The following is a 223,716-nucleotide window of genomic DNA, read 5'->3' as shown; positions in this document are numbered from 1 at the left end:
ACTTCGCAGCCCTGCTCGCGCAGGCTGGCCATGGCCAGGCGCAGCAGCTCCTCGATGTTCACTTTGCGCTGGCGGATGCCGCGCCAGCCGGCGGACTCCAGATAAGTGCGGTCGATCATCCGGCCCACCGGGCCTGCACCAGCCGGCTGGTTGCGGTAGACGTAGTCCAGGGTGCTGCCGGAATCGAAGCCGGTCTGGAAGCCGAGATTGATGCCGTCGGACAGCAACCGGCCGAGGCGCATGTTGGCGCGGGTGGCGCGCCAGTAGAGGTCGCGGACCGAGCCGCTGGGCAGCGGCGTGGCCAGTGCTTCCGCTTCGGCGCAGGTGTAGCCGAAGCGGTCGGCATCGCGCAGGTCCGCCCGCTCCGGCGCGCGGGTGAAGCATTCGAGGATGAAACGTCGCGCGCGCGTGGTCGCCTGTTCGCGGTTCAACTCGCCGAGGGTGTCGTGGAAGAAGCCGGGCAGGAGGTGCAGCTCCTTGCGCGCCGTGCCGAGGTTGTCGAAGAAGCGCTGCTGCGGCTTGCGGTGGACCACGAAGTCGGAGCCGGAAATCAGCAGCTGGGTCGGCACCTGGATCGCCTGGGCATCAGCCACCACACGGTCTGCCGCCTCATACAGGCCCAGCAGCACATTCACCGAGATGGCCTTGGCGATCAGCGGGTCGCTGTCGTAGGAGGCGATGCGCTCGGGGTCGTGGGTGAGGAATTTCGCCTTCACGTAGCTGTTGACGAAGAAGTTGCCGCGCCACGCCCGCGCCAGCTTCAAACCCGGCCGGGCGAAGGGTACGTAGAGTTTGACCTTGAACGCCGGCGAGGCGAGCACCAGGCTGCGGATCGGCGGCGCATAGTCGTGCACCCAGGTGGAGACGACCACGGCGCCGACGCTTTGCGCCACCACCGCCATATCGCTGACGGCGATGCCGTAGGTCGCGGCGATGTGCTCGACGAAGGTCTGCACGTCGCGCACGCTGGTGCCGAAGCTCGGGCTGTCGCCACGCGCGCCGGGCGACTGGCCGTGGCCGCGGGCGTCCCAGGCGAACACGTCGAAGCCGGGCAGGTCCAGCTCGTCGGCCAGGTGGCCGATGCGCCCGGAATGCTCGTGGCCGCGATGGAACAGCAACACCGCGCGACGCGGCTCATCGCTGGCGCCGGCAGCCGGCCAGTGGCGATAGAACAGCTCGACGCCGTCGTGGGTAACGAAGTGGTGATTCGAAGACTCGCGCATAACTTCCTCTGTTCGATGGCTTGCGGGACTGTCCGGTCCCCGTCTTGACATGGCGGCCCTTGTTCAGCCGGCCTGTTGTTCCTTCTGCTCGGCCAGCCCCTGGCGCACCCGGTTGACGATAGTCAGCACCAGCAGCAGTGCCAGCAGCACCAGCAGCGGGTTCAGCCAGACCAGCGGCAGTTGCCCGGCCGCCACGGCCGCGCCGAACACGCCGAAGCACAGGGCGCGATCGCTCTTGCCCATGGGGCCGTCGTAACGCCTTGAGGCGCCGACCATCACGCCGAGCACGCCGGCGTACTCGCTGATCACCGCCAGCACAACCACGAGCACCACCAGCGCCGGGCTTACGCCCGGCAGCAGGGCGAACGGCAGGTACAGCGCGCTGTCGGCGATCACGTCGGTGAGTTCGTTGAGGTAGGCGCCCAGCTTCGACTGCTGGCCGAACTCGCGGGCAAGCATGCCATCCATGGCGTTGAGCGCCATGCGCAGGAACATCCACAGGGGGATCAGCAGGAATATCCAGGCGTGGCCGGCCAGCAGCGCGACCGTGAGCGCCACCAGCAGCGAAAGGCCGCAGGCCGCCAGCGTCACCTGGTTGGCGGTGACGCCGCGCTCGTGGAGGCGGGAGACTTGCGGGCGAAGCAGGTTCTGGAAACGGGACTTGAGCTGGTAGACGGAGATCATGAAGGTCCTTCTCTTCGTTCGGAACGGGTCGGGGTTCGGATCGAGTTGTTCACACGAACTATCCACAGCCATGTGGAACCAGAGAGCTTAGCCGCACCCCGAAGCCTGGGCTGTCGGACATGTCCCAACAACATAGATGACCGATCCTAGGTACAAGGACACAGTGGCGTCAGTCAGCCCTGCCGACGAAACGATCGCCGGAATTCCCGCACCAATTATTTTTCCTGTTCCCTTAATCCTTCCCCGCGAGCTGTAAAAGGCCGTGGCCCACGTCCTCACCTACATCCTCCAGCTCAAGGCCTCGCGCTCTGGGCGCCGTGAACGGCCGGAGCTGATCCAGAACGTCCCCATTCACGAAGAACTCTGAACAAAGTCTGACCACGCGCTTACTGCAGTCACTATTGCCGACCTTCCAGAGCGGCCGCATCGGCATCCCGCTGATCATCCTGCCGCTGGCCGGCCCGCCCATCGAGGCGCAATCACTGCAGCAGACCCAGGTGTCTGAGCCACGCCATGGATCAGGAGCGCGCGCAGCAGCTGGGCTGGGAAGACATTCCGCTGGTGGAGCGGCTGTCGACGTCGCTGGGCTACAGGCTGGTCAACGAGGCCTGCGGCGCGCCGCTGGCGCAGCGTATTCGCGGGGTGCGCCCGCTGCTGGCGCGTTACGCACGGGTGTTCAGCCCGGGGCTGCACGTGCTGTCGCAGAACGAGATTCCGGAGCGGGTTGGGGTGCAGATTTTGGTGACACTGGGGTGATGCCCGGTGCTCAGCCCCCGGCAAGGCGGAAGGCATCGGCCATGCGCTCCTGCTCGCGCACCGGAAGCCCGAGCCCGCGGGCCAGGGTTCGCCATTGGCGGACGATGCCACGGCTGTGCGCGATGATCTCCTCCGCCTGGCCCGCACTCAGACGGAAGTAGGGCGCCACTTCCCGTGCCAACTCCAGGTCCAGGGCGTTGTCCGCTTCGGTGATGTTCAGCTTCAGGCCATCGGCTTGGGCGACCGGATTCATGTCATAAGCCTCCGACAAGCGCCAACCGCGACCGGGCACCAGGATGAAGCCGTGGTTGCGCAGGTGGTCGTCGGTGTTGGAGACCAGCAGATTGAACACAATGCGCGACCATAGCTCGCGCAGGTCCGCGCTGGTCTGCGCCCCTTCGCGGATCAGCACCTCGGCCAGCTCCAGGTAACTCGCCCCGGTTGACGCATCATCGCCATCCGCGCGCCCGGTCAGAGTCATCGCCGACGCGAAATGCAGCCGACGGCCCGCGTCTGTGCGATCGAAGCGGCGGACCATGAAGCAATGGTGATCGCTGGCGAACTTCTGCGCCTGGGCATCGGCAACGCGCAGGCCACAACCCACTGCGAGCGCATTGACCAGCATCTCCCAGCCGCCCACGTCATAGTGATCGCGACGGCTGGGAAACTTGGCGATGTAGAGGCGACCCTGCTTGTCCGCCACGCTGGCCTTGGGCCGCGCGCCACCGAGCGAGCCGCCGGGAGCGATGAGCATTCGCAACCAGTCGCTACCGTGCCTGGCGGTGTTGTCCGGGTCATCTTCCAGCGCACGGGCAGCGCGTTCCAGCGCGGCGATTTCGGTGAAGGGCGGCGCAGCCAGATCGGCACGGTCATCGAGAAACGCACCGCGGTCGTCGAGCCTGTAGCGCAAGGCGCCGACGCGATAGAGGTCATGCACGCCCAGCAGATAATCCGACTCGTACAGCCGAGAGGCCTTGTCGACGACGCCGACACGCACCTCGCGCTCCCAGCGCCGGTCCATCAGCAGTCGGCCCCAGCGGTCCGGGCTGGAGTCGGCGAAGACCCCGAACTTGTCCTGTGGCGCGGCAGGGAACTGTGAACCTTCGAACAGCCCGAGGCGCGGGTCCAGGTGGATGAGCCCGAGGACCGGGTCCGTCAACACATCGGGGTCATAACGGAAATCGAAGAGTTCGCTGGCGCGGGTCTTTCTCGACGTCAGCAAACCCAGCCTTCGTGGGACGGGGAGACCGTCCCAGTCTGCATACACCCCAATGCTGGTCATGGCTATTCGCGCTCCTTGCCCTCAAGGCTGATCGGCTCGAGGAGTGCCGCCAGCGCCTTGGCCGTGACACCCTTGTCGGCCACGACGCTCGCTTGCGGTTCAGCCGATGCGAGTGCGGCCTGCTCCTCTGCAACCGCATCCTGCCCTGCCCTGGGCGTGTTCGGGGGGGCATAGCGCGGTTTTGCAGGCACGGTCTCGCGTCTTCGCTGACTCACCAGACGGGCGTCCTGCAACTGGCGACCCAGCTCGTCGGCTTCGGCGAGCCTTGCCAGGTCCGACTCCAGCCCCAACACCTGCATCACCGACAGATAGGCGCCAATGGTCACCCCGGCGCCGCCGGCCTCCACGGCACGAAGCGTCATCGGCGACATACCGGAGCGTTCGGCGACCTGCTTGGCGGTCAGCTTGCGGCGTAGGCGCGCGAGCTTGAGGCGCTCGCCGAAGGCGGCAAGCAGTTGGTTGGTCTGCGGCAACAGGGGGGCGGTTTTCTTGGCCATGTCGCTAGTATTCCGGCGTTATGACATTAATTTCGCCAGAATATTAGCATGTCAGTCGATAAGATACCGAAACGGAGACTGTGAAGCGCCAGTATTACTGCCTTATGCAAACCAAGTCGCTAGAATAATGGCACTCTCAAGTAAGCATTCACTGCAACCGTGCCCGCCCCAACAGACTGCGCTTGAAACTCACCGACTTCGACGTCACCAACTCGGTGAAAGCCGTGCTCGGCCGGTCCAGCTTGAAGCCCTGCTCGAAGCGCGCGTTCTTGGCATCCTTCTTGGGCCACTGGCAGATCGCGCTGATGTCCACTGAGCGGGTGTGATCCTCGCGCACCGGGATGTCCAGGCGCATGTCGTAGCAGCTACCCGGCGCCAGCGGCTGGTTCGCCACCAGCCGCTGGCCGCCCATCGAGACGTCCACATGGGCTCACCACTCAGGCGGTTGGCCACGTTGATCTGGCCGATGTGGCGGAAGATCAAACGACGGTGCTTGCGCATGGCGGCCACTTGTAGGGAGCGGGCTCTGGGACGGGCGACTCGGGAACGAAACGCGCGCGCAGCCTAGCAGCGCCAGCGCCTCAAACGGGCTCAAAAGCTATCAACTGCCAGTATTTGCCGCGAAAGCGCCCTCGTCTTCCATCGCGGACGGAGTCCGCTCCTACCTGGAAACTCTGCGCGGGCCCCAACCCTCTCCCCCGCCCTCTCCCTGAAGAGAGAGGGCGCCATTCGGCGCTCTCGGATAGGGCAGAGCCAGCCGGTAAGCACAGGGTTATTTGTGCGCGCCGGACAGTCCCCTCTCCCGTCGGAGCGGGACGCGCGCCAGGGTTAGGGAGAGGGAAATTCCAGGCACGGACTGTCCTTGCTCCTACGCAATGGCTGCTATCGGGCGATCCACAGTAAGCAAAGAGAGAGGGTTACCAACGACCCCAATGTCGACACCAGAATGCTCCGCGACACCACCGCCGCCTCGCGCTGGTAGTACTCGGCGAGCATGAACGGCCCGGTGCCGGTGGGCAGTGCGCTGAGCAGCAGCGCGGAGTCCGCCCACAGCGGCGGCAGGTCGAAGACCTTGTAGGCGAGGAAGCCGGTAAGCAACGGCTGGCCAACCAGCTTGATCGCCACCAGCGGCCAGGCACCGACCTGTTCGCCCTCCTGCTTCTGCGCCAGGAACAGGCCGAGGGACACCAGCGCGCAAGGCGTGGTGGCGGCGGCGAGCATGTCGAGAAAATGCAGCAGCGGCGCCGGCAGGCCGATGCCGGTCACCGCCCATAATCCGCCGATGATCGGCGAGACCACCAGCGGATTCTTGCCCAGCGCCTGGGTCACCACCCAGACAGCGCGGCCGATGTGCTTCTCCTCCTGCAGGCCGACCTCGATGCACACCACGGCGATGGCGAACAGCACGCAGACCACCAGCAAAGAGGCGATCAGCGCCGGCTCCAGGCCGTCCTGGCCGAACACCAGCAGGCACAGCGGGATGCCCATGTAGCCGGTATTGGCGTAGGACGCACTGAGGCCGTCGATACTCGCCGCCGGCAACGCGCGACCCTGCATCAGGCGCCAGATCAGCGTGGCGAAGAACACCAGCAGGCAGCCGCCCGTGAAGGCGGCGAGGAAGCCCGGCTGCCAGATTTCCGCCCAGGTCGCGGTGGCGGTGACCTTGAACAGCAGCGCCGGCAGGCACAGCCAGACCACCAGCTTGTTGATCTCCGAGGCTGCCTGCGGGCCGAGGCGGTTGGTGCGCCGGCACAGCCAGCCGACCAGGATCAGCGCGAAGATCGGCAGGACGACGGCGAACACGGTGTGCATGGCAAGGAACCTGGAGAACGGGAGCGGCAGGCGAGCATAGGGTTGCCGATCGATAGCGTCCAATGCTTACGGCGCCCGTCCCTGCCCATTTCGTGCAGCAGCGCGCCAGGCCCGCTCCCACTGGGCGTGGGGTCAGACCCGCCCAGTCACCGGAATGCACGCACCGGTAATGGCCGATGCCGCGTCCGAGGCGAGGAACAGCAAGGTCGCCGCCAGTTGCTCCGGGCGTACCCAACGATCGAACTCGGCATTGGGCATGTCGGCGCGGTTCTGTGGGGTGTCGATGATGCTCGGCATCAGCGCATTGACGGTGATGCGCGCGTCCTTCAGTTCCTCCGCCAGTGCTTCGGTCAGGCGCATGACGCCGGCCTTGGACGCCGCATAGGCACCCATGCCCAGCGCTGCGCGGGTGGCGGCTGCGGCGGCGATGTTGAGGATGCGCCCGTGCCCCCGCGCCTTCAGGTGCGCCAGCGCGACCTGGCTGGAGACCACGGCGGTGCGCAGGTTGATGCGGTACATCAGATCCCAGGTGTCGACATCGCCGTCAGCCAGGGTCTCCCAGTGGAAGCCGCCGGCCACGTTGATCAGCGCATCCAGGCCTCCAAAATGCTCGTTGACCTGTTCCAGCGCCACACGGGCGGCGGCCGAATCGGTGAGGTCGACACCGCCGATGGACAGCGCGCCAGCCTGTGGATAACGCGGGCCGACGGCACGGTCGAGCAAGGCGACCTGCCAGCCGGCATCGGCGAACGCCTGGCCGACCACGCTGCCCAGATGGCCGAAGCCGCCGGTGATGGCGACGATCCTGTTCATGCTGCTACCTCAAGACGGTGGGAGAGGCGTTCTTATAGGGGTAGCAGGGGTTGGGCGAAAGGTCGCGGGCGCCAGATGAGAGGACGGATCGGGACGGGGGAATGTCGGGGAGTTTTGGTGCAGGGGGTAGCCCTCACCCTCTCCCAGAGGGAGAGGGGACTGTCCGCAGCAGGATGGCGACAGCGTCAGCCGGCACGATCGGCTCCCTCTCCCCCTGGGAGAGGGCTGGGGTGAGGGGTAGGCCCCGCAGCGGAGCCACCCCCTGGACCTTCACTTCACCAACCGCGCATCCAGGCTGTTCTGCGCCAGCCGCTGCGCCTGCTCCTTGGTCATCCCCAAATGCTCGTGCAGCGCCTGGAAGTTCTCGGTGACGTAGCCGCCGAAGTACGCCGGGTCGTCCGAATTCACCGTCACCTTCACGCCGCGTTCGAGCATGTCGAGGATGTTGTGCTCGCGCATGTGGTCGAACACGCAGAGCTTGGTGTTGGACAGCGGGCAGACGGTCAGCGGGATCTGCTCGTCGATGATGCGCTGCATCAGGCGTTCGTCCTCGATGGCGCGCACGCCGTGGTCGATGCGTTCGATCTTGAGCAGGTCCAGGGCTTCCCAGATGTACTCCGGCGGACCTTCCTCGCCGGCATGGGCGACCGTGAGGAAGCCTTCGCTGCGGGCGCGATCGAACACACGCTGGAACTTGCGCGGCGGGTGGCCGACTTCGGAGCTGTCCAGGCCGACGGCGATGAACGCGTCGCGGAACGGCATCGCCTGCTCCAGGGTCTTGAACGCCTCGTCCTCGGACAGGTGGCGCAGGAAGCTGAGGATCAGGCCGTGGCTGATACCCAACTGCTTCTCGCCATCCTTGAGCGCGCCCTGGATACCGCGCAGCACCACCTCGAAGGGAACGCCACGGTCGGTGTGGGTCTGCGGGTCGAAGAAGGGTTCGACGTGGATGACGTTCTGCGCCTTGCACTTCTCCAGGTACGCCCAGGTCAGGTCGTAGAAGTCCTGCTCGGTGCGCAGCACGTCGGCGCCAGCGTAGTAGAGGTCGAGGAACTCCTGCAGGTTGTTGAACGCATAGGCCTTGCGCAGGCTCTCGACGTCGCCCCAGGGCAGGGCGATCTTGTTGCGCTCGGCCAGGGCGAAGAGCAGCTCGGGCTCCAGCGAACCTTCGAGGTGCAAGTGCAGTTCGGCCTTGGGCAGGGCATTGAGCCATTCGTACATGGGTGAGGTCTCGTTATGGGTGGGTCAGGCGCCCGCCATTGGCACACAGGCTGGTCCGATAAGCCATTCGAAGCGAGGCGGCCGGCACGCGCACATCCATTGCTCACAGCACCGAGAGACAATTCTGACTGAAAAGACAGAACACCGCGAAATCTTCCGCCCGGCTGCCTTCCTAAAATCGATGGTCCCCCTATCAGCCGACGGTTCCGACCATGAACAGAACACTGGCAGCTCTGCTGCTACCGCTGGTGCTTGCCGCCTGTGGCGACATTCCCGATCTGATTTACAACCAGCAGGTCAGCTCAACCTTTTCGCAAAGCCGGGAGCAGTTCGCCAAGGATCACCTGAGCTTCCTGGGCGGCAACTTCGACATCCGTTCGCAAAGCGCCCGGGACCTCAAGCTCGAGCAGTTGCGCAAACACATCGAAGAACTTGAGCTCGCCCTGGACCGGGTGGAAACGCTCAGGCACAGCGACGATGCCGACCGTTTCTCCCGACACCTCAGTGGCTACTACGAGCTGCAGGTCGGCTATTACCAGAACCTCAGGCGCTACATGAAGGCCAGCGACAAGACCAAGAAGGAGGGCATCGCCCAGGAGCTGAAAGCCTCCTATGTGCTGCTCAGCGCCGCGCCGGAGCGGATTCTGCTGTCGCAGAAGAGATTCCTCGAGAAGGCCGGGCTGACACCTGAGGCCACGACGCCTGACGCCAGCTCCTGACCCACCGGACCGGTCTTCCGCTGGCCACCGGCCGCAGCGCGGCGCCCCCGCGCTGGCAGGCCCCCGGTGCATTGCCTAAGATGGCGCACTCGCCCTCTAAGGCAATGGACATCCCTCGATGCTGCGTTCGCTCAAAGACGAAAAATTCCTCCTCTTCGCCCTGCTGGTGGCGGTCGCGGTCTACCCGCTGGAGCACAGCCTGCTGGGCGGCGGCAAACTGCTCGCGGGGATCGCCGCCAGCGCGCTGCTGGCGGTGATCATCGGCGTGTCGCTACGGGTGGCCCACCACGCCGAGATCCTCGCGGAGAAGGTCGGCGAGCCCTACGGCACCATGATCCTGACCCTGGCGGCGGTGCTGGTGGAGGTGGTGATCCTGGCGATCATGATGGGCCACAACCATTCCCCGACCCTGGCCCGCGACACCATCTACGCTGCGGTGATGCTCGACATGAACGGCATCCTCGGCCTGGCCGCGCTACTGGGCGGCCTCAAGCACGGCGAGCAGTCGTATAACGACGATTCGGGCAAGACCTACGTGACCATGATCCTCACCGCCGTGGGCATCTCCATGGTGGTGCCGGAGCTGATCCCGGCCGAGCAGTGGAAGCTCTACTCGTTCTTCACCATCGGCTGCATGGTCATGCTCTACGCGTTGTTCCTGCGCATGCAGACCGGCCAGCACAGCTACTTCTTCAGCTACAACTACGCGACCCACGGCGAGCAGGGCGAAGGCCACGAGACGCCAGGCAGCAGCCAGCAGTCCATGGCGCTGCTGGTGGTTGGCGTGGTGCTGATCGGCGCGCTGGCCGAGGTGATGTCCAAGGCCCTGGACATTGGCCTGGAAGGCAGCGGCGTGCCGCCCATCGTGCCGGCGCTGCTGGTGGCGGCGATCTCCGCCAGCCCGGAAATCCTCACCGCCCTGCGCGCCGCGCTGGCCAACCGCATGCAGCCGGTGGTCAACATCGCCCTGGGCGCCTCGCTGTCCACGGTGATCCTCACCGTGCCGGTGATCGAAGCCCTGGCGCTGTTCAAGGGCCAGCCGATCCAGATGGCAATGACCCCGCTGCAGACCGGCATGATGTTCATCACCCTGATGGTCGCCGGCTTCAACCTGCATGACGGCAAGACCAACGCCATCGAGGGCATGACCCACTTCGTGCTGTTCGCCACCTTCCTGATGTTGTCGTTCATGGGACTCTGACCATGCTCAAGATCTACCTTGCCGGCCCCGATGTGTTCCGCCCCGATGCCTTTGCGCAGGGCGAGCGACTCAAGGCGCTGTGCACCGAATTCGGCCTGCAGGGCCTCTATCCGCTAGACCATTCGGTGCCCGAAGGCATCACTAATCCCCCGGAGCAGGCACTGTGGATCTACCAGGCCAATCTCACCCTGATCGCCGAGGCGGACGCGGTGCTGGCCAACCTCAACCCCTTCCGCGGCACCGAGCCGGACAGCGGCACGGCCTTCGAACTGGGCTACGCCGCCGCGCTGGGCAAGCCGCTGTATGGCTACATCGATGAAGGCGGCAGCTGCGTCGAGCGTCTGCCTTGCGAATGGCAAGGCGAGGAGCCGGGCCGCGACCGTGATGGCAACCAGATCGAAAGCTTCGGCTTGCCGCTGAACCTGATGCTCGGCGTGCCGGTGCGCATCGCCGTCGGCGGAGCGCGCGAAGCGCTGGAGCTGGTGCGGGAAGAATTGCTCTCGTAGAGCGGACTCCGTCCACGATGGTTTCCGGCGCGATGCGGGCCTATCGCGGACGGAGTCCGCTCCTACGCAAAGTCACGCCCCGGTCAATCGACGGTCACAAAAAACGCGCCCTGAGGCGCGTTTTTTATTGCTGGCAGGAAGCGGTCAGCGACGGCCCTTGAGCTTGAAGAAGAACACCTTGGTCGCCTGGCGGGCAACGATCTGGCCACCGCTGACACGGGGTTCGAAACGCCATTTGTCCATGGCATCGCGCACGCTGCGCTCGAAGACGCGGGGCGGGGTCGATTCAAGGAACTGGATGTCGGTGATCCGGCCATCGCTGGTGATGGTGAACAGCACCTTCACGTGTCCTTCGATCTGCTTCGACTGAGCCACGCGTGGATAGGCCGGGGCGTCCATCCGCAGCGGCTTGATGTCGCTGTCATTGAGGCTGCCGGTGGGCAGGCCCGCGGGACCTTGGGAGCCAGTCGGCGCGGATTGCGCACCGGGGGTGGACTGGCCAACGGTCGGCGCCGCGGGCGGCGGCGGGGCGGCCGGGGTCGGTGGCGCGGCGGCTTCCTCGGCGGGCTCTGGGTCCAACTCGGGCTTGGGTTTCGGCTTGGGCTTGGGCGAGACCTTGGGCACGGCCTTCTCGACCGGCTTGGGTTTGGGCTTGGGCTTTTCTACCGGCTTGGGCGGCTCGACCGGTTTGGGCGGCTCGGGTTCCGGCGGTGTCGGCACCGGCGCGGCAGCCGGCGGTTGCTGCACCGGCTCGGGCTTGGGCGGCAGGGTGACGACGCTCACCTGCATGGCCTTGGGCATTTCACCCGCGCCCAGATTCAGCTCGGCCGGGCTGGGCATCACCCAGACCAACGCGGCGACAATCGCCACGTGCATACCGATCGCCAGCCCGGAGGGCTTCCACCAGCCACCAGAGGGAGGCGGCTGATCGCCGTCTTCCACGCCTTCGACCGGCGCGGCATAGGGAATCAGGACCTCTTCGGGGACTACTTCCTCGTCGCGACGGGGGCCCGCGCAACTGACGAGACGCAGGTTGGCCTCATTGGCGCGCTGGGCGTTCACGCTGGGCAAATGGGCACCGTCATCCGCCGTGGCGGAAGTGAACAGCTGTTCCTCAGCGCCCACGACTGGACTTACGTCCGCCGCTTTGCGCGGTTGAGATAACGACATGAGAAAGCCTGCGGGAAGAGTTCACGAAGCAGTATCTGCTGATAATTATTATCATTCACTAGTTACGCGAGGGCAACCTCCTCTGTCAGGTCGGTGCGATGGCGCAGCGTAAAAGGCCGTCCTGCAAGGCCTGTGGATCGAGTTCAGCCGCCAGGATCAGCTCTATCCGGCTGTCCTTGCGCCAGGCGCTGGGTGTCCAGGGCGCCGGACCAACGGTACGGTTGCACGCCAGCCAAGCGCCCTCACCCTGTAACACGGCCTTGGCCCGCAACAGGCCGGGAAGCCCGGCCAGCCAGGCGTCCAGCTCGGCCGTGCGAAAGCGCCAGTCGCGATGGAAACGCCAACCGACCGCCTGTCGACCGTCTTCGACCCGCACCTGGCGCAACGGCAATTCGCGGCGGAGCAACATTGCCGGTTCGCCGGCCGAAGCGCCCTGCGGCAAATCAGCGCCTGCCTCTTCAACGGTCGTCGCCGGGAGCTCGCTCAACGACAAACGGCCTTGAGTCGTCCAGCGCAGCGGCACCTCAGGCAGGCGAGCCGCGAGGGCGACCCGTGCGAGGTCATCCAGCGATTCGGATTTGTTCAACAACAGCATCGCCGCCTCACCCAGCGCCAGTTGCTGCGCCTCGGGCAGCGGCTGCCCGGCGGCCAGCGCAGCGGCATCGAGCACCATCACCAGCGGTTGCACAGCCAGCACGCCCTGCCATGGGGCGGCGCGCAGTTGCGCCAGGAGCTGCGAAGGGTGGCCGAGGCCGGAGGGCTCGATAAACAGCCGCTGCGGCCTGGCCTTACGCAACAGGCGAGCGAGGCCGACCTGGAACGGCGCACCGTTCACGCAGCACAGGCAGCCACCGGCAACCTCGCCCAGCGCGATGCCTTCCTCGTCGCGGGACAGCAGCGCGGCGTCCAGGCCGACCTGGCCGAATTCGTTGACCAGCACGGCCCAGCGCTCGCCTGCGGGGCGTTGCGCCAGCAGCGATTGCAGCAGGCTGGTCTTGCCTGCACCGAGAGGGCCGGCGATGAGATGAGTCGGGATCTGCTTCAACATTCGCCCATGGTGCCGCCTGACGCTCGCCGGGAAAAGCGCTAGAGTCGCGGCTTCCTCATGCCACCCTCGGATCGACCATGCGCCTGTTGCTGCCCCTCACCCTCGCCTGCCTGCCCCTGCTCGCCCATGGCGAGGCCTGCGTGGTGCACACCCAGGGCAAGGACGTCGACGTGAAGGTCTGCCAGCAGAACCGCACCATCCCGGAAAAACTCTTCCGCGAGGGCTTCTGCCAGCCACAACTGAAAGACCAGAAGGTTGAGGTGACCTACGCCGAAAACTGCCCCAGCGGCGCCTTCGGTGTTTGCGAGAACGCCCAGACCCAGGGCGTGCCCTACCGCCAGGACATCCATTACTACGGTGTGGCCAGCGATGCACGCATCCTCCAGCCATTCTGCGAGAACCAGAGCAACGGCCACTGGCGCAAACCCCAGTAGCCGTCATCGCCCTGTCACACGGCTCGGGCTTACTGTCGCTGGGTACCTCACACCCTCTCGGCACCCCACGCCGAACATGATCTTGGTGAATTGGGCCACTCACCCCGGGTGGCCTATTTTTTTGCCCGCACTCCATGGCTGACCCTCGCGTAGGAGCGGACTCCGTCCGCGATTGCTCACCGCCACTTCGCGTTCCAGAAGGGATAATCCCCAACCCGCCTGACCAATCCCGCTCGTATCGGGTTGGCAACGATGTAGCGCGCGGTGGATAGAACTTCCGCCTCATTGCGCAAAGCATGATCGTGATATCCCGCAGCCCATAGCGCTCCTCGCCGCCCATGGACCTCATTGAAGTGACGAGCGCTGACTGCCTTCAACCGTCCCACACTGATGTGCAGAGATTCGCCAACGCCTAACTGCAGCAACCAATGCACGTGATCGGACATCAGCACCCAGGCCAGCAACTGGTTTTCCCCTAGTGCAAGCCGGGTATCGAAGCAACGGGCGACGGTGCAGCCCATGGGGAAGTCCGAGAACAGCGGTTTTCTCTGCAGGGTCGTCGTGGTCAGCAAGTAGATCCCACCGGGAATCGAGGCTCTGCCCTTGCGCAAGGCCTGGTGTCCCTCATGCCAGGAAGGCTCCCTGGGTCTGCTCATGGATCAACCTCCGTGCGGAGGCATGACTATCGCGGACGGAGTCCGCTCCTACACGGCGGTGTGGTCCGGAGTGCTTGTGGGTGATTTCGGATGCTGTCAGGCGCCAGCCTCCCAAGGCTCGAAGGGATCGGGCAGGCGTTTCCACGCGGTGGTGCCGGCGGCCATCTCTTCATCATCCAGCAGGCAATGGTCCAGCTCGGCGAACAATTGCGGGAAGTCCAGGTTCTGGCCGATGAACACCAGTTCCTGACGGCAATCGCCGCTGTCTTCGTGCCAGTGGCGCAGCACGCCCTGCAACTCGGTGGTGTCCTGCGGCCAGTGTTCACGCGGGACGAAGCGCCACCAGCGCCCGGCCAGGCCGTGGCGCATCAGGCCGCCGGCCTGGGACCAGTTGCCCGCCTCGCGGTAACGACTGGCGAGCCAGAAGAAGCCTTTGGAGCGCAGCAGCCGGCCATTGCTCCAGGGCTGGGCGAGGAAGTCATGGAAGCGCTGCGGGTGGAACGGCCGGCGCGCCCGGTAGACATCCGAAGAGATGCCATAAGCCTCGGTCTCCGGCAGGTGCTCGCCGCGCAGTTCCTTGAGCCAGCCCGGCGAGCGCTCGGCGCGCTGGAAATCGAAGCGGCCGGTGTCGAGGATGCGCGCCAGCGGTACCTGGCCCATGACCATGGGTTGGATGTCCGCGTCGGGGTTGAGCCGGCGCAGGATGGCCAGCAATTCGTCACGCTCGGCACTGCCGATCAGGTCGATCTTGCTCACCAGGATCACGTCGGCGAACTCCACCTGTTCCACCAGCAGGTCGCTGAGCGAGCGCTCGTCGTCCTCGCCGAGGGTTTCGCCGCGTTCGGCGAGGCTGTCCGCACCCTGGTAGTCGGCGAGGAAATTCAGCCCGTCGACCACCGTGACCAGCGTGTCCAGCCGCGCCAGGTCCGACAGGCTGCGGCCCTGCTCGTCGCGGAAGGTGAAGGTCTCGGCCACCGGCAACGGTTCGGAGATGCCGGTGGATTCGATCAGCAGGTAGTCGAAGCGGCCCTCGCTGGCGAGGCGGCTGACCTCTTCCAGCAAGTCCTCGCGCAGGGTGCAGCAGATGCAGCCGTTGCTCATCTCCACCAACCGCTCCTGGCCACGGTTGAGGCTGACATCGCGCTGCACCTCGCGGCCGTCGATGTTGATTTCGCTCATGTCGTTGACGATCACCGCGACCTTGAGGTCCTCGCGGTTCTTCAGCACATGGTTGAGCAGTGTGCTCTTGCCGGCGCCGAGGAAGCCGGACAGGACGGTGACAGGCAGTGGTGCTCTGGTGGATGTATTCAGGGGGCTGTTCACGGGTGGGCTCCAGAAAGTCAGGCGACGCGGACGTGCAGTTCGCGCCGTTCCTGGCGCTCCTTGGCCTCGATGCACAGCGAGGCGGTGGGGCGCAGCAGCAGGCGGCGCAGGCCGATCGGTTCGCCGGTTTCCTCGCACCAGCCGTATCCGCCCCGGGTCAGGCGTTCCAGCGCCTGGTCGATCTTGTCGAGCAGCTTCTTCTCGCGCTCCAGCAGGCGCAGCTGCCACTGGCGCGCCTCCTCGCGGCTGGCGACATCGGCCTCGTCGCTGGCCCGCTCGCCGTCCTGCAGCGCCTGGACTTCCTCTTCGATGCGCCCCTGCAACTGATCGCGCTGGTCCAACAGCAGTGCGCGGAAATAGCCCTGTTGCGCCTCGCTCATGTAGGCCTCGCCGGGCTGGGCGAGCAGTTCCTGTTCGGTCATGGTCGTCTCCGCAAGAGAGTGATCTTTTATGTTATATTATAACAATCCATTCTCTGCAATTGAGAGCTCGCCTTGGAGAGCTCGCAATCGACAATCGTCTTTCGACGTGGGATACCGATGCTCCGCTCCAGCTGCCCGCCGAGACCTCCGATGCTGCGCCGCGCCCTGCTGCTCTGCCTGATCGCTCCCTTTGCCCACGCCAGTGGCTCCACGCCATTGCCATTTCCCGGCGAGGAGCCGGCACGCTGCGCCTGGTCGGCTTCCGTGCTGGCCTGCATGGACGATTCGGGGAATCTCTACAGCGCCGCTACCCATGGCCACGACACCTACCTGCGCGGCTTCGAGGCGAGCAGCGGGCGGCGCTGGGCGCAGACCGGCACGCGCTACGGCAGCCTGACTTTCTTCAGCGGAGTAACCAGCGACGGCCAGGTATGGGTCGGCACCAGCCGTGGCATTGGCTGGACCAACATCAGCCGTTTCAGCAGCTCTTCGGGCGACAGCGCGCGGCTGACCTGCGGCCGGGTCAGCGGTTGCAAGCAGCAAGAACGCTGACGAGCCCATTGCGGGATCGTCGGGAAGTAATTACGTTATGTTATAACAACTTTGACCGTGACCCTCCCATGACCGCCCTACTTCCCGATATCGCCTGCCAATCCACCCGCCTGCCCATTTCGCTCGACTGGGTCGGCATGCAGGGCATCGCCGTGCCGCTGCGTATCGCTGGCGAGCGCATCGCCGCCTTCGCTGACGCCGGCGTCAGCCTCGACGAAGCCGAGGCGCGCGGCATCCACATGTCGCGCCTGTACCTGGCGCTGGAAGTGCTGACGGAGGAAGAGCTTTCATCGGAGCTGCTGCATCAGGTGCTGCGGCAGTTCCTGCGCAGCCACGCGCAACTCTCCCGACGCGCCAGCCTGGCGCTGCGTTTTGAATTGATGCTGCGGCGAGCGGCGCTGGTCAGCCCACTGAGCGGCTGGAAGCGTTACCCCTGCGAGGTTCACGCACAACTGGAAGACGACGTCCTGCAACTGGAACTGCGCCTGAGCCTGCCCTACTCCTCGACCTGCCCGTGCTCGGCGGCTCTCGCGCGCCAATTGATCCAGGAGCGCTTCGATAGCGACTTCGCCGCTCGCCCGCTGAAAGCCAGCGAGGTCCGCGCCTGGCTCGGCAGCCCGCAGGGCATTCTCGCCACGCCACACAGCCAGCGCAGTGAGGCGCGCCTGAGTGTGCAATTCGATACGGCGGCGCAGACGTTGCCCTTCAGCGCGCTGATCGACCAGGCCGAAGACGCCCTCGGCACGGCCGTGCAGACCGCTGTCAAACGCGCCGACGAGCAGGCCTTCGCCCTGGCCAACGGGCAGAACCTGATGTTCTGCGAGGACGCCGCGCGCCGGCTGCACCGGGCATTACTGCAACGCGACGACGTAGCAGGCTTCGAGGTGCGCGTGGTGCATGCGGAAAGCCTGCACGCCCACGATGCGGTCGCGGTGAGCCGCTGGGTGCGCGGCTAGGCGCCGAGGTCCAGCGCCAGGCGGATCTGGTCGCGGCACTGGATGCCGTTCTCGTAGATCGGCTCGGGATAGTGCCTCACGAAGTGATCTACCTCGATGCCAACGATGCGGAACCCCACCCGCTGGTACAGGCCAAGCTGGGCCAGGCTGGAATTGCCGGTAGCGATGGTCAGGCGCAGCAGTCCAGCCTCGCGTGCCTGTTCGATCGCCGCCAGCAACAGGCGTCGGCCCAGGCCGCGCTCCTGCCACTCGTCCTCCACCGCAAGGCTGGTGATCTCGGCAACACCGGGCTCGCGTGGAGTCAGCGTCAGCACACCGCGCACGGAATCCGCCTCGTTTAGCGCCAGCAGTCGGGAGTCGGGCAGGTAGCTCTCGATCTGCTCGCGGCTGGGGTCAGCCTTGAGCAGCAGCGACCAGGGCGCCTGCGTGGGCAACAGTTCGACGAGGGACAGGTCCGGGAAGAAATTCACCATGATTCATCTACCAAAGAGTCAGTGGGGAAAGGGGGTTTAGCTTCCCTGGCCCCTCGATGCAATCTTTTGGTCCACGTCGGAAACACATCGGACCCGCCAAGGAGGACTCGATGGGTATAAACCAGAAGGCTCAGGCGTAGATATCCCGCCGGCTCCAGGGTACTTCGTGGCCACCGTCCGCGTGCGGCTTGCTGGCGAGGATCTGATGCAGGTTGATCCAGCCCTTCTTGAAGCCGTAGGCGCAGCCGGCGAGGTACAGGCGCCAGATGCGCAGGGCCTGGTCAGGCACCAGTTGGGCCGCTTCAGCCAGCTTGGCTTCGAGGTTGGCGCTCCAGAAGTCCAGGGTGCGCGCGTAGTGCAGGCGCAGGCCTTCGACATCGACCACCTCCAGCCCCGCTTCGCTCATCCGGGCGACGGCCAGGGACAGGTGCGGCAGCTCGCCGTGGGGGAACACGTAGCGGTCGATGAAATCACCGGCGCCGCGCCCGACCGGACGCCCGTCGGTGTTGCTCGAGGTGATGCCGTGATTCATCACCAGCCCGCCCGGCCGCACCGCGTCGAACAGGTGCTGGAAGTAGAGGCCGAGGTTGGCGTGGCCGACGTGTTCGAACATGCCAACGCTGACCACCTTGTCGTAATGGCCGTCGCGCGGCAGGTCGCGGTAATCCCGCAACTCCAGCGTGACCTTGCCTTCAAGTCCCTCGGCCTTGACCCGCTCGCGGCCAAGCTTGAGCTGCTCTTCGCTGAGGGTGATGCCGTGTACTTCAGCACCGAACTCCCGAGCCGCCATGCGCGCCAGCCCACCCCAGCCGCAGCCGACGTCGAGCAGCTTCTCGCCCGGCTTCAGGCGCAGCTTGCGGCACAGGTGGCGCAGCTTGGCCAACTGGGCGGTGGCCAGGTTCTCGTTACCGGTCTCGTAGTAGGCGCAGGAGTACACCATCTCCGGGTCGAGCCAGAGCTGGTAGAACTCGTTGGACAGGTCGTAGTGGTAACGGATGGCTTCGGCGTCGGTGGCCTTGTCGTGGCTTTCGCGCACGTAGTCGGCATCGTCGTCGTCATCGCCCAGCGCCGCACTCAGGGCGTCGGCAGTGGCGATCACTTCCTGCATCGGCCCCTCGATGTCCATGCGGCCCTCCACGTAGGCGCGACCGAGGATATCGAGGCTGGGATGGGTAAACTCGGTCAGCAGCGTGGGATCGCGAATGACAAGAGTTACCTGCGGGTCGGGGCCGAGGTCAAACGCCTGGGCCTCACCGATGCGGATACGCAGCGGCAACTGCAGGGACAGCAACTCAGAGGGCAGATTGGCTTTCATGCGAACCTCCTGGTCACAGGGCTGAAAAACTATAGACCAGCTCCTCCATAGCCTTCGCCTATGGCCTGGCCCGCGGAAAACTATCGGGCTCCGACCGCAGCGGTGGGCCTGCCGGCTTCTTTGCAGTGGAGCGCTCCCCGGCGCAAAGCGTTCCACAGAAACTCGCGACAGGTCCCTTGCACCCAAGACTACGCTCGAAAGAATAGTTCGCTATGCAAGCGTAGCAGCCGCTATGCCACCTATCGTTGTCCGCCCTGAGATAGAGCCTTTCCTGCCTGGTAACGATGACGACGGCGTGACAGATCGTCGCTCCATTGCACTACACTGTGGCCCCCTCCGCGCGCATTCCGACCGGAGGACCGCTGCTGTGAAGGGGACCCTCTTGAATACCTATTCCGAGCCGCGTCCGGCGGTCCGCACCGTGCTGGTGGGGCTGATGCTGGCGATTTTCCTCGGCGCGCTCGACCAGACCATCGTCGCCGTGTCCCTGCCGGCGATCTCCGCCGGCTTCGGCGATTTCGACCTGCTCGCCTGGGTCATCTCCGGCTACATGGTGGCGATGACCATCTCCATGCCGATCTACGGCAAGCTCGGTGACCTCTACGGCCGCCGCGTGCTGATGCTCTTCGCCATCGGCCTGTTCACCGTCGCCTCGCTGCTCTGCGGCGCCGCCCAGAGCATGGAGCAACTGGTGTTTGCCCGCGTGCTGCAAGGCATCGGTGCCGGCGGCATGATGTCGGTGAGCCAGGCGATCATCGGCGACATCGTTCCGCCGCGCGAGCGCGGCCGCTACCAGGGCTATTTCAGCAGCATGTACGCGGTGGCGAGCATCGCCGGCCCGGTGCTCGGCGGGCTGCTCACCGAGTATCTGTCGTGGCGCTGGGTATTCCTGATCAACTTGCCGGTGGGCCTGGTCGCCCTCGCGGTGTCCCGCCGTACTCTACGTGGTCTGCCGGTGCCAGGGCGCAAGCCAGTGATCGACTACACCGGCACCCTGTTGATGATCGCCGGTCTGGGCAGCCTGCTGCTGGCAATCACCGAAGTCGGACAGGGCGCACGCTGGAGCGATCCGCAGATGCTTGCGCTATTCACCGCCGCGCTGGTGCTGATCGCACTGTTCGTCGCACAGGAACGCCGCGCACCGGAGCCACTGGTGCCGATGCACCTGTTCGGTATTCGCGCAGCCACCCTGAGCTGGCTGATCAGCTTCTTCGCCAGCTTCCAGGTCATCTCGCTGTCGGTGCTGGTGCCGCTGCGCTTCCAGTCGGTGACCGGCGCGGGCGCGGACAGCGCGGCGCTGCACCTGCTGCCGCTGGCCATGGGCGTACCGATCGGCGCGTACTGCTGCGGCCGTCTCACCGCGATCATCGGCCGCTACAAGCCACAGATCGTCGGTGGCGCCCTGTTGATGCCGCTGGCGATTGCCGGTCTGGCGCTGACGCCGCCAAGTGCGTTCGTCCTCTCGGGAATCTGCATGCTGCTCACCGGGATCGCTGCCGGCACACAGTTCCCCACCAGCCTGGTGGCGGCGCAGAGCGCCGTGGAGACGAAACACCTGGGTGTGGCGACCAGCAACATCACGCTGTTCCGTTCACTGGGCGGCGCGGTGGGGATCGCACTGATGTCCGCGCTGCTGCTGGCGATGCTGCAGCCGCTGGCGGGGGAAGCGGGTCACGGGCTGTCGGCCAGCGCGCTGCTGGCCAGCCTCAGCGGCGCCGGCCACGAGGCGCAGCGGCTCACGCTGGATGGGGTATTCGGGCACCTGTTCCTGATCAACGCAGGCTTCGGCGCCCTGGCCCTGCTGATCGCCCTGGCGCTGCCCGACCACGCACTGCGCGGCCGTGGCAACGATTGACGAAGGCGCGGGGTCAGTCCTCGTCGTTGAGGTAGCTGACCTTGCGCAAGTCCGGCAGCAGCAGGCAGACCAGCAGCGCCACGCCGCACATGACCGAAACGTAGAGGTAGAACACCTCCTCCATGCCGATGCTCTTCAGGCCCAGCGCGGCGTACTCGGCGGAGCCGCCGAAGATGGCGTTGCCTACCGCGTAGGACAGACCGACACCCAGGGCGCGGATCTGCGGCGGGAACATCTCCGCCTTGATCAGGCCGCTGATCGAGGTGTACAGGCTGACGATGGCCATGGCCGCGATGATCAGCACGAAGGCCATGTAGGGGCTACTCACGGCCTTCAACGCCGAAAGGATCGGCCAGGTGAAGAGCATCCCCAGGACGCCGAACCAGAGCATCGAAGTCTTGCGGCCGATGCGGTCGGACAGCGCGCCGAACAGCGGCTGCATGCACATGTAGCAGAACAGCGCGAAGGTCATGACACCACTGGCCACCTTCGGGTCCATCCCCGCGGTGTTCACCAGGTATTTCTGCATGTAAGTAGTGAAGGTGTAGAAGATCAACGAGCCGCCGGCAGTGAAGCCGAGCACGGTGAAGAAGGCGCGTTTGTGATGGGTGAACAGCTCGGTGAGCGTGCCCGATTCCTTGCGATTGAGGTTGGACTCCTTGGCCGTCTCGCTCAGCGAACGGCGCAGGTAGAAGGCGATCACCGCGGTGATCGCGCCGACCACGAAGGGAATCCGCCAGCCCCACTCGCGCAGCTCCTCGGTAGTCAGCAGTTGCTGCAGGATCACCACCACCAGCACGGCCAGCAGTTGGCCGCCGATCAGGGTGACGTACTGGAAGGAAGCGAAGAAGCCGCGCTGGCCCTTGAGCGCCACTTCGCTCATGTAAGTCGCGCTGGTGCCGTACTCGCCGCCCACTGACAACCCCTGGAACAGCCTCGCGAGCAACAGCAACCCGGGTGCCGCGACGCCGATACTCGCGTAGGTGGGCATCACCGCGATGGCCAGCGAGCCGCCACACATCATCAGCACCGAGATCATCATCGCGGTCTTGCGGCCCTTCTTGTCGGCGATACGGCCGAACAGCCAGCCGCCGATGGGGCGCATCAGGAAGCCAGCGGCGAACACCCCGGCGGTATTGAGCAACTGCACCGTCGGGTCGTCCGAAGGGAAGAAGGCGTGGGCGAAATACAAGGCAGTGAAGGCGTAGACGTAGAAGTCGAACCACTCCACCAGGTTGCCCGACGAAGCGCCGACGATGGCAAGGATGCGCGAACGGCGCTCGTGGGCGGAATACTGCGGTGCGGCAGGTGCGTTCATGGGGATTCTCTTGTCGTGAACTCTCTTGGCGGTACAGCTACATCCCGTCTCGATGGACGGAAATCCCTCTGCCGTCCCGTGTCCGCGTCTGACTGCAGAGCGCAGTTTTTCGCAGACACATTCGGAAACAGTATAGACACCTCCGATAGCCGGCTAACGAAATCCGTGGGATGGAACGGCTCTTTCGGTTCGAATATCGGACGGTTGTGAACGCGCGTTTGTCGTTTCCGATTGACCGGCCAGTAGCCAGCTTCTATCGTTGGCCCGCTCCCGGCCCTGCGGGAGACTTGTCAGGTACCCCTCGCAGGGCAGGAGTCCGACCTTGTCCACAAGACAAGGTCGATTTCCATTCCCCTTGTGTAGCGGCTCAAGCCGCCTGGCCTCGGTGCCCCGTCCACACCCCCGGACGTGCAGGCACCGGGGGAATGTTGATCTTCCCCCCGCCATCTCCCCCGAAATTCCAGCGCCCTGAAACGAAAAAAGGCCCCCGAAGGGACCTCTCTGTCGTCGCGCCTGCTCGATCGTGACGGGCTTACTCCACCGTCACCGACTTGGCCAGGTTACGCGGTTGGTCGACGTCGGTGCCCTTGAGCACGGCGACGTAGTACGACAGCAACTGCAGCGGCACGGTATAGAGGATCGGCGCCAGGCAATCGTGGATTGCCGGCATGCCCACCACATGGGTGCCCTCGCCATTGGCAATGCCGGTACCGCCTTCGGCAAATACCACCAGCTCTCCGCCACGGGCGCGGACTTCCTGCAGGTTGGACTTGAGCTTCTCCAGCAGTTCGTTGTTCGGCGCCACGGTGACCACCGGCATGTCGGCGTCGACCAGGGCCAGCGGGCCGTGCTTGAGCTCGCCGGCCGGGTAGGCCTCGGCGTGGATATAGGAGATTTCCTTGAGTTTCAGCGCGCCTTCCATCGCCACCGGGTACTGCGCACCGCGGCCGAGGAACAGGGTGTGGTGCTTCTCGGCGAACAGCTCGCTGACCTTCTCCACCACCTTGTCCATTGCCAGGGCTTCTTCCAGGTGTGTCGGCAAGCGGCGCAGCTCGCTTACCAGCTCCGCCTCGACGCCGTCGTTCAGGCGGTTCTGCACCTGACCAATGCCGAGTGTCAGCAGCAGCAGCGCAACCAGTTGGGTGGTGAAGGCCTTGGTGGAAGCCACGCCGATTTCCGGGCCAGCGTTGGTCAGCAGGGTCATGTCCGACTCGCGTACCAGCGAGCTGGTGGCGACGTTGCAGATCGCCAGGCTGGACAGGAAGCCCAGCTCCTTGGCGTAGCGCAGCGCAGCCAGGGTGTCGGCGGTCTCGCCGGACTGGGAAATGGTGACGAACAGGGAATCCGGGTGCACCGCGACCTTGCGGTAGCGGAACTCGCTGGCGACTTCGACCTGGCAGGGGATGCCGGTCAGGCTCTCCAGCCAGTAACGGGCGACCATGCCGGCGTGGTAGCTGGTGCCGCAGGCAACGATCTGCACGGTGCGCACCTTGGCCAGCAGCTCGCGGGCCTGCGGGCCGAAGTTGTCCACCAGCACCTGCTGGGCGCCCAGGCGACCTTCCAGGGTGCGCTGCACCACGGCCGGCTGCTCGTGGATCTCCTTGAGCATGAAGTGGCGGTAACCGCCCTTGTCGGCCGCCTCGGCGCCCTCGTGGTAGCGCACTTCCTCGCGCCGCACCGGGTTGCCGTTAACGTCCCACAGTTGCAGGCCGTCGCGGCGGATTTCGGCGATGTCGCCCTCTTCCAGGTAGATGAAGCGGTCGGTGACCTGACGCAGCGCCAGCTGGTCGGAGGCGAGGAAGTTCTCGCCGTGGCCCAGGCCCACCACCAGCGGGCTACCACTGCGGGCGGCGAGGATACGGTCAGGCTGCTTGCTGCTGATCACCGCCAGGCCATAGGCGCCATGCAACTCCTTCACGGCAGCCTTGAGCGCAACGGTGAGGTCGCCCAGCTCGGTCAGGCGCAGGTGCAGCAGGTGGGCGATGACCTCGGTGTCGGTCTGCGAGGTGAACTCGTAGCCACGCGCCTTGAGCATTTCGCGCAGGGGCTCGAAGTTCTCGATGATGCCGTTGTGCACCACCGCCACTTCACCATGGGAGAAATGCGGGTGAGCATTAGCCTCGGTGGGCGCACCGTGGGTAGCCCAGCGAGTGTGGGCGATGCCCAGGCGGCCAAGCAGCGGTTTCTCGGCGATGGCCTGCTCGAGGCTGGAGACCTTGCCGGCGCGGCGGCGGCGGTCCAGCGCACCGTCAGCCTGGATCACCGCTACACCGGCGCTGTCGTAGCCGCGGTATTCCAGGCGCTTGAGGCCTTCGACGAGGATCGGGGTGATATTGCGCTCGGCGATGGCGCCTACGATTCCACACATGGCTTGGTTCTCCTGTCAGTCTTCACAGCGCGCGCGGATCACTTTCACGCCGCGCGCCTGGATCAGTTCGAACGCTTCATCGCTCAGGCGTTCGTCGGTAATCAGGGTCTGGACGCTGCTCCACGGCAGTTCCAGGTTGGGAATGCGCCTGCCCAGCTTGTCGGACTCGGCCATGACGATCACCTCACGGGCGACCTCGGCCATCACTCGGCTCAGGCCCAGCAGCTCGTTGAAAGTCGTCGTGCCGCGCTCGAGGTCCAGCCCGGTGGCGCCGATGAACAGCTGATCGAAATCGTAGGAGCGCAGCACCTGTTCGGCCACCTGCCCCTGGAACGACTCGGAGTGCGGGTCCCAGGTGCCACCGGTCATCAACAGCACCGGCTCGCGCTCCAGCTCGCGCAGGGCATTGGCCACGCTCAGGGAGTTGGTCATCACCACCAGGCCGGGCTTGCGCCCCAGCTCCGGGATCAGTGCGGCGGTGGTGCTGCCGCTGTCGATGATGATCCGTGCATGCTCGCGAATGCATCCCGCCGCAGCCCGGCCGATAGCCTGCTTGTAGCGCGACAGGGGCTGGCTCGGCTCGGCGATCAGCTCATGGGGCATCGGCACCGCGCCACCGTAGCGGCGCAGCAGCAGGCCATTGCCTTCGAGGGCGGCCAGGTCCTTGCGGATGGTCACCTCGGAGGTGGCGAAGCGGCGCGCGAGATCATCCACGCTGACTTCGCCCTGTTCGACGAGCAGCGCCAGGATGTCGTGGCGACGTTGCGGTGTATTGCGTTTCGACATGAACGACAAAGTTTCGATTCGAAAGATAATTGCGCGAATCAAAACCTAATAACTTTCGTTCGTCAAGATTTTCTGGCGCAAACGGAAGGTTTTCCTGTAGGAGCGAGCTTGCTCGCGAATCGGCTCCATCCGCCCCACAAGAGCTGCATGCCCCGTAGGAGCGGACTCCGTCCGCGATGATCACCGGCAACGGCGGGGTTCGCGAGCAAGCTCGCTCCTACAAGAGCCGTCGCTTCAGTCGACTTCGAGGCGGTTACGCCCACCGCGCTTGGCACGGTACAGCGCCTGGTCGGCACGCTCGAAAACGCTGTCGGCGCGCTCGCCTTCGCGGAAGGCCGTGAGGCCCGCCGAGCAAGTGATGCTCAGGCGCTCACCCTTGAAGTGGAACGGGCAAGCCTCGATGGCGCCACGCAATACATCGAGCAACTGCTGCCCGCCCTCCAGTGGCGTGGCCGGCAGCAGCACGACGAACTCCTCGCCACCGTAGCGGGCGATGAAGTCGGTCTTGCGCACGCGCTTGGCCAGTTCGTTGGCGATGATCTTCAGCACCTTGTCTCCGGCCAGGTGGCCGAAGTCGTCGTTGATGCGCTTGAAGTGGTCGACATCCAGCACCGCCAACAGCAGGTCGCCGCCGTAGCGCTGCCAGCGCGAGACTTCCAGATCCAGGCGTTCGCTCAGGGCGGCGCGGTTGGGCAGGCCGGTCAGGGCGTCGGTCATTGCTTTCTGGCGCTGGTCCTCGATGTTGGCCTGGAAGGTCCGGGCCTCCTCTTCCATGCTGGAAACGCGCGTTACCAGCGACTGGATGCGTTCGCCCACTTCGCGCTCACGGACCTCGCGCTCCTCGCGGAAGCGGTCCATGGTGCCCACCAGACCTTGCAAGCGGGATTCCACGTTGCGCTTGAGGCCTTCCAGGTCGGTGGCCTCCAGCACGCTTTCCTTCAGGCCGCTGACCTGTTCGCGCAGAGTGTCGTCCAGGTCGCGGGCACTGGAACTGGAGCCGCTGTGGTTCTCCTGCACGGCTTGCAGTCCATCGAGGAAAGCGGCCAGACGATCATTGAGCTGATGCAGGTAGCCTTCGAACTCTCGCTGGCCGCTGTCGTTGAGCGACAGCACCAGCACCCCCAGGTCGTCCAGCACTGGCACCAGCTCGTACCAGTTGAGGCTGCCGTGAATGCGCGAGCGTAGCGCCTCGGCCTGGGGCTGCTGCGCGAGTGGCAGATGCATCTCGTCCAGCAGGTGCAGCAGGCTGGCCTCGATGTGCGGCGCCACGGCGCTGTAGCCAGGCTCCGGGCGTGGCGGCAGGGCGTAGGGGTCGCTGGCCTGGCGCGCCTCTTCCGGCGTACCGAACAGGCCCGGCGGCACCGGCAGGCTGTCGAGCAGCGCAGCCTCGTCGCGGCCGACAGGTTCCGCTACAGGCGTCTGGGTGATTGCTTCGGCCTGGGCAATGACCGGCTCGGCGACGGCTTCCGCGACAGCCGCCTCGACAGGAACAAGGGGCGGTGCTGCGGGCTGGGGGTTGGTGAGCGGCGGCGTATCCACCGCGGCTTCAGCGATGGGTACGTGCTCTGGTGCGACGACAGGTGTGGCAGGCGCCGACTCCGGTATTTCCGCCGAATCGCTGTCGCGGCCGCCAAACAGCCGTTGCAGGAAACCGGGGCGCTGCTCCGCCGAACCGTCACCGAAGTGTTCCAGCACCTGGCGCTGCAGGCGGCTCAGTTCGCTGAGCAGCACCGGCAGCTCGCGGGAACTGCTGGCGCGGCTGGGAATGTCCTTGGCCAGGCGCTTGAGCGGCTTGCGCACGTCACCCGGCATCTCCACCGACAGCAATTGCTGGGACAACTGGCTGAGGGCGGCGATGTTCTGCTCGATGCGCTGCTGGCGGCGCTGCTCGGAGTCGAGCACAGCCTTCTCCAGCTGCGGAATCAGCCGCGACAGGCCGGCGTCCATCTCGTCGCGGCGCAGCACCTCGCGCAGCTCCTTCATGCAGGCGTCTACCGCCTTGTCGCTGCCTTCGGCGGCCAGGCTGCTGCGCACCAGGCCGCGACGCAGCAGGTCGAGGCGGGCATCCCAGCGGCGCTCGAGCTTTTCCTGCTGCTCGAGATTGTCCAGGTACTTCTGTTTCCAGCGTTGGTCGTCGTCGCGACTCATTCAGGGGCCTCGCCGCGCAAGGCGAGCGACGAGGACGAACGCAGGGCATCCGGCAGGCGGATTTCCACGGCCACGGGCAGGTGGTCGGAAATCGGGTGCGGGAGGACACTGACGCGTTCCAGCGCCAGCTCGGAACTGAGCAGGATGTGGTCCAGGCAGCGCTGCGGGCGCCAGCTGGGGAAGGTGGCCTCGACCTGCGGGGCGATGAGCTGGAGGTCGCGCAGCGGCGAGCTTTCCAGCAGGTCGGTGGCATGGGTGTTCATGTCGCCCATCAGCACATGGTGGCGATAGTCCTGCAACAGCTCGCGAATGTAGGCGAGCTGGCGGGTACGGGTCCGCGCGCCAAGAGCCAGGTGCATCATCACCACGGCCAGCGCATCCTTGCCTTCACCGAAGCGCATGAGGATCGCACCGCGTCCGGGCGGGCCGGGCAGCGGGTGGTCCTCCAGGGCGGTGGGCTGCAGGCGGCTGAGCAGGCCGTTGCTGTGCTGGGCAAGGCGCCCGAGATTGCGGTTGAGCTGCTGGTACCAGTAGGGGAAGGCACCAAGCTGAGCCAGGTGTTCGACCTGGTTGATGTTGCCGGAACGGATACTGCCGCCGTCGGCCTCCTGCAGGGCGACCACGTCGTAATCGTGGAGCAGCTCGCCGATGCGCTGCAGGTTGGTAGCGCGCCCGGCGGCCGGCAGCAGATGCTGCCAGCCGCGGGTCAGGTAGTGGCGGTACCTTTCGGTACTGATGCCGACCTGGATGTTGAAGCTGAGCAGGCGGAGCCGGCCGTCGTCGGGCAGGCAGGCGGATGTCCCCTGGGCAGCATTCACCCGTGGGACGCAGGCCCCCGCGACGCGATCACGAGTCCGCCGGCGCAGCATCGTCGTCGGTCCTTACTGAGCGGCCTTGGCGGAGGCGCGCTCCTTGGCGATCAGCTGGTCAGCCAGCTGCAGCGCCTCGTCCGGGCCGCCGGCCGAACCGATGTCGAAGCGGTACTTGCCGTTGACGACCAGGGTCGGTACGCCGCTGATCTGGTAGGCCATCGCCAGCTTCTTGGCCTTCTCGACCTGGCCCTTGATGGCGAAGGAGTTGTAGGTGCTGAGGAACTTGCCCTTGTCGACACCCTGCTCGGCGACGAAGTCAGCCATTTCTTCCGGGGTGGTCAGCGCCTTCGGGCTGTTGTGCAGCTTCTCGAAGATCGCGTGGTGCACCTTGTTCTCCACGCCCATGGATTCCAGGGTCAGGAACAGCTGGCCGTGGATGTTCCACGCGCCGCCGAACATGGCCGGGATACGCACGAAGTGCACGTCGGCGGGGAGTTTCTCGACCCACGGGTTGATGGTCGGTTCAAAGGCATAGCAGTGCGGGCAACCGTACCAGAACAGCTCCACCACCTCGATCTTGCCGGGCTGGGAGACTGGGACGGCCTGGTTCAGCTCGGTGTAGTTCTTGCCAGTTTCGAACTCGGCGGCATTCGCGTTGAGGGCGAACAGGCCGGCGAAGGCAAGCGCGGCGGTGAAAATCAGGTTACGCATGGTTCACTCCTTGGCTGAGCGGAACCGCCGCGCTCGGGCGTGGCGGGATAAAGCGGTTTGACCGGAGGGGCTAGACGCGGTTCCAGCATTGTAGTGGCGGCGGATGCAAAAAAGGGTGGCCGAAGCCACCCTTTTTTTGACCTGGCGTTTCCGCCAGCGCAGGTGTGCTTAGTGCAGACCTTCGATGTAGCTGGAGACCGCAGCGATGTCCTTGTTGGACAGCTTGGCGGCGATGCTGCGCATGATCATGGCGTCGCCGTCGTTGGTGCGCTCGCCTTCGCGGAAGGCGGTCAGCTGCTTGGCGGTGTAGGCCGCGTGCTGGCCACCCAGGTGCGGGAAACCGGCTTCAGCGTTGCCCTGGCCTGCGGGGTTGTGGCAACCGGTGCAGGCCGGCATGCCTTCGGCGAGCTTGCCGCCGCGGAACAGGGCTTCGCCCTGGGCGACCAACTTGGGATCGGCGGCGCCGACGCTCGGGTTCTGGCTGGAGAAGTAGGCGGCGATGTCGGCCAGGTCTTCGTCGCTGAGGTTGGTCAGCAGGCCGGTCATTTCCAGAACGGTGCGCTTGCCATCCTTGATGTCGTGCATCTGCTTGAGCAGGTAACGCTCACCCTGCCCGGCCAGTTTCGGGAAGTTGGGCGCCATGCTGTTGCCATCGGCACCGTGGCAGGCACCACAGACAGCAGCTTTCGCCTGACCGGCCTTGGCATCGCCAGCGGCGTTCGCCACACCGACAAGACCCAGGGTCAACAGCAGACTCACGATCAATTTGTTCATCAGCTAATCCAATAACGGCTAAGGGTGAAAGAGTAAGGCCTGAGAAGTTACTTCGACATCCACTGGATAATTGTCTGGTAATCCTCGGCGCTGCAGTCGGTGCACAGGCCGCGAGGCGGCATCGCGTTGAAACCGTTGGTCACGTGTTGCACCAGCGTGTCCATGCCCTTGTCCAGGCGTGGCTTCCAGGCGGCGGCGTCGCCCTTCTTCGGCGCCATCGGCAACTGACCATTGTGGCAGGCGCCACAGGCTCTGTTGAACACGGCTTCCGGATCCTGGGCCGCCAAGGCGCTGGATGCCAGCGCGGCAACGATGGCTGCGAACAGCAATTTCTTCATGATTGTCCTCATCGCAGGGAACATCCACGTTCTTGTTTGCGCGGACTTCAACGTTCCCGTGTGGCTCGACCCTGGGGGATAAAGCGCACACAAAATCCGCGGCATTATATACTTCCAATGCCTAAACGGAAACGAAACCGCCCCCCGCGACACCGCGTCGCACCCGCTGCGAAGTTACCCATGTCCTCGAAGAACGCTACGAAAAACCCGATTCTCGGCCTCTGCCAGCAGGCCACCTTCCTCATTTCCGCCGCCAAGGTGAACCAGTGCCCGGAAGATTCCGGCCTGGAAGTCGCCTTCGCCGGCCGCTCCAACGCGGGCAAGTCCAGCGCGCTGAACGCGCTGACTCACGCCAGCCTGGCGCGAACTTCCAAGACCCCCGGCCGCACCCAGTTGCTGAACTTCTTCCGCCTGGATGACGAGCGCCGCCTGGTCGACCTCCCCGGTTATGGCTACGCCAAGGTGCCGATTCCGCTGAAGCTGCACTGGCAGCAGCACCTGGAAGCTTATCTCTCCAGCCGCAATGCGCTAGCCGGCGTGATGCTGATGATGGATATCCGCCATCCGCTGACCGATTTCGACCGCCTGATGCTCGACTGGGCCCAGGCCAGCCAGTTGCCGATCCACGTGCTGCTGACCAAGGCCGACAAGCTGGCCTACGGCGCGGCGAAGAACGCGCTGCTCAAGACCCGCAAGGAAATCCTCGATGGCTGGGGCGATGTCGCCACCCTGCAGCTGTTCTCCGCCCCCAAGCGCCAGGGCGTGGAAGAGGCACAGCTGGTCCTGGCTGCCTGGCTGGGTCTGCTGGATGAGGAAGAAGAGGAGGCCGGCGAGGAGGCCTGAGGCCAAATCGCAGGCAAAAAAAACCCCGAGCTTCGTATGGGGAGGGGGAAGTTCGGGGTTTAAGTCCGGACCGCTAGGGCGGGGTCCAGTAATCTGCCAACACTAAACACTGCAAAGGAGCATCGAAGGGCTTCACCAGCCATTCACGAGTTCTGACTCGGCTCTTCGCGGGAAAGTTCAGCGGGTCATGAAAGTTTTTTTCAGGCGGGTCCGAAAGCGCCTGAACAATCGCACCAGAAGGCCCGACTGGCGGGCCTTGTGACCGTTCGTCCAGTCGTCAGTGAGCCTCGTCCCAGTTCGCCCCCACACCGGCTTCGACGACCAGCGGTACGTCCAGTTCCGCCGCGCCGCTCATCAGCGGGCGAATGCCATCACGGACCTGATCGACCAGGTCTTCGCGCACTTCCAGCACCAGTTCGTCGTGTACCTGGAGGATGACGCGGGCATCGATGCCGCTCTCCTGCAGCCAGTTATCCACAGCCACCATCGCGCGCTTCATGATGTCCGCGGCCGTGCCCTGCATCGGTGCGTTGATCGCGGTGCGCTCGGCAGCCTTGCGCATGGCGCCGTTCTTAGAGGCGATTTCCGGCAGGTACAGGCGCCGGCCGAACAGCGTCTCGACGAAGCCCTGCTCGGCGGCCTGGGCGCGAGTGCGCTCCATATAGGCCAGCACGCCGGGGTAGCGGGCGAAGTAACGGTCGATGTAGGCCTGGGCTTCCTTGCGCTCGACGCCGATCTGCTTGGCCAGGCCGAAGGCGCTCATGCCGTAGATCAGGCCGAAGTTGATCGCCTTGGCGCTGCGGCGCTGGTCGGAGGTGACTTCATCCAGCGGCACGCCGAAGACTTCGGCGGCAGTGGCGCGGTGTACGTCGCGGTCGTGACGGAAAGCATCCAGCAGGCCTTCGTCCTTGGCCAGGTGGGCCATGATGCGCAGTTCGATCTGCGAGTAGTCCGCCGCCAGCAGCTTGTAGCCCTTGGCCGCGACGAAGGCCTGGCGGATGCGCCGACCCTCGGCGGTGCGGATCGGGATGTTCTGCAGGTTCGGGTCGCTGGAAGACAGCCGGCCGGTCGCCGCCACCGCCTGGTGGTAGCTGGTGTGGATCCGCCCGGTGCGTGGATTGATCTGCTCCGGCAGCTTGTCGGTGTAGGTGCTCTTGAGCTTGCTCATGGAGCGGTACTGCATGATCACCTTGGGCAGCTCGTAATCCTGCTCGGCCAGCTCGGCGAGGACATTCTCGGCGGTGGATGGCTGGCCGGTGGCGGTCTTGGAGAGAATCGGCAGGCCGAGCTTTTCATAGAGGATGGCGCCCAGCTGCTTGGGCGAGCCAAGGTTGAACTCCTGGCCTGCCAGGTCGTACGCCTGGCGCTCCAGGCCGACCATCTTCTCGCCCAGCTCGACACTCTGCTTGCCCAGCAGGTTGGCGTCGACCAGCGCGCCGTTGCGCTCGATGCGCGCCAGCACCGGCACCAGCGGCATCTCGATTTCGGTCAGGACTTTCGCCAGCGACGGGATGGCTTCCAGCTTCTGCCACAGGGTCTGGTGCAGGCGCAGGGTCACGTCGGCATCTTCGGCGGCGTAGGGGCCGGCCTGCTCCAGGGCGATCTGGTCGAAGGTCAGCTGCTTGGCGCCCTTGCCGGCGATGTCTTCATAACGGATGGTGCTGTGGCCGAGGTACTTCAGCGCCAGGCTGTCCATGTCATGACGGGTCGCGGTGGAGTCCAGCACGTAGGATTCGAGCATGGTGTCGAAGGCGATGCCCTGCACGGCGATGGGCGTCGAGGCGTTGGCCAGGACGTTCATGTCGTACTTGGCGTGCTGACCGATCTTGCGTTTCTTCGGGTCTTCCAGCAGCGGCTTGAGAGCCTTGAGCACGGCGTCGCGGTCCAACTGCGCCGGCACGCCCATATAACTGTGGGCCAGCGGTACGTAGGCGGCTTCGCCTTCCTTGACCGCGAAGGACACACCCACCACCTGCGCCTGCTGTGGGTCGAGGCTGGTGGTCTCGGTGTCGAAGGCGATCAGCTCGGCAGCTTCCAGCTTCTTTAGCCAGGCGTCGAACTGAGGTTGCTCCAGGACGGTCTCGTAGAGCTTCTCCGCTGTGGCAGCGGGGGCCTCTTCCAGCGCTAGCTGGGGGGTTCCAGCCTTGGCCGCCTGGCGTTGCAGATCATCCAGCCCGGTCTTGAACTCCAGGGTGCGATACAGCTCGGCCAGGGCCTCACGGTCCGGTTCGCCGGGGTGCAGGGCATCGATCTCGATGTTCAGTTCGACATCGCACTTGATGGTGGCGAGCTTGTAGGACAGGTAGGCCATGTCCTTGTGCTCTTCGAGCTTGGCCGGCAGGCCCTTGGCGCCGCGGATCGGCAGTTCGGGCACCTTGTTCAGGCTGGCGTAAAGCACATCCAGGCCACCACCCACGCCGGTGAGCAGGCCAAGCGCGGTCTTTTCGCCGACACCGGGTACGCCGGGGATGTTGTCGACCTTGTCACCCATCAGCGCCAGATAATCGATGATGAGCTCAGGACCGACACCGAATTTCTCCTTCACGCCATCCACGTCGAGCGTGCTACCGGTCATGGTGTTGACCAGCGTAATGTGCCCGTCGACCAGCTGTGCCATGTCCTTGTCGCCGGTGGAGATCACCACCGCCCGGCCGCCGGCCGCGCTCTGTCGGGCCAGGGTGCCGATCACGTCATCGGCTTCCACGCCTTCCACGCAAAGCAGTGGCAGGCCGAGGGCGCGCACGGTGGCGTGCAGCGGCTCCACCTGCACTCGCAGGTCGTCCGGCATCGAGGGGCGATTGGCCTTGTATTCGGCAAACATCTCATCGCGGAAGGTCCCGCCCTTGGCATCGAAGACCACCGCGAAAGGGCTGTCCGGATACTGCTTGCGCAAGCTCTTGAGCATGTTCAGCACGCCCTTCACCGCACCGGTCGGCAAGCCGCTGGAGGTCATCAGCGGCGGCAGGGCATGGAAGGCGCGATACAGATAGGACGAGCCGTCCACGAGGACGAGGGGTGCTTGGCTCATGAGGGGAATCAACCTTTTCAGAAGGGCTCGGGCTAAAATGTCCGTAGCCAATTCGACAAAGGGACAAGGTTATCATGCGTACGTTGAACCGCCTGTTGCTCGCCGCTCTGCTGGGTCTTGGCGCGACCACCGTCCTGGCCGCGGACGATGCCCCGACGCCGGAGCCGGATGTGACCATCCGCCAGGAGGGCGACAAGACCGTCCAGGAATACCGCGTGAACGGGTTCCTCTACGCCATCAAGGTCATCCCCAAGCATGGCAAGCCGTACTTCCTGGTGCGCCAGGACGGCAGCGACGGCAACTTCATCCGCTCGGACCAGCCCGACAAGCTGATTCCGCAGTGGCAGATCTTCAGCTGGTAAACCCTCCCGCCCACGACGCTCCAGAGGATTGAGCATGTCGGTATTCACGCCTCTGGAACGTCCGGTCCTGGAAGACTTCCTCGCCCCCTACGGCCTTGGCCGCCTGCGGGACTTCCGCGGTATCGCGGAAGGCTCGGAGAACAGCAACTTCTTCGTCAGCCTGGAGCAGGGCGAATTCGTCCTGACCCTGGTGGAGCGCGGCCCGGTGCAGGAGATGCCGTTCTTCATCGAACTGCTCGACGTGCTGCACGAAGCCGACCTGCCGGTGCCTTACGCCCTGCGCACCAAGGATGGCGAGGCGCTGCGCCAGCTCGAAGGCAAGCCGGCGCTGCTGCAACCGCGCCTGGCCGGCCGCCACGAGCGCACGCCGAACAACCATCACTGCAAGGAGGTCGGCAACCTGCTGGCGCACCTGCACCTGGCCACTCGCGAGCGGATCATCGAGCGCCCCAGCGACCGCGGGCTGAGCTGGATGCTGCACGAAGGCGAGGCAATGCAGTCGCACCTGTCAGGCAACGCCGCGACCCTGCTGGGCGATGCGCTGGAGGAGATCGCCCGCCTGCTCGCCGAACAACCGGCGCTGCCGCGCGCCAACCTGCACGCCGACCTGTTCCGCGACAACGTGCTGTTCGACGGCCCGCACCTGGCGGGGGTGATCGACTTCTACAACGCCAGCTCGGGCTGGATGCTCTACGACCTGGCGATCACCGTGAACGACTGGTGCTCCAGCGACGACGGCGCCCTCGACGGCACGCGCGCGCGCGCCCTGCTGGCGGCCTATGCGGCCAAGCGGCCGTTCACCGCGCTGGAAGCGGAGCTGTGGCCGGAGATGCTGCGGGTGGCTTGCGTGCGCTTCTGGCTGTCGCGGTTGATCGCCGCCAAGGCGTTTGCCGGGCAGGACGTGCTGATTCATGACCCGGAAGAGTTTGAACGACGCCTGGCGCAGCGGCAGACGGTGGGGATTCATTTGCCGTTTGCGCTGTAACGCGGATTTGATCGCGAAGCAGGACTTGTAGGAACGAGCTTGCTCGCGAACGGGCCACGCAGCGGGTCTGTTCGCGAGCAAGCTCGCTCCTACGAAGAGCAATCCGGCGTGAAGCGTTTGGGAGTGAGGATCTAGTTCGGTGCTGGCATCCCTGCCGTTACTCCTCTGCTCAAGCGCAACCCCGGCCTGGCCATCCATGGCCAGTCGTTCGCCCTTCAAAACGCATGCGTTTTGAGCGGGCTCACCCACATTTCGAATGTCCGCAGTTCAGGCAGGTCGCGCAGCCATCCATCTGCACCACGGCCATGGTGTTGCACTTGCCGCACAGCTGCGCGCCGGCGGGGAAGCCTTCGCCAGGCTCGGCCTTGTTGGTGCCCTGGGCAGCCTCGTAGGCGGCGCGCTTTTCGGCGAGGTACAGGCGCTGTTCCTCGTCCAGCTGTGGGCCTTCCATCAGGCCGATGGCGACCAGGTGGCGCTCGATCACAGCGCCGATCTCGGCGACGATCGACGGCATATAGATGCCGCCGCGCTTGAGGTAGCCGCCGCGCGGGTCGAACACCGCCTTCATCTCTTCCACCATGAAGGTGCAGTCGCCGCCCTTGCGGAACACCGCGGACATGATTCGGGTGAGTGCAACGATCCACTGGAAGTGGTCCATGTTCTTCGAATTGATGAAGATCTCGAAGGGCCGGCGCTGCTCGTACGGGGTGTCCGGGTTGAGCACCACGTCGTTGATGGTCACGTACAGCGCGTGCTCGAACAGCGGCGACTTGATCTTGTAGGTCGCGCCGACCAGCAGCTCCGGCCGCTGCAGGGTTTCATCCATCTTCACCACGGCAGCTTCTGCAGCGGCTTCGCTGCGGGCCTTCTCCTCGGCCACGTCCACCACCTGGAAACCTTTGATCTTCTGATTGATCTTGACGCTCATAGCATTCTCCAGGGGCATCAGTACTTGCCGTAATAGCCTTCTTTCAGGGCGTCGAAGAGGTTGGCGGCGCTATGGATCTCGCCGTCGTACTCCACTTCCTCGTTGCCCTTGAGCTCCACCACGCTACCGTCTTCCAGCTCGAAGCGGTACAGCGTCTTCTCCAGGTCCGACTCCTTCACCAGTACGCCCTGGAAGGCCGCCGGATTGAAGCGGAAGGTGGTGCAGCCCTTCAGCCCCTGACGCCAGGCGTAGCGGTAGATGTCCTTGAAGTCCTCGAACGGGTAGTCGGTGGGGACGTTGGCGGTCTTGGAGATCGACGAGTCGATCCACTTCTGCGCGGCGGCCTGGATGTCCACATGCTGCTGCGGGGTGATGTCGTCGGCGGTGATGAAGTAGTCCGGCAGGCGGTGCTTCTCTTCCTCGGCGCCGGGCACGGCGTGGTTGTCCACCTGGTCGCGGTAGGCCAGCAGCTCGTAGCTGAAGACCGAAATCTTCTCCTTGGTCTTGCGACTCGGACGAATGACGTTGCGCGAGTAGTGGTGAGCGAAGCTCGGCTCGATGCCGTTGGAGGCATTGTTCGCCAGGCTCAGGCTGATGGTGCCGGTGGGCGCGATGGAGCTGTGGTGGGTGAAGCGCGCGCCGTGCTTGGCGAGCTCCTCGATCAGCTGCGGTGCGTGCTCGGCAACGCGCTGCATATAGCGCGAGTACTTGGCGTGGAGCACGCGGCCCGCCACCTTGTCACCAACCTTGAGGCCATCGGCCTTCATTTCCGGGCGCTTGCGCAGCATCTGCGCGGTGACTTCGTATTCCTTCACCAGCGCCGGCGCCGGGCCTTTCTCGCGGGACAGTTCCAGCGCTACTTCCCAACCGACCAGAGCCATCTCGCGCGCCACTTCCTCAGTGAACACGCACGCTTCCGGGCTGCCGTAGCGCAGCTTGAGCAGGGTCAGCGCCGAGCCCAGGCCGAGGAAACCCATGCCATGGCGGCGCTTGCCGAGAATTTCCGCACGCTGCTGTTCCAGCGGCAAGCCGTTGATCTCCACGACGTTGTCGAGCATGCGGGTGAACACGCGGACCACTTCGCGGTAGCGCTCCCAGTCGAAGCGCGCGTTGCCGCCGAATGCATCGATCACGAAGGTGGTCAGGTTCACCGAGCCCAGCAGGCAGGAGCCATAGGGCGGCAGCGGCTGCTCGCCGCAGGGGTTGGTGGCGCGAATGGCCTCGCACCACCAGTTGTTGTTCATCTCGTTGACCCGGTCGATCAGGATGAAGCCCGGTTCGGCGTAGTCGTAGGTGGAGACCATGATCATGTCCCACAGGTGCCGCGCCTTGACCCGCCCATAGACCTTGCAGGCCACGCGGCCATCGTCGCCCATCAGGTACTCGTCGTGCAGCGGCCAGTCGCGCCAGACCACTTCCTCAGCATTCTTCAGGTCGACCTCGTCGCGCTCCTTCTGGTGGATCGGGAACACCAGCGGCCAGTCTTCGTCGTCCTCCACCGCATTCATGAAGCCGTCGGTGATCAGCAGGCTGAGGTTGAACTGGCGCAGGCGGCCGTCTTCGCGCTTGGCGCGGATGAACTCGCGCACGTCCGGATGGCTGACGTCGAAGGTGCCCATCTGCGCGCCGCGCCGCCCCCCGGCGGAGCTGACGGTGAAGCACATCTTGTCGTAGATATCCATGAACGACAGCGGCCCGCTCGTGTGCGCGCCGGCGCCGGAGACGTAGGCGCCGCGCGGGCGCAGGGTGCTGAATTCGTAACCGATACCGCAGCCGGCCTTGAGCGTCAGCCCGGCCTCGTGGACCTTCTCCAGGATGTCGTCCATGGAGTCACGGATGATCCCCGACACGGTGCAGTTGATGGTCGAGGTGGCCGGTTTGTGCCCCTGGGCACCGGCGTTGGAGATGATCCGCCCGGCCGGGATGGCGCCATTGCGCAGGGCCCAGAGGAAGCGCTCGTACCAATGCTCGCGCAGCGCCTTGTCGGCCTCGACATCGGCCAGGGCGCGGGCCACGCGCTGCCAGGTCTCGTCGACGCTGCCATCGATGGGTTTGCCGCTCTTGTGCTTCAAGCGGTACTTGCTGTCCCAGATGTCCTGCGAGGCAGGCTGCAGGGCGAGAACTCCTTGGTCGGCGCCGCGAGGGCGCGCATCGGTCTTGGCCATCCGAGAAATAACCTCCTGTCGGTTGGGGGCGAGCGCAAAAGGAGCGCGAGTAGACCCCATATATAGACATAGATTCCTGATCGCCATCAATATCTTGTGCCAGGCAACCCCGACTAGACACCATAGACAATTGAACGGCGAACGCCGTCAAAGAGGCGAAAAGCCGACGATTGGCGGGGAATCAGGGGAGGAAAGTGCGGGAAATTTCAGGCAGGGAGGGTGCGGCGATCGGGCGCGGCAGAAGCGATTACCCTGAGCGCTCGATGCATCACGCAAGCATCGAACCTTGTAGGAGCGAGCTTGCTCGCGAACCCGCCTTGCAGCGGAGCATCAGGTCGCCCTGATTCGCGAGCAAGCTCGCTCCTACGAAAAGCAGCAACGTAGGGCGCATAAGGCGGAACGCTTTATCCGCCATCCGCAGCCCATCGGCGGATAACGCCCGAGGCGTTATTCGCCCTGCGATCGGGAAACTCCGGCAGCAGCTCGAGCTCGACTCAGAGCTTCTCCAGACACCCCGCGAACTCATCCGCCAGGTTGCCCAGCAGGTTTTCATAGCCCTGGGCATCCACCTTAACTCCCACACCCAGGTCATCCAGCTCGGCCAGGCGCACCGGCAGGCCCTGGCTCAGGGTGTCGGCCAGGCGCGGGCGGATCGGCGGCTCGCTGAAGATGCAGGACGGGCCAGCCTTCTGCAGTTGCGTGCGCATGGCGGCCACATGGCGGGCGCCCGGCTGCACGTCGGCGGAGACTGCAAACACCCCGGCGTGGCGCAGGCCATAGGCCTCTTCGAAGTAGTCGAAGGCCTCGTGGAAAACGAAGAACGGCTTGCCCTTGAGCGGATCGATGCGCTGTTTCAGGCGGGCGTCGAGGGTTTCCATGCGCTCGTCGAAGGCCTTCAGGTTGGCTTGGTAACGGCTGGCATTGGCCGGGTCGGCGATGGCCAGGTCCTCGGCCATGCGTGCGGCGATCACCTGGGCGTTGGCCGGCAGCAGCCAGAGGTGCGCATCGATCATGCCCGGACGGTGGTCATGGTCATGACCGAGGTCGTCATGGTCAGCGTCATGATCATCGTGCTCTTCATCGTGAGCAGGGTGGTTCGACTCGCTGAAGTCGGCGAACTTGCGCAGGTGCATGCCGGCCTGGTCCTGCACGGCCACGCTCGGGCCCTTGCGGCTTTCCAGCACCCTGGGCAGGAAGTTCTCCAGGTCCGGGCCGACCCAGTAGAACAACTGCGCGTCGCGCACGCGGCGGATGTCGGAGGGGCGCAGCGAGTAGCTGTGCGGCGAGGCGCCCGGCGGCAGCAGCACGTCCGGCGTGCCTTCGCCATCCTGGATGGCGGCGGCGATCAGTTGCAGCGGCTTGATGCTGGTCAGCACGCTGACCTCGGCACTTGCGGGAAAGCTGAGCAGCAGCGCGCAAGCAGCGGTCAGCAGGGCGACGGGACGGAAGGACACGGCGGCACTCACACAGGGGAGACATGAAAGAGTAATATAATAACGTCTCTGAACCCGAGCGTCGCCGCGCATGTACAAGATCGCCCCCAAGACTCCCCTCGCCTGCCGTCCGCACGACCACGCCAACTGCGTGGCCAGCGCCCTGGCCGACGCCGATGCGTTGTGCGCGCGCCAGGGCGTGCGCCTGACCGAGCTGCGCCGGCGCGTGCTGGAGCTGGTCTGGGCGAGCCACAAGCCGCTGGGCGCCTACGACATCCTCGCCGTGCTGAGCGAGGAAGACGGCCGCAAGGCGGCGCCGCCAACGGTCTACCGCGCCCTGGACTTTCTCCAGGACAACGGTCTGGTGCACCGCATCGCCTCGCTCAACGCCTTCATTGGCTGCGCCCACCCGGAACACGCCCATGAAGGCCAATTCCTGATCTGCCGCGCCTGCCACACCGCCATCGAGCTGGAACAGCCCGCCATCAGCGAGGCCATCGTCACCGGCGCCAAGGGCGTTGGCTTCGCCGTGGAGACCCAGACCGTCGAAGTGGTCGGCCTCTGCGGCGCTTGCGCCCCCGGCCAGCGGGAGGCGTGATGAGCGACGCCCTGATTCGCCTGCAAGGTGTCGGCGTCAGCTACGCCGGCCAGGCGGTGCTGCAGAACGTCGACCTGACCATCGCCCCCGGCGAGATCGTCACCCTGATCGGCCCCAACGGCGCCGGCAAGACGACCCTGGTGCGCAGCGTGCTCGGCCTGCTCAAGCCCGACACCGGCAGCGTCTGGCGCCAGCCCAAGCTGTCCATCGGCTACATGCCGCAGAAGCTGCATGTCGACCCGACCCTGCCGCTGACCGTGTTCCGCTTCCTCCGTCTGGTCCCCGGCGTGCAGCGCACCCAGGCGCTCGACGCACTGAAGGAAGTCGGCGCGACCCATGTGATCGACAAGCCGCTGCAGAGTGTCTCCGGCGGCGAGCTGCAGCGCGTGCTGCTGGCCCGCGCCCTGCTGCGCAAGCCGGAACTGCTGGTGCTCGACGAGCCCGTGCAGGGCGTCGACGTCGCCGGCCAGGCCGAGCTGTACCGGCTGATCGGCCGCCTGCGCGACCGCCTCGGCTGCGGCGTACTGATGGTCTCCCACGACCTGCACCTGGTGATGAGCGCCACCGACAAGGTGGTCTGCCTGAACCGCCACGTGTGCTGCTCCGGGCACCCGGAACAGGTCAGCGGCGACCCGGCCTTCGTCGAGCTGTTCGGTCAGGACGCCCGCAGCCTGGCGGTCTATCACCACCACCACGACCATTCCCACGACCTGCACGGCGAGGTGGTGAAACCCGCCTTCCCCGCCGGCACCCGCTTCACTCCGGTCCACCAGCACGGCCCCGACTGCAACCATGGCTGATTTCCTGCTCAACGCCCTCCTCGCCGGGCTGGCCCTGGCGGTAGTCGCCGGGCCCCTGGGTTCGTTCGTCGTCTGGCGACGCATGGCCTATTTCGGCGACACCCTGTCCCACGCTGCCCTGCTCGGCGTGGCCCTCGGCTTCCTGCTGGACGTCAGCCCGACGCTGGCGGTGACCGTCGGCTGCGTGCTGCTCGCCGTGCTGCTGGTCACCCTGCAACAGCGCCAGCCACTGGCCGCCGACACCCTGCTCGGCATCCTCGCCCACAGCACCCTGTCGCTGGGCCTGGTGACCCTGAGCTTCATGAAGGAAGTGCGCGTCGACCTGATGGCCTATCTGTTCGGCGACCTGCTCGCCGTCAGCCAGACCGACCTCCTGTGGATAGTCGCAGGCAGCGCCCTGGTGCTGGGGCTGATCTGCTGGCTGTGGCGACCGCTGCTGGCGATCACCGTGCATGAGGAACTGGCGCGGGTCGAGGGCCTGCCAGTGACCGCCATCCGTCTGGCGCTGATGCTATTGATCGCCATCGTCATCGCCGTGGCGATGAAGATCGTCGGCGTGCTGCTGATCACCTCGCTGCTGATCATCCCTGCCGCCGCCGCCCAGCGGCATGCGCGCAGCCCTGAACAAATGGCCTTCGGCGCGAGTCTGATCGGCCTGGTGGCGGTGTGCGCCGGGCTCTCGCTGTCCTGGTTCAAGGACACCCCCGCCGGTCCCTCCATCGTGGTCAGCGCGGCGGCCCTGTTCCTGCTGAGCTTTGTCCTGCCGCGCCGGACGGTGTAGAATTTGGCGCTTTTTTGATCAAAAGAGACCCTGACGCATGAAGTCGTTCGTCATCCGCCTGTTCGCGCTGATGGCCATGGCGCTGGCCCTCGCGGCCTGCCAGAGCACCGCGAGCAGTCCGCCCAGCAGCAGTGGCTTCGAGACCGAACTGGCCGCCGGCCGTCTGGAATCTGCGCAGCTTGCGCTGGGTTCCGAACAGGAAGACGCCACCCAGCTCGCCGAGCGCCGCAAGCGCCTGGCCGACGCGTACCTGGAGCGCAGCCGCACAGCGCTGGCCAAGGGCGACGTCAACGGTGCCACCACCGCCCTGACCCGCGCCCGCTCGCTGATGCCCCGCGCCCCCGGCGTCGCCGCCGACGTGAGCGGCCTGCAGAAGCCCACCACGCCAGTGGCGCCGGCTGTCCAGCCGAACTGCACGCCCTGAGCCCCACGGGCGCCCGATCGCGGCGCCCGTTATTTCCTTTTGTTCCGTGCTTAGCTGAACAAAGATTAATCAGCCATAAAAAAGCAGGTTAAAATGCGCGGTTTTGGCTGACCGCCTACGCTCGTTGCCTACGCCTGTTGACCCGACGGCCCCGGCAGGGGGTGGCGCCTCTTCGTACCCACAAGGTTCGCTCAGTGATCGAATTCCACGACGTCCACAAGACCTATCGCGTCGCCGGACGTGATATCCCGGCCCTGCAGCCGACCCGCCTGTCCATCGAGAGCGGCCAGGTGTTCGGCCTGATCGGCCATTCCGGCGCCGGTAAAAGCACCCTGCTGCGCCTGATCAACCGCCTGGAAGAGCCCAGCGGCGGGCGCATCGTCATCGACGGCGTCGACATCACCGCCCTGGACGCCGACGGCCTGCGCCGCTTCCGCCAGCGCGTCGGGATGATCTTCCAGCATTTCAACCTGCTGGCCTCCAAGACCGTCGCCGACAACATCGCCATGCCGATGAAGCTCGCCGGCACCTTCAGCGCCGCCGAAGTCACCGCGCGAGTGGATGAACTGCTCGCTCGCGTCGGCCTCCAGGACCACGCCCGCAAGTACCCGGCGCAGCTCTCCGGTGGCCAGAAGCAGCGCGTCGGTATCGCCCGCGCCCTGGCGTGCCGGCCGACCATCCTGCTCTGCGACGAGGCCACCAGTGCCCTCGACCCGCAGACCACTGGCCAGGTCCTGGAACTGCTGGCGCAGATCAACCGGGAGCTGAAGCTGACCATCGTGCTGATCACCCACGAGATGGACGTGATCCGCCGCGTCTGCGACCAGGTCGCGGTGATGGACGCCGGCCACATCGTCGAGCAGGGCGAGGTCGCTGACGTGTTCCTCCATCCGCAGCACGAAACCACCCGCCGCTTCGTCTTCGAGGCCGAGCGCGTGGACGAGGGCGAGCAGCACGACGACTTCGCCCACGTACCGGGGCGCATCCTGCGCCTGACCTTCCGCGGTGAAGCGACCTATGCACCGCTGCTGGGCACCGTCGCGCGCCAGACCGGCGTCGACTACAGCATCCTCGCGGGGCGCATCGACCGCATCAAGGACCAGCCCTACGGCCAGCTGACCCTGTCACTGGTGGGCGGTGACATCGAGGCCGCCATGGCGCAGCTCAACGCCGCCGAAGTCCACGTCGAGGTGCTGCGCGCATGAACGCTTTCTTTGAAACCCTGGGCTTCGTCAATATCGACTGGTCCGAGATTCTCCAGGCCAGCATCGACACCTTCTGGATGCTCGGTGGCTCGCTGCTGTTCACCATCGTCCTGGGCCTGCCGCTGGGCGTGCTGCTGTTCCTCACCGGGCCCAAGCAGATGTTCGAGAACCGCGCGGTCTACGCCCTGCTGTCTTTCGTGGTGAACGTGCTGCGTTCGCTGCCGTTCATCATCCTGCTGATCGTGATGATCCCCTTCACCGTGCTGGTCACCGGCACCTCGCTGGGCGTCGCCGGGGCCATCCCGCCGCTGGTGGTGGGTGCCACGCCGTTCTTCGCGCGCCTGGTGGAAACCGCGCTGCGCGAAGTGGACAAGGGCATCATCGAAGCCACCCAGGCGATGGGCGCCAGCACCCGCCAGATCATCTGGAACGCCCTGCTGCCCGAGGCTCGTCCGGGCATCATCGCCGCCATCACCGTCACTGCCATCACCCTGGTGTCCTACACCGCGATGGCCGGCGTGGTCGGCGCGGGCGGCCTGGGCGACCTGGCTATCCGCTTCGGCTACCAGCGCTTCCAGACCGACGTGATGGTCGTCACCGTCGTCATGCTGCTGGTGCTCGTACAGATTCTGCAGACCGTCGGCGACAAGCTGGTGGTCCACTTCTCCCGCAAATAACCACAAGGCCCGCCGGATGCGGGCCGACACAGGAGCCAACCATGAAGAAACTGCTCGCCGCGTTCGCTGCTGCCACAGCCATCGCCGCCCCGCTGGCCCAGGCCGCCGACACCCTCACCGTCGCCGCCACTCCGGTGCCGCACGCCGAGATCCTCAACTTCGTCAAACCCATCCTGGCCAAGGAAGGGGTTGAGCTGAAGGTCAAGGAATTCACCGACTACGTGCAGCCCAACACCCAGGTGGCCGAGAAGCGCCTGGACGCCAACTTCTTCCAGCACCAGCCGTACCTGGATGAGTTCAACAAGGCCAAGAACACCCACCTGGTCGCCGTCACCGGCGTGCACATCGAGCCGCTGGGCGCGTACTCCACCAAATTCAAGAAGCTCGACGAGCTGCCCTCCGGCGCCACCGTGGTGATCCCCAACGACGCCACCAACGGCGGCCGTGCGCTGCTGCTGCTGGACAAGGCCGGCGTGATCAAGCTCAAGGACAACAAGTCCATCACCGCCACCCCGAAGGACATCGCCCTGAACCCGAAGAACATCAAGGTGCGTGAGCTGGAAGCGGCGACCCTGCCGCGCGTGCTGACCCAGGTCGACCTGGCCCTGATCAACACCAACTACGCCCTGGAAGCCAAGCTGAACCCGACCCAGGACGCCCTGGCCATCGAAGGTTCCGACTCGCCCTACGTGAACATCCTGGTAGCCCGTCCGGACAACAAGGACAGCGCCGCCATGCAGAAGCTGGCCGCCGCCCTGCACAGCCCCGAGGTGAAGCAGTTCATCCTCGAGAAGTACAAGGGTGCCGTCGTTCCGGCCTTCTGATCGCCGCGAATCTGACGCTCAAGAAAAGCCCGGTCGAATGACCGGGCTTTTTCGTTTCCGGCTTTTGGGATCTTGGGCTTTTCGTAGGAGCGAGCTTGCTCGCGAACAGTGTTTACCGGCGATGCCGCAAGCTGGGCGGGTTCGCGAGCAAGCTCGCTCCTACATGGAACGGCGCGTGGATTGGCTCTATCCCGCCGCTTTGGGCGATTTTTCACCAACCTTTCCTGCATATTTTCCATGCCGCAAAGGCATCGATTTTTTGCGGATTCGCGCAAAGCCCCGAATGACGAGGCCTGCAGCGACTCTCCAAAATTACATAGCACTGAAAGTTATTTAAACAAGATAAACAATCACTTCAAGAGCTAAGGCGCTCCGCCAATCATGCAGGTCCGTTCCAAGCGCGACGTAGAGCCGCGCAGACCTGCAAGGAGATCGTTCATGGCTCAACCCCAGCATGCCCTCGCGCCGGATGCCCTCCTGCGCCACGTGCCCGGCGGCGACCTGGTCGATCTCGGCCGCCCGCTGCGCCATGCGCTGGGGCTGGGCCGCCACGTGCCGGCGAAAGCCCGCGCGCTGAGCCGCCGCGAAGCCGTTCTGCTCGGTCTGTTCGCCCTGACACTGCATGGTGCGGTGGTCTACTGGCTGAGCCAGCAGCCCACCCCGCAACTGCCGGAAGTTCCGCCACAGGTGCCGCCGATGACCATCGAATTCACCGCGCCGACACCGCCGGTGGTCGAGGCGCCGCCGCCCGAGCCGATTCCTGAGCCGATCGTGCAGGAGCCGCCGCCTCCCGTGGTCGACGAGAACGCGGTGAAACCGCCGCCGCCCAAGCCGATCCCTAAACCCAAGCCGAAACCGGTGGCCAAGCCCAAGCTAGTGCCCAAGCCGGTCGAGCAGCCCACGCCGCCCAAGGCCGAAACCCCGCCGCCACCGGCTCCGCCCGCCCCGGCGTCAGCGGCGCCGGCCCCGCTGACGCCGCCCTCGGCCAGCGCCGGTTACCTGAAGAACCCGGCGCCGGAATACCCGCCCCTGGCCCAGCGCCGTGGCTGGGAAGGCACCGTGCTGCTGCGAGTGCATGTACTCGCCAGTGGCAGCCCGAGCGAAATCCAGGTGCAGAAATCCAGTGGCCGCGACTCCCTGGACGACGCCGCGGTGCGTGCGGTGAAACGCTGGAGCTTCGTCCCCGCCAAGCGCGGCGACGTGGCCCAGGAAGGCTGGGTCAGCGTGCCCATCGATTTCAAATTGCATTGATTCAACTTGCCCAGATCAGCCGCACGAGAAACGCGGAAGGAGAACACCCATGAGTCTGCCCCTGAACCCCCTGGAAACCGTCGAAGGCGCAGTCATCTGGCTGCTGGTCGGCTTCTCCGTCGTCACCTGGGCGCTGGCCCTGGTGAAGGGCGTCCAGTTCACCCGCCAGAAGTCCCAGGACAAGCGCTTCCAGAAGCAGTTCTGGAGCGCCACCAGCCTCGAATCGGCCGGTGACCAGGCGGCCGGCAAGCCCGGTGCCGGCGCCCGAGTCGCCCAGGCTGGCTTCGCTGCCATCCAGGTGCAGGACAACGGCCAGCCGGACCTGGCCCAGTCGATCAACCACCAGGACCGCCTCGAACGTGCTCTGCGCCAGCAGATCCAGCGCGAGCGCCGCTCTCTGGAGTCGGGCCTGGCGGTGCTCGCCTCGATTGGTTCTACCTCGCCCTTCATCGGCCTGTTCGGCACCGTGTGGGGCATCATGGAAGCGCTCAAGGGCATCAGCGCGGCGGGCTCGGCGAGCCTGGAAACCGTCGCCGGCCCGATCGGCAGCGCGTTGATCGCCACTGGCGTGGGGATCGCCGTCGCCGTGCCGGCGGTGCTGGTCTACAACTACTTCCTCCGTCGCCTGAAGCTCACCGCGGCCGACCTCGACGACTTCGCCCACGACTTCTACAGCCTCGCGCAGAAGAGCGCCTTCCGCGTCGTCACCCTGCCCACCGCCGCGCGCAAACCGGCTGCCGGCGCCAGCGTGAAGGAGGCGAGCTGACATGGCCTTCTCGACCCAGGACAGCGACGAGGTTCTCTCCGAGATCAACGTCACCCCGCTGGTGGACGTGATGCTGGTGCTGCTGGTGGTGTTCATCGTCACCGCGCCGCTGCTGACCAATGCCATCCCGATCAACCTGCCCAAGACCGAGGCGGTCGCCCCGCCGGAGCAGAAGGACCCGCTGGTGGTGAGCATCGACGGCGCCGGCAAGTGGTTCATCAACAAGGACGAAATCCAGCCCGAGCTGCTGCAGGGCAACCTGGCGGCGGCCAAGGCCAAGGACGCCGAGGTTCGCGTGCAACTGCAGGCCGACGAGAACGTGAACTATGGCCAGGTGGCCAAGGCCATGGCCTCCATCGAGAAGGCGGGCATTACCAAGCTGGCGGTGATCACCGCGCGCTGAGGTACCTGTAAGACACCTGAAACAGAGCGGGTGTAGAAAGGGACCTCCACAACGTACCGAGCTTCAAGGCCGCTCTCCCAATACTCAGGCAGGGGTGAGCGGCCTTTTTTTATTCGCAGATTCCGCGCCCCCGCGCCGACGGTCGATGATTGCGCAGGAGCGGACTCCGTCCGCGATATGCAACCGGCCAGCTCCGAGCAGCCGGAAATCGATCGCGGACAGAGTCCGCTCCTACGCCCAGTTGGCACAAAGGTGTGCATCCACCGTTCGTCGTCATCCCCGCCCCGGCAATAAACCTATGCCTTTCAGGCCCTTCCGTGGCCGCCGTTGTTCCACTAAGTTGATGACAGTCTGGAGACCTGAGGGGTACCGCATGACATCGTCTCCCGCTTCGGAAGGCCCGTTCTATCCGCCGACACTGGGGGTGCCGGAACGCTTCACACCTGCACAGCTGCGCGCCTCGCTCGACATCACCATGAGCGAACACGGCGCGGGCCCGGTGTGGTTGTTCGCCTACGGCTCGCTGATCTGGCGCCCGGAATTCCCGGTCGCCGAGGCACGCCGCGCGCGAGTGCACGGCTACCACCGCGGGCTCTACCTGTGGTCCCTCACCCACCGCGGCACTCCGGAAGCGCCGGGGCTGGTGCTCGGCCTGGACCGAGGCGGCTCCTGCTCCGGCTTCGCCTTCCGCCTGCCCGACGACAACCTCGACACCAACCTCTACGCGCTCTGGGAACGGGAAATGCCCTATGCCTCGTACCGCCCGGAATGGCTGAACTGCCGTCTGGACGACGGCACCCGCGTGCGCGCCCTGGGCTTCGTCCTCGAACGCCACCTGCCCAGCTACGCCGGCGCCCTGCCCGACAACATCGTCCAGCACGTGCTCGACAGCGCCCACGGCCACTTCGGCACCACCCGCGACTACGTGGAGCAGACCGCCAAAGCCCTGCGCGAGTGCGCCATGCCCGACCTCAACCTGGAGGGCATCCTGGCGCGCTGCTGCCCGCTGCGCCGAGCAAAGGACTGACGTCTTATCGCCATTCGTTAGATAGAAATACTGCATAAGCAAAGAATTTCTTATTCCTTAACGAATATTAAAACCCTCCCTAGAATGCCTTCTCATGACGATTCGAGAGGGCCGCTCCATGCGCAACGAACGCATCCGCTACCTGATCGTGCCGGGCTGGCACGGTTCCGACGACGCCCACTGGCAGAGCCACTGGCAGCGCGCCCTGCCGAACGCTGAACGGGTACAACAGCGCGATTGGATCACTCCACAGCACCAGGACTGGGTCGCCGAACTGGACCGCGAAATCCGCCGCGAACCGGGCCGCGTCATGCTGATCGCCCACAGCCTGGGCTGTGTCACCGTCGCCTCCTGGGCGGCCCGCGCCGACCGCCGCGTCCTTGCTCAGGTCGCCGGCGCCCTGCTGGTCGCCCCGGCCGACGTGGAGCGGGAAACCTGCCACGAGGCCCTGCGCAACTTCGCCCCCATCGCCGCGCAAGCGCTGCCCTTCCCCGCCGTGCTGGTGGGTTCGGACAACGACGCCGCATGCAGCCCGCAGCGCGCCTTGATCCTCGGCCGCGCCTGGGGCGCCGAGACGGTGATCCTGCCGTCCGCCGGGCACATCAACGTGAAATCCGGCCACGGCGCCTGGGAATCGGGCTACCGTCATCTGTATCGCCTGCAGTACCTGATCGACCAGCAATCGCGCCAGCGCGCCTGATCCCGGCTCCTGACTACCGGAGCATGGCGCGCGGTGTGACGTCCGCGCCTATCCCATCACGGCGCGGATTCGGCTAGGGTGAGGCATAGCCCCACGCCGGAGACCGCCATGCCACCGTTGCACGACCTGTCCGCCGTCGAACTGCTGGCCTTGTACCGCTCGCACCAGCTTTCCCCCGTCGAGTACCTGGAGCACCTGATCGCCCACATCGACCGCTGGGAGCCGCAGCTCTGCGCGCTCTACGCCTTCGATCCGCAGCGCGCGATAGAACAGGCGCGGCGCTCCGAGGCGCGCTGGATCCGCTGCGCGCCCTGCGGCGAACTGGATGGCATACCGGTAACCATCAAGGAGCTGATCGCCACCCGCGGCGACCCGATTCCCCAGGGCAGCGCCGCCACCCTGCTGCAACCTTCCATGGGCGATGCACCGCCCGCCGCGCGGATGTTCGAGGCTGGCGCGATCCTGCTGGGCAAGACCACCGTGCCGGACTTCGGCATGCTCTCTTCCGGGCTCTCCAGCTTCCACGAACTGGCGCGCAACCCCTGGGACCTGCGCATGAACCCCGGCGGTTCCAGCGCCGGCGCGGCCTCGGCCGCTGCGGCCGGCTACGGCCCGCTGCACATCGGCACCGACATCGGCGGCTCGGTACGGTTGCCGGCGGGCTGGTGCGGGTTGGTCGGCTTCAAGCCGAGCTTCGGGCGCATCCCCATCGACCCGTATTACACCGGGCGCTGCGCCGGGCCCATGACCCGCACGCTGGATGACGCGGCGCTGATGATGAAGCACCTCGCCCGCCCGGACTGGCGTGACGCGACCGCGCTGCCCCCAGCCGATCTCGACTGGCACATCGAACAAGCCGAGGTACAGGGCTTGCGCATCGGCCTGCAGCTCGACCCTGGTTGCGGCCTACAACCCGAGGCCGATGTGCGTGCTGCCGTTGAAGCTGCTGCACAGCGCTTCGCCGACGCGGGAGCGGAAATCATCGAAGTGCAGCCGATCCTCGACCGCGAGCTGCTGGATGGCCTGGATAAATTCTGGCGTGCACGCCTGTGGGCCGAGCTGGAAAGCCTGCCGAGAGAGCGCCAGGCCAAGGTGCTGCCCTATATCTTCCAGTGGGCCGAAGGCGGTGCCTCGGTCAGCGGCGCCGACGCGGTGCGCGGCTACAACCGCACTTTCGACATGCGTCGACGGGCCGCCGAGCAGTTCCACGAAGTAGACTTCCTGCTCTCGCCAACCAACCAGGTCGCCGCCTTCCCGGCCGAATGGGCATCGCCCACCAACGACCCGGCGCTGCCCTTCGAGCACATCGGCTTCACCGTGCCGTGGAACATGTCCGAGCAGCCGGCACTCTCAATCAACTGCGGCTTCACCCGCGACGGCATGCCCATCGGCCTGCAGATCGTCGGCCCGCGATTCGCCGATGTCGCAGTGCTACGCCTGGGCAAGACCTACGAACACTGGCGCGGCCCCATCCACCGCTGGCCGCAACCGCCGGGAGCCAACTAGGCTCAGCCTATTCGCCGACCACAAGGACCCGATCGCGCGCCCATGCAGTACACCACCTATATCGCCCACTTCCTGGTCGTCATCCAGTTGCTGGGGATCATCGCCGCCGTCCACGCCGTGCTCAGCGTACGCACCGCGCAAGGCGCCATCGCCTGGGCGACTTCGCTGGTGTTCATGCCGCTGCTGACGCTGGTGCCCTACCTGGTGTTCGGCCGCAGCCGCTTCGATGCCTACATCGGCGCGCGCCGGCAGGCCAACGAGGAAATGCACGTGGCTGCCGCCGAGCTGGACTGGCGCCCATGGGTGGAAGAAGCCCTCGCCGCGCGCCAGTCCCACGCCTACAAATCGCTCAAGGCCATGGTCGGGTTGGCGCGCATGCCGACCCTGGCGAACAACAAGGTGCGCCTGCTGGTGAACGGCAAGGCCTCCTTCGACGCGATGTTCGAGGCGATTTCAAGCGCGCGGAAAGCGATTCTGGTGCAGTTCTTCATCATCCGTGACGACGCCCTCGGCCAGCGCCTCGCGCAATTGCTGCTGGAGCGCGCGGCCAATGGCGTGGATGTGTTCCTTCTCTACGACGGCATCGGCAGCCACGCCCTGTCGCGCCGCTACGTCGAACGCCTGCGCCAGGGCGGCGTGCAGGTGCACGCCTTCAGCACCGGCAGCGGGATGATCAACCGCTTCCAGGTGAACTTCCGCAACCACCGCAAGATCGTGGTGGTCGACGGCGTGAGCGGTTTCGTCGGCGGGCACAACGTCGGCGTTGAGTACCTGGGCGAGAAGCCGCCGCTGGCCCCCTGGCGTGACACCCACATCGAGCTGCATGGTCCGGCGGTGGCGTGCCTGCAGGAATGCTTCGCCGAGGACTGGTTCTGGGCCACCCACACGCTGCCCACGCTGATCCTGCCTGATGGCTACGACGACGCCGGGATGCTCTGCCAGGTGGTGCCCAGCGGCCCGGCGGACACCCAGGAAACCTGCTCGCTGTTCTTCGTCGAATCGATCAACGCGGCGGTGGAGCGGGTGTGGATCACCACGCCGTATTTCGTCCCGGACGAAGCCGTCGCCGCCGCCCTGCGCCTGGCGGTGCTGCGCGGCGTGGACGTGCGCATCCTGCTGCCCTCGCAGCCGGACCACAAAACCGTGTATGCCGCGTCCAGTCTCTACGCACTCGATGCTGTGCGCGCCGGCGTGCGGGTGTTCCGCTACCAACCGGGGTTCCTGCACCAGAAGGTGATCCTGATCGACCACGACAGCGCCGCGGTGGGCAGCGCCAACCTGGACAACCGCTCGTTCCGCCTGAACTTCGAGATCATGGTGATCACCGTCGACGAAGGTTTTGCCCACGACGTGGAAACCATGCTGGAAGAGGACTTCGCCCAATCGGTGGAAATGACCCTGGACGACCGCAAGCGCGTGCATCGCCTGCAGCAATTGGGGATGCGGGTGGCGCGGCTGGTGTCGCCGATTCTCTGAGAGCGTTGGTGTGGCGATGTTCGCGAGCAAGCTCGCTCCTACCCAGAGCGGAAGTCCCCTGTAGGAGCGAGCTTGCTCGCGAACGCTTTTGACGCACAAAAGAAAACGCCCGGCTCACTCTCGTGAACCGGGCGTTTCTTTCTCTAGCGCGAGGTCATCAGGCTGGCGCGGAGGAGCGGATCAGGTGGTCGAAGGCGGAGAGCGACGCCTTGGCGCCCTCGCCGACCGCGATCACGATCTGCTTGTACGGAACGGTGGTCACGTCACCGGCGGCGAAGATGCCCGGCAGCGAAGTCTCGCCGCGAGCGTCGACGATGATCTCGCCACGCGGGGTCAGCTCGATGGTGCCCTTGAGCCAGTCGCTGTTGGGCAGCAGGCCGATCTGCACGAAGATGCCTTCCAGCTCGACGGACTTGAACTCTTCCGAGTTGCGGTCCTTGTAGACCAGGCCGGTGACCTTCTGGCCATCGCCTTTCACTTCGCTGGTCAGCGCGCTGGTGATCACGTCCACGTTCGGCAGGCTGAACAGCTTGCGTTGCAGCACGGCGTCGGCGCGCAGCTTGCTGTCGAACTCCAGCAGGGTCACGTGGGACACGATGCCGGCCAGGTCGATGGCCGCTTCGACGCCGGAGTTGCCGCCGCCGATCACCGCCACGCGCTTGCCCTTGAACAGCGGGCCGTCGCAGTGCGGGCAGAAGCACACGCCCTTGGCCTTGTATTCCTTCTCGCCCGGCACGCCCATTTCACGCCAGCGGGCGCCAGTGGCGAGGATCACCGACTTGGCCTTCAGGCTGCCGCCGCCTTCGAACTGCACTTCGTGCAGGCCGCCGGCGGTCTTCGCCGGAATCAGCGCGCTGGCGCGCTGCAGGTTCATGATGTCGACTTCGTAGTGCTTGACGTGCTCTTCCAGCTGGCGAGCCAGTTTCGGGCCTTCGGTCTCGGTCACCGAGATGAAGTTCTCGATGGCCATGGTGTCCAGCACCTGGCCGCCGAAGCGTTCAGCCGCGACCCCGGTACGGATGCCTTTACGAGCGGCGTAGATCGCCGCCGCAGCGCCAGCCGGGCCACCGCCGACGACCAGTACGTCGAACTCTTCTTTCGCCGACAGCTTCTCGGCTTCGCGGGCAGCGGCGCCGGTGTCGATCTTGGCGAGGATTTCCTCCACGCCCATGCGGCCCTGGCCGAACACTTCGCCGTTGAGGTAGATGCTCGGCACAGCCATCACCTGGCGGCGCTCGACTTCTTCCTGGAACAGCGCGCCGTCGATGGCGACGTGGCGGATGTTCGGGTTGAGCACGGCCATCAGGTTCAGCGCCTGGACCACGTCCGGGCAGTTCTGGCAGGACAGCGAGAAGTAGGTTTCGAACTCGAACGAACCCTGGATGCCCTTGATCTGCTCGATCACGTCGGCGTCGAGCTTGGACGGGTGGCCGCCGACCTGCAGCAGCGCCAGCACCAGGGAGGTGAATTCGTGGCCCATGGGGATGCCGGCGAAAGCCAGGCCGATGTTCGCCCCGGGGCGGTTCAGCGCGAAGGAAGGCTTGCGTTCATCGCTGCCATCTTCACGCAGGGTGATCTTGTCGGTCAGGCCGACGATTTCGTGCAGCAGCTCGCTCATCTCGCGGGATTTGTCGCTGTCATCGAGGGACGCGACGATCTCGAACGGCTGCTGGACCTTTTCCAGGTAGGCCTTCAACTGGGTTTTAAGGGTGGCGTCCAACATGATTCAAATCCTCGGAATTTGAGCAAAGGGGTTCCCCGGCAGGCTTTTCAGCCCACCCTACGCACGCTTTTGGCTTTGGTAGGGAGGATGCCGGTAGGCATCCTCGGGGTGTTGCAAAACGGTAGGGGAAGCGGGTGGGCGGGCGCCCGCTGGTTGCGCAGCGGGAGCCGCTGCGCAACAGCTTCCCAGCCGTTTTTAGATCTTGCCGACCAGGTCCAGCGACGGAGCCAGGGTCTTCTCGCCTTCTTTCCACTTGGCCGGGCAGACTTCACCCGGGTGAGCGGCGGTGTACTGGGCAGCTTTCAGCTTGCGCAGGGTTTCGCCGACGTCACGAGCGATCTCGTTGGAGTGGATTTCGACGGTCTTGATGATGCCTTCCGGGTTGATCACGAAGGTGCCGCGCAGGGCCAGGCCTTCTTCCGGGATGTGCACGCCGAAGGCGTTGGTCAGCTGGTGAGTCGGGTCACCGATCAGCGGGAACTGGGCTTTGCCAACGGCCGGGGAAGTTTCGTGCCACACCTTGTGGGAGAAGTGGGTATCGGTGGTCACGATGTAGACCTCGGTACCGGCCTTCTGGAACTCGGCGTAGTTGTTGGCGGCGTCTTCGATCTCGGTCGGGCAGTTGAAGGTGAAGGCTGCCGGCATGAAGATCAGGACGGACCACTTGCCCTTCAGGGACTGCTCGGTGACTTCGATGAACTTGCCATTGTGGAAAGCGTTGACCTTGAACGGTTGAACGGCGGTGTTGATCAGATTCATTAGGCAATTCCTCGTAGAGAGTTGTCGTTTAATCGAGTGGTCGATCGGTTGAAATTCGACAGGGGCAAGATTATCGCCTGATGACAATGAATGCCCATTGATTTAGGGCATCACGGAAATTGAGTCTCTCTATGGAGAGATCTATATAAGGAAGAAGTTTCCTATCAGGCGAATCGCGCTGTCCTACGCTCGGATTCGTGATGCGAGGTGTCTGGCCCGAGGATTTTCAGCCTTCCTCCGGCACACCGGTCCGTCCACCTTCCCCCGAAAGCGCCGCGAGGACAACGCCAGTCGCGACGTACGGCCCTTCGAAGATTGTCGAGCGCGCCAGTTTTCCTGCCCCACTGGTCAAGCCTGTCCACGAGCCTATGCTTGTGCCTGAGGGCCCTTCGCCACGCGGCCCTCGACGTCTACGGACAGCCTTCGCGAAGCGGCACGGCCGCACGCATGACGACGAGGACTCCCGATGATCCAGTTCCTGCTCGGCGACGAAACGGTCCAGGCCGACGGCTTCGCACCCGAGAGCAGCCTGCTCGATTACCTGCGCATCCACCGTGCGCGCACCGGCACCAAGGAGGGCTGCGCTTCGGGCGACTGCGGCGCGTGCACCGTGGTGCTCGTCGAGCCCGACGGTGAAGCGCTGCGCTATCGTGCGGTGAACGCCTGCATCACGCTGCTGGGCGCCGTCCATGGTCGCCAGGTGCTGACCGTCGAACACCTCGGCGAGCCCGGCGCGCTGCACCCGGTGCAGCAGGCGATGGTGGACTGCCACGGCTCGCAATGCGGCTTCTGCACGCCGGGCATCGTCATGTCGCTGTTCGCCTGGCACCACTCGCCGCCGCCGCACGACCGCGAGACGGCACTGACCGCGCTCTCCGGCAATCTGTGCCGCTGCACCGGTTACCGGCCGATCCTCGACGCCGCCACACAGATCGCCGAGCAGCCCTGCCACGACCACTTCGAGCAGAACACCGCCCTGACCGTCGCCCGACTTCAGGAGATATCCACAGCCGGCACGCTGCACGACGGCGAGGCGCAGGCCTGGTTGCCCACCTCGCTGGAGGAACTGGACACCCTGCTGCAAAGGCACCCGCAAGCGCGGCTGATCGCCGGCGGCACCGACCTGGCGCTGGAAGCCACGCAGAACCTCAAGACTTTTCCGGCACTGATCCACCTCGACCGGGTGAGCGAACTGCAACGCCTGGAAGTCCACGTCGAGCACCTGCTGATCGGCGCGGCGCGGCCCTACGCCGACTGCCTCGATGCGCTGGAGGAATTCCCCGGCGTCGCCGCCCTGCTGGAGCGCCTGGGCTCGTTGCAGATCCGCCAGCGCGGCACCCTGGGCGGCAACATCGCCAACGCCTCGCCCATCGGCGACATGCCGCCGGTGCTGCTCGCACTGGATGCCCGGCTGCGCCTGCGCAAGGCGGGAGCCGTGCGCGAAGTCGCCATCGACGGCTTCTTCACCGGCTACCGCCAGACCGTCCTGCAACCCGGCGAATACATCGAGGCACTGCTGATTCCGCGCCTGCGCGGCCACCAGCGGTTTCGCGTCGACAAGGTTTCCAAGCGCCGCGACGACGATATTTCCGCCGTGTGCCTGGCCCTGCGTCTGGATCTCGACGAGGCCGGCATCGTTACTGACGCGCGCCTCGCCTGCGGCGGCATGGCCGCCACGCCATTGCGCGGTGTGCGGAGCGAAGCAGCCCTGCGCGGCCGGCCCTTCGACGCCGCTGCCGTGGCGGCGGCGCAGGCCGCTATCGCGCAGGATTTCCAGCCCATCGACGACCTGCGCGCCAGCGCCGCCTATCGCCTGAAGGTGGCGCAGAACCTGTTACAGCGCGCACTACTGGAATGGACCCCAAGCCCTGCGGAGGTGCGCCATGCGTAGCCTGCCACCGCTGGCCAGCAACGGCGTCGCGGTCGCCATCCATAGCGCGGGCAAGCCTCGCGAGCACGACAGCGCGGCGCTGCACGTGAGCGGCGCGGCGCGCTACGTGGACGACCTGAAGGAGCCGCGCGAACTGCTGCACGCCGCCGTCGGCCTGACTGAAATCGCCTGCGGCGGCGTGCTATCCCTCGACCTCGACGCGGTGCGCAGCGCCCCCGGCGTCGTGGCCGTACTGACCCTGGATGACGTACCCGGCCACACCGACATCGGCCCGGTTTTCCCCGGCGACCCGCTGCTGGCCGGCGAGCAAGTGAAGTATCACGGCCAGGCGTTGTTTGCGGTTGCCGCGCAAAGCCTGATCCAGGCGCGGCGGGCGGTGCGCCTGGCGAAGGTCGAATACGCGAAGGAAGACCCGCTGCTCGACCCGCTCAAGGCCAAGGCCGAAGAGCGTTTCGTACGCCCACCGCACCACATGCGCCGGGGCGACGCGCAGGCTGCGCTGGAGAGTGCTCCCCAGGTGCTGGAAGCCCGCCAGTTCATCGGCGGCCAGGAGCATTTCTACCTCGAAGGCCAGGCCTCGCTCGCGCTGCCCGGCGACGACGGCGGCATGCTGGTGCACACGTCCAGCCAGCACCCGAGCGAAGTGCAGAAACTGGTGGCCGAAGTGCTGGCAATCCCGCTGGCCAAGGTCACAGTGGAAGTGCGGCGCATGGGCGGTGGTTTCGGCGGCAAGGAAACCCAGGCAGCACCCTTCGCCTGCCTCGCCGCGCTGCTGGCGAGCAAGACCGGCCGCGCAGTGAAGCTGCGCCTGCCACGCGCCGAGGACATGCGCCTGACCGGCAAGCGCCACCCCTTCCACAACCATTACCGCATCGGCTTCGACGACGAAGGCCGGCTGCTTGCCGCACAGTTGGAAGTGGTGGGCGACTGCGGGCATTCGCCGGACCTCTCCGACGCCATCGTCGACCGCGCAATGTTCCATGCCGACAACGCCTACTTCATCCCTGACGTGGCCATCTCCGGCTACCGCAGCTTCACCAACAGCGTCTCGCACACCGCCTTCCGTGGCTTCGGCGGGCCGCAGGGGATGATGATCATCGAGCGCGCCATGGACGACATCGCCCGCGCCGTGGACAAGGACCCGCTGGAAGTCCGCAAACTCAACCTCTACGGAGGAATGGGCAGGGAGCTGACGCCCTACCACCAGAAGGTCGAGCACAACCTGCTGGGCGAGTTGATCGCGCGACTGGAACAGAGCAGCGACTACGCTGCGCGCCGCCTGGCAATCCATGACTTCAACGCACGGAGCCCGGTGCTGAAGAAGGGCCTGGCACTGATCCCGGTGAAGTTCGGCATTTCCTTCACCGCCCAGCACCTCAACCAGGCCGGCGCGCTGGTCCACCTCTACACCGACGGCAGCATCCAGCTGAACCATGGCGGTACCGAGATGGGCCAGGGCCTAAACACCAAGGTCGCGCAGATAGTCGCCGAGGAATTCCAGGTACCGCTGGAGCGTGTGGTGATCACCGCCACGCGCACCGACAAGGTGCCCAACACCTCGCCCACCGCGGCTTCCAGCGGCACCGACCTGAACGGCATGGCCGCCCGCGATGCCGCGCGCACGCTGAAGAAGCGCCTGATCGACTTCCTCGCCGAACGCGACGGTCTGAAGCCGCAGGAGATACGTTTCGAGCACGGCGGCGTGACCGTCGGGACGCAACACCTGGGCTTCACCGAAGTCATCCAGGCCGCCTACTTCGCACGCATCCAGCTCTCCGCCACCGGCTTCTACCGCACGCCGAAAATCTTCTACGACCGCGAGAAGGGCGTGGGCCATCCGTTCTTCTACTTCGCCTATGGCGCGGCGGTGTCGGAGGTGGAAGTGGACACGCTGACCGGCGAATACCGCGTGCGCCGGGTGGACATCCTCCACGACGTCGGCCGCAGCCTGAACCCGGCCATCGACATCGGCCAGATCGAGGGCGGCTTCGTCCAGGGCATGGGCTGGCTGACCACCGAGGAGCTGCGCTGGGACGACGCCGGCAAGCTGCTCACCGTGGGGCCGGCGACCTACAAGATTCCGGCGGTAAGCGATGCGCCGGAAGACTTCCGCGTGGCGCTGTTCGACCGCCCCAACGAGGAAGACAGTGTGTACCTGTCCAAGGCCGTGGGCGAGCCGCCGTTCATGCTGGCGATCTCGGTGTGGTCGGCGCTGCGCGACGCCATCGCCAGCCTCGCCGACTACCGCCTGAGCCCCGACCTGGATACGCCGGCGACACCGGAGCGGGTGCTGTGGGCGTGTGAGGCGATGAGGAGCGCAGAGCAGGAGCGCCCTCACCCTGGCCCTCTCCCGCAAGCGGGAGAAGGGACCGATCGGCATCAAGCGGCCCCACAGACTCAGTCGAAAGCTGCGGAGGCGGCCGACGCTCCGACCACGACCACTGCAGCGGATAGCCCCCTCTCCCTCCGAGCGGGGCGCGCAGCCAGGGTTAGGGTGAGGGGAAGCCCAATCGCACCCGACAATGACCAGGACTCCTGACCATGACCACTACCTGGATGGACGCCATCGCCCGCCTGCGCGACAGCGCCGAGCCCTACGTGCTGATCACCGTGATCGGCGTGCAGGGCTCCACGCCCCGCGAGTCCGGCAGCAAGATGCTGGTCACCGCCGGGGAAACCTTCGACACCATCGGCGGCGGCCACCTGGAGTTTGCCGCCATCGAGCACGCACGCCAGTTGCTGCTGACCGGCAAGGACAGCCAGGCACTGGAACACTTTCCCCTCGGCGCGCGGCTCGGCCAATGCTGCGGCGGTCGCGCCAGCCTGCTGTTCGAAGGCTTCGCCGCGCGCGGGCCACAGGTGCTGCTGTTCGGTGCCGGTCACGTGGGCCGCGCCCTCGCGCCGCTGCTGGCGGGGCTGCCACTGCGACTGGAGTGGGTGGACAGCCGTGCGGCGGAGTTTCCCCAGTCGGTCCCCGAGGGCGTGCGCATCCGCCTGCTGGAGGAGCCGGAAGACGCCGTGCGCGAGGCGCCGCCGGGCAGCTATTTCCTGGTCATGACCCACAACCACCCGCTGGACTACGCCATCGCCGAGGCGGTGCTCAAGCGCGGCGACGCCGGCTTCCTCGGCATGATCGGCTCGCGTACCAAGGCCCGGCGTTTCCAGATGCGGCTGGAGCAGCACGGTTACCCACAGGAGGTAATCGCGCAGATGCAGTGCCCCATCGGCCTTTCCGAAGTGCCCGGCAAGCGCCCGCTGGAAGTGGCCATCTCGGTCGCCGCCCAGGTCATCGCCCGTTACCACCAGGACGCCCCTGCCCGGCAGATGCGCGAAGGCGTGGAATGGGCGGCCCTCTCCAGCGAAGGACAGTGCAGCGAAGAGGCGTGCAGCGGCGCGCCGACAGACGCAAATACCTGACCAATGGGACAACAGTTTTTCCCGACTCCGCCGATACCCTCCACGACCCCGTCTCTTCGCCCGCCACTGGCGGGCGTTTGGTTGTGCGTTCGGAGGAAAACAAGAAAATGCGCCTGCGAAGTATCCAGACCCAACTCATCCTCAGCATGGGCGCTGCCCTGCTGATCAGCCTGCTCATCGTCCTCGGCCTGTATGCCGTGCTGGTCAATCGCCTGAGCGAGCGCTACCTGCTCGAACAGGCGCTGCCGGCGAGCATCCAGGCGATCGCCAACGACTTCGAGAAGCGCCTCACCGGCCCCATCACCGCAGCGGCCGGCATCGCTGACAACACCCTGGTGCAGGACTGGCTGGCCGCTGGCGAAAGCCCGGAAAAGCTGGCCGAATTCACCCGCTACCTCGGCGGCATCCGTGCCTCGCAGAAGGCCTTCTCGGCACTGATCACCTCCAATGCCAGCGGTGCCTACTACAGCGACAAGGGCAAGGAACGCACGCTGAGCCGCAGCGAGCCGAAGGACAACTGGTACTTCCAGTTCATCGACAGCGGCAAGCCGCGCATGTGGAACATCGACACCGACGGCAGCACCGGCGAGCTGGCGCTGTTCATCGACCAACGCGTGGAGCAGAACGGCAAGCTGCTGGGCATCGCCGGGCTGGGCCTGGAAATGCGCGAACTGTCGACGTTGATCCGCGACTTCCGTTTCGGAAAGTCAGGGCGCGTCTACCTGGTGAAGAACGACGGTCAGGTGCAGATCCACCCCGACGCCGCCTTACCCAAAGGGCGCAGCCTCGGCGACCTGATCGGCGCCAGCGCTGCGAGCGCGCTGCTCGGCCAGCAAGGCTTCCACAGCGCCCGCTTCGAGCGCGACGGCGAGGACTATCTGGCCGCCAGCCTGCCGCTGCGTGACCTGGGCTGGACCCTGGTGAGCGAGGTGCCGGAAACGGAAATCTATGCCGACGCGCGCGAGGCGCTGGCCTTCTCCGGCCTCGCCGGGGCCGTGGTCGCCCTGCTCTGCCTGGCGCTGGTGGTGCTGATGGCGCGCAGCCTGGCGAAACCGATCCGCCAGGTCACCGGCGCGCTGCTGGAAATCGGCGGCGGCGGTGGCGACCTCACCCGTCGGCTGGACGACAGCCGCGCCGACGAACTGGGCGACCTGGCCCGTGGCTTCAACCGCTTCCTCGAAGGCCAGCGCGCGCTGATCGGCGCCGTACTCGGCACCAGCCAGCAACTGCTGCGCACCGTCGGCGAAGTAGCGCAGGTGGTGGACAACACCGCCGAGCGCGCCGGCCGCCAGCAGGAGATGACCGACATGGTCGCCACGGCGGTGAACGAGATGGGCAGCACCGTGCAGGAAATCGCCCGCAACGCCGAACAGGCCGCCAGCGCCTCGCAGCAGGCGCGCGAGGAGGCCGGCGAAGCGCGACGGGTGGTCGGCGGCTCCCTGCAGGTCGGCCAACGCATGTCCGGGGAGATCGGCGAAGCGGCCGGTGCCGTGGGCGAGCTGGCCGGGCAGGTGACGAGCATCGACCAGGTGCTGGCGGTGATCCGTGGCGTTTCCGAACAGACCAACCTGCTCGCCCTCAACGCCGCCATCGAGGCGGCGCGCGCGGGCGAACTGGGCCGCGGCTTCGCGGTGGTCGCGGACGAGGTGCGTACGTTGGCCAGCCGCACCCAGGGCTCCACGGATGAAATCCTCGCGATCATCCAGCGTCTGAAAGACGGCGCGGAAGCGGCGGTGCGCTCGATGCAGTCCAGCCAGCAGACCACCGGGCAGAGCCTGGCCGCCAGCGAGCAGGCCGGCGCCTCGCTGGGAGCCATCGCCGACCAGGTGGAGCGCATCAGCGACATCAACCACCAGGTCGCCACGGCCACCGAGGAGCAGTCGGCGGTGACCGAGGAGATCAATCGCAACGTGCAGGGCATCGCCGACCTTGCCCACGCCACCACCCGCGAAGTGCAACACGGCCGCGAGCAGTGCCATGAGTTGCGCACCCTGGCTGACGACCTGGCGCGGCAGATGGCGCAGTTCCGCCTTTGAGCGGCTCTGGCGCCGGCCTTGCGCCGGCGCCTTGTCCCCAGAGTTACCCACAGATTTGCCAAGCAAGGCGGCAGGCTTTTCGCTATAGCCGGCGGGTGATGACGGCCGATCAGCGCACGATGTGTCTCGCCGGCGAGACACCTTGCCCACAAGTTGCCCACAGATTGTCCAGAGACTTGCCCCCAACCTCCGGGACGCCACCCGTTCAACCGGCGAAAAGCCCGAACCCAGGCCCTGCAAGCCTTGCATCAACCCGATGAATAACCCACCGAACGGTCAGAAGTGGCGTTTGACGAAGTTCCGGGGGAGTTTCACCCACACCTTTTCCACAGCTTGTTCATATTTTGCTCAACAGGCCCGCGGGCAATTGATCAGAAAACGAGCGAAGCTCCGAAGGCTGCGGGATACCTGGGCAGGAGCGGTCCTGCCACAGGTTATCCACAGGCGGTTCCACGGCGATTGGGGAGAAAAGTCAGGTGTCCAGCAACTGCGCCTGGATACGCCCGCGACTGAGATCGCCCAGCAGCTTCTGCAGGGGCCCGACCTGGGTGGTTGGCAGGTTCAAGGTCATGCGCACACCTTCCGCGCCGAAGGTTTCGTCTTCGAGATGGGCGCCCAGCGCCAGCAGCCGCGCCTTGAACAGCGCGTGATCGGCAAAGCCGCAGTCGAATGCCAGCCGGCTGCTGGGCACCAGCTCGATGCGCTCGGCATCCTGCAGGCATTTCGCCGCGCAGCCGCCATAGGCGCGGGCCAGGCCGCCGGTGCCGAGCTTGATGCCACCGAACCAGCGGCTGACCACGACGACCACTCGGTCCATGTCCTGCCCCTCGATGGCCACCAGCATGGGCCGGCCGGCGGTGCCGCCGGGTTCGCCGTCGTCGCTGAAGCGGTACTGGTTGCCGAGCTTCCAGGCCCAGCAGTTGTGCCCGGCGCTGGGGTCCCGGTGCGCGGCGAGGAAGGTCTGGGCCTCGGCCTCGCTGGCGATGGGCGCGGCAACGCAGTGGAAGCGGCTCTTGCGGATGTCTTCCTCGTACACCGCCGAGCTGGCGAGGGTAAAACTCATGCCGAAGCCGGCGGCGTCAGCCCGCAACCTTTGAGAATGATGCGGATGAGGTTGTCGCTGGCGTCGCTGAACTCCTGCTTGGACAGGCGCTTGCGGCCAGTGACGAAGCCGATCTGGGTGGCGAAGTCGGCGTAGTGCTGGGTGCTGCTCCAGATCAGGAAGATCAGGTTCACCGGGTCCACGGCGTCCATCCTGCCGGCATCGATCCAGGCCTGGAACACGGCGGCGCGGCCGGAGAACCAGGTGCGGTAGTCCTGGCGGAAATGTTCGGAGAGGCATTCGCCACCGCTGATGATCTCCATGGCGAAGACCCGCGAAGCCTGCGGGTAGCGACGGGAGAATTCCATCTTGGCGCGGATGTAGGTCGCCAGTGCGACAGCCGGGTCATCGTCCACGGTGAGGTGGTTGAAGGTGCTGTCCCACAGCTCGAGGATGTTGCTCAGCACCGCCACGTACAGCCCCAGCTTGTTGCTGAAGTAGTAATGCAGGTTGGCCTTGGGCAGGCCGACGCGCTGGGCGATGGTGTTCATGCTGGTGCCCTTGAAACCGTGGCGGGCGAACTCCTCCTCGGCGGCGGCGAGGATGGCTTCCTCGTTCTTCTGGCGAATGCGGCCGGCGGGCTTTTCGCCATTGGGCGCGGTATGGGCGGGTACCTGGAGGGTCATGCGGGATGTCCGTGCATTGAACGGGGGCGCTGCATGGATAACCCAGGCGGGTAGCGGGATTCAAGCGCGAGACGTGAAAAAGGGCAGGAACCGGGTTTGCTACGCTGGCCGGCTCCTGTCCCTGACGCAGTAGCCCCCGGGAGTGGGCCGAGGGCATTGCATCACTTGGTGGTGCCAGTGGTGCCGGAGCTGTGGTGACCGCCGCCGCCGTGGTTGCCGATGGCAACACCGGCCGCAACGACCGCGGCGCCGATGCTCACCGCTTCACCCACGGTCAGTTGGCCGTACAGCGGGGTGGCCAAGCCCATGCCGGAGCAGGTCGGCGGCAGCGGCACGATCGCGCCGGCGCGGTCCTTGTCGTCCTGGTCGGCTCTGCTCGCGGCTTGCGCCTGATCCTTCTGGTCCTTCGTACCGCCGCCCCACAGCGGCGCACAATCGTTGGCGGCGACCACTGCCTTCTGTTCCTCTTTCGGCTCTTCTTTCACGGGCGCCGGCTGGGAACGGGTGATGACGTCCTGATAGAAGCCACCCGCGTGCGTCTCATCGTGCACTACGGTCGGCGGAATGCTCTTGTGCCCGAGGGGCGCCGCCAGTACAGGGGTGCACAAACTTGCGGCGATTGCCGCGACCAACAGTTTCTTCATGGCTCACATCTCCTAAGGTGAAGCTAAAGAGATGCAACGCTACCGGGTCGCCAACACTCGCCCAATGGGTCGCAAGCCGGATGGAATGTCGGCAATTTCTGAAAGATTTGCAGAACTTGCCGCAGGCCTACGAAAACGCCGAACGACGTCCGAAAAGACCGACCCCGCCAGGCGGCGGGGTCGGTGGGGAGCATCAGAAGTGGTACTTGACCAGTGCGCTGACGGTGTTCTGGTCGGTGGTGAAGTACTGCGAATCCTTGATGCCGTACTTGTCAGACCAGTAGTCGTACTCGATACCCACGTACAGGTGCTTGGCTTCGTAGCCCAGGGACTTGCCCAGGTCGTACTTGAGCTGTGGGTTGAAGTGCAGGTTGGCGTGGTAGTCGGACTGGTTGCGGTGGCTGGAGCTGGCGTCCTTGTTGTTCACGACCCAGTCCATGAAGCCGTCGAACAGGATGTCCGAGTTGCCCACCGGGAAGGTGATGGCCCAGGCCGGGGTGATCTGCCAGGCGCCGGACGGCACGCGGTTGCCATCGGGCTTGCGGTAGTAGAAGTTCAGCTGGAAGTAATCGAAGCCGGGCAGGGCCAGGTCGAAGCCCGGGCCAAGCAGGTAGGACTCGACATCGCCTTCGCCGAACTCGTAGGTGCTGGCCAGCAGCACGTCCTTGACCGGGCCGAAGGACAGGTCGGTGCCGGTGATCTTGCCGAACGACAGGCGCGGGCTGAATTCACCGTAGTAGGTGTTCTTGCCGTTGATGGCGCTTTCCTTGCCGTTGTAGTTGATCTGGTCGACGAAGAACCAGATGTCGCCCCAGGTCCAGGCGCTCGCGCTCTCGAAGGTGAAGGTCTGCTGGATCGGCGGGTCGACCTTGAAGTTCTTGCCCCACAGGTAGGACAGGCTTTCGTTGTGCCAGATCAGCGGGCCGTCGTTGGCGGCCGGAGCCGGAGTCAGGTCTTCACCGCCGGCCATGGCCTGCCCGGCTGCGAGCAGCCCGCCGGCGAGCAGCAGGGATGCGAGAGTGCGAGTCATGCGTTGCTCCTAATCAGTGCAGTCGTGTTGCGTTTTTAATTGTCGGTGGAACCTGCCCGGTCGGTCAGGCCCGGCGAAGAAAAGCAAGATTGGCGCCAATCCTGACCAGATGTTCCACTTTTATGACGAACCCTTCAGGATCCGCTCCTTTGGCAGGGAAGACGCGAGTACGCGGGCCGAGCCATTTCCTGACTCTCAGGACAACTTCGCCTGATTCGAGGGCACCGCTCCGTCGGGAAGCACAGGAGTGGAGATTGCCAATCGAAATATTGGATACAGGGCATACCTGTGTTGAAACGAATCAACACAAATTATGTATACAACTATCTTGTGGGAAATCTACACAACAGCCGTCGGAACACACCACGCGTTTTTCCGGGCGCGGATGATGCCAGACAAGAGCCTTCACGACACCTGTCAGAATGCCTCCGACCGCCCGGCGGTCGCGCTGCCGGGCGTTTCCCACAGGACTCGAACGCGCCCTTTCGCCAAAGGGCGCCCATGCTCCGGCTTGAGGCGGGTGCTGTAGCCTGCCAGACTTCGGCAACCAGCAACATTTTCCCGATATATACCGATGAAAGGACAGCCCCCTGAACTGCAACGCCTGATTCCGGTACTCGATCGCCTGCCGAGGCCGGTCTATGCCCGCGCCGAGCGTTTGCGTGCGGGCTCCTGGACCAGCAAGCATCACCACGCCTGGGTGCAGCTTTCCTACGCCATCACCGGCGTGCTCGGTGTACACACGGCCGAAGGCAGCTTCTTCGCGCCGCCGCAGCGGGCAATCTGGATTCCCGCCTTCCTCGATCATGAGGTGGTGACCTCGACCCAGGCGGAAATGCGCAGCCTGTACATCCGCGACGACGCCTGCCGGTGGGCGCCGGACCGCTGCCGGGTGCTGGAGGTGACGCCCTTGGCGCGTGAGCTGATCAAGAGCTTCTGCGAGCTGCCGGTGGATTATCCACAGGGCGAGAGCGCCGAGTCGCGGCTGGTGCAGGTGTTGCTCGACCAGCTACGCGACCTGCCGGAAGTCGCCTTCTCCCTGCCGATGCCACAGGAGGGGCGGCTGCTGCAGTTGTGCCAGACGCTCATCGATCACCCTACCGACAGCCATACCCTGGGCGACTGGGCGCGGCGCATCGGCACTTCGGAAAAGACCTTGTCGCGGCTGTTCCAGCGCGAGACCGGGATGACCTTCCGCCTGTGGCGCCAGCGCCAGCGCCTGCTGGCTTCCCTCGGCTCGCTGGAGGCCGGCGACAGCGTGACGGCGGCGGCGCTGGACTGCGGGTATGACTCGACCTCGGCCTACATCGCCTCGTTCAAGGGGTTGTTCGGCTTTACCCCAGGGGATTTATTTCGCCAGCGGTGATCCGTGCCGGCGGATATCGATCGCGGACGGAGTCCGCTCCTACCCAAAGCCCGCCCTCGCGTAGGAGCGGACTCTGCCCGCGATTGGCTGAACCCCGCACCGAGTCCACACCGAAGCACCTTTTGTGCGTCGGCGGATTTCCGCTCACCGCCCACGCCAATCGGCGCCACTTCGCCTGTCCGAGCCACCCTGAAAACAGCTGAAGCCCTTCTGCCACGCGGCTTTCGCGCCTTGGCACGCTGCCTGCTATCGCCCTCGACACTGCGCCGCCCTCGCGGCGCGCCGGCGTGACGTTACGAGTAGTCCCCACGCCCGACGACAACAACGACAAGAGGAACACCCATGGATAGCGCCAGCGCCGTCTCCGCTTCTGCCGCACCCCGCACGACTTCCCAGCGCATCAAGTCGATTTTCAGTGGCTCGGTTGGCAACCTGGTCGAGTGGTACGACTGGTACGTCTACGCCGCCTTCTCGCTGTACTTCGCCAAAGCGTTCTTCCCCCAGGGCGACATGACCGCCCAGTTGCTGAACACCGCCGCGATCTTCGCCGTGGGCTTCCTGATGCGCCCAGTCGGCGGCTGGCTGATGGGCATCTACGCCGACCGCAAGGGCCGCAAGGCGGCGCTGCTGGCCTCGGTACTGCTGATGTGCTTCGGCTCGCTGATCATCGCGCTGACCCCCAGCTATGAAACCATCGGCGTCGGCGCGCCCATCCTGCTGGTGCTCGCGCGCCTGCTGCAGGGCCTGTCGGTCGGCGGTGAATACGGCACCTCGGCCACCTACCTGAGCGAGATGGCCAACAAGGAACAGCGCGGGTTCTTCTCCAGCTTCCAGTACGTCACCCTGATCTCCGGCCAGCTCATCGCCCTGGCGGTGCTGATCGTCCTGCAGCAGACCCTGACCGTCGAGCAGCTGGAAAGCTGGGGCTGGCGTGTACCGTTCTTCATCGGTGCTCTGTGCGCGGTCGTCGCCATGTTCCTGCGTCGCAACATGGAAGAGACCGAGTCCTTCAGCTCCAAGAAGGAAGAGCCCAAGGAAAGCCTGATGCGCTCGCTGATGCGCCATCCCAAGGAAGTACTGACCGTGGTCGGCCTGACCATGGGCGGCACCCTGGCCTTCTACACCTACACCACGTACATGCAGAAGTACCTGGTGAACACAGTGGGCATGAGCAAGACCGACTCGACCATGATCTCGGCAGCCACCCTGTTCCTGTTCATGCTGCTGCAGCCCATCGTCGGCGCGCTGTCGGACAAGATCGGCCGTCGCCCGATCCTGATCGCCTTCGGCGTGCTCGGCACCGTCTTCACCTACCCGATCCTCAGCACCCTGCACAGCATCGACACCTGGTGGGGCGCGTTCTTCCTGATCATGGCCGCGCTGGTCATCGTCAGCGGCTACACCTCGATCAATGCCGTGGTGAAGGCCGAGCTGTTCCCCACCGAGATCCGCGCCCTGGGCGTGGGCCTGCCGTACGCGCTGACCGTGTCCATCTTCGGCGGCACTGCCGAGTACGTGGCCCTGTGGTTCAAGAGCATCGGCATGGAGAGCGGCTTCTACTGGTACGTCACCGCGTGCATCGCCTGCTCGCTGCTGGTCTACGTGACCATGAAGGACACCCAGAAACACTCGAAGATCACCACCGACTGATTGGGCTTGTTGCCCAGGCCCCGGCGCACACTCTCCGGGGCGTTTTATCCACAAGGCCCGGCTCATGCCGGGCCTTGTCGTTTGGGCTTTTCACTTTTCGTAGGAGCGAGCTTGCTCGCGAACGCTCTTGCTCCGGATTCCGGGCGGGTTCGCGAGCAAGCTCGCTCCTACAAGAACAGAGTCCGCCTGTGGGTTATCCTTCGGCATCCCCTTCACTTGCTGGAGCCTGCCATGACCACCCCGAAATCCGCCCTGATCATCGGCGCCTCGCGCGGCCTCGGCCTGGGCCTGGTGCGCGAGCTGCTGGACCGTGGCTGGGACGTCACCGCCACCGTGCGCGATGTCGCCCACCCCGGCGAGCTGGCCAACCTGCCCGTGCAGGTGGAAGCCCTGCTGCTGGACGATATCCACTCCCAGGATCGCCTTGCCGAAGCCCTGGCCGGCACGCACTTCGACCTCGTCTACATCAACGCCGGCATCTACGGCCCACCGCACCAATCAGCCATCGACGCCAGCCTCGCCGACGTCGGCCAGTTGTTCATGGTCAACGCCATCGCCCCGCTGCGCCTGGCCGAGCGCCTGCTGCCACGCCTGAACAGCGACAGCGGCGTGCTGGCCTTCATGACCTCGGAGCTGGGCAGCGTCGCCGGTAACGAATCCGGTGGCATGGCGCTGTATCGCGCGAGCAAGGCGGCACTCAACTCGCTCAGCCGCAGCTTCGCCGCCGGGCTGGGCGAGACCGGCATCACCGTGCTCAACCTGCATCCGGGCTGGGTGCGCACCGACATGGGCGGGGAGTCCGCGCCGCTGGACGTGCAGACCAGCGTGAAAGGCCTGGTCGACCAGGTTGAAGGCCACGCCGGTCGTGGCGGCCAGTTCTACCTGGACTACCAGGGGACGACGATCGACTGGTGACGGCTCGCCCCGCGGGCGTTACCATGCGCCCACGTCTGACTCTCAAGTCAACGAACCTGGATCAGCAGACAGGGTGAACACTGAGCTGGCTTCCCAACCAAAGGAGCCGGCTCGCCTCAGGCATCGGCTCCGAGCCTGAAGAGGAATCACCCATGTCTTCCCCACGTCTCTGGCTGCGCAACCCGCTGGCCATCTTCACCGCCAACGACCTCGACGCCCGTGGCGGCATCGTCGTCCAGGACGGCCGCATCGTCGAACTGGTCGCTGCCGGCCAGCAACCCTCGGCTCCCTGCCAACAGACCTTCGACGCCAGCCAGCATGTGCTGACGCCCGGCCTGATCAACACCCACCACCACTTCTACCAGACCCTCACCCGCGCCTGGGCGCCGGTGGTGAACCAGCCACTGTTCCCCTGGCTGAAGACCCTCTACCCGGTCTGGGCGCGCCTGACCCCCGACCAGCTCGGCGTGGCCACCAAGGTGGCGCTGGCCGAACTGCTGCTGTCGGGCTGCACCACCGCCGCCGACCACCACTACCTGTTCCCCGATGGCCTGGAACAGGCCATCGACGTGCAGGCCGGCGTGGTCCAGGAACTGGGCATGCGCGCCATGCTCACCCGTGGCTCCATGAGCCTGGGCGAAGCCGACGGCGGCCTGCCGCCGCAACAGACCGTGCAGAGCGCCGAAGCCATCCTCGAAGACAGCCAGCGCCTGATCCGCGAGTACCACCAGCGCGGCGAAGGCGCCCAGGTGCAGATCGCCCTGGCGCCCTGCTCGCCGTTCTCGGTCACCCCGGAAATCATGCGTGCCAGCGCCGAACTGGCCGAGCGCGAGGACGTGCGCCTGCACACTCACCTTGCCGAAACCCTCGACGAGGAAGACTTCTGCCTGCAGCGCTTCGGTCAACGCACCGTGGACTACCTGGACAGCGTCGGCTGGCTCGGCCCGCGCACCTGGCTGGCCCATGGCATCCACTTCAACGACGAGGAAATCCGCCGCCTCGGCGAAGCCGGCACCGGCGTCAGCCACTGCCCCAGCTCGAACATGCGCCTGGCCTCGGGCATCTGCCCGACCGTGGCCCTGGAAGCGGCCGGCGCGCCGGTGGGCATCGGCGTGGACGGCTCGGCCTCCAACGACGCCTCCAACATGATCCTCGAAGCCCGCCAGGCCCTGTACATCCAGCGCCTGCGCTATGGCGCCGAACAGATCACCCCGGAACGCGCGCTGGGTTGGGCCACCAAAGGCTCGGCGAAGCTCATCGGCCGCAGTGACATCGGCGAACTGGCCGTGGGCAAGCAGGCCGACCTCGCGCTGTTCAAGCTCGACGAGCTGCGCTTCTCCGGCAGCCACGACCCGCTCTCCGCCCTGCTGCTGTGCGGTGCCGACAAGGCCGACCGGATCATGATCGGCGGCAGCTGGCGGGTCATCGACGGCGAAGTCGAAGGCCTCGACCTCCAGCGCCTGATCGCCGACCACACCCAGGCGGCGCGCAAGCTGCTGGGCACGCTCTAACCAACCTGCGTAGGAGCGGACTTCGTCCGCGATCGGCATCCGGCGCGATGCGGACCTATCGCGGACGGAGTCCGCTCCTACGCCCCCTTCCTCCCCCGCACCAAAGCGTGGCTCCGGATGCCATTCCCGCCGGCACGTTTTGCCATCGAAAAATCGCTACAGCCCGCGTCGCACAAGGCCTGCGCACGACCGCCCGTCGCCCGGCCGTCAACCTCCAGGAACGGCCAAAACAGTAGAAACCCGTCTAGATCAGGGCCCAATGCCTTGTGACAAAAGCATGCCGTCAATTTGACATCACTGGCCAGCACTCTAGTTTTAAATCGCGAGGCCGAATTCCTGCTCAAGACGTTGTCAGCAGCCGTTCGGCCCGGTTACCGGCGCCCGGCAATGGAGTGCATGCATGCGTGATTCACAGTTGAACCCTACGGCGGTTCAAGCGACCGGCCAGGGCTGGCCACGGCGCCTCATCATTCAGTCCCTGCCCTGGATGGTCGTCGCCGCTCTCTGTGCAGTCGGCGTGCCGTTCTGGTGGATGCTGCCGGTGGGCTGGCTCTCCAGCCTGGTACTGAGCAGCCTGCTGTGCGGCACGGCGAGCAAGGTCGCCGATCCCCAGGCAGTCGCCCTGCAGAATGACGAACTCCCACAATGGCGCCCGCTGCAGGAAGCCGTTGAAGACCATCTGGCCTCACTCAACGGCCACACCCACCAGATCGACAGCCTCCTGCACCAGGCCATCCGCCAGCTCACCGACAGCTTCCACGCTCTCGCCGAGCGCATCGATAGCCAGCGCGGCCTGTCCCATTCGCTGATCGAACGCTACGACGGACGCGGCCACCTGGACGGCGATATCGACTTCCAGCGCTTCATCCACGCCACCCAGGAGACCCTCGGGCTGTTCGTCGAAGCCACCCTGGAAACCAGCCGCACCTCGCAGCAACTGGTGCAGCGCATGGACCGCGTGACCCACAAGATCGCCGAGATCCTGCAATCCACCCAGGACATGGACGCCATCGCCAAGCAGACCAACCTGCTGGCCCTCAATGCCGCCATCGAGGCCGCCCGCGCTGGCGAAAGCGGCCGTGGCTTCGCCGTGGTGGCCGACGAGGTGCGCGCGCTGTCGACCCGCTCCACGCACTTCTCGCAGGCCATCCGTGAACACGTCGACGTGGTCTACCACGAGATCAAGGACGCCGAAGGCGCCATCAGCCAGCTGGCCGACAAGGACATGACCTTCGCCCTGGATTCGCGGCAGAAAATCCAGCACATGCTCGATGACCTCGACGCCATGAACCAGCACACCGTGAAGGTGGTGCAGGAGCTCGACCGCATCTCCCTGGAAGTGGGCGACGGCGTCAACGCCGCAGTCACCGCCCTGCAGTTCCAGGACATGAGCAGCCAACTGCTTGGCCAGGTCGGCAAGCACAGCGCCCGCCTGGGCGCCCTGGCCATAGGCCTCGGCGCGCTGGATGGCCGCCAACCCGGCGAATGGAGCGAGCGCCTGCGCGGCGAAGTCGCCGAACTCGGCCGCCCCCTGAGCAATCCCGTCGCCCAGACCAGCCTCAGCGCTGGCGAGGTGGAACTGTTCTGAACTGAAGGCAAAGCAGGAGTCCCGACATACTGCAGTCCGTCTTCGAATACCTCGCCAATCTCGCCCTGATCGGCTGAGCCCCCCACACCGTTTCCGCGCGCCGGGATGGCGCGAGTTTCTGTGCGCCTGGCGACAACAAACGCATTGCAATCCGAGGAGAACCAACGCAATGGGAAAGCAGATTCTGATCGTCGATGACTCGGCCTCGATCCGGCAGATGTTGAGCTTCACGCTCAAGTCCGCCGGCTACGAGGTGGACGAGGCCGTGGACGGCAAGGACGGCCTGGGCAAGGCCCAGCGCAAGACCTACAACCTGGTCTTCACCGACCAGAACATGCCGAACATGGACGGCCTGTCGCTGATCCGCAGCCTGCGCGACATGGCCGGCTACCGCGGCACGCCGATCCTGATGCTGACCACCGAATCCAGCGATGCCATGAAGCAGCAGGGCAAAAGCGCGGGCGCCACCGGCTGGCTGGTCAAGCCGTTCGACCCGCCGAAACTGCTGGAAGTGACCCGCAAGGTCCTGCCCTAGGGGAACCGCCAATGGCCACTGGAATGGAGCAGTTCCTCCCGGTGTTCTTCGAGGAAACCGACGAACACCTGGCAACCCTCGAACTCCTGCTGATCGGGCTCGACCTCGATCAGCCGGACGCCGAGACGCTCAATGGGATTTTCCGCGCAGCGCACTCGATCAAAGGCTCCAGCGGCATGTTCGGCTTCGACGACCTGACCGCCGTGACCCATGAGCTGGAGACGCTGCTCGACCGCATTCGCTGCGGGCAGACCGCCCTGCACATGGACATGATCGGCGTGTTCCTCGAAGCCCGCGACGTCCTGCAGCGCCTGCTCGACGCGCACCGCAGCCAGGTACCCGATCCGGACGTGCCGGTGGCCGCTACCGTGGAACGCCTGCGCGCCTGGCTGGCAGAGCCTGTCTTGACCGCTACTGTCGCCACGGACAGCACCGGCATGTGCGAGGACGCACCCGCAGCCGTTGAAACCAGCGCAAGTGCTGACGACGCCTTCGGCTTCTTCGACGATGCGCCCGGCACCCCGGAAACCAGCACCAGCAGCGATGACGATTTCGGCTTTTTCGACGACGCCCCCGGCACGCCGCTCGCCGCCGCGCCGGCGGTTATCAGTGAAGCGCCCAAAGCCGTAGCGAGCGTCGCACCAATCGCCGCCAAACCCGCCGCCGCCCGCGCCGACAGCGAATCCAGTTCCATCCGCGTCAGCGTCGAGAAGATCGACAGCCTGATCAACCTGGTGGGCGAGCTGGTGATCACCCAGGCCATGCTCAGCCAGCTCAGCGAAGACCTCGACCCGACGCACTTCGAGCGTCTGCAGCAGGCCCTGGCGCAGCTGGAACACAACACCCGCGACCTGCAGGAATCGGTGATGTCGATCCGCATGCTGCCGATCAGCTTCATCTTCAGCCGCTTCCCGCGCCTGGTGCACGACACCTCGGCACGCCTGGGCAAGCAGGTCGAGCTGATCCTCCAGGGCGAGCACACCGAACTGGACAAGAGCGTCATCGAAAAGCTCAGCGACCCGCTCACCCACATCGTCCGCAACAGCATCGACCACGGCATCGAGACGCCCGCCGAGCGCCTGGCCGCCGGCAAGCCGGCGCAGGGCTCGGTGAAGCTCGCCGCCAGCCACCAGGGCGGCAGCGTGGTGGTGGAAATCTCCGATGACGGTCGTGGCCTGTCCCGCGAGCGCATCCTCGCCAAGGCCCGCGAGAAGGGCCTGCCGGTGCACGACGGGATGAGCGACGCAGACGTCTGGCAGCTGATCTTCATGCCCGGCTTCTCCACCGCCGAGGCGGTCACCGAGCTGTCCGGCCGGGGCGTGGGCATGGACGTGGTGCGGCGCAACATCCAGGCCATGGGCGGACGCATCGACATCGATTCCGCCCCCGGCATGGGTACCCGTCTGTGCATCCGCCTGCCACTGACCCTGGCCATCCTCGACGGCCTGATCGTCGCCGTGGAGAAGGTCAACTACGTGGTGCCGCTGACCTACATCGTCGAATCGCTGCAGGCCCGCGCCGACGACGTGCGCGGCCTGGCCGGCGAGGAATCGACGGTGATCCGCGTGCGCGGCGAATACCTGCCGCTGTTCTCGCTCAACCAGTTGCTGCGCATCGGCGCGGAGCCCGTGCCGCCGGAGCAGGGGATCGTGGTGATCCTCGAATCCGAGGGCAAGAGCTTCGCCCTGCAGGTGGACGAACTGGTCGGCCAGCAGCAGGTGGTGATCAAGAGCCTGGAGCAGAACTTCCGCCGGATCGACGGGATCGCCGGCGCCACCATCATGGGCGACGGCAGCGTTGCCCTGATCCTCGATGTCGATGCCCTGCCACGTCTGGCAGCACAAGGAGAATCCACCCATGAGCGCAGCTGAAGCCCACGCCGCCAGCAGCCCGGTGCAGGAGTACCTGACCTTCACCCTGGGCCGCGAGGAATACGCCATCGACATCCTGCGCGTGCAGGAGATCCGGGGTTACGACCAGGTCACGGCGATCGCCAACGCCCCCGCCTTCATCAAGGGCGTGATCAACCTGCGCGGCGCCATCGTTCCCATCGTCGACCTGCGCATCAAGTTCAACCTGGCCGACATCAGCTACGACCAGTTCACCGTGGTGATCATCCTCAACGTCGGCCGACGCATCGTCGGCGCAGTGGTGGATTCGGTCTCCGACGTGATCGCCCTGGCCAGCGAGGAGATCAAGCCGCCTCCCGAGTTCGCCGCCAGTTTCGATACCGAATACCTGCTCGGCCTGGCCACCGCGGGCGAGCGCATGTTGATCCTGGTGGACATCGAAAAACTCATGACCAGCCGCGAAATGGCGCTGGTCGACGAAGCCGCCGCCTGACTGCCACACGACAAAAAAAGATTGAGCCGAGGATAACGACAATGGGTCTGTTCAACGCACACGCCGTGGCGCAGCAACGCGCCGACCGCATCACCGCCCTCCTCCACAGCCTGGTGGACGGCAACCTCGACGTCGCCATCGGCGAAGCCCCCGCGCCCGGTTACGAGCGCCTGTACGACGGGCTGCGCAACGTCCAGCGCAGCCTGCGCGAGCAGCGCGCGGAACTGGCCCAGGCCGAAGCCCTGGAAGCCGGTCTGATCGAAATGACCCGCCAGCACGATCTGGGCTGGATCGACGAGGTCATCCCGGTGGACAAGTTTGCCGGGCGCCCGGCGCGCATCGCCAAGGGCATCAACGAGCTGGTCGCCGCGCACATCGCGGTGAAGATGAAAGTCGTCGCCACCGTCACCGCCTACGGCAAGGGTGATTACTCGGTGGACATGGACCGTCTGCCGGGCAAGAAGGCCATCATCACCGAGGCCATCGACGGTGTACGCGACAGCCTCAAGGCCGGCGCCGATGCCGCCGAGTACAACGCGCGAATCAAAAGCGCGCTGGATAACGTCTCGGCCAACGTGATGATCGCCAACAACGATCTCGAGATCATCTACATGAACCGCACGGTGACCGAGATGCTCGGCAACGCCGAGGCCGATATCCGCAAGCAGCTGCCGAATTTCAACGCCAGCCGCCTGATGGGCGCCAACATCGACATGTTCCACAAGAATCCGGCGCACCAGCGCGGCATGCTCGCCCACCTCTCCGCGCGGCATAAGGCCGAGCTGAACCTGGGCGGACGGCGCTTCTCCCTCGACGTGGTGCCGGTGTTCAACGATGCCGGCGAGCGCCTGGGCTCGGCCGTGCAGTGGACCGACCGCACCGAGGAGTTCCGCGCCGAACAGGAAGTCTCGCAACTGGTGGACGCCGCCGTCGCTGGCGACTTCAGCAAGCGCATCGAGGCGTCCAACAAAGAAGGCTTCTTCCTCAAGCTGGCCACCGGCCTGAACACCCTGGTGGACACCGCCGACAAGGGGCTGCGCGACGTCACCCGGATGCTCAGCGCGCTGGCCCAGGGTGACCTGACCCAGCGCATCGATGCCGACTACCAGGGCACCTTCGGCGAGCTGAAGGACTACTCCAACGAGACCGCGCAGAGCCTGTCGCGCATGCTCGGGCAGATTCGCGAAGCGGCCGGCACCATCCACACCGCCGCCAGCGAGATCGCCAGTGGCAACGCCGAGCTCTCCACCCGCACCGAGCAGCAGGCCTCCAGCCTGGAAGAAACCGCGTCGAGCATGGAAGAGCTGACCAGCACCGTGAAGCTCAACGCCGAGAATGCCCGCCAGGCCAACTCGCTGGCGGTGAATGCATCCGAAGTCGCCACCGAAGGCGGCAGCGTGGTGCAGAAGGTGGTGGGCACCATGTCGGCCATCAACGACTCCGCGCGCAAGATCGCCGACATCATCGGCGTGATCGACGGCATCGCCTTCCAGACCAACATCCTCGCGCTCAACGCCGCGGTGGAAGCGGCGCGCGCGGGCGAGCAGGGCCGTGGTTTCGCCGTGGTCGCCGGTGAGGTGCGCACCCTGGCGCAGCGTTCGGCCGCCGCCGCCAAGGAGATCAAGACGCTGATCAACGACTCGGTGGACAAGGTGGAGAACGGCAACACCCTGGTCGCCCAGGCCGGCCAAACCATGAGTGACATCGTGGTGGCGATCAAGCGCGTCACCGACATCATGGCCGAAATCGCCGCCGCCAGTGCCGAGCAGAGCAGCGGCATCGAGGAAGTGAACGGCGCGGTGTCGCAGATGGACGAGATGACCCAGCAGAACGCCGCGCTGGTGGAAGAAGCCGCCGCCTCGGCCGAGGCGCTGCAGGAGCAGGCTGGCATGCTCAACCAGCAGGTCGGGGTGTTCAAGCTCGATTCCATCGCGGCCACCGTGGTGCCGCTGTCCTCCGCCCGCCCGGCCCGCGCCGAGGCTGCCGCGCACACCTCCCGCGCCGCCCGAGGCGTGGCCAAGGCAGTGCGCGCCAAGGGCAAGGAGGAAGACTGGGAAGAGTTCTGATCGGGCGGGGCTGAGGGATGGCGGCGGCCGGAGCAATGGGAGGGTCGGCCGCCGCGCGCGGACCAGGGAGGGTCAGGCGATATCCCTCGTCACCGAGCCAACCAATAAAGTAGGGCGGATAACCCGTGCCGGGTTATGCGCCCTACGCACTTCGTAGGATGGCGTGGAGCGCAGCGATACCCATCAATGCTTCACACCCCGTCAGCATGAGTATCGCTGCGCTCCACCGCATCCTACGCGGTGTTCCTCCTGCAAAGGCGGCGCAGGTCCACGCCGCAATGACTGTCGTTTTCATGCAATCCGTTCACCTGCGAGACCAGCCGATGTCGATCAACCTGCCCGCCCCCGAGCACGAATTCCACTACACCCGCCGGGACTTCCAGCAGGTGCGTGAGCGCCTCTACCGGCATGCCGGCATCAGCCTCTCGGAGAACAAGCAGCAACTGGTCTACAGCCGCCTCTCGCGGCGCTTGCGCAGCCTGCGGCTGGGTAGCTTCGCCGAGTATTTCGCCTACCTGGAAAGCCACCAGGAAGAGTGGCAGCAGTTCGTCAACGCGCTGACCACCAACCTCACCGCCTTCTTCCGCGAGAAGCACCACTTCGACCACCTCGGCCGCTTCGCCGCCGAGCAACTGCGCCACCATCAGCCGCTGCGTTTCTGGTCCACCGCGTCCAGCACCGGCGAGGAGCCCTACTCCATGGCCATGACCCTGGTGGACGCCCTGGGCAGCTTCGCCCCGCCAGTGGAGCTGATCGCCTCGGATATCGACACCGGCGTGCTCGGCCACGCGCGCCAGGGGATCTACCCACTGGAGCGCATCGAGGCGATGAGCCCGGCGCAGAAAAAGCGCTTCTTCCTCCGCGGTACCGGCAACAACGCCGGCAAGGCGCGGGTGGTGAGCGAGCTGCGGCAGATGGTCGACTACCGGCAGATCAACCTGCTCGAGCGCGACTGGGGCATTCCCGGCAACCTGGACGCCATCTTCTGCCGCAACGTGATGATCTATTTCGACAAGCAGACCCAGACCCACCTGCTCGAACGCATGGTGCGCCTGCTGCGGCCCGGCGGGCTGTTCTTCGCCGGGCATTCGGAGAACTTCGTCCACGCCAGCCACCTGGTGCGCTCGGTGGGCCGCACCACCTACCAGGCGGTCAGGAGCCACTGATGAGCGCCGCCCTGGACCAACCCAACCGCTACTACGACCCACGCTTCGGCATGGAAGCGGTGAAGCTGCTGCCGGGCGAGTGCTACGTCACCGCCGAGCCGGTGATGCTGGTGACGGTGCTCGGCTCCTGCGTCTCGGTGTGCCTGCGCGACCGCAGCTGCGGGCTGGGCGGCATGAACCACTTCATGCTGCCCGGCGACACCGGCGTGCAAGGCCTGGTGTCCAACTCCGGGCGCTACGGCGTGCACGCCATGGACCTCTTGATCAACGGCCTGATGCGTCGCGGCGGCCAGCGCCGACACTTCGAAGCCAAGGTCTTCGGCGGCGGCTCGGTGCTGAAGAACCTCAGCGCCGACGTCGGCCAGCGCAACGTCGAGTTCGTCCTGCAGTACCTGGAGGACGAGGGCATTCCCCTGGCCGCCCAGGACTTGCTCGACGTGCACCCGCGCAAGGTCTACTTCTTCCCCGGCAGCGGCCGGGTGCTGGTGCGCAAGCTGCGCACCCTGGCCAACGACACGGTGCTGCAGCGCGAGCAGCAGTACTGCCAGCAACTGTCCCGTCGAGAGCGCGGCGGGAGCATCGACCTGTTCTGAACGGAGGGACGCGCGATGGCCGTCAAGGTACTGATCGTCGACGACTCGGCGCTGATACGCAGCCTGCTCAAGGACATCATCCACAACGACCCGGAGCTGCAGCTGGTGGGCGCCGCGCCTGACGCCTTCGTCGCCCGCGACCTGATCAAGCAGCACTCGCCGGACGTCATCACCCTCGACGTGGAAATGCCGCGCATGGACGGCCTGACCTTTCTCGACAAGCTGATGAAGGGCCGGCCGACGCCGGTGCTGATGATCTCCTCGCTCACCGAGAAGGGCTCCGAAGCCACCCTGCGCGCCCTGGAACTGGGCGCCATCGACTTCATCGCCAAGCCGCGCCTGGGGATCGCCGAAGGCATGCAGGCCTACGCCGAGGAAATCTGCGCCAAGCTCAAGACTGCCGCCCGCGCCCGCCTGCCCCAGGCGCGCCCCGCCGTATCGCCCGACGCAGCGGCAACCAGCAGCGCGCCGTTGCTCAGCACCGAGAAGATCTTCGCCATCGGCGCCTCCACTGGCGGCACCGAGGCGATCAAGGAAGTGCTGCTGGGGTTGCCGCCGGACTGCCCCGGCACCGTCGTCACGCTGCACATGCCACCGGGTTTCACCAAGTCCTACGCCGAACGCCTGGACCGTCAGACGCGCCTGTCAGTCCGCGAAGCCCGCGACGGCGACCGCATCCTTCCCGGCCATGTGCTGCTCGCCCCCGGCGATTACCACATGGAGGTGCAGCGCAGCGGCGCCAACTATGTAGTGCGCCTGCATCGCGAGGCGGCGGTGAACGGCCACCGCCCGGCAGTGGACGTGATGTTCAACTCCCTCGCCCGCTGCGCCGGACGCAACCTCATCGCGGCGCTGCTCACCGGCATGGGCAAGGACGGCGCGCGCGGTTTGTAGGCGATCCGCCAGGCCGGCGGGCATACCGTCGCCCAGGACGAGGCCACCTGCGTGGTCTATGGCATGCCCCGTGAGGCGGTGGAGCTGGGCGCGGCGAAGGAAGTCCTGCCGCTGGAGCGCATCGCGAGCGCGCTCCTACAGCAGGCGCGCCAGAGCGGAAGTGGGAACCGCGTCTAGTTCTACAGGAAACGTCTCCACCCGCTGAGCGCCTTTTCCCACAGCGTCTAGACTCAGGCCAATTGACCGGCGCCAATAATATGGCGATTCGATATCAATTTGGTTTGATTGTGCCCGTATACAAAATGCACAATTGCGCTTTCGCCAAAAGACCGGCACACGGCGGGCGACACGGGGAATAAAGATAGCCATGGCGGCAAGATGGGGGTTGCGCGGCAAATCGGTGGTGGCATTGCTCATCGCCTGTTTCCTGGCACTGGTACCGGCAGTCATGCTGGGCTGGAAGGCCATGGAAGACATCCGCACGCATTTCGGCCTCGCCTTTGCGAGAAACTTCACGCTGCTCAACCAGCAGAAGATCATCGCTCCGGTGATCCGCGAGCTGGCCCTCTCGCGGCGCCTGGCGGAATCCGTGGTGACGCAGGACTGGCTGCTGGCCGAGAACGACCCGGCGCGCCGCTCGCTGTTCTTCCGTGAGGCCGAAGGCTTCCGCGCGGACCAGCACAACTACTCCTACTTCGTGGTGGTCGATTCCTCGCGCCACTACTACTTCAACGACTCCAGCTCACCGCTTTCCAACTCTCCGCGCTACACCCTGAGCGACACCGACCCGCAGGACCGCTGGTACTTCGATACCCTGGCACGCGATGAGACCTACAACATCAACGTCAACTACGACGCCAAGCTGAAGGTCACCAAGGTCTGGTTCAACATGGTGGTGCGCGCCGGCAACGAGAAAGTCGGCCTGGCCGGTGGCGGCCTGGACCTCACCGAGTTCCTCGACCAGTTCATCTCGCGCCGCGAGGCCGGGGTGACACCGATGATCGTCGACCCCGAAGGCGCCATCCAGGCGCACCCGGACACCCGCCTGATCGCCTTCTCCTCCGGCTCCAGCGGCCAGGCCAGGCACCATGTGTACGACCTGCTGGCCAATGACCAGGAACGCACCGCCCTGCGCCAGACCCTGCGCCAGGCCGAGGCCAACCCCGGCGAAGTGGAAACCCTGTGGGGCACCATCGACGGCAAGGAACAACTCCTGGCCACCGCCTACATTCCGCAGCTGCGCTGGCATGTGCTCAGCGCCATCGACCTGCACGCCGCCCAGGTGCTCGACAGCCGCTGGATCTGGCCGCTGGCGGGCACCCTCGCCGGGCTGCTGGCGATCCTGCTGATCGGCTTCGCCTACACCGTCGACCTGCTGGTGCTGCGCCCGCTGCGCGGCCTCAAGCAATCGGCCAAGGCGATTGCCGCCGGGCAGTACGACAACCCGCTGCCGCGCACTCGCCCGGACGAGATCGGCGAGCTCTCCAGCGCGTTCGCCAGCATGGCCGATCAGGTCCGCCGGCACACCGAGGAGCTGGAAGACAAGGTTCAGCAGCGCACCCAGGCCCTCGAATCGGCCAACCGCGAGATGGCCGCCGCGCAGAAGAAAATCGGCGACTCCATCGACTACGCCAGCCTGATCCAGCGCGCCATCCTTCCCGACCGCCAGTTGCAGGCATCCCTGGGCGAGCACCATTTCGTCCTGTGGAAACCGCGTGACGTGGTCGGCGGCGACTTCTACATCTACCGCGAAGGCCCCGTCGACAGCCTGATCGGCGTGGTCGACTGCGCCGGCCACGGCGTGCCCGGCGCGCTGATGACCATGCTCGCCCTGGCCGCCATCGACCACGCCATCGACAGCGTGAAGAGCCACGACCCGGCCGCCATCCTGCGCGAGACCGACCATGTGATGCGCGGCATGCTCGGCCAGGAAGAGTTCACCCACTCGCTGGCCACCAACATGGATGCCGGCCTGGTGCGCGTCGACCACCCGCGCAAACTGCTGCACTTCTCCGGGGCGAAGATTTCCCTGTTTGCCAGCGACGGCAGCGAAGTGCGCGAATTCAAGGGCGCGCGCCGCGCCATCGGCGACAAGCGCCAGGGCGACTATCAGGACGTGGAAATCCCGATGGAAGCCGGCTGGACCTACTACCTGTGCACCGACGGCTTCCTCGATCAGGCCGGCGGCGAGCACGGCTTCGGCTTCGGCAACAGCCGTTTCGCCGACCTGCTGCGCCACCACGCGCGCCGACCACTGGCCGAGCAGGCCGACGTGTTCGCCGCTACCCTCGCCCAATACCAAGGCGAGCAGCCGCAGCGTGACGACATCACCATTCTCTCCTTCCGCTTCGACTAGGGGTTAACCCATGGAATCGCTAGATCTGTTGGCCATGCGCGAGAGCTACACCCGGCAACGCATATTGCTCTGCTTCAACGGGCCCATCTCGCGCAGCCTGATCGAGGAAATCGGCCACGCGCTGCGCAACTACCTGCAGGCCGAGCAGGCGCACCCCAGCGAAGCGATGGACGTGTTCGCCGTCTACATCGAGATGACCCAGAACATTCGCCACTACGCCTCCCAGCGCGGCTACAACGACCAGGAAGCCTCGGCCACCGTGGCGATTGCCCGCGACGACGAAGGCCACTACGTGGTCTCCGCCGGCAACCTGGTGGAGCTGGCCGACGGCCAGGGCCTGGTGCGCAGCATCGAAGGCATCGCCGGGCTCGACAAGGCGCAGCTCAAGGCTGCCTACAAGGAACAGCTGCGCCGCCCGCGCGACGCCGAAGCCTCCACCGGAGCGGGCCTTGGCCTGCTGGACATCGCCCGCAAGTCCAGCGCGCCGCTCAAGACCTCCCTCACCGAACAACCCGACGGCCGCGCGTTCTTCAGCCTGCGCGCCGTGATCTGATTCGAGAATTCAGGAAGACCCGACATGAGCGATCTCCACGTCAGCGGCACCCAATCCACCCCACAGATCCACGGCGACTGGCAGGCCGGCATCCTCGCGATGCAGGGCGACTCCTACCCGGAGAACTCGTTCGAGCTGTTCGGCCAGGTCATCGAGTGGGTCGAACGCTTCCTCACCCAGGAACAGCGCCCGCTGGAGCTCGACCTGCGCCTGCTGTACCTCAACACCAGCTCGATCAAGGCGATGATGGACATCTTCGACCTGCTCGAAGAAGCCCACGGCCAGGGCCGCGCGACCCGCGTGGCGTGGCACTACGACCGGCGTAACGAGCGCGTCGCCGAGCTGGCCGAGGAGTTCCGCGAGGACTGTACCTTCCCGTTCGTCATCCAAGCCTACGACGAGTAACAGCCATGATGAGCGAGCGCGAGCTGGACCTGCTGATCGACGAACTGCTGGCCGACCCCCAATACCAGGGGCATCCCCTGCGCGAGGCCCTGTACGAGAAACACCAGCAATCCCTCGACCAGCTCGCGCGCCTGGAGCGCATCGCCCGGATTTCCGACGGCTTCCAGTCCATGGCCCGGCAGCAGAGCAGCACCCTGTCCGAGCGCTACCACAAGCAGCTGCGCCAGCTGGAGAAGGTCGCGCGCATCTCCGACCGTTACCAGGACATGATGCGTGACCTCAACATCGCGCTGAAGGAAGCCTCGACCCACGACACCCTCACCGGCATCGCCAACCGCCGCCTGTTGATGGAACGCATGCGCGAAGAGAGCGAACGCGCCCAGCGCCACGGCGAGTCGTACGTGCTGGCGATGCTCGACGTCGACCGCTTCAAGCAGGTCAACGACACCTGGGGCCACGAAGTGGGCGACCGCGTGCTGGTGGAAATCGGCCGCGCCATGGAGTCCGCCCTGCGCCAGTACGACCTGTGCGGCCGCTGGGGCGGCGAGGAATTCCTGCTGATCCTGCCGGACACCCGCCTGACCGACGCTGCCGCCATCATCGAACGCGTGCGCAACGACATCCGCTGCCTGGCCGTGTGCGTGGGCACCAACGCCCTGTCCGTCACCGCCAGCTTCGGCGTCGCCGAGCACCATCCGGGTGAAAGCTACTCGCAGACCTTGAGCCGCGCCGACGCCGCACTGCTCGACGCCAAGCGCAGCGGGCGCGACAAGTGCGAGTTCGCCGAAGTCGTAACGACGGCTCCATGAAAAAGCCCGGCAATGGCCGGGCTTTTCTTCGCGTCAGGCGATCAGTTCTGCAACGACACCTGACCTGCGCCCAGCTTCAGGCCACCCAGGCGCTGCAGCAGGGTGTTGATATTGGCGCGAGCCGAGCCTTCGTTGGCCAGGCGCAGACGGGTCACGCCGTAGAACGCGTCACCCACGCCAGCGGTAAAGGGCTCCTTCACGGTTTCCTGCCAGACCACGCGACCACCGGCGTTTTCCACCAGGCTGTACTCAACGGTCGAAGTCACGGTGAAGTTGAAGCCGAACACGGGCTGATCGAGGCTGACCAGCTTGGTGCGCAGCGAATAGGCAGCCTTGTCGCCCTGGCCGAGCAGGCCGGCCTTGCCCAGGGATTGCTCCAGTGCAGCGCGGAAATCGGCGCCGTCAATCTGCGAGGTCCACATCGGGTTGGTCTTCTTGCCGCCCTCGACGTCGTCGACCTGGAGGTTGTCGCGCAGCGCGGCGTCGTAGCCCTGCGTGTGCGCCTGCTGGTCATTGACCTGCATGTTCTCGACCTTCGCCGAAGAGGCGCAGCCGGTCAGCAGGATCGCGAAAAGGGAAACGCAGAGAAAGCGAAGCATGGTCATTCCTTCGATGGCAGATTGGGCGCCCAGGCAGTTCGCAATCGAATGATGGCGCCGCGTTCCTCCCTGAACGGGGGCGGAGGATAGGCCGCTGCAGGTAATGGCGCAATGCCTCTATCGAGGCATCCTCCGCAGATCGGGTTGTCGTGTCCGGCCTCGCGCACTATGGTCGTCAGAACCACAGCAAAGGATGCAGCATGGCCAACAAGTCCCCCACCCCTCGCCAGCAAACGCACCTCGCCGTGCTGATCGACGCCGACAACGCCCCCGCCGCCATCGTCGAAGGGCTGTTCGAGGAGATAGCCAAATACGGCGTCGCCAGCGTCAAACGCATCTACGGCGACTGGACCAAGCCCAACCTGGGCAAGTGGAAACAGGTGCTGCTGGATCACTCCATCCAGCCCATCCAGCAGTTCGCCTACACCAGTGGCAAGAACGCCACCGACAGCGCGCTGATCATCGACGCCATGGACCTGCTCTACACCCGTCGCTTCGACGGCTTCTGCCTGGTTTCCAGCGACAGCGACTTCACCCGGCTGGCCGCGCGCCTGCGCGAGGAAGGGCTGACTGTCTACGGCTTCGGCGAGGAGAAGACGCCCAAGCCCTTCGTCTCCGCCTGCGACAAGTTCATCTACACCGAGATCCTGCGCGCCACTGCCGAGCCCGTCGCCGAGCCCGCGCCGACCACCGGCAAGGCCGTCGCCCCCAGCACCGTCGAAGCGCCCAAACCGGCCAGCAAAGCCAAATCGCAGAAGGTCCCGCTGGACTTCATCGCCAAGGTGCTCGACGACATCGACGGCGACGACGATGACTGGGTACAACTGGGTGCCCTGGGGCAGAACATCAGCAAGCTGCAGCCGGCGTTCGACCCGCGCCTGTATGGCTTCAAGAAACTCAGCGACCTGATCAAGGGCCACCCCAAGCGCTTCGAGCTGCAGGCACGGGGCATCGGCAACACGGGCGGCAAGGACTTGTACGTGCGCAACGTCGGCCCGGTGCGCTGAACCTGCATCAGCTCAATGCAGCACCGCTTGCCGGTCGTTAGGGTGGGTCACGAACCTGCAACGGAGCCGACCCATGCGACCCTGGCTGATAGCACTGTTCCTGACCCTGGCTGCCGGCACCGCCCACGCCGGCACCCTGCGCTGCGGCACCAGCCTGATCAACGAAGGCGACCCGATGGACGAGGTGCTTGCCAAGTGCGGGCAGCCGGACAAGCGCGTCGTCACGCCGCCCACCCAGCCGCGTCGTGGGCCGGACGGCAAGTTCATCCCTGGCCGACCGCAGCTCGAAACCTGGATGTATGGCCCGAATAACGGCGCGTACCGCTACCTGTTCTTCCGCGACACCCAACTGCAACTGATCAACACCACGCGCAAGGAACTGCTCTGAGCGATACGCCTTCCCGTACCTAGGGCGCCCCTGCGCAGGGGGACTCCCTCCGCGATGCCCTTCCGCTTTCACGCCACCGTACCCGCCGCTACCAATGGCGCCTACCCATCGCGGCGGCATCTCCCTAGACTGGTCGCCTTCGCCAATCCGGAGGGCACCATGCAAAGCCAATTCGATTTCACCCTCGGCATCGACCCGCAGGCGCGCGACGTCGTGGTCAAGGGCCTGCTCGCCTACAACCTCGGGCAGATGGGCCGCAGCAACACCTACGACGACTTCGAACTCTACGCCCGCAACAAAGACAGCGAAGTGGTCGGCGGCATGTTCGGCCAATCCGGCATGGGCTGGCTCTACATCGACTACCTCTGGCTGCAGGACGACCAGCGCGGCAGCGGCCTGGGCAGCCAGCTCATCGCCCTCGCCGAAGACGAAGCCCGCCGCCGTGGTTGCGTTGGCCTGTTCCTCTACACCTACAGCTTCCAGGCCCCCGGCTTCTACGAGAAACAGGGCTTCGAACGCATGGGCGTCCTCGAAGACTGCCCGCCGGGGCATCAGCGTATCTACCTGAAGAAGCACCTGGGCTGATCGCCGCGCCTTTCCCATGTAGGAGCGAGCTTGCTCGCGAACCCGCGAAACGCCGGCCCTGCCGGTGTTTCGCGGTATCCGCTCCCCCATCATTCCTAAGCGAAAGCCCTCACCCTAACCCTCTCCCAGAGGGAGAGGGGACAGTTCTGTGCAATACGAACCCACCGTGTCAGTCGGCAAAAGCAGTAACCGTAGGGCGCATAACGCCCCCGGCGTTATCCGCTCTACGGCTCACGGCTCTGGCTCGAATGTCTTCCAGAGAAATCTCCGGGCACTCCGAACTGCCCCGTTCAGGAGGCCTCGTTGAATTGGAGTTTCAGGGGTTGAGCGACATGGATGTCGCGAGAGCCACGATGGGCCAGGGATGGCCCGTCGTGGCGTGCCTCTGAAACTTCGATTCAACGAGGGAATTTTTCGCCCCAAGCGAAAAACCGGATGGCAGGGGCAAGACCTTTGCCCACTTTGGGTCTTTCCAAAGTGGGTCGCCCGAGGGGGCGAAACTAGAGGTCCATGCGTACGCCGAAGCGACGCGGAAAACTCGGCGCGAGGCAGGCACATCGCGGACGGAGTCCGCTCCTACGTAACCGGAAACTCTGGCGCTGGGCGGTTCGCGAGGCCGAATCCGTTCCCTACGGATTTCGGCATTTCCTACATCCCTGTGGGTCACAAGCTCGCTCCTACACGCACGCCGGAAGAGGCTGGCTTGTTGGCCACTCCTACCATTCCTATCCTCGCCCAGTCACATCCGTGACCTGGGTTTGGCGACCCGGATATAACAGGCGCGATAGCGCCCACAGGTGCTTACGAAAACAGCGAATGTTTTTGTAGGCCCCCGCGCACCCTGCAGAAATTTCTGCAACGCTTATGGCGGATCGCGCGGGGAGACCTCCGGGTCTGCCGGATTTCCTGTTGCCGGTTCGCCAACCCCGCGTGATCCGCCTCCCTTTGTTTGGCGACTCAGGTGGCGGCTCCTTCAATAAACAGGAGTTCCACTTATGCACGACACCTACACCCCAACCTTCTTCACCCGCCACAACCGCCCCTTGCGCGGCGCCCTGATCGACAACCAACCCTGGTTCGCCGCCCGCGACATCGCCCGCCTGGTCGCCTACCGCTTCCCCCACAGCATCCAGCACCGCTTCTACCCCCACGAAATCCGCACCGTCCGCCTCGCCTACAGCACCGGCAGCGACGAAGAAACCGTCATGCTCAGCGAAGCCGCCGTCTACAAGGCCCTGCTGCGCTTCGGCCACCCCGAACTCGAAGCCCTCGACCGCTGGCTCACCCAGGACGTCCTCCCCACCCTGCGCGACCAGCACAGCCCCGAATCCGACCCCCCCCGCCGCGTCCTCCTCACCTGGGATGCCCGCCGCCTGATGCTACTGAACTGGCAAGGCGACCTCTGGATGCGCTGGGACGAAATCCCTCGGATGCTTGATCGCTCCTGAGCCGCTACAGCATGGGTATCGCTGCGCTCCACGCCATCCTACGAATACGTTCCCGGTAAGAACGGAGCACTTGGCAATTTCGTCCGCAATAAAAAAGGCCGGTCATCTGACCGGCCTTTCCGTTTTACCTAGTCACCATCAGCCATTGCTGGGGAAGGCGAACTGCGCCGCTTCGTGCGACTTGCGCTGCGGCCAGCGCTGGGTGATGGCCTTGCGCTTGGTGTAGAAGCGCACGCCGTCCGGGCCGTAGGCGTGCAGGTCGCCGAACAGCGAACGCTTCCAGCCGCCGAAGCTGTGGTAGGCCACCGGTACCGGCAGCGGCACGTTGATGCCGACCATGCCGACTTCGATTTCGTCGCAGAACAGGCGAGCCGCTTCACCGTCGCGGGTGAACAGGCAGGTGCCGTTGCCGTATTCGTGGTCGTTGATCAGCTGCATGGCGTCTTCGAGGCTGTTCACGCGGACGATGCACAGGACCGGGCCGAAGATTTCCTCCCGGTAGATGGTCATGTCCGGGGTCACCTTGTCGAACAGGGTGCCACCGATGAAGAAGCCATTCTCGTGACCGGCCACCTTGAAGTTGCGGCCGTCGACCAGCAGCTGGGCGCCTTGCTCGACACCGGTGTCGATGTAGCCGGTGACCTTGGCCTGGGCAGCGCCAGTGACCAGCGGGCCCATGTCCAGGCCGCAGTTGGTGCCGGCGCCGATCTTCAGGGCCTTGATCTGCGGAACGATCTTCTCGACCAGCGCGTCGGCGATCTGGTCGCCCACGCAAACGGCCACGGAGATGGCCATGCAGCGCTCGCCGCAGGAGCCGTAGGCCGCACCCATCAGGGCGCTGACGGCGTTGTCCAGGTCGCAGTCGGGCATCAGCACGGCGTGGTTCTTGGCGCCGCCCAGGGCCTGTACGCGCTTGCCGCGCTTGGTGCCTTCGGAATAGATGTACTCGGCGATCGGGGTCGAGCCAACGAAGCTCAGGGCTTTGACTTCCGGCGCTTCGATCAGCGCGTCCACGGCGGTCTTGTCGCCGTGCACCACGTTCAGCACGCCCTTGGGCAGGCCGGCTTCTTCGAACAGTTCGGCGATCAGCAGGGTGGAGCTCGGGTCACGCTCGGACGGCTTGAGGATGAAGGTGTTGCCGCAGGCAATCGCCAGCGGGTACATCCACAGGGGCACCATGGCCGGGAAGTTGAACGGGGTGATGCCGGCGACCACGCCGATCGGCTGGAAGTCGCTCCAGGCGTCGATGTTCGGGCCGACGTTGCGGCTGTACTCGCCCTTGAGGATTTCCGGAGCGGCGCTGGCGTATTCGATGTTCTCGATACCGCGCTTGAGCTCACCGGCGGCGTCTTCGATGGTCTTGCCGTGCTCTTCGCTGATCAGTTGGACAATGCGCTGCTCGTTGGCTTCGAGCAGTTGCTTGAAGCGGAACAGGACCTGGGCACGCTTGGCCGGCGGGGTGTTGCGCCAGGCCGGGAAGGCGGCTTTGGCGGCGTCGATGGCCTGCTGGACGGTTTCGCGGCTGGCCAGCGGGACCTTGCGGATGGCTTCGCCGGTGGCCGGGTTGAAGACGTCGGCGGTGCGGCCGGTGTCGGCGATCATCTCGCCGCCGATCAGGTGCTTGACGGTGGTCATGGGCTTTCTCTTCTCGCTGAAAGTGTGGGGCGGGGTTCTTTCAAGAGCCCCTCTCCCTAGCCCTCTCCCTGAAGGGAGAGGGGATTGTTCGGTATGAGGTGTGGGCGGCAAGGCGCGCCGGGAGCCACTCTAAGGTGACTTGCCGCGGCATGCCTTCTCGCGTGCCCGCGCACTCAGTGGCTGTGCGGGTGGTCGTCTTGCTTGAGTTCGATCTCGATGAAGGCCACTTCGTGATCGCAGGGGTTGATCACGTTGTGTTCGGTACCGATCTGACGGGTGTAGCTCTGGCCCAGGACCAGCGGCGCGCGGCGCTCGCCTTCGGGGGTTTCCAGCAGCAGTTCGCCGTTGGTCACCGGGACCACGACGTATTCCATGCCGTGGCGGTGCCAGCCGGTCTCGGCACCGGGGGCGAAGCGCCACTCGGTGACCAGGACCTTGTCGTTGTCGATCTGTACCGTCGGGACGGCCTTGGGACGCTCGCTCACTTACGCGACCCCGTTGAGGGCGTCGCCCACGGCGCTGAACAGGCGGTCCAGGTCCTCGGGCTTGGCGTTGAAGGTCGGGCCGAACTGCAGGGTGTCGCCGCCGAAGCGCACGTAGAAGCCTTCTTTCCACAGCTTCATGCTGGCCTCGAACGGACGCACGATGGCGTCGCCGTCACGGGCGCCGATCTGGATCGCGCCGGCCAGGCCGCAGTTGCGGATGTCGATGACGTTCTTCGCGCCCTTCAGGCCGTGCAGGGCCTTCTCGAAGTGCGGCGCCAGCTCCAGCGACTGCTGGATCAGGTTTTCTTTTTCCAGCAGGTCCAGCGCGGCGATACCGGCGGCGCAGGCGACCGGGTGCGCGGAGTAGGTGTAGCCATGGCCGAACTCGACGGCGTATTCCGGCAGGTTCTGGCCCATGAAGGTGTCGTAGATTTCGCTGCTGGCGATCACCGCGCCCATGGGGATGGCGCCGTTGGTGACCTGTTTGGCGACGTTCATGATGTCCGGGGTCACGCCGAAGAACTCGGCGCCGGTGGCCTTGCCCATACGGCCGAAGGCGGTGATCACTTCGTCGAAGATCAGCAGGATGTTGTGCTGGTCGCAGATTTCGCGCAGGCGCTGCAGGTAGCCCTTCGGCGGTACCAGCACACCGGCGGAACCGGACATCGGCTCGACGATGACGGCGGCGATGTTGGAGGCGTCATGCAGCTCGATCAGCTTCAGCAGTTCGTTGGCCAGCTCGACGCCGCCGGTTTCGGCCGCGCCCTTGGTGAAGGCCATGCCCGGCTGCAGGGTGTGCGGCAGGTGGTCGACGTCCATCAGTTGGCCGAACATCTTGCGGTTGCCACCGATGCCGCCCAGGGCGGTGCCGGCGATGTTCACGCCGTGGTAGCCACGGGCACGGCCGATCAGCTTGGTCTTCTGCGCCTGGCCTTTGATGCGCCAGTAGGCACGGGCCATCTTCACGGCGGTGTCGGCGCACTCGGAACCCGAACCTGTGAAGAACACGTGGTTGAGGTTGCCGGGGGTCATCTGGGCAATCTTGTCGGCCAGCTGGAAGGACAGCGGGTGGCCGTACTGGAAGCCCGGGGAGTAGTCGAGGGTGTTCAGCTGTTTGGCGACCGCGTCGGCGATTTCCTTGCGCGAGTGACCGGCGCCGCAGGTCCACAGGCCGGAGAGGCTGTCGTAGATCTTGCGGCCTTTGTCGTCGACCAGGTAGCTACCTTCGGCGGCGACGATGATGCGCGGGTCTTTATGGAAGTTGCGGTTGGCGCTGAAGGGCATCCAGTGAGCTTTCAGGTTCAGTTCGCTGGCCACCGACGGGGTGACGTTCACTTGCTGGTTCATGGAGCATGTCCTCGACGACAGTCTTGTTGGGCGCGCAGGCCGCGTCGTGCCTGGTGCGATGACGGTAGATTGGGCCTGACTTAACGTGAGTTAAAGCCTATTCTTCTTACGTTCAGTTTCGAATTGGTAAAACTAAAATGGCAAAACCCCGCACACCTTCCCTGGGCCAGGTCAGCGACTTCGAGATCCGCCTGCTGCGCATCTTCAAAACCATAGTCGAGTGCGGCAGCTTCTCTGCCGCCGAGAGCACGCTGGGCATCAGCCGTTCAGCCATCAGCCTGCACATGGGCGACCTGGAAAAGCGCCTGGGGATGCGCCTGTGCCAGCGCGGCCGGGCGGGCTTCGCGCTGACCGACGAGGGCCGCGAGGTGTACCGCGCGACCCAGTCGCTGCTGGCGGCGCTGGAGGGCTTCCGCGCCGAGGTCAACGAGCTGCACCAGCACCTGCGCGGCGAGCTGAACATCGGCATCATCAATAACCTGGTGACCCTGCCGCAGATGCGCATCACCCACGCCCTGCGCGCGCTGAAGGCCAGCGGGCCGGGTGTGCGGATCAACATCGGCATGACCACGCCGAACGAGATCGAGCTGGGCGTTCTCGACGGACGGTTGCATGTCGGGGTGGTGCCGCTCATCAGCCCGCTGTCGGGGCTGGAGTATTCCGCTCTCTATGAAGAGCGCTCGCTGCTGTTCTGCAGCCAGGAGCACCCGCTGTTCGAGCGCGACGACGCGAGCATCACGGTGGAGGAAATCCACGCCTGCGACGCGGTGGAACCCAGCTACCGCATCCCGGCCGAAGCCCAGGAGCGTCACCAGGAACTGCGCGGCAGCGCCAACGCCTCGGACCGCGAGGGCATGGCCTTCCTGATTCTCACCGGCAGCTATATCGGCTACCTGCCCGACCACTACGCTGCCGACTGGGTCACCCAGGGCCGCCTGCGCCCGCTGCGGCCGGAGCGCTTCCACTACGACATCCCACTGACCGTGGTGACCCGCAAGGGCCGCCGGCCGAACCTGGTGCTGGAGCGGTTCATCGAGGCGGTGGCCCAGAGCCGCTGACCCGATGCTCTTGTAGGAGCGGACTCCGTCCGCGATGGCATCCGGCGTGATGCGGACCGATCGCGGACAGAGTCCGCTCCTACGCTCAGGTGGATCTCGCCACAAAGGGCTCAAGCCACATTCTGCCTATCCAATTTGTCGCCCCAGCCACCAAAAATCCTATAGCCCCGCCCCTGCAGCCCGCGGGCCGCGGGGTTTGCGTGGGTGCAGCTTTTCCCTAGCCTGCGACTACAAAAAACATAATTTCGCTATTCCCAGCCTCTGAACAGAATGCGGCCAACAGCTCACCGCAGCCGAAACAAGAACAAACGTGATCAGAGTCTGAGGAAGCAAGCCATGACCGACCTGAATCCAGGCGCCTTCGGCAAGAAGTCGCTTGATAACCTGGAAATCGACACGCTGGTCGTTGGCGCCGGACAAGCCGGCGTGGCCATGAGCGAGCACCTGACCCAACAGGGCGTGCCGCACATCGTGCTGGAAAAGAGCCGCATCGCCGAAGCCTGGCGCACCGGCCGCTGGGACTCGCTGGTCGCCAACGGCCCGGCCTGGCATGACCGCTTCCCGAACCTGGAATTCCCGGTCGGCCCGGACGATTTCCCGCACAAGGAGCAGGTGGCCGACTACTTCGTCGCCTACGCCAAGCAGTTCAACGCGCCGATCCGCACCGGCGTGGAAGTGAAGAAGGTCACCCGTAACGAAGGCCGCCCCGGCTTCAGCGTGGAAACCTCCGAGGGCACCCTCCAGGCCCTGCGCATCGTCTCCGCCACCGGCCCGTTCCAGCGCCCGGTGATCCCGGCCATCGCGCCGAAGGATGAGAACCTGCAGCAGATCCACTCGGCCAAGTACTACAACCCGCAGCAACTGCCCGAAGGCGCAGTGCTGGTGGTGGGCGCCGGTTCTTCGGGCGTGCAGATCGCCGACGAGCTGAACCGCGCCGGCAAGAAGGTCTACCTGTCCGTGGGCGCCCATGACCGTCCGCCGCGCTCGTACCGCAACCGCGACTTCGTCTGGTGGCTGGGCGTGCTCGGCCTGTGGGACGCCGAGGAAGTGCAGCCGGGCCGCGAGCACGTGACCATCGCCGTGAGCGGTGCCCGTGGCGGCGAGACCATCGACTTCCGCCGCCTGGCCAACGAGGGCATCACCCTGACCGGCCTGACCAAAGCCTTCGCGGACGGCAAGGTGACCTTCCAGAACGACCTGGTGGCCAACCTGAAAGCCGGCGACGACAACTACCTCGGCCTGCTGGACGCCGCCGATGCCTACATCGAGCGCAACGGCCTGGACCTGCCGGAAGAGCCGGAAGCGCGCAAGGTGTTCGCCGATGCCGAGTGCATCCGCAAGCCGATCCTCGAACTGAGCCTGGCCGAAGCCGGCATCACCTCGATCATCTGGGCCACCGGCTACGCCGTGGACTTCAACTGGCTGCAAGTGGATGCCTTCGACGACAAGGGCAAGCCCAAGCACCAGCGCGGCGTGTCCCGCGAGCCGGGCGTGTACTTCGTCGGCCTGCCGTGGCTGTCACGCCGGGGCTCCACCTTCATCTGGGGTGTCTGGCACGACGCCAAGCACGTGGCCGGCCACATCGCCACCCAGCGCCGTTACGTCGAATATCAGGATGCCTCGCAGCGCGCAGGCTCCATTCCGAAAGCCGCATCCTGGGAGTAAGAGATGCCTACCCACACTCGCATCCGCATGTTCAACACCAAGGACACCTACCCGAACCAGACCCTGGACAACGACCTCTGCCAGGCCGTGCGCGCCGGCAACACCGTGTATGTGCGCGGCCAGGTCGGGACTGATTTCGAGGGCAAGCTGGTAGGCCTCGGCGACCCGCGTGCCCAGGCCGAGCAGGCGATGAAGAACGTCAAGCAACTGCTGGAAGAAGCCGGCAGCGACCTGTCGCACATCGTCAAGACCACCACCTACCTGATCGACCCGCGCTACCGCGAACCGGTGTACCAGGAAGTCGGCAAGTGGCTGAAGGGCGTGTTCCCGATCTCCACCGGCCTGGTGGTCTCGGCCCTCGGTCAGCCGCAGTGGCTGATGGAGATCGACGTGATCGCCGTCATTCCGGACTGATCGTTGAACTGAAAGCGATGCGGCGACGCGGGATTTCCTGCCTCGCCGCTTCGTCGTTTGTGCCTACAGCGCTTGATCCATAAGAACAGCAAGCAAGGAGCCACCATGACCTTCTCCATCGTCGGCCGCTGCGCCGAAACCGGACAACTGGGTATCGCCATCAGCTCCTCGAGCATTGCCGTGGGTGCCCGCTGCCCCTGGGTACGCGCCGGCGTCGGCGCGGTGGCCACGCAGAACATCACCCTGCCAGCCCTCGGCCCGCAGATCCTCGACCAGCTCGAAGCCGGCCTCGAGCCGGGCGCGGCGCTGGACAAGGCGCTCTCCAGCAACGGCTACAGCCAGTACCGGCAGGTGACGGTGATCGACCAGCACGGCAAGGTCGCGCTGTTCACCGGCAGCGAAGCGCTGGGCGTAAACAATGCCGTGGCCGGGGAAAACTGCGTGGCCGCGGGTAACCTGCTGTCCTCGCCGGCGGTGATCCAGGCCATGACTCAGGCCTTCGAAAGCGCCAACGGCTGCCTGGCCGAGCGCCTGCTGGCGGCCATGCAGGCGGCGATGGCCGCCGGTGGCGAAGCGGGCCCGGTGCATTCAGCGGCGCTGAAAGTGGTCGGCGACCTGGTCTGGCCGATCGTCGACCTGCGCGTGGACTGGGCGGACGAAGCGCCCATCGATGAGCTGGAGAAACTCTGGGTGGCCTACAAGCCGCAGCTGGAGGACTACCTGGTGCGCGCCCTCGACCCGACCAAGGCACCGAGCTACGGTGTGCCGGGCGACGAGTAACATCATGTACCTGTAGGAGCGAGCTTGCTCGCGAACCCAGCCTTGAGGCGGAGTTTGTTCGCGAGCAAGAACTGGGCGTCCCCCTCGCTCCTACAAAGAGCAAAAACGCAGGACCCAACCATGCCTTCCAGCCGTGAAATCCTCGCCGACCTGATCGCCTTCGACACCGTCAGCCGCCACTCCAACCTGACGCTGATCCACTACATCCGCGACTACCTCGCAGGCTTTGGTATCGCCTGCGAGCTGTTCCACGATGCCGAGGGCGGCAAGGCCAACCTCTATGCCACGCTCGGCCCGCAGGATCGCGGCGGGGTGTGCCTGTCCGGCCACACCGACGTGGTGCCGACCGACGGCCAGCCGTGGACGGTCCCGCCCTTCGAGCTGACCGAACGCGACGGCCGCCTCTACGGGCGCGGCACGGCGGACATGAAGGGCTATATCGCCTGCGTGCTGGCGGCAGTGCCGGCGTTCCTTGCCCAACCGCTGCGCCTGCCGGTGCACCTGGCCTTCTCCTACGACGAGGAAGTCGGCTGCCTCGGCGTGCGCTCGCTGCTTGCCGCACTGGAGCACCGCGAACACAAGCCGATGGTCTGCATCATCGGCGAACCCACCGAACTCAGGCCGGTGCTGGGCCACAAGGGCAAACTCGCCATGCGCTGCCAGGTGCACGGCGCGCCGTGCCACTCGGCCTATGCGCCACAGGGCGTGAACGCCATCGAATACGCGGCGAAGCTGATCGGCCGTCTCGGCGAGATCGGCACCCGCCTGGCCGCGCCGGAGCACCACGACCCGCGCTTCGATCCGCCCTATTCCACCGTGCAGACCGGCGTGATCAGCGGCGGCCGCGCGCTGAACATCGTGCCCGCCGAATGCCAGTTCGACTTCGAAGTGCGCGCGCTGCCCAGCGACGACCCGCAGCAGGTCGCCGATGACCTGCGTACCTTCGCCGAGACCGAACTGCTGCCGAAGATGCGCGCGGTGAAGGCCGAGACGGATATCCGCTTCAGCGAAATTTCCGCCTACCCGGCGCTGGTGACCGACCAGCAGACCCAGGCCGCCGAGTTGATCGCGCTGCTCAGTGGATCGCGGGATTTCACCACCGTCGCCTACGGCACCGAGGGCGGGCTGTTCGACCAGGCCGGCATCCCTACCGTGGTCTGCGGCCCGGGCAGCATGGACCAGGGCCACAAGCCGGACGAATTCGTCAGCCTGGAGCAGTTGGCCAGGTGCGATGAAATGATGGGGCGGCTGGCGGAGTGGTTGCGCGGCTGAGCGGCGCCGAGGGTGCCATTGCCGTAGGAGCGGACTCCGTCCGCGATGTGCAACCGGCTTGCTCGGAGCGGCGGGAAATCGATCGCGGATGAATCCGCTCCTACGAGATCAAAAGCCCCTCAGCCCAACCCTTTCCCGCAAGCAGGAGAGGGGGCCGTTCGGAGCAGGGTGAAACAAAGGCATCAGACCGTAGGGCGGATAGCGCCGGCGCGTTATGCGCCCTACGATCCTGAGCGAGAGCCGCGGTGAAGGCATGCGAGGCACGCGCTTTCAGATCAGGTTCACGAGCAAGGACTAGGCGTCCCCCTCGCTCGTACAGCTCTGCTGCGGCGGCTCTTCGTAGGAGCGAGCTTGCTCGCGAACCACCCCCCGTCGAGAAGCCTCAGGCAAACGCCGCGCGCAGCTCATCCATGCTCGCGAAGTAATGCGCCGGGCTTTCCGCCAGCAACTCTTCGCGGCTGCCAAAGCCATAGCCAACGCCCGCAGCAGACAAGCCATTGCGGTGCGCGCCGATCAGGTCGTGCTTGCGGTCGCCGATCATCAGCGTCTGCGTCAGGTCCAGCTGCTCGATGCCCAACAGGTGCTCGATCAGCTCGACCTTGTTGGTGCGGGTGCCGTCCAGCTCGCTGCCGTAGATCACCTTGAAGTGTTTGGCGAAGTCGAAATGGCGGGCGATTTCGGCGGCAAACACGGTCGGCTTGCTGGTGCAGATGTACAGCGTGCGCCCCTGGCCACCGAGCAGTTGCAGCAACTCGCCAACGCCGTCGAACACCTGGTTCTCGTACAGCCCGGTGTCCTTGAAGCGCACGCGGTAATGGTTCACCGCTTCCCAGGCGCGCGCCTCGTCGAAGGCGTAGGTGCTCATGAAGCATTGCAGCAACGGCGGGCCGATGAAGTGTTCGAGCTGGCGCAGGTCGGGTTCGTCGATGCCCAGCTGGGCAAGGGCGTACTGGATCGAACGGGTGATGCCCTCACGCGGGTCGGTAAGGGTGCCGTCGAGGTCGAAGAGGATGTTCTGGTAATGCATGGGATCAGCGTCCGGCCGCGAAAGTCGGGCGGGAAGGATACTGCGCATGGCCGCCGACGCGAAGCGCGGATCGCCGAACGACACCTCAGGGCGCCGAGCCCTGCCCCTGCTTGAGCACGCGGAAGCCGCCGCTGACGTTCACCGGCTCGGCCTCTCCCGCGCCGTAGGTCTGCACTGTGGAGTCTGCTTCGGGCTCGTCCTCAGGCTGCGCCAGCCGGCCAGTCAGGCTTTGCTGCACGCGGGCGCCAAGGTGATCGACACCGGACATCACCCCGCCGTCCGGATCGCGCATCAGCGCCAGCCACTGTTCGTCGAAGGCGGCGTTGATCTCCTTGCGCAGCTGGGTTTCCACCTCGGGCCGCTCGTGGTCGTTGCCGGCCATGCTGAACAGGGTGAAGGCCACCGAGATGACCGAGCCGGCGACCTTGCCGGCCGCGCTCGCCACCACGCCGGCAATGCTGCGGTTGCGCAACTCATGCACCAGCTTGGCGCTGGTGCGCTGGGCCACCGGCGACACGCCGCTGACCTTGGTGCCGGCACCGGCCTTGCCCGCCGCCGTGCGGATGTCCTGCATCAGCGCGGCGAAGGCCGGCACTTTGCCGATGTCCTTGGCGTACACCACGTCATACAGCGAAGCATCTCGGCTGGAGGGCGGGCCGAGGGAGATCGCCGGGATGCCCATCAGGTGCTCATCGAAGACCTTCTGCGGAATGCCACGACGCTGGGGAATCTCCTTAACCGCCACCGTCAGCAGTTCGATGTAGTGCCGGGTGGCCTTCTCCATCACCGCGTCAGGGTCGACCTTTTTGGCGACCGGTATCAGCACCTGCTTGCGGTACTGCTCCTGCAGGTAGACGGCCAGTTTGTCGACGGTGGGATCGAGGTCGCCGTGGGAGCCCATCTTGTACCAGGCGACCTTCATGCTCAGCCACTCCTGGGTCCAGTAGCTGGAAAACCAGGGGATGAATTTCTCGTCGGTGCGCTGGTAGACCAGGTCCATCCACTGCTGCATGGCCTCTTCGGCGTAGGCGCGGGCCTGGGAAGTGGCAGCCAGCGAAGCGGCGCCGATGTCGGCGTCGACCTGGTGCCAGGTGGCTTCGGTGATGGGGGCGGCGGGTTCGGTGGGGTGATGGGCGCAACCGGGCAGCACCAGCAGGAGCAGGGCCAGCAGAAGCAGGGTGATGACACCGCCGCGCCGCCAGGGCGAAACGGTGGCGCTGGGGAAGCACAGACTGTTCATGGCCGCTCGCCGGCTCGGCGGCGCCGAAGTGGCTGGCCGCCCGCTGCTGAACCCGGCCGGGCACGCGCTGGCGTCCGGTCACCTAGGCTCAGTATAGGGCGCGGGGCTTGTGTTGACGGGCCGTCTGGCGGGACATCCCTGATGCAGGGCGCATAACGCCTCAAGCGTTATCCGCCATCGGGGCATTACCAGGTGGACGATGGTTCGCGAGCAAGCTCGCTCCTACGAAAAGCAAAGCCGGACACGCCGACGGGCGAGCAGTCCTGTAGGAGCGAGCTTGCTCGCGAACCGCCCGAGAGGGCAGACCCGATCAGCCCGCGTAGCCTTCGGCAATATGCTGGTCCTTCAACTTCACGTAATTCCCGGCGGTGTAACTGAAGAACGCGCGCTCCTTGTCGGTCAGCGGGCGGACCTTCTTCACCGGGCTGCCGACATAGAGGAAGCCGCTCTCCAGCGTCTTGCCCGGCGGCACCAGGCTGCCGGCGCCAAGGATCACCTCGTCCTCGATCACCGCGCCATCCATGACGATGGAGCCCATGCCCACCAGGATGCGGCTGCCGATGCTGCAGCCATGCAGCAGCACCTTGTGGCCGATGGTCACTTCATCGCCAATGGTCAGCGGGAAGCCGTCCGGGTTGAAGGGGCCGGCGTGGGTGATGTGCAGCACACTGCCGTCCTGCACGCTGGTGCGCGCGCCGATGCGGATGCGGTGCATGTCGCCGCGAATGGTGACCAGTGGCCACACCGAGCTGTCCGCGCCGATCTCCACGTCGCCGATGACCACGGCGCTGGCGTCGACGAAGACGCGCTCGCCGAGGGATGGCGCTTTGCCCTGATAGGTTCGAATCGTCACGATAGCTGCTCTCCTAATATCAGCCTCAAGCTGCGGTTGACGCCGATTGTATTTAAGATGGCCGGGTGTTTCTTCAGCCAAGGTGCCACCGTGAGCGCGAATCCTCTTCTGCAGAGCTACGACCTGCCGCCCTTCTCCTCCATTCGCCCCGAGCACGTGAAGCCGGCCATCGAGCAGATCCTCGCCGACAACCGCGCCGCCATCGAGGGCATCCTCGCCCAGCAGAACGGCGCCCCGACCTGGGCCGGCCTGGTGCTGGCAATGGATGAACTGCATGACCGCCTGGGCAAAGCCTGGAGCCCGGTCAGCCACCTCAACGCGGTGTGCAACAGCGCCGAACTGCGCGAGGCCTACGAAGGCTGCCTGCCGCTGCTGTCCGCCTACTGGACCGAGCTGGGGCAGAACCCCGAGCTGTTCAAGGCCTACGAAGCGCTGGCGTCCGGCCCCGAGTCGAACGGCTACGACATCGCCCAGAAGACCATCCTCGAACACGCCCTGCGCGACTTCCGCCTGTCGGGTATCGACCTGCCGCCCGAACAGCAGCAGCGCTATGCCGAGATCCAGACGCGCCTGTCCGAGCTGGGCAGCCGCTTCTCCAACCAATTGCTGGATGCCACCCAGGCCTGGACCAAGCACGTCACCGACGAAGCGGCGCTGGCCGGCCTGACCGATTCGGCCAAGGCGCAGATGCAGCAGGCCGCCCAGGCCAAGGAGCTGGACGGCTGGCTGATCAGCCTGGAATTCCCCAGCTACTACGCGGTGATGACCTACGCCGAAGACCGCGCGCTGCGCGAAGAGATCTACGCCGCCTACTGCACCCGCGCCTCTGATCAAGGCCCGAACGCCGGGCAGAACGACAACGGCCCGGTGATGCAGGAAATCCTCGACCTGCGCCAGGAGCTGTCGCACCTGCTGGGCTTCAAGAACTTCGCCGAGCTGTCCCTGGCCACCAAGATGGCCGAGACCCCCGAGCAGGTCCTCAACTTCCTCCGCGACCTGGCCGTGCGCAGCAAGCCCTTCGCCGCCCAGGACCTGGAGCAGCTCAAGGCCCACGCCGCCGAACAGGGCTGCCCGAACCTCTCCAGCTGGGACGCCAGTTACTTTGGCGAGAAGCTGCGCGAAGCGCGCTACAGCGTTTCCCAGGAAGCCCTGCGCGCCTACTTCCCGATCGACAAGGTGCTCTCCGGCCTGTTCGCCATCGTGCAGAAGCTCTACGGCATCCAGATCCGCGAGCTGAACGACTTCGAGCGCTGGCACCCGGACGTGCGCCTGTTCGAGATCGAGGAAAACGGCCAGCACGTCGGCCGCTTCTACTTCGACCTCTACGCCCGCGCCAACAAGCGTGGCGGTGCATGGATGGACGGCGCCCGTGACCGTCGCCGCACCCAGGGCGGCGAGCTGCAATCGCCGGTGGCCTATCTCGTCTGCAACTTCACCCCGGCGGTCGGCGGCAAGCCGGCGCTGCTGACCCACGATGAAGTCACCACCCTGTTCCACGAATTCGGCCACGGCCTGCACCACCTGCTGACCCGCGTCGAACACGCCGGTGCCTCGGGCATCAACGGCGTGGCCTGGGATGCAGTCGAGCTGCCGAGCCAGTTCATGGAGAACTGGTGCTGGGAGCCCGAAGGCCTGGCGCTGATCTCCGGCCACTACGAGACCGGCGCGCCGCTGCCCGAGGACCTGCTGGAGAAGATGCTCGCCGCGAAGAACTTCCAGTCCGGCCTGATGATGCTCCGCCAGCTGGAGTTCTCCCTGTTCGACTTCGAGCTTCACGCCACCCACGGCGACGGCCGCAGCGTGCTCGAGGTGATCGAGGCGATCCGCGATGAAGTCGCGGTAATGCGCCCGCCGGCGTACAACCGCTTCGCCAACAGCTTCGCGCACATCTTCGCTGGCGGTTATGCAGCCGGTTACTACAGCTACAAGTGGGCCGAAGTGCTGTCCGCTGACGCGTTCTCCCGCTTCGAGGAAGAAGGCGTGCTCAACCCGGCGACCGGCGCGGCGTTCCGCGACGCGATCCTGGCCAAGGGCGGCTCGCAGGAGCCGATGGCGCTGTTCGTGGCCTTCCGTGGCCGCGAGCCGTCCATCGACGCGCTGCTGCGCCACTCGGGCCTGTCCGAGGAGGCGGCGTAATGAGCGAGGTGAAGAAGCGCTTCATCGCCGGGGCTGTCTGCCCGGCGTGCAGCGAGCAGGACAAGATCGTCATGTGGGACGTCGATGGCGTGCCGCACCGCGAATGTGTCGCTTGCGGCTACTCCGACACCCTGAACGCCCAGGGCCAGTCGGTGCCCAGGGAGCTGTCCACCCGCGTCAACACCAGCGCGCTGGAAAAGCCCAAGGACCCGAAGGTGCAGGGGGTGCAGTTCTTCCCCAATCCGAAGCTGAAAAAGCCGCAGGAATAGCGCCCGCGTGACGCTCAGGAAATGCCCCGGCTTGCCGGGGCATTTCTTTTTCTGCCGCTTCGCTCTTGTCTGTAGCCTCTATAATGACCAAAAATCTGGACGTTATTTGGAGCTAATTTATGCAGAACCTGCTTGCCAATACCGCCGTCAGCGTCTCGGAGCTCAAGAAGAATCCTTCTGCCGTGCTGGCCGAATCGGGTGGCGAGCCGGTAGCGGTACTCAATCACAACAAGGTGATGGGCTACATGGTACCTGCGGAGCTGTTCGAGTCGATTCTGGAGCGCCTGGAAGACCTGGAGCTGGCAGAAATTGCCCGCTCGAGGCTCGGTGAAAAAGGCGTTCCGGTATCGCTCGATGACCTATGAGCTTGAGTTCCTGCCGGCTGCGTTGAAGGAATGGCACAAGCTGGGTCATACCGTGCGTGAGCAATTCAAACGCAAACTCGCCGAGCGCCTGGAAAACCCTCGGGTACAGGCCGACGCCCTGCATGGGTTGGCGGACCACTACAAAATCAAGCTGCGCTCGGCCGGCTATCGCCTGGTCTACCGCATCGAAGAAGATCGTGTGGTGGTTTCCGTCGTTGCCATCGGCAAGCGCGAGCGCGGAGAGGTGTACAGCGCGACGCAGAACCGTCGCTGAGAGTTCGAGGATATTGGAGCGCCGGGCTGCGTATACCGGAATCGATATCAAGGAAGGGAGCTACCAGCTGACTTAGCATGACCCTCCGCCCAGCCCATGATCACCATGGCCGGCTAGTCTGTAGGACATCGCTGCAAGGAATCCGCCAGATGCCGCCACCGACCCGAAGGAAGCGCCTCCGTGCTTGACCGCTTTGGCATGCTCGAAGTGATGCGCGCCTCGCGCCTGACGCAGTTCCCGATCAGCCCGGCGCTGCGTGAAACCCACGGTTTCAAGGGGCGCCTGACCTTCTTCCTGTTGCTCGCCGCTGCGCTGGTGTTCACCTTCGCGGCGCTCGGGCACGACATCCACACCAGCGGTACGCAACTGGAGATGGGCTGGCCAGTCGTGGTGCTGGTGGTCGCACTGCTGATTGCCCTGGGCTTCGAGTTCATCAATGGCTTCCACGACACTGCTAACGCGGTGGCTACGGTGATCTACACCAACGCCATGCCGCCGAGGCTGGCCGTGGCCTGGTCGGGGTTGTGGAATTTCCTCGGCGTGTTGCTCTCCAGCGGTGCGGTAGCCTTCGCCATCGTTTCGCTGCTGCCGCTGGACCTGCTGCTCAAGGCAGATAGCAGCGCCGGCCTGGCGATGATCTTCGCCCTGCTGATCGCCTCGATCCTGTGGAACCTCGGCACCTGGTGGCTGGGGCTGCCGGTGTCCTCGTCGCACACCCTGATCGGCTCCATCGTCGGCATCGGCCTGGCGCACGGCGCCATGGCCGGGCACCTCGGCCTGTCCGGCAACGCCTGGTCGCAATTGCTGACGGTGGGCTATGCGCTGTTCCTTTCACCGGTGGTGGGCTTCTTCGCCGCCTTCGTGCTGCTGCGAGTGGCGAGCTCGACCCTGCGCAACCGCGCCCTGTTCCACGCGCCGGAAGGCCGAACGCCGCCGCCCCGATGGATTCGCGCGATCCTGATCCTCACCTGTACCGGCGTGTCCTTCGCCCACGGCTCCAACGACGGCCAGAAAGGCATCGGCCTGATCATGCTCATCCTGATCGCAACCGTTCCCCTGGCGTTCGCCGTGGATCGCGCCCACTCGCCGGAGCAAACCCGCCAGTTGCTCGCCCTCACCCAGGCCAGCCAGGAGCAACTGCACCGTACCGGCGGCAGCCCCGCGGCAGACCCGCGCCAGGCGCTGTTGAGCTACCAGGAGGACGAGCTGGTAAGGCCGGATCTGCTGCCGTCGCTGGGCAGCGTGATCGGTGACATCAGCGCCCGCCTGGAGCGCTACGGGCAGATTGACCAGGTGCCGGCCGAAGAAGTGCAGGACCTGCGCAACGACCTCTACCTGAGCCTGGAAACCATCCGCCTGCTGGACCGCAGCGACCAACACTTCGAATTGGAAACCTGGAGCAGCCTGCAGGCGCTACGCCAGGGCGGCGAACAGGCGATCCGCTTCATCCCGATCTGGGTCAAGGTCGCCGTTGCCCTGGCGCTGGGCCTGGGCACGCTGGTGGGCTGGCGACGCATCGTCACCACGGTCGGCGAGGGCATCGGCAAGACACCGCTGACTTATGCACAGGGCGCCTCGGCGCAGCTGGTGGCCATGCTCACCATCGGCGCGGCGGACGTCTTCGGCCTGCCGGTATCGACGACCCAGGTGCTCTCCTCGGGGGTGGCCGGCACCATGGCGGCCAGCGGCAGTGGGCTGCAATGGCCGACCATCCGCAACATGCTGCTGGCCTGGGTGCTGACGCTACCGGCGGCCATCGGGCTGGCGGCGGGTCTGTACTGGCTGTTCACCCGTCTGCTCTGACGGACAGCCGTAGGGCGCATAACCTGGAACAGGTTATCCGCCGCAGCCTGGCGGCGGATAACGCTGACGCGTTATGCGCCCTACACACCCGGCGGCTGTGGATTGTAGGAGCGAGCTTGCTCGCGAACCGCCCAGCTCCGGCGCTTCAGGATCACGCTGTTCGCGAGCAAACTCGCTCCTACGAAAAGCATCGGGTGACCGCCGAGCAGTTATCGCTGGCTGTGGAAAACTCAGTGGATTACTGTATTTATATACAGCATTTCTTCAGAGCTTTCCCACATGACCACTTCCCTTCCACCCCGCGGCCGGGGCACCGCCAGCAATCCACACAACCGCTTCGCGCCGACCACCTCGGTGCCTGTGGATAACGATTGGCACGACGAAGTGCCCAAGCCGCAGGTGACCGAAATCCGCAGCGAGCGAGCGAAGTCGGTGATCTCGCGCAACCAGTCGCCGGACCTGCCCTTTGATCGCTCGATCAATCCGTACCGGGGCTGCGAGCACGGCTGCATCTACTGCTATGCCCGGCCCAGCCACGCCTACTGGGACCTGTCGCCGGGGCTGGATTTCGAGACGAAGCTGATCGCCAAGACCAACGCCGCCGAGGTACTTGAGGAAGAACTGAGCCGCAAGGGCTACGTCTGCGCGCCGATCAACCTGGGCGCCAATACCGACCCGTACCAGCCCATCGAACGCCAGCAGCGCCTGACCCGGCAGATCCTCGAGGTGCTGCTGCGTTTCCGCCATCCAGTGACCATTGTCACCAAGGGTTCGCTGATCCTGCGCGACCTGGACCTGCTGGCCGAACTGGCGCAGCACAAGCTGGTGGGCGTGATGATCAGCCTGACCACCCTGGACGACGAGCTCAAGCGCATCCTCGAACCCCGCGCCGCCGCGCCCTCCGCGCGCCTGCGGGCGATCCGCGTGCTGCGCGAGCACGGCATCCCGGTGGGCGTGTTGTGTTCGCCGATGATCCCGATGATCAACGACCGCGAGCTGGAAGCGCTGCTCGAAGCCGCCCACGAGGCCGGCGCGCAGAGTGCCAGCTACATGATGCTGCGCCTGCCACGGGAGGTCGGGCCGCTGTTCGAGGAATGGCTGGCGGCGCATTACCCGCAGCGCGGCAACCATGTGATGAGCCTGATCCGCCAACTGCGTGGCGGGGAAATCCACGACAGCCGCTTCGGTCACCGTTTTCGCGGCGAAGGCCCGTTCGCCGACCTGCTGGCCAAGCGCTTCGAGGTCGCCATGCGCCGCCTGGGCCTGAACCGGCGCGGCAGCTTCGGCCTGGACTGCAGCGCATTCGCGCCGCCGCGCAGCCAGATGAACCTGTTCTGACAGCTGCCGCTCGGAAATTTCGACAGGCGGAATGGCATCGCCGCACCATCGCCTCACCATCATAGCGAGCCAAAATCATCGCAAAACGTCGGTAAAAATCGTGAAAAAGCTCATCCAAGTGCCGTTTTAAACTGCCGTTTCCTCTTCTGCTTCCAGGCCCTGAGCAGCAGATAACCCAGCGGCCGCGTCAGATTTTTCCCCATACCTGTGCCTTTTCTCCCAGAGGCGAGCGTCGGCTGACGTGGGAAAATTCTTCGTCATTCTTCGAGGCTGTTACATGAACGACAAAACGCACGGTGAGGATCACGCCCACGAAACGGCTGACGAGGCGCTTCGCCATATCGTCGAGGGCTTCCGCCAGTTCCGCCATGAGGTCTTCCCGCAGCAGGAAGAACTGTTCAAGAAGCTGGCCCACGCGCAGAACCCGCGCGCCATGTTCATCACCTGCGCCGACTCGCGCATCGTTCCCGAGCTGATCACCCAGAGCCTGCCGGGCGACCTGTTCGTCACCCGTAACGTCGGCAACGTCGTGCCGCCCTACGGCCAGATGAACGGCGGCGTTTCTACCGCCATCGAGTTCGCGGTGATGGCCCTGGGCGTGCAGCACATCATCGTTTGCGGCCACTCCGATTGCGGCGCGATGAAGGCGGTGCTGGACCCGCAGACCCTGGAAAGCATGCCGACGGTAAAGGCCTGGCTGCGCCACGCGGAAGTGGCGCGCACCGTGGTCGCCCAGACCTGCGGCTGCGCTACCCACGAGCACCTGGGCGTGCTCACCGAAGAGAACGTGGTGGCCCAGTTGGACCACCTGAAGACCCACCCGTCCGTGGCGGCGCGCCTGGCTTCCGGCCAGTTGTTCATCCATGGCTGGGTGTACGACATCGAAAGCAGTGCCATCACCGCCTATGACGCCCAGGAAGGTCGCTTCCGCGCACTCGACGGCGAAGGCCCGATCCCGATGGCCACCCCGCGTCCGCGCTATTCGCCGCGCTGACGCTGCAGCAGCCGATCAAGGCTCAGTCGCGGCCCAGCTCCAGCTCGACACCCAGCTGCCGCGACAGGCACGGCCACTGCTGCCAGGCCATCACCACCTGCGGGTCGTTGAGGCGGTCACGGTAGCTGACAGCGGACTCGGCGCTGAAAGTGCTGTCGTCGAGCATGCCATCGACTGCATGGTGCACCGCCTCATCCAGCTGGTTGGCGAAGGGTTCGCCGATCAACTGGTGTGCCACCAGGTTGGCCACCGTGGTGTCCAGCGGGATCAGCGGCTGGTTGAAGTGAGCGATGTAGCGGTCGTTCACCTCCTCCACCAGGCGATGGGCGAGGTAGGCCTCGTCCAGCAGCGCGTCCAGGCCGTCGTGGCCATCGAGCAGATCAGGCGGGGTGAGAAAGAACTGTTCGGCAAGCTTGAGCACCGGCTTGATGTGCTCCTCGATACCGGCTTCGCGGGCTACCGCATGGGCGGCATCGAGGAAGTCCGGCACCTGCTCGATATAGGCGTGGACGAAACGCGTCAGCGTGCCGCTGGGGTCATCACCAGCCAGGGCGATGCTCTTGTGCAGGCTTTGCAGTTGGCTCTGGATCAGGCGGGCGAGATGGCCGTGGCGGGACTCGAGCAGGTGGGCGTTCTGGATCAGCTCACGCAGTGCAGCGGTGTTCATGACAGCTCCAAGACAACGGGTTTTGGAAATGAAGAAAGACCTTAGCCGGTGGCTGAGCGCAGCTAAGACGCGATTGTCATATTCATGAGCTGGTTATGCCGACAGGGCATATCAGACGGCCAGCATGGTACTCCAAACCCGCGCCGTCCGTGGCTTTGAGATCACACTTCGGTCTTTCAAACACAGTTTTTACTCTGCGTTGTTATGTCGCAACCCCTGGCTATACTCCGCTTCGACACACCGAAAACCTGATGGACCCGGCCTGCCCTGCGTGCTGCCGAGGTAAGACGTCAAAGTAAGTTGTCTTGGCGGTCACTCCCTTGGCCGTTGGCTTGTTCAGGCTCGAACTCTCTGGAATGGGGGTCGCAGCCAGGGCGCTATGCCGGCGGGATAAAAACAACGATAAGGGGAACCCGAATGCTGCGACATCCACGAGTCTGGATGGGCTTCCTTTTGCTCTTGGCTTTCAGTCAGGCAAACGCCGCCTGGACGGTCAATATGACCCCCGGTGCGACGGAAGTCAGTCGTAATGTCTTTGATCTGCACATGACGATCTTCTGGATCTGCGTCGTTATCGGCATCGTCGTCTTTGGCGCGATGTTCTGGTCGATGATCGTCCACCGCCGGTCCACCGGGCAGCAGCCCGCGCATTTCCACGAGAGCACCACGGTGGAAATCCTCTGGACCGTCATTCCCTTCCTGATCCTGGTGGTGATGGCCGTTCCGGCCACCAAGACGCTGATCCACATGTACGACACCTCGGAGCCCGAGCTGGACGTGCAGGTCACCGGCTACCAATGGAAGTGGCAATACAAGTACCTGGGCCAGGACGTGGAGTTCTTCTCCAACCTCGCCACACCCCAGGACCAGATCCACAACAAGGCCGACAAGGACGAGCACTACCTGCTCGAAGTGGACAACCCACTGGTGCTGCCGGCCGGGGTCAAGGTGCGCTTCCTGGTCACCTCCAGCGACGTGATCCACTCCTGGTGGGTGCCGGCCTTCGCGGTCAAGCGCGACGCCATCCCCGGTTTCGTCAACGAGGCCTGGACCAAGGTCGACCAGCCCGGCGTCTACCGCGGCCAGTGCGCCGAGCTGTGCGGCAAGGACCACGGTTTCATGCCCATCGTCGTCGAGGTGAAGTCCAAGCCCGACTTCGACAAGTGGCTGGCCGAGCGCAAGGAAGAGGCAGTCAAGCTCAAGGAGCTGACCAGCAAGGAGTGGACGAAGGAAGAGCTGGTCGCCCGCGGCGACAAGGTCTACCACACCATCTGCGCCGCCTGTCACCAGCCCGAGGGTCAGGGCATGCCGCCGATGTTCCCGGCGCTCAAGGGCTCGAAGATCGTCACGGGGCCCAAGGAGCACCACCTGGAGACCGTGTTCAACGGCGTCCAGGGCACGGCCATGGCGGCCTTCGGCAAGCAGCTCTCGGAAGTCGACATCGCCGCGGTGATCACCTACGAGCGCAACGCCTGGGGCAACAACGACGGCGACATGGTGACCCCGCAGGACGTGGTCGCCTACAAGCAGAAACAACAATAAGGAGGCCGCGATGAGTACTGTGATCGATCACCCCGACCATTCTCACGCCGGCGACCACCACCACGGCCCCGCCAAGGGCCTGATGCGCTGGGTACTGACCACCAACCACAAGGACATCGGCACGCTGTACCTGTGGTTCAGCTTCTGCGCCTTCCTGCTTGGCGGCTCCTTCGCCATGGTGATTCGCGCCGAACTGTTCCAGCCGGGCCTGCAGATCGTCGAGCCGGCGTTCTTCAACCAGATGACCACCATGCACGGCCTGGTGATGGTCTTTGGTGCAGTGATGCCGGCCTTCGTCGGCCTGGCCAACTGGATGGTGCCGCTGATGATCGGCGCGCCGGACATGGCCCTGCCACGCATGAACAACTTCAGCTTCTGGCTGCTGCCGGCGGCCTTCGGCCTGCTGGTGAGCACCCTGTTCATGCCCGGCGGCGGCCCGAACTTCGGCTGGACCTTCTACGCGCCGTTGTCGACGACCTTCGCGCCGCACAGCGTGACCTTCTTCATCTTCGCCATCCACCTGATGGGCATGAGTTCGATCATGGGCGCGATCAACGTGATCGCCACCATCCTCAACCTGCGCGCGCCGGGCATGACGCTGATGAAGATGCCGCTGTTCGTCTGGACCTGGCTGATCACCGCGTTCCTGCTGATCGCGGTGATGCCGGTGCTGGCGGGCTGCGTGACGATGATGCTGATGGACATCCACTTCGGCACCAGCTTCTTCAGCGCGGCCGGCGGCGGTGACCCGGTGCTGTTCCAGCACGTGTTCTGGTTCTTCGGCCACCCCGAGGTGTACATCATGATCCTGCCGGCGTTCGGCGCCGTCAGCTCGATCATCCCGGCCTTCAGCCGCAAGCCGCTGTTCGGCTACACCTCGATGGTCTACGCCACCGCCTCGATTGCCTTCCTGTCCTTCGTCGTGTGGGCGCACCACATGTTCGTGGTGGGCATCCCGCTGGTGGGCGAGCTGTTCTTCATGTACGCGACCATGCTGATCGCCGTGCCCACCGGGGTGAAGGTGTTCAACTGGGCGTCGACCATGTGGCAGGGCTCGCTGACCTTCGAGACGCCGATGCTGTTCGCCGTGGCCTTCGTCATCCTGTTCACCATCGGCGGCTTCTCCGGGCTGATGCTGGCCATCGCCCCGGCGGACTTCCAGTACCAGGACACCTACTTCGTGGTGGCGCACTTCCACTACGTGCTGGTGCCCGGCGCGATCTTCGGCATCTTCGCCTCGGCCTACTACTGGCTGCCGAAGTGGACCGGCCACATGTACGACGAGACCCTGGGCAAGCTGCACTTCTGGATGAGCTTCATCGGCATGAACCTGGCGTTCTTCCCGATGCACTTCGTCGGCCTGGCCGGCATGCCGCGACGGATTCCGGACTACAACCTGCAGTTCGCCGACTTCAACATGGTCTCGTCCATCGGCGCCTTCATGTTCGGCACCACGCAGCTGCTGTTCCTGTTCATCGTCATCAAGTGCATCAAGGGCGGCAAGCCGGCACCGGCCAAACCGTGGGATGGCGCGGAAGGGCTGGAATGGACCATTCCCTCGCCAGCGCCGTACCACACCTTCACCACCCCGCCGGAAGTGAAGTAACGACGAGCCTGTAGGAGCGAGCTTGCTCGCGAACGCTTTTCCCTGATGCCTCGGTGTCAGGCGGTTCGCGAGCAAGGGCTAGGCGCCCCCCACGCCCCTACAAGGGAGGGATCAACGCATGAGCGACGGCAACATCGAAACGCGCAAGCTGGTGACCCGGCTGGTCATAGCCGTGGTCGCCATGTTCGCCTTCGGCTTCGCCCTGGTGCCGCTGTACGACGTGATGTGCAAGGCGCTGGGCATCAACGGCAAGACCTCCGGCACGGCCTACCAGGGCGACGGCCAGGTGGTCGATCAGTCGCGCGAGGTGAAGATCCAGTTCGTCGCCAACAACAACATCGACATGGTCTGGGAGTTCCACCCCGAGTCGGACCAGTTGGTGGTGCATCCGGGCGCGGTGAACCAGATGCTGTTCGTCGCCTACAACCCCACCGACAAGCTGATGACCGCCCAGGCGATCCCGAGCATCGCGCCGTCGGTGGCGGCCACCTACTTCCACAAGACCGAATGCTTCTGCTTCACCCAGCAGGTGCTGCAGCCAGGCGAGCGCATCGAAATGCCGGTGCGCTTCATCGTCGACCGCGACCTGCCCAAGGATGTGCGTCACCTGACGCTTGCTTACACGCTGTTCGACATCACTGCCCGCAAGCCCCCCGTGGCCAGTAACGAGCGCTGAAGGGCAAAGGAGAACAAGAACAATGGCAACCCACGATCCCTATTACGTCCCGGCGCAGAGCAAGTGGCCGATCATCGCCACCATCGGCATGCTGGTGACGATGTTTGGCGTCGGCACCTGGATGAACGACATGAGCGCCGGCAAGGAACACTCCCACGGCCCGTGGATCTTCTTCGCCGGCGGGCTGATCCTCGCGTACATGCTGTTCGGCTGGTTCGGCAACGTCATCAAGGAAAGCCGCGGCGGGCTCTACAGCCCGCAGATGGACCGCTCCTTCCGCTGGGGCATGAGCTGGTTCATCTTCTCGGAAGTGATGTTCTTCGCCGCCTTCTTCGGCGCGCTGTTCTACGTGCGCCACTTCGTCAACCCGTGGCTGGGCGGCGAAGGTCACCACGGCATCTCGCACATGCTCTGGCCGCAGTTCGAAACCGGCTGGCCGCAGCTCAGCAACCCGGACAACAAGCTCTTCCCGCCGCCCAAGGAAGTGATCGATCCGTGGAAGCTGCCGCTGATCAACACCCTGCTGCTGGTTACCTCCAGCTTCACCGTGACCTTTGCCCACCACGCGCTGAAGAAGAACCATCGCGGCCCGCTGAAGCTGTGGCTGGCTCTGACCGTCGCGCTGGGCGCCTGCTTCATCGTGCTGCAGGCGTATGAGTACCACGAAGCCTATAGCGAACTGGGCCTGACCCTGGGCTCGGGCATCTACGGCGCGACCTTCTTCATGCTCACCGGCTTCCACGGCGCCCACGTGACCATCGGCGCGATCATGCTGAGCATCATGCTGATCCGCATCATCCGCGGGCACTTCGACGCCGACAAACACTTCGGCTTCGAGGCGGCCAGTTGGTACTGGCACTTCGTCGACGTGGTGTGGATCGGGCTGTTCATCTTCGTTTACGTGCTGTGAGGGCGCACACCCTGTAGGAGCGAGCTTGCTCGCGAACCGCCCAACACTGAGGCATCAGGAAAAAGCGTTCGCGAGCAAGAACTAGGCGTCCCCCTCGCTCCTACAAAGAGCAGTACGGAATTAGAAATGCCAGGGGGCGGAGCTGCCGAGTTGGCCGCTGAAGAAACCCCAGGCGATGAGAGCGACGGTCAGGGCGGTAAGGGTGACACGCACGGTCAGCGCGTTGACCACCCGCGAACCATGGCCCTCGTCCTTGACCAGAAAGAACAGGCCACTGAACAGACTGACGACGGTCGCCAGCAACAACAGAACGATCGCAGCTTTGAGCACTACCGGCCTCCTGTCCGCAGGGGACTGGGGTTGAGGGGGATGTCTTGCAGTATAGCCAGCACGCATCTGAGCACCGGCCCGATCCAGCACAGGAAGGCCGTACCACGCGCGCCTTCCGGCCCGGCATCGCGCCGACCCTGGTGGTCCTCGCACTGCTGCCGGTACTGATCGGTCTGGGCTTCTGGCAACTCTCCCGCGCCGCCGAAAAGCGCACTCTGCTCGCCGCCGCCGAAGTGCAGCGCCAGCAGGACCCGATCAGCATCGCCGAGCTCGAGCGCCAGCCGCCGCGCAGCTATGTTCGCGTGCGCCTGCAAGGCCAACTCGACGCCGAACACACCGCCCTGCTCGACAACCGCACCCGCAACGGCCAAGCCGGCGTCGAGGTGCTGCAACCCTTCTTCGACCGCACCGGCCACCAGTGGCTGCTGGTCAATCGCGGCTGGGTGCCCTGGCCCGACCGCCGCGTGCCGCCGAAGATCGACACGCCCAGCCACGACCTGTTGCTGGACGCCTGGACCTACGTCCCGTCAGCCTCCGGCCCGAGCGCTCCGCTCGCCGGCTGGCCGCGCCTGATCACTCAGGTGGACGCCCCGTTCCTGTGGGACCAGCTCAGTCGCGAAGGCAGCCCGCTGGAAATCCGCCTGGAGCCGGGCGACGCCGCCTTCGACACCGACTGGCCGATCGTCGCCATGCCGCCGGAGCGCCACGTCGGCTACGCCGTGCAGTGGTTCGCCCTGGCCATCGCACTCTCCGCCCTTTACCTCTACCTCGGCATCCGTCGCGCACGGGAGACCTTCGACCATGACCGCCATGACACTGACTGACCCGACAGCCCGCCGCCGCGGGCGTGTGCAATTGCTGCTGATCCTCGGCATGGTGCTGGGGCCGATGCTGCTCGCCACCGCCATGTACAAGCTGCAGTTCTGGGTGCCGGACGGCCGCAGCTACCACGGCGACCTGATCGCCACCGGCCAGACCCCGGCCGATCTCGGCGTGCAGGACGACAAGGCCAGCGACCAGTGGCAACTGCTGGTGACCGCGCCGGAAACCTGCACCAGCGATTGCCAGCAACTGGTCTACCTGGCGCGCCAGATCAACATCGGCCTGGGCCGCGAGGCCAGCCGCGCCGAACACGCGCTGGCGTTCGCCAAACCGCTGCCCGCCGAGTTCACCGGGCTGCTCGACAAGGACTACCCGCGCCTGCAACGCCTGGGCCTGACCCCGACCGAGCACACCGGCGCCCAGCCGCAGCTGTGGATCGTCGACCCCCACGGCAACCTGGTGCTGCGCTATGACGCCAAGGCCAACGGCAAGTCGATCCTCAAGGACCTGCAGCTGCTGCTGAAGCTTTCGAACATCGGTTAAGCCGGTCGAGACATCGCCAGCCCCACGACAACAACAAGATCGGGAGCGACGCATGATCCAGGCAAGACGCAAACCCGCCTTCTACCTCGCCGTGTTCGCCACGGCGCTGGCCTTCGTGGTCATCCTGCTGGGTGCCTACACCCGCCTGACCCACGCCGGCCTCGGCTGCCCGGATTGGCCCGGTTGCTACGGCTTCGTCCACGTGCCGCTGAACGAGGCGCAACTGGCCCATGCCGAAGTGCACTTCCCCGACTCGCCCGTGGAGACACAGAAGGGCTGGAACGAGATGATCCACCGCTACTTCGCCGGCAGCCTCGGCCTGCTGATCCTTGGCCTGGCGGTACACGCGCTGGTGCGTCGCGGCCGTGACGGCCAGCCCGTGCGTCTGCCGCTGCTGCTGCTCGCCGTGGTGATCGCCCAGGCGGCGTTCGGCATGTGGACGGTCACTCTCAAGCTCTGGCCGCAGGTGGTCACCGCGCACCTGCTGGGCGGTTTCACCACGCTGTCGCTGCTGTTCCTGCTCAGCCTGCGTCTGTCCGGCGCCTTCGCCCCGCTGCAGTTGCCGTCAAAGCTGCGCGCGCTGGCGGCCCTGGCGCTGCTGATGGTGATCGGGCAGATCGCCCTCGGCGGGTGGGTCAGCAGCAACTACGCGGCAGTGGCCTGCATCGACCTGCCGATGTGCCACGGGCAGTGGTGGCCGAACATGGACTTCGCCAACGGCTTCCACCTCACCCAGCACATCGGCCCGAACTACCTCGGCGGCCAGCTCGACAGCGACGCCCGCACGGCCATCCACATGACCCACCGCATGGGCGCGCTTTGCGTGACCGCGGTGATCCTGCTGCTGGCCTGGAACCTCCAGCGCCACGGCCTGATCGGCATCACTGCGCTGATGCTGCTGGGGCTTTCCCTGCAGATCGGCCTGGGCATCAGCAACGTGTTGCTGCATCTGCCGCTGCCGGTAGCGGTGGCGCACAACGGCGGCGGCGCGTTCCTGCTGCTGATGCTGGTACTGGTGAATTACCGGGTGCGCGCACCTGCAGCAAAACACGTCGAGCTGCCCGCCAGCAGCCCGATCACCCTGGACGCGATGGAGCGCCCGGTGGCTTACCCCTCGCAGGGATGACATTGCACGGTTGAGCACGATGGCCGGCGCCACGGCGCGCCGGTCCCTATCCAAGCCAAGCAGTCAGCACAAAGACGGAGAAATGCCCATGGCCAGCGTCATCAGCACTTCCAGCCAAGCCAGCTGGCGCGACCTGCTCGAACTGACCAAGCCCAAGGTCGTGCTGCTCATGCTGATCACCTCGTTGATCGGCATGCTGCTCGCCACCAAGGCCGGCGTGCCCTGGCAGGTGCTGGTCTTCGGCAACCTCGGCATCGGCCTGTGCGCCGGCGGCGCGGCGGCGGTGAATCACGTGGTGGACCGGCGCATCGACTCGATCATGGCGCGCACCCACAAGCGCCCGCTGGCCGAAGGACGCGTCTCGCCGCCCATCGCGCTGGGCTTCGCCATGCTGCTGTCGGTGGCCGGGATGGCGGTGCTGCTGGTGTTCACCAATGAGCTGACGGCCTGGCTGACGCTGGCTTCGCTGCTGGGTTACGCGGCGCTCTACACCGGTTTCCTCAAGCGCGCCACGCCGCAGAACATCGTCATCGGCGGCCTCGCCGGTGCCGCCCCACCGCTGCTGGGCTGGGTCGCGGTGACCGGGCAGATTTCCGCCGAACCGCTGCTGCTGGTGCTGATCATCTTCGCCTGGACCCCGCCGCACTTCTGGGCGCTGTGCCTGCACCGCAAGGACGAATACGCCAAGGCCGACATCCCGATGCTGCCGGTGACCCACGGCGAGCACTACACCAAGCTGCACATCCTGCTCTACACCCTGGTGCTGTTCGCCGTGACGCTGATGCCCTTCGCCATCCACATGGCTGGGCTGGTCTACCTGCTCGCCGCGCTGGCCCTGGGCGCGCGTTTCCTCGACTGGGCCTGGGCGCTCTACTGCGGCAGCCGACCCCATGCGGCGATCAAGACCTTCAAGTACTCTATCGCCTACCTGTTCCTGCTGTTCGTCGCGCTGCTGGTGGACCACTACCTGCCGCTGCACCTGAACTACTGAGGGTTCGCGCGCAAGCTCGCTCCTACAGTTGCACCCAACGGCGGTGCGCTTTTCGTAGGAGCGAGCTTGCTCGCGAACATCGCCGCTCCCCTGCCAGGCACGAGTACGCTACGAACAGCAGCCTAAAGCCCAGACGTCCCGACCCACGAGTACCCCATGACCCGAGTCAACAAGACCGTCTTCATCCTCGTCGCCATCGTCGCCGTGATCCTCGGCCTCACCGTCCAGAAGGTGCTCAACCAGCGCCACCAGCTCGATCCGACCGTGCTGCTCGACGCCGGCATCGTGATCCTGCCGCAGACCCGCAGCGTCCCCGACCTCGCCTTCACCGACCAGGACGGCCAGCCCTTCCAGACCGCCAGCCTGAAGGACAAGTGGTCCCTGCTGTTCTTCGGCTACACCTTCTGCCCGGACGTCTGCCCCACCACCCTGGCGCAACTGCGCGAGCTGCAGACCAAGCTGCCGCCGGAAGTGGCGAAGAACCTGCAGGTGGTGTTCGTCAGCGTCGACCCGCACCGCGATACCGCGCCGCGCATCAAGGAATACCTTGGCTTCTTCAATGCCGGCTTCAAGGGCATCACCGGCTCGGAAGAGAACGTGCAGAAGCTGGCCAACGCCATGAGCATCCCCTATATACCGGCGGACACCAGCAAGCCCAACTACACCGTCGACCACAGCGGCAACCTGGTCATCATCGGCCCGGACAACACCCAGCACGGCTTCATCCGCGCCCCACTGCACAACGACAAGCTGGTCGCCCAGTTGCCCGCCGTGGTCAGCGCGAACAACTGACCCGCGACACCGTGTCTCACCCCCAGCGGCCCCCCGATAAGGGTGGCCGTTGTTTTTTCTGTGTCATTCCCGCTTTCCCCGAAGATATCCGAAGTTTCTGCTAAACCTCTTCTCAAGGTGCTGGCGCGGTGTAACACGCGGCCTTGAAGCTTTTTCGTGAAATTCCTGACCCCGTAGTCAATGTAAAAAATCTGCTACAGAAATTCAGGCATCAGGAATGACTCATACTCCATATTAGAAACATTAATTAACACCTATGCCTGAGCCTGTTGCAGGATTACCGGGCCTTTCGGTGGGCATGGGGAGCCTCTGATGGGGGGTCATTCACGGCGAGGATGGCATTTCCGTCCGGTCACAATAGGCAATTAGGCTAAACGCCAGGGCCCACGCGGCCTCGGTGGTGACCGGAAAACTACGGGTCCAAACGTGACTTGTAGTTATCGCTTGGTGCCACTCCAGAACTTCTTGATGCCCTCCAGGTTCGATTGCACAATGCCGCGGCCACCGGGTCACAGCCCGGTCAAGAACAAGCTCCTAAAACAAAAAACAGACCGTTGCCAGTTCAAAACCCGGGTCGCCGACGTAGTAGCCCGGACAATCCCAGGATCACGCAGGAGATTTGCAAGTGCAGATCGGTGTACCCCTCGAGACCCAAGCCGGTGAGACGCGGGTCGCAGCAACGCCGGAGACGGTCAAGAAACTGATCGGGCAGGGCCATCAGGTCGTCATCCAGAGCGGTGCGGGCGTCAGCGCCAGCCAGCCGGATGCCGCCTACGAAGCCGTTGGCGCGAAGATCGGCACTGCCGCCGATGCCTACGGTTCGGAGCTTGTGCTGAAGGTTGTCGCGCCCAGCGAAAGCGAGCTGATGCAGATGAAGCCGGGTACCGTGCTGATCGGCATGCTCAACCCGTTCAACAACGAGAACATCGCCCGCATGGCCGAACGCGGCGTCACCGCCTTCGCCCTCGAGGCCGCGCCGCGTACTTCCCGCGCGCAGAGCCTGGACGTGCTCTCTTCCCAGGCCAACATCGCCGGCTACAAGGCCGTGTTGCTCGCTGCCCACCACTACCCGCGCTTCATGCCCATGCTGATGACCGCCGCCGGCACCGTTAAGGCCGCCCGCGTGTTGATCCTCGGCGCTGGCGTTGCCGGCCTGCAGGCCATCGCCACGGCCAAGCGACTGGGTGCGGTGATCGAGGCGTCGGACGTACGCCCGGCAGTGAAAGAGCAGATCGAGTCCCTGGGCGCCAAGTTCGTCGACGTGCCCTACGAGACCGATGAAGAGCGCGAGTGCGCCGAAGGCGTTGGCGGTTACGCCCGCCCGATGCCGGCCTCGTGGATGGAGCGCCAGGCCAAGGCCGTGCACGAGCGCGCCAAGCAGTCGGACATCGTCATCACCACCGCGCTGATTCCGGGCCGCAAGGCGCCGACCCTGCTGCATGAAGCGACTGTCGCCGAAATGAAGCCGGGCTCGGTAGTCATCGACCTCGCTGCATCGCAAGGCGGCAACTGCCCGCTGACCGAGGCTGACCAGGTCGTGGTCAAGCACGGCGTCACCATTGTCGGCCTGAGCAACCTGGCTGCGCTGGTACCGGCGGACGCCTCCGCACTCTACGCACGCAACCTGCTCGACTTCCTCAAGCTCACCCTGACCGCCGAAGGCTTCACGGTGAACCTGGAAGACGACATCGTCGCCGCGTGCCTGATGTGCCGTGATGGCCAGATCGTGCGCAAGAACGGCTGAAGCCCTTCTTATATAAGAACGCGCCGGACCCGAGGTCCGGCCCTGAAGACCGGTGAGAAACTATGGAAGACATGCTGATCTCCCACGGCATCTACAACCTGATCATCTTCGTACTGGCGATCTACGTCGGCTACCACGTGGTCTGGAACGTCACCCCTGCCCTGCACACCCCGCTGATGGCAGTAACCAACGCCATCTCGGCGATCGTGATCGTCGGCGCCATGCTGGCCGCCGCCCTGACCGTCACCCCGCTTGGCAAGGCCATGGGCACCCTGGCCGTGGCCCTGGCTGCCGTGAATGTGTTCGGTGGCTTCCTGGTCACCCGCCGCATGCTGGAAATGTTCAAGAAGAAAGCGCCGAAGGCGGAGAAGCACTGACATGAGCATGAACCTCGTCACCCTCCTCTACCTCATCGCCTCGATCTGCTTCATCCAGGCCCTCAAAGGCCTGTCGCACCCGACCACCTCGCGCCGCGGCAACCTGTTCGGCATGATCGGCATGGCCATCGCCGCGCTGACTACCGTGGCCCTGGTGTTCAAGATCAGCAGCGAGATCGCCACCACTGGCATCGTCTACGTGATCGTCGGCCTGCTGGTTGGCGGCACCGCCGGCTCCATCATGGCCAAGCGCGTCGAGATGACCAAGATGCCGGAACTGGTCGCCTTCATGCACAGCATGATCGGCCTGGCCGCCGTGTTCATCGCCATCGCTGCCGTGGTCGAGCCGCAGTCGCTGGGCATCGTGCAGAACCTGGGCGACACCATTCCGACCGGTAACCGCCTGGAACTGTTCCTCGGCGCGGCCATCGGTGCCATCACCTTCTCCGGCTCGGTGATCGCCTTCGGCAAGCTGTCGGGCAAGTACAAGTTCCGCCTGTTCCAGGGCGCCCCGGTGCAGTTCACCGGCCAGCACATGCTCAACCTGGTGCTGGGCCTGACCACGCTGGGCCTGGGCCTGCTGTTCATGTTCACCGGTAACCTGACCGCCTTCGTGGTGATGCTGGCCCTGGCCTTCATCCTCGGCGTGCTGATCATCATCCCGATCGGCGGCGCGGACATGCCGGTCGTCGTGTCGATGCTGAACTCCTACTCCGGCTGGGCCGCGGCAGGTATCGGCTTCTCGCTGAACAACTCGATGCTGATCATCGCCGGCTCGCTGGTGGGCTCCTCGGGCGCGATCCTCTCCTACATCATGTGCAAGGCGATGAACCGCTCGTTCTTCAACGTCATCCTCGGTGGCTTCGGCGCCGAAGCGGACGCTGGCGGCCCGGCGGGTGCGAAAGAAGCCCGCCCGGTGAAATCCGGTTCGGCCGACGACGCTTCCTTCCTGCTGACCAACGCCGACAGCGTGATCATCGTTCCCGGCTACGGCCTGGCGGTGGCCCGTGCCCAGCACGCGCTGATGGAGCTGGCGGAGAAGCTGACCCATCGCGGCGTCAACGTGAAGTTCGCCATCCACCCGGTTGCCGGCCGTATGCCGGGCCACATGAACGTCCTGCTGGCCGAGGCCGAAGTGCCTTACGAGCAGGTGTTCGAGATGGAAGACATCAACTCCGAGTTCGGCCAGACCGACGTGGTGCTGGTACTGGGCGCCAACGACGTGGTGAACCCGGCCGCGAAGAACGATCCGAAGTCGCCGATCGCCGGCATGCCGATCCTCGAGGCCTACAAAGCCAAGACCGTGATCGTCAACAAGCGCTCGATGGCCAGCGGCTACGCCGGCCTGGACAACGAACTGTTCTACCTGGACAAGACCATGATGGTCTTCGGCGACGCCAAGAAAGTCATCGAAGACATGGTCAAGGCCGTCGAATAAGACGACCGTCGATCCACAAGACACCGGCCTCGCGCCGGTGTCTTGCTTTCCGGCAATGGCAAAAGCGCTGGACATTGGTAGTAAGAAGACCTCGGCCGGGCGTTTTTTCGACCTTGGTATAAGAGCCAAAAATCGCCGAGTCCCTAGACTGGCGGCCTTGCACTTCCTACTGCCCGAGGTTTTCCCATGTTCCGTGATCGCGTGCGTATGTCCTCCCTGTTGGACAAGGTGATGACTGCCGACCAGGCCGCGGCCCTTATCAAGGACGGCATGACCGTCGGCATGAGCGGTTTCACCCGCGCCGGCGAAGCCAAAGCCGTACCCAAGGCCCTCGCCGAGCGCGCCAAGCAGGAGCCGCTGCGCATCAGCCTGATGACTGGCGCCAGCCTGGGCAACGACCTCGACAAGCAGCTCACCGAGGCCGGCGTGCTGGCCCGTCGCATGCCCTTCCAGGTCGACAGCACCCTGCGCAAGGCGATCAACGCCGGCGAGGTGATGTTCATCGACCAGCACCTCTCCGAGACCGTCGAGCAGCTGCGCAACCACCAGCTCAAGCTGCCGGACATCGCTGTCATCGAAGCCGTCGCCATCACCGAGGAAGGCCACATCGTGCCAACCACTTCGGTGGGCAACTCGGCCAGCTTCGCGATCTTCGCCAAGCAGGTGATCGTCGAGATCAACGTCGCGCACAACGCTAACCTGGAAGGCCTGCACGACATCTACATCCCGACCTACCGTCCGACCCGCACACCGATCCCGCTCACTCGCGTGGACGACCGCATCGGCAGCACCGCCATCCCGATTCCGGCGGAAAAGATCGTCGCCATCGTCGTAAACGACCAGGCGGACTCGCCGTCCACCGTGCTGCCACCGGACGACGAGACCCAGGGCATCGCCAACCACCTGATCGACTTCTTCAAGCGTGAAGTGGACGCCGGGCGCATGAGCAACAGCCTCGGCCCGCTGCAGGCCGGCATCGGCAGCATCGCCAACGCGGTCATGTGTGGCCTGATCGACTCGCCCTTCGAGAACCTGACCATGTACTCCGAGGTACTGCAGGACTCGACCTTCGACCTGATCGACGCCGGCAAGCTGCGCTTCGCCTCGGGCAGCTCCATCACCCTGTCGAGCCGCCGCAACGCCGACGTATTCGGCAACCTGGAGCGCTACAAGGACAAGCTGGTGCTGCGTCCGCAGGAGATCTCCAACCACCCCGAAGTGGTCCGTCGCTTAGGCATCATCGGCATCAACACCGCGCTGGAGTTCGACATCTACGGCAACGTGAACTCCACCCACGTGGGCGGCACCAGGATGATGAACGGCATCGGCGGCTCGGGTGACTTCGCCCGCAACGCACACCTCGCCATCTTCGTCACCAAGTCCATCGCCAAGGGCGGCAACATCTCCAGCGTGGTGCCGATGGTCAGCCACGTCGACCACACCGAGCACGACGTGGACATCCTCGTCACCGAAGTCGGCCTGGCCGACCTGCGTGGCCTGGCGCCGCGCGAGCGCGCGCGGGTGATCATCGACAACTGTGTGCACCCGTCCTACCGCGACGCCCTGAACCGTTACTTCGATGCCGCCTGCGAGCGCGGCGGCCATACCCCGCACATCCTGCGCGAGGCCCTGGAGTGGCATATCAATCTGGAAGAACACGGCCACATGCTGGCGGCGAGCTGATTCCAGACGCTTGGCGGGTCATTCAGCAATGAATGGCCCGCAAGGGTTTACAGCCGAAAAAAAACCACGTAAAAACACTCTTGAACAGATTTTTATCCCGCTCCAACTGTTCAGCTCCCCCCGCCGCCAACCAGGCCGGCACCCTCGAAAAGCCTCAGACGCCCACCAATTGCGCACCAGAATGGAGCGCAACGGTACAGTTCGCCCCGAAAAAGACCATTACAGTTCAAACTTACAATCGGCTGACCAGCCGCAATACAGTGCAACTGTACCTGTCATCCCTGACCAAAAAGTCAGATCATATGCTCAATCCATTCAGCAACTGACTACTCGCCACAAGCGAGAAGGATGATCACCATGGAACGTACCCTCGGTTCCGCAGCTCTGAGCACTACCCGTAGCACCTCCAGCGCCCACCGCGGCCTCGTCAGCACCGTTCGCCTGTGGCAGCGCCGCATGGAAAGCCGCCGTCAGCTGGCCCGCCTGGACTCCCGCCTGCTGGCCGACGCCGGTATCAGCGAAGCCCAGCGTTACGCCGAACTGAACAAGCCGTTCTGGCGTTAAGAAGTCCTCTCGGCATAACAGCCGAAGGCAGTTGGCAAATCAGAAAAACTGTATTGCCAGGAAAGCAAAAAGGCCGCTCTCAGCGGCCTTTTGCTTTTGCAGAAAAAATATTATTGGGTGCGCCCGTAGATATCCTCGAAACGCACGATATCGTCCTCGCCCAGGTACTCTCCGCTTTGTACCTCGATCATTACCAGATCGATCACCCCCGGGTTCTCCAGGCGGTGCCGATGGCCGGCGGGGATGTAGGTGGACTCGTTGCTGTTCACCAGGCGCACCGACTCGCCATTGGTGACCTTGGCCATCCCGCACACCACGACCCAGTGCTCACTGCGGTGATGATGCATCTGCAGCGACAGCGAGGCCCCTGGCTTGACCACGATCCGCTTGATCTTGAAGCGCGCCCCCTCTTCCAGGACCGTATAAGTACCCCAAGGCCGGGCGACGGTACGGTGCAATCTATAGGCCTCGTGCTCGCTGTCCTTTAATTGCTTCACCACTTTGCGTACGTCCTGCGCACGGTCGGCATGAGCAACCAGGATGGCGTCGGCGGTATCGATGACAATCAGGTCGGAGACACCGACAGTCGCGACCAAGCGCCCCTCGCTTTGTACGTAGGTTCCCTGAGTATCGACGAAGATGGCATGGCCAGCCGCCCGGTTATTCTGACTATCCGGCGCAACCAGTGAACTCAGTGCGGTCCATGACCCAATATCGCTCCAGTCGAAGTGTGCGGGGATCACAGCGACCCGCTTGGAGTGCTCCATCAGGGCATAGTCGATGGAAATGTCAGGCAGTGCGCCGAAGTATTCCCCGCTCAGTTCCTGCTGGAGTATGGCGCCAGCTTCGCTGACCGGGCTCGCCTCGAAGCAGGCAACCGCCCCTGCCAGAAGCTCCGGAGCGTGCTGCTCCAACTCGCCAAGCAGCGTTCCCACCGAGAAGCAGAACATGCCGGAGTTCCACAGGAAGTTCCCGCTCTGCAGGAAGTGCGTGGCGGTTTCCAGATCGGGTTTCTCCACGAAGCGCCTGACCAGCGCACCACCACAGTCATCCAACTCGTCGCCAGCCTCGATGTAGCCAAACCCGGTTTCGGGAGTCGTGGGAACCACGCCGAAAGTCACCAGATGACCTGTTTCCGCCAGGGATACTGCGTGCTTGACTGCTCGCTCGAATGCATCCAGATCACGGATCAAATGATCTGCCGGCATTACCACCATCACCGTCTCATCACCGTGACGGGCACGCAGGGCAAGCGCTGCCAGCGCGATCGCCGGCGCCGTATTGCGCCCCGAAGGCTCCAGGATGAAATGCCCGCGCTGTGTCAGTCGCGCCGACTGGTAATGGTCCTTACTCTGGAAGTAGTAATCACGGTTGGTAACCGTGACGATCTCTCCGGCATTGCCCAGCAGGCTAGCCGCTCGGCCATAAGTCTTGTGCAACAACGACTGTCCGTCGGGAAGGGTCATGAAAGGCTTTGGCTGCCCTTCGCGGGAAACCGGCCAAAGTCGGGTTCCGGCTCCGCCCGAAAGAATAACGGGGATCAGCATGTTCAACTCCTTGCCGGCCTTCAAGGCCGCCACTTCTGCATCCTCGCAGAGCACAGGGCACGACGCCCGTTCGAATCAGGATGCGCTTCTGAACGATGTTCTTTGGTAGGTACTTAAGGCAGTTCGGGAAGTCACGCCTGGAGCAAGCAGAAAATGACAGTTTCTGGCGGAGACCTAGATGAGGCGCTCCGCATTCTCGACAGCCAATTGCTTGTTCTCCCCCCATGCACACTCCGCCAAGACCTCCCGGTACAGATCCGCATGACGGCGGGCCATGCTTTCGGCGGTAAACAGCTGCCGGAAGCGCTCGATGGCCTTGGAGCCCATCTGTGCTGCCAGCGCGGTATCGTCCCAGAGCCGTTGCATCGCCGCGCGGAACGCTGCCGGGTCATTAGGTGGGACAACGAGGCCGGTTTCGCCATGGATATTGATGTAGCTGGTGCCGGTGCCAATTTCACTGGAAATCAGCGGCTTGCCGAACATCGCCCCCTCAAGCAGGGAGATGCCGAAAGCTTCGGATCGGAGATGGGAGGGGAATACGACGCCATAGGAGAGTTCGAGCAGCGCGATCTTGTCGTCTTCATCCACGCGGCCGAGGAACTCCAGGTTCGACTCGACACGCAAGGCTTCCGCCTGTCGGCGCAGTTCCCGCTCCAGCGGTCCGGCACCAACGATCACGACTTTCAACGATGTACCTTGCAAGGCTTCCAGAAGAATATGCAGACCTTTGTAATACCGCATAACCCCTATGAAGAGGAAGAAGCGTTCGTCGCCTAACCGGTCAGTCCAGCGTTGAAGGGTTTCCTCTTTCGCCGATGGGTATGAGTCGCGATCCAGCCCGATCGGAATTACCGAGACCTTTTCCCTGAAATCGCCAAGTATCGAACTTGTAGCGAAGTAATTCGGAGAAGTGACAATTATGCGATTCGATTGCTGAAGAAAACGGCGCATGAGCGGACGGTAGAAACGCAGCAGGTTTTTCTGCCGAATGATATCCGAGTGATAGGTGACGACATTCGGCTTGCGAATATCCGCAAGGAAGTGCGCAATATCCATGAACGGCCATGGGAAGTGATAGTGAATCACATCGGCCTGTTCAGCGAGCTCTCGCAGCTTGCCGATAGCCTGCCAGGAGACGCCCGTTGATGCCAGGCTGAAATTGCGTGGGACCTGATGAACTCGATGCGATCCCACCATCAGTGGCTGCTCGCTTGGCCGGTTGGACAGAGCCAGCACCTCCCCCTTCACGTCGAAGCGTGCGCTACTTTCACAGAGCTGATAGATGACCTGCTCCACTCCACCAACGGACTCTGGCAGATAGACTTTGAAGAAATGGAGTACCTTCAACCGGGCAGAAGGTATTCGCTTGGCCTCCGAGCATTCCAGCTTCGGCAGTCCACCTCCCTCAACCAACTTCTCGGCAGAAAACCCATCGACACCCTGAACATTCATATTATTATCAGCCCTACCGTCTAGTTGGCCGTTGTTCTAATATAAAAATCGCACCGCAAGAGATTTCAACAACCAAATCTCAGGAGCAATTAAAAACCCCACCCACACAAAATACTTCCCAAAAATTCAATGAAAACTTATCAAACCCCAAGTACTAGAAAGCTCTGGATTTTCAAATCTTCTTGATATCCGCGGCGCCTTTCCAAGAGACGAAACTCAAAACAGTTGATATGTGTGTACTCGCGAGCAAGGATCATTTCCTCTTGCGCACAGGTTGGCGAGACGCCGGACAAATCAATGCATGTAGCCATCACCCCACGGGGAGCACCGAGATAGAGCGCCCTCAGGGCTGCAGTGATGTCACGGCTGGAGCGTTCCAGAGAGCAACCACAACGAGATAACTGTCTTTTCGCCCGTTTGGCGGCTGACGCCGTCATAGGCCACCTCCTGCTCTCGCGCCTCAACGTCCACGAATATTGTTATTTTCCACGACCGGCAAATTTCCTTTGCGAGTGAGCGTCGGGATCGGTTAAAAACTATCTCAGATAAAAGCTATTTTCTAGCAGGAGATGCAGAAATAGCAGCGATCGATACAGTGACCGGCCAGTCACTCAGAACTGAAGCTCAGTCATTGCCTGGCAAGCGCCTAATAACAAATAAATGCAGGACCGTCTTAGATGCTTTTCCTGATCTACTCCGCGACAGACTCCGGCAGTATTGAAAGCAGCCTTGGCCTCCCCGAGTACAGCTACTACTTCGTTCTGAAGGAATTCCGCCCTTTCCTCGAGAAGCTTGGCCGGGTCCAGGTGATCAAGTCGCCCGAGACCGAAGTGGACGAAATCTACGACCGTTGCTTGGCCAACGACGAAGACTGCGTATTCCTCTCCTTCTCGCCGCCCAACAAGACTCTCACCACGTTGCGCTGTCCTACCATCCCGGTATTCGCCTGGGAGTTCGACACGCTCCCCAACGAGGTCTGGGACGACAACCCGAACAACGATTGGACCCACGTGCTGGGCAAGCTGGGCAGGGCGATCACCCACTCGCGGCATACGGTAGCGACTATCCGCAAGGCGATGGGTGAGGAGTTTCCGGTCACCTCGATCCCTTCTCCAGTCTGGGATCGCTTCGATAACCTGCGACTGAAGTACCCACCAACGGTCAACCGTAAAGCAGTGACCCTGAATGTCAGGGGCAGTATTCTCGATAGCGCCCAACTGTCGCCGGGCACACCACAGAACCCCGACACGGAGCTACCGGTATTTCGCAAATCCATGCGCTATCGCCTCGGGGCAACCAAGCGCCACGCCATCGAGTGGTACCGCGACGCGGTTCGCGATCTCCTGCCCGGCCGCGTCGCCAATCTCCTCTCGCAGTTCCTGCGCCAGGCCAACTGGCGGCGCCAGCAACGAGCACAAGCACGTTCAGAGGCACAGGCCCCCCAGACCCAGTCGATCACCCTGGATGGCGTCATCTACACCACCGTGCTCAACCCCTGTGACGGCCGCAAGAACTGGAATGACATGGTCACGGCCTTCTGCGAGGCCTTCGCCGAAGTGCCCGAAGCGACACTGGTGTTCAAGTTTACTTACCTGAACAGCGACTGGGCATTCTCGATGCTCAGCGATGCGTTACGCCGTGTTCCGCCCTTCAAATGCCGTGTCATCGGCATTCATGGCTACCTTGAGGACGACTCCTACGAGCAACTGATTGCCTCATCGACCTACACCGTCAACAGTTCGGTCGGCGAAGGGCAGTGCCTTCCGCTGATGGAGTTCATGGCCTGCGGCAAACCTGCCATCGCCCCTCGGCACACAGGGATGCTCGATTACATAGACGAGAAGGTCGCCTTCCTCGTGCGCTCCAGCGAAGAGCCATCCTGCTGGCCGCATGACCCACGCATTATTTTCCGCGCGCACAAGCATCGGGTCGACTGGGGCTCTCTGCGAGACGCCTTGCTCGAGAGCTACAAGGTGGCCACGGAGCAGCCGGAACGCTATCTGGAGATGGCGAACAATTCGATCGCCCGTATGTTCCTGCATGCATCTCATGCCAGCGCACTGCAGAATCTGGGCGGCTTCCTTGGGCTCACCCAGACCAGCTCTGCGCTCGTGCCCGCCCCTGAAACCTCGCGACTGCCCGACCTTTCTCGCCTGACCGGCCTGCACGATGCAAGCCTGAGCGGCTGGTTCAATGCACAGACCGGAGAGCTGGTTCCCGGCTTTGCAGTCGAACCGAACGACGTGGTGATTGACGTTGGCTGCGGCTCGGGGGGCGCCACCCTGTTCTGTGCACGACAGGGTGCGTCGGTGCATTTTCTCGACCTCGACCCAGACAAGGTAGCTGAAGCCGAAGAGCGCCTGGCGCAGATCAGCCCAGGAAAATGCATCGGTATCGTCAGCGACTGCTCACCCGTACCGCTGCAGGATGGGCTGGCCAACAAAGTCATTGCCATGGAGATGCTCGAGCATGTCCAGGACCCCATCGCCGTGATGAATGAACTGGTGCGCATCGGGCGCCCTGGCGCCCTTTACTTGATCAGCGTGCCCGATGCCAAGGGTGAGCTTCTGCAGAAAAAATTCGCCGATCCGGCGCATTTCGAAGAGCCCAATCACATACGGATATTCACTAGCACCGAGCTGGAGCAGTTGGTCGAAGAGTCCGGACTGGTCATCGAGCACAGGCAGACCACCGGCTTCTATTGGGTGATCTGGATGTGCTTCTTCTGGGTATGCCACAAGGCAAGCGGGGAGCCTTACGACGGCGCGACGCTCGACAAGATCACGCCGCCCTACCCTCCGGTGCTCGATAGCTGGGCTGATACCTGGCTGAAATTCCTCCAGCTGCCGGGGGCGCTCCCGATCAAGCAGGAGCTCGATGGGTTCCTGCCGAAATCCCGCATCATCGTGGCTCGCAAGCCCACAGAGCAGGCGTAAGCCCCCATTCATCGCAATAGCTGAAGTGGCCATGACGATTAGCAGCAATTACAAATACAACGGAAACGACGATGAAATCACTGCCTGGCAGCGAAACTTCACGAGCCGTATAGGGGATGGCTCCGGCGATCCGGAGGAAGAATTTCTCGCCTACGTAAGAATGATGACCCAGTTGCGGCCGGCCTCGAACTGGCTGGAGATCGGCTGCGGCCTCGGGCGCATGGTCGAATTGCTGCTCAGCGGCCGGAACTCCGTTGTGGGCCTGGAGCCGGACGACCATCGCTTCAACGACTGCCGCAAACGCTTCCATGGCCAGCGCAACATCGAAGTTCTCAAGATGACCAGCGAGGACCTGCGACGTACGCGGCCGAAGGCGCGATTTGAGCTGATCCTCAACTCCATGGTGCTGCAACACGTATCGACCGGAGTCTGCCAAGGCATCCTCAAGGACATCCATGCCTTGCTTGCCAAAGAGGGGCTCGCCATCATTTCGACGACCCAGAACTGCAAGGAGTTGTTCACCTTTCAGAGCAGCCCCAATCACCAGACGCGCGAAGAGTTCGACCTCTACGCCGCGTTCCCGAACGACCAGAAGTTCGGCATTCCGGTGCGCAAGTTCAGCAAGGACTCGTTCCTTGCCACTCTCGAAAGCAACGGTCTGGCCGTTCTTCATTGGGGGCAGTTCAGCTACATCCGACCGGAAAAGGTGTCCTGGTTCGCCGACCAGTACCGGGTGAGCGAAGACGACATCCGCGATGTCGGGGACAGCCAATATGCCATCGTCCGCCGGAAGTAACGGCGCGACGAGGTGTCTGGCAACACAATGGCAATGTCTCGCAGGCCAGCCCTGCGACGCCGTCTTTCGTCATCGAGAAATTAGATGCTAGGTAGTCTCTGGGCCTTTCGAGGCTTTGTCACGGGCAGCATCCGCCGAGAGTTCCAGGCACGCTATCGAAACTCGCTGCTTGGCGCGCTGTGGACCGTGCTCAATCCGCTGGCGATGATCCTGGTCTACACGCTGGTGTTCTCGCAATTGATGCGTTCGCGCCTGCCGGGTGTGGACAATCACCTCGCCTACGGCTTCTACCTGTGTGCCGGCTTCCTGGTGTGGGGGCTGTTCACAGAGATCACCGGACGCAGCCAGTCGATGTTCCTGGACAATGCCAACCTGATCAAGAAGCTGAGCTTTCCCCGAATCTGCCTGCCGGCCGTGATCATCGGCACGGCACTGATCAATTTCGCGATTACCTTCACGCTCTTCCTGCTTATCCTCACCGCCGTCGACGCCTTTCCTGGCCTGGCACTGATCGCCTTGCCGCCGCTGCTGGCGATCATGCTCGCTTTCGCTGCGGGATTGGGCATGCTGCTCGGCGTCCTGAACGTCTTCTTCCGTGATGTTGGCCAATTGTTCGGCATCGTAGTGCAGTTCTGGTTCTGGCTGACCCCTATCGTCTATCCGATCGCGATCCTTCCGACCTACATCCGCCCACTGGTGGAGCTCAACCCCATGACCCCACTGGTAGGGGCCTTCCAGGCAGTATTGGTCTACCAACGCTGGCCGGACTGGGTGGCGCTCTGGCCCGCGCTGGTGATATCAGTCGTGCTTTGCAGCTTGGGTCTGCTCCTCTTCCGCCAGCGCTCCGGTGAAATGGTGGACGAACTCTGATGAGCAGCATCGTCGTAGAGAACCTGGGCAAAGCCTATCGCCAGTATCCGAGCAAGTGGGCACGACTGGCCGAATGGATCACCCCGGGAGGACCTGTCCGGCACCACCTGCACTGGGTGCTCAGGGAGATCAGCTTCCAGATACAGCCAGGCGAAGCGGTGGGCATCATTGGCATCAATGGCGCTGGCAAAAGCACCCTGCTGAAGATGATTACCGGGACTACGCAGCCTAATGAAGGCAGCATCCGCATGCAGGGGCATGTGGCCGCCCTGCTTGAGCTTGGAATGGGCTTTCATCCGGACTTCACCGGCCGGCAAAACGTCTACATGGCCGGCCAGTTGCTAGGGATGAGTATCGCCGAAATCGATCGGCACATGGCCGAAATCGAGAGCTTCGCCGAAATAGGCGAGGCCATCGAACAGCCTGTCCGCACCTACTCCAGCGGAATGCAGATGCGCTTGGCGTTCAGCGTCGCCACCGCTCGCCGTCCCGACATTCTGATCGTCGACGAAGCCCTGTCAGTGGGGGATGCCTACTTCCAGCACAAGAGCTTCGAGCGCATCCGACAGTTCCGCAAGGAAGGCACCACTCTGTTGCTGGTCTCCCACGATCGCCACGCGGTGCAATCCATCTGCGATCGCGCCCTCCTGCTGGAAAATGGCCGATTGGCGATGCAGGACCGGCCCGAGGTCGTATTCGACTATTACAATGCCGCCCTGGCTGCTCGCGAAGACAGCCTGATTCGCCAGGAAACCCTGGCGGACGGGCGCGTACAGACTTCTTCCGGGACCGGCGAGGCACGCATCCTGTCAGTGGTTCTGCGCAATGCCAGCGGGCACTCCGTCGAGTCGGTGAGCATTGGCGATGCCGTGACACTGGAAGTGGAAGCCTCGGTAGAACGTGCAATCCCACGCCTGATCCTGGGCTTTATGATCAAGGATCATCACGGCCAACCGATCTACGGCATCAATACCCACCGTCTCGACATGGCCCTCGAACACCTTTCAGCAGGTGAACGTGTACGCTTCCGCTTCGCCTTTGCGGCCACCCTGGGCAAGGGGCATTACTCCGTGGCCATCGCCTTGTCCGCCTTCGACTCGCACCTGGACAAGAACTACGAGTGGCGCGATCACAGCCTGATCTTCCATGTACTCAACAAGGGCAAGGAAGACTTCGTCGGTTCAACCTGGCTGGACGCCAATGCCGAAGTGGAACGAATCGGCGCATGAGCCAGGGGTTGCGGGTAATACTCAATGCCAGCGTCATGTTTGCCCCACGCGCAGGGATCGGCCAGTACGTTGGTGAATTGAGCGGTGCCCTGCAGCGACGTGACGACCTGCAACTGCTGTTCACCTGCGGCCTGCACCACGGTGCAGAGTTACCCAGTCAGGGGCTACGCAACTACTCCCAGTTGAGCAGGCTTGCCAAGCGCATGCTGCCATCCCCTTACGAATTGAAACGTCGAATCGAGCAGTACGCCCTGAGTCGTGCGTTCAAGGCATGGGATGCCGATCTCTACCATGAGCCCTCGCTCTGGCCACTGAAACTGGACCGCCCCACGGTCATGACCCTGCATGACCTTACCCACGTCCACTACCCGGAGACCCAACCGGTGGGGCGCTTGCGCGCCATCGAACGCCATCTTGGAAGGGCGCTGGAAAACTCTCGGCAAATTCTCTGTGTTTCCCACTTCACCGCTGCACAGGCCATGGAGCACTACGGCATCCCCGAAAGCAAAATCAGCGTCACACCGCTGGGAGTCTCAGAGAACTTCCACCCGTGGTCTGCTGAAGAGGCGGAACCACTCCTGCGTGGGTTTGGATTGAGCTATCGCCAGTACCTGCTGTGCGTTGGCACTCTGGAACCACGCAAGAACCTGGAACTGGTTTTTCAGGCTATCCGCTCGCTGCCACGAGGTTTGCTGGAGCGTTGCCCTCTGGTCCTGTGTGGTAGCTACGGTTGGGGCAAACTTCCCGAAAGCATGGCGGCACTGCTCGCCGAGCGGCGGGTCATCCATCTGGGATATCGCTCAAGTACCGAGCTTCATGCCCTGCTGGCGTCGGCGCGTATTCTGCTGTTCCCGTCGTTTTATGAGGGCTTCGGGCTGCCGATTCTCGAAGCGATGGCCAGTGGTACGCCGGTTGTCACCTCCAACTGCGCGTCCATGCCGGAGGTGAGTGGCGGCGCCGCCCATCTCATCAATCCCCAGGATGCCAATGACCTTTCCGAAGCCATCCAACGCCTGCACGACGATCAGCAGTATTGGCATCGCCTACAGCAACTTGGCCTGGAACGCGCCATGCGGTTCACCTGGAACCGGACTGCCGAGCTGACAGTCGCGGCCTATCGGACAGCCTTGCAAGCATCCTGTTGAAGCAACAGCGACGGACTCATGTGGTGAGGTTACCTGCGGTCGAAGCAGGCGCAGGTCGCTCCGCGGCATCCTCAGGGTGCCCCCCAGTAAACCTCCGGAGCCGACGTCGGCTGATGTCCGCCCCCTTGCGCCGCAGCGGGTCCTCAATAAGCCGGAAGTTCACCTCAGCTGCCACGACAATGAATACCAACGCAGTCAGCAGCAGAGGCAGGGTGTATTCCTTGCCCACCACCTCGCCCTGCAACCTGGCATAGCGGGTCCAGAGCTCGATGGAGAAGTGATAGGCGCAGACATGAATGACGTAGATGGCGTAGGAGCGAGAGCCTATCCAAACGAGGACTCTGGATAGGCTTCGAGGGCAATAGATATAGCCCTGCTGATAACTGCTCAGCCAAACCAGCAACAACGAGACAATGGCAACCAGCCCGGTTGCAATGGGCATCTTGAGCAATTGCCCGGCGATCGCCCCCAGCAGATAAATCAACAGCCCAGTAAAGGCCAGCTTGGCCAGCAGGTTCCCCTCCAGGAACGTCGGCTGGTACTGACGATACAATGGGGTACGACTGAAGATGCACAGTAGCACCCCCCACATCATCGCATCCAAGCGGAAAGTCGCGAGGAGCCCGCTCAACGGCGTACTGAACGGATTGCGATCAAAGCCGAACTGCAAAGCGATCAACGCAAGGAGCAGCCCCACACGCCAGCGGCCGCTCGTGACCAGCAGCAGGAACAGCGGGAAGATGAAGTAGAACTGTTCTTCAAGGGCAAGGCTCCAGTACACACCGTTGGGCCCCAGTGCCTTGCCGAACTGTTCCTGATTGGCCAGGTTACCACTGAAGGTGGCGACAGCCGTGAAGGCTCGCAGGTTGTCGTACCAACTCCCGAAAATCCCTGTCGAATTGAATAGGATCGACAGCACTAGCGGAATGAGAATCCAAAGCCAGGAGGTTGGCAACAACCGATACAAGCGGCGCAACCAGAAGCTCTGCGCGGCGATCCCGAAATGACCGGATTGCCGGTGCTTGTCGAAATAGTCGAGGTAAGCGCGGCTAACGACGTACCCAGAAATGCAGAAGAAAAGGTCCACTCCCGTCCAGGCGTTGAAGATGAACAATACGAAGTCCAGCGAACCATGATGGAAAGGCAGCAGGACAGGCATATGAGCAAGCAGCGTCATGCAAACGGCAATAGCGCGCAGATACTCGATCTCGATGTTCTTCTTCTGTTCCATGAGCCCCCAGCCCAGTGCCGCTGACGAACGCCATCACTACCTAACGGCAATACGCCTGCAAGCTCGTCTGAGCAGGTCGTCGTCCATGCGTTCTTGTTCTTTTCCCGAGTGTCGCCACCCGAATGGACACGTATAGCAACAGTTCATCGACGCGCTGGCAAGTGCCCGGACGCGTCGAGTACAGCTGACGCCGAATCAGGGCTGTACAGATGCGAAAATCGTGGAACTGACCCGGAACAATCCCTCCCTCCTGTGACTGGAGAGTCATGCACCTCCAGGCTGATCATGTCCTCCCATACCACTCGCTCCCCACGAGAGCCGGAGGACGCTGCCATGGAACGCACCCTCGCCCAACTGCCCCAATACTCCCTTTCCAGAACGGGACAACGTCTCTGGACGCTGCTGCGCCAATGGCACCAGAACGCCCGCACCCGCCGCCAGCTCGCCGAGCTGACCAGCCGGCAACTGGCCGACCTGGGCATCAGCCCCAGCGAACGCGTGCGCGAAATCTCGAAACCCTTCTGGCGTTGAATGCTGGTGACGCCGATCAGTCTTGGCTAGTCTGACCACAGTTAGAGTGGCCGCCCCGGCCACCTTTGTTTGGTCTTATCCGGAGCCACTCCATGAAGAACAGCCTTCGCCTGATCGCCGCCGCCGCCCTGATCGGCTGCACCACTGGCGCCTTCGCCACCAGTTTCGTCTACACCACCGACCTGTCGGTACGCGCCACCGGCGCCACCTCCGACGGCACCTCGGACCTCAGCAACTCCTTCAAGGACGACAAGATCGTCCTCGAAGCCCGTGACGACGCCGCCAGCTTCGTCGCCAGCCAAGGCCAGATCCGCGGCGCGCATCTGGAGGCCGCCTTCGCGCATATCCGCGGCAAGCTGCCGACCCTGGCCGCCAATGACCAGCAACTGGCCCAGGCCATCCTGACCATCTGATCGCCTGATCCCCTCCGCGCCGGGCACTCCGCCCGGCGCTCTGCGCTGGCTCTCGTCCGCGCATTCCGTTAGCCTTGTCGGCCGTACTTTTCCAATCGTCCGAGCCCATGCGTACCCTGCTGTTCCTGCTGCCACTGCTGAGCTGTTCCCTGCCCGCCCAGGCATTCGACCAGACCACCCAGTTTCCGGTAGGGACCAGCTACGCCACCAGCCAGGTCACCAGCGCGCCCTTCGACAACAAGCTGCTGCGTGGCGCCCACGACGACGCGGCGCAGTTCGTTGCCACCGATGGCGCCCTGCGCGGTGCCCGCCTGGAGGCGGCGCTGCACTGGTTGCGCCAGCGCCACCCGGAGCTGGCGGCAAATGATCGGGAACTGGCCGAAGCCATTCTTGCCAAATAAGTCGTGAGCAGCTCCCGCTGCCCTTTCGGAGACATCCATGCGCCTCAGCTCGCTTTCCAAGCGCCCCCTGATCCTCGGTCTGCTGCTCGCCGCCTGCGCGTCCACCGCCCAGGCCCAGTCGGTCATCCGAGTGTTCAACATCACCACCAACGCCTTCGCCCGCAGCATCGACTTCACCTCGGACACCACCACCTCCGTGCGTGACATGAAGATCGTCCGCGAAGCCCGTGACGATGCCGCCAGCTACGTCGGCAGCGACGGCGCGATCCGTGGTGCGCAGCTGGAAGCCGCGTTCAGCGTGCTGCGCGAGCAGGTGCCGCAGGCGCGCGAAGCCTCCGACCAGGACCTGGCTGAAGCCATCCTCGCTCTGTGAAACTCCGGGCAGGCCGCTGGCTGGCGGCCCTGGCGCTGACAGTCGCCGCCAGCAGCCACGCCGCGCTCCGCCTGGAGCTGGACGCCGACGGCCTGAACGCGGCACAGCGCCAGGCCAGCCAGCAACTGCTGGACGAAGCCCTGCACACCCTGCCGGACAACTTCGTGCAGCGCCTGGACCGCAGCGTCCAGGTGCAGTGGCGCGACGACCTGCCGACCAATGGCATGGGCCGCACCCTGCGCCCCGGCGCCATCGCCCTGAACACCCGTTATCTCGGCCCGCTCACCGACGGCAGCGCCGCCACCGAGCAGACCGGCCGCAGCCACGGCACCCTGCGCCGCGAACTGCTGGCCACCCTGCTCCACGAGCTGACCCACCTCTACGACCGCGCGCGCCTCTGGGAACCTGATGAAGCCCGAGTGATCCGCCGCTGCACGATGCGCGACAAGAGCCTCGGTCGTGTCGGCGCGCCAGACGATTGCCGTGGCCAGACCGGCCGCCGCTTCAGCCTCTCGGACGACCCGCACCTGCTCGATCTCGCCGGCTGGCCGCAGTACGCCGGCAAGCATGGCGAACGCGAACAGCACAACCGCTTCCTCTTGCGCAGCCCCGACCGCTACGAGCTGAGCAACCCGCGCGAGTACGTCGCGGTGAACATGGAGTACTTCCTCCTCGACCGCAGCTTCGCCTGCCGTCGCCCGGCGCTCTATCGCTACTACGCGGAACGCTTCGGCGAGCGCCCGCACGACGAATGCTCGACCCAGTACGCCTACCTCAACGCCGGCCGCGACTTCGGCCGCCAGCCGCTGGGCTATCTCGACCCGGAACGCGTCTACGAGGTCGACTACCTGATCGCCGAGGCCAACACCGAGATCGCCAGCCGCTGGGGCCACACCATGCTGCGCCTGGTGGTCTGCGCGCCGGGGCGCCCGCGCGGCCCGGCCTGCCGCCTGGACCTCGACCAGCACCTGGTGCTCTCCTACCGCGCCTTCGTCGGCGACCTGCAGCTCTCCAGCTGGGACGGCCTGACCGGCGCCTACCCCTCGCGCCTGTTCGTGCTGCCGCTGTCCCAGGTGATCGAGGAGTACACCAAGGTCGAGCTGCGCAGCCTAGCCTCGATTCCGCTCAGGCTCAGCCGCGACGAAGTCGCCAGCCTGGTGGAGCGCTCGGCGCAGAGCCACTGGAGCTACGACGGCAACTACTACTTCCTGTCCAACAACTGCGCGGTGGAGACGCTCAAGCTGCTGCGCAGTGGCATCCAGCGCCAGAGCCTGCAGAGCATGGACAGCATCACGCCCTACGGTGTGCTCGGCCTGCTGGAGAACAAGGGCATCGCCGACCCCAGCGTGCTGGACAACCCCAAGGAAGCCCTGCGCCTGGGCTATCGCTTCGACTCCTTCCGCGACCGCTACCAGGCCATGTTCGACGTGCTGAAGCAGCGCATGAAGGTCCCGCAGGACAAGGTCGAAGACTGGCTCGCCCTGCCCGCCGTCAAGCGCCGCCCGTGGTTCGACAAGGCCGACCTGCGCTCCAGCGCCGCCCTGCTGCTGCTCGAACAGGCCTCGCTGCGCCGCCAGCTGCTGCTGGCCCAGGACGAACTCAAGCGCCTGTACCTGAGCAACCCGGAGGCCCTGCAGAGCAAGCCCGACCTGGCCGCGGCGGGCAAGACGCTGCAGCAGATCCTCGACGACAGCGGTTTCCTCAGCCGCCCCGCCGAGCTGCTCGACGGCGGCTACGGCCTACCCCAGGCAGCGGAGACGGCCACGCTGAAGAAGCAGACCCAGCAGCGCCAGCAACGCCTGCGCCAGCTCAGCGACAACCTCGACCGCGAAGTGCGCGCCCTGCTCACTCCCGAGCGCCGCGACGAACTGGCCGCGCTGGAAGCCAACACCAAACAGATCGGCGCGCACCTGCGCGAGCTGCACAAGGCTTCGGGCGGACTGGAGCTGCCCTGACAGCCTCCGGATAGCCCGTTCGCGAGCAAGCTCGCTCCTACAGGAGCGTTACGGTGCCGCTCTTCGTAGGAGCGAGCTTGCTCGCGAACCAAGGAGCGACAGCGAACGCTAGAGCTTCTCTTCCCACTCCTCCTCCAACTGCTCGTCCAGGTGAATCCACGGCAGGCGGCTCTTCACCCAGATGTGCCGATCCGGCACCACGCTGGCGACCTCGTCCAGGGTCGCCGTGGTGATATCCAGGGTGTCCGGCGCCTGATCGGTGAACAGCGCCAGCTGCGCGCCACAATGGGCGCAGAAATAGCGAATGCAGGACGCCGAGGACCGGTATTCAGCCGGCGTCCCAAGGGTCCAACGGAAGCTATCCAGCGGCACCGTGGCCCAGGTAGTGACGATGCCGCCGGTGGTGCGCCGGCAGATCGAGCAGTGGCAATGGGCGACGTCGCTCAGTTGCGCGTCGCACTCGTAACGCAGTTGGCCGCAATGGCAGCCACCGGCATGCACAGCACTCATCTCCCATCCTCCAGGTGAAGTTGCTCCATCGTATTTCGCCGCCTCATGGTCGCCCGGCAACCTGCACTGGCGCGGTGGAAAGGCCGCCAGCGGCTGCGGATTGACGGCCCATTGCAGGTCGGGACGCAACCTCCCTCGTACAGGGCTCGCGGGCTGGCAATCACGCCGGCGCTCCTGTGCCCAACTCGGCCTGGGCGCGCATCAGGGCAGCGAGAAAGGCCCCCAGCGCCGCGCCCGGCTCGGCGCCCTGCCGGGTCACGCAATGGAATTCGGAGACGTACGCCAGCTGCGCCGGGCGGATCGCACGCAAGCGCCCTTCGGCGACCCACTCGCTCGCGTAATGGGTCGGCAGGTAGCCGATGAAGGTGCCGCTGAACACCAGATTGGCGATGGCCTCCATGCTGTAGGCATTGGTCGCGCGGCTGAAAACCAGGCCATGGGGCCGACGGCTCTCGGTCATGTAGCCGCGCCCGACGTACTCGGCGGCGCAGATCTGTTCCAGCGAGGGTTCATCCGCCGCGCGGGCGAAGAACGGATGCTCGCGGGCGCAATAGAGATTCTGCTCCTCGCGAAACAGCAACTGGTAGCACAGGCCCGAGAGCCGATGGTGGAAGGCGCCAATGGCCAGCTGCAAACGCTCCTCCAGCACGGCGTTTTCCAGCTCGTCCGGGCGCTGGGTGTGGAGGTTCAGGCGCACCTGCGGATGGCCCTCGCGGAACAGGCGGATCGCCAGCGGCAGTGGCCAGCATTGCTGGCCGATCACCCCATCGACGCAGCCCAGGTGCAGCACCTCGCGGTCGCGGCCACCGAGGCCGGTCACCTGCTCGCGGAAGCGCTCGATGTCGACGAACAGGCCGAGCGCCGCCTCATACAGCTGCTGCCCCTCCTCGGTGAGCTGGAAGCCGCTGCTGCCGCGCCGGCACAGCGAATAGCCGAGGCGCAGCTCAAGGTCGCGCACCAGCACGCTCAGCCGTGACAGGCTGGTGTTCAGGCGCACCTGGGCAGCGGTGAAGCCGCCCGCCTCGACGATGGTGCAGAAAGTGCGCAGCAGGCGCAGGTCGATATCGGAAAGATTGCCCAGCATGGGAGTTCTCGCGGCGACGGGCGCAGGCCTTTCGTTATAGCGCCGACGGCGCCGCCCCGTGAACCCCCCGCCCGGTCAACGGCGCGAAGCGATCGAGTCGGCCAGCACGCAGAGCAGCTCGAACATCATGGTGGCGCCCACCAGCGCGGTGGCCCCGCCCTGGTCGAACGGCGGCGAAACTTCCACCACGTCGGCGCCGATCAGGTTCAGCCCCTGCAAGCCGCGGATCAGGTGCTGCGCCTGCAGGGTCGTCATCCCGCCGATCTCCGGTGTGCCGGTGCCGGGCGCGAACGCCGGGTCCAGCACATCGACGTCGAAGGTCACGTAGGTCGGCCCCTGCCCCACCACCCGGCGGACTTCGGCCAGCGTGGCCTCGACGCCCAGGTCGGCGAACTCTTCCATGTGGATCACCCGGATACCTTGCTCAAGGGCGAAGGCTTCGTCGTCGGCGTCATAGATCGACCCGCGGATGCCGATCTGTACTGTGCGCTTCGGGTCCAGCAGCCCTTCCTCGATGGCGCGGCGGAACGGCGTGCCGTGGGTGTAGGGGTTGTCGCCGAAGTAGCGGTCATTGGTGTCGGAATGGGCATCGAAATGCACCATGCCGATGGGCCGTTCGGCAGCCAGCGCGCGGAAGATCGGCAGGGTCACCAGGTGGTCGCCACCCACCGACAGAGGCACCGTGCCGGCGGCGTGGATGCGGCGGTAGAAGCCCTCGATCTGCTTGAGCGAATCCAGCAGGTCGATGGGGTTCACCGGGGCGTCGCCGATGTCGCCGATCCGCAGCAGGTCGTAGGGCGCGATATGGCTGACGTGGTGCACCTTGCGCATCAGGCTCGACTGGTTACGCACCTCGCGCGGGCCGTGACGGGCGCCGGCGCGATTGGTAGTGCCGCCGTCCCAGGGCACGCCGAGCAGGGCGATATCCACCTGCGCCGGGTCCTCGAAGATCGGCAGGCGCATGAAGCTGGGGATACCGGCAAAGCGTGGAATCTGGGCGGCGTCCAGGGGTTGCGGGAAATCATGGGGCATGGGGCGTCTCCTGTCGGATGGGGGTTCAGTCAGCCTGCGCCTGCAGGCTGGCAGCCGGCGCACCGGCGAGGCTGACCACCACGAAGGTGACCAGGCTGGCGAGCAGACCGTAGGCGATGGGGGTATTGGCGAGCACGCCGTCGATGGCCATGAAGGCGACCACCACCAGGCAGCCGACCACGATGCTGGCCATGGCCCCGCGAGCGGAGGCGCGGCGCCACAGCAGCGCGCCGAGGATCGGCACCAGCAGGCCGCCGACCAGCAGGTTGTAGGCGATGCTCAGGGCGCCAATGACGTCGTTCACCAGGCAGGCCAGGCCCAGCATCACCACGCCCATCATCAGCGTGAACAGGCGACTCTCGCGCAGGCCGTTGGGCGCGCCGGGGCGCAGGAATCGTGCATAGATGTCTTCCTGGAACACCGTGGCGGCAGCCAGCAGGCAACCCGACGCCGTGGACATGATGGCCGACAGCGCCGCCGCGACCACCAGGCCGCGCAACCCCGGCTGGAGTACCTGGCGGGTGACTTCCGCATAGGCGTTCTCCGGCACCGCGAGGTTGGGGATCAGCACATGGGCGGCAGCGCCGATCAGCGCGCAGGCCAGGCCGTAGAGCATGCAATAGACGCCCGCGCCGAGCCCGGCATAGCGCACTACTTTCTCGCTGCGGGCGGTGAACACCCGCTGCCAGATGTCCTGGCCGATCAGCGCGCCGAAGAAGTACAGCAGGAAGTAGGTGAGGATGGTGTCCAGGCCGATGTGGCCGAGGTCGAAGAAGCCCGCCGGCAGCACTTCCTGCATGCGCGACAGGCCGCCCGCCTCGTGGATCGACATGGGCAGCAGCACGGCGAAGATGCCCAGGGTCTTGATCACGAACTGGATGATGTCGGTGAGGGTCAGCGACCACATGCCGCCGATCACCGAGTAGACGATGACGATACCGCCGCCGCAGAGGATCGCCGCGATGCGCGGGATCTCGAAGACCACCTCGGTCACCGAGCCGATGGCGATGGTCGCGGTGACCGCCACCATCAGGTCGTAGGCGACCATCACGATGCCGCCGATCAGCCGCGATGACGCCTGGTAGCGCTGCTCGAGAATCTGCGTGACGGTGTAGACCTTCAACCTCGCGATCTGCCGCGAGAACACCAGGCTGAGGACGATGATCCCCAGGCCCAGCATGAACACCAGCCACAGGCCGGACAGCCCGTAGAGATAGCCGAGCTTCACCGTGCCGATGGTCGAGGCACCGCCCAGTACCACGGCGGCCATGGTGCCCAGGTAGAGCCCTGGGCCGAGGCGGCGCCCCGCCACGAGGAAGTCGTTCTGGTTGCGCGCCTTGCGCATTCCGTACCAGCCCAGGGCAAGCATGCCCAGGGCGTAGACCAGCATGATCAGGTAATCGAGCAGCATCGCGGGGGGCTCCTGTTGTTGTTGTGGGGGAATCAGGCCTTCGCCCCGCCAGCCTGATGCGTCACCCCCGAACAACAAATCCCCGATACCGGAAGCCAACTTTCGTCTTCACGAAAGTGCCGCCAGGCCCGCGCCAGAGCGGCTTTCAGGGCTGCCTGGAGAAAAAACCCCGCCTCGCCAAGTGCTTGATTCGTATACGTATGTTATCGTTGTCTACACTGTATACAGCGTAAACGAGCCTGCTCAAAAAATGACCACCGTTGTTTCGTTCCGTGCCGATGACGCCCTCGTGGCGGCGCTGGACCAACTGGCCCGCGCCACCCACCGGGACCGGCCGTACCACCTGCGCCAGGCCCTGGCGCAGTACCTGGAGCGCCAGAGTTGGCACGTGGCGGCCATCGATGAAGGGGTCGCGGATGCCGATGCCGGCCATCTGCTGGAGCACGCCGTCATTCAGGCCAAGTGGGGCCTGGCATGAGCCTGCAGTGGACGCACAAGGCCGCCGCCGACCTGGACGCCATCTACGACCACTACGTCGTGCTGATCGGCCCGGAGAAGGCGCTACGGGCCATCCAGGACATCGTCGAGCAGGTGAGCCCGCTGGCGAACCTGGAGCAAAGCAGCAGTGGCGGGCCCAGCGAAGTGCCCGGCGTCCGCGAATTGCCGGTCGAGCGCTGGCCGTACCAGGCGGCTTTCCGGGTAAAGGGGCGTTCTGTGCAGATTTTGCGCATCGATCGTGTGGATAACTCGGGGTAAAAGTGGCCGCACGGTTACAAGATGTTTCAAGCTATTGACTTTACGGTTTGATTAAAAAGCGAACAAATGAACGCTTTTTAATTCGGCGGTCGATTTGTCGACCATTATTGATTCGACGGATGTTCTGCGACCGAAAAGCCAAAATACAGTCACAAAATCTGAGCTACGCCTGGCTTTTTCCAGGCAACAAAAAACCCGGCCTTGGCCGGGTTTTTTCGTTTTTGGTGCTTTTTCGCCCGCGCTGTCAGGCGGCTTGCCAGTTCACCGGCAGCTGGCCTTCTTTCCAGGCGAAACGGTCAAGGTGGCTGACCACCACGTTCTGCAGGCGCTCGAGGCCTTCCGCCTCAGCAGACTCGGCATCCAGCAGCAACGCTTCCGGGGTGGCATGCAGGCGGCAAGTGCCGAAATCGAAGGTCAGTACGCCACGCTCTTCGGTCAGCTCGACCGGCAGCTTGTGGGCGAAGTGGTTGCACAGGCGCTTAAGGTAGCGCGCGGCTTCGGGGGTAGCGACGGTGGCACGGCTCAAAGGCATCTTTTCTCTTCTCCATTTTGGGAGATGACATCCTAGGCGCCGGCAATCAAGGGAAAAACCCGCTATTTTGCCTTTCACTCTTTAGCGGAGCTTCACAATGGACCATCTTCGCGGCATGGCGGTGTTCGCCACCGTTGTCGCTCGCGGCTCCATGGCCGCCGCGGCCGAAGCCCTGGGCATGACGCCCTCGGCAGTCAGCCAGCAGATCCGCAAGCTGGAAACCCACGCTCAGGTCACGCTGCTGCACCGCACCACCCGCAAGCTGACGCTCACCGAGGCTGGCGAGGCCTTCTACCGCAGTTGCGCGCAGATGCTGGCGATCGCCGAGGAGGCCGAGCAGCGCCTGGGCGAATGGCGCGAGGCCCCGGTGGGGGAGTTGCGCCTGGCCGCGCCGGTGGGCTTCTCCGGCAAGCTGATCACCGAGGCGCTGCGCCCGCTGCTGGAGAACCACCGCCAGCTGCGCCTGCAGCTGTTCTTCCACGACGAGCAGATCGACCTGATCGAACAGCGTATCGACCTCGCCATCCGCGTCGGCAGCCTCTCTGATTCGAGCCTGGTGGCGCGACATCTGGCCGAGTGGAACAACGTGGTCTGCGCTGCTCCCGCCTATCTGCGGCGGATACCGGCCATCGACCATCCGCAGCAACTGCAGGGCGTCGACTGGCTGTCGCTGAATACCGTGGCACACCAGGCCTACCTGAACTTCAGCGGGCCGGGCGGGGAGGGCTGCAAGCTGCGGCTGGAGGCGCGCGTCGCCGCCAACAGCATGATCGCCCTGCGTCAGTTCACCCTCGATGGTCTGGGCATTTCCGCGCAACCCGAGCCGGAAGTCCGTGAGGCGCTGGACGAGGGCAAGCTGGTGCGTCTGCTGCCGGAGTGGACGCTGCCGCCGTTCGGCATCTATGCCGTGACCCCGCGCCGTGATGCGCAGCCAGCCAAGGTGAAAGTTGCCATCGAGGCACTGCGCCGGCATCTCGGCGGCTCGACCACGCTGCGCTTCCACGCGCCGGTGTGAGGCGCGCTACCATGCCGCTCTGAAGACGCCACCTTGATGATCGGAGTGAACACGACATGGCCCTGAACTGGACCTGCAAGCACCACAGCGACCTGACCAAGGAAGAGCTCTACGCCATCCTGCAACTGCGCACCGAAGTCTTCGTGGTGGAGCAGCAATGCCCCTACCAGGAAGTCGATGGCCTGGACCTGCTCGGCGACACCTGCCACCTGATGGTGGAGGAGGAGGGCCGGCTGATCGGCTACCTGCGCCTGCTGGACCCGCAGCGCCACGAGGGCGACGTGGTGATCGGCCGCGTGGTGATCGCCCCGCAGGGTCGCGGCACCGGCCTTGGCCACCAGTTGATGGAGCAGGCGCTACAGGCCATCGCCCAGCACTGGCCGGGCCTGCCGATCTATCTCTCGGCGCAGGCGCACCTGCAGGGCTATTACGGCCGCTACGGTTTCACCGCAGTGAGCGAGGTCTACCTGGAAGACGACATCCCGCACATCGGCATGCGCCGCAACGCCTGACGTCAGCGCGGCAGGCTCTCGCGCCATGCGCCCGGACTGGTGCCACACCAACGGCCGAAGGCACGGGAGAAGCTCTGCAGGTCACCGTAGCCGAGCTGGTCGGTGATCTCCGCCAGCGACAGCGTCGACTCCTCCAGCAGGTCCAGCGCCCGGTAGCGGCGCTGTTCGTCGAGCAGCTCGCTGTAGCGCCAGCCCTGGCTGAGCAAACGGCGCGCGGCGGTGCGTTCGGTCAGGTGGCGCCTCTCGCAGAAGGACTGGAAGCTCGCGCCCTGGGGCAACTCGCGGGCGATGTAATCGGCGGCCTCGTCCAGCAGGGTGCTCCGAGTCTGCTCGCGTGCCTGATCCAGCAGCCCCACCAGCATCCCCTCCAGCTCCGCATTGGCCGGCGACAGCGGGTGGCGGAACAGCTCCGGTGCCAGGTGCAGCACCACATCACTGGCGCGCCAGCTCAACGGCGCACGCAGCGTCTGCTCGTAAGCCTGCGGGTTGCTCGGCTCGTCGCCGGGCAGTTCGATACGCAGCAACGGGTCCTGGCCGATGCCGCTGGCCAGCAGCTTGCGCCGCAGCAGGCTGCAGATACCCACCACCGTGTACTCGCGGCTCTGCCGCCCGGAAAGCAGGGCTCCCTGCTCGCTGAGCACCAGCGCCACCTGGCCGTCCACCTCGCGCAGCTGCGCACGCAGCGAGCCGTTGAAGTAGGGGAAGTAGGCGCAGAAGTAGGTACAGGCCGATTCCAGTGTCGGCGCCACGTCGAACAGGTAGGTCAGGCCATTGGTCAGGGTCGAGGCGAAGCGTTTGCCCGCCAGCAGGCCGATGGCCGCTTCGCCGCTGGCTTGCTCGGCCAGGTCCCAGAAGCGCCGCGAGAGGAACAGCGGCACCCGCACCAGCGGCGTGCGCAGCTCCAGCAGCGTGCGGCGGAAACCGGCTTCCAGCTGCGCAGCAGGGATACCGCGCGACAACAGCTCCTCGAGCGCCGGCAACAGGGTCGGCGCGTAGAAGGCGTTGGATGGGTCGGCGGGGCGTGAACTCATGGCGCGCGGCGGCTCGGCAAAGCTGGCCGCCCGACCTTACGCATTGCGCCCGCCAGCGACAAGCCGACGGCCGCTTCAGGCCGCGTAGTGGCGGCCGAGGAAGTCCAGCAGCAGCGCGTTGACCTGCAGCGGCTGCTGGCTCTGGATCCAGTGCCCGCAGTTCTCCAGCACATGCTGCTCCAGCTTCGGCACATGCTCGGGCATGCGTTGCACGGTGTAGGCCTCGAAGCGCCCGACCGGGTCGCGATCGCCGATCAGGAACAGCGTCGGCTGCTCGACCTTGCGCCCGGCCAGCGGTTCGCTGCGCTGCCAGCTGCGCTCGAAGTTGCGGTACCAGTTCAGCGCACCATGGAAGCCGCGCCCCTCGAAGGTCCGCACGTAATGCTGGAAATCTTCCGCGCTGCACCAGGCCGGGTGCTCCGGCGGCGGGGGCAGGCCGTCGAACAGACGGCCTTCGGGCGACTGTTCCGGTGCCAGGCGCACGTTGTCACCGAGGAAGTGACGCAGGCTGAGGGCGATGTCCGCGTCCAGCTCCGCCTCGGCGCGGCCGGGCTGCTGGAAGTAGAGGATGTAGAAGAACTTGCCGGCGAACACCTCGCGCATGATGTCCACCGGCGGGCGCTTGGCGCGGCCGGCGAAAGGCACCGACAGCGTCGTCAGCACCTCCACGCGCTGCGGCTCCAGCAGCGCCAGGTGCCAGGCCACCGGCGCGCCCCAGTCGTGGCCGACCATGGCCACGCGCTGGTGACCGAGGGCGTCCATCGCGCCCTGGATGTCCGCGCAGAGGGTCAGCACGTCGTAGGCGTCCACCGCGTCGGGCGCGCTGGTCTGGCCATAGCCGCGCATCTCCGGGGCGAACACGCGGTAGCCGGCAGCGGCGAGGGCACGCATCTGGTGTTGCCAGGAATGCCAGCATTCGGGAAAACCATGCAGCAGCCACACCGGCTTGCCGTGCTCCGGGCCGCAGCCGTAGACGCTGAGCTGGATGCCGTTGACCGCCAGCAGCTGGTGTGTGAACTCGTTCATGCCGTGCCCTCCCGCGAGTGGTGAAGCCCACTATGCCAAGCCCGGCGGCCTGCGCCGAAGCGAATTCACCGGGCGAATGCCGCCACCACGGCCGTCGACCCAGCGGCCGGGTGATCGGAAATTGTCCTGTGCGGCTGGCGGTGCGGGGCAGGGCGCTCACTAGCATGCGCCGCTCGATTCAATGCACACCGCGGTGCCCGCCATGCTCGATCTTCGCCAACTGGACCTGAACCTGCTGCTGGCCTTCGACGCCATCTACCACCAGCGCAGCATCACCCGCGCCGCCGAGGTGATGAGCCTGACCCAGCCGGCGATGAGCAATGCCCTGCGCCGCCTGCGCCAGTTGTGCGACGACCCGCTGTTCATCAAGACCCATCAGGGCGTGGCGCCGACCCTGGTGGCGCACCGGCTTTCCGGATCGGTTCGCGAGGCACTGGACAGTCTGCGCGAAGCTCTCCGCCACACACCCGCCGCCCATGCGACCCCAGCGGCACGCAGCCTGCGCATCAGCTGCCCGGAAGCCTTCCAGCCGACCCTGCTGGGAGCGCTGCTGGAGAGCCCGGCTTTCGACTGGCAGCCGCGCTTCTACCAGAGCCGGCGCCGCGAGGCCCTGCAGGAACTCACGGGCGGCAAGCTCGACCTGCTGATCGACATCGACCAGCCGCTGTCGCAGCAGAGCGGCCTGCGCAAGTTGCCACTGCTGGTCGACCAGTACGTGTTCGCCCATGGCGAAGCGCTGACGCAGCCGCCGCGTACGCTACAGGAGTACCTGAAAGTGCCGCAGATCCAGGTGTCCCAGCGCCGCGATGGGCTGGCGCCGATCGACCTGGAGCTGGGCCTGCGCGGCCAGCGCCGGCACATCGCCCTGACCTTGCAGAGCGCCCTGGCGGCACGCCTGATCGCTGACCAGCGGCCCTATGGCCTGACCCTGCCGAGCCGCGTCGCGCAGTTGCTCGGCCTGCGCCAGAGCCCGCTGCCGCTGGAGCAGCCGGTAGGCATCGAACTGTGCCTGTACGTGGAGAGTCGCTACCGTTTCGAGCAGGCCATGGAGCAGGCGATCCAGCAGGTGCAGCGGGCCTTTGCCGGCCTGCAGGCGCTGCCGCATCCTCAGCGTCAAGGAGCGTAGGAGCAACTGTCTTTCTCTGAATAATCCGTGCCAGGGCTTGCCCTCACCCTAGCCCTGGCTGCGCGCCCCGCTCCGAAGGGAGAGGGGATAGTTCGGTGCAGAATGAAACCATGGCGTCAGCCGGCACAATCGGCTCCCTCTCCCTGAGGGAGAGGGCTGGGGTGAGGGGGGAAGCACAGGCACGGAACTTCAGGTAGGTAGCGGACTCTGTCCGCGATTGGCTTCCGGCGCGATGCGGACCTATCGCGGACAGAGATCGCTCCTACGCAAAGCCCTCGATCATCCCGCATGAGCCTGACGCGGCAAGCGTTCGTCCGCCGCCAGAATCGCCTCGATCATGGCCTGCGCCGCGGGCGACAGGCCAAAGCCCGCCCGGCTGACGATGCCGTAGTGCAGGCGCAGTTCGGGGCGGTCCTGGGGGACATCGCTGATATGCAGCAAGGCGACTTCGCCGCGCTGCACCGGCGCATGCAATGCCTCCACCGCCGCCAGCCCGACCGCGTCGGAGCGCGCGACGATGTGCAGGATGGCGGCGAACTGTGCGCACTCGACGTTCATGTGGAAGTCGCGCTCGCCGATGACCTCGGCCAGCACCTTGCGCAGCGGCGGCGGAATTCGCGTCCCCACGCGCGGGTAGTCGAGCAACTCGCCCAGTTTCAACGACTCACGCGCCGCCAGCGGGTGGCCGACGCGGCAGAAAAAGCGCCCCGGACGCAGGCCCATCCAGCGCACCTGATATTCCGGATCGCCGGCAAACTCGCGGGCGTCACCGACGAAGAACTCCACCTGCTCCTCCTTGAGCAATTGGGCCATCTGTTCCCAATCGCCCATGAGGAAACCGACATCGATGGCCGGGTGCGCGCGGATGAAATCCGCCATCGCCTCCGGCACCAGCAGTTGGGCCGGGTAGGGCCCGCAGCCGAAGCGCAGCTCGCCGGCATTCAGGCCGTTGTACTGCTCCAGTTCGTTGCGCAGCGAGCGGCTGCCGGCAAGCAAACGGCGGGCATGTTGCAGCGCCAACTGACCCTGGCCGGTGAGGCGGAATTCGCGGCTCTGGCGATCCACCAGTTCGCAGTCCAGGTCACGCTCCAGGGTCTGGATGCTGCGGCTCAGCGCCGACTGGCTGAGGCCGATGGCATCGGCGGCGCGCTGGAAGTTCTGGAAGTCGGCGAGGGCGGCCAGGTGGCGGAGCTGTCGGAGTTCCATCATGCATCCTGCGCATTGAAGTGTTGAGTCGAATGAATTTGATGGATAGCAGAGCGAGCTGATCTAGTAAACCGCTCACTGCCCCGGTCATTCGCCATGTCGCCTCTGCTGTTCACTTCAAGCGCCTTCGCCAGCACCATCCTGCTGCACGCGGCCCGCCTCGGGCTCAGTGCGGTGGAGCTGCGGGCGCGCGCCGGGATCACCGACATACAACTGCAAGACCATCGAGCACGCATTCCGGCCGAGCAGGTGGAGCGGCTGTGGCGGGAGTGCGAACGCGCGAGCGGCAACCCGCAGTTCGGCTGCGAGCTGGTCCACGGCATGGCGACCCACTGTCTGCAGGGCCTGAACATCCTGCTGGACTCGGCGCCGGACCTGGGCGCCAGCCTCGCGGCCTTCTGCGAGCATGTACCGGCGGTGACCAATTGCGTGGACGTACGACTGGAGGTTGCAGGCGCTGCCACTCGGCTGACCCTGAAGCCCGTCAGCCAGGAACTGCACCACTTTGGCCTGGACGCGGCGGTGCTGACGCTGGTGCGCAATATCGCCCGGCGCATCGGCCGTTCGCCCCACGAGGTATTCCTCGAAACAGGAATCGGCCCGCGCCAGCGCTGCGGCGAAATGCTGACGCAGTGGGGCGTCCCCTGGCGTCGCACCCGCACGCCCTTCCTGGCGTTACCGGCTGCGCTGCTGGCGACATCCCTGGCGGGCGCCAACGAGTTCCTCTACCAGGGCCTGCAGCGCCAGTGGAGCGGCGCGCGGGAGGCCGGGCAGGGCGACGACCTGAGCCTGGCGCGCCTCTGGTTGCGCTCCTCCGACCAGCCCATCGAGCGCATCGCCGAACGCATCGGCTACCGGCAGAGCGGCAACTTCATCCGCGCCTTCCGCAAGCGCTTCGGCGTCACGCCCAAGCAGTTCCGCCTCGGCCATTGCGGCGGGGCATGATCGGTTTTTGTCCTTCCCGGCTTGTGGTCGCCACTCGCACCGCCGTCATGGTGGGCCCGCGGTAAAACCCATCCGGAGCCCATAATGACAAGAATCCATCCGGCCCCCGCCCCCATTGCCTCCCTGGGGCGGCGCCAGCGCTGCATTGTCCGACCTCTGCTGCTTGCCCTCGCGGCGGGCGGCGCCGCTCCCGCGCACGCCACCAGCTTCGCGCTGAACGACGACTGGAGCCTGTCCACCAAGACCACCCTGAGCCTGGGCGCCAGCTGGTCGGCGCAGGACCCCGACCGTCACCTGATGACCCACGCCAACGCGCTCCAGGCCCAGCACATCAGCAATGCCGACGGCAGCAGCGTGAGTGCCGACGACAACCGCCTGAACTTCAAGAAGGGCGACCCCATCTCGCAGATGTTCAAGGGCCTCACCGACTTCAGCCTGGAGGGCGACGGGCAGGGCGCCTTCATTCGCTTCAAGTACTGGTACGACCACGCCTACGAAACCGGCGACGGCCGCTTCAAGGACTTCGACGACGGCGGCTGGCCGACCCTGGCGCGCTACCACGGCTTCGACACCCTCGACGCCTATGTGTGGAAGGACTTCGACGTCGCCGAGCACCCGCTGAACATGAAGCTCGGCAAGCAGGTGCTGTCCTGGGGCGAGGCGGTGCTGATCCAGAACGGCATCAACGTGATCAACCCGCTGGACTACAGCGCCTTCAACAAGCCCGGCGTGGACATCAAGGAAGGCCAGCTGCCGGTGGAGATGCTTTCGTTCAACCTCGGCCTGAGCGACAAGGTGAACCTGGAGGGCTTCTACCAGTACAACTGGCGGCCCAGCGTGCTCGACGGCTGCGGCACCTTCTTCGCCACCAGCGACGCCATCCAGCCCGGTTGCGGCCCGCTGTACCTGAGCCAGGTACAGACCGACGCGCAGATGCAGGCCAGCGGGCTGTACGCCGCCCACGGCGACGACCAGGACCCGTCCGACCAGGGCCAATGGGGCGTCGCCCTGCGCACCCTGATCAGCTCGCTGAACGATGCCGAAGCCGCTTTCTACTACGTCAACTACCACGCCCGCCTGCCGTACCTGCAGCTCACCGCGCGGGACGCCAGCAAGCCCGGCAACTTCCCCCTCGGCCGCGTGCAGGGGCCGGTGTACGCCGCGGCCTTCCCGGAGAACATCCACCTCTATGGCCTGAGCCTCAACGGCGCGCTGCCCGGCTGGGGCACCTCGCTGGCGGCGGAGCTGAGCTACCGGCCAAACATGCCGGTGTCACTCAACGGCCCGGACATGAACGTGGCGATGATCAGCGGCCCCGGCGGCAGCTCGTCGATCACTGACGTACCGGCCAACGCCTCCACCACCGGCCAGACCCTGGACGGCTGGGAGCGCAAGCCGGTGTGGCAGATGACCGCCTCGGCCACCCAGATCATCGACAACGTGCTCGGCGCCACCCGCCTGACCCTGCTCGGCGAAGCCGGCGTGGTGCACGTCGGCGATGTCGGCGACGAGCGCCTGGGGCGCAACTCCGCGTTCGGCCGCAGCGCGCCACTCAACGGCAGCCAATGCAACAGCGCGGCCAGCGGCGTGACCAATCGCTACTGCACCGACGACGGCTTCACCACGCCCTGGTCCTGGGGCTACCGCCTGCGTGCCGGCCTGGAATACAGCGACGTGCTGCCGGGGGTGAACATGCTGCCCAGCCTGAACTTCCGCCACGACGTAGAGGGCTACTCCTACGACCCGGGCGGCCCGTTCCAGGAAGGGCAGATGGCCGCTGGCCTGTCGCTGGCCTTCAACTACCTGAACGACTACAGCCTGGAGTTTGGCTACAACAGCTTCTTCGGCTCCAACCACTACAGCACGCTCGACGACCGCGACTTCTACAGCGTCAGCGCCAAGGTCGACTTCTGAGGAACCGCCCCATGCATCTTGCGAAACTCTCCGCCCTGGCGCTGGCCATGGGCCTGGCGTTCTGCGCCCATGCCGCCACAGCCAACAGCCCGGCCGCCACTCCTGCCGAGCTTGGCAATAGCCTGACTCCGGTCGGCGCCGAGAAGGCCGGCAACGCCGACGGCAGTATTCCCGCCTGGGACGGCGGCCTGAAAGCCGACGCCGGGCAGCTCGACGCCAAGGGCGGCTATACCGATCCCTACGCCGCCGAGAAGCCGCTGTTCAGCATCACCCCGGCCAACGCCGGGCAATACAGCCAGTGGCTGAGCCCCGGCGAGCAGGCGATGCTCAAGCGCTACCCGAACACCTACAAGATCAACGTCTACCCCAGCCATCGCAGCGCGCGGCTGCCCGACGAGATCAACGCAGCAACCCGTGACAACGCCAGCCAGGCCAAGCTCGCCGACGGCGGCAACGGCGTGCTGAACTACCGGCGCGGCGTGCCCTTCCCGCTGCCCACGGCCGGGGTCGAAGCGATCTGGAACCACATCACCCGCTACCGTGGCGGCAGCCTCGAACGCACCTTCAGCTCGGCCAACGTGAAGGAGAACGGCGTCTACAGTCTGGTGCGCTCGCAGACCGAAATGAACTACGCCGAAACCGTCGACGACCTGCCGTCGGACGCCAACCTGTTGTACCTGTTCAAGACCCGCGTGCTGGAACCGGCGCGGCTTTCCGGCGAAGCCGTACTCAGCCACGAACCCATGGACCAGGTGGCCGAGCCACGCGCGGCCTGGCAGTACATTCCCGGCCAGCGCCGGGTGCGCCGCGCCCCGCTGATCGCCTATGACAACAGCGCGCGCTACAGCGACGGCATGGTCACCGCCGACAGCCTCGACGGCTTCAACGGCGCACCGGACCGCTACGACTGGAAGCTGCTGGGCAAGCAGGAACTGTTCGTGCCCTACAACAGCTTCCGCCTGTACGACCGCTCGGTGAAATACGCCGACATCCTCCAGACCGGCCATATCAACCCGGACCTGGCGCGCTTCGAGAAGCACCGCGTGTGGGTCGTCGAGGCGACCCTCAAGCCCGGCGCGCGCCACGTCTACAGCAAGCGCCGCTACTACCTCGACGAGGACAGCTGGAACATCCTCCTCGGCGAGCTGTACGACAGCCGAGGTGAGCTGTGGCGCAACTACCAGTCCCACGCCATGCCGTACTACGACAAGCAGTTCACCTTCGAGGCCCTGGCCGCGGCCTACGACCTGATCAGCGGGCGCTACTTCGTCAACGGCCTGATGAACGAAGAGAACACCGGCCTGAAGAGCGGCCAGCACGCGAAGATGAGCGACTACACACCGTCGGACCTGCGCCGCTGGGCCAAGTGAGGCTTTCTCTGCCTTGCCCCGGCTGGGCGTAGCCGGGGCTCCTGCGCCCCTTCCGGACTCCGGAGGGGGCGGTTCTGTTTTTGGCCGGGGTGCTGCCGGGGAGATCGGCGCAAGGGTGTCCCCTCACCCTAACCCTGGCTGGGGTGAGGGCAAGCCTCCGCACAAGACCTCCTCCTGTAGGAGATTCTATGTCTACCCCAGCGCCGGTCTCGCCGACGGGCCTCCAACGTAGGATGCGGTGGAGCGCAGCGATACCCATGCTGTCGGTGCCCAGAATCGATGGGTATCGCTGCGCTCCACGCCATCCTACGGCGTGTTCCTCCTGACGCTTGTGTGAAAGGCGAGACCCTTCAATCAAACGCCACAATCGCCTCCAGCTCGTGTAGTGCGTAGGGCGAATAACGCTGGCGCGTTATGCGGCCTACGGTCTGTAGGAGCGAGCCGTTCCGGCAACCCTCGACAAGCCAAAAACAGCATCGTATTCTGCACAGCGGAACATCATTCCGTTAAAACAACGATAAACGGAGTTCAGCATGTCAGAAGCGGTACAGCTCGAACGCCGGGGCGAGATTGCCCTGGTGACCGTCGACAACCCACCGGTGAACGCCCTCGGACAGTCCGTCCGCGCCGGGCTGCTCGCCGCCTTCCAGCAGGCCGGGGCCGACCCGCAGGTGCGCGCCGTGGTGCTGGTGTGCGCCGGGCGAACCTTCATGGCCGGCGCCGATATTCGCGAATTCGGCAAGCCGCCGCAGGCGCCCTCGCTGCCCGAAGTGGTCGACATCCTCGAAGGCTCGACCAAGCCCTGCGTCGCCGTGATCCACGGCACCGCCCTGGGCGGCGGGCTGGAAGTCGCCCTGGCCTGCCACTACCGCATCGCCCGCCGTGACGCCCAACTCGGCCTGCCGGAAGTGAAGCTCGGCCTGCTGCCCGGCGCCGGTGGCACCCAGCGCCTGCCGCGCCTGGCGGGTGTGGAAAAGGCCCTGGAGATGATCGTCTCCGGCACGCCGATCCGCGCGCCGCAAGCCCTGGAGTTCAATGTCGTCGACGAGCTGTTCGACGGCGAACTGATCGAAGCCGGCCTCGCCTTTGCCCATCGCCTGCTGGCGGACGGCAAAGGCCCGCGCCGCACCGGCGAGCGCAACGAGCGCGTACAGGAAAGCGGCCTCGCCGAACTGATCGCCCACAAGCGCGGCGACGTGCAGAAACGCCTGCCCGGCCAGTTCTCCCCGCAACGCTGCATCGATGCGGTGGAAGCCGCCACCCAGCTCCCGCTGCGCGAAGGCCTCGTCCGCGAGCGCGAACTGTTCATGCAGTGCATGGAATCGCCACAACGCGCCGCGCTGATCCACGCCTTCTTCGCCGAGCGCGAGGCCGCCAAGGTCGACGGGCTAGCCGCCGACGTGCAGCCACAGGAAATCCGCCGCGCTGCGGTCATCGGCGGCGGCACCATGGGCGTCGGCATCGTGCTGTGCTTCGCCAACGCCGGCATCCCGGTGCAACTGCTGGAAGTGAACGAAGAAGCCCTGCAACGCGGCCTCGACCGCGCCCGCAGCCTGTACGCCGCCAGCGTGGCGCGCGGCAGCCTGGGCGCTGAAGAGATGGAGCGGCGCATGGGCCTGATCAGCGGCGTGCTCGACTACGCCGCGCTGGGCGATGCCGACGTGGTGGTCGAAGCCGTGTTCGAAAGCCTGGAAGTGAAGCGCCAGGTCTTCGAGCAACTGGACGCCGCCTGCAAGCCCGGCGCGATCCTCGCCAGCAACACCTCCTCGCTGGACCTCGATGAGATCGCCGCCTTCACCAAGCGCCCGCAGGACGTCGTCGGCCTGCACTTCTTCAGCCCGGCCAACGTCATGCGCCTGCTCGAAGTGGTGCGCGGCAAGGCCACCTCGGACGCCGTGCTGGCCACCGCCATGCAACTGGGCAAGCGCCTGAAGAAGGTCTCGGTGGTGGTCGGCGTGTGCGACGGTTTCGTCGGCAACCGCATGATCTTCCAGTACGGCCGCCAGGCCGAATTCCTCCTGGAAGAGGGCGCCACACCCGCGCAGGTGGACCGCGCGCTGCGCGCCTTCGGCATGGCCATGGGGCCGCTGGCGGTGCGCGACCTTTCAGGCCTCGACATCAGCCACGCGATCCGCTCGCGCCAGCGGCCGAACCTCAAGCCCGGCCAGACGCTGCCCACGGTGCTCGATCACCTGATCGCCGCCGGCATGCTCGGGCAGAAGACCGGCACCGGCTTCTACCACTACGGCGAAGGCGGCCGCGCTACGCAGGACAACCCGGCGCTGCCGGCCATGCTGGAACAGGCCGCCGCCGACCGCGGCATCACTCGCGCGCCGGTCGCTGATGAAGAGATAGTCGAGCGCTGTCTCTACGCGCTGATAAACGAGGCCGCCCACCTCCTCGACGAAGGCATCGCCCAGCGCGCCAGCGACGTCGATGTGATCTTCCTCAACGGCTACGGTTTCCCCACCTGGCGCGGCGGCCCGCTGTTCTACGCCGACAGCGTGGGCCTTGCGCAAGTGCTCGAACGAATCCGCGAGTTCCACCAGCGCCTCGGCGCCTGGTGGCAGCCCGCACCGCTGCTCGAACGCCTGGTGGCCGAAGGCCGCCGTTTCGCTGACCTCTGAAGGAACCGCCATGGACATCCATTTCACCCCCGACGAACTGGCGTTCCGCGATGAAGTGCGCCACTTCCTCGGCAGCAAACTGCCTCAGGACATCGCCACCAAGGTGCGCCTGGGCAAACACCTGAACAAGGGCGACCACCAGCGCTGGCAGCACGTGCTCGCCGAGCAGGGCTGGTACGCCACGCACTGGCCGGAGGCCTTCGGCGGCACCGGCTGGAACGCCGTGCAGAAGCACATCTTCGAAGAGGAATGCGCCGCCTTCGGCGCGCCGCGCACCATCCCCTTCGGCGTCAACATGGTCGCCCCGGTGATCATCAGGTTCGGCACGCCCGAGCAGCAGGCACACTACCTGCCGCGCATCCTCGACGGCACCGACTGGTGGTGCCAGGGCTACTCCGAGCCGGGCGCCGGCTCCGACCTCGCTTCGCTGAAGACCCGCGCCGTGCGCGACGGCGACCATTACGTGGTGAACGGCCAGAAGACCTGGACCACCCTCGGCCAGCACGCCGACTGGATCTTCTGCCTGGTGCGCACCGACCCCGAGGCGCAGCAGCAGCGCGGCATCAGTTTCCTGCTGATCGACATGCAGACCCCCGGCATCACCGTGCGCCCGATCATCACTTTGGACGGCGAGCACGAGGTCAACGAGGTCTTCTTCGACAACGTGCGCGTGCCGGTGGAAAACCTGGTGGGCCGCGAGAACGAAGGCTGGACCTGCGCCAAGTACCTGCTGACCTACGAGCGCACCGGCCTGGCCGGTATCGGCGCGTCCAAGGCGGTGCTCGCGCACCTGAAGCAGGTCGCCAGCCGCGAGCTGTGCGACGGCAAGCCGATGCTCGAAGACCCGCTGTTCCGCGCCCAGGTGGCGGAGGTGGAAATGCAGCTGATGGCCATCGAGATGAGCACCCTGCGCATCCTCGCCGCCGCCCGCGAAGGCGGCGTGCCGGGCGCGGAAAGCTCGATCCTGAAAGTGAAGGGCACGGAAATCCGCCAGGCGATCAGCCACCTGCTGCGCAAGGTGCTCGGCCCCTACGCGCTGCCCTTCATCGAGGACGAGTTCGAACTGGGCAGCGAGGCGCTGCATGCGGATTACTCGGCCGCGCCGGCCAGCCAGTACTTCAACCTGCGCAAGCTGTCGATCTTCGGCGGCTCCAACGAAATCCAGAAGAACATCGTCTCCAAGATGATTCTCGAGCTGTGAGGCCAGGACCATGGACTTCAAACTGAGCGAAGAGCAGCAGATGCTGCAGGACACCGCGGCCCGCCTGGTCCGCGACGCATACCCGTTCGACAAGCGCGAAGGTTTCAGCAAAAGCGAGTTGGGTTACAGCACCGACTTCTGGCGCCAGCTCGGCGAGCTGGGGCTGACTTCGGTGTCGCTGCCGGAAAGTCATGGCGGCTTCGGCGGCGGCGTGGAATGCCTGCTGGTGCTCACCGAACTGGGCCGTGGCCTGTGCCTGGAGCCCTACCTGCAATCGGTGGTGCACGGCGGTGGGCTGATTGCCCAGCTCGGCAGCGACGCGCAGAAGGCCCACTGGCTGCCGCGCATCGCCAGCGGCGAAGCGCAGCTGGCGGTGGCGCTGGAAGAACCGCAAAGCCACTACCAGTTGCATGACGTGCAGACCCGCGCAGAGCAAACCGGCAACGGCTGGAAGCTGAGCGGGCGCAAGGCGGTGGTGATTGGCGGGCAGAGCGCCACGGCGATCCTGGTCTCGGCGCGCGTCTCCGGCCATGCGCGGGACGAGGCGGGCATCGGCCTGTTCCTCATCGACCCGCAACAGGCCGGCGTGAGCCGCCGCGACTACCCGACAGTAGATGGCCAGCGCGCCTGCGAGCTGTTCCTCGACGGCGCCATCGGCGAGGCCATCGGCACGCCCGGTGAAGCGCTACCGGCGCTGCGTTATCAACAGGGCCGCGCCATCGCCGCGCAGTGCGCCGAAGCCCTCGGCAGCCTGCAGGAAGCCTGCACGCTGACCCTGGACTACCTGAAGACGCGCAAGCAGTTCGGCATCCCGATCGGCAAGTTCCAGGTGCTGCAGCACCGCATGGTGGACATGCGCAGCGAGCTTGAGCAGGCCACCAGCATGGCGATCCTCGCCGCCTGCGTCGCCGACCAGCCCGACAGCGCCGAGCGCAGCCGTACCCTGGCGGCGGCCAAGTTCATCGTCACCCGCGCGGCGCGCTTCGTCGCCGAACAGGCGATCCAGCTGCACGGCGGTATCGGCATGACCTGGGAATACGTGCTGGCGCACCACGCCAAGCGCCTGGTGATGCTCAGTCACCAGCTGGGTGACGACGATCATCACCTGAAGGTGTATGCGGGGTTGATGGAAGTCGCCTGAGCCAGGGTTGGGCCAACATTGTAGGAGCGAGCTTGCTCGCGAACGGGGATTCACTGGCGGCTCCAGTGCTGGGCGGTTCGCGAGCAAGCTCGCTCCTACAGATTCACCGCAGATTGATGCTGCCTTACGCGCCGAGAGCCCCTCTCCCTTCGGAGCGGGGCGCGCAGCCAGGGCTGGGGAGAGGGTGCATGAACGGCAGAGGAGTAAATCGGGAAATCTAACTACGGCAGATCAGGCCCCGAGGCTCTCGATATCCCGCGCCAGTATCGCCAGCTCATGGGCCAGCGAGCCGCACAGCGTCTCTTCGCTGAGCTGGAACGACGGCGCACCACAGGTCAGCGCCATCAGCCCGCCGTCGGCCAGGCGCAGCGGCACGCCAGCGGCGCGCACGTTGCGGTCCCAGTCGCCAAGGGACAGGCAGAAACCCTGCTCGCGGTATTCCTCGAAAGACGCTTCCAGCGAGGCTCGCATGACCGACCAATCGCCTTCGTGGCGCTCCTGCAAGGCCGCCAGCAGGTGCTCGCGCTCCTGCTCCGGCGTCGCGGCGAGGTAGGCGCGGCCGGCGGCGGTGGTCGCCAGTGGCAGACGCACGCCAGCGTCCATGCGCAGGGAAGTCGCTTCCGGCGGGCGGCAGTTTTCCACGTAGATCATCGACAGCCAGTCGCGGCAGGTCAGGCCGACCGTGGTGTTGGTGCGACGGGCGAAGGCGTCCATGTACGGCTTGGCCAACTGGCGTACGCGCAGGTTGGAAACGTAGGCGTAACCCAGCGCCAGCACGCCGGAATCCAGCTGGTACTTCTCGTGCTGCTGCGAGTAGCAGAGGTAGCCGAGCTGGGTCAGGGTGTAGGTCATGCGTGACACGGTGGCCTTGGGCAGGCCGGTGATCCGCGAGATTTCCTGGTTGCCGAGCACCACCGAGCCGTGGGTGAAGGCGCGCAGCACATCCAGCCCGCGGGCGAGCGCCTCGACGTACTTGCGGTCCTTGGGGGTGCTGCTGTCTTCGACGTCGTCGCTCATGGGGCCTCGGCGGGGATCTGTTGGGCGGCGCTACGCGCGGCGCGGGCGAACGATAGCAGATCGCCCCGTCGCTACGCAGCGGTCCGCGTGTGCTCGTTGCGCAGGGATAACCTATCGCATACCATCAATTGCGACACACTGTTTCGCTGTGCAGAACAACAATTCAAATCTCACAGAAGTACGGAGAAGTCGATGTCCGCTCAACCAACCGGTCACGTGGCCCACGAGATCGCCCGTCACGGCTACCAGAACCTCCACGACCTGCTGCGCGATGCCGGCCGCGAATTCCCCGAACGCCTCGCGTTCTCCTGCGGCGACAGCCACCTGAGCTTCGCCGAGCTGGAGCGCCAGGCCGACGCCTTCGCCCGTTACCTGCGCCACCACGCCGGCCTGCAACCCGGCAACCGCCTGGCGCTGATGCTGCCCAATTCGCTGCAATACCCCATCGCCACTTTCGGTGCGCTGAAGGCCGGGGTGGTGCTGGTGAACACCAACCCGCAGTACACCGCCAGCGAGCTGCGCCACCAGTTGGCCGACTCCGGCGCCAGCGCCGTGCTCCTGCTCGACCGCCTGTTGCCGCTGTTGCGCAGCGTGCAGGCCGACTGCGAGGTACGGCAGGTGCTGCTGACCTCGATCGACGACAGCGAGCGCCCGCAATTCGACAGCGCCGAAGCCGACTGCGTACGCTTCCAGCAGGCCCTGCGCCTGGGCGCCGAGGCAGCGCCGGTAGACGCCGAGCCGGGGCTGGATCGCCTCGCGCTGCTGCAGTACACCGGCGGCACCACTGGTGTTTCCAAGGGCGCGATGCTCAGCCACCGCAGCCTGGTCGCCAACGTCACCCAGACCCTGGAGCTGTTCCTGCGCCCCGGCCTGCTGGAGCCGGCCACCGACGTGCGCATCGCGCCGCTGCCGCTCTACCACATCATGGCCTTCTCGACGAACTGCCTGTCCTCGGTGGGCATGGGCCTGCACACAGTGTTCATCCGCGACGGCCGCAACCTCGACGAGATCATCGGCGCCATGCGCCGCTACCCCTTCACCCTGATGAGCGGCATCAACACCCTGTTCGTCGGCCTGATGAACCACGCGGATTTCCCCAGCATCGACTTCAGCCACCTGAAGTGGGTGACCTCCGGCGGCGCACCGCTGAACCGCGAAGTGGGCCGGCGCTGGGAAGCGCTGACCGGTGCGCCGGTACGTGAAGGTTTCGGCCTTACCGAGGCCTCGCCGGTAGTCTCCACCGGCACGCTGCTGAGCCCGTACCGCGAAGGCTACGTCGGCCAGGCGCTGGTGGATACCGAACTGCGCACGGTGGACGAGGAGGGCAACGACACCGGCCCCGACCAGCCCGGCGAGCTGTGGCTGCGTGGCCCGCAGGTGATGCAGGGCTACTGGCAGCGCCCGGAAGAGAGCGCCCAGGTGCTGACCGCCGACGGCTGGCTGAAGACCGGCGACATCGCCGAGCTGGACGCCGACGGCATGCTGAAGATCGTCGACCGCAAGAAGGACATGATCCTGGTCTCGGGCTTCAACGTGTTCCCCAACGAAGTGGAGGACGCGGTAATGCGTCACCCCGGCGTGCGCGAGTGCGTGGCCATCGGCGTGCCGGACGAGCGCAAGGGCGAGTCGGTGAAGCTGTTCGTCAGCCTCAAGGACGAATCGCTGGCGCCGGCGCAGATCATCGCCCACTGCCGCGAGCACCTCACCGGCTACAAGGTGCCGAGCTTCGTTGAGGTCCTCGACGAGCTGCCCAAGACCAGCGTCGGCAAGTTGCTGCGCCGCCAGCTGCGCGATCTGGAACTGGCCAAAAGGACCACCGCGTGAGCACAGCGTCTATGGTTGAAGCAGGTGCGCACGACGAGACCCGCAGCATGACCGAGTCCTTCCACCGTATTGGCGTGATCGGCGCCGGGGCCATGGGCCGCGGCATCGCCCAGCTGTTCGCCAGCGCCGGGCTGCCGGTGCGCCTGTACGACAGCAACCCGCACACCGTGGAGCAGGCCCTGGCCTTCAACCGCGAGCTGCTGGAACGCGCGGTGGCCAAGGGCAAGCTTGCCCCCGAAGCACTCCGCGCGACGATGCAGCGCCTGTTGCCCACCCACAGCCTGGACGAGTTGGCCGACTGCGACCTGCTGATCGAGGCCATCCTCGAAGACCTCGGCGCCAAGCAAGCGCTGCTCGCCGAGCTGGAGAAGCGCGTGGCGCCGGAGGCCGTGCTGGCGAGCAACACCTCGTCGCTGTCGGTCACCCGCATCGCCGCGCGCTGCCAGCACCCGGAACGGGTTGCCGGCTTCCACTTCTTCAACCCGGTGACGCTGATGCGCATCGTCGAGGTGGTGCGCGGCCAGCGCACCAGCGAGTCGGTGGTGCAGCGTCTGAGCCGGCTGGCGGAGCAGGCCGGGCACTTCCCGGCGGTGTCACCGGACAGCCCCGGCTTCATCGTCAACCACGCCGGCCGCGCCTTCAGCACCGAAGCGCTGCGCATCCTCGGCGAAGGCATCGCCAGCCCCGCGCAGATCGACCGCATCCTGCGCGACGGCGTGGGCTTTCGCATGGGGCCGTTCGAGCTGCTCGACCTGACCGGCCTGGATGTCTCCCACGCGGTGATGGAGTCGCTCTACCAGCAGTTCTACCAGGACCCGCGCTACACCCCGTCGCCACTTGCCGCGCAGCGCGTCGCCGGTGGGTTGCTGGGTCGCAAGAGCGGCGAGGGCTTCTACCGCTACCACGACGGCCAGCCCGTTCGTGAAGCAGAAGAACGGTACGAAACCGTATTGCTCAACCGCCCGTACTGGCTCGACAGCCAGGACCCGGAGCTGCGCCACCGCGTCGCGGCGATCCTCACCCTCGGCGGCGTGGTGCTGGAAACCGGCGAAGCGCCGTCGTCGCGCGCCATCTGCCTGGTCACCCCGCTGGGCGTGGACGCCAGCACGCGCATCGACGCCCTCGGCCTGCCGCCGGAACGCAGCCTGGCGCTGGAAACCTTCACCGAACTGGACCGCCGCCGCGTGCTGATGCGCCAGCCGGCGCTCGACCCGCACCTTGAGGCGCAAGCGCGCCAGGCGCTGGGCAGCGACGGCGTGCCGGTGGAAGTGATCAACGATTCGCCCGGCTTTGTCAGCCAACGGGTAGTCGCCGGCATCGTCAATCTCGGCTGCGAGATCGCCCAGCGCGGCATCGCCACGCCGGTGACGCTGGACCGCGCGGTGCAACTGGCGCTGGGTTACCCCTTCGGCCCGCTGGCCTTCGGCGAGCATTACGGCGCCGTGCGCATTCTCACCATCCTCCAGGGCCTGCAGGCCTGCTACGGCGAGGCCCGCTACCGGCCCAGCCCCTGGCTGCGCCGCCGCGTACAGCTGGACCTCCCGCTGCACAGCCCCGACCGCGCGGAGTGATACCCCGGCGGCGGTGATCGTTTTCTGTCCGCTGGCGCTAACCGTCAGCGCGGCGCTCTGGAGCACCCTGGCCGGCGCCATGCCAACAAGAACAACGAGGAACACGACATGCGCCACTGGCTGCCCGCACTCGCCCTGCTTCCCCTGCTCGCCGGCCACGCCTGGGCCGCCGCACCGACGCCGCCGCAAGCCCGCGACCTGGCCGAGCAGGCTTATCTGTTCGCCTACGCCACCGCCGAACACGGCAAGACCTTGCAGGCGCTGGCCGCCAAGCTGCCGGTCAATTACCTGTACAACAAGACCGCGCTGCTCGGGCCGGAAGACCGCACCGTGGTGTCGCCGAACAACGACACGCTCTACTCCTACGCACTGCTCGACCTGCGCGAACACCCGGTGGTGCTCAGCGTGCCCGCCGTGCCGCAGCGTTACTACAGCTTCCAGCTGATCGACATGCGCACCAACAACCTCGACTACATCGGCACCCGCGCCACCGGCCGCGAGGCCGGCAGCTTCCTGATCGCCGGGCCCGACTGGGATGGCAAGACACCTGAGGATTTCCACGGCAAGGTGATCCGCTCGCCCAGCCGCATCCTGTTCCTCCTCGGGCGCACGGCGGTCGACGGCGAAGCCGATCTGGCCGCCGCCAAGGCGGTGATGGACGGCTACAAGTTGCGCAGCACCAAACCGACCTTGCTGCCGCACAAGATGGACGTGCCCGAGTACCTGCCGACCAAGGAAGGCCCGGCGGAAAACACCTTCATCGACTTCAACGGCCTCTCGGCCTGGCATGCCTGGAGCGCCGACGAGCAGGAGCGCCTGAAACAGTTCGCGCAGATCGGCGTGGGCACCGGCAAACCCTTCGATGCCAAACAGCTGCCGGCGGACATTGCCCAGGCAGTGGAGCAGGGCGCCGAGGACGGGCGCGCGAAGATTCGCGCCGCCACCGAGCGCTTCGGCGCCCCGGTCAATGGCTGGCAGAACTCCCCGACCAACATCGGCCATTACGGCAGCGACGACCTGACCCGCTCGGCCGTGGCCTGGAAATACCTCTATGCCAACGACCCGGCGGAGGCGATGTACCCGATCACCCGCGTCGACGCCAGCGGCCAGCCGCTGGATGGCAGCCGCGCCTACCGCCTGCACTTCGCCCCTGGCCAACTGCCGCCGGTGGACGCCTTCTGGTCGGTCACCCTGTACGACGGCAAGACCCAGATGCTTTCGGCCAACCCGCTCAACCGCTACGCCATCAACAGCGCCAGCGGCCTGAAGCCGGATGCCGACGGCGGCCTGACCCTGACCCTCCAGCACGCCCAGCCCGCCAGCACCGACAACTGGCTGCCCGCGCCACAGGGCCCGTTCAACCTGATCCTGCGCCTGTACCTGCCGCAGGAAAAAGCGCTCAAGGGCGACTACCAGCCGCCCGCCGTACAGCCCATCGCCGTCAAGGAGTAAGGCATGAATCCGACCCTGACCCGCCGCCGCTTCCTCGGCGCCAGCGGTGCGCTCGGCTTCGGCCTGGGTTGCACACCGAACTGGCTGCTGGCCGCCCCGCTTGAGCTGGAGAGCGACCCCGCTGTGTTCCAGGACATCGTCCGCCAGGCGTGGATCTACGCCTACCCGATGCTGATGCACTACCAGACGATGCAGAAGCAGGTGCTGAACCCGGCGTCGCCGGAGTACGTCGGCGGCTTCGGCGTGTTCCGCCACTACAGCGAGCTGTACACCCCGAAGAACCGCGACATCGTCACGCCGAACAACGACACCCCCTACTCCTGGGCCTGGCTCGACCTGCGCGCCGAACCCTGGGTGCTCAGCGTTCCCGCCGTGGGCGAAGACCGCTACTACGTGCACCAGCTGGTGGACCAGTACACCTTCAACTTCGGCTATGTCGGCGTGCTCAGCACCGGCCGCGAGGCGGGCGACTACCTGATCGCCGGGCCCGACTGGCAGGGCACGACGCCAGCCGGTATCCGTCAGGTACTGCGCAGTGAAACGCAGATCGCCATGCTGCTGGGCCGCACCGGCCTGCGCGACGCCGATGACCTGCCCGCCGTGCGCAAACTCCAGCAGCAGTACCGCCTGCGGCCGCTGCACGCGTTCGCCGGCAGCGCAGCGCCCGCGCCCGCTGAGGCGGTGGGATGGCTGCCCTGGGAACTGCCCCGCGACCTCGGCCCCGGCTTCATTGCGCACCTGAACCAGATTCTCGCCTGCTGCCCGGTGGACCCGAGCGAGGTCGAACTGCGCCAGCGTTTCACCCGTGTCGGCATCGGTGCAGGGTTGGCGTTCAATCCGGCGGTGCTCAGCCCGGCACAGCGCCAGGCGTTGGGCGCGGGCATCCAGCAGGGCGTGGCGGAGCTGAAGGCCAGGGGCGCCACGCTGCGCTCCTCCGCCGGGTTGTTCGGCAGCCGCGCGGCGATGCACAACGACTACCTGAGCCGCGCCGTGGCAGCGGCCAGCGGCATCTACGGCAACAGCGTGGAGGAGGCGATCTACCTGGGCAGCCGCCTGGACAGCGCGCAACGGCCGCTGCAGGGCGGGCAGCGCTACCGGCTGCGCTTCGCACCGGGGCAGCTGCCGCCGGCCAGGGAGTTCTGGTCGATGACGCTCTACGACCTGCCCGACCGCCAACTGGTGGACAACTCCCTCCAGCGCTACTGCCTGAGCAGCCGCGACCCGCTGCTACGCGATGCCGATGGCGGGGTGACGTTGTACATCCAGGCCGACTCGCCCGGTCAGGAGCACGAGGCGAACTGGCTGCCCTCGACGCGGCAGGGGCCTTTCAACCTGATCCTGCGCATTTACGGGCCGGAGCAGCGGGTGGTGGGCGGCGAGTGGCAGATGCCGGGGATCGAGCGGGTCTGACAGGGCGCTCCTGCATGAAGGTCTGTGCAACGACCGGCCCTCACCCTAACCCTGGCTGCGCGCCCCGCTCAGAGGGAGAGGGCTGGGGTGAGGGGGAAAGTCCCCACGCCATCGTCACGGGCCGATTCGCGAGCAAGCTCGCTCCTACGAAGAGCCGCTGCGGCATACCTGTAGGAGCGAGGGGACGCCAGCGTCATTGCTCGCGAACCAACCCCAGCGAAGAAATTACCGGAAGCTGACGAACCCGCCCGCCTTGAGCGTCTCCAACGCCGCCTTGCGCTCCGCCAGCGGCAACGCGCCGAGCTTCTCCACCCGCGCATAGAACGCCGGCCAGTTGCCGCCGACCTGGGCGAACAACGCGGCGAAAGCCGGCACCCACTGGTCGTAGAGGCCAAAGGGCAGCAGCTTGGCGTTGTTCAGCGAGCCGTTGACCCAGGCGTCGAAAGGCGCCTTGCCACCCCAGTCCCGATCACGCATCTGCGCATAGTCGTGGCGCAGGCGCTCGAACTCGGCCTGCTTGCCGGCACGCTTTTCCGCGTCGCTGCGCGGGCTGGCGTAAAGCGCCTGCAAGCGCTCGCGGGTATCGAGCACCAGCTGGGTGAAGCGCTTGCGCTGCTCCTCCAGCAGCGGCGAGTCATCCGCCAGGTGGCGCGCGGCGCGCCAGCGGCGGCCGCCTTCCGCTTGGACGAAGGAGGCGTAGGACTCATTGAACGCGGTATCGCCCGGCAGGTAGAACTTCTGGTGCGCCAGCTCGTGGAAGATCGTCTCGGCCAGGCGCTGGTCGCCCCAGCGCAGCATGCTGCTGAGGATCGGGTCATCGAACCAGCCGAGGGTCGAATAGGCCTCCACGCCGCCGACGTAGACATCCAGCCCCTGCTCCTTCAGGCGCTTCGCCTCGGCCTGCGCACCGACGTCGCCGTAATAACCGCGATAGGCCACGCAGCCGGCGATGGGGAAGCAGTGGGTGAGCGGCTGCAACGACAGCTCGGGCGTGGCGAACACGTTCCACACCACGTTGGGCCGGTGGATATCGGCGTACAGGCGATAGCTCTGGTTGTCCGGCAGGCCCAGCTCGGCGCTGGCGAAGTCACGGGCCTCCTGGGACAGCTCCAGGCGCTGGCGCAACGCAGGGTCGCGGGCGGGGTCGGCGACCACCTCGGCCACCGGCTCGCGGGCGGCGAGCAGGCGCACTTGGCCGTCCGCCAACTGGCCGTAATAGCCCACCGTGGAGCAACCGCTCAGCGCCCAGATCGCCACGCAGGGAACCCAGCGGCACAGGCGGCGGTCGAGTGTCGGGATAAGAAGACGGAAGGGCATGCGCGGAACATAGCACAGGGCCTGCTCCGCTCGCTGCCGCCCCACTCGACCCAGGAGCCACCCCGATGCGCACCCTTCTCCTACCTGCCGGCCTGCTCGCCCTGAGCGGCTGTTCCATGCTGATGCCCCAGCCGGACCCGAACCGCGCCTGGGTCGACCTGAACACCAACAGCCAGAGCGACCTGGCGGCCCTGCAAGTGGACAGCAAGGAGTGGCCCAGTACCCGCTACTTCGAGGTCGACCCGGGCTCCCATGAGTTGCGCGTGCGCTTCCAGTTCCAGGTCGAACCGGGGGACATCGGCCCGGTGGACGAGGCGCTGTGGCGTGATTGCGAGATGACCGTGCAGTACAAGGATTTCAGCGCCGGCCAGCGCTATCGCCTGGAGACCGGCAGCATCGGCTTCCGCCCCTGGGCCAAGCTCTACGACGCCCAGGGCGGTGAGATCGCCCGCGGCCGCGAACGGGGCTGCGCGAAAGCCTGAGCGGGGTATGCTGTGGGATGAGCCCATCCCACGGTGAACTTCCATGCGCCCGCGTTACCTGCCCGGCTTCCTTCCCCTGAGCTTCGCCCTGCTGGGCGGCTGCGCCAGCCCGCTGCCGGCCCACGACCCGCAGATGGCCTGGGTCGACCTCTACACCACGCCGGGCAAGACCCTGATGGCCGAGCGCCTCGACGGCAAATCGGTGAACGACGGGCGCTTCTACCAGGTGACACCGGGACGCCACGAGCTGGTGGTGCGCTTCCAGTACGAGGTTTCCAGCGGCGGCGGCATGGGCCAGATGACCGACCCTTCGGAGCTGACCTGCCGGGTCAAGGTGACCTACGACGATTTCGCCGCCGGCCAGCGCTACCGGCTGGAGCTGCGCCCGCAATTGCGCAGCGCCCTGGCATTGCTGACCGACAGTGACGGCAAGCTGGTAGCGAAGACGGACTTCCAGGGCGCGGTGCGCTGCGGGCCGTTCTAGCGGCAGCAACACTGCACAGCCGAGGGTTTCGTAGGAGCGGACTTTGTCCGCGATTGGCCTCAGGCGCGCGCGGAACTCATCGCGGACGGAGTCCGCTCCTACGCGATCACGAAGCCTGGCGCGAACTCAGCCGTCATTCTTCTGGTAGATGATCCGCCGCTTGCCGTTGTCGCAGGTGCCGACCACCATGCTCGGGTCCTTCACCTCGGCCTTGTCCACGATCTCCAGGGTGTAGGAGGTCACTCCGGCGGCCTGGATCTTGGTCTCGATCTCGGCCTTGAGCTCCTCGCACGGCTTCACTGCCGACCAGCTCGCGCCGCTCGCCAGCAGGAGCGCCACGCCCGTCGCTACGGCCCACTTCATCGTCGTCATCACAGTCCCTCGTCAAAGCCCCACGCCGGGGCGCTCTATCCTAACGGTGGACCGCAGCCGCCGGACAGAGTGCCGCGCAGGCTCATTCGAGAGTGGCGTCGAGGGTGATGCGTGCGGTGAGCAGCTTCGATTGTCTTGCCCTGAAATAGGTTTACGCCTTTCAGGGCAAGTTCCGGCCCTCAGAACGCTCGCGCACCGCACTTTGCTGCTGCGGGAAAACGCTTTCGTAGGATGGGTGGAGCGCAGCGATACCCATCGATGGGAGTGCGCAGGGCAGCATGGATATCGCAAGCTCCACCCATCCTACGTTCGTGCTCCGCCGTGATTTCAGTATGAGCGGAGCCCGGTTGCAGGCTGGGTCCGCTTGTGCCTGTAAAGCTCGATAAGATCGGAGGCGAGAGGTTCGCAAGCAAGCTCGCTCCTACAAAAAGCCCGCCCCAAAAACCATGAAAAAGGCCGGGCCCCTCGTGGGTACCCGGCCTGCCGGCGGTCGCCGGGAATCACTTCGAATAGACGATTTCCTTGGTGCCGCCTTCGCAGGTGCCGACGACTTGCTTGCCGCCCGCGCTACCCTTGTCGACGACCTCCAGGTTGAAGGAGGCCACGCCCTTGGCCTTGATCTTCGCCTCGATTTCCGACTTCAGCTCTTCGCACGGCTTGCCGGCGGCAAAGGCATTGCCAGCCAGGGCGAAGACCCCCACAGCGATCAGAAACTTCTTCATCGGTAACGCTCCCTCGTCGTTCACAGGAAAAGGCCCGAACGGGCCGGAAAACCGGGCTACCCCGGTACGCACGACCACACGCCACGCCAACATGGAGAAGGCGCGTGACAAAAGAGCCGCGTGACAAAAAAAGCTCGCGCCGTTCGCGATCTAGCTGTTGGCGATCTTGAAGCCGACCTTGATGGTCACCTGGTAATGCCCCACGGCGCCATTCTCGATGTGCCCACGGGTATCCACCACCTCGAACCACTCCAGGAAGTCGATGCTCTTGGCCGCTTCGGCCAGGGCGTTGTTGATCGCATCCTCGATGCTGGTGCGCGAGGAGCCGACCAGCTCGATCTTCTTGTAGGTGTGGTGATTGGACATAGCCTCTCTCCTCAGCTCATGGCGCCGCACAAGCAAAATGCCAGCGTGCCTAATGGACAGTAGTAGAGGGGTTGACCCAGGGCAAACGGCCCGGTTCAGACTTTACGCCCGGCCGTTCAGCTCGGCCTGCAGCCAGCGCGCCAGGCGCTCGGCGCGCGGGTCGGCACGGCGTTCGGGCACCCACAGCGCCAGCCGCTCGGTGGTTTCGACGAAGCCCCAGGGCGCGGCCAAGCGACCGGCGGCGAGGTCGTCGGCCACCAGTTGCTGCGGGGCGATGGCCACGCCCAGGCCGGCCACGGCGGCTTCCAGCAGGTAATAGAGGTGCTCGAAGCCCTGGCCGAGCGTCAGGCGCGCAGGGTCCAGGCCGTGGCGCGCCGCCCATTCCGGCCAGGCTTGCGGACGCGACACGGTGTGCAGCAGCGCTTCGCCCAGCAGCGCCTCGGCCGGCGCCTCGCGCAGTTGCTCGAAGCGCGCCGAACGCGGGCTGAGCACCGGGCCGATGCTTTCCACCGCCAGTTCCAGCACGCGCATGTCCGCCGGCCACGGCGGCGCGGCGAAACACAGGGTGGCGTCGAGCCCGCCACGGCGCGGGTCGAGGTCGCCGTCGCTGGCGGAAAGTTGCAGGCGCAGGTCCGGCAGGTCGCGGTTCAGGCGATCCAGGCGCGGGATGAACCAGCGGGCGAGCAAACTGCCGGGGCAACCCAGGACGAAGGGCGCGTCGCCGCCGGCCTGACGCCGAAGCTCGGCGCAGACGGCGCGCAGGCGCTCGAAGGAGTCGCTGGCCACCTCGCTCAGGCGAACGCCGGCATCGGTGAGTTTTACGCCGCGCCCTTCCTTGACGAACAGGGTCACGCCCAGCTCTTCTTCCAGCAGCCGAATCTGCCGGCTGATCGCCCCGTGGGTGACGCTCAGCTCGTCGGCCGCTGCGCTCATGCCGCGCAGGCGGGCGGCAGCTTCGAAGGCACGCAGGGCATTGAGTGGCGGAAGGTCTCGGCTCATGGCGATCAATCCGTGAGTTTTCCTTACAGGTTGTGGCGATCTTATCGCTTTTCCCCGTCCTCACACAGCCGTATCCTGATGCTCATTCGTAGGAGCGGACTCTGTCCGCGATCGCCCCCAGCCGGCACCTGCTTCACGACCCACGCCGTAGGGCGCATAACCTGGAACAGGTTATCCGCCAAGCCATTCGCGGCGGATAACGCCGGCGCGTTATGCGCCCTACGAAAATTCACGCGGCAGTGCCCCAGGGCCTTGCCGCCAAGAGACCCAAGGAGCCTTCCCATGTCCACACTGCGCACCGGTCCAGACGCCAAAGGCCTGTTCGGCAGCTTCGGCGGCCAATACGTCGCCGAGACCCTGATGCCGCTGATCCACGACCTGGCCCGCGAGTACGAGAAGGCCAAGGACGATCCGGAGTTCCAGAAGGAGCTCGCCTACTTCCAGAGCGACTACGTCGGCCGCCCGAGCCCGCTGTACTTCGCCGAGCGCCTGACCGAGCACTGCGGCGGCGCGAAGATTTACCTGAAGCGCGAAGAGCTGAACCACACCGGCGCGCACAAGATCAACAACTGCATCGGCCAGATCCTCCTGGCCAAGCGCATGGGCAAGAAACGCATCATCGCCGAGACCGGCGCCGGCATGCACGGCGTGGCGACCGCCACCGTGGCCGCGCGTTTCGGCATGGAATGCGTGATCTTCATGGGCACCACCGACATCGATCGCCAGCAGGCCAACGTGTTCCGCATGAAGCTGCTGGGCGCCGAGGTGATCCCGGTGGTCTCCGGCACCGGCACCCTGAAGGACGCGATGAACGAAGCGCTGCGCGACTGGGTGACCAACGTGCACAACACCTTCTACCTGATCGGCACCGTGGCCGGCCCGCACCCGTACCCGGCGATGGTCCGCGACTTCCAGGCGGTGATCGGCAAGGAAACCCGCGAACAGCTGGCCGAGAAGGAAGGGCGCCTGCCCGATTCGCTGGTGGCCTGCATCGGCGGCGGCTCCAACGCCATGGGCCTGTTCCACCCGTTCCTCGATGACGCCAGCGTGAAGATCATCGGCGTCGAAGCTGCCGGCCACGGCATCGAGACCGGCAAGCACGCCGCCAGCCTGAACGGCGGCGTACCGGGCGTGCTGCACGGCAACCGCACTTTCCTGTTGCAGGACGAGGACGGCCAGATCATCGACGCGCACTCCATCTCCGCCGGCCTGGACTACCCCGGCATCGGCCCGGAACACGCCTGGCTGCATGACATCGGCCGCGTCGAGTACACCTCGATCACCGACCACGAAGCCCTCGACGCCTTCCACCAGTGCTGCCGCCTGGAAGGCATCATCCCGGCGCTGGAGTCCTCCCACGCGCTGGCCGAAGTCTTCAAGCGCGCGCCGAGCCTGCCCAAGGACCACATCATGGTGGTGAACCTGTCCGGTCGTGGCGACAAGGACATGCAGACCGTCATGCACCACATGCAACAGGAGCCGCAAGCATGAGCCGCCTGCAGACCCGCTTCGCCGAACTCAAAGAGCAGAACCGCGCCGCCCTGGTGACCTTCATCACCGCTGGCGATCCGGGCTACTCGACCTCGCTGGACATCCTCAAGGGCCTGCCCGAAGCCGGCGCCGACGTGATCGAACTGGGCATGCCGTTCACCGACCCGATGGCCGACGGCCCGGCGATCCAGCTGGCCAACATCCGCGCCCTGGGCAACGGCCAGAACCTGGTCAAGACGCTGAAGATGGTTCGCGAATTCCGCCAGGACAACACCACCACGCCGCTGGTGTTGATGGGCTATTTCAACCCGATCCACTACTACGGCGTGGACAAGTTCATCGCCGACGCGAAAGAGGCCGGCGTCGACGGCCTGATCGTGGTGGACCTGCCGCCCGAGCACAACGAAGACCTCTGCCACCCGGCCCAGGCCGCGGGCATCGACTTCATCCGCCTGACCACCCCGACCACCGACGACCAGCGCCTGCCGACCGTCCTCAACGGCAGCTCGGGCTTCGTCTACTACGTCTCGGTGGCCGGTGTGACCGGCGCCGGCGCGGCGACCCTGGACCACGTCGAGGAAGCCGTGGCACGCCTGCGTCGCCACACCGACCTGCCAGTGTCCATCGGCTTCGGCATCCGCACCCCGGAACACGCGGCGAGCATCGCCCGCCTGGCCGATGGCGTGGTGGTGGGCTCGGCGCTGATCGACAAGATCGCCGAAGCCACCAGCTCCGCCGACGCGGTGCAGAGCGTGCTCGGCCTGTGCCGCCAGCTAGCCGAGGGCGTGCGCAACGCTCGATGATAGCCTCGATCCGCTCCGCGCAGGATGGCGTGAAGCGAAGCGATATCCATCCTACGTACTGATAGCGGCGACGCTCGATCATCTTTCTGTAGGAGCGAGCTTGCTCGCGAACAGATCTCGCCGGCAGCTTCGATGTTGGGCGGGTTCGCGAGCAAGCTCGCTCCTACAAGGTCAGCACCCAGAAAAAAGCCCGGCGAATGCCGGGCTTTTTCGTTGCAGGCGCGGCTTATTCCACGCTTTCTTCCTGCGGCTCTTCTGCCACGCCAGCGGCGCCGCCACCCAGGCCCAGGCCTTGTGCCGAGCCCATGGCGAAGGCCATGAATTCCGGCACGCTCATGTCCTTGCCGTTGAACTTCACCTGGTCGTTGGCGTAGGCCAGCGAACTGGACAGCGCGTTGCCGTCGAGCACCGCCCACTGCGAGTTCAGGGCCATGCCGCTGAACAGGTCGGTCATCGCATCGGACTGCTGCTTGAGCGCCACCGGGTCGACGCTGCCAGCGGCTTCGCCCCCCAGCGAACCCTGCAGGGCGACGATGTCGCCGATCACCGCCTTGTCCACCTTCAGGTCGGCCTTGAGCGCGGCCAGGATGCTGCGGGCCATTTCATCGGGAGTCGCCGCTGCGGCGTTGGGCTTGCGCAGGTCGACCGACAGGGAGGCCTTGGCCACACCATGGGGGGTCTGCAGCGACAGCTCGTCCAGCGACAGCACCGGCGAGCCTTCCAGCAGGGCCAGGCCGAGGCGCTTGAGCTCCTCCTCCTGCGCCGGGGTCAGCTCGGTGCTTTCCAGGCTGTCCAGGGCCATCTTGTTGTAGGACTCCTTGAAGGTCTTGAGCACGCCTTCATCGAGATTGCGCAGGCTCAGGTCGAGCTTCACGCCGCCGATTTCCCGGCCCTGCACCACGACCTTGCCGATGCGGTAGGAGATGCTCTGGTCCAGGCCCTTGCCGCCCTGCTTGAGCACTTCCTCGACCACGGCGTCACGCAGCTCGACTTCCGGCGCGCCCGAGGACTGGATGTGCAGGCTCTTGATGGTGGCGGAGCTGGGGCCCAGGGCGAAGCCGTTGGCGTTTTCCTTCTTGTCGCCCTGCATGCCCAGGTCGCGCAGTTGCACGCGCGCCGGCTGGCCGCTGTTCTCGTCGGTGAAGTCGAGGTCGATCTCGGCGAGGTTGCCCGCGGCGGTCACGTTCTTCCTGTCACTGGAAACGCTGAAGGTCACCTTGGCCGGGGACAGGCGCAGCTTGTCGCTGTCCTTGGCAAACTCCAGGGCGGCAGTTTCGACGCTGCCTTCCTGCTTCTGGTCGTAGTGGATAGTCAGCTCGCCCGAGAGCGGGGCCTTGCCGCCGGCGGCGGTGAACAGCGGAGCGGTGAGCTCGTTCTGCTCCAGGGCGAAATGGCTCTGCGCCATGACCGGCGCCAGCTTGCCGGAAGCCAGGCGCGAGGCCGGGAAGGGGCCGTGCTCCAGACGATCGGTGAAGACCAGGGTCTGCGGCTCCTCGCCTTCCTTGCCGGTGAAGGTCAGGTTGTAGCGCGCGGAGCTGGAGAACAGGCCGCGCTGGATGTCCACCAGGGTCAGGTAGGCGCCCAGGCCGGGGGCTTCCTGCTTGAACAGTTCGTTGGCTTCGGTGATGCCGCGGTTCACTTCCTGCTCGACGCGGCTGCCGGTGTACCAGGCGCCGGCAGCGGCGGCGCCGACGATGACAACGGGAATGGCGATGGCCAGGGCGGTCTTCTTCATGCTGAGTCCTTTCAGGTGCGGCCGTACGGGAGACGTCCTGTCGACCGTTTATGGGAGTGGGCGGCGGGATGCTAGCAGGCGCACTGCCATCACTCCAGCACCGTCCGCGACCGGCTTCACAGCGCCAGCATTGACCTGCCGGGCGTCGCTGGCAGGATAGAGCACCCATTCTGCAAACGATGCCTACGCCATGGCCCTGCTGCACAGCCTCCACCACGTCGCCCTGATCTGCTCGGACTACCCGCGTTCGAAGCACTTCTACACCCAGGTGTTGGGCCTGAAGGTGCTCGCCGAGACCTACCGCGCCGCGCGCGACTCCTGGAAGCTCGACCTGGCGCTGGGGGATGCGCAGCTGGAGCTGTTCTCCTTCCCCGGTGCGCCTGCGCGGCCGTCCTATCCCGAGGCGCAGGGGCTGCGCCACCTGGCGTTCGCCGTGGACGACCTGGAAAGCGCCGTGGCGCACCTGCAGAGCCACGGCGTGACCTGCGAGCCGATCCGCGACGACGAGCTGACCGGCAAGCGCTTCACCTTCTTCGCCGACCCGGACGACCTGCCGCTGGAGCTTTACGAGCGCTGATGCTTTCGTAGGATGGCGTGGAGCGAAGCGATACCCATCCTACGGTCTGTGCCCTGCCTGTAGGAGCGAGCTTGCTCGCGAACCGTACGGCAAAGGAACCGGACAACTGGCGCAGGCGTCAGGCCGGCACCGCCTCGCTGCCCAGAGCCCCGCGCAGGCTCGCCAGGTCGCGCAGCGGCGGCGCGCCGAACAGGCGGCTGTATTCGCGGCTGAACTGCGACGGGCTCTCGTAGCCGACACGATGCCCGGCCACCGCCACTTCCAGCCCCTCTGACAGCATCAGCCGCCGCGCCTCCTGCAGGCGCAGCTGCTTCTGGTACTGCAGCGGGCTCAGCGCGGTCACTTCCTTGAAGCGGTGGTGCAGGGTGGACACGCTGAGGTTCACCTCGCGGGCCAGGTCCTCGATGCGCAGGGACTTGTCGTAGTTGCGGTTGAGCCACTCGATGGCGCGGGTGACGCGGTGGGTCTGGCTGTCGGTCATCGCCAGGTCGTGCAGCAGGTGGCCCTGCGGGCCGCGCAGCAGGCGATAGAGGATTTCGCGGACGAACAGCGGCGCCAGCATCTCGATGTCGCGCGGGGTGTCCAGCAGGCGCATCAGCCGCAGCAGGGCGTCGAGCACGGTGCAGTCCACGCGCTGCAGGTAGATGCCACGGCTGGCCGGGCGCGGCGCGCTGCCGACGAGGCCGGCCTCGGCAATCAGCCGGGTCAGCTCGCCGGGGTCGATGTCCAGGCGGATGGACAGGTAGGGCCTGTCCGGCGAGGCCTCGATCACCTGGCCGGAGACCGGCAGCGTCACCGACACCACCAGCAGGTTGAGTTCGTCGTAGCGATAGACCTCGCTACCCAGGCGCACTTCCTTGCAGCCCTGGGCGATCACGCACAGGGCCGGGCGGTAGAGCGTCGGCATGCGCCCTTCGTTGGGGCAGTCGCCGCGCGCGACCAGCAGCGAATCGATGGCGGTTTCGAAGAGACCTTCACCCTGGCAGTGGCGCTGGATGATGTCGGCCAGCTCCTGGCGGCCGGCGGCAATCGGATCAAAGGCGGGAACGGACTGGGACATGCACAGGACCTCCAGTGGCGGCGCACGAAGCTTACGCCCACGGCGCATGCACGCGTGTGACAGTAAGGCAGCCGCTGGAGGATCAGGCAAGCAATCGGCAGGAATGGACAAGCCATTCCGGCATCGGGTCGCGCACCGTAGCGGTGCAAGGGCTGGAAACGGCGCGGAAACACCCGGTTTCAGAGCGCGGCGAAGGTCACGCAGGATCAGGCAAGAAGACAGCAGCATCCGGATAACGCCCGGCCCCGGCCGCGCCGTAACCTTCCTGTCAGTCGTCCGAGGAGCCACCTCGGGCTTCTTCCTGGAACGCGGAGGACAGGACATGCACTGGCAAACACCCATCGAACACGAATTGCAGATCCACCCCCGGCTGGGGCACGAGGCGGAACTGGGCGCGTTGATCGACAACCTGGTCGACGGCGCGCGCCGCGCGCCGGGATGCCTGCGCTGCCAGCTGGTGGCCCGTGAGAACGGTCAGCCGTGGCTGCTGCAGGGCAGCTGGAAGGACGAGGAAGCGCTGCTCGACTACTTCGCCACACCCTCGTTGCAGCTGCTCGGCGAAGTGCTTTTATGCCACTGCCGAAGCCTCAGCGGCGGCATAGTGGAATCCCTCGATCAGGCCACCGGAAAGGTGGCCTGAGCTTTTCAGATACGGGGCTTTCAAGCCGGCTCCAGCCCAGGGTGAAGGTACGGTGGTGCCATCAGCTCGTGAACGGCGAGAGGTCCAGCGGCCGCACTTCGCCCAGCCACATGGCGTAGTCGCGGTGATCGCGCAAGTCGTTGCCGGTGTTGGGGTGGACCAGGACCACCAGGCCGTCGCGGTTCAGCGCCAGCCAGGGCACCAGGGTGCCGAAGGTGGCGTTGTCGAAGGCCAGCTGGCAGCTCCAGTCCGGGTGCGGGCCGACCGGCCGTTCGTGCACACGGCCCATCTTCGCGCCGAAACGGCGCGCCGCCTCCTCGCACAGCGCGCGGGCGCGCTCGATGCTCCCGGCGTCGAAATAGACGTGGGCGTGGAAGTCCTGAATCTCGCTCATCGGTCCTGCTCCAGTTCCGCCTGCAGCCAGTCGACGAAACGCTGCACCAGGCGCATGCGCCGTTTGCGCTCGGGCAGCACAGCGTAATAGCCGAAGCGCGATTGCAGCGATCCGGCAAGGGGCCGGCACAGTAACCCCTGTTCCAGCAGTTCGTCGACCAGATGCCGCCAGCCGATGGCCACACCCTGCCCGGCGATGGCCGCCTGGATCAGCAGGGTGTAGTTGTCAAAGCGCAGCCCGGCCGGCGCCGGCGCGCCTGCGATACCCAGCGCGCGGTAGACGCCGGGCCAATCGAACCAGCGGCTGGAGGCCTCGGGATTGAGGTGCAGCAAGGGCAGTTCGGTGAGCGCCTGGGGCGACAGCGGCCGCTCGCGACCTTCGAGCAGGCGCGGGCTGCACACCGGGAAGACTTCCTCGCTGAACAGGCGAAGTGCCTCGCCATGCTTGAAGCGCCCGTCGCCGAAGGCGATGGCCACGTCGATGTCGCTGCGCAGGGCAATCGGGCTGCGGTCGCTGCTGATCAGGCCGACGTCCAGCTCCGGATGCGCCTGGCGGAATCGCGGCAGGCGCGGCATCAGCCAGTACGCGGCGAAGGCGAAGTCGGTGGCGACCTGCAGCACCTCGTGGGGATGTTTGGCGGTGACCGCGGCGATACCGGCGTCGATGCTCTCCAACCCGGCCTGAACGTGCTGCTGCAGCACCTGTCCACTTTCGGTGAGGGCGATGCCCCGGTGGATGCGGTCGAACAGGCGCACGGCGAGGAGTTTCTCCAGGCGCTTGATCTGCTGGCTGACCGCCGGCTGGGTGGTGCCCAGCTCGCCGGCGGCGGCGGTGAAGCTGAGCAGGCGGGCGGCGGACTCGAACACGCGCAGCAGTTCCAGCGGCACGCTCATGGCTCGCTCTCGCATAAGCCAGTGTTATCCGAAGCATGCCGCGCCATGCGCTTTACCCCCTATCCAGTAGCCAACAGACTCGTACTGCCCAGCATCCCATAACAGCGCCAACAGGATAAGCCCAACGCCATGAAGCGCCAGCGCCCGAACATCCTCTTCATCATGGCCGACCAGATGGCCGCGCCGCTCCTGCCCTTCTACGACGCCCAGTCGCCGATCCGGCTGCCCAACCTCTCGCGCCTTGCCAGCGAAGGCGTGGTGTTCGACTCGGCCTACTGCAACAGCCCGCTCTGTGCGCCCTCGCGCTTCACCCTGGTCAGCGGCCAACTGCCGACGAAGATCGGCGCCTGGGACAACGCCGCGGATTTTGCCGCCGACATCCCCACCTACGCGCACTACCTGCGCCGCCTGGGCTACCGCACCGCGCTGTCGGGCAAGATGCACTTCTGCGGCCCGGACCAGCTGCACGGCTACGAGGAGCGCCTGACCAGCGACATCTACCCGGCCGACTACGGCTGGGCGGTGAACTGGGACGAGCCGGAGGTGCGCCCGAGCTGGTACCACAACATGTCCTCGGTGCTGCAGGCCGGCCCGTGCGTGCGCACCAACCAGCTCGACTTCGACGAGGAAGTGGTGTTCAAGGCGCGCCAGTACCTCTACGACCACGTGCGCGAACACCCCGAGCAGCCGTTCTGCCTCACCGTGTCCATGACCCACCCGCACGACCCCTACACCATCCCGCGCGAGTACTGGGACCTGTACCGTGACGAGGACATCCCGCTGCCCTCGGTGAAGATCGCCCAGGGCGAGCAGGACCCGCACTCGCAGCGGCTGCTCAAGGTGATTGACCTGTGGGGCCAGGAAATGCCCGAAGAGAAAGTGCGCGCCGCCCGCCGCGCCTACTTCGGCGCGTGCAGCTATGTCGACGCGCAGATCGGCGCGCTGCTGCGCACCCTGGAGGATTGCGGCCTGTCCGAGGACACCCTGATCCTGTTCTCCGGCGACCACGGCGACATGCTTGGCGAGCGCGGCCTCTGGTACAAGATGCACTGGTTCGAGATGGCCGCCCGCGTGCCGCTGCTGGTGCACGCGCCCAAGCGTTTCGCCGCACATCGGGTCAGCCAGTCGGTGTCCACCGTCGACCTGCTGCCGACCCTCGTCGAGCTGGCCGGTGGGCAGGTCGAACCTGGCGTCGACCTCGACGGCCGCTCACTGCTGCCGCACCTGCAAGGCACTGGCGGCCACGACGAAGTGATCGGCGAATACACCGCCGAGGGCACCGTCAGCCCGCTGATGATGATCCGACGCGGTGACTTCAAGTTCATCTACTCCGAGCAGGACCCGTGCCTGCTGTTCAATGTCGCCAGCGACCCGCGCGAGCTGGAGAACCTCATGGATTCTCCAGCCCACGCCAACCGGGTACGCGACCTGCTGGGTGAAGCCCGCGCGCGCTGGGATGTGCCAGCCATCACCCGGCAGGTACTGGCCAGCCAGCGCCGCCGCCGGCTGGTGGCCGACGCGCTGAGCCACGGCACGCTGAAAAGCTGGGATCACCAACCCTTGGTCGACGCCAGCCAGCAGTACATGCGCAACCACATCGACCTCGACGATCTGGAGCGCCGCGCCCGCTATCCGCAACCGACATAACAACCACAACAAGCCGAAGGGGAAGGGAGCATGAGCAAGTTCACCGTACGACCATTCACCAGAAAAGACGCATCAACGCTGTTGCTGGCCGGCGCGCTCGCGCTGGGCGGCCCGCTGGCCTGGGCCGAAGACGAAGCCTGCAGTACGGTGAAGCTGGCCGATCCGGGCTGGACCGACATCGCCGTCACCAACGGCATCGCTGCCTTCCTTCTCGAAGGCCTGGGCTACACCGTGAAGATCGACACATTGTCCGTACCCATTACCTACGGCGGCCTGCGCGACGGCCAGGTGGACGCCTTCCTCGGCAACTGGATGCCGGCGCAGCAGGGCTTCTTCGATCAGTTCATCGCCAGCAAGCAGGTCACCCAGCTGGCGATGAACCTGGAAGGTACCGAGTTCACCCTGGCGGTGCCGACCTACGTGTGGAACGCCGGGGTGAAGACCTTCGCGGACCTCGACCAGCACGCGGACCAATTCAACAGGAAGGTTTACGGCATCGGCTCCGGCGCGCCGGCCAACCAGTCGATCCAGAAGATGATCAGCGGCGACGAGTTCGGCCTGGGTGACTGGAAGCTGGTGGAATCCAGCGAGCAGGCGATGCTCGCCGAGGTCGGCCGCGCGGTGAAGCGCGAGCGCTGGGTGGTGTTCCTCGGCTGGACGCCGCACCCGATGAACGTGAAGGTCGACATGAAGTACCTCACCGGCGGCGAGAAATACTTCGGCAGCACCGGCAGCGTGTTCACCGTGACCCGCAACGGCTACACCGAGCAGTGCCCGAACAGCGGCAAGCTGCTGGCCAACCTGTCCTTCGACCTGAAGATGGAGAACGCCATCATGGCCGACGAGAACATGAAGAACCCCGACGCGGTGAAAGCCTGGATCAAGGCCAACCCGCAGAGCCTCGACACCTGGCTGCAAGGCGTGAAGACCCGCGACGGCGGCGACGCCCTGGCTGCCGTGAAGGCCAAGCTGTAGGCCGTCGATGGAGCGCCTGATCCGCCTGCTGCCGTTCCTCGCCTGGCTGCCCCAGGTCACTGGGCGCGACCTGCGCCGCGACCTCGGCGTCGGCCTTTCCGGCGCGGTGCTCGCGCTGCCGCAATCCATGGCTTACGCGCTGATCGCCGGACTGCCGGCGGAGTACGGGCTCTACGCGGCGATGCTGCCGGTGCTGATCGCCTGCCTGTGGGGTTCGTCGAAACACATGGTCGGTGGGCCAACGGCGGCGATCTCGGTGGTGCTGTTCACCACCATCGCGCCGCTGGCAACGCCGGGCAGCGCGCAGTTCATCCACTGCGCGCTGTTGCTGACCTTCCTCGCCGGGCTGTTCCAGTGGCTGCTGGGCATGCTGCGCTTCGGCGTGCTGGTGAACTTCGTTTCGCACTCGGTGCTGCTCGGATTCACCTGCGGCGCCGCGCTGGTAATCGTGATCGGCCAGTTGCCCTACCTGCTCGGCATTGCTGCAGTGGGGCAGGGCACGGCGCTGACCAGCGCCGCCGCGCTCTGGTGGAAGCTGCCACAGTTCCATGGGCCATCGTTGCTGGTGGGACTATTCAGCCTGGCGCTGAGCCTGATGGTGAAACGCCTGTGGCGACGCGGGCCGGCATTGCTGGTCGGGTTGATCGGCGCCAGCGCGCTGGTCTGGGCGATACCGGCGAGCTTTACCGAGGTCGCCAGGGTGGCCGCCTTCCGCAGCGCACTGCCGCCGCTCAGCCCACTGTCGTTCGATCTGTCCGCCCTCGCCCAGTTGCTCCCCGCCGCCGTCGCCTGCGGCATGCTCGGGCTGGTCACCAGCCTGTCGATTGCCCGCGCCCTGGCCGCTCGCTCGCACCAGACGCTGGATGCCAACCAGGAAGTGCGCGCCCAGGGGCTGTCCAACCTGATCGGGCCGTGGCTGTCCGGCACCCTGTCCGCCGGCTCCTTCACCCGCTCCGGGCTGAACCAGGAAGTGGGGGCGCGCACAGCCCTGGCCGGGGTTTTCTCGGCGCTGTGGGTCGCACTGCTGGCGGTGGCCGGCGCCAGCCTGATCACCCATATCCCGCTGCCGGCCATGGCCGCCGGCATCCTGCTGATCTGCTGGAACCTCGTCGACCGCCCGGCGCTGCGCGCGCTGTGGAAAGGCAGCCGCGCGGAATCCCTGGTGATGTTGCTGACCCTCGCCGCCACCTTGCTGCTGCCGCTGCAGAACGCCGTCTACGCCGGCGTGCTGGCCTCGCTGTTCTTCTACCTCAAGCGCACCTCGCAGCCGCGCGTGCAGCAGTGGGAGCAGGAGGACGAGGAAGTGCTGCGCATCGAAGGCTCGATCTTCTTCGGCGCCTGCGACTATCTGCAGAAGCAGATGCAGCGCAGCCGTGGCGAACGCCTGGTGCTGGACGCCCACCACGTGAACTTCATCGATTTCGCCGGCGCGCAGATGCTCCAGCAGGAAGCCCGCCGCCTCGCCAGCGAGGGTCGCAGCCTGGTGCTGCGCAACGCGCGGCCACGGGTGCGCGCGGAGTTGGAGAAACAGATGGGGAAGGGCGGGGTGCTGCGGGTCGAGGAGTGACCATCCGCCTCGCGCCAAAGGCGTGGTGAATGCCTGGGTAGGATCGAACGCCGGCAAAAACCTTGCCTGTAGGAGCGAGCTTGCTCGCGAATCGCTTGGCACCGACGTCGCCGGGGAATCCATTCGCGAGCAAGCTCGCTCCTACGAAAAGCAACCTGGGTAACGATCAGCCCTTGAGCTGGCGCCGCAACTCGTCCAGCACCGGCGCCGAATCCGGGCGCACGCCGCGCCACAGCAGGAAGGCTTCCGCCGCCTGTTCGACCAGCATGCCCAGCCCGTCGATGCAGCGCGCCGCACCGTGCTCGGCGGCCCAGCGGTTGAAGGCGGTCACGTCCTTGCCGTACATCATGTCGTAGCAGACGGTATGCCCCGGCTGGATCAGCGCCGGGTCGACGGGCGGCAGCTCGCCGGCCAGCGAGGCCGAGGTGCCGTTGATGATCAGGTCGAAGGGCTCGTCGCTCAGATCGAAACCGCCGCCACGCACGTTGCCCAGGTCCTTGAACTCAGCGGCCAGCTGCTTGGCCTTCGAAGCCGTGCGGTTGGCGATGACGATGCACGCCGGTTGTTCGGCAAGGAACGGTTCGAGGATGCCGCGCACGGCGCCCCCCGCACCCAACACGAGAATCCGCGCACCGTGCAGCACCACGCCGTGGTTCACCGTGAGGTCGCGGGTCAGCCCGGCGCCGTCGGTGTTGTCGCCCAGCAGGCCGCCGCCTTCGAGCTTCTTCAGGGTATTCACCGCACCGGCCCGGCGCGCGCGCTCGCTCAGCTCGGTGGCCAGGCGGTAGGCGTCTTCCTTGAACGGCACGGTGACGTTGCCGCCCAGGCCCTCGGCGAAGAACTCGCGGGCGTTCCCGGCGAAGTCGTCCAGCGGCGCCAGCCGCGCGTCATAGCTCAGCGCCTGGCCGGTCTGCTCGGCGAACAGGCGGTGGATCTGCGGCGACTTGCTGTGGCCGATGGGGTTGCCGAAGACGCAGTAGCGGTCCATTCAGAATCCTGAAGCGTGAAATACAAGAAGGCGCAGAGATTGCGACTTTTCGGTTTGGGTGCCAAGCCATCTTCGCGAGCAAGCTCGCTCCTACGTAGAGCCGCCCGGCTCGCGGGCTTTTCGTAGGAGCGAGCTTGCTCGCGAACCGCCCGAGGTGCGGAATGTCAGGCCTGCGCCAGCCAGTCCCGGTCGGTGAGGAAATACTCGGTCAGGCGTGCCTCTTCGCTGCCCGGCTCCGGTTTCCAGTCGTAGCCCCAGCGCACCTGCGGCGGCAGCGACATGAGGATCGACTCGGTGCGCCCGCCCGACTGCAGGCCGAACAGGGTGCCGCGGTCGTAGACCAGGTTGAACTCGACGTAGCGGCCGCGGCGGAAGGCCTGGAACTCGCGCTGCTGCTCGGTGTACGGGGTGTCCTTGCGCTTGCGCACGATGGGCAGGTAGGCGTCGATGTAGGCATCGCCGATGGCCCGCAGGAAGGCGAAGCTGGTGTCGAAGTCCCACTGGTTCAGGTCGTCGAAGAACAGGCCGCCGACACCGCGCGGCTCGTTGCGGTGCTTGATGTGGAAGTAGCGGTCGCACCACTCCTTGTAGCGCGGGTAGACGTCCTCGCCGAAGGGCGCGCAGGCGTCGCGGGCGACCTGGTGCCAGAGCACGCAGTCTTCCTCATGGGCGTAGTAGGGCGTCAGGTCGAAGCCGCCGCCGAACCACCAGACCGCTTCCTCGCCTTCCTTCTCGGCGATGAAGAAGCGCACGTTGGCGTGAGAGGTCGGCACGTGCGGGTTGGTCGGGTGGATCACCAGCGACACGCCCAGCGCCTGGAAGCCACGCCCGGCGAGTTCCGGGCGGTGTGCGCTGGCGCTCGACGGCAGGCCGGCACCGAAGACGTGGGAGAAGTTCACGCCGCCCTTCTCGATCAGCGCGCCGTCGCCGATCACCCGTGTCCGACCGCCGCCACCCGCTGGCCGCTGCCAGGCGTCCTCGACGAAACGGGCGCTGCCGTCCTCGGCTTCGAGTGCGGCACAGATGCGGTCTTGCAGGTCGAGCAGGTAGGCCTTCACGGCCTCGATGCGATCGGTCACGAGATTCACCTTGGAGCGGGAAAGCCACGCGTGGCGCGGGCCGGAGCGGAATAAGGGAGTCAAGCATACCATCGCCGCCGGCAAAGCTGGTCTTGACGGGCGTGATGCGTACGGCTTGGATGAAAGTCTTTTCCCCGGCGAGGCAGAGCCTCGCGCCATCAGGAGAGCGACATGGCCAAGCGTGTTCAATTCGCCAAGACCGGCGGCCCGGAAGTCCTCGAGATCGTCGACTACACCCCGGCCGAGCCCGGCCCGAACGAGGTGCGAGTGCGCAACCGCGCTATCGGCCTGAACTTCATCGACACCTACTACCGCAGCGGCCTGTACCCCGCGCCAGCCATGCCCTCAGGCGTGGGCACCGAGGGCGCCGGCGAGGTGGAAGCGGTCGGCAGCGCGGTGACCAGCGTGAAGGTCGGTGACCGTGTCGGCTATGCCACCGGCCCGCTGGGCGCCTACAGCGAGCAGCATGTGCTGCCGGCCGCCAGCGTGGTGAAGCTGCCGGATGCGATCACCTTCGAGCAGGCCGCCGCCGTCATGCTCAAGGGCCTGACCGTGCAGTACCTGCTGCGCCAGACCTACAACGTGCAGCCGGGCCAGACCATTCTCTGGCACGCGGCCGCCGGTGGCGTCGGGCTGATCGCCTGCCAGTGGGCCAAGGCCATCGGCGCGCACCTGATCGGCACGGTGAGCTCGGCCGCCAAGGCCGAGCTGGCGAAATCCCATGGTGCCTGGGCAACCATCGACTACAGCCACGAGAACGTGGTGGAGCGCGTGCTGGCGCTGACTGACGGGAAGAAATGCCCGGTGGTCTACGACTCGGTAGGCAAGGACACCTGGCTGACCTCGCTGGACTGCACCGCCCAGCGCGGTCTGGTGGTGAGCTTCGGCAACGCCTCCGGCCCGGTGGACGGGGTGAACCTGGGGATCCTGTCGCAGAAGGGCTCGCTCTATGTCACCCGCCCGACGCTGTTCGGTTACGCGAGCACGCCGGAGCGCCTGCAGGCCATGGCCGACGACCTGTTCGGGATGATCACCAGTGGCAAGGTGAAGGTGGAGATCAACCAGCGCTTCGCCCTGGCCGACGCCGCCAAGGCGCAGACCGAGCTGGCGGCGCGGCGCACCACCGGGTCGACCATTCTGCTTCCCTGATTCCACAGAAGAGCGTTCGCGAGCAAGCTCGCTCCTACAGGTGTAACGGTATTGCTCTTCGTAGGAGCGAGCTTGCTCGCGAACCGCATGACACCCGGTTAACCGGCTTACGACGGGCGTACCGTCTCGCCGCTGCGCAGATCGCGGATCAGGCTCGGGTTGCGACGCCCACCCAGGGCGCCACCGAGCACGCCGTCCAGTTCGCCACGGAAGTACTGCTCGACGCGCAGGCGGCTGCGCGCGGCCGGGCGACCGGCGGGGTTGGCGGACGTGGAGATCAGCGGGCCGGTGAAGCGGCACAGCTCGCGCACCAGCGGGTGATCAGTGACGCGCAAGGCGACGGTGTCGTGCTCGCCAGTCACCCACTCGGGCAGGCGGCCCTGGTGCGGCACCAGCCAGGTATTCGGGCCGGGCCAACTGGCGGCGAGCTTGTCCTGCCAGGCTTCGGGCAGGTCTTCGAGGAGAAAGTCGAACTGGCGGATGTCGCCGGCCACCACGATCATGCCCTTTTCCACCGGGCGGGCCTTGATCGCCAGCAGGCGGTACACGGCGTCCGCGCTCCACGGGTCGCAGCCCAGGCCCCAGACGGCTTCGGTCGGGTAAGCGATCACTCCGCCATCGCGCACGACCTGGGCCATGCGCTGGGTACGCCAGTTGCTGTACATCGGGACTTCCTCAAGGCTCGGATGCGCGGCAGTTTACGTGCTCAGGGGGCACGATGCACCCAGACGCCGGCCTCGCAGGCCACCCGCCCCTCCAGCTCCAGGTCGGTGAGCGCCACCAGCACCTGCGGCAGTTCCAGGCCGCTGTTCAGCGCCAACTGCTCGCTGCTCTGCGGGGCGGCACGCAGCAGGTCGACCAGGGGGTGGGAAGGCGGCGAAGGCGCCGGCGTCGGTGCGCCCTGCGTCCAGCCCTGCAGGCCTTCGAGAATGTGCTCGACCGTCTCCACCAGCGTCGCGCCCTGGCGGATCAGCTCGTGACAGCCGCGCGCGCCGGGATGATGGATCGAACCGGGAATCGCATAGACCTCGCGCCCCTGCTCGGCCGCCAGGCGCGCGGTGATCAACGAGCCGCTGGAGGGGCTGGCTTCCACCACCAGGGTGCCCAGGGAGAGGCCGCTGATGATCCGGTTGCGCCGGGGGAAGTTCGAAGCCTGCGGCGCGCAGTTCAGCGGGAACTCGGAGACCAGCGCGCCGCCCTGCTCGACGATGCGCTGCGCCAGGCCGAGGTGACGACGCGGGTAGAGGTGCTCCAGGCCCGTTCCCAGCACCGCGACGGTCTTCCCACCACTCTCCAGCGCGCCTTCATGGGCGGCGCCGTCGATCCCCAGGGCCAACCCGCTGGTGATCACGAAACCACCGCCGGCCAGGCTACGGGCGAAGGCCCGCGCGGTATCGAGCCCGGGTTTGCTGGCGCGGCGGCTGCCCACCAGCGCCAGCTGCGGGCGCTCCAGCAACGTCGGATCACCCGCCAGGAACAGCAGCGGCGGGGCATCGTCCAGCTCCGCCAGCAGCGCGGGGTAGCCCGGTGCGTCCCACATGACCAGATGATGCTCGGGCGACTCCAGCCAGCGCAGCGCTTCGGCGGCCTGCTCGCGAATGGAGGCGTCGCGGCGAGGTTCTGCGCAAATGGCCGGCAGCCCCAGCGAACGCCAGGCCGCTGCCGGCGCGCTGAGGGCCGAGGAGGCCGAACCGAAGGCTTCCAGCAGGCGTCGAAAACGCCGTGGCCCCAGTTCGGGCAGGCCATGCAGGCGCAGGCGGGCCTCGAGTTCGGCAGGGGAGACGGAAGCGGGCGAGTCAACGAACATGGTGCAGTCCTTGGCGTACGGGTGACGCTCGGACTATGCCGCGTCGACCGGCGGCCTCGCTGTCGGACCGTTCCGGATCACGCCCACAAAAAACCCCGCCGAAGCGGGGTTTTCTTCAAGTCTCGCGCGTCAGGGGTTCAGGACGCGGTCGTTGACTTCGAGCGAGCGACTGGCCGTCAGCACCAGCCCGTAGCTCAGGCGGTTGTAGGTGCGGAAGATCATCACCAGGCCCGAACGCTCGTCCGGAATCTTCACCATGTCATCGTTGACGCGATCACGCACGGTCTCGCCCAGCTTGTAGATCGCCAGCACGTTGCCTTCGGCCAGGCCGTCGCGGGTGCCCTTGTCGATGGTCACCACATCGTACTTGCCGATCTGCGTCACGCCACGCGGCACGTCGATGATGGTGCCCTTGATCGGGGCGTTCGGCTCGCTGGGCATGAAGGTCGAGGTGATCGCACGTTCCTCGGTGGGGAACAGGCGGTCGCCCGGGCGCACTTCCTGGGTGGTGCGGGTCAGGTGCAGGGTGGCAACGTCGCCTTCCTTCGCCGTCACGTTGGCGCCGCCGACATCCATGGCGTCGATGCCCAGGACTTCGTCGGTTTCCGGGTCGGTGTAGACCTTGGCCTGGCGGAAGATGCCATAGCTGTTCTCTTCCGACAGCGAGTTGCCGCGGGCATAGGCACGGTCGCCAGCACCGCTGATCACGCTCTCCTCGTCGCCAGCGACCACATGGGGAGCGTTGGAGAAGTCGTCAGCGCTGTCGACGATGCGGTTGGACAGCAGGAACGCGTTGATCTTGTCCAGCGGAATGGTCGGGATCGCCTCGGCGATCGGGGTGCTGCGCACCCGCGGCGACAGCTTGATGGTCCCGCGCGACGCGCCACGGTTAAGCATCAGGCGTGGCTGGCCATCGATGTACACCAGGCTCAGTTGGTCACCCGGATAGATCAGGTGCGGGTTCTGAATCTGCGGATTCACGTGCCAGATTTCCGGCCACTTCCACGGCTTGCTGAGGAACTTGCCGGAGATGTCCCAGAGGGTGTCGCCCTTCACTACGGTATAGCGATCCGGATGGCCTTCCTTGAGCTGCACGGCAGCCTGCGCCACCCCGCCTGCGGCGAGCAGCAGCAGGGCGAGTAGTGTTTTCCTCATGCGGTGAATCCCTTTATTATGTGTACACATGAAACGCCTGGAAGCCGCCCCTACCGCGCTTTCCAGCGTTTTTCGATGCTGCTCAGCATATTAGCAGCCGATTTTGACTTTATTCCACAAGTGCATCACAAACGTATATGGCCATTCTGAACATTCTCGAATTCCCCGATCCGCGCCTGCGGACCATCGCCAAGCCCGTCACGGTCTTCGATGACGCCCTGCGCACGCTGATCGACGACATGTTCGAAACCATGTACGAGGCGCCCGGCATCGGTCTGGCGGCAACGCAGGTCAACGTGCACAAGCGCGTCGTGGTGATGGACCTGTCCGAGGACAAGTCCGAACCGCGGGTCTACATCAACCCCGAGTTCGAATTCCTCACCGAGGAAATGGACCAGTACCAGGAAGGTTGCCTGTCGGTGCCGGGCTTCTACGAGAATGTAGACCGCCCGCAGAAGGTGCGGATCAAGGCCATGGACCGCGATGGCAATCCGTTCGAGGAAGAGGCCGAAGGCCTGCTCGCCGTGTGCATCCAGCATGAGTGCGACCACCTCAACGGCAAGCTGTTCGTCGACTACCTGTCCAACCTCAAGCGCGACCGCATCCGCAAGAAGCTGGAAAAGCAGCACCGGCAACAGGCGTAACCCCATCCCCAAAGGCTTGCCCCGGCAAGCCTTTTGTTTTTTGTGAGTTCGAAAATGAGCCAAGCACTGCGCATCGTCTTCGCCGGCACCCCGGAATTCGCCGCCGAACACCTCAAGGCCCTGCTGAATGGCCCCCACGAACTGGTGGCCGTCTACACCCAGCCGGACCGCCCGGCCGGGCGCGGGCAGAAGCTGATGCCCAGCCCGGTCAAGCAGCTCGCCCTGGAGAACGGCCTGACCGTCCTGCAACCGCCGACCCTGCGCGACCCGGCTGCCCAGGCGGAGCTGGCCGCGCTCAAACCGGACCTGATGGTGGTGGTGGCCTACGGGTTGATCCTGCCGCAGGTGGTGCTGGATATCCCGCGCCTGGGCTGCATCAACAGCCACGCATCCCTGCTGCCGCGCTGGCGCGGCGCTGCGCCGATCCAGCGCGCGGTGGAAGCAGGCGACGCCGAGAGCGGCGTGACCGTGATGCAGATGGAAGCGGGCCTGGATACCGGGCCGATGCTGCTCAAGGTCAGCACGCCGATTTCCGCCGAAGACACCGGTGGCAGCCTGCACGACCGCCTCGCCGAGCTCGGCCCCAAAGCCGTGGTCGAGGCCATTGCCGGCCTCGCCGCCGGCACGCTCAAGGGCGAAGTGCAGGACGACGCCCTGGCCACCTATGCGCACAAGTTGAACAAGGAAGAGGCGCGCATCGACTGGTCGCGCCCGGCCGACGAGCTGGAGCGCCGCATCCGCGCCTTCACCCCTTGGCCGGTCTGCCACACCATCCTGGGTGAAGCCGCGCTGAAAGTGCTCGGCGCCAAGCCGGCGCAGGGCAAGGGCGAGCCCGGCAAGATCCTCGACGCCAGCCGCGACGGCCTGCTGGTCGCCTGCGGTGAAGGCGCGCTGCTGCTGACCCGCCTGCAACTGCCCGGCGGCAAGCCGCTGGCCTTCGCCGACCTGTTCAACAGCCGCCGCGAGCAGTTCGCCGCCGGCCAGGTGCTGGGCCAGCAAGGGCAGGGCCAATGAGTACCAATCCCCGCCTGGCGGCGGCCCGCGCGCTGGCCGCCGTGCTCGCCGGCCGCGCTTCGCTGGGCAGCTCGCTGCCGACCCAGATGGAGAACGTCGAGCCGCGCGACCGTGGCCTGGTGCAGGAACTGGCCTTCGGCAGCGCCCGCTGGCAGCCGCGCCTGTCCACGCTTGCCGCGCGCCTGCTGCAGAAGCCGTTCAAGGCCGGCGACCGTGACGTCGAGGCCCTGCTGCTGGTCGGCCTGTACCAGTTGCTCTACACCCGCATTCCCGCGCACGCCGCCATTGGCGAGACCGTCGGCTGCGCGGACAAGCTGAAGAAGCCGTGGGCCAAGGGCCTGCTCAACGCTGTGCTGCGCCGCGCCCAGCGCGAGAGCGACACCCTGTTGGCCGAGGTCGACAAGGACCCGGCCGCGCGCCTGGCACACCCGCGCTGGCTGCAGAAGGCACTGAAGAAGTCCTGGCCGGAGCAGTTCGAAGCCATCTGCGCCGCCAACAACGCGCACCCGCCGATGACCCTGCGGGTGAACCGCCGCCACGGCAGCCGCGATGCTTATCTGGAAGAACTGAACCGCGTCGGCTTCGAGTCGACGGCCTGCGAGTTCAGCCGCGACGGCATCAATCTTGTGCAACCGTGCGATGTGCGCGAGCTGCCGGGCTTCGCCGAAGGTCGCGTCAGCGTGCAGGACGAGGCCGCGCAACTGGCCGCCGACCTGCTGGAACTGGCTCCGAACCAGCGCGTGCTGGACGCCTGTTGCGCCCCCGGCGGCAAGACCTGCCACCTGCTGGAGGCCGAGCCCGCCCTGGCCGGCGTGGTCGCCGTGGACCTGGAAGAAAGCCGCCTGGTGCGCGTCCGCGAGAACCTCGCCCGCCTGCAGCTTTCGGCCGAACTGTTCGCCGCCGACGCCCGCGACACCGCCAAATGGTGGGACGGCAAGGCCTTCCAGCGCATCCTGCTGGACGCGCCGTGTTCCGCCACCGGGGTGATCCGCCGCCATCCGGACATCAAGCTGACCCGCACCGCCGAGGACATCGAAGCCCTGGCGCAGCTGCAGGGCGAATTGCTCGATGCGCTGTGGGCGACCCTCGAAGTGGGCGGCGTGATGGTCTACGCGACCTGCTCGGTGATGCCGCAGGAGAACAGCGAGCAGATCGCCGCGTTCCTCGGTCGCACCCCCGGCGCCCGCGAGCTGGACCTGCCCGGCCCCTGGGGTCTCAAGCAGCCCCACGGCCGCCAGCTGCTGCCGCAGCCCGGCGGGCATGACGGTTTCTACTATGCCAAGCTGATCAAGATTTCGGCCAAGTAACAGGCGCCGACTCCCTACGGATCGAAACGGAAAGCACTCTGCTCCATGAAGATCATCATCCTCGGTGCCGGCCAGGTCGGCGGCACGCTGGCCGAGCACCTCGCCAGCGAAGCCAACGACATCACCGTCGTCGATACCGACGGCGAACGCCTGCGCGATCTCAACGACCGCCTGGACATCCGCACCGTCCACGGCAAGGCCTCGTTCCCCACTGTGCTGCGCCAGGCCGGTGCCGACGACGCCGACATGCTGGTGGCGGTGACCAACAGTGACGAGGTGAACATGGTGGCCTGCCAGGTCGCCTATACCCTGTTCAACACCCCCACCCGCATCGCCCGCGTGCGCGAGGCGGCGTACCTGACCCGCACCGGGTTGTTCGACAACGAGGCGATTCCGGTCGACGTGCTGATCAGCCCCGAGCAGGTGGTGACCAACTACATCAAGCGCCTGGTGGAATACCCCGGCGCCCTGCAGGTAATCGACTTCGCCGAGGGCAAGGCGCAGCTGGTGGGCATCCGCGCCTACTACGGCGGCCCGCTGGTGGGCCAGGAGCTGCGCCAACTGCGCGAGCACATGCCCAACGCCGATACCCGCGTGGCGGCGATCTACCGGCGCAACCGGCCGATCATTCCCCAGGGCGACACGGTGATCGAGGCCGACGACGAGGTGTTCTTCATCGCCGCCAAGGCCCACATCCGTGCGGTGATGGGCGAGATGCGCCGGCTCGAGGACAGCTACAAGCGGATCATCATCGCCGGCGGCGGCAACATCGGCGAGCGCCTGGCCGAGGCCATCGAGAGCCGCTACCAGGTGAAGATCATCGAGATGAACCCGGCGCGCTGCCGGCACCTCTCCGACAGCCTGGACAGCGCCATCGTGCTGCAGGGCAGCGCCTCGGACCGCGACCTGCTGCTGGAGGAGAACATCGGCGACACCGACCTGTTCCTCGCCCTGACCAACGATGACGAGGCCAACATCATGTCCTCGCTGCTGGCCAAGCGCCTGGGCGCACGCAAGGTGATGACGCTGATCAACAACCCGGCCTACGTGGACCTGGTGCAGAGCGGCGATATCGACATCGCCATCAGCCCACAGCTGGCCACCATCGGCACCCTGCTGACCCACGTGCGCCGCGGCGACATCGAAAGCGTGCACTCGCTGCGCCGGGGCGCCGCCGAGGCCATCGAGGTGGTCGCCCACGGCGATGCCAAGTCGAGCAAGGTGATCGGGCGCAAGATCAATGACGTGCACCTGCCGCCAGGCACCACCATCGGCGCGGTGATCCGCAACGACGACGTACTGATCGCCCACGGCGAGACGACGATCGAATCCGGCGACCACGTGATCCTCTTCGTGGTGGACAAGAAGCGCATCCGCGACGTCGAACGGCTGTTCCAGGCCGGCTTGACCTTCTTCTAGTCGCCAAGGGCCGCCGCAGGGCGGCCTTGCCAGTTAATTCCGAGGCGGTTTCAGACAGGTCCTACTGCGCCGCCCACCCTCCCCTGCGACCCTGCACGGCCTGTTTCAGCTTGTCTGCCTCCGGTCATGCGCTACTCCTCCATCGGTCGAATCCTCGGCGTGCTGCTGATGCTGTTCAGCGCCACGCATCTGCCACCGCTGCTCGTGGATCTTCATTACGCCGAGCGCGCCTGGGTGCCCTTCGCGCTGTCATTCCTGCTCACGCTGCTGACCGGCTTCGCCATCTGGTGGCCGTGTCGCCAGCACAAGCAGGACTTGCGCATCCGCGACGGTTACCTGGTGACGGCGCTGTTCTGGATCGTGCTTGGCTCTTTCGGCGCCTTGCCCTTCGCCCTCTCGGGTGTGCCGCACATGGGCGTGGTCGACTCACTGTTCGAGTCCTTCTCGGGGCTCTCCACCACCGGCGCCACCGTGCTGACCGGGCTCGATTCGCTGCCCCACGCGATCCTCTACTACCGCCAGCAGCTGCAATGGCTGGGGGGCATGGGCATCGTCGTGCTGGCGGTGGCGGTGATGCCGATGCTCGGCGTCGGCGGCATGCAGCTGTACCGTGCGGAAATGCCCGGCCCGCTGAAGGACCACAAGCTCTCGCCGCGCATCGCCGATACGGCCAAGACCCTGTGGTTCCTCTATTGCGGCCTCACCCTGGCCTGCGCGCTGGCCTACTGGGCGGCCGGAATGAACGCTTTTGACGCCATCGGCCATAGCTTCTCGACCATCGCCATTGGCGGCTTCTCTACCCACGACGCCAGCATCGCCTACTTCGACAGCCCGCTGATCGAGCTGATTTGCATGACCTTCCTGGTGGTCTCGGGGATCAACTTCAGCCTGCACTTCCTCGCCTGGCGCCGGCGCAGCCTGCGCCACTACCTGAAAGACCCGGAGTGCCGCGCCTACCTGGGCATCCTGCTGGTGCTGTTCCTGATCACCGCAACGACGCTGATCCTCAAGCATCACTACGACTCCCCCCTGCAGTCGATCCGCTACGCCGCGTTCATGGTGATTTCGGTGGCAACCACCACCGGTTTCGGCCTCGCCGACTTCAGCACCTGGCCGACCCTGTTGCCCTACCTACTGCTGTACAGCACCTTCATCGGCGCCTGTGCCGGCTCCACCGGCGGCGGCATGAAGGTGATGCGTATGCTGCTGGTATACCGCCAGGGCATGCGCGAGTTCCTGCGCCTGCTGCACCCCAACGGGGTATTCCTGGTGAAGCTGGGCCGGCGCACGGTGCCCGACCGCGTGGTTGAGTCGGTGTGGGCGTTCTTCTCGATCTACCTGCTGACCTTCGTGACCCTGATGCTGGTGCTGCTGGCCCTGGGCGTAGACCAGCTCACCGCGTTCTCCACGCTCGCCTCCTGCCTGAACAACCTGGGCCCGGCGCTGGGCGAAGCCGCGGTGCACTACGGCAGCCTGCCGGCCAGCGCCAAGCTGGTGCTGAGCCTGGCGATGGTGCTCGGACGGCTGGAGGTGTTCTCCCTGCTGATCCTGCTGACGCCCGCGTTCTGGCGCAGTTGAGGCACAATGACGGGCGACGTAACCGGAGGCCCGCCATGATCGACTCGCTGGAAAAGATGCTCGCCAAGGGCGTAGACAACCCACTGCTGCGCTTCGGCCTGGGCAAGGGTTATCTGGATGCCGGCGATGCCGCAAAGGCCGCCGAGCACCTGCGCCGTTGCGTGGAACAGGACCCGAAGTATTCCGCCGCCTGGAAGCTGCTGGGCAAGGCACTGCAGAGCGCAGGTGACCTCGACGGCGCGCGCATGGCCTGGACCGACGGCCTCGCCGCCGCACAAGCCCACGGCGACAAGCAGGCGGAGAAGGAGATGACGGTGTTCCTGCGCAAGCTGGACAAAGCCAAGGGCGCATAAGCGCCCTTTTTCATCCGCCTGCCTCGAAGGACGGGATTACTTGTAGGACCGAGGGGGGCGCCTAGCCCTTGCTCGCGAACCTCTCGTGGCAGGACCGTAGGGCGCATAACCCGGAACGGGTTATGCGCCGATTGCCTCGCGGCGGATAACGCTGACGCGTTATGCGCCCTACGGTCTGATCATGGTGTCAGGGGCGTAGGAGCGGACTTCGTCCGCGATCGATTCCCGGCCGCTCCGAGCTGGCCGGTGGTACATCGCGGATGAATCCGCTCCTACGAGGAGCCGCTACAGAACCTCGCTGGCCACCGCATCCACCGCCGCCTTGGCGATGCCGACGACTTCATCCGCCTCCGCGCGGGTCAGCACCAGCGGCGGGGCGAAGCCGAGAATGTCGCCGTGGGGCATGGCGCGGGCGATCATGCCGCGTTCCAGACAGGCCGCCGAGACTTTCGGGCCGACCTTCAGCGCCGGGTCGAAAGGCGTCCGCGCCTCACGGTCGGCCATGAACTCCAGCGCCGCCAGCATGCCGTCGCCACGCACCTCGCCCACCAGCGGGTGGCCCTCGAAAGCCTGGCGCAGTTGCTGGTTGAGGTAACCGCCAACCTCCGCCGCATTGGCAGTGATGTTTTCCCGTTCGAGGATGTTCAGGTTGGCCAGCGCCGCCGCCGCGCAGATCGGGTGGCCGGAGTAGGTCCAGCCGTGGCCCATGGCGCCTTCGCGGCTCGACGCGCTGTCGATCACATCCCACACCTTCTCGCCGACGATCACCGCGGACAGCGGCGCATAGGCACTGGTCAGGCCCTTCGCGGTGGTGATCAGGTCCGGGCGCATGCCGTAGCGCTGGCTGCCCATCTTGTCGCCGACCCGGCCGAAGGCGCAGACCACTTCGTCGGCGATCAGCAGCACATCGTACTTCGCCAGCACCGCCTGGATCGCCTCCCAGTAGCCCTTGGGTGGGACGATGATGCCGCCGGTGCCCATCAGCGGTTCACCGATGAAGGCAGCCACGGTATCCGGACCTTCGGCGAGGATCAGGTTCTCCAGCTCCTGGGCGCAGTGGCGCACGAAGGTGGCTTCGTCCATGCCGGCCGGAGCCTTGTAGAAGTGCGGGCAAAGGGTGTGCTTGACGCCTTCCACCGGCAGGTCGAAATGCTGATGGAAGCTGGCCAGCCCGGTGAGGCTGCCGGTGACGATGCCCGAGCCGTGGTAGCCGCGCTCGCGGGAGATGATCTTCTTCTTCTGCGGCCGGCCGAGCACGTTGTTGTAGTAGCGCACCAGCTTGACCTGGGTCTCGTTGGCGTCGGAGCCGGAGAGGCCGTAGTAGACCTTCTTCATGCCCGCCGGCGCCCAGTCGCGGATGATCCGCGCGGACAGCTCGATGATCGCCTCGGAGGCGTGGCCCACGTAGGTGTGGTAGTAGGCCAGTTGCTTGGCCTGCTCATGGATCGCATCGGCGACTTCGGTGCGGCCGTAGCCGATGTTCACGCAGTACAGCCCGGCGAAGGCGTCGAGCAGCTCGCGGCCCTGGTGGTCACGGATGCGCACGCCGGAGGCGCCGGTGATGATCCGCCCCGGCAGCGCGCCGCTGGCGTGATCGTGGGCGTGGGTCGAGGGGTGCATGAAATGCGCGCGGTCTTCCTCGAACAGCTTGGCGTAGTCGGTCATGGTGATGGTCTCCCGGTCAGATGGCGCCGTGGTGCAAGGCGAAGTACTTGGTTTCGACGAAGGGCTCGAAGCCTTCGCTGCCGCCCTCGCGGCCCAGGCCCGAAGCCTTCGTGCCGCCGAAGGGAATGGGGTGGCCGGTGAACTTGGCGCCGTTGACCGCCACCATGGCGAACTCCAGGCGCCGCATCAGCGGCCAGAGGTGGTCCAGGCGCTGACCACAAAGGTAGGCAGCCAGGCCGTACTCGGTGTCGTTGGCCTGCCGGACGGCTTCGTCCAGGCCGTCGTAAGCGCTCACCCCGGCAATCGGCGCGAAGTTCTCTTCGCGCCAGATGCGCATCTGCGGGGTGACGTCGGCCAGCACGGTGGGTTGATGGAACCAGCCACCGAGGGCGTGGGGCTCGCCGCCGACGAGCAGGCGCGCGCCCTGGGCGATGGCGTCCTGCACACGCTCGCAGGTGACATCGAAGGCGCCCTGGTGCATCAGCGGGCCGATCTGGCTGCGTGAATCGCTGGCCGGGCCGACGCGCAACTCGCGTACCGCGCGGGCAAATCGCTGGACGAAGGGCTCATAGAGTTCGCGGGCGACCAGGAGGCGGTTGGCCGCGCAGCAGTCCTGCCCGGAGGTCTGGAACTTGGCGTCGATGGCGAACTGCACCGCCTGTTCCAGATCGGCGTCGGGCAGCACGATGAAGGGCGCGTTGCCGCCCAGCTCCAGGGCGACTTTCTTCACGTCCTGGGCGGCTGCTTGCAGGACAAGCTTCCCCACGCGGGTCGAGCCGGTGAAGCTCACGGCACGCACGCGGCTGTCGCCAACCAGGGTTTCCATGGCCATTTGCGGCTCGCCGAGCACCACGTTGAACACACCGGCAGGGAAGCCGGCTTCTTCCGCCAGTTGCGCCAGGGCGAAGGCGGAGTAGGGCGTCTCGTGGGCCGGTTTGACCACCACCGTGCAGCCGGCGGCCAAGGCGGCGGCGGCCTTGCGGGTGATCATCGCCGAGGGGAAGTTCCACGGCGTCAGCAGCGCGGCAACGCCCACCGGCTCGACCAGCGTGCCCAGGTGCGCGTTGGGGATATGGCTGGGGATGTTGCGGCCGTTCAGCCGCCGCGCTTCCTCGGCGAACCAGGGGATGAAGCTGGCGGCATAGTCGATCTCGCCGAGGGCTTCGGCGAGCGGCTTGCCCTGTTCCAGGCTGAGGATCTGCGCGAGGTCGTCGCGGTGCTGAAGGATCAGCTCGGCCCAGCGGCGCAGCAACGCGCCACGCTCATCCAGGGTGTGAGCGCGCCAGGCAGGGAAAGCAGTGGCGGCAGCGTCCACCGCGCTGACGATCTGCTCGCGGTCGAGCAGCGGCACGTGGCCGATGATTTCGCGGGTGGCGGGGTTGTCGACGGCGATGCTGGCGCCACTGGCGCTGTGCAGCCAGTGGCCGTTCACATAGCAGAGCGACTTGAACAGCAGCGGATGGGCGAAGGACATGGCGGCGTCTCCCGGACGGTTGGCATGGAGTCCATGCTAGGGGTCGGGGGCGCGCGGTTTTTTCCTAAGCGGGGGAGGGTGGCGGCAAATCTTTTCGCAGTTCTGCCGCCGCTGTTGGGCTTTTTCGGGTGGTGTCAGGCCGTGGCGGCGCGGCGCAGGTTGCGGGTGATGGCGCTGAGCAGCATGCCGTAGAGCGGCACGAAGAGCATCAGCATGACCGCCAGCTTCACGCCATAGTCGACCCAGGCGATCTCCACCCAGTGCTCGGCCATGAACGGGTTTTCGCTGTGCCAGAAGGCGATGGAGAAGAAGGTGAAGGTGTCCAGCAGGTTGCCGAACAGGGTCGAGACCACCGGGGCGATCCACCACTGGCGCATGCGGCGCAGGCGGTCGAAGACCTGGATGTCGAGGATCTGGCCGAACACGTAGGCGAGGAAGCTGGCCAGGGAAATCCGCGCGACGAAGGTGTTGAATTCGCCCAGGGCGGCGAAGCCGTGGAAGGCGCCTTCCTGGAACACCACCGAGATCAGGTAGGAAGCCAGCAGCGCCGGGATCATCACCCGCGCGATGACCAGCCGCGCCGGGCGTTTGCCGAGCAGGCGGACGGTGAGGTCGGTGGCCAGGAAGATGAACGGGAAGCTGAACGCGCCCCAGGTGGTGTGCCAGCCAAACAGGGTCATTGGCAGCTGCACCAGGTAGTTGCTGGCGATGATGATCAGGATGTGGAACGCGACCAGGCCGGCGAGTGCGCCGCGCCTTGCCGCCGGAAGGGATGCCGACATGCTTTGGGCCTTTTTCGTCGATGGGGTGAGGGAACCCATGCCCGGCACCATGCCGAGCGGCGCGCATTGTATACGATCCGGACCGGGAAGTCAGGATTTGTTGAGCAAATTTTGTTCAGCTTCGGCACGAGACCCAGGGCACCTGTAGGAGCGAGCTTGCTCGCGAACAGATTTTCCGGCCGCATCGGCGCTAGCCGGGTTCGCGAGCAAGCTCGCTCCTACAAGGCGTTACGTCGTGGGCGCATAACGCGCCAGCGTTATCCGCCGTACGGGAAACGGCGGATAACCTGTTCCAGGTTATTCGCCCTACGCAGAGCTCGGCTCCTGCCTCCGCAGGATCGGCGCGGGGCGGGTTCGCGAGCAAGCTCGCTCCTACAAGGCGTTACGTCGTGGGCGCATAACGCGCCAGCGTTATCCGCCGCACGGGAAACGGCGGATAACCTGTTCCAGGTTATTCGCCCTACAAAAAGCTCTACTCCAGCGCCTCAGCGGGAATCGCCGCATCCAGCGTCTTGATCACCTTGGTGACGATGTAGGTGAAGTAACGCTCGATGCCCACGTCCTCCAGCAGCAACTGGTCGATGAAGCGCTGGTAGTGGTCGATATCCCGCGCCTGGATCATCGCGATGTAGTCCACCCCGCCGCCGGTGGCGTAGCAGAAGCCCACTTCCGGCGCCTGCTGCAGACGCTGTTCGAAGCGCTTCATGTCCTGCGCGGTGTGGCGCGCCAGGGTGATCTCCACCAGAACCTGCTGCTGCTTGAACAGCGCCGGCCAGTCGATCTGCGCGCGGTAGCCCTTGATCAGCCCGGCCTCCTCCAGCTTGCGTACGCGCTCCCAGGCCGGGCTGACCGAGAGGTTGATCGCCTCGGCCAGGCTCGACTTGGTGATGCGCCCGTCGCCGGCGAGGATGCGCAGGATCTTCAGGTCATAACGGTCGAGCTTGATCATCGCTGCCTCCCGCGCGGCTCAGCCGAGCACCTCGGCGACCACCGCGAGGGTGTCGCCACTCTGCACCAGGCCGGGAAAGTGTCGCGCGGCAAGGATGCCGCTGCGCTTGGCGCGGTACTCCACCGGAATCGCACCGGTGCGCAGCACATCGTGAACCCGCGCCAGCACCTCGCCGCGTTCGACTCGCTCGCCCAGGTCACGGCACATCTCCAGCAGGCCGCTGTGCTCGCTGGCGACGAAGCAGTCACCATCGGGCATGTCGAGCATCACCGAGTTCGCCGGCTCCACTTCGCCGCGCAGGATGCCGGCTTGCACCAGCAGATTGCGCACGCCGCGCCGGGCGATGGCCACGGTGCGCGCGCTGCTGCTGCCGCCGCCACCCAGTTCGGTGGTGACGAACAGCTTGCCCTGCTCCTCGGCGGCGCTGTCGTACATGCCCACTGCGTCCAGTTCCAGCATGCGCATGGCATAGGGCGCGGCAAAGGCGCGCATCAGCGCCTCGCTGGCTGCCTGCTGGGCCTTGTCCGGCAGCACATGGCAGGCGGCGAAGGGCAGGAAGTCCAGGGTGCGGCCGCCGGAGTGGATATCCAGCACCACGTCCGCCATTGGCAGCAGGGTGCGCTGGAAATAGTCGGCGATCTTCTGCGTCACCGTGCCGTCAGGGCGGCCGGGGAAGCTGCGGTTGAGGTTGCCGGCATCAATGGGCGAGGTGCGCTTGCCGGCATGAAACGCCGGGGTGTTCATGAACGGCACGATGATGACCCGGCCGCGCACGTCTTCGGCACGCAACTTCTGAGCCAGGCGGCTGAGCGCCACCGGGCCTTCGTATTCGTCGCCATGGTTGCCGCCGGTGAGCAGTGCGCTGGGGCCGTCGCCGTTCTTCACCACGCAGATCGGGATCATCACCGCTCCCCAGGCCGAGTCGTCCCGCGAGTAGGGCAGCTTGAGGTGGCCGTGCTGCACGCCGTCGCGCTGGAAATCGACACTGGCGGATATCGGACTTTCACGTATTGGATCATCACGCAGGGTCATCTGCTCACTCCTTCACGAACAGCTGGCGCGGGTAGTCGCAGAAGGTCTCCACTCCGCGTTCGGTGATGAGGATGCTTTCGGTGATCTCCAGGCCCCAGTCGTCCATCCACAGGCCGGGCATGAAGTGGAAGGTCATGCCCGGTTCGAGCACGCTGTTGTCGCTCGGGCGCAGGCTCATGGTGCGTTCGCCCCAGTCCGGCGGGTAGCTGATACCGATGGGGTAGCCGCAGCGGCTGTCCTTGTGGATGCCGAACTTCTCCAGCACGCCGAAGAACGCGCGGGCGATATCACCGGTAGTGTTGCCGGGCTTGGCGGCGTCCAGGCCGGCGGCGATGCCTTCGACCACGGCCTTTTCCGCGTCGAGGAAGTGCTTGGGCGGCTTGCCCAGGAACACCGTGCGCGACAGCGGGCAGTGGTAGCGCTTGTAGCAGCCGGCGATCTCGAAGAAGGTGCCGGCGCCACGCTCGAAAGGCGTGTCGTCCCAGGTCAGGTGCGGCGCGCTGGCATCGGCGCCGGTGGGCAGCAGCGGGACGATGGCCGGGTAGTCGCCGCCGTGGCCATCGGCACCGAGGATGCCGGTGCTGTAGATCTCCGCCACCAGCTCGTTCTTGCGCATGCCCGGTTCGATGCGCTCGACGATGTGCGCGTGCATCTTTTCGACGATGCGCGCGGCGATGCGCATGTACTCGATCTCGCGCGGCGATTTCACCGCGCGCTGCCAATTCACCAGGGCGGTGGCGTCGATGAACTTCGCGCCCCCCAGGTTGGCCTGCAGCGAGCGGAAGGCGGCGGCGCTGAAGTAGTAGTTGTCCATCTCCACGCCGATGCTTTTATTCGCCCAGCCGCGCGCGGCGATGACCTCGCGGGACAGATAGTCCATCGGGTGGCGCTCGGTGGACTGCACGTAGTGGTCGGGGTAGCCGACGATGTTGTCCGCCTGCATGAACACCGTGCGCCGCGCGCCGTTGGCATCCTGGCCGCGACCGAACCAGACCGGCTCGCCATCCAGCGCCAGCAGTACGCACTGGTGCACGTAGAAGGACCAGCCGTCATAGCCGGTGAGCCAGGCCATGTTCGACGGGTCGGTAACCAGCAGCAGTTCGATGCCGCGCTGTTGCATGCTGGCGCGGACCTTGGCGATCCGCTGGGCGTATTCCTCCCGGCTGAAGGGGAGGTTGACGACGATTTCGGACATGCGGAAATCCTCTCTCGGCTTTTGTTTTTTGTAGGAGCGAGCTTGCTCGCGAACCCGCCCAGCAGCGGCGCTGATGGAGAATCCGTTCGCGAGCAAGCTCGCTCCTACAGGGTGTTTGTCCTGCGTGAAACGGAGTCGAATGTTCAGCTATGAAACTTGAATCCCTTGCCCATCCGCTGCGCCCGCTGGAAGGCCAGGCCGGCGATGGCGGTGTCCTGCGCGCCGGTGCCGGTGAGGTCGCAGAGCGTGATGTCTTCGGCGCGGCGGCGGCCTTCGCGCTGCCCGGCGATGATCTGGCCCAACTCGGCAAAGTCGGCGTCCGGCCGTACGCAGCCAGCCTCCAGCGCGTGGTGCAGCTCGCCCAGCACCAGGGTCTGGCTGAGGCGGTCGGCGACGTAGCTGTCCACCGCCGCCAGGGCGTCGGCGGCGATCTCGTTCTTGTGCTCGGCGTCCGAGCCCATGGCGGTGATGTGCAGGCCGGGGCGCAGGTGCTTCTTCTGGATCAGCGGCTCACGGCTGGGCGTGCTGGTGATGGCGATGTCGGCACCTTCCAGGGCCTCGTCGATGCTCGCGCAAGCGCTGACCGCGATGCCCAGGCTGGTGCTCAGTTCCTGCGCGCATTGCCGCGCCTTGGCGATGTCCCGCGCCCAGACGCTGGCGGCTTCGATAGGCCGCACCAGGCACAACGCCTTGAGCTGCAGCCGCGCCTGTTCGCCAGCGCCGATCAGTGCGACCTGACGCGAGTCCTCGCGGGCCAGCCACTTGGCCGCCACCGCGCCGGCGCAAGCGGTGCGCACGGCGGTGAGGTAGCCGTTGTCCAGCAACAGCGCGTCGAGCAGGCCGGTGCGCGAGGAGAGCAGCATCATCATGCCGTTGAGGCTGGGCAGGCCGAGCTTGGGGTTGTCGAAGAAGCCGGGGCTGACCTTGATGGCGAAGCGCGGCAGGCCGGGCAGGTAGGCAGTCTTCACGTCGACTTCGCCGTTGTGCTCGGGCACGTCCAGGCGAAGGATCGGCGGCATCGCCACCGGCGCGGTAGCGAGCAGGCGGAAGGCCTGTTCGACGGCGTCTAGGCTCTCCCGGTCGATCGCCACACAGGCGCGCAGGTCGGCTTCGCTGAGCAGGGTGACGTCAGCCATGGGCGGTTTCCTCGAGGACTTGTTGGTGTTGTTCGATGGCGATGTTGCGGCCGCTGACGATCACCACCACCGGGCCGACCGGGGCGATCAGGCCGTCTAGGAGGGCGGCGATGCCAACGGCGGCGGCGCCTTCCACCACTTGCCGCTCCTCGCGGTAGGCGTGACGGATACCGGCGGCGATGGAGGGCTCGTCGAGCAGGTGCAGTTGGTCGCAGTAGTCGCGGGCCAGGACGAAGGTGTAGCGGTTGTCCAGGCCGATGCCGCCACCAAGGGAGTCGGCCAGGGTCGGCAGCTCTTCCACTTCCACCGGGTGGCCAGCGGCGAGACTGGCAGCCATGGCGGCGCCACGACGCATGCTGATGCCGTGCACGCGGATAGTCGGGTCGACCTGCTTGAGCGCCAGCGCCACGCCGCCGAACAGGCCGCCACCGGAAAGCGGTACCAGTACCTGGCGCACGTCCGGCAACTGTTCGAGGATTTCCAGGCCGAGGGTGCCCTGGCCAGCGATGATCTGCGGGTGATCGAAGGGCGGCAGCAGCGCCGCGCCCTGCTCGCGGGCAATCCGTTCGGCTTCGGCCTGGGCGTCGTCCTGGCTGTGGCCAACGATGCGCACCTCGGCGCCCAGCTCGCGGATCGCCTGGACCTTGTTCGCCGGCACCAACTGCGACAGGCAGATGGTGGCGGGCACGCCGAGCATGCGCGCGGCATGGGCAAGCGCGCGGCCGTGGTTGCCGGTGGAGGCGGCGACCACACCCTTGGCCTTCTGCTCATCGCTGAGCTGGGCAATCGAGTTGCTCGCGCCGCGCAGCTTGAAGCTGCCGGTGATCTGCAGCGATTCGAGCTTCAGGTACACCGGCGCGCCGAGCAGGCGCGACAGGCTGGGCGAATGCTCCAGCGGCGTCTGCCGCACCAGACCCTGGATGCGCTGGCGTGCGCGGTACAGCTCGATGAGGGGAATCGGCTCCATCTCGGCCTCCAGAGAATGCAGTGGGGCCGAGTGTAGGGGTGGGAAATTGTCGCGATGAATGTACTAGGACGATGTATTTCGCAGAGAGGCTTTTCGTAGGAGCGAGCTTGCTCGCGAACCGGCCCAGCGCCTGCGCCGCCGGGAAATCCGTTCGCAAGCAAGCTCGCTCCTACAGGGAGAATCCGGCGTCAGAAATCGTGGATCTTCGGGTACTGCCCGAACAGCTCGCGCATGTCTTCCAGGGCGCTGGCCATGCGCTCGTCACTGCACTCCGCGCCCATGCACAAGCGCACCGCGCGCGGTCGCGGCGTGCCGCGCACCATGAAGGGATCGGGCGGCGTCACGGCGATATGCCGGTGGCGCAGCTCGCGCACCAGGCTGTCCAGTTCCCAGTGTTCGGGGATGCCGATCCAGGCGCTCAGCGAATGCGGATCACACCCCTGCAGATACTCGCCGAGAAAGTCCCGCACCAGCCCCTGGCGCTTCTCCAGCACCCGGCGCTGCAGACCAATCAGCGCCTGGGCGTTGCCATTGTGGATCCAGCGCGCCGCCACTTCCGCCAGCAGCGGCGTGGCCATCCAGCTGTTCACCCGCAGGATGCTCTCGGTGCGCAGCGCCAGCCGTCGCGGCATGGCCAGGTAGCCGATGCGCAGGCCGGTGAGTACGCTCTTGGTGAAGCTGGTGCAGTAGAACGACAGGTCCGGCAGGTAGTGGCTGAGCGGCGGCAGGCGGCGTTCACCAAGCAGCGGGCCATAGACGTCGTCCTCGATCACGTACACGCCATAGCGCTGGGCAATGGCGGCGATCTCGCGGCGGCGCGTGTCGGGCATCAGGCACGAGGTGGGGTTGTTCAGGTTGGGCGTGCACACCAGCGCGGTGATGCGCTCGTTGGCGCAGAGGTCTTCGAAGTGCTCCGGGTCGATGCCTTCCTTGTCGATCTCCACGCCCTTCAGGGTGAAGCCGAGCACCTGGGAATTGCCGATCACGCCGTGGTCGGTGAGTTGCTCGCAGAGCACCACGTCGTCCGGCCCCGCCAGCGACGCCAGGGCGAGGAAGATGCCGTGGGCGGCTCCATTGGTGATCAGCACGTCATCGCGCTCGCGCTTGAGGCCCAGCTGCGCCAGCCATTGCACGCCGGCGTCGCGGTGCGCGTCGAAGCCGGCCACCGGGCGGCAGGCGCGCATCCACGGCTGGTCGGTTTCCTGCGCCAACTCACGGCAGGTGTCCTGCCACAGACGATCGTGTTCGCGGGTGTGGACGATGCTGGCGATGGAGAAGTCCACCAGCGCGCGCTCGGGGTGGTCCACCATGTAATGGGCCATGCCCTCGGTCATCCGCCGCGAGACGAAACTGCCGCGGCCCACCTCGCAACGCACCAGGCCCTGGCGCTCCAGTTCCTTGTAGGCGTTGGTCACGGTCTGCACGCTGATGCCCAGGCCATCGGCCATGTGGCGCTGCGGCGGCAGGCGCTGGCCGTCGCTCAGGCGGCCCTGCTCGATGTCGCCGGCAATCGCCTGCACCAGGGTCTTGTACTTGGATTCGCCGACCCGCAGGTCGGCCAGGGCGCGACGCCAGGCTTCCATCTTCAGCGCTCCGTCTGGTCAGGCACTCAGAGTGACGGACCGGCACACTGGCGGCAATTGTCCTAGTGCAATGTCGACTCTTCCGAGCCTTTTGTATGCTCGGGCGCAGGACACCAACAGGACATCGAACCGTACATCGAGCCGCATTGTCAGGCCCGCGCAGAAAAAACCTGCGGATGCGTTCGTCGCGACGATGGCTTTTTCCCGCCACGGGGTTGTCGATCAGGAACAGCCGCAAGGCACCCCGCCTTAGTCTGGCGTCGAGCTTGTCTCCCTCGCCAACGAGAGAGCCGAGAGAACTTCGGAAGGCCCCGCCCAGGGCCCGACCTACAAAAACAACAGTCGTACGACATTGCTACCTGCCATCCATCGCCGCGCGCCATGAGCGTTCGGCAAGAGAAGATCAGGAGATCCGAAGATGAGTACCGCCCCTGTTTTCCTGCGCCGCCTGAGTCTTGCCTGCACCCTGCTGGCCTGTACCGTCGCCAGTGCCGGCAGCTACGCCGAAACCACCCTGGAACGCATCAAGAGCACTGGCACCGTGCGCATCGGCTACGCCAACGAAGCGCCGTTCGCCTACACCGAGACTTCCGGCAAGGTCACCGGTGAATCCCCGGAGATCGCCACGCAGATCTTCACCCAGATGGGCGTGAAGAAGATCGAACCGGTGCTGACCGAATGGGGCGCGCTGATTCCCGGCCTGCGCGCCGGACGCTTCGACGTGATCGCCGCCGGCATGTACATCACCCCGCCGCGCTGCCAGCAGGTGATCTTCACCGACCCGCACTATCAGATTCCCGATTCGCTGCTGGTAAAGAAGGGCAATCCGAAGAACCTGCACAGCTACGCCGACGTGAAGAACAACCCGGATGTGAAGCTGGCGATCATGTCCGGCACCGCCGAGCTGGGTTACGCCCGCGCCGAGGGTGTGGCGGAAGAACAGATCGTCCAGGTGCCCGACACCACTGCCCAGTTGCAGGCCGTGCGCGCTGGCCGCGCCGATGCCAGCGTCGGCACCGCGCTGACCATGAAGGGCCTGGCCGCGAAAGGCGGCGATTCGGTGGAAGCCATCAGCGATTTCAAGGATGACCCGTCGCACATCGGCTACGGCGCCCTGGCCTTCCGCCCCGACGACAAGGACCTGCGCGACGCGGTGAATGCGCAGCTCAAGCAGTGGCTGGGCAGCACCGAGCACCTGGCGACGGTCAAGCCGTTCGGCTTCGACCGCTCCAACGTCACCGACAAGACTGCCGCCGAGCTCTGCAAACAGTGACCGGGCCGGGCGCGTCGCTGGTCTAGGTCGCGCCTGCCTGGCCGTTTGGTCGAACCTGTCGCTACGGGATACGCACCATGGGTGAACTACTTCCTCTGCTGCTGGAGGGCGCCTGGATCACCATCCAGGTGACCGTCTTCGGCTCCCTGCTGGCGGTGGCCACTGCCATTATCGCCGCGCTCGGCCGGCTCTCGCCGTGGCCGGCGGTGCGCTGGCTGGCCATTGCCTACATCGAGCTGTTCCGCGGCACTTCGCTGCTGGTTCAGCTGTTCTGGCTGTACTTCGTGCTGCCACTACCGCCCTTCAACCTGGAGATGAGCGCCTACAGCGTGGCGATCCTCGGCCTGGGCCTGCACATCGGCGCCTACGGTGCGGAGGTCATGCGCGGTGCCATCGGCTCAGTGCCCAAGGGACAATACGAAGCCTCGCTGGCGCTGAACATGTCGCCCTTCACCCGCTTCCGCCGGATCATCCTGCCGCAGGCGCTGCTCTGCGCGATCCCACCGGGCACCAACCTGTTGATCGAACTGCTGAAGAACACCTCGCTGGTCTCGCTGATCACGCTCTCGGATTTGACCTTCCGCGCGCGCCAGCTGGACCAGGCGACCTTCGAGACCATGAAGATCTTCCTGCTCACCCTGGTGCTGTACTTCGTCATGGCCCAGGTCATCGTCTTCCTCATGCGGCGTCTTGAACGCTGGCTGGGGCATGGACGAATCCGCGGAGGCCTGTGATGAAATTCTTCGACTGGGACTTCGCCTGGCAGATTCTCCCGCAGTTGCTGCACGCCTCGCTGCGCACCATCGCCATCACCCTGGTGGGTTTCGCCCTGGCGGTAGTGTTCGGCCTGCTCTTCGCCATTGCCCGGCGCAGCCGGCACTTCTGGCTGTCGTGGCCGGCGGCCTGGCTGATCGAGTTCATCCGCAGCACGCCGCTGCTGATCCAGGTGTACTTCCTGTTCTATGTGCTACCGACCTACGGGCTGAGCATGACCGCCCTGGTGGCCGGTACCCTCGGCATCGCCCTGCACTACGCCTGCTACACCGCCGAGGTGTACCGCGCCGGCCTGGAAGCGGTGCCGCGCGGGCAGTGGGAAGCGGTCACCGCGCTGAACTTCTCGCCGTTCAAGGCCTACCGCGAGGTGATCCTGCCGCAGGCTATCCGCCCGGTGCTGCCGGCACTGGGCAACTACCTGATCGCCATGTTCAAGGACACCCCGGTGCTCTCCGCGATCACCGTGGTGGAAATCATGCAGCAGGCGAAGAACATCGGCTCCGACAGCTTCCGCTACCTGGAGCCGATCACCCTGGTCGGGGTGTTCTTCCTGCTCATCTCCATCGGCCTGGCCAGCGTGGTCCGCCAGGTGGAAAAACGTACGGCGCTGCCATGACTGACTCTTCTGGAGGTACTCCGATGTCCGTTCACTCCCTTCAAGCCGCCCCGCGCGCTTCGAGCCAGGATGCCCCGGCCGCACGCGCAGAGACGGCCCAGCCGATGGTCAGCTTCCGCAACGTGTGCAAGAGCTACGGCAGCTTCAGCGTCCTCAAGGACCTCAACCTGGAGGTCGGCGCCAACGAGAAGGTCGCCATCATCGGCCCCAGCGGCTCGGGCAAGTCCACCCTGCTGCGCGCGCTGATGACCCTGGAAACCATCGACAGCGGTGTGATCGAAGTCGATGGCGAACCGCTCACCCATCTCAAGCGCAACGACAGCCTGGTGCGCGCGCCGGAAAGCCATGTACGCAAGGTGCGCAGCAAGATCGGCATGGTCTTCCAGTGCTTCAACCTGTTCCCGCACATGAGCGCGCTGCGCAACGTGATGGAGGCGCCGGTGCAGGTACTGGGCATGCGCCGCAACGAAGCACGCGAGCGCGCGGTGGAGTTGCTGGAGATGGTCGGCCTGGGCAACAAGCTGGACCACTATCCCTCACAGCTATCCGGCGGCCAGCAACAGCGCGTGGCCATCGCCCGCGCGCTGGCGATGCGGCCCAAGGTGATGCTGTTCGACGAGGTGACGTCGGCGCTGGACCCGGAGCTGTGCGGCGAGGTGCTCAACGTGGTGCGCAAGCTGGGCTCGGAGCACAACCTGACCATGCTCATGGTCACCCACCAGATGGGCTTCGCCCGCGAGTTCGCCGACCGGGTGTGCTTCTTCCACCAGGGCAGCATTCTGGAGCAGGGCAGCCCGCAGCAGTTCTTCGGCCATCCGCAGCATGAGCGGACGCGGGCCTTCCTGAGTGCGGTGAACGAGGCGAACTGATTAGATTTCTGCAAGAGCCCCTCACCCTAACCCTCTCCCGCAAGCGGGAGAGGGGACCGTTCGGAGCAGGATGAAACCACAGCATCAGCCGGCACGATCTGCCCCCTCTCCCCCCGGGAGAGGGTTGGGGTGAGGGGAAGCGCGAGCATGGATTAATCCAGGGAAAGACAGTTGCTCCTACAAGGAGCAATCAGGCGTTGCCGACGAAGCGGAAGCCCGCGCCCTCGGCGTCGGTGCGCATCACTTCCATTTCCAGGATCGGCGCATCGAAGGGCATGTCCTGTACCTGGCCGGTGACCCTGGAACCAGCGGGCAGCGCGGCGAGCACTTCGTGGCGCACATAGACGCCGCCGTCGGACAGGTCACGGGTATGGCCGAACACATCGCCGAAGCTGGAGTGGCTGATCTTGATCCGGCACTTCATCGGAGTGCGCGGGTATTGCCGTTGGTTCGACATGAATGGCATCCGTCCTGAATGTCAGCGCACTAATGGGCCTGAAACCTGTGGGTCAGGTCAAGCCAGCAGTTGCACGAGTAGCCAGAGGTTGGCGGCGCTGATGACGCAGAACAGGGTCCAGGCGAGCAAGCGGGTGAGGAGGCTGTTGGCGAACTCGCCCATCAGCGCGCGATCACTGGTGAAGCGGATCAGCGGCCACAGCGCAAAGGGCAGTTGCAGGCTGAGCACCACCTGGCTCATCACCAGCAACTTGCCCACCACCTTGTCGCCCAGCATCAGCACGCCGATCAGCGCCGGGATCAGCGCCAGTGCGCGGGTGATCAGGCGGCGCTGCCAGCAGGGAATCTTCATCTGCAGGAAGCCATCCATGATCACCTGCCCGGCGATGGTGCCGGTGAAGGTGGAGCTCTGCCCGGAGGCGAGCAGGGCGACGCCGAAGAGGATCGCAGCCAGGCCGGTACCCACCAGTGGTTCGAGCAGGCGGTAGGCATCCTGGATTTCGGTGACGCCGGTGTTCCCGGTTTCGTGGAAGGCTGCCGCGGCGAGGATCAGGATCGCCGCGTTGACCATCAGTGCAAGGCTCAGCGAGACCACGGTGTCGATCCGCGTCAGGCGGATTGCCGCGGCCTTGCCGTTGCTGCCGCTGACCTGCCGGGTCTGCACGATGGAGGAGTGCAGGTAGAGGTTGTGCGGCATCACCGTGGCGCCGAGGATGCCGATCGCCAGGTACAGCGGCTCGCGCTGGGTCACCGCGTCCCAGCTGGGCAGGAAGCCGGCGGCGACGTCGGGCCAGTAGGGCTTGATGAGGATCAGCTCGACCAGGTAGCAACCGCTGATGGTGACGATCAGGCCGAGCATGATCGCTTCCAGGTGGCGGAAGCGCTGGCCCTTCAGGCCGAGCACGATGAGCGTGTCGAAGGCGGTGAGGATGACGCCGGTGACCAGGTCGACGCCCAGCAGCAGGTGGAAGGCCAGGGCGCAGCCGAGTACTTCGGCGAGGTCCGTGGCGACAATCGACAGCTCCGCCAGCAGCCATTGCAGGCGCGCTGAACCGAGGCTGTAGCGGCTGCGCGAGAGCTGCGCCAGGTCCTGGCCAGTGACGATCCCCAGGCGCATCGCCAGGCACTGCAGGACCATCCCGGCGAGGCTGGAGAGCAGCACCACGAACAGCAACTGGTAGCCGAAACCCGAGCCGGCTTCGATGGCGGTGGCCCAGTTGCCCGGGTCCATGTAGCCGATGGAGACCAGCAGGCCGGGACCGGCGAACTGCAGGATGCGCTTCCACAACGGCGCGCCGGCCGCGACCTGGATGCTGCCTTTGACTTCCGAGGGACAGAACGGCGCGGTGGCGGTGGTCGGCAGGCCAAGCATGGGAGTTATTCCTGGCTTATGGGCGGGCAGGGCAGACGTGTGGAAAGAAACCTGTTTCGCGAGCTGCTGGCAACTGCGGTGCCTGGGCCGGTTCGCGAGCGCGCTCGCTCCTACAGGTCCACGCCGAAGCGCTCTGCGTAGGAGCGAGCTTGCTCGCGAACCGCATTGCGTCGGCTACGCGGCCCAAGGCGACATCAGTACCACCGGGCCTCGCCCTCGGGACGCTTCTTGAAGCGCTTCATGGTCCACATGTACTGGCTGGGATAGGCGCGCACGTACTTGGCCAGCTCGCGGCTGAGCGCAGCCACCGACACGGCCATGTCCTTGTCGTACATGTCCGCCGGCGCGGCTTCGAGGATCACCTTGTAGCCGCTGCCATCGGGCAGGCGCACGGCGTGGAAGAACACGCCACGGGCCTTGCCGCGCGACAGCAGCGAGGGCACGAACTTGCTGGTCAGCGCGGTGGTGCCCAGGTAGGGCACGAACAGGCCCGAACCCAGGTCCGGCTCCGGGTCGCAGGGGATGCCGACACAGCCGCCGTTCTTCACTTCCTTGATCACGCTCTTGATGCCTTCGGGCGTGGAGGGCGCGACGCGATTGCCCAGCTGCACACGCTGCTTCTTCAGCAGGTCGTCCACGGCCTTGAGCTTGGGCGGGCGGTAGAAAATGATCGGCTTGGCGTAGGAGCAGTAGAAGTGGTTGAGCACTTCCCAGTTGCCCAGGTGGCTGGTGATGCCGACCAGGCCGTCGCCGGAGGCCAGCGCTTCTTCCAGCACTTCCATGCCTTCGACTTCGCGGATGTACTGCAGCGACTTCTGCGGCGACCACATCCAGGCGCAGGCGCTCTCGGTCAGCGTGCGGCCGATGTCCATCAGGCTCTGGCCGACGAGTTTCTCCAGCTCGGCCTCGGACAGCTCGGGGAAGCAGTGCGACAGGTTGATCCGCACGATCTCGCGGGACCGGTTGGGCAGCTTCCACATCAGCCAGCCGATGCCGGCGCCCAATGCGCCCACCGCGCGCCACGGCAGCATGGCGAACAACCGCAGGAAGCCCACCACCAGTGCGCCCTTGAATTTCTCCACGGAAAACTCCTTCAAGCAGATGGCGGCCATTGTAGCCGCTCGCGCCGGCATTTCGGGCGCCATCGAGGCTCCACACAATCTCCACCCGGCGAACACATGGCGCCCACGGCGCGCGCGCAACCTGCGGCCATTCGATCCACTGGCCCGGAGGCCCACGATGCGTACCCCAACCTTCCTTGCACGGCTGTATTGCCTGCTGCTGGCGATGAGCGCCAGCCTGGCGGCACTGGCTGCTGATGACAGCAGTTCCAGCCCATACTTCTTCGTCGAGAATGCCGACCCGGCCGTCGATGCGCTCCCGCTCAAGGCGACCCGCGTGGATGCCCGCGTGCTGGGCAACATCGCCGAAGTAACGGTGACCCAGGAATACCGCAACCAGGGCAAGACGCCGCTGGAGGCACGCTATGTGTTCCCCGCCTCGACCCGCGCCGCCGTCCACGGTATGACCGTGCACCTGGGCGACCGGGTGGTCCAGGCGCAGATCCGCGAGAAGCAGCAGGCCAAGGCCGAGTACCAGCAGGCCAAGCAGGCCGGCAAGACCACCGCGCTGCTGGAGCAGGAGCGCGAGAACATGTTCCAGATGAACGTCGCCAACATCCTCCCCGGCGACGTGGTGCAGGTTGAGCTGCGCTACAGCGAGCTGCTGGTGCCCACCGACGGGCATTTCCAGTTCGTCTTCCCGACGGTGGTCGGGCCGCGCTACAACGGTCGCGGTGAATCCGGCAGCGGCAAGCAGCCGTGGATCGAGTCGCCATACCTGCCGGCCGGGCAGCCTTCGGCCACGACGTTCGCCCTGCAGGTCGAACTGCTGGCGCCGGTACAGATCGGCGAGATTGCCTCGCCTTCCCATCGCCTGGACATCCAGCGGGACGGCCAGCGCGTTGCGATCCGCGTGGCTACCGACGATACGAGCGCCAACAACCGCGATTTCATCCTCGACTACCAACTCGGCGGCGATGCCGTGCAGAGCGGCCTACTGCTGTCGCGCGGCGAGCAGGAGAACTTCTTCCTCGCCATGGTTGCCCCGCCGCGCGCGCCGGACGCCCGGCTCATCGTGCCGCGCGACTACGTCTTCGTGGTCGATGTCTCCGGCTCGATGAACGGCTTCCCGCTGGACACCACCAAGACCCTGCTGCGCGACCTGATTGGCCGTCTGCGCCCCAGCGACACTTTCAACCTGCTGCTGTTCGCCGGCGACAACCGCAAGCTGGCGGAGCGTTCGCTGGCCGCCACCGCGGAGAACATCCGCCTGGCCATCGACCTGCTGGACAGCCAGGTCGGTGCCGGCGGCACCGAATTGATGCCGGCCTTGCGCGAGGCGCTGGCGATGCCCACCGACCCGGAGCGCTCGCGCAGCTTCGTGGTGGTCACCGACGGTTACGTGACTATCGAAAGCAGCGCCTACAAGCTGGTGCGCGAGAACCTGAGCAAGGCCAACCTGTTCGCCTTCGGCATCGGCAGCGCGGTGAACCGCAGCCTGATCGAGGGTTTGGCGCGGGCGGGGCAGGGCGAGCCCTTCGTGGTGACCGATAATGAGCAGGCGAGCAAGGCGGCGCAGCGCTTCCGCAAGATGATCGACAGCCCGCTGCTCAAGGGCATCCACGCCCGCTTCGAGGGCCTCGACGTCTACGACGTGGAGCCACTGCAATTGCCCGACCTGTTCGCCAATCGCCCGCTGGTGCTGTTCGGCAAGTGGAAAGGCGAGCCGCGCGGCGAACTGCGTCTCGACGCCCACGCCGCAGACGGCCCGTTCCAGGTACGACTGCCGATCAACGCCGACAACCTCACCGACAACGGCGGCGCACTCGCTCACCTGTGGGCGCGCCAACGCCTCGCCAACCTGATGGACCAGGAAGCCCTCGACGGTGGCTTCGAGTTCAGCTCGCAGATTCTCGACCTTGGCCTGAAGTACCAGCTCCTCACGCCCTACACCTCGTTTATCGCCGTCGACCAGCAGGTGCGCAACCCTGATCCGCTGGCGAGCAAGACGGTCGACCAACCGCTGCCGCTGCCCCAGGGCGTGAGCAACAACGCCATCGGCAGCACCGTGCCCGGCACGCCGGAGCCAGGCGTATGGGCCATGTTGTTGCTGGCCGCACTGGGCGGCTGGTGGTGGCGGAGGAAGGCCGCATGATCCGTCGCCTGCCCGGCTGGAGCTGGCTGCTGTTCGCCGCACTGGCGGCCTGGCCAAGCTGGTTGTGGGCGGCGCGGCGGCTGGGTGATGGCTCGGATGATCCGTTGGGCATCCTCGCGCTGGCGGCGCTCGGATTGCTGCTCTGGCGCGACCGTTCCAGCCTGCGCGCTCAACCGCGTCTGCACTGGCTCGGGATCGCGGCGATACTGCTGATCGTCGGGGCGCTTTCCCAATCGATTCTGCCGCCGCTGCTGCGCGGGCTGCTCTCGGTGCTGGCGCTGCTGCTTGTGCTTCTCAGCCTGCGTGCCCCCGGTCAGCCCTGGCTGGCCTGGCTGGGGCTGGGCGTGCTGTCGCTGCCGCTGCTGTCATCGCTGCAATTCTTTATCGGATATCCACTACGCGTCGTCACCGCCGAAGCCAGCGCGTGGCTGCTGCGCCTGGGCAGTTGGACGGTGGAGCGGCAGGGCAGTGCGTTGCTGGTGGATGGCCAGTGGGTGATGGTCGACGCGCCCTGCTCGGGTATCCAGATGGCCTGGGTCGGCTACTTCAGCGCCTGTGCGCTGGCGGCCTGGCTGCGGCTGCCGGACCGCCTGCTGCTGCGCCGCCTGCCGCTGGTGGGGCTGCTGGTGCTGGGCGGCAATATCCTGCGCAACACCTTGCTGGTGTGGGGCGAGAGCGGGGCGAGCGGATTTCCCGGCTGGGCCCACGAGGCGGTCGGTCTGCTGGTGTTCGCCGGGGTCTGCGGGATGATTTTCCGGGTGATTGGGCGACGCGCTTTTGCGCTCTCGGCATCGGTCGAAACTATGGGGCCTGACGCTTCGACGCGTTTCACCGGCAGCCTGCTTGGCGCCCTGCTGCTGGCGACGCTCTGGCCTTTTTTGCCGCCGGCTACTAGCGCGCCGGCGGCACCCCGAGTTGCCCATGAATGGCCGGTGCAATTCGAAGGTCGCGCCATGCGTCCGCTGGCGCTTTCGCCAGTGGAGCAGCGCTTCGCCGAGGATTTCCCCGGCCAGCTTGGCCGCTTCACCGATGGCCAGCGCAGCATCGTGCTGCGTCAGGTGCTGCGGCCCACCCGCAAGCTGCATCCGGCGGAGGACTGTTTCCGCGCGCTGGGCTATCGAATCGAGCAGACGCAACTGCGTCAGCGCCCCGGAGCGCAGGGCCTGCAACGCTGCTTCGTGGTGACACGAGAGGGCACGCGGCTGCACGTCTGCGACTACATAGAGGACGCCTCCGGCCAGTCCTTCTCCGATACCTCGGCCTGGTACTGGTCGGCGCTTTCCGGCCGCTCCACCGGGCCATGGCAGGCGGTCACGGTGGCCAGCCGGTTGCCTTAGGTGCGGGTCAGCTGGGCGTAGCGGTCGCAGTCGACGGTGTGGTCCATCACCATGCCGGTGGCCTGCATGAAGGCGTAGCAGATGGTCGGGCCGACGAAGTTGAAACCGGCCTTGCGCAGGGCCTTGCTCATGGCCTCGGCCTCGAGCGTCACCGCCGGCACGTCGCCGCGGCCGCGGAAGTGGTTGACCTTGGGCTGACCGCCGACGAAGGACCAGAGGAACGCCACCGGGTCCTCCAGCTTCAGCCAGGCCTGGGCGTTCTGCCGCGCCGCCTTGAGCTTGGCGAAGTTGCGGATGATCCCCGGGTCCTGCATGCGCTCCTCGATCTCCTCGTCGGTCATGCGCGCCAGGCGTTCGGGGTCGAAGCCGAACAGCACCTCACGGTAGCGCTCGCGCTTCTTCAGCACGGTGATCCACGACAGTCCGGCCTGGGCACCTTCGAGGATGATCATCTCGAACAGCGCGCGGCCATCGCGCTGGGGCACGCCCCACTCGGCATCGTGGTAGGCGATGTACAGCGGGTCGTCGTTACACCAGAAGCAGCGGGGCATGGCAGTCGGCCTTCGAAGCGGGGAAGTTCTGACTATAGGCAGAAGGCTGTACAAAAATACAGTCGTGCATCCTGTTTTCACGCCTGCAACAGGGTGCAAACGGTCGCTCAAAAAACGCTGTGAAGCCCAAGCTGCAAGCGTCTTGCGGTATACTGCCGGGTTTTAGTCGCATATCCAGCACAGGTGAAATTCGTGAGCCAGACTACGCCCGCCGTGCCCACCTTCCAGGACCTGATCCTCGCCCTGCAAAAATACTGGGCCGATCAGGGCTGTGTGGTGCTGCAGCCCTACGACATGGAAGTAGGCGCAGGCACCTTCCACACCGCCACCTTCCTCCGCGCCGTGGGCCCGGAAACCTGGAACGCGGCGTACGTGCAACCCAGCCGCCGCCCAACCGACGGCCGCTACGGCGAGAACCCCAACCGCCTGCAGCACTACTACCAGTTCCAGGTGGTCCTCAAGCCCAACCCGGAAAACTTCCAGGAGCTGTACCTGGGCTCGCTGCAGGCCATCGGCATCGACCCGCTGGTACACGACATCCGTTTCGTCGAGGACAACTGGGAATCGCCGACCCTCGGCGCCTGGGGCCTGGGCTGGGAAATCTGGCTGAACGGCATGGAAGTCACCCAGTTCACCTACTTCCAGCAGGTTGGCGGCATCGAGTGCTACCCGGTCACCGGTGAGATCACCTACGGCCTGGAACGCCTGGCCATGTACATCCAGGGCGTCGACTCGGTGTACGACCTGGTCTGGGCCGACGGCCCGTTCGGCAAGGTCACCTACGGCGACGTGTTCCACCAGAACGAGGTGGAGCAGTCGACCTACAACTTCGAACACGCCAACGTCGAGAAGCTGTTCGAGCTGTTCGACTTCTACGAAAGCGAAGCCAACCGCCTGATCGAGCTGCAGCTGCCGCTGCCGACCTACGAGATGGTCCTCAAGGCCTCGCACACCTTCAACCTGCTGGACGCCCGCCGCGCCATCTCGGTGACCGAGCGTCAACGCTACATCCTGCGCGTGCGCACCCTGGCCCGCGCCGTGGCGCAAAGCTACCTGCAGGCCCGCGCCCGCCTCGGCTTCCCGATGGCCCCCCCCGCACTGCGTGACGAAGTACTGGCCAAGCTGAAGGAGGCCGAATAATGAGCGCGAAGGATTTCCTCGTCGAACTGGGCACCGAAGAGCTGCCCCCCAAGGCGCTGAAAAGCCTCGGTGAAGCCTTCCTGGCCGGCATCGAGAAGGGCCTCAAGGCCGCTGGCCTGACCTACGCCGCCGCGCGCTGCTACGCCGCGCCGCGCCGCCTGGCCGTGCAGATCGACCAGCTCGCCGTGCAGCAGCCCGACCGCACCGTGAACCTCGACGGTCCGCCGCTGCAGGCAGCCTTCGACGCCAGCGGCAATCCGACCCAGGCCGCCCTGGGCTTCGCCAAGAAGTGCGGCGTGGACCTGGAACAGATCGACAAGAGCGGCCCGAAGCTCAAGTTCAGCCAGAGCATCGCCGGCCAGCCGGCCGTGGGCCTGCTGCCGGGCATCGTCGAAGCCTCGCTGAACGAGCTGCCGATTCCCAAGCGCATGCGCTGGGCGGCCCGCCGTGAAGAGTTCGTGCGTCCGACCCAGTGGCTGGTGATGCTGTTCGGCGACGACGTCGTCGACTGCGAGATCCTCACCAAGAAGGCCGGTCGCGAATCCCGTGGTCACCGCTTCCACAACCCGGCCAACGTGCGCATCTCCGCACCGGCCAACTACCTGGAAGACCTGCGCAGCGCCCATGTGCTGGCCGACTTCGCCGAGCGCCGCGAGATCATCTCCAAGCGCGTGGCGGAACTTGCCGCCGAGCAGAAGGGCAGCGCCATCGTCCCGGCCGACCTGCTGGATGAAGTGACCGCGCTGGTCGAGTGGCCGGTGCCGCTGGTGTGCTCCTTCGAGGAGCGCTTCCTTGCCGTGCCGCAGGAAGCCCTGATCACCACCATGCAGGACAACCAGAAGTACTTCTGCCTGCTGGATGCCAACGGCAAGTTGCTGCCGCGTTTCATCACCGTGGCCAACGTCGAAAGCAAGGCGCCCGAGCAGATCGTTTCGGGCAACGAAAAGGTCGTGCGCCCGCGCCTGACCGACGCCGAGTTCTTCTTCAAGCAGGACCAGAAGCAGCCGCTGGAAGCCTTCAACGCCCGCCTGAAAAACGTGGTGTTCCAGGCCCAGCTCGGCACCGTCTACGACAAGGCCGAGCGTGTTTCCAAGCTGGCTGCCTACATCGCCGAGCGCATCGGCGGTGACGCCAGCAATGCCGCCCGTGCCGGCCTCCTCTCCAAGTGCGACCTGGCCACCGAGATGGTCGGCGAGTTTCCGGAGATGCAGGGCATCGCCGGTTACTACTACGCCACCGCCGGTGGTGAGGCCAAGGACGTCGCCCTGGCGCTGAACGAGCAGTACATGCCGCGCGGCGCCGGCGCCGAACTGCCGGGCACCCTGACCGGTGCCGCAGTGGCTGTTGCCGACAAGCTCGACACCCTGGTCGGCATCTTCGGCATCGGCATGCTGCCCACCGGCAGCAAGGACCCGTACGCCCTGCGTCGTGCGGCCCTCGGCGTGCTGCGCATCCTGATCGAGAAGCAGCTGGACCTGGACCTGGTCGACGCCATTGGTGTGGCCGTAGCCCAGTACGGCGACAAGGTGAAGGCCGAGGGCCTGTCCGAACAGGTGCAGGACTTCGTCTTCGACCGTCTGCGTGCCCGTTACGAGGATGAGGGCGTCAACGTGGCCGTGTACCAGGCCGTGCGTGCGCTCAAGCCAACCGCTCCGCTGGACTTCGACCAGCGCGTGCAGGCCGTGCAGGCCTTCCGTCAGTTGGCCGAAGCCGAGGCACTGGCCGCCGCCAACAAGCGCGTGTCGAACATCCTGGCCAAGGCCGAAGGCGAAGTCCCTGCAACCGTCGATGCCGGCCTGTTCAGCGAGGCCGCCGAGAAGGCCCTTGGCAGCGCCGTGGCAGCTGCCGAAGGCGAAGTGGCTCCGTTGGCCGCGGCTCGCGACTATCGCACTGCGCTGGCCCGTCTGGCGGCCCTGCGTGCGCCGGTGGATGCGTTCTTCGAGGAAGTCCTGGTCAACGCGGACGACAACGCCGTGAAGGCCAACCGCTACGCGCTGCTGGCGAAGCTGCGCGGGTTGTTCCTCGGCGTCGCCGACATCTCGCTGCTGGGTTGATGCCCGCCTGAAAGCCGGGAGTTCGCAACGGTTCGCCGTGACGAACTCCCGGCTTTTTCATTTCCGACTTATCGAAGCGCGTGACTTAACCAAGCATGAAGCTACTGATCCTCGACCGCGACGGTGTCATCAACCAGGACTCCGACGCCTATATCAAATCCCTCGACGAGTGGATCCCGATCCCCAGCGCGATCACCGCCATCGCCCGCCTGAGCAAAGCCGGCTGGACCGTTGCCGTGGCTACCAACCAGTCGGGCATCGCCCGCGGCTACTACGACCTGGCCACCCTGGAAAGCATGCACCAGCGCCTGCGCGAACGGGTGGCAGAGCAGGGCGGTGAACTCGGTGTGGTCGTCTACTGCCCGCATGGCCCCGACGAGGGCTGCGACTGCCGCAAGCCGAAACCCGGTATGCTGCTGCAGATTGCCCAGCACTACGGCGCTGAACTACGCGGCACCTGGTTCGTGGGTGACAGCCGGGGTGACCTGGACGCCGCGCTGGCCGTCGATTGTCAGCCAGTGTTGGTAAAGACCGGCAAAGGCGAACGAACCCTGACCAAGCCGTTGCCCGAAGGCACGTTGGTATTCGACGATCTGGCGGCAGTAGCCGACCAACTTCTTTCCTGAGGACCCATCCCCCATGTCGATAGTGCAGGCCATCAGAACCGTACTCTTCTACCTGCTGCTGTCGTTCAGCGCCTTCGCCTGGGGCACCCTCAGCCTGCTCATTGCGCCCTTCCTGCCGTACCGCGCGCGCTACCGCTTCATTGCACAGGCCTGGTGCAAATTCGCCGTCTGGCTCGCCAGCTGGATGGTCGGCGTGCGCTACGAACTCAAGGGCGTGGAGAACATCCCCGAGCAGCCCTGCGTGATCCTCGCCAAGCACCAGAGTACCTGGGAGACCTTCTTCCTCACCGGCTACTTCGAGCCGCTGGCGCTGGTCCTCAAACGCGAGCTGCTGTTCGTGCCCTTTTTCGGCTGGGCCATGGCGCTGCTCAAGCCCATCGCCATCAACCGCGAGCAGCCCAAAGTAGCCCTCAAGCAGATCGCCAAGCAGGGCGATGAGTGCCTCAAGAAGGGCGCCTGGGTCCTGATCTTCCCGGAAGGCACCCGCGTTCCTACCGGCCAGATCGGCAAGTTCTCCCGCGGCGGCGCTTCCCTGGCGGTCAACGCCAACCTGCCGGTACTGCCGATCGCCCACAACGCAGGCCACTGCTGGCCGAAGAACGGCTGGGCGAAATACCCCGGTACCATCCAGGTGGTGATCGGCCCGGCGATGTACGCCGAAGGGGAGGGCGCACGCGCCATCACTGAGCTCAATCAGCGCGCCGAAAACTGGGTTGCACAGACTCTCCGTGACATGGGCGAGCTGCCGGTGGACGCTACCCCTCAGACGGTAGCTGAAGCTTCCTGATACTTTGCTTTCCGGCAGATAAAAGAAAAGGGCCCCGAAGGGCCCTTTCTTTTTGCCTGTGGCTTTCCCGTGGAGGGAGACAAAGATAGCCGTCCTCAAAGGGGCGAAAACACAGGGCTGGAGGCGACTTCGGACAGACTTAATGAACCCTGTCGGCCAAAGTAAATGGGCCAAAACCTACCGTCGGACAATGTTACTTTCCAAAGCCAGTAACGACGGGGCTTCTAGCCAGTCATAACCTCTCGGGAGGCGGCACGATATCAGGGTATCTTGTCGGCATCTCCGCTCAATTGACAGGTTGTCAATCCGCCCACTTTACACCACGCCCACCCCAGCTAGAAGCCGAGAAATTACAAATCTCACCTGCCCGTAGGACGGCACAAATGCACCACAAGCCGTTCCTCCACGGCCACGGTAAGCATGACCCGGTCACAGGCATCGAGTGCCCTTAGGCCCCCAGGCTTCTAGCCTCCACCACCGTCACACCCTACTTGGCAGCAGGAATAACTCCGCCCTCCCGGAATGGGTCTGGCAGCAAGTGGCGCGATACGGATTGGCAAGTCACCGAACTACTTTCGATGGACGTCCGGGGCTCCGCTCCACCCCAGCAAATAAATTCCAACCAAAATGGAATATTCCATTGACAATGGAATCAGGCTCAGACAACCTGTCCACATTCCAAATGGAGTGGAACATATGAGACTCGAAGATCTGTTTTGCAACCAGGCAAAGCCACAGACCAAGATCCGCCGCGACCAGCTAGCCAATGAGGTTAACGACGCCTACTTGGGTCATCTCAATGCTGAATCAGAGAAGTACCGGTGCGATCCGGAAGCTCTAGATAAGGTTCTGGGTGGGGCCTCCCATTTCAATGCCATTGCTGAGGGCTGCTACGACTACGCAGTTGAAGGCCAACTCAAGACAACCGGTGTCGGCCCCCAAGATGACAACTGGTTGGACTTTGCATCCTTCATTAACCAAGCCCGATGGGACGACGAGTTCCACAGCGCGAACTCCTTGGCACCAAGCCTTGAGCACCTATTCAAGCTGGGAGCAATTCGTGCACGCCTCGACAGCGACACACTTGGTGATGTCGCGACTGAAGCCTTACCTACTGTGCTCAAAGATTCCGAGTGCGGATATCTCACCCTGAACGAAGTCGCCTTCCTTGCACAGATGACGGAAAAGGCCGTGCGGAATGCCACACAACCCACCGCACCGGATCGTCTTCACACTCGAAAAGAAGGGACGCGCACCGTGGTCGACTCCCATGAAGCGCTGCGCTGGCTGAAAGGACGCCGTAACTTCAAACCTACAGTGCTGGTATGAGGTGAGGGATGCTCATGACTCAACATGCCGAACAGCGTTGCCAAGAACGCCACATCAGTCCCATGCAACTGGAGTGGCTGCTGTGCTACGGGCAAGAAAGCCATAACCGAGGAGTTTGCCTGTGCTTTTTTGACCGCGATGGCTTCTCGCAATTACTCAAAGATGTTGACCCCAAGAGCCTGGAGTTGGCCTTGCGTAGCCGAAACATCTACGCGGTGCTGACAGAGAGCAAGGTCATCACCGTGGGTTACCGGGATGAACGGCTAAAGCCGCAAAAAACACACAAGCGCATTCGACGTGGCACACCCAGCAACCCGGCTGCCCGCCGTATTCACCGTCGCACGCGCTAACTCAAGGAATGAACCATGAGCCACTTTGAACAATTCAGCCCGATCCTCCTCGACTCGACCATCAGCCTGAGCGGTTCCGAACTGCCCCAGGAGCTTTTGCTGTCATCCGAAGGCAATGTTCAGACGTTCTATGCTCCCTTCGACTACATCAACACTAAAGCCCGAATCACTATCTGCGGCATCACGCCTGGCCACCAGCAGGCCGTGAATGCACTCAGCGAAGCACGCAAACAACTGCGGGCAGGTACTTCCGTTGAAGAAGCCCGAAGGAAAGCCAAGGAAACCGCGAGCTTTTCTGGGCCAATGCGCAACAACCTGATTGCCATGCTCGATTACATTGGCATCGCGAAATTGCTCGATATCGATAGCTGTGCCCGGTTATTCGATACGCACACACACCTGGTGCATTACACGTCCGCACTGCGCTATCCGGTTTTCATCAATGGCGCGAACTACAGTGGCAGCCCCTCAATGCTCAACCACAGCTCGATGCGACAACAGGTCGAGACGCATCTTGCAGAGGAGGTAGAAGCGCTGGGGAATAACTGCCTCTACGTTCCCCTTGGGCCCAAAGTGGCCGAAGCCCTTGAGTACCTGCAACGCAAAGACCTAATCAAACCTGAGCAGATTCTCGCAGGTCTACCTCACCCTTCAGGCGCTAATGCTGAACGCATCAGCTACTTCTTGGGCAACAAATCACGTGAGCAGCTATCTGCAAAAACCAATGCCGGGGTACTGGACGCAGCACGGACGCAACTGTGTTCCAAGGTGTCCAACATCGCCGCTCAAGGATGGCATTGATGCAAAAGCTTCTGACTCTACCAATGCGGTCACTACTGACTATCAAGCTATGGGCAGCACGAAGACTACTCACTATGGCTGAGGAGCAAACCCAGGATGCACGCAGCTTGGTTTGTGGTAACTGCTCGCCTGCCGGCATCAACTGTGAGCGTCCCCATCACTGCCGGGTACAGCCTCTCAAGAATCGAGAAGACCTCCTGAGAAACGCACTACTCGACACTAACGAACGACTTGAACGGCTAAACGGTGTCTGACGCGAGTCAATCCGTTACTGACTATCAGAGAGCGACACTATGAGCAGCCTCTTCAGCGGGCCTTATTTTGAGCATGTCCTGTCACAGGAACCGCTTTGTTCCGCCGAGTACTTTGCTCACGGCTCCTCAGCCATGCTCTTTCAGCGTAATGGCCAACTCTATCGACTGACCACTGACGGACGTGGCCACTGCTTCCTATCCGAGCAATCGGCCAAGGGCAATCCGTACGTGGTGAGGGTTATTCAGGACTTCGGGCCGGTCGCACCAGCCGATGAGGCGTATTGGGATGATGAGTTCTACTGGCTAGCAGAGGTTGAATGGCTCCACCCCATTGAATCGACCCTAGTTTCGTAGACACCTCCGTGCCTCATAATACGACCCATTAGGAGGTGC

At 65.4% G+C, this 223,716-nt stretch carries 209 protein-coding genes and 2 pseudogenes (1 of these 211 only partly in view); 130 read left to right on the top strand and 81 right to left on the bottom strand.

What is annotated here, in order from left to right:
• Both CTR55_RS15385 and CTR55_RS15380 read right to left on the bottom strand, forming a co-directional pair.
• Positions 1-1,223: the 5' portion of a bifunctional alpha/beta hydrolase/class I SAM-dependent methyltransferase gene (locus CTR55_RS15385; RefSeq protein WP_296287436.1), read on the bottom strand. 535 nt of this gene lie to the left of the window's left edge; the window shows 1,223 of its 1,758 coding nt (coding positions 1-1,223); it begins with the start codon at positions 1,221-1,223; the stop codon falls past the left edge of the window.
• Between the two features lie 63 nt (positions 1,224-1,286).
• Positions 1,287-1,907 carry a CDP-alcohol phosphatidyltransferase family protein gene (locus tag CTR55_RS15380; RefSeq protein WP_296287433.1) on the bottom strand — a complete coding sequence of 207 codons (621 nt, stop codon included), beginning with the start codon at positions 1,905-1,907 and terminating at the stop codon, positions 1,287-1,289.
• Positions 1,908-2,389: 482 nt separating this feature from the next.
• Here CTR55_RS15380 and CTR55_RS15375 point away from each other — a divergent pair.
• Positions 2,390-2,663, top strand: a pseudogene (locus CTR55_RS15375) (hypothetical protein); the annotation flags it as partial.
• A gap of 10 nt (positions 2,664-2,673) precedes the next feature.
• On the opposite strand, the gene CTR55_RS15370 reads toward CTR55_RS15375, so the two are convergent.
• The 6 genes from CTR55_RS15370 to CTR55_RS15345 form a co-directional block, all read right to left on the bottom strand.
• Entirely contained in the window at positions 2,674-3,945 is a 1,272-nt protein-coding gene (locus tag CTR55_RS15370; protein ID WP_296287432.1) for a HipA domain-containing protein, read from the bottom strand.
• Positions 3,946-3,947: 2 nt separating this feature from the next.
• Complete coding sequence (locus tag CTR55_RS15365; RefSeq protein ID WP_296287431.1) at positions 3,948-4,442, bottom strand: helix-turn-helix transcriptional regulator; 495 nt, start codon at positions 4,440-4,442, stop codon at positions 3,948-3,950.
• A 148-nt stretch (positions 4,443-4,590) separates the two neighbouring features.
• Positions 4,591-4,866: a PilZ domain-containing protein gene (locus CTR55_RS15360; RefSeq protein ID WP_363711045.1), complete on the bottom strand. Its 276-nt coding sequence runs from the start codon at positions 4,864-4,866 to the stop codon at positions 4,591-4,593.
• A 458-nt stretch (positions 4,867-5,324) separates the two neighbouring features.
• Positions 5,325-6,254 (bottom strand): AEC family transporter, encoded by a 930-nt coding sequence (locus CTR55_RS15355; protein WP_296287429.1) that lies wholly within the window; start codon positions 6,252-6,254, stop codon positions 5,325-5,327.
• Between the two features lie 132 nt (positions 6,255-6,386).
• Entirely contained in the window at positions 6,387-7,067 is a 681-nt protein-coding gene (locus tag CTR55_RS15350; RefSeq protein ID WP_296287427.1) for an SDR family NAD(P)-dependent oxidoreductase, read from the bottom strand.
• Positions 7,068-7,337: 270 nt separating this feature from the next.
• Positions 7,338-8,288 (bottom strand): adenosine deaminase, encoded by a 951-nt coding sequence (locus CTR55_RS15345; protein WP_296287424.1) that lies wholly within the window; start codon positions 8,286-8,288, stop codon positions 7,338-7,340.
• Between the two features lie 212 nt (positions 8,289-8,500).
• Here CTR55_RS15345 and CTR55_RS15340 point away from each other — a divergent pair, with 212 nt between their 5' ends.
• The 3 genes from CTR55_RS15340 to CTR55_RS15330 all read left to right on the top strand — a co-directional run bounded on the left by CTR55_RS15340 (position 8,501) and on the right by CTR55_RS15330 (position 10,714).
• Complete coding sequence (locus CTR55_RS15340; RefSeq protein WP_296287423.1) at positions 8,501-9,007, top strand: hypothetical protein; 507 nt, start codon at positions 8,501-8,503, stop codon at positions 9,005-9,007.
• Between the two features lie 118 nt (positions 9,008-9,125).
• The gene (locus CTR55_RS15335) at positions 9,126-10,208 is read left to right on the top strand and encodes a calcium:proton antiporter (RefSeq protein WP_296287422.1); all 1,083 of its coding nucleotides are present in this window, start codon (positions 9,126-9,128) and stop codon (positions 10,206-10,208) included.
• A gap of 2 nt (positions 10,209-10,210) precedes the next feature.
• On the top strand, positions 10,211-10,714 hold the full coding sequence (locus CTR55_RS15330) for a nucleoside 2-deoxyribosyltransferase (protein WP_296287420.1): 504 nt from the start codon (positions 10,211-10,213) through the stop codon (positions 10,712-10,714).
• A gap of 144 nt (positions 10,715-10,858) precedes the next feature.
• On the opposite strand, the gene CTR55_RS15325 is transcribed toward CTR55_RS15330, so the two are convergent.
• Positions 10,859-11,884 carry an energy transducer TonB gene (locus CTR55_RS15325; RefSeq protein WP_296287419.1) on the bottom strand — a complete coding sequence of 342 codons (1,026 nt, stop codon included), beginning with the start codon at positions 11,882-11,884 and terminating at the stop codon, positions 10,859-10,861.
• Between the two features lie 85 nt (positions 11,885-11,969).
• Positions 11,970-12,932, bottom strand: a complete 963-nt coding sequence (locus CTR55_RS15320; protein ID WP_296287418.1) for a CobW-like GTP-binding protein — start codon at positions 12,930-12,932, stop codon at positions 11,970-11,972.
• A 77-nt stretch (positions 12,933-13,009) separates the two neighbouring features.
• Between CTR55_RS15320 and CTR55_RS15315 the strand changes: the two genes are divergently transcribed.
• Positions 13,010-13,366, top strand: coding sequence for an NADH:ubiquinone oxidoreductase (locus CTR55_RS15315; RefSeq protein ID WP_296287416.1), 357 nt, complete (start codon positions 13,010-13,012; stop codon positions 13,364-13,366).
• A 176-nt stretch (positions 13,367-13,542) separates the two neighbouring features.
• Here CTR55_RS15315 and CTR55_RS15310 read toward each other — a convergent pair whose 3' ends face one another.
• The 3 genes from CTR55_RS15310 to dksA form a co-directional block, all read right to left on the bottom strand.
• A complete protein-coding gene (locus tag CTR55_RS15310; RefSeq protein WP_296287415.1) occupies positions 13,543-14,022 on the bottom strand; it encodes a transposase in 480 nt (159 codons plus the stop codon).
• 96 nt (positions 14,023-14,118) lie between these two features.
• Positions 14,119-15,309: a zinc metallochaperone GTPase ZigA gene (gene zigA / locus CTR55_RS15305; RefSeq protein ID WP_296287991.1), complete on the bottom strand. Its 1,191-nt coding sequence runs from the start codon at positions 15,307-15,309 to the stop codon at positions 14,119-14,121.
• Positions 15,310-15,362: 53 nt separating this feature from the next.
• On the bottom strand, positions 15,363-15,767 hold the full coding sequence (gene dksA / locus CTR55_RS15300; protein WP_296287414.1) for an RNA polymerase-binding protein DksA: 405 nt from the start codon (positions 15,765-15,767) through the stop codon (positions 15,363-15,365).
• A 150-nt stretch (positions 15,768-15,917) separates the two neighbouring features.
• Between dksA and CTR55_RS15295 the strand changes: the two genes are divergently transcribed.
• On the top strand, positions 15,918-16,319 hold the full coding sequence (locus CTR55_RS15295) for a hypothetical protein (RefSeq protein ID WP_296287413.1): 402 nt from the start codon (positions 15,918-15,920) through the stop codon (positions 16,317-16,319).
• Positions 16,320-16,387: 68 nt separating this feature from the next.
• Entirely contained in the window at positions 16,388-17,275 is an 888-nt protein-coding gene (gene folE2 / locus CTR55_RS15290; RefSeq protein ID WP_296287411.1) for a GTP cyclohydrolase FolE2, read from the top strand.
• On the opposite strand, the gene CTR55_RS15285 is transcribed toward folE2, so the two are convergent.
• Both CTR55_RS15285 and cfaB read right to left on the bottom strand, forming a co-directional pair.
• Entirely contained in the window at positions 17,272-17,748 is a 477-nt protein-coding gene (locus CTR55_RS15285; RefSeq protein WP_296287410.1) for a GNAT family N-acetyltransferase, read from the bottom strand. The two genes, folE2 and CTR55_RS15285, sit on opposite strands and share 4 nt — an antisense overlap.
• Positions 17,749-17,878: 130 nt before the next feature.
• Positions 17,879-19,063: a C17 cyclopropane fatty acid synthase CfaB gene (cfaB, locus tag CTR55_RS15280; RefSeq protein WP_296287409.1), complete on the bottom strand. Its 1,185-nt coding sequence runs from the start codon at positions 19,061-19,063 to the stop codon at positions 17,879-17,881.
• A 382-nt stretch (positions 19,064-19,445) separates the two neighbouring features.
• Here cfaB and CTR55_RS15275 point away from each other — a divergent pair, with 382 nt between their 5' ends.
• Complete coding sequence (locus tag CTR55_RS15275; RefSeq protein WP_296287408.1) at positions 19,446-20,918, top strand: MDR family MFS transporter; 1,473 nt, start codon at positions 19,446-19,448, stop codon at positions 20,916-20,918.
• Between the two features lie 13 nt (positions 20,919-20,931).
• Here CTR55_RS15275 and CTR55_RS15270 read toward each other — a convergent pair whose 3' ends face one another.
• From CTR55_RS15270 to CTR55_RS15235, 8 genes are all read right to left on the bottom strand, one after another.
• On the bottom strand, positions 20,932-22,236 hold the full coding sequence (locus tag CTR55_RS15270; RefSeq protein WP_296287407.1) for an MFS family transporter: 1,305 nt from the start codon (positions 22,234-22,236) through the stop codon (positions 20,932-20,934).
• Between the two features lie 532 nt (positions 22,237-22,768).
• Positions 22,769-24,604 (bottom strand): glutamine--fructose-6-phosphate transaminase (isomerizing), encoded by a 1,836-nt coding sequence (glmS, locus tag CTR55_RS15265; RefSeq protein ID WP_296287405.1) that lies wholly within the window; start codon positions 24,602-24,604, stop codon positions 22,769-22,771.
• 15 nt (positions 24,605-24,619) lie between these two features.
• On the bottom strand, positions 24,620-25,390 hold the full coding sequence (locus CTR55_RS15260) for a DeoR family transcriptional regulator (protein ID WP_296287403.1): 771 nt from the start codon (positions 25,388-25,390) through the stop codon (positions 24,620-24,622).
• A 234-nt stretch (positions 25,391-25,624) separates the two neighbouring features.
• A complete protein-coding gene (locus CTR55_RS15255) occupies positions 25,625-27,538 on the bottom strand; it encodes a diguanylate cyclase (protein WP_296287402.1) in 1,914 nt (637 codons plus the stop codon).
• Positions 27,535-28,407 carry an endonuclease/exonuclease/phosphatase family protein gene (locus CTR55_RS15250; protein ID WP_296287399.1) on the bottom strand — a complete coding sequence of 291 codons (873 nt, stop codon included), beginning with the start codon at positions 28,405-28,407 and terminating at the stop codon, positions 27,535-27,537. Before CTR55_RS15250 ends, CTR55_RS15255 begins: the two co-directional genes overlap by 4 nt.
• A gap of 12 nt (positions 28,408-28,419) precedes the next feature.
• Positions 28,420-29,061 (bottom strand): thiol:disulfide interchange protein DsbA/DsbL, encoded by a 642-nt coding sequence (locus CTR55_RS15245; RefSeq protein WP_296287398.1) that lies wholly within the window; start codon positions 29,059-29,061, stop codon positions 28,420-28,422.
• Between the two features lie 168 nt (positions 29,062-29,229).
• On the bottom strand, positions 29,230-29,835 hold the full coding sequence (locus tag CTR55_RS15240) for a c-type cytochrome (RefSeq protein WP_296287397.1): 606 nt from the start codon (positions 29,833-29,835) through the stop codon (positions 29,230-29,232).
• A gap of 47 nt (positions 29,836-29,882) precedes the next feature.
• Positions 29,883-30,173 (bottom strand): c-type cytochrome, encoded by a 291-nt coding sequence (locus CTR55_RS15235; RefSeq protein ID WP_017521244.1) that lies wholly within the window; start codon positions 30,171-30,173, stop codon positions 29,883-29,885.
• A 180-nt stretch (positions 30,174-30,353) separates the two neighbouring features.
• On the opposite strand from CTR55_RS15235, the gene yihA reads away from it, so the two are divergent.
• Positions 30,354-31,016, top strand: coding sequence for a ribosome biogenesis GTP-binding protein YihA/YsxC (yihA, locus tag CTR55_RS15230; RefSeq protein ID WP_296287396.1), 663 nt, complete (start codon positions 30,354-30,356; stop codon positions 31,014-31,016).
• Positions 31,017-31,293: 277 nt separating this feature from the next.
• On the opposite strand, the gene polA is transcribed toward yihA, so the two are convergent.
• Positions 31,294-34,044: a DNA polymerase I gene (polA, locus tag CTR55_RS15225; protein ID WP_296287394.1), complete on the bottom strand. Its 2,751-nt coding sequence runs from the start codon at positions 34,042-34,044 to the stop codon at positions 31,294-31,296.
• A gap of 74 nt (positions 34,045-34,118) precedes the next feature.
• On the opposite strand from polA, the gene CTR55_RS15220 reads away from it, so the two are divergent.
• Together CTR55_RS15220 and CTR55_RS15215 are read left to right on the top strand one after the other, a co-directional pair.
• Complete coding sequence (locus CTR55_RS15220; RefSeq protein WP_296287393.1) at positions 34,119-34,406, top strand: DUF2782 domain-containing protein; 288 nt, start codon at positions 34,119-34,121, stop codon at positions 34,404-34,406.
• A 34-nt stretch (positions 34,407-34,440) separates the two neighbouring features.
• The gene (locus CTR55_RS15215; protein WP_296287392.1) at positions 34,441-35,391 is read left to right on the top strand and encodes a homoserine kinase; all 951 of its coding nucleotides are present in this window, start codon (positions 34,441-34,443) and stop codon (positions 35,389-35,391) included.
• A 241-nt stretch (positions 35,392-35,632) separates the two neighbouring features.
• On the opposite strand, the gene CTR55_RS15210 is transcribed toward CTR55_RS15215, so the two are convergent.
• The 3 genes from CTR55_RS15210 to znuA form a co-directional block, all read right to left on the bottom strand.
• Positions 35,633-36,319 carry an NrdJb gene (locus CTR55_RS15210; protein WP_296287391.1) on the bottom strand — a complete coding sequence of 229 codons (687 nt, stop codon included), beginning with the start codon at positions 36,317-36,319 and terminating at the stop codon, positions 35,633-35,635.
• Positions 36,320-36,336: 17 nt separating this feature from the next.
• Entirely contained in the window at positions 36,337-38,544 is a 2,208-nt protein-coding gene (locus CTR55_RS15205) for an adenosylcobalamin-dependent ribonucleoside-diphosphate reductase (RefSeq protein ID WP_296287390.1), read from the bottom strand.
• 434 nt (positions 38,545-38,978) lie between these two features.
• The gene (gene znuA, locus CTR55_RS15200) at positions 38,979-39,938 is read right to left on the bottom strand and encodes a zinc ABC transporter substrate-binding protein ZnuA (protein WP_296287389.1); all 960 of its coding nucleotides are present in this window, start codon (positions 39,936-39,938) and stop codon (positions 38,979-38,981) included.
• A gap of 70 nt (positions 39,939-40,008) precedes the next feature.
• On the opposite strand from znuA, the gene zur reads away from it, so the two are divergent.
• The 14 genes from zur to cls all read left to right on the top strand — a co-directional run bounded on the left by zur (position 40,009) and on the right by cls (position 52,355).
• Entirely contained in the window at positions 40,009-40,515 is a 507-nt protein-coding gene (gene zur, locus CTR55_RS15195; RefSeq protein ID WP_296287388.1) for a zinc uptake transcriptional repressor Zur, read from the top strand.
• Positions 40,515-41,315: a zinc ABC transporter ATP-binding protein ZnuC gene (znuC, locus tag CTR55_RS15190; protein WP_296287387.1), complete on the top strand. Its 801-nt coding sequence runs from the start codon at positions 40,515-40,517 to the stop codon at positions 41,313-41,315. The genes zur and znuC overlap by 1 nt, the downstream gene beginning before the upstream one ends.
• Positions 41,308-42,096, top strand: coding sequence for a zinc ABC transporter permease subunit ZnuB (gene znuB / locus CTR55_RS15185; protein WP_017521234.1), 789 nt, complete (start codon positions 41,308-41,310; stop codon positions 42,094-42,096). The genes znuC and znuB overlap by 8 nt, the downstream gene beginning before the upstream one ends.
• A 37-nt stretch (positions 42,097-42,133) precedes the next feature.
• Positions 42,134-42,520 carry a hypothetical protein gene (locus CTR55_RS15180; RefSeq protein ID WP_296287385.1) on the top strand — a complete coding sequence of 129 codons (387 nt, stop codon included), beginning with the start codon at positions 42,134-42,136 and terminating at the stop codon, positions 42,518-42,520.
• Positions 42,521-42,714: 194 nt separating this feature from the next.
• Positions 42,715-43,725, top strand: a complete 1,011-nt coding sequence (locus tag CTR55_RS15175) for a methionine ABC transporter ATP-binding protein (protein ID WP_296287384.1) — start codon at positions 42,715-42,717, stop codon at positions 43,723-43,725.
• On the top strand, positions 43,722-44,402 hold the full coding sequence (locus tag CTR55_RS15170) for a methionine ABC transporter permease (protein WP_296287383.1): 681 nt from the start codon (positions 43,722-43,724) through the stop codon (positions 44,400-44,402). Before CTR55_RS15175 ends, CTR55_RS15170 begins: the two co-directional genes overlap by 4 nt.
• A 41-nt stretch (positions 44,403-44,443) precedes the next feature.
• Positions 44,444-45,226 (top strand): MetQ/NlpA family ABC transporter substrate-binding protein, encoded by a 783-nt coding sequence (locus CTR55_RS15165; RefSeq protein WP_296287381.1) that lies wholly within the window; start codon positions 44,444-44,446, stop codon positions 45,224-45,226.
• A 438-nt stretch (positions 45,227-45,664) separates the two neighbouring features.
• Positions 45,665-46,477: an energy transducer TonB gene (locus tag CTR55_RS15160; protein ID WP_296287380.1), complete on the top strand. Its 813-nt coding sequence runs from the start codon at positions 45,665-45,667 to the stop codon at positions 46,475-46,477.
• Positions 46,478-46,526: 49 nt separating this feature from the next.
• The gene (locus tag CTR55_RS15155) at positions 46,527-47,243 is read left to right on the top strand and encodes a MotA/TolQ/ExbB proton channel family protein (protein ID WP_296287378.1); all 717 of its coding nucleotides are present in this window, start codon (positions 46,527-46,529) and stop codon (positions 47,241-47,243) included.
• Position 47,244: 1 nt separating this feature from the next.
• Positions 47,245-47,646: a biopolymer transporter ExbD gene (locus tag CTR55_RS15150; protein WP_296287377.1), complete on the top strand. Its 402-nt coding sequence runs from the start codon at positions 47,245-47,247 to the stop codon at positions 47,644-47,646.
• A gap of 373 nt (positions 47,647-48,019) precedes the next feature.
• Positions 48,020-48,673, top strand: coding sequence for a gamma-glutamylcyclotransferase (locus tag CTR55_RS15145; RefSeq protein WP_296287375.1), 654 nt, complete (start codon positions 48,020-48,022; stop codon positions 48,671-48,673).
• 118 nt (positions 48,674-48,791) lie between these two features.
• Complete coding sequence (locus tag CTR55_RS15140; RefSeq protein ID WP_296287373.1) at positions 48,792-49,373, top strand: alpha/beta hydrolase; 582 nt, start codon at positions 48,792-48,794, stop codon at positions 49,371-49,373.
• A 108-nt stretch (positions 49,374-49,481) separates the two neighbouring features.
• Positions 49,482-50,879: an amidase gene (locus CTR55_RS15135; protein WP_296287372.1), complete on the top strand. Its 1,398-nt coding sequence runs from the start codon at positions 49,482-49,484 to the stop codon at positions 50,877-50,879.
• A 42-nt stretch (positions 50,880-50,921) separates the two neighbouring features.
• A complete protein-coding gene (gene cls / locus CTR55_RS15130; RefSeq protein WP_296287370.1) occupies positions 50,922-52,355 on the top strand; it encodes a cardiolipin synthase in 1,434 nt (477 codons plus the stop codon).
• 157 nt (positions 52,356-52,512) lie between these two features.
• Here cls and ahpF read toward each other — a convergent pair whose 3' ends face one another.
• Positions 52,513-54,078 carry an alkyl hydroperoxide reductase subunit F gene (gene ahpF, locus CTR55_RS15125; protein ID WP_296287369.1) on the bottom strand — a complete coding sequence of 522 codons (1,566 nt, stop codon included), beginning with the start codon at positions 54,076-54,078 and terminating at the stop codon, positions 52,513-52,515.
• 195 nt (positions 54,079-54,273) lie between these two features.
• Positions 54,274-54,837 carry an alkyl hydroperoxide reductase subunit C gene (gene ahpC, locus CTR55_RS15120; protein ID WP_184586198.1) on the bottom strand — a complete coding sequence of 188 codons (564 nt, stop codon included), beginning with the start codon at positions 54,835-54,837 and terminating at the stop codon, positions 54,274-54,276.
• A gap of 466 nt (positions 54,838-55,303) precedes the next feature.
• On the opposite strand from ahpC, the gene xdhA reads away from it, so the two are divergent.
• The 4 genes from xdhA (at position 55,304) to CTR55_RS15100 (ending at position 62,181) form a co-directional block, all read left to right on the top strand.
• The gene (gene xdhA, locus CTR55_RS15115) at positions 55,304-56,728 is read left to right on the top strand and encodes a xanthine dehydrogenase small subunit (protein ID WP_296287367.1); all 1,425 of its coding nucleotides are present in this window, start codon (positions 55,304-55,306) and stop codon (positions 56,726-56,728) included.
• Entirely contained in the window at positions 56,721-59,267 is a 2,547-nt protein-coding gene (gene xdhB, locus CTR55_RS15110) for a xanthine dehydrogenase molybdopterin binding subunit (RefSeq protein ID WP_296287365.1), read from the top strand. Before xdhA ends, xdhB begins: the two co-directional genes overlap by 8 nt.
• A 2-nt stretch (positions 59,268-59,269) precedes the next feature.
• Entirely contained in the window at positions 59,270-60,145 is an 876-nt protein-coding gene (gene xdhC, locus CTR55_RS15105; RefSeq protein ID WP_296287363.1) for a xanthine dehydrogenase accessory protein XdhC, read from the top strand.
• Positions 60,146-60,252: 107 nt separating this feature from the next.
• Complete coding sequence (locus tag CTR55_RS15100; RefSeq protein ID WP_296287361.1) at positions 60,253-62,181, top strand: methyl-accepting chemotaxis protein; 1,929 nt, start codon at positions 60,253-60,255, stop codon at positions 62,179-62,181.
• A gap of 472 nt (positions 62,182-62,653) precedes the next feature.
• Here the strand turns inward: CTR55_RS15100 and CTR55_RS15095 are convergent, their stop codons facing one another.
• From CTR55_RS15095 to CTR55_RS15080, 4 genes are all read right to left on the bottom strand, one after another.
• Complete coding sequence (locus tag CTR55_RS15095) at positions 62,654-63,244, bottom strand: YigZ family protein (protein ID WP_296287360.1); 591 nt, start codon at positions 63,242-63,244, stop codon at positions 62,654-62,656.
• Positions 63,241-63,909 (bottom strand): TetR/AcrR family transcriptional regulator, encoded by a 669-nt coding sequence (locus CTR55_RS15090; RefSeq protein ID WP_296287358.1) that lies wholly within the window; start codon positions 63,907-63,909, stop codon positions 63,241-63,243. The genes CTR55_RS15095 and CTR55_RS15090 overlap by 4 nt, the downstream gene beginning before the upstream one ends.
• Positions 63,910-64,070: 161 nt before the next feature.
• Entirely contained in the window at positions 64,071-64,553 is a 483-nt protein-coding gene (locus CTR55_RS15085) for a hypothetical protein (RefSeq protein ID WP_296287356.1), read from the bottom strand.
• Positions 64,554-64,746: 193 nt separating this feature from the next.
• Positions 64,747-65,583 (bottom strand): outer membrane protein OmpK, encoded by an 837-nt coding sequence (locus CTR55_RS15080; protein ID WP_296287354.1) that lies wholly within the window; start codon positions 65,581-65,583, stop codon positions 64,747-64,749.
• Between the two features lie 568 nt (positions 65,584-66,151).
• Between CTR55_RS15080 and CTR55_RS15075 the strand changes: the two genes are divergently transcribed.
• The 16 genes and pseudogenes from CTR55_RS15075 (at position 66,152) to siaD (ending at position 84,333) form a co-directional block, all read left to right on the top strand.
• Entirely contained in the window at positions 66,152-66,949 is a 798-nt protein-coding gene (locus CTR55_RS15075) for a helix-turn-helix transcriptional regulator (RefSeq protein ID WP_296287990.1), read from the top strand.
• Positions 66,950-67,291: 342 nt separating this feature from the next.
• Positions 67,292-68,599 carry an MFS transporter gene (locus tag CTR55_RS15070; protein ID WP_296287351.1) on the top strand — a complete coding sequence of 436 codons (1,308 nt, stop codon included), beginning with the start codon at positions 67,292-67,294 and terminating at the stop codon, positions 68,597-68,599.
• A 231-nt stretch (positions 68,600-68,830) separates the two neighbouring features.
• On the top strand, positions 68,831-69,514 hold the full coding sequence (locus CTR55_RS15065; protein ID WP_296287350.1) for an SDR family oxidoreductase: 684 nt from the start codon (positions 68,831-68,833) through the stop codon (positions 69,512-69,514).
• Positions 69,515-69,666: 152 nt separating this feature from the next.
• On the top strand, positions 69,667-71,025 hold the full coding sequence (locus tag CTR55_RS15060; RefSeq protein ID WP_296287348.1) for an 8-oxoguanine deaminase: 1,359 nt from the start codon (positions 69,667-69,669) through the stop codon (positions 71,023-71,025).
• A gap of 400 nt (positions 71,026-71,425) precedes the next feature.
• Entirely contained in the window at positions 71,426-72,613 is a 1,188-nt protein-coding gene (locus tag CTR55_RS15055; RefSeq protein ID WP_363711029.1) for a methyl-accepting chemotaxis protein, read from the top strand.
• Between the two features lie 169 nt (positions 72,614-72,782).
• Complete coding sequence (locus CTR55_RS15050) at positions 72,783-73,148, top strand: response regulator (RefSeq protein ID WP_296287347.1); 366 nt, start codon at positions 72,783-72,785, stop codon at positions 73,146-73,148.
• An 11-nt stretch (positions 73,149-73,159) separates the two neighbouring features.
• Entirely contained in the window at positions 73,160-75,019 is a 1,860-nt protein-coding gene (locus tag CTR55_RS15045) for a chemotaxis protein CheW (protein ID WP_296287346.1), read from the top strand.
• Positions 75,006-75,491 carry a chemotaxis protein CheW gene (locus CTR55_RS15040; protein ID WP_296287345.1) on the top strand — a complete coding sequence of 162 codons (486 nt, stop codon included), beginning with the start codon at positions 75,006-75,008 and terminating at the stop codon, positions 75,489-75,491. Before CTR55_RS15045 ends, CTR55_RS15040 begins: the two co-directional genes overlap by 14 nt.
• Before the next feature lie 41 nt (positions 75,492-75,532).
• Entirely contained in the window at positions 75,533-77,557 is a 2,025-nt protein-coding gene (locus CTR55_RS15035) for a methyl-accepting chemotaxis protein (RefSeq protein ID WP_296287343.1), read from the top strand.
• A 323-nt stretch (positions 77,558-77,880) separates the two neighbouring features.
• Positions 77,881-78,723, top strand: coding sequence for a CheR family methyltransferase (locus CTR55_RS15030; RefSeq protein ID WP_296287988.1), 843 nt, complete (start codon positions 77,881-77,883; stop codon positions 78,721-78,723).
• Entirely contained in the window at positions 78,723-79,316 is a 594-nt protein-coding gene (cheD, locus tag CTR55_RS15025; protein ID WP_296287341.1) for a chemoreceptor glutamine deamidase CheD, read from the top strand. The genes CTR55_RS15030 and cheD overlap by 1 nt, the downstream gene beginning before the upstream one ends.
• A gap of 15 nt (positions 79,317-79,331) precedes the next feature.
• A pseudogene (locus tag CTR55_RS15020) lies at positions 79,332-80,387 on the top strand (chemotaxis response regulator protein-glutamate methylesterase).
• Positions 80,388-80,577: 190 nt separating this feature from the next.
• Entirely contained in the window at positions 80,578-82,566 is a 1,989-nt protein-coding gene (gene siaA / locus CTR55_RS15015) for a biofilm regulation protein phosphatase SiaA (RefSeq protein WP_296287340.1), read from the top strand.
• Positions 82,567-82,576: 10 nt separating this feature from the next.
• A complete protein-coding gene (siaB, locus tag CTR55_RS15010; RefSeq protein WP_296287337.1) occupies positions 82,577-83,119 on the top strand; it encodes a biofilm regulation protein kinase SiaB in 543 nt (180 codons plus the stop codon).
• A gap of 24 nt (positions 83,120-83,143) precedes the next feature.
• On the top strand, positions 83,144-83,524 hold the full coding sequence (gene siaC / locus CTR55_RS15005; protein ID WP_296287336.1) for a biofilm regulation phosphoprotein SiaC: 381 nt from the start codon (positions 83,144-83,146) through the stop codon (positions 83,522-83,524).
• 5 nt (positions 83,525-83,529) lie between these two features.
• On the top strand, positions 83,530-84,333 hold the full coding sequence (siaD, locus tag CTR55_RS15000) for a biofilm regulation diguanylate cyclase SiaD (RefSeq protein ID WP_296287334.1): 804 nt from the start codon (positions 83,530-83,532) through the stop codon (positions 84,331-84,333).
• 41 nt (positions 84,334-84,374) lie between these two features.
• Here the strand turns inward: siaD and CTR55_RS14995 are convergent, their stop codons facing one another.
• Entirely contained in the window at positions 84,375-84,932 is a 558-nt protein-coding gene (locus CTR55_RS14995) for a hypothetical protein (RefSeq protein WP_296287333.1), read from the bottom strand.
• A gap of 200 nt (positions 84,933-85,132) precedes the next feature.
• Between CTR55_RS14995 and CTR55_RS14990 the strand changes: the two genes are divergently transcribed.
• The 4 genes from CTR55_RS14990 (at position 85,133) to CTR55_RS14975 (ending at position 88,360) form a co-directional block, all read left to right on the top strand.
• Positions 85,133-85,939 carry an NYN domain-containing protein gene (locus tag CTR55_RS14990; protein ID WP_296287331.1) on the top strand — a complete coding sequence of 269 codons (807 nt, stop codon included), beginning with the start codon at positions 85,133-85,135 and terminating at the stop codon, positions 85,937-85,939.
• Between the two features lie 73 nt (positions 85,940-86,012).
• Complete coding sequence (locus CTR55_RS14985) at positions 86,013-86,327, top strand: DUF2845 domain-containing protein (protein ID WP_296287329.1); 315 nt, start codon at positions 86,013-86,015, stop codon at positions 86,325-86,327.
• A gap of 159 nt (positions 86,328-86,486) precedes the next feature.
• Positions 86,487-86,912 (top strand): GNAT family N-acetyltransferase, encoded by a 426-nt coding sequence (locus CTR55_RS14980; protein ID WP_296287327.1) that lies wholly within the window; start codon positions 86,487-86,489, stop codon positions 86,910-86,912.
• A gap of 995 nt (positions 86,913-87,907) precedes the next feature.
• Positions 87,908-88,360: a BRO family protein gene (locus CTR55_RS14975; RefSeq protein WP_296287326.1), complete on the top strand. Its 453-nt coding sequence runs from the start codon at positions 87,908-87,910 to the stop codon at positions 88,358-88,360.
• A gap of 138 nt (positions 88,361-88,498) precedes the next feature.
• On the opposite strand, the gene CTR55_RS14970 is transcribed toward CTR55_RS14975, so the two are convergent.
• The 3 genes from CTR55_RS14970 to CTR55_RS14960 form a co-directional block, all read right to left on the bottom strand.
• Entirely contained in the window at positions 88,499-89,995 is a 1,497-nt protein-coding gene (locus tag CTR55_RS14970) for a CoA-acylating methylmalonate-semialdehyde dehydrogenase (RefSeq protein ID WP_296287324.1), read from the bottom strand.
• Positions 89,996-90,168: 173 nt separating this feature from the next.
• A complete protein-coding gene (locus tag CTR55_RS14965; RefSeq protein WP_296287322.1) occupies positions 90,169-90,480 on the bottom strand; it encodes a cupin domain-containing protein in 312 nt (103 codons plus the stop codon).
• Positions 90,481-91,827: an aspartate aminotransferase family protein gene (locus CTR55_RS14960; RefSeq protein ID WP_296287321.1), complete on the bottom strand. Its 1,347-nt coding sequence runs from the start codon at positions 91,825-91,827 to the stop codon at positions 90,481-90,483.
• Between the two features lie 137 nt (positions 91,828-91,964).
• Between CTR55_RS14960 and CTR55_RS14955 the strand changes: the two genes are divergently transcribed.
• From CTR55_RS14955 to argE, 5 genes are all read left to right on the top strand, one after another.
• Positions 91,965-92,885 carry a LysR family transcriptional regulator gene (locus CTR55_RS14955; protein WP_296287320.1) on the top strand — a complete coding sequence of 307 codons (921 nt, stop codon included), beginning with the start codon at positions 91,965-91,967 and terminating at the stop codon, positions 92,883-92,885.
• A gap of 336 nt (positions 92,886-93,221) precedes the next feature.
• Positions 93,222-94,550, top strand: coding sequence for an NAD(P)/FAD-dependent oxidoreductase (locus CTR55_RS14950; RefSeq protein ID WP_296287319.1), 1,329 nt, complete (start codon positions 93,222-93,224; stop codon positions 94,548-94,550).
• 3 nt (positions 94,551-94,553) lie between these two features.
• Positions 94,554-94,964, top strand: coding sequence for a RidA family protein (locus CTR55_RS14945; protein WP_296287318.1), 411 nt, complete (start codon positions 94,554-94,556; stop codon positions 94,962-94,964).
• A 105-nt stretch (positions 94,965-95,069) separates the two neighbouring features.
• The gene (locus CTR55_RS14940) at positions 95,070-95,744 is read left to right on the top strand and encodes a DUF1028 domain-containing protein (protein WP_296287317.1); all 675 of its coding nucleotides are present in this window, start codon (positions 95,070-95,072) and stop codon (positions 95,742-95,744) included.
• Positions 95,745-95,864: 120 nt separating this feature from the next.
• Entirely contained in the window at positions 95,865-97,016 is a 1,152-nt protein-coding gene (gene argE, locus CTR55_RS14935) for an acetylornithine deacetylase (RefSeq protein WP_296287316.1), read from the top strand.
• A gap of 382 nt (positions 97,017-97,398) precedes the next feature.
• Here argE and CTR55_RS14930 read toward each other — a convergent pair whose 3' ends face one another.
• From CTR55_RS14930 to CTR55_RS14920, 3 genes are all read right to left on the bottom strand, one after another.
• Positions 97,399-98,043, bottom strand: a complete 645-nt coding sequence (locus CTR55_RS14930) for an HAD family hydrolase (protein WP_296287314.1) — start codon at positions 98,041-98,043, stop codon at positions 97,399-97,401.
• Between the two features lie 85 nt (positions 98,044-98,128).
• Positions 98,129-99,283 carry a hypothetical protein gene (locus CTR55_RS14925; protein ID WP_296287312.1) on the bottom strand — a complete coding sequence of 385 codons (1,155 nt, stop codon included), beginning with the start codon at positions 99,281-99,283 and terminating at the stop codon, positions 98,129-98,131.
• Between the two features lie 310 nt (positions 99,284-99,593).
• Positions 99,594-100,136: a gamma carbonic anhydrase family protein gene (locus CTR55_RS14920; RefSeq protein ID WP_296287310.1), complete on the bottom strand. Its 543-nt coding sequence runs from the start codon at positions 100,134-100,136 to the stop codon at positions 99,594-99,596.
• A gap of 90 nt (positions 100,137-100,226) precedes the next feature.
• On the opposite strand from CTR55_RS14920, the gene prlC reads away from it, so the two are divergent.
• The 7 genes from prlC (at position 100,227) to CTR55_RS14885 (ending at position 107,315) form a co-directional block, all read left to right on the top strand.
• The gene (gene prlC / locus CTR55_RS14915; protein WP_296287309.1) at positions 100,227-102,272 is read left to right on the top strand and encodes an oligopeptidase A; all 2,046 of its coding nucleotides are present in this window, start codon (positions 100,227-100,229) and stop codon (positions 102,270-102,272) included.
• The gene (locus CTR55_RS14910) at positions 102,272-102,541 is read left to right on the top strand and encodes a YheV family putative zinc ribbon protein (protein WP_296287307.1); all 270 of its coding nucleotides are present in this window, start codon (positions 102,272-102,274) and stop codon (positions 102,539-102,541) included. The genes prlC and CTR55_RS14910 overlap by 1 nt, the downstream gene beginning before the upstream one ends.
• A 119-nt stretch (positions 102,542-102,660) precedes the next feature.
• A complete protein-coding gene (locus CTR55_RS14905) occupies positions 102,661-102,906 on the top strand; it encodes a type II toxin-antitoxin system Phd/YefM family antitoxin (protein WP_296287306.1) in 246 nt (81 codons plus the stop codon).
• Positions 102,896-103,180: a type II toxin-antitoxin system RelE/ParE family toxin gene (locus CTR55_RS14900; RefSeq protein ID WP_296287304.1), complete on the top strand. Its 285-nt coding sequence runs from the start codon at positions 102,896-102,898 to the stop codon at positions 103,178-103,180. Before CTR55_RS14905 ends, CTR55_RS14900 begins: the two co-directional genes overlap by 11 nt.
• 198 nt (positions 103,181-103,378) lie before the next feature.
• Entirely contained in the window at positions 103,379-104,983 is a 1,605-nt protein-coding gene (locus CTR55_RS14895) for an inorganic phosphate transporter (RefSeq protein ID WP_296287987.1), read from the top strand.
• Positions 104,984-105,262: 279 nt separating this feature from the next.
• Positions 105,263-106,321, top strand: coding sequence for a PA0069 family radical SAM protein (locus tag CTR55_RS14890; RefSeq protein ID WP_296287302.1), 1,059 nt, complete (start codon positions 105,263-105,265; stop codon positions 106,319-106,321).
• A 277-nt stretch (positions 106,322-106,598) separates the two neighbouring features.
• Complete coding sequence (locus CTR55_RS14885; RefSeq protein WP_296287301.1) at positions 106,599-107,315, top strand: carbonic anhydrase; 717 nt, start codon at positions 106,599-106,601, stop codon at positions 107,313-107,315.
• Positions 107,316-107,337: 22 nt separating this feature from the next.
• Here the strand turns inward: CTR55_RS14885 and CTR55_RS14880 are convergent, their stop codons facing one another.
• Positions 107,338-107,982 carry a hypothetical protein gene (locus tag CTR55_RS14880; protein ID WP_296287300.1) on the bottom strand — a complete coding sequence of 215 codons (645 nt, stop codon included), beginning with the start codon at positions 107,980-107,982 and terminating at the stop codon, positions 107,338-107,340.
• A 417-nt stretch (positions 107,983-108,399) separates the two neighbouring features.
• On the opposite strand from CTR55_RS14880, the gene coxB reads away from it, so the two are divergent.
• From coxB to CTR55_RS14860, 4 genes are all read left to right on the top strand, one after another.
• Positions 108,400-109,524 (top strand): cytochrome c oxidase subunit II, encoded by a 1,125-nt coding sequence (gene coxB, locus CTR55_RS14875; RefSeq protein ID WP_296287298.1) that lies wholly within the window; start codon positions 108,400-108,402, stop codon positions 109,522-109,524.
• Between the two features lie 10 nt (positions 109,525-109,534).
• Positions 109,535-111,130: a cytochrome c oxidase subunit I gene (ctaD, locus tag CTR55_RS14870; RefSeq protein ID WP_017517728.1), complete on the top strand. Its 1,596-nt coding sequence runs from the start codon at positions 109,535-109,537 to the stop codon at positions 111,128-111,130.
• Positions 111,131-111,248: 118 nt separating this feature from the next.
• Positions 111,249-111,806, top strand: coding sequence for a cytochrome c oxidase assembly protein (locus tag CTR55_RS14865; protein WP_296287297.1), 558 nt, complete (start codon positions 111,249-111,251; stop codon positions 111,804-111,806).
• 22 nt (positions 111,807-111,828) lie between these two features.
• Complete coding sequence (locus CTR55_RS14860; RefSeq protein WP_296287295.1) at positions 111,829-112,716, top strand: cytochrome c oxidase subunit 3; 888 nt, start codon at positions 111,829-111,831, stop codon at positions 112,714-112,716.
• A gap of 120 nt (positions 112,717-112,836) precedes the next feature.
• On the opposite strand, the gene CTR55_RS14855 is transcribed toward CTR55_RS14860, so the two are convergent.
• A complete protein-coding gene (locus tag CTR55_RS14855) occupies positions 112,837-113,046 on the bottom strand; it encodes a twin transmembrane helix small protein (protein WP_015474903.1) in 210 nt (69 codons plus the stop codon).
• A 125-nt stretch (positions 113,047-113,171) separates the two neighbouring features.
• On the opposite strand from CTR55_RS14855, the gene CTR55_RS14850 reads away from it, so the two are divergent.
• The 10 genes from CTR55_RS14850 (at position 113,172) to CTR55_RS14805 (ending at position 123,126) form a co-directional block, all read left to right on the top strand.
• Positions 113,172-113,870, top strand: a complete 699-nt coding sequence (locus CTR55_RS14850) for an SURF1 family protein (RefSeq protein ID WP_296287986.1) — start codon at positions 113,172-113,174, stop codon at positions 113,868-113,870.
• The gene (locus tag CTR55_RS14845) at positions 113,848-114,411 is read left to right on the top strand and encodes a hypothetical protein (RefSeq protein ID WP_296287294.1); all 564 of its coding nucleotides are present in this window, start codon (positions 113,848-113,850) and stop codon (positions 114,409-114,411) included. The genes CTR55_RS14850 and CTR55_RS14845 overlap by 23 nt, the downstream gene beginning before the upstream one ends.
• Before the next feature lie 52 nt (positions 114,412-114,463).
• Complete coding sequence (locus CTR55_RS14840) at positions 114,464-115,537, top strand: COX15/CtaA family protein (protein WP_296287293.1); 1,074 nt, start codon at positions 114,464-114,466, stop codon at positions 115,535-115,537.
• Positions 115,538-115,625: 88 nt separating this feature from the next.
• The gene (gene cyoE / locus CTR55_RS14835) at positions 115,626-116,528 is read left to right on the top strand and encodes a heme o synthase (protein ID WP_296287292.1); all 903 of its coding nucleotides are present in this window, start codon (positions 115,626-115,628) and stop codon (positions 116,526-116,528) included.
• 156 nt (positions 116,529-116,684) lie between these two features.
• Complete coding sequence (locus tag CTR55_RS14830) at positions 116,685-117,320, top strand: SCO family protein (RefSeq protein WP_296287291.1); 636 nt, start codon at positions 116,685-116,687, stop codon at positions 117,318-117,320.
• 625 nt (positions 117,321-117,945) lie between these two features.
• The gene (locus tag CTR55_RS14825; protein ID WP_296287289.1) at positions 117,946-119,064 is read left to right on the top strand and encodes a Re/Si-specific NAD(P)(+) transhydrogenase subunit alpha; all 1,119 of its coding nucleotides are present in this window, start codon (positions 117,946-117,948) and stop codon (positions 119,062-119,064) included.
• Positions 119,065-119,126: 62 nt separating this feature from the next.
• Positions 119,127-119,441, top strand: a complete 315-nt coding sequence (locus tag CTR55_RS14820) for an NAD(P) transhydrogenase subunit alpha (protein WP_015474896.1) — start codon at positions 119,127-119,129, stop codon at positions 119,439-119,441.
• A gap of 1 nt (position 119,442) precedes the next feature.
• Positions 119,443-120,879, top strand: a complete 1,437-nt coding sequence (locus CTR55_RS14815) for an NAD(P)(+) transhydrogenase (Re/Si-specific) subunit beta (protein WP_296287287.1) — start codon at positions 119,443-119,445, stop codon at positions 120,877-120,879.
• Positions 120,880-121,065: 186 nt separating this feature from the next.
• Positions 121,066-122,562: an acetyl-CoA hydrolase/transferase family protein gene (locus CTR55_RS14810; protein WP_296287286.1), complete on the top strand. Its 1,497-nt coding sequence runs from the start codon at positions 121,066-121,068 to the stop codon at positions 122,560-122,562.
• A 357-nt stretch (positions 122,563-122,919) separates the two neighbouring features.
• Positions 122,920-123,126, top strand: a complete 207-nt coding sequence (locus CTR55_RS14805) for a DUF1127 domain-containing protein (protein ID WP_296287285.1) — start codon at positions 122,920-122,922, stop codon at positions 123,124-123,126.
• Positions 123,127-123,236: 110 nt separating this feature from the next.
• Here the strand turns inward: CTR55_RS14805 and CTR55_RS14800 are convergent, their stop codons facing one another.
• Positions 123,237-124,673 (bottom strand): mannose-1-phosphate guanylyltransferase/mannose-6-phosphate isomerase, encoded by a 1,437-nt coding sequence (locus CTR55_RS14800; protein ID WP_296287284.1) that lies wholly within the window; start codon positions 124,671-124,673, stop codon positions 123,237-123,239.
• A gap of 174 nt (positions 124,674-124,847) precedes the next feature.
• Entirely contained in the window at positions 124,848-126,020 is a 1,173-nt protein-coding gene (locus tag CTR55_RS14795; protein WP_296287985.1) for a glycosyltransferase family 4 protein, read from the bottom strand.
• Between the two features lie 782 nt (positions 126,021-126,802).
• On the opposite strand from CTR55_RS14795, the gene CTR55_RS14790 reads away from it, so the two are divergent.
• The 5 genes from CTR55_RS14790 to CTR55_RS14770 all read left to right on the top strand — a co-directional run bounded on the left by CTR55_RS14790 (position 126,803) and on the right by CTR55_RS14770 (position 133,101).
• Positions 126,803-129,061 (top strand): methyltransferase domain-containing protein, encoded by a 2,259-nt coding sequence (locus CTR55_RS14790; protein WP_296287281.1) that lies wholly within the window; start codon positions 126,803-126,805, stop codon positions 129,059-129,061.
• Positions 129,062-129,092: 31 nt separating this feature from the next.
• Complete coding sequence (locus CTR55_RS14785) at positions 129,093-129,857, top strand: class I SAM-dependent methyltransferase (RefSeq protein WP_296287279.1); 765 nt, start codon at positions 129,093-129,095, stop codon at positions 129,855-129,857.
• A gap of 84 nt (positions 129,858-129,941) precedes the next feature.
• A complete protein-coding gene (locus tag CTR55_RS14780) occupies positions 129,942-130,727 on the top strand; it encodes an ABC transporter permease (RefSeq protein WP_296287277.1) in 786 nt (261 codons plus the stop codon).
• On the top strand, positions 130,727-131,956 hold the full coding sequence (locus CTR55_RS14775) for an ABC transporter ATP-binding protein (protein WP_296287275.1): 1,230 nt from the start codon (positions 130,727-130,729) through the stop codon (positions 131,954-131,956). The genes CTR55_RS14780 and CTR55_RS14775 overlap by 1 nt, the downstream gene beginning before the upstream one ends.
• Complete coding sequence (locus CTR55_RS14770; RefSeq protein ID WP_296287274.1) at positions 131,953-133,101, top strand: glycosyltransferase family 1 protein; 1,149 nt, start codon at positions 131,953-131,955, stop codon at positions 133,099-133,101. Before CTR55_RS14775 ends, CTR55_RS14770 begins: the two co-directional genes overlap by 4 nt.
• A 16-nt stretch (positions 133,102-133,117) precedes the next feature.
• On the opposite strand, the gene CTR55_RS14765 is transcribed toward CTR55_RS14770, so the two are convergent.
• Positions 133,118-134,332 carry an acyltransferase gene (locus CTR55_RS14765; protein WP_296287273.1) on the bottom strand — a complete coding sequence of 405 codons (1,215 nt, stop codon included), beginning with the start codon at positions 134,330-134,332 and terminating at the stop codon, positions 133,118-133,120.
• Between the two features lie 333 nt (positions 134,333-134,665).
• Between CTR55_RS14765 and CTR55_RS14760 the strand changes: the two genes are divergently transcribed.
• From CTR55_RS14760 to CTR55_RS14740, 5 genes are all read left to right on the top strand, one after another.
• The gene (locus tag CTR55_RS14760) at positions 134,666-134,863 is read left to right on the top strand and encodes a DUF1127 domain-containing protein (RefSeq protein ID WP_296287272.1); all 198 of its coding nucleotides are present in this window, start codon (positions 134,666-134,668) and stop codon (positions 134,861-134,863) included.
• A 92-nt stretch (positions 134,864-134,955) separates the two neighbouring features.
• Entirely contained in the window at positions 134,956-135,276 is a 321-nt protein-coding gene (locus tag CTR55_RS14755; RefSeq protein ID WP_296287271.1) for a DUF2388 domain-containing protein, read from the top strand.
• A gap of 107 nt (positions 135,277-135,383) precedes the next feature.
• The gene (locus CTR55_RS14750; protein ID WP_296287269.1) at positions 135,384-135,677 is read left to right on the top strand and encodes a DUF2388 domain-containing protein; all 294 of its coding nucleotides are present in this window, start codon (positions 135,384-135,386) and stop codon (positions 135,675-135,677) included.
• A gap of 37 nt (positions 135,678-135,714) precedes the next feature.
• Complete coding sequence (locus tag CTR55_RS14745) at positions 135,715-136,050, top strand: DUF2388 domain-containing protein (protein WP_296287267.1); 336 nt, start codon at positions 135,715-135,717, stop codon at positions 136,048-136,050.
• Positions 136,047-138,005, top strand: a complete 1,959-nt coding sequence (locus CTR55_RS14740) for a DUF4105 domain-containing protein (RefSeq protein WP_296287265.1) — start codon at positions 136,047-136,049, stop codon at positions 138,003-138,005. Before CTR55_RS14745 ends, CTR55_RS14740 begins: the two co-directional genes overlap by 4 nt.
• Before the next feature lie 108 nt (positions 138,006-138,113).
• On the opposite strand, the gene CTR55_RS14735 is transcribed toward CTR55_RS14740, so the two are convergent.
• The 4 genes from CTR55_RS14735 to CTR55_RS14720 form a co-directional block, all read right to left on the bottom strand.
• Positions 138,114-138,515 carry a GFA family protein gene (locus CTR55_RS14735; RefSeq protein WP_296287263.1) on the bottom strand — a complete coding sequence of 134 codons (402 nt, stop codon included), beginning with the start codon at positions 138,513-138,515 and terminating at the stop codon, positions 138,114-138,116.
• A 160-nt stretch (positions 138,516-138,675) separates the two neighbouring features.
• The gene (locus CTR55_RS14730; protein ID WP_296287262.1) at positions 138,676-139,599 is read right to left on the bottom strand and encodes a LysR family transcriptional regulator; all 924 of its coding nucleotides are present in this window, start codon (positions 139,597-139,599) and stop codon (positions 138,676-138,678) included.
• Positions 139,600-139,674: 75 nt separating this feature from the next.
• Complete coding sequence (speB, locus tag CTR55_RS14725) at positions 139,675-140,631, bottom strand: agmatinase (RefSeq protein ID WP_296287260.1); 957 nt, start codon at positions 140,629-140,631, stop codon at positions 139,675-139,677.
• A gap of 25 nt (positions 140,632-140,656) precedes the next feature.
• Positions 140,657-142,042: a sodium:solute symporter gene (locus CTR55_RS14720; protein WP_296287259.1), complete on the bottom strand. Its 1,386-nt coding sequence runs from the start codon at positions 142,040-142,042 to the stop codon at positions 140,657-140,659.
• A gap of 250 nt (positions 142,043-142,292) precedes the next feature.
• Between CTR55_RS14720 and CTR55_RS14715 the strand changes: the two genes are divergently transcribed.
• Together CTR55_RS14715 and CTR55_RS14710 are read left to right on the top strand one after the other, a co-directional pair.
• Positions 142,293-142,520, top strand: coding sequence for a CopG family ribbon-helix-helix protein (locus CTR55_RS14715; RefSeq protein ID WP_296287258.1), 228 nt, complete (start codon positions 142,293-142,295; stop codon positions 142,518-142,520).
• A complete protein-coding gene (locus tag CTR55_RS14710) occupies positions 142,517-142,798 on the top strand; it encodes a type II toxin-antitoxin system RelE/ParE family toxin (protein WP_296287256.1) in 282 nt (93 codons plus the stop codon). Before CTR55_RS14715 ends, CTR55_RS14710 begins: the two co-directional genes overlap by 4 nt.
• A gap of 244 nt (positions 142,799-143,042) precedes the next feature.
• On the opposite strand, the gene CTR55_RS14705 is transcribed toward CTR55_RS14710, so the two are convergent.
• The gene (locus CTR55_RS14705; RefSeq protein WP_296287255.1) at positions 143,043-143,330 is read right to left on the bottom strand and encodes a DUF2218 domain-containing protein; all 288 of its coding nucleotides are present in this window, start codon (positions 143,328-143,330) and stop codon (positions 143,043-143,045) included.
• A 97-nt stretch (positions 143,331-143,427) separates the two neighbouring features.
• Here CTR55_RS14705 and CTR55_RS14700 point away from each other — a divergent pair, with 97 nt between their 5' ends.
• Together CTR55_RS14700 and CTR55_RS14695 are read left to right on the top strand one after the other, a co-directional pair.
• The gene (locus CTR55_RS14700) at positions 143,428-144,345 is read left to right on the top strand and encodes a LysR family transcriptional regulator (RefSeq protein WP_296287253.1); all 918 of its coding nucleotides are present in this window, start codon (positions 143,428-143,430) and stop codon (positions 144,343-144,345) included.
• Positions 144,346-144,401: 56 nt separating this feature from the next.
• On the top strand, positions 144,402-144,857 hold the full coding sequence (locus tag CTR55_RS14695) for a GNAT family N-acetyltransferase (protein ID WP_296287251.1): 456 nt from the start codon (positions 144,402-144,404) through the stop codon (positions 144,855-144,857).
• A gap of 2 nt (positions 144,858-144,859) precedes the next feature.
• Here the strand turns inward: CTR55_RS14695 and CTR55_RS14690 are convergent, their stop codons facing one another.
• Positions 144,860-145,888: an AraC family transcriptional regulator gene (locus CTR55_RS14690; RefSeq protein ID WP_296287249.1), complete on the bottom strand. Its 1,029-nt coding sequence runs from the start codon at positions 145,886-145,888 to the stop codon at positions 144,860-144,862.
• A gap of 75 nt (positions 145,889-145,963) precedes the next feature.
• A complete protein-coding gene (locus tag CTR55_RS14685; RefSeq protein WP_296287248.1) occupies positions 145,964-146,914 on the bottom strand; it encodes an alpha/beta hydrolase in 951 nt (316 codons plus the stop codon).
• A 202-nt stretch (positions 146,915-147,116) separates the two neighbouring features.
• Between CTR55_RS14685 and CTR55_RS14680 the strand changes: the two genes are divergently transcribed.
• Positions 147,117-148,040 (top strand): LysR family transcriptional regulator, encoded by a 924-nt coding sequence (locus tag CTR55_RS14680; protein WP_296287246.1) that lies wholly within the window; start codon positions 147,117-147,119, stop codon positions 148,038-148,040.
• A 279-nt stretch (positions 148,041-148,319) separates the two neighbouring features.
• On the opposite strand, the gene CTR55_RS14675 is transcribed toward CTR55_RS14680, so the two are convergent.
• The gene (locus CTR55_RS14675) at positions 148,320-149,246 is read right to left on the bottom strand and encodes a LysR family transcriptional regulator (protein ID WP_296287244.1); all 927 of its coding nucleotides are present in this window, start codon (positions 149,244-149,246) and stop codon (positions 148,320-148,322) included.
• A 96-nt stretch (positions 149,247-149,342) separates the two neighbouring features.
• Here CTR55_RS14675 and CTR55_RS14670 point away from each other — a divergent pair, with 96 nt between their 5' ends.
• The 6 genes from CTR55_RS14670 to CTR55_RS14645 all read left to right on the top strand — a co-directional run bounded on the left by CTR55_RS14670 (position 149,343) and on the right by CTR55_RS14645 (position 158,444).
• Complete coding sequence (locus tag CTR55_RS14670) at positions 149,343-150,191, top strand: AraC family transcriptional regulator (protein ID WP_296287242.1); 849 nt, start codon at positions 149,343-149,345, stop codon at positions 150,189-150,191.
• Positions 150,192-150,275: 84 nt separating this feature from the next.
• Positions 150,276-152,105, top strand: a complete 1,830-nt coding sequence (locus CTR55_RS14665) for a DUF1302 domain-containing protein (protein WP_296287241.1) — start codon at positions 150,276-150,278, stop codon at positions 152,103-152,105.
• 11 nt (positions 152,106-152,116) lie between these two features.
• Positions 152,117-153,475, top strand: coding sequence for a DUF1329 domain-containing protein (locus tag CTR55_RS14660; RefSeq protein ID WP_296287239.1), 1,359 nt, complete (start codon positions 152,117-152,119; stop codon positions 153,473-153,475).
• A 533-nt stretch (positions 153,476-154,008) separates the two neighbouring features.
• The gene (locus CTR55_RS14655; protein ID WP_296287238.1) at positions 154,009-156,102 is read left to right on the top strand and encodes a 3-hydroxyacyl-CoA dehydrogenase NAD-binding domain-containing protein; all 2,094 of its coding nucleotides are present in this window, start codon (positions 154,009-154,011) and stop codon (positions 156,100-156,102) included.
• A gap of 10 nt (positions 156,103-156,112) precedes the next feature.
• The gene (locus CTR55_RS14650) at positions 156,113-157,303 is read left to right on the top strand and encodes an acyl-CoA dehydrogenase family protein (RefSeq protein ID WP_296287236.1); all 1,191 of its coding nucleotides are present in this window, start codon (positions 156,113-156,115) and stop codon (positions 157,301-157,303) included.
• A 10-nt stretch (positions 157,304-157,313) separates the two neighbouring features.
• A complete protein-coding gene (locus tag CTR55_RS14645) occupies positions 157,314-158,444 on the top strand; it encodes an acyl-CoA dehydrogenase (RefSeq protein WP_296287235.1) in 1,131 nt (376 codons plus the stop codon).
• A 231-nt stretch (positions 158,445-158,675) separates the two neighbouring features.
• Here CTR55_RS14645 and CTR55_RS14640 read toward each other — a convergent pair whose 3' ends face one another.
• Positions 158,676-159,461 (bottom strand): IclR family transcriptional regulator, encoded by a 786-nt coding sequence (locus tag CTR55_RS14640; protein WP_296287234.1) that lies wholly within the window; start codon positions 159,459-159,461, stop codon positions 158,676-158,678.
• A gap of 192 nt (positions 159,462-159,653) precedes the next feature.
• On the opposite strand from CTR55_RS14640, the gene CTR55_RS14635 reads away from it, so the two are divergent.
• The 4 genes from CTR55_RS14635 (at position 159,654) to CTR55_RS14620 (ending at position 165,718) form a co-directional block, all read left to right on the top strand.
• Positions 159,654-161,285, top strand: a complete 1,632-nt coding sequence (locus tag CTR55_RS14635; RefSeq protein WP_296287233.1) for an AMP-binding protein — start codon at positions 159,654-159,656, stop codon at positions 161,283-161,285.
• Between the two features lie 47 nt (positions 161,286-161,332).
• On the top strand, positions 161,333-162,856 hold the full coding sequence (locus CTR55_RS14630; protein WP_296287231.1) for a 3-hydroxyacyl-CoA dehydrogenase: 1,524 nt from the start codon (positions 161,333-161,335) through the stop codon (positions 162,854-162,856).
• Between the two features lie 108 nt (positions 162,857-162,964).
• Positions 162,965-164,308 (top strand): DUF1254 domain-containing protein, encoded by a 1,344-nt coding sequence (locus CTR55_RS14625; RefSeq protein ID WP_296287229.1) that lies wholly within the window; start codon positions 162,965-162,967, stop codon positions 164,306-164,308.
• A gap of 3 nt (positions 164,309-164,311) precedes the next feature.
• Positions 164,312-165,718 (top strand): DUF1254 domain-containing protein, encoded by a 1,407-nt coding sequence (locus CTR55_RS14620; protein WP_296287228.1) that lies wholly within the window; start codon positions 164,312-164,314, stop codon positions 165,716-165,718.
• A gap of 225 nt (positions 165,719-165,943) precedes the next feature.
• Here the strand turns inward: CTR55_RS14620 and CTR55_RS14615 are convergent, their stop codons facing one another.
• Positions 165,944-167,035, bottom strand: a complete 1,092-nt coding sequence (locus CTR55_RS14615) for an aminopeptidase (protein WP_296287227.1) — start codon at positions 167,033-167,035, stop codon at positions 165,944-165,946.
• 65 nt (positions 167,036-167,100) lie between these two features.
• Between CTR55_RS14615 and CTR55_RS14610 the strand changes: the two genes are divergently transcribed.
• Positions 167,101-167,517, top strand: coding sequence for a hypothetical protein (locus CTR55_RS14610; RefSeq protein WP_296287225.1), 417 nt, complete (start codon positions 167,101-167,103; stop codon positions 167,515-167,517).
• A gap of 43 nt (positions 167,518-167,560) precedes the next feature.
• Positions 167,561-168,001 (top strand): hypothetical protein, encoded by a 441-nt coding sequence (locus CTR55_RS14605; RefSeq protein ID WP_296287223.1) that lies wholly within the window; start codon positions 167,561-167,563, stop codon positions 167,999-168,001.
• Between the two features lie 126 nt (positions 168,002-168,127).
• Here the strand turns inward: CTR55_RS14605 and CTR55_RS14600 are convergent, their stop codons facing one another.
• The 4 genes from CTR55_RS14600 to CTR55_RS14585 form a co-directional block, all read right to left on the bottom strand.
• On the bottom strand, positions 168,128-168,364 hold the full coding sequence (locus CTR55_RS14600; RefSeq protein WP_296287984.1) for a DUF1161 domain-containing protein: 237 nt from the start codon (positions 168,362-168,364) through the stop codon (positions 168,128-168,130).
• Positions 168,365-168,873: 509 nt separating this feature from the next.
• A complete protein-coding gene (locus CTR55_RS14595) occupies positions 168,874-169,095 on the bottom strand; it encodes a DUF1161 domain-containing protein (protein WP_296287221.1) in 222 nt (73 codons plus the stop codon).
• A gap of 150 nt (positions 169,096-169,245) precedes the next feature.
• On the bottom strand, positions 169,246-169,461 hold the full coding sequence (locus CTR55_RS14590; protein ID WP_152218804.1) for a dodecin: 216 nt from the start codon (positions 169,459-169,461) through the stop codon (positions 169,246-169,248).
• Positions 169,462-169,563: 102 nt separating this feature from the next.
• The gene (locus tag CTR55_RS14585) at positions 169,564-170,460 is read right to left on the bottom strand and encodes a LysR family transcriptional regulator (RefSeq protein WP_296287217.1); all 897 of its coding nucleotides are present in this window, start codon (positions 170,458-170,460) and stop codon (positions 169,564-169,566) included.
• Positions 170,461-170,742: 282 nt separating this feature from the next.
• Between CTR55_RS14585 and trpB the strand changes: the two genes are divergently transcribed.
• A complete protein-coding gene (gene trpB / locus CTR55_RS14580) occupies positions 170,743-171,951 on the top strand; it encodes a tryptophan synthase subunit beta (RefSeq protein WP_296287216.1) in 1,209 nt (402 codons plus the stop codon).
• Positions 171,948-172,754, top strand: coding sequence for a tryptophan synthase subunit alpha (gene trpA / locus CTR55_RS14575; protein WP_296287214.1), 807 nt, complete (start codon positions 171,948-171,950; stop codon positions 172,752-172,754). The genes trpB and trpA overlap by 4 nt, the downstream gene beginning before the upstream one ends.
• Before the next feature lie 226 nt (positions 172,755-172,980).
• On the opposite strand, the gene CTR55_RS14570 is transcribed toward trpA, so the two are convergent.
• Positions 172,981-174,489, bottom strand: a complete 1,509-nt coding sequence (locus tag CTR55_RS14570; protein ID WP_296287212.1) for a YdgA family protein — start codon at positions 174,487-174,489, stop codon at positions 172,981-172,983.
• Positions 174,490-174,679: 190 nt separating this feature from the next.
• On the opposite strand from CTR55_RS14570, the gene CTR55_RS14565 reads away from it, so the two are divergent.
• Positions 174,680-175,066, top strand: coding sequence for a VOC family protein (locus CTR55_RS14565; RefSeq protein ID WP_296287210.1), 387 nt, complete (start codon positions 174,680-174,682; stop codon positions 175,064-175,066).
• A gap of 118 nt (positions 175,067-175,184) precedes the next feature.
• On the opposite strand, the gene CTR55_RS14560 is transcribed toward CTR55_RS14565, so the two are convergent.
• Positions 175,185-176,126 carry an AraC family transcriptional regulator gene (locus CTR55_RS14560; RefSeq protein ID WP_296287208.1) on the bottom strand — a complete coding sequence of 314 codons (942 nt, stop codon included), beginning with the start codon at positions 176,124-176,126 and terminating at the stop codon, positions 175,185-175,187.
• A 322-nt stretch (positions 176,127-176,448) separates the two neighbouring features.
• On the opposite strand from CTR55_RS14560, the gene CTR55_RS14555 reads away from it, so the two are divergent.
• Positions 176,449-176,766 (top strand): antibiotic biosynthesis monooxygenase family protein, encoded by a 318-nt coding sequence (locus CTR55_RS14555; protein ID WP_296287205.1) that lies wholly within the window; start codon positions 176,449-176,451, stop codon positions 176,764-176,766.
• 61 nt (positions 176,767-176,827) lie between these two features.
• Here the strand turns inward: CTR55_RS14555 and CTR55_RS14550 are convergent, their stop codons facing one another.
• Positions 176,828-177,160 carry a DOPA 4,5-dioxygenase family protein gene (locus CTR55_RS14550; protein ID WP_296287202.1) on the bottom strand — a complete coding sequence of 111 codons (333 nt, stop codon included), beginning with the start codon at positions 177,158-177,160 and terminating at the stop codon, positions 176,828-176,830.
• On the bottom strand, positions 177,157-178,053 hold the full coding sequence (locus CTR55_RS14545; RefSeq protein ID WP_296287200.1) for a LysR family transcriptional regulator: 897 nt from the start codon (positions 178,051-178,053) through the stop codon (positions 177,157-177,159). Before CTR55_RS14545 ends, CTR55_RS14550 begins: the two co-directional genes overlap by 4 nt.
• 129 nt (positions 178,054-178,182) lie before the next feature.
• On the opposite strand from CTR55_RS14545, the gene betC reads away from it, so the two are divergent.
• Genes betC through CTR55_RS14530 form a run of 3 tightly spaced genes read left to right on the top strand, consistent with a single transcriptional unit; the run spans position 178,183 to position 182,242 of the window.
• The gene (gene betC, locus CTR55_RS14540) at positions 178,183-179,700 is read left to right on the top strand and encodes a choline-sulfatase (RefSeq protein ID WP_296287199.1); all 1,518 of its coding nucleotides are present in this window, start codon (positions 178,183-178,185) and stop codon (positions 179,698-179,700) included.
• A gap of 30 nt (positions 179,701-179,730) precedes the next feature.
• A complete protein-coding gene (gene choX / locus CTR55_RS14535; RefSeq protein ID WP_296287198.1) occupies positions 179,731-180,675 on the top strand; it encodes a choline ABC transporter substrate-binding protein in 945 nt (314 codons plus the stop codon).
• Between the two features lie 7 nt (positions 180,676-180,682).
• On the top strand, positions 180,683-182,242 hold the full coding sequence (locus CTR55_RS14530; protein WP_296287197.1) for a SulP family inorganic anion transporter: 1,560 nt from the start codon (positions 180,683-180,685) through the stop codon (positions 182,240-182,242).
• Positions 182,243-182,408: 166 nt separating this feature from the next.
• Here the strand turns inward: CTR55_RS14530 and aroE are convergent, their stop codons facing one another.
• Complete coding sequence (aroE, locus tag CTR55_RS14525; RefSeq protein WP_296287195.1) at positions 182,409-183,230, bottom strand: shikimate dehydrogenase; 822 nt, start codon at positions 183,228-183,230, stop codon at positions 182,409-182,411.
• Between the two features lie 164 nt (positions 183,231-183,394).
• Positions 183,395-184,309, bottom strand: coding sequence for an oxygen-dependent coproporphyrinogen oxidase (gene hemF, locus CTR55_RS14520; protein ID WP_296287193.1), 915 nt, complete (start codon positions 184,307-184,309; stop codon positions 183,395-183,397).
• Positions 184,310-184,480: 171 nt separating this feature from the next.
• Between hemF and CTR55_RS14515 the strand changes: the two genes are divergently transcribed.
• Positions 184,481-185,458, top strand: coding sequence for an NADPH:quinone reductase (locus CTR55_RS14515; protein ID WP_296287192.1), 978 nt, complete (start codon positions 184,481-184,483; stop codon positions 185,456-185,458).
• A 107-nt stretch (positions 185,459-185,565) separates the two neighbouring features.
• On the opposite strand, the gene CTR55_RS14510 is transcribed toward CTR55_RS14515, so the two are convergent.
• From CTR55_RS14510 to CTR55_RS14500, 3 genes are all read right to left on the bottom strand, one after another.
• Positions 185,566-186,123, bottom strand: a complete 558-nt coding sequence (locus CTR55_RS14510; protein WP_296287190.1) for an L-threonylcarbamoyladenylate synthase — start codon at positions 186,121-186,123, stop codon at positions 185,566-185,568.
• A 41-nt stretch (positions 186,124-186,164) separates the two neighbouring features.
• Positions 186,165-187,265 carry a DNA-processing protein DprA gene (gene dprA, locus CTR55_RS14505; protein ID WP_296287188.1) on the bottom strand — a complete coding sequence of 367 codons (1,101 nt, stop codon included), beginning with the start codon at positions 187,263-187,265 and terminating at the stop codon, positions 186,165-186,167.
• A 129-nt stretch (positions 187,266-187,394) separates the two neighbouring features.
• Positions 187,395-188,420 (bottom strand): LysM peptidoglycan-binding domain-containing protein, encoded by a 1,026-nt coding sequence (locus tag CTR55_RS14500; RefSeq protein ID WP_296287187.1) that lies wholly within the window; start codon positions 188,418-188,420, stop codon positions 187,395-187,397.
• Between the two features lie 137 nt (positions 188,421-188,557).
• Here CTR55_RS14500 and def point away from each other — a divergent pair, with 137 nt between their 5' ends.
• The 6 genes from def to CTR55_RS14470 all read left to right on the top strand — a co-directional run bounded on the left by def (position 188,558) and on the right by CTR55_RS14470 (position 194,735).
• The gene (gene def / locus CTR55_RS14495) at positions 188,558-189,064 is read left to right on the top strand and encodes a peptide deformylase (RefSeq protein WP_296287184.1); all 507 of its coding nucleotides are present in this window, start codon (positions 188,558-188,560) and stop codon (positions 189,062-189,064) included.
• Between the two features lie 54 nt (positions 189,065-189,118).
• Entirely contained in the window at positions 189,119-190,078 is a 960-nt protein-coding gene (gene fmt, locus CTR55_RS14490; protein WP_296287182.1) for a methionyl-tRNA formyltransferase, read from the top strand.
• On the top strand, positions 190,075-191,385 hold the full coding sequence (gene rsmB / locus CTR55_RS14485; RefSeq protein WP_296287181.1) for a 16S rRNA (cytosine(967)-C(5))-methyltransferase RsmB: 1,311 nt from the start codon (positions 190,075-190,077) through the stop codon (positions 191,383-191,385). The genes fmt and rsmB overlap by 4 nt, the downstream gene beginning before the upstream one ends.
• 45 nt (positions 191,386-191,430) lie before the next feature.
• On the top strand, positions 191,431-192,804 hold the full coding sequence (gene trkA, locus CTR55_RS14480; RefSeq protein ID WP_296287179.1) for a Trk system potassium transporter TrkA: 1,374 nt from the start codon (positions 191,431-191,433) through the stop codon (positions 192,802-192,804).
• Positions 192,805-192,930: 126 nt separating this feature from the next.
• A complete protein-coding gene (locus CTR55_RS14475; RefSeq protein WP_296287177.1) occupies positions 192,931-194,382 on the top strand; it encodes a TrkH family potassium uptake protein in 1,452 nt (483 codons plus the stop codon).
• Positions 194,383-194,417: 35 nt separating this feature from the next.
• The gene (locus CTR55_RS14470) at positions 194,418-194,735 is read left to right on the top strand and encodes a tetratricopeptide repeat protein (protein ID WP_296287176.1); all 318 of its coding nucleotides are present in this window, start codon (positions 194,418-194,420) and stop codon (positions 194,733-194,735) included.
• A gap of 285 nt (positions 194,736-195,020) precedes the next feature.
• Here the strand turns inward: CTR55_RS14470 and CTR55_RS14465 are convergent, their stop codons facing one another.
• From CTR55_RS14465 to CTR55_RS14425, 9 genes are all read right to left on the bottom strand, one after another.
• Positions 195,021-196,400 (bottom strand): aspartate aminotransferase family protein, encoded by a 1,380-nt coding sequence (locus CTR55_RS14465; protein ID WP_296287175.1) that lies wholly within the window; start codon positions 196,398-196,400, stop codon positions 195,021-195,023.
• Between the two features lie 16 nt (positions 196,401-196,416).
• The gene (locus tag CTR55_RS14460; protein WP_296287174.1) at positions 196,417-197,874 is read right to left on the bottom strand and encodes an NAD-dependent succinate-semialdehyde dehydrogenase; all 1,458 of its coding nucleotides are present in this window, start codon (positions 197,872-197,874) and stop codon (positions 196,417-196,419) included.
• A gap of 134 nt (positions 197,875-198,008) precedes the next feature.
• A complete protein-coding gene (locus tag CTR55_RS14455; protein ID WP_296287172.1) occupies positions 198,009-198,656 on the bottom strand; it encodes a 7-cyano-7-deazaguanine/7-aminomethyl-7-deazaguanine transporter in 648 nt (215 codons plus the stop codon).
• A 472-nt stretch (positions 198,657-199,128) separates the two neighbouring features.
• Positions 199,129-199,605, bottom strand: coding sequence for an Lrp/AsnC family transcriptional regulator (locus CTR55_RS14450; RefSeq protein ID WP_296287171.1), 477 nt, complete (start codon positions 199,603-199,605; stop codon positions 199,129-199,131).
• A gap of 18 nt (positions 199,606-199,623) precedes the next feature.
• A complete protein-coding gene (gene doeB, locus CTR55_RS14445) occupies positions 199,624-200,637 on the bottom strand; it encodes a N(2)-acetyl-L-2,4-diaminobutanoate deacetylase DoeB (protein WP_296287170.1) in 1,014 nt (337 codons plus the stop codon).
• Positions 200,638-200,641: 4 nt separating this feature from the next.
• The gene (doeA, locus tag CTR55_RS14440; protein WP_296287169.1) at positions 200,642-201,832 is read right to left on the bottom strand and encodes an ectoine hydrolase DoeA; all 1,191 of its coding nucleotides are present in this window, start codon (positions 201,830-201,832) and stop codon (positions 200,642-200,644) included.
• Positions 201,833-201,975: 143 nt separating this feature from the next.
• Complete coding sequence (locus CTR55_RS14435; protein WP_296287168.1) at positions 201,976-202,968, bottom strand: cyclodeaminase; 993 nt, start codon at positions 202,966-202,968, stop codon at positions 201,976-201,978.
• Positions 202,961-203,935, bottom strand: a complete 975-nt coding sequence (eutB, locus tag CTR55_RS14430) for a hydroxyectoine utilization dehydratase EutB (RefSeq protein WP_296287167.1) — start codon at positions 203,933-203,935, stop codon at positions 202,961-202,963. The genes CTR55_RS14435 and eutB overlap by 8 nt, the downstream gene beginning before the upstream one ends.
• 188 nt (positions 203,936-204,123) lie before the next feature.
• Positions 204,124-205,518 (bottom strand): PLP-dependent aminotransferase family protein, encoded by a 1,395-nt coding sequence (locus CTR55_RS14425; protein WP_296287165.1) that lies wholly within the window; start codon positions 205,516-205,518, stop codon positions 204,124-204,126.
• Between the two features lie 418 nt (positions 205,519-205,936).
• Here CTR55_RS14425 and ehuB point away from each other — a divergent pair, with 418 nt between their 5' ends.
• From ehuB to ehuA, 4 genes are all read left to right on the top strand, one after another.
• The gene (ehuB, locus tag CTR55_RS14420; protein ID WP_296287164.1) at positions 205,937-206,791 is read left to right on the top strand and encodes an ectoine/hydroxyectoine ABC transporter substrate-binding protein EhuB; all 855 of its coding nucleotides are present in this window, start codon (positions 205,937-205,939) and stop codon (positions 206,789-206,791) included.
• A 77-nt stretch (positions 206,792-206,868) separates the two neighbouring features.
• Positions 206,869-207,525 (top strand): ectoine/hydroxyectoine ABC transporter permease subunit EhuC, encoded by a 657-nt coding sequence (gene ehuC, locus CTR55_RS14415; RefSeq protein WP_296287163.1) that lies wholly within the window; start codon positions 206,869-206,871, stop codon positions 207,523-207,525.
• Positions 207,525-208,181, top strand: coding sequence for an ectoine/hydroxyectoine ABC transporter permease subunit EhuD (gene ehuD / locus CTR55_RS14410; RefSeq protein ID WP_296287161.1), 657 nt, complete (start codon positions 207,525-207,527; stop codon positions 208,179-208,181). Before ehuC ends, ehuD begins: the two co-directional genes overlap by 1 nt.
• Before the next feature lie 23 nt (positions 208,182-208,204).
• On the top strand, positions 208,205-209,050 hold the full coding sequence (ehuA, locus tag CTR55_RS14405) for an ectoine/hydroxyectoine ABC transporter ATP-binding protein EhuA (RefSeq protein WP_296287160.1): 846 nt from the start codon (positions 208,205-208,207) through the stop codon (positions 209,048-209,050).
• A 190-nt stretch (positions 209,051-209,240) separates the two neighbouring features.
• Here ehuA and CTR55_RS14400 read toward each other — a convergent pair whose 3' ends face one another.
• The 3 genes from CTR55_RS14400 to CTR55_RS14390 all read right to left on the bottom strand — a co-directional run bounded on the left by CTR55_RS14400 (position 209,241) and on the right by CTR55_RS14390 (position 211,960).
• On the bottom strand, positions 209,241-209,507 hold the full coding sequence (locus CTR55_RS14400) for a PilZ domain-containing protein (protein WP_296287158.1): 267 nt from the start codon (positions 209,505-209,507) through the stop codon (positions 209,241-209,243).
• A 57-nt stretch (positions 209,508-209,564) separates the two neighbouring features.
• Complete coding sequence (locus CTR55_RS14395) at positions 209,565-210,878, bottom strand: Nramp family divalent metal transporter (RefSeq protein WP_296287157.1); 1,314 nt, start codon at positions 210,876-210,878, stop codon at positions 209,565-209,567.
• Between the two features lie 194 nt (positions 210,879-211,072).
• Positions 211,073-211,960, bottom strand: coding sequence for a lysophospholipid acyltransferase (locus CTR55_RS14390; RefSeq protein ID WP_296287155.1), 888 nt, complete (start codon positions 211,958-211,960; stop codon positions 211,073-211,075).
• A gap of 157 nt (positions 211,961-212,117) precedes the next feature.
• Between CTR55_RS14390 and CTR55_RS14385 the strand changes: the two genes are divergently transcribed.
• Both CTR55_RS14385 and xrtQ read left to right on the top strand, forming a co-directional pair.
• Positions 212,118-214,094, top strand: coding sequence for a VIT and VWA domain-containing protein (locus tag CTR55_RS14385; RefSeq protein ID WP_296287154.1), 1,977 nt, complete (start codon positions 212,118-212,120; stop codon positions 214,092-214,094).
• Entirely contained in the window at positions 214,091-215,431 is a 1,341-nt protein-coding gene (gene xrtQ / locus CTR55_RS14380) for an exosortase Q (RefSeq protein WP_296287153.1), read from the top strand. The genes CTR55_RS14385 and xrtQ overlap by 4 nt, the downstream gene beginning before the upstream one ends.
• Here xrtQ and CTR55_RS14375 read toward each other — a convergent pair.
• Positions 215,428-215,982, bottom strand: a complete 555-nt coding sequence (locus CTR55_RS14375) for a DNA-3-methyladenine glycosylase I (protein ID WP_296287152.1) — start codon at positions 215,980-215,982, stop codon at positions 215,428-215,430. The two genes, xrtQ and CTR55_RS14375, sit on opposite strands and share 4 nt — an antisense overlap.
• Positions 215,983-216,174: 192 nt before the next feature.
• On the opposite strand from CTR55_RS14375, the gene glyQ reads away from it, so the two are divergent.
• The 8 genes from glyQ to CTR55_RS14335 all read left to right on the top strand — a co-directional run bounded on the left by glyQ (position 216,175) and on the right by CTR55_RS14335 (position 223,677).
• On the top strand, positions 216,175-217,122 hold the full coding sequence (gene glyQ / locus CTR55_RS14370) for a glycine--tRNA ligase subunit alpha (RefSeq protein ID WP_296287150.1): 948 nt from the start codon (positions 216,175-216,177) through the stop codon (positions 217,120-217,122).
• Positions 217,122-219,176, top strand: a complete 2,055-nt coding sequence (gene glyS, locus CTR55_RS14365) for a glycine--tRNA ligase subunit beta (protein WP_296287148.1) — start codon at positions 217,122-217,124, stop codon at positions 219,174-219,176. The genes glyQ and glyS overlap by 1 nt, the downstream gene beginning before the upstream one ends.
• A gap of 95 nt (positions 219,177-219,271) precedes the next feature.
• Positions 219,272-219,802 (top strand): D-glycero-beta-D-manno-heptose 1,7-bisphosphate 7-phosphatase, encoded by a 531-nt coding sequence (gene gmhB / locus CTR55_RS14360; RefSeq protein ID WP_296287147.1) that lies wholly within the window; start codon positions 219,272-219,274, stop codon positions 219,800-219,802.
• Positions 219,803-219,815: 13 nt separating this feature from the next.
• Entirely contained in the window at positions 219,816-220,589 is a 774-nt protein-coding gene (locus CTR55_RS14355) for a lysophospholipid acyltransferase family protein (RefSeq protein ID WP_296287146.1), read from the top strand.
• Between the two features lie 696 nt (positions 220,590-221,285).
• Positions 221,286-221,918 (top strand): hypothetical protein, encoded by a 633-nt coding sequence (locus tag CTR55_RS14350; protein ID WP_265661249.1) that lies wholly within the window; start codon positions 221,286-221,288, stop codon positions 221,916-221,918.
• 14 nt (positions 221,919-221,932) lie between these two features.
• Positions 221,933-222,268, top strand: coding sequence for a DUF4258 domain-containing protein (locus CTR55_RS14345; protein ID WP_296287145.1), 336 nt, complete (start codon positions 221,933-221,935; stop codon positions 222,266-222,268).
• A gap of 15 nt (positions 222,269-222,283) precedes the next feature.
• A complete protein-coding gene (locus tag CTR55_RS14340) occupies positions 222,284-223,069 on the top strand; it encodes a hypothetical protein (protein ID WP_296287144.1) in 786 nt (261 codons plus the stop codon).
• Positions 223,070-223,362: 293 nt separating this feature from the next.
• The gene (locus CTR55_RS14335; protein WP_296287142.1) at positions 223,363-223,677 is read left to right on the top strand and encodes a hypothetical protein; all 315 of its coding nucleotides are present in this window, start codon (positions 223,363-223,365) and stop codon (positions 223,675-223,677) included.
• Positions 223,678-223,716 lie beyond the last annotated feature (39 nt).

This window comes from Pseudomonas sp. (genome assembly GCF_002796985.1).
In the GTDB taxonomy this organism is placed as follows: domain Bacteria; phylum Pseudomonadota; class Gammaproteobacteria; order Pseudomonadales; family Pseudomonadaceae; genus Pseudomonas.
Note: the sequence above shows the minus strand (reverse complement) of the source record. Positions and strands in the feature narration are given on the sequence as shown.

Excerpts from the sequence above, each read along its gene's own strand:
- CTR55_RS15380 (WP_296287433.1), bottom strand. The coding sequence starts at position 1,907 with ATGATCTCCGTCTACCAGCTCAAGTCCCGTTTCCAGAACCTGCTTCGC.
- CTR55_RS15370 (WP_296287432.1), bottom strand. The coding sequence starts at position 3,945 with ATGACCAGCATTGGGGTGTATGCAGACTGGGACGGTCTCCCCGTCCCA.
- CTR55_RS15365 (WP_296287431.1), bottom strand. The coding sequence starts at position 4,442 with ATGGCCAAGAAAACCGCCCCCCTGTTGCCGCAGACCAACCAACTGCTT.
- CTR55_RS15355 (WP_296287429.1), bottom strand. The coding sequence starts at position 6,254 with ATGCACACCGTGTTCGCCGTCGTCCTGCCGATCTTCGCGCTGATCCTG.
- CTR55_RS15350 (WP_296287427.1), bottom strand. The coding sequence starts at position 7,067 with ATGAACAGGATCGTCGCCATCACCGGCGGCTTCGGCCATCTGGGCAGC.
- CTR55_RS15345 (WP_296287424.1), bottom strand. The coding sequence starts at position 8,288 with ATGTACGAATGGCTCAATGCCCTGCCCAAGGCCGAACTGCACTTGCAC.
- CTR55_RS15340 (WP_296287423.1), top strand. The coding sequence starts at position 8,501 with ATGAACAGAACACTGGCAGCTCTGCTGCTACCGCTGGTGCTTGCCGCC.
- CTR55_RS15335 (WP_296287422.1), top strand. The coding sequence starts at position 9,126 with ATGCTGCGTTCGCTCAAAGACGAAAAATTCCTCCTCTTCGCCCTGCTG.
- CTR55_RS15330 (WP_296287420.1), top strand. The coding sequence starts at position 10,211 with ATGCTCAAGATCTACCTTGCCGGCCCCGATGTGTTCCGCCCCGATGCC.
- CTR55_RS15325 (WP_296287419.1), bottom strand. The coding sequence starts at position 11,884 with ATGTCGTTATCTCAACCGCGCAAAGCGGCGGACGTAAGTCCAGTCGTG.
- CTR55_RS15320 (WP_296287418.1), bottom strand. The coding sequence starts at position 12,932 with ATGTTGAAGCAGATCCCGACTCATCTCATCGCCGGCCCTCTCGGTGCA.
- CTR55_RS15315 (WP_296287416.1), top strand. The coding sequence starts at position 13,010 with ATGCGCCTGTTGCTGCCCCTCACCCTCGCCTGCCTGCCCCTGCTCGCC.
- CTR55_RS15310 (WP_296287415.1), bottom strand. The coding sequence starts at position 14,022 with ATGAGCAGACCCAGGGAGCCTTCCTGGCATGAGGGACACCAGGCCTTG.
- dksA (WP_296287414.1), bottom strand. The coding sequence starts at position 15,767 with ATGACCGAACAGGAACTGCTCGCCCAGCCCGGCGAGGCCTACATGAGC.
- CTR55_RS15295 (WP_296287413.1), top strand. The coding sequence starts at position 15,918 with ATGCTGCGCCGCGCCCTGCTGCTCTGCCTGATCGCTCCCTTTGCCCAC.
- folE2 (WP_296287411.1), top strand. The coding sequence starts at position 16,388 with ATGACCGCCCTACTTCCCGATATCGCCTGCCAATCCACCCGCCTGCCC.
- CTR55_RS15285 (WP_296287410.1), bottom strand. The coding sequence starts at position 17,748 with ATGGTGAATTTCTTCCCGGACCTGTCCCTCGTCGAACTGTTGCCCACG.
- cfaB (WP_296287409.1), bottom strand. The coding sequence starts at position 19,063 with ATGAAAGCCAATCTGCCCTCTGAGTTGCTGTCCCTGCAGTTGCCGCTG.
- CTR55_RS15270 (WP_296287407.1), bottom strand. The coding sequence starts at position 22,236 with ATGAACGCACCTGCCGCACCGCAGTATTCCGCCCACGAGCGCCGTTCG.
- glmS (WP_296287405.1), bottom strand. The coding sequence starts at position 24,604 with ATGTGTGGAATCGTAGGCGCCATCGCCGAGCGCAATATCACCCCGATC.
- CTR55_RS15260 (WP_296287403.1), bottom strand. The coding sequence starts at position 25,390 with ATGTCGAAACGCAATACACCGCAACGTCGCCACGACATCCTGGCGCTG.
- CTR55_RS15255 (WP_296287402.1), bottom strand. The coding sequence starts at position 27,538 with ATGAGTCGCGACGACGACCAACGCTGGAAACAGAAGTACCTGGACAAT.
- CTR55_RS15250 (WP_296287399.1), bottom strand. The coding sequence starts at position 28,407 with ATGCTGCGCCGGCGGACTCGTGATCGCGTCGCGGGGGCCTGCGTCCCA.
- CTR55_RS15245 (WP_296287398.1), bottom strand. The coding sequence starts at position 29,061 with ATGCGTAACCTGATTTTCACCGCCGCGCTTGCCTTCGCCGGCCTGTTC.
- CTR55_RS15240 (WP_296287397.1), bottom strand. The coding sequence starts at position 29,835 with ATGAACAAATTGATCGTGAGTCTGCTGTTGACCCTGGGTCTTGTCGGT.
- CTR55_RS15235 (WP_017521244.1), bottom strand. The coding sequence starts at position 30,173 with ATGAAGAAATTGCTGTTCGCAGCCATCGTTGCCGCGCTGGCATCCAGC.
- yihA (WP_296287396.1), top strand. The coding sequence starts at position 30,354 with ATGTCCTCGAAGAACGCTACGAAAAACCCGATTCTCGGCCTCTGCCAG.
- polA (WP_296287394.1), bottom strand. The coding sequence starts at position 34,044 with ATGAGCCAAGCACCCCTCGTCCTCGTGGACGGCTCGTCCTATCTGTAT.
- CTR55_RS15220 (WP_296287393.1), top strand. The coding sequence starts at position 34,119 with ATGCGTACGTTGAACCGCCTGTTGCTCGCCGCTCTGCTGGGTCTTGGC.
- CTR55_RS15215 (WP_296287392.1), top strand. The coding sequence starts at position 34,441 with ATGTCGGTATTCACGCCTCTGGAACGTCCGGTCCTGGAAGACTTCCTC.
- CTR55_RS15210 (WP_296287391.1), bottom strand. The coding sequence starts at position 36,319 with ATGAGCGTCAAGATCAATCAGAAGATCAAAGGTTTCCAGGTGGTGGAC.
- CTR55_RS15205 (WP_296287390.1), bottom strand. The coding sequence starts at position 38,544 with ATGGGGTCTACTCGCGCTCCTTTTGCGCTCGCCCCCAACCGACAGGAG.
- zur (WP_296287388.1), top strand. The coding sequence starts at position 40,009 with ATGTACAAGATCGCCCCCAAGACTCCCCTCGCCTGCCGTCCGCACGAC.
- znuC (WP_296287387.1), top strand. The coding sequence starts at position 40,515 with ATGAGCGACGCCCTGATTCGCCTGCAAGGTGTCGGCGTCAGCTACGCC.
- znuB (WP_017521234.1), top strand. The coding sequence starts at position 41,308 with ATGGCTGATTTCCTGCTCAACGCCCTCCTCGCCGGGCTGGCCCTGGCG.
- CTR55_RS15180 (WP_296287385.1), top strand. The coding sequence starts at position 42,134 with ATGAAGTCGTTCGTCATCCGCCTGTTCGCGCTGATGGCCATGGCGCTG.
- CTR55_RS15170 (WP_296287383.1), top strand. The coding sequence starts at position 43,722 with ATGAACGCTTTCTTTGAAACCCTGGGCTTCGTCAATATCGACTGGTCC.
- CTR55_RS15165 (WP_296287381.1), top strand. The coding sequence starts at position 44,444 with ATGAAGAAACTGCTCGCCGCGTTCGCTGCTGCCACAGCCATCGCCGCC.
- CTR55_RS15160 (WP_296287380.1), top strand. The coding sequence starts at position 45,665 with ATGGCTCAACCCCAGCATGCCCTCGCGCCGGATGCCCTCCTGCGCCAC.
- CTR55_RS15155 (WP_296287378.1), top strand. The coding sequence starts at position 46,527 with ATGAGTCTGCCCCTGAACCCCCTGGAAACCGTCGAAGGCGCAGTCATC.
- CTR55_RS15150 (WP_296287377.1), top strand. The coding sequence starts at position 47,245 with ATGGCCTTCTCGACCCAGGACAGCGACGAGGTTCTCTCCGAGATCAAC.
- CTR55_RS15145 (WP_296287375.1), top strand. The coding sequence starts at position 48,020 with ATGACATCGTCTCCCGCTTCGGAAGGCCCGTTCTATCCGCCGACACTG.
- CTR55_RS15140 (WP_296287373.1), top strand. The coding sequence starts at position 48,792 with ATGCGCAACGAACGCATCCGCTACCTGATCGTGCCGGGCTGGCACGGT.
- CTR55_RS15135 (WP_296287372.1), top strand. The coding sequence starts at position 49,482 with ATGCCACCGTTGCACGACCTGTCCGCCGTCGAACTGCTGGCCTTGTAC.
- cls (WP_296287370.1), top strand. The coding sequence starts at position 50,922 with ATGCAGTACACCACCTATATCGCCCACTTCCTGGTCGTCATCCAGTTG.
- ahpF (WP_296287369.1), bottom strand. The coding sequence starts at position 54,078 with ATGTTGGACGCCACCCTTAAAACCCAGTTGAAGGCCTACCTGGAAAAG.
- ahpC (WP_184586198.1), bottom strand. The coding sequence starts at position 54,837 with ATGAATCTGATCAACACCGCCGTTCAACCGTTCAAGGTCAACGCTTTC.
- xdhA (WP_296287367.1), top strand. The coding sequence starts at position 55,304 with ATGATCCAGTTCCTGCTCGGCGACGAAACGGTCCAGGCCGACGGCTTC.
- xdhB (WP_296287365.1), top strand. The coding sequence starts at position 56,721 with ATGCGTAGCCTGCCACCGCTGGCCAGCAACGGCGTCGCGGTCGCCATC.
- xdhC (WP_296287363.1), top strand. The coding sequence starts at position 59,270 with ATGACCACTACCTGGATGGACGCCATCGCCCGCCTGCGCGACAGCGCC.
- CTR55_RS15100 (WP_296287361.1), top strand. The coding sequence starts at position 60,253 with ATGCGCCTGCGAAGTATCCAGACCCAACTCATCCTCAGCATGGGCGCT.
- CTR55_RS15095 (WP_296287360.1), bottom strand. The coding sequence starts at position 63,244 with ATGAGTTTTACCCTCGCCAGCTCGGCGGTGTACGAGGAAGACATCCGC.
- CTR55_RS15090 (WP_296287358.1), bottom strand. The coding sequence starts at position 63,909 with ATGACCCTCCAGGTACCCGCCCATACCGCGCCCAATGGCGAAAAGCCC.
- CTR55_RS15085 (WP_296287356.1), bottom strand. The coding sequence starts at position 64,553 with ATGAAGAAACTGTTGGTCGCGGCAATCGCCGCAAGTTTGTGCACCCCT.
- CTR55_RS15080 (WP_296287354.1), bottom strand. The coding sequence starts at position 65,583 with ATGACTCGCACTCTCGCATCCCTGCTGCTCGCCGGCGGGCTGCTCGCA.
- CTR55_RS15070 (WP_296287351.1), top strand. The coding sequence starts at position 67,292 with ATGGATAGCGCCAGCGCCGTCTCCGCTTCTGCCGCACCCCGCACGACT.
- CTR55_RS15065 (WP_296287350.1), top strand. The coding sequence starts at position 68,831 with ATGACCACCCCGAAATCCGCCCTGATCATCGGCGCCTCGCGCGGCCTC.
- CTR55_RS15060 (WP_296287348.1), top strand. The coding sequence starts at position 69,667 with ATGTCTTCCCCACGTCTCTGGCTGCGCAACCCGCTGGCCATCTTCACC.
- CTR55_RS15055 (WP_363711029.1), top strand. The coding sequence starts at position 71,426 with ATGCGTGATTCACAGTTGAACCCTACGGCGGTTCAAGCGACCGGCCAG.
- CTR55_RS15050 (WP_296287347.1), top strand. The coding sequence starts at position 72,783 with ATGGGAAAGCAGATTCTGATCGTCGATGACTCGGCCTCGATCCGGCAG.
- CTR55_RS15045 (WP_296287346.1), top strand. The coding sequence starts at position 73,160 with ATGGCCACTGGAATGGAGCAGTTCCTCCCGGTGTTCTTCGAGGAAACC.
- CTR55_RS15040 (WP_296287345.1), top strand. The coding sequence starts at position 75,006 with ATGAGCGCAGCTGAAGCCCACGCCGCCAGCAGCCCGGTGCAGGAGTAC.
- CTR55_RS15035 (WP_296287343.1), top strand. The coding sequence starts at position 75,533 with ATGGGTCTGTTCAACGCACACGCCGTGGCGCAGCAACGCGCCGACCGC.
- CTR55_RS15030 (WP_296287988.1), top strand. The coding sequence starts at position 77,881 with ATGTCGATCAACCTGCCCGCCCCCGAGCACGAATTCCACTACACCCGC.
- cheD (WP_296287341.1), top strand. The coding sequence starts at position 78,723 with ATGAGCGCCGCCCTGGACCAACCCAACCGCTACTACGACCCACGCTTC.
- siaA (WP_296287340.1), top strand. The coding sequence starts at position 80,578 with ATGGCGGCAAGATGGGGGTTGCGCGGCAAATCGGTGGTGGCATTGCTC.
- siaB (WP_296287337.1), top strand. The coding sequence starts at position 82,577 with ATGGAATCGCTAGATCTGTTGGCCATGCGCGAGAGCTACACCCGGCAA.
- siaC (WP_296287336.1), top strand. The coding sequence starts at position 83,144 with ATGAGCGATCTCCACGTCAGCGGCACCCAATCCACCCCACAGATCCAC.
- siaD (WP_296287334.1), top strand. The coding sequence starts at position 83,530 with ATGATGAGCGAGCGCGAGCTGGACCTGCTGATCGACGAACTGCTGGCC.
- CTR55_RS14995 (WP_296287333.1), bottom strand. The coding sequence starts at position 84,932 with ATGCTTCGCTTTCTCTGCGTTTCCCTTTTCGCGATCCTGCTGACCGGC.
- CTR55_RS14990 (WP_296287331.1), top strand. The coding sequence starts at position 85,133 with ATGGCCAACAAGTCCCCCACCCCTCGCCAGCAAACGCACCTCGCCGTG.
- CTR55_RS14985 (WP_296287329.1), top strand. The coding sequence starts at position 86,013 with ATGCGACCCTGGCTGATAGCACTGTTCCTGACCCTGGCTGCCGGCACC.
- CTR55_RS14980 (WP_296287327.1), top strand. The coding sequence starts at position 86,487 with ATGCAAAGCCAATTCGATTTCACCCTCGGCATCGACCCGCAGGCGCGC.
- CTR55_RS14975 (WP_296287326.1), top strand. The coding sequence starts at position 87,908 with ATGCACGACACCTACACCCCAACCTTCTTCACCCGCCACAACCGCCCC.
- CTR55_RS14970 (WP_296287324.1), bottom strand. The coding sequence starts at position 89,995 with ATGACCACCGTCAAGCACCTGATCGGCGGCGAGATGATCGCCGACACC.
- CTR55_RS14960 (WP_296287321.1), bottom strand. The coding sequence starts at position 91,827 with ATGAACCAGCAAGTGAACGTCACCCCGTCGGTGGCCAGCGAACTGAAC.
- CTR55_RS14955 (WP_296287320.1), top strand. The coding sequence starts at position 91,965 with ATGGCAAAACCCCGCACACCTTCCCTGGGCCAGGTCAGCGACTTCGAG.
- CTR55_RS14950 (WP_296287319.1), top strand. The coding sequence starts at position 93,222 with ATGACCGACCTGAATCCAGGCGCCTTCGGCAAGAAGTCGCTTGATAAC.
- CTR55_RS14945 (WP_296287318.1), top strand. The coding sequence starts at position 94,554 with ATGCCTACCCACACTCGCATCCGCATGTTCAACACCAAGGACACCTAC.
- CTR55_RS14940 (WP_296287317.1), top strand. The coding sequence starts at position 95,070 with ATGACCTTCTCCATCGTCGGCCGCTGCGCCGAAACCGGACAACTGGGT.
- argE (WP_296287316.1), top strand. The coding sequence starts at position 95,865 with ATGCCTTCCAGCCGTGAAATCCTCGCCGACCTGATCGCCTTCGACACC.
- CTR55_RS14930 (WP_296287314.1), bottom strand. The coding sequence starts at position 98,043 with ATGCATTACCAGAACATCCTCTTCGACCTCGACGGCACCCTTACCGAC.
- CTR55_RS14925 (WP_296287312.1), bottom strand. The coding sequence starts at position 99,283 with ATGAACAGTCTGTGCTTCCCCAGCGCCACCGTTTCGCCCTGGCGGCGC.
- CTR55_RS14910 (WP_296287307.1), top strand. The coding sequence starts at position 102,272 with ATGAGCGAGGTGAAGAAGCGCTTCATCGCCGGGGCTGTCTGCCCGGCG.
- CTR55_RS14905 (WP_296287306.1), top strand. The coding sequence starts at position 102,661 with ATGCAGAACCTGCTTGCCAATACCGCCGTCAGCGTCTCGGAGCTCAAG.
- CTR55_RS14900 (WP_296287304.1), top strand. The coding sequence starts at position 102,896 with ATGACCTATGAGCTTGAGTTCCTGCCGGCTGCGTTGAAGGAATGGCAC.
- CTR55_RS14895 (WP_296287987.1), top strand. The coding sequence starts at position 103,379 with ATGCTCGAAGTGATGCGCGCCTCGCGCCTGACGCAGTTCCCGATCAGC.
- CTR55_RS14890 (WP_296287302.1), top strand. The coding sequence starts at position 105,263 with ATGACCACTTCCCTTCCACCCCGCGGCCGGGGCACCGCCAGCAATCCA.
- CTR55_RS14885 (WP_296287301.1), top strand. The coding sequence starts at position 106,599 with ATGAACGACAAAACGCACGGTGAGGATCACGCCCACGAAACGGCTGAC.
- CTR55_RS14880 (WP_296287300.1), bottom strand. The coding sequence starts at position 107,982 with ATGAACACCGCTGCACTGCGTGAGCTGATCCAGAACGCCCACCTGCTC.
- coxB (WP_296287298.1), top strand. The coding sequence starts at position 108,400 with ATGCTGCGACATCCACGAGTCTGGATGGGCTTCCTTTTGCTCTTGGCT.
- ctaD (WP_017517728.1), top strand. The coding sequence starts at position 109,535 with ATGAGTACTGTGATCGATCACCCCGACCATTCTCACGCCGGCGACCAC.
- CTR55_RS14865 (WP_296287297.1), top strand. The coding sequence starts at position 111,249 with ATGAGCGACGGCAACATCGAAACGCGCAAGCTGGTGACCCGGCTGGTC.
- CTR55_RS14860 (WP_296287295.1), top strand. The coding sequence starts at position 111,829 with ATGGCAACCCACGATCCCTATTACGTCCCGGCGCAGAGCAAGTGGCCG.
- CTR55_RS14845 (WP_296287294.1), top strand. The coding sequence starts at position 113,848 with ATGACCGCCATGACACTGACTGACCCGACAGCCCGCCGCCGCGGGCGT.
- CTR55_RS14840 (WP_296287293.1), top strand. The coding sequence starts at position 114,464 with ATGATCCAGGCAAGACGCAAACCCGCCTTCTACCTCGCCGTGTTCGCC.
- cyoE (WP_296287292.1), top strand. The coding sequence starts at position 115,626 with ATGGCCAGCGTCATCAGCACTTCCAGCCAAGCCAGCTGGCGCGACCTG.
- CTR55_RS14830 (WP_296287291.1), top strand. The coding sequence starts at position 116,685 with ATGACCCGAGTCAACAAGACCGTCTTCATCCTCGTCGCCATCGTCGCC.
- CTR55_RS14820 (WP_015474896.1), top strand. The coding sequence starts at position 119,127 with ATGGAAGACATGCTGATCTCCCACGGCATCTACAACCTGATCATCTTC.
- CTR55_RS14815 (WP_296287287.1), top strand. The coding sequence starts at position 119,443 with ATGAGCATGAACCTCGTCACCCTCCTCTACCTCATCGCCTCGATCTGC.
- CTR55_RS14810 (WP_296287286.1), top strand. The coding sequence starts at position 121,066 with ATGTTCCGTGATCGCGTGCGTATGTCCTCCCTGTTGGACAAGGTGATG.
- CTR55_RS14805 (WP_296287285.1), top strand. The coding sequence starts at position 122,920 with ATGGAACGTACCCTCGGTTCCGCAGCTCTGAGCACTACCCGTAGCACC.
- CTR55_RS14800 (WP_296287284.1), bottom strand. The coding sequence starts at position 124,673 with ATGCTGATCCCCGTTATTCTTTCGGGCGGAGCCGGAACCCGACTTTGG.
- CTR55_RS14790 (WP_296287281.1), top strand. The coding sequence starts at position 126,803 with ATGCTTTTCCTGATCTACTCCGCGACAGACTCCGGCAGTATTGAAAGC.
- CTR55_RS14785 (WP_296287279.1), top strand. The coding sequence starts at position 129,093 with ATGACGATTAGCAGCAATTACAAATACAACGGAAACGACGATGAAATC.
- CTR55_RS14780 (WP_296287277.1), top strand. The coding sequence starts at position 129,942 with ATGCTAGGTAGTCTCTGGGCCTTTCGAGGCTTTGTCACGGGCAGCATC.
- CTR55_RS14775 (WP_296287275.1), top strand. The coding sequence starts at position 130,727 with ATGAGCAGCATCGTCGTAGAGAACCTGGGCAAAGCCTATCGCCAGTAT.
- CTR55_RS14770 (WP_296287274.1), top strand. The coding sequence starts at position 131,953 with ATGAGCCAGGGGTTGCGGGTAATACTCAATGCCAGCGTCATGTTTGCC.
- CTR55_RS14765 (WP_296287273.1), bottom strand. The coding sequence starts at position 134,332 with ATGGAACAGAAGAAGAACATCGAGATCGAGTATCTGCGCGCTATTGCC.
- CTR55_RS14760 (WP_296287272.1), top strand. The coding sequence starts at position 134,666 with ATGGAACGCACCCTCGCCCAACTGCCCCAATACTCCCTTTCCAGAACG.
- CTR55_RS14755 (WP_296287271.1), top strand. The coding sequence starts at position 134,956 with ATGAAGAACAGCCTTCGCCTGATCGCCGCCGCCGCCCTGATCGGCTGC.
- CTR55_RS14750 (WP_296287269.1), top strand. The coding sequence starts at position 135,384 with ATGCGTACCCTGCTGTTCCTGCTGCCACTGCTGAGCTGTTCCCTGCCC.
- CTR55_RS14745 (WP_296287267.1), top strand. The coding sequence starts at position 135,715 with ATGCGCCTCAGCTCGCTTTCCAAGCGCCCCCTGATCCTCGGTCTGCTG.
- CTR55_RS14735 (WP_296287263.1), bottom strand. The coding sequence starts at position 138,515 with ATGAGTGCTGTGCATGCCGGTGGCTGCCATTGCGGCCAACTGCGTTAC.
- CTR55_RS14730 (WP_296287262.1), bottom strand. The coding sequence starts at position 139,599 with ATGCTGGGCAATCTTTCCGATATCGACCTGCGCCTGCTGCGCACTTTC.
- speB (WP_296287260.1), bottom strand. The coding sequence starts at position 140,631 with ATGCCCCATGATTTCCCGCAACCCCTGGACGCCGCCCAGATTCCACGC.
- CTR55_RS14720 (WP_296287259.1), bottom strand. The coding sequence starts at position 142,042 with ATGCTGCTCGATTACCTGATCATGCTGGTCTACGCCCTGGGCATGCTT.
- CTR55_RS14715 (WP_296287258.1), top strand. The coding sequence starts at position 142,293 with ATGACCACCGTTGTTTCGTTCCGTGCCGATGACGCCCTCGTGGCGGCG.
- CTR55_RS14710 (WP_296287256.1), top strand. The coding sequence starts at position 142,517 with ATGAGCCTGCAGTGGACGCACAAGGCCGCCGCCGACCTGGACGCCATC.
- CTR55_RS14705 (WP_296287255.1), bottom strand. The coding sequence starts at position 143,330 with ATGCCTTTGAGCCGTGCCACCGTCGCTACCCCCGAAGCCGCGCGCTAC.
- CTR55_RS14700 (WP_296287253.1), top strand. The coding sequence starts at position 143,428 with ATGGACCATCTTCGCGGCATGGCGGTGTTCGCCACCGTTGTCGCTCGC.
- CTR55_RS14695 (WP_296287251.1), top strand. The coding sequence starts at position 144,402 with ATGGCCCTGAACTGGACCTGCAAGCACCACAGCGACCTGACCAAGGAA.
- CTR55_RS14690 (WP_296287249.1), bottom strand. The coding sequence starts at position 145,888 with ATGAGTTCACGCCCCGCCGACCCATCCAACGCCTTCTACGCGCCGACC.
- CTR55_RS14685 (WP_296287248.1), bottom strand. The coding sequence starts at position 146,914 with ATGAACGAGTTCACACACCAGCTGCTGGCGGTCAACGGCATCCAGCTC.
- CTR55_RS14680 (WP_296287246.1), top strand. The coding sequence starts at position 147,117 with ATGCTCGATCTTCGCCAACTGGACCTGAACCTGCTGCTGGCCTTCGAC.
- CTR55_RS14675 (WP_296287244.1), bottom strand. The coding sequence starts at position 149,246 with ATGGAACTCCGACAGCTCCGCCACCTGGCCGCCCTCGCCGACTTCCAG.
- CTR55_RS14670 (WP_296287242.1), top strand. The coding sequence starts at position 149,343 with ATGTCGCCTCTGCTGTTCACTTCAAGCGCCTTCGCCAGCACCATCCTG.
- CTR55_RS14665 (WP_296287241.1), top strand. The coding sequence starts at position 150,276 with ATGACAAGAATCCATCCGGCCCCCGCCCCCATTGCCTCCCTGGGGCGG.
- CTR55_RS14660 (WP_296287239.1), top strand. The coding sequence starts at position 152,117 with ATGCATCTTGCGAAACTCTCCGCCCTGGCGCTGGCCATGGGCCTGGCG.
- CTR55_RS14655 (WP_296287238.1), top strand. The coding sequence starts at position 154,009 with ATGTCAGAAGCGGTACAGCTCGAACGCCGGGGCGAGATTGCCCTGGTG.
- CTR55_RS14650 (WP_296287236.1), top strand. The coding sequence starts at position 156,113 with ATGGACATCCATTTCACCCCCGACGAACTGGCGTTCCGCGATGAAGTG.
- CTR55_RS14645 (WP_296287235.1), top strand. The coding sequence starts at position 157,314 with ATGGACTTCAAACTGAGCGAAGAGCAGCAGATGCTGCAGGACACCGCG.
- CTR55_RS14640 (WP_296287234.1), bottom strand. The coding sequence starts at position 159,461 with ATGAGCGACGACGTCGAAGACAGCAGCACCCCCAAGGACCGCAAGTAC.
- CTR55_RS14635 (WP_296287233.1), top strand. The coding sequence starts at position 159,654 with ATGTCCGCTCAACCAACCGGTCACGTGGCCCACGAGATCGCCCGTCAC.
- CTR55_RS14630 (WP_296287231.1), top strand. The coding sequence starts at position 161,333 with ATGACCGAGTCCTTCCACCGTATTGGCGTGATCGGCGCCGGGGCCATG.
- CTR55_RS14625 (WP_296287229.1), top strand. The coding sequence starts at position 162,965 with ATGCGCCACTGGCTGCCCGCACTCGCCCTGCTTCCCCTGCTCGCCGGC.
- CTR55_RS14620 (WP_296287228.1), top strand. The coding sequence starts at position 164,312 with ATGAATCCGACCCTGACCCGCCGCCGCTTCCTCGGCGCCAGCGGTGCG.
- CTR55_RS14615 (WP_296287227.1), bottom strand. The coding sequence starts at position 167,035 with ATGCCCTTCCGTCTTCTTATCCCGACACTCGACCGCCGCCTGTGCCGC.
- CTR55_RS14610 (WP_296287225.1), top strand. The coding sequence starts at position 167,101 with ATGCGCACCCTTCTCCTACCTGCCGGCCTGCTCGCCCTGAGCGGCTGT.
- CTR55_RS14605 (WP_296287223.1), top strand. The coding sequence starts at position 167,561 with ATGCGCCCGCGTTACCTGCCCGGCTTCCTTCCCCTGAGCTTCGCCCTG.
- CTR55_RS14600 (WP_296287984.1), bottom strand. The coding sequence starts at position 168,364 with ATGAAGTGGGCCGTAGCGACGGGCGTGGCGCTCCTGCTGGCGAGCGGC.
- CTR55_RS14595 (WP_296287221.1), bottom strand. The coding sequence starts at position 169,095 with ATGAAGAAGTTTCTGATCGCTGTGGGGGTCTTCGCCCTGGCTGGCAAT.
- CTR55_RS14590 (WP_152218804.1), bottom strand. The coding sequence starts at position 169,461 with ATGTCCAATCACCACACCTACAAGAAGATCGAGCTGGTCGGCTCCTCG.
- CTR55_RS14585 (WP_296287217.1), bottom strand. The coding sequence starts at position 170,460 with ATGAGCCGAGACCTTCCGCCACTCAATGCCCTGCGTGCCTTCGAAGCT.
- trpB (WP_296287216.1), top strand. The coding sequence starts at position 170,743 with ATGTCCACACTGCGCACCGGTCCAGACGCCAAAGGCCTGTTCGGCAGC.
- trpA (WP_296287214.1), top strand. The coding sequence starts at position 171,948 with ATGAGCCGCCTGCAGACCCGCTTCGCCGAACTCAAAGAGCAGAACCGC.
- CTR55_RS14570 (WP_296287212.1), bottom strand. The coding sequence starts at position 174,489 with ATGAAGAAGACCGCCCTGGCCATCGCCATTCCCGTTGTCATCGTCGGC.
- CTR55_RS14565 (WP_296287210.1), top strand. The coding sequence starts at position 174,680 with ATGGCCCTGCTGCACAGCCTCCACCACGTCGCCCTGATCTGCTCGGAC.
- CTR55_RS14560 (WP_296287208.1), bottom strand. The coding sequence starts at position 176,126 with ATGTCCCAGTCCGTTCCCGCCTTTGATCCGATTGCCGCCGGCCGCCAG.
- CTR55_RS14555 (WP_296287205.1), top strand. The coding sequence starts at position 176,449 with ATGCACTGGCAAACACCCATCGAACACGAATTGCAGATCCACCCCCGG.
- CTR55_RS14550 (WP_296287202.1), bottom strand. The coding sequence starts at position 177,160 with ATGAGCGAGATTCAGGACTTCCACGCCCACGTCTATTTCGACGCCGGG.
- CTR55_RS14545 (WP_296287200.1), bottom strand. The coding sequence starts at position 178,053 with ATGAGCGTGCCGCTGGAACTGCTGCGCGTGTTCGAGTCCGCCGCCCGC.
- betC (WP_296287199.1), top strand. The coding sequence starts at position 178,183 with ATGAAGCGCCAGCGCCCGAACATCCTCTTCATCATGGCCGACCAGATG.
- choX (WP_296287198.1), top strand. The coding sequence starts at position 179,731 with ATGAGCAAGTTCACCGTACGACCATTCACCAGAAAAGACGCATCAACG.
- CTR55_RS14530 (WP_296287197.1), top strand. The coding sequence starts at position 180,683 with ATGGAGCGCCTGATCCGCCTGCTGCCGTTCCTCGCCTGGCTGCCCCAG.
- aroE (WP_296287195.1), bottom strand. The coding sequence starts at position 183,230 with ATGGACCGCTACTGCGTCTTCGGCAACCCCATCGGCCACAGCAAGTCG.
- CTR55_RS14515 (WP_296287192.1), top strand. The coding sequence starts at position 184,481 with ATGGCCAAGCGTGTTCAATTCGCCAAGACCGGCGGCCCGGAAGTCCTC.
- CTR55_RS14510 (WP_296287190.1), bottom strand. The coding sequence starts at position 186,123 with ATGTACAGCAACTGGCGTACCCAGCGCATGGCCCAGGTCGTGCGCGAT.
- dprA (WP_296287188.1), bottom strand. The coding sequence starts at position 187,265 with ATGTTCGTTGACTCGCCCGCTTCCGTCTCCCCTGCCGAACTCGAGGCC.
- CTR55_RS14500 (WP_296287187.1), bottom strand. The coding sequence starts at position 188,420 with ATGAGGAAAACACTACTCGCCCTGCTGCTGCTCGCCGCAGGCGGGGTG.
- def (WP_296287184.1), top strand. The coding sequence starts at position 188,558 with ATGGCCATTCTGAACATTCTCGAATTCCCCGATCCGCGCCTGCGGACC.
- fmt (WP_296287182.1), top strand. The coding sequence starts at position 189,119 with ATGAGCCAAGCACTGCGCATCGTCTTCGCCGGCACCCCGGAATTCGCC.
- rsmB (WP_296287181.1), top strand. The coding sequence starts at position 190,075 with ATGAGTACCAATCCCCGCCTGGCGGCGGCCCGCGCGCTGGCCGCCGTG.
- trkA (WP_296287179.1), top strand. The coding sequence starts at position 191,431 with ATGAAGATCATCATCCTCGGTGCCGGCCAGGTCGGCGGCACGCTGGCC.
- CTR55_RS14475 (WP_296287177.1), top strand. The coding sequence starts at position 192,931 with ATGCGCTACTCCTCCATCGGTCGAATCCTCGGCGTGCTGCTGATGCTG.
- CTR55_RS14470 (WP_296287176.1), top strand. The coding sequence starts at position 194,418 with ATGATCGACTCGCTGGAAAAGATGCTCGCCAAGGGCGTAGACAACCCA.
- CTR55_RS14465 (WP_296287175.1), bottom strand. The coding sequence starts at position 196,400 with ATGACCGACTACGCCAAGCTGTTCGAGGAAGACCGCGCGCATTTCATG.
- CTR55_RS14460 (WP_296287174.1), bottom strand. The coding sequence starts at position 197,874 with ATGTCCTTCGCCCATCCGCTGCTGTTCAAGTCGCTCTGCTATGTGAAC.
- CTR55_RS14455 (WP_296287172.1), bottom strand. The coding sequence starts at position 198,656 with ATGTCGGCATCCCTTCCGGCGGCAAGGCGCGGCGCACTCGCCGGCCTG.
- CTR55_RS14450 (WP_296287171.1), bottom strand. The coding sequence starts at position 199,605 with ATGATCAAGCTCGACCGTTATGACCTGAAGATCCTGCGCATCCTCGCC.
- doeB (WP_296287170.1), bottom strand. The coding sequence starts at position 200,637 with ATGACCCTGCGTGATGATCCAATACGTGAAAGTCCGATATCCGCCAGT.
- doeA (WP_296287169.1), bottom strand. The coding sequence starts at position 201,832 with ATGTCCGAAATCGTCGTCAACCTCCCCTTCAGCCGGGAGGAATACGCC.
- CTR55_RS14435 (WP_296287168.1), bottom strand. The coding sequence starts at position 202,968 with ATGGCTGACGTCACCCTGCTCAGCGAAGCCGACCTGCGCGCCTGTGTG.
- eutB (WP_296287167.1), bottom strand. The coding sequence starts at position 203,935 with ATGGAGCCGATTCCCCTCATCGAGCTGTACCGCGCACGCCAGCGCATC.
- CTR55_RS14425 (WP_296287165.1), bottom strand. The coding sequence starts at position 205,518 with ATGGAAGCCTGGCGTCGCGCCCTGGCCGACCTGCGGGTCGGCGAATCC.
- ehuB (WP_296287164.1), top strand. The coding sequence starts at position 205,937 with ATGAGTACCGCCCCTGTTTTCCTGCGCCGCCTGAGTCTTGCCTGCACC.
- ehuC (WP_296287163.1), top strand. The coding sequence starts at position 206,869 with ATGGGTGAACTACTTCCTCTGCTGCTGGAGGGCGCCTGGATCACCATC.
- ehuD (WP_296287161.1), top strand. The coding sequence starts at position 207,525 with ATGAAATTCTTCGACTGGGACTTCGCCTGGCAGATTCTCCCGCAGTTG.
- ehuA (WP_296287160.1), top strand. The coding sequence starts at position 208,205 with ATGTCCGTTCACTCCCTTCAAGCCGCCCCGCGCGCTTCGAGCCAGGAT.
- CTR55_RS14400 (WP_296287158.1), bottom strand. The coding sequence starts at position 209,507 with ATGTCGAACCAACGGCAATACCCGCGCACTCCGATGAAGTGCCGGATC.
- CTR55_RS14395 (WP_296287157.1), bottom strand. The coding sequence starts at position 210,878 with ATGCTTGGCCTGCCGACCACCGCCACCGCGCCGTTCTGTCCCTCGGAA.
- CTR55_RS14385 (WP_296287154.1), top strand. The coding sequence starts at position 212,118 with ATGCGTACCCCAACCTTCCTTGCACGGCTGTATTGCCTGCTGCTGGCG.
- xrtQ (WP_296287153.1), top strand. The coding sequence starts at position 214,091 with ATGATCCGTCGCCTGCCCGGCTGGAGCTGGCTGCTGTTCGCCGCACTG.
- CTR55_RS14375 (WP_296287152.1), bottom strand. The coding sequence starts at position 215,982 with ATGCCCCGCTGCTTCTGGTGTAACGACGACCCGCTGTACATCGCCTAC.
- glyS (WP_296287148.1), top strand. The coding sequence starts at position 217,122 with ATGAGCGCGAAGGATTTCCTCGTCGAACTGGGCACCGAAGAGCTGCCC.
- gmhB (WP_296287147.1), top strand. The coding sequence starts at position 219,272 with ATGAAGCTACTGATCCTCGACCGCGACGGTGTCATCAACCAGGACTCC.
- CTR55_RS14355 (WP_296287146.1), top strand. The coding sequence starts at position 219,816 with ATGTCGATAGTGCAGGCCATCAGAACCGTACTCTTCTACCTGCTGCTG.
- CTR55_RS14350 (WP_265661249.1), top strand. The coding sequence starts at position 221,286 with ATGAGACTCGAAGATCTGTTTTGCAACCAGGCAAAGCCACAGACCAAG.
- CTR55_RS14345 (WP_296287145.1), top strand. The coding sequence starts at position 221,933 with ATGACTCAACATGCCGAACAGCGTTGCCAAGAACGCCACATCAGTCCC.
- CTR55_RS14340 (WP_296287144.1), top strand. The coding sequence starts at position 222,284 with ATGAGCCACTTTGAACAATTCAGCCCGATCCTCCTCGACTCGACCATC.
- CTR55_RS14335 (WP_296287142.1), top strand. The coding sequence starts at position 223,363 with ATGAGCAGCCTCTTCAGCGGGCCTTATTTTGAGCATGTCCTGTCACAG.